The 225157-nt window shown below is 46.7% G+C and carries 266 protein-coding genes, 3 tRNA genes and 8 pseudogenes (2 of these 277 cut by a window edge); 123 read left to right on the top strand and 154 right to left on the bottom strand.

Features of this window, described 5'->3' with window-relative positions; genetic code table 11:
• Window positions 1-86: the 5' portion of a hypothetical protein gene (locus NGAR_RS17260; protein ID WP_187147686.1), read on the bottom strand. 61 nt of this gene lie to the left of the window's left edge; only the first 86 of its 147 coding nucleotides appear in the window; its start codon is at window positions 84-86; its stop codon lies beyond the left edge, outside the window.
• Window positions 87-264: 178 nt separating this feature from the next.
• Between NGAR_RS17260 and NGAR_RS05535 the strand changes: the two genes are divergently transcribed.
• Entirely contained in the window at window positions 265-669 is a 405-nt protein-coding gene (locus NGAR_RS05535) for a M23 family metallopeptidase (RefSeq protein WP_187147685.1), read from the top strand.
• Window positions 670-706: 37 nt separating this feature from the next.
• Entirely contained in the window at window positions 707-1090 is a 384-nt protein-coding gene (locus tag NGAR_RS05530) for a hypothetical protein (RefSeq protein ID WP_148681036.1), read from the top strand.
• Here the strand turns inward: NGAR_RS05530 and NGAR_RS05525 are convergent.
• Window positions 1087-1662 (bottom strand): hypothetical protein, encoded by a 576-nt coding sequence (locus NGAR_RS05525; RefSeq protein WP_015018688.1) that lies wholly within the window; start codon window positions 1660-1662, stop codon window positions 1087-1089. The genes NGAR_RS05530 and NGAR_RS05525 overlap by 4 nt on opposite strands.
• A gap of 102 nt (window positions 1663-1764) precedes the next feature.
• Between NGAR_RS05525 and NGAR_RS05520 the strand changes: the two genes are divergently transcribed.
• On the top strand, window positions 1765-2265 hold the full coding sequence (locus NGAR_RS05520; protein ID WP_015018687.1) for a hypothetical protein: 501 nt from the start codon (window positions 1765-1767) through the stop codon (window positions 2263-2265).
• A 26-nt stretch (window positions 2266-2291) separates the two neighbouring features.
• Window positions 2292-2660 (top strand): hypothetical protein, encoded by a 369-nt coding sequence (locus NGAR_RS05515; protein WP_015018686.1) that lies wholly within the window; start codon window positions 2292-2294, stop codon window positions 2658-2660.
• Between the two features lie 306 nt (window positions 2661-2966).
• On the opposite strand, the pseudogene NGAR_RS05505 reads toward NGAR_RS05515, so the two are convergent.
• Window positions 2967-3589 (bottom strand): annotated as a pseudogene (locus tag NGAR_RS05505) (LLM class flavin-dependent oxidoreductase).
• 156 nt (window positions 3590-3745) lie between these two features.
• On the opposite strand from NGAR_RS05505, the gene NGAR_RS05500 reads away from it, so the two are divergent.
• Both NGAR_RS05500 and NGAR_RS05495 read left to right on the top strand, forming a co-directional pair.
• The gene (locus tag NGAR_RS05500; RefSeq protein WP_148681034.1) at window positions 3746-4921 is read left to right on the top strand and encodes an NADH-quinone oxidoreductase subunit D; all 1176 of its coding nucleotides are present in this window, start codon (window positions 3746-3748) and stop codon (window positions 4919-4921) included.
• A 121-nt stretch (window positions 4922-5042) separates the two neighbouring features.
• Complete coding sequence (locus tag NGAR_RS05495; RefSeq protein WP_148681750.1) at window positions 5043-5540, top strand: NADH-quinone oxidoreductase subunit B; 498 nt, start codon at window positions 5043-5045, stop codon at window positions 5538-5540.
• Window positions 5541-5763: 223 nt separating this feature from the next.
• Here NGAR_RS05495 and NGAR_RS05490 read toward each other — a convergent pair.
• From NGAR_RS05490 to NGAR_RS17255, 3 genes and pseudogenes are all read right to left on the bottom strand, one after another.
• Window positions 5764-7040: pseudogene (locus NGAR_RS05490) on the bottom strand (erythromycin esterase family protein).
• A complete protein-coding gene (locus NGAR_RS05485; RefSeq protein WP_148681749.1) occupies window positions 7033-7695 on the bottom strand; it encodes a dienelactone hydrolase family protein in 663 nt (220 codons plus the stop codon). Before NGAR_RS05485 ends, NGAR_RS05490 begins: the two are co-directional and overlap by 8 nt.
• 532 nt (window positions 7696-8227) lie before the next feature.
• The gene (locus tag NGAR_RS17255) at window positions 8228-8365 is read right to left on the bottom strand and encodes a hypothetical protein (protein WP_187147683.1); all 138 of its coding nucleotides are present in this window, start codon (window positions 8363-8365) and stop codon (window positions 8228-8230) included.
• A gap of 231 nt (window positions 8366-8596) precedes the next feature.
• Between NGAR_RS17255 and NGAR_RS19300 the strand changes: the two genes are divergently transcribed.
• The 11 genes from NGAR_RS19300 to NGAR_RS17240 all read left to right on the top strand — a co-directional run bounded on the left by NGAR_RS19300 (window position 8597) and on the right by NGAR_RS17240 (window position 12765).
• Window positions 8597-8899 carry a multiubiquitin domain-containing protein gene (locus tag NGAR_RS19300; RefSeq protein WP_015018678.1) on the top strand — a complete coding sequence of 101 codons (303 nt, stop codon included), beginning with the start codon at window positions 8597-8599 and terminating at the stop codon, window positions 8897-8899.
• Between the two features lie 86 nt (window positions 8900-8985).
• Window positions 8986-9126 (top strand): hypothetical protein, encoded by a 141-nt coding sequence (locus NGAR_RS17250; RefSeq protein WP_187147682.1) that lies wholly within the window; start codon window positions 8986-8988, stop codon window positions 9124-9126.
• Between the two features lie 19 nt (window positions 9127-9145).
• Window positions 9146-9667 carry a nitroreductase family protein gene (locus NGAR_RS05475; protein ID WP_015018676.1) on the top strand — a complete coding sequence of 174 codons (522 nt, stop codon included), beginning with the start codon at window positions 9146-9148 and terminating at the stop codon, window positions 9665-9667.
• An 87-nt stretch (window positions 9668-9754) separates the two neighbouring features.
• A complete protein-coding gene (locus NGAR_RS17245; protein ID WP_187147681.1) occupies window positions 9755-9874 on the top strand; it encodes a C2H2-type zinc finger protein in 120 nt (39 codons plus the stop codon).
• A 33-nt stretch (window positions 9875-9907) separates the two neighbouring features.
• Entirely contained in the window at window positions 9908-10147 is a 240-nt protein-coding gene (locus NGAR_RS05470; RefSeq protein ID WP_148681033.1) for a hypothetical protein, read from the top strand.
• A 31-nt stretch (window positions 10148-10178) separates the two neighbouring features.
• Window positions 10179-10463 carry a hypothetical protein gene (locus NGAR_RS05465; protein ID WP_015018674.1) on the top strand — a complete coding sequence of 95 codons (285 nt, stop codon included), beginning with the start codon at window positions 10179-10181 and terminating at the stop codon, window positions 10461-10463.
• A gap of 39 nt (window positions 10464-10502) precedes the next feature.
• Window positions 10503-10631, top strand: a complete 129-nt coding sequence (locus NGAR_RS18735) for a hypothetical protein (RefSeq protein WP_266190393.1) — start codon at window positions 10503-10505, stop codon at window positions 10629-10631.
• Between the two features lie 38 nt (window positions 10632-10669).
• Window positions 10670-11008 (top strand): hypothetical protein, encoded by a 339-nt coding sequence (locus tag NGAR_RS05460; protein ID WP_015018673.1) that lies wholly within the window; start codon window positions 10670-10672, stop codon window positions 11006-11008.
• Window positions 11005-11805: a proteasome assembly chaperone family protein gene (locus tag NGAR_RS05455; protein ID WP_148681032.1), complete on the top strand. Its 801-nt coding sequence runs from the start codon at window positions 11005-11007 to the stop codon at window positions 11803-11805. The genes NGAR_RS05460 and NGAR_RS05455 overlap by 4 nt, the downstream gene beginning before the upstream one ends.
• Window positions 11806-11881: 76 nt before the next feature.
• A complete protein-coding gene (locus tag NGAR_RS05450) occupies window positions 11882-12232 on the top strand; it encodes a hypothetical protein (RefSeq protein ID WP_015018671.1) in 351 nt (116 codons plus the stop codon).
• Window positions 12233-12600: 368 nt separating this feature from the next.
• Entirely contained in the window at window positions 12601-12765 is a 165-nt protein-coding gene (locus NGAR_RS17240) for an FxLYD domain-containing protein (protein ID WP_015018670.1), read from the top strand.
• A 561-nt stretch (window positions 12766-13326) separates the two neighbouring features.
• Here the strand turns inward: NGAR_RS17240 and NGAR_RS05445 are convergent.
• The 3 genes from NGAR_RS05445 to NGAR_RS05435 form a co-directional block, all read right to left on the bottom strand.
• Entirely contained in the window at window positions 13327-13656 is a 330-nt protein-coding gene (locus NGAR_RS05445) for a DUF2024 family protein (protein ID WP_015018668.1), read from the bottom strand.
• Between the two features lie 162 nt (window positions 13657-13818).
• The gene (locus NGAR_RS05440) at window positions 13819-14106 is read right to left on the bottom strand and encodes an SWIM zinc finger family protein (RefSeq protein ID WP_148681031.1); all 288 of its coding nucleotides are present in this window, start codon (window positions 14104-14106) and stop codon (window positions 13819-13821) included.
• A gap of 75 nt (window positions 14107-14181) precedes the next feature.
• Window positions 14182-14889 carry an SHOCT domain-containing protein gene (locus NGAR_RS05435; RefSeq protein WP_015018666.1) on the bottom strand — a complete coding sequence of 236 codons (708 nt, stop codon included), beginning with the start codon at window positions 14887-14889 and terminating at the stop codon, window positions 14182-14184.
• Between the two features lie 56 nt (window positions 14890-14945).
• On the opposite strand from NGAR_RS05435, the gene NGAR_RS05430 reads away from it, so the two are divergent.
• A complete protein-coding gene (locus NGAR_RS05430) occupies window positions 14946-15689 on the top strand; it encodes an adenylate/guanylate cyclase domain-containing protein (RefSeq protein ID WP_015018665.1) in 744 nt (247 codons plus the stop codon).
• Between the two features lie 17 nt (window positions 15690-15706).
• On the opposite strand, the gene NGAR_RS05425 is transcribed toward NGAR_RS05430, so the two are convergent.
• Window positions 15707-15967, bottom strand: coding sequence for a hypothetical protein (locus NGAR_RS05425; RefSeq protein WP_015018664.1), 261 nt, complete (start codon window positions 15965-15967; stop codon window positions 15707-15709).
• A 97-nt stretch (window positions 15968-16064) separates the two neighbouring features.
• On the opposite strand from NGAR_RS05425, the gene NGAR_RS05420 reads away from it, so the two are divergent.
• A complete protein-coding gene (locus NGAR_RS05420) occupies window positions 16065-16343 on the top strand; it encodes a SemiSWEET family sugar transporter (RefSeq protein WP_015018663.1) in 279 nt (92 codons plus the stop codon).
• Window positions 16344-16363: 20 nt separating this feature from the next.
• Here the strand turns inward: NGAR_RS05420 and NGAR_RS05415 are convergent, their stop codons facing one another.
• On the bottom strand, window positions 16364-17938 hold the full coding sequence (locus tag NGAR_RS05415; RefSeq protein ID WP_015018662.1) for a glucosidase family protein: 1575 nt from the start codon (window positions 17936-17938) through the stop codon (window positions 16364-16366).
• Between the two features lie 376 nt (window positions 17939-18314).
• Window positions 18315-18626 (bottom strand): hypothetical protein, encoded by a 312-nt coding sequence (locus NGAR_RS05410; RefSeq protein ID WP_015018661.1) that lies wholly within the window; start codon window positions 18624-18626, stop codon window positions 18315-18317.
• A gap of 159 nt (window positions 18627-18785) precedes the next feature.
• Here NGAR_RS05410 and NGAR_RS05405 point away from each other — a divergent pair, with 159 nt between their 5' ends.
• Window positions 18786-20045: a glycosyltransferase gene (locus tag NGAR_RS05405; RefSeq protein ID WP_015018660.1), complete on the top strand. Its 1260-nt coding sequence runs from the start codon at window positions 18786-18788 to the stop codon at window positions 20043-20045.
• A 2-nt stretch (window positions 20046-20047) separates the two neighbouring features.
• On the opposite strand, the gene NGAR_RS05400 is transcribed toward NGAR_RS05405, so the two are convergent.
• A complete protein-coding gene (locus NGAR_RS05400; RefSeq protein WP_187147679.1) occupies window positions 20048-20842 on the bottom strand; it encodes a glycosyltransferase in 795 nt (264 codons plus the stop codon).
• Window positions 20843-20979: 137 nt separating this feature from the next.
• On the opposite strand from NGAR_RS05400, the gene NGAR_RS05395 reads away from it, so the two are divergent.
• The 5 genes from NGAR_RS05395 (at window position 20980) to NGAR_RS05380 (ending at window position 24932) form a co-directional block, all read left to right on the top strand.
• On the top strand, window positions 20980-21957 hold the full coding sequence (locus NGAR_RS05395; RefSeq protein WP_228369302.1) for an arsenic resistance protein: 978 nt from the start codon (window positions 20980-20982) through the stop codon (window positions 21955-21957).
• Between the two features lie 102 nt (window positions 21958-22059).
• Window positions 22060-22734, top strand: a complete 675-nt coding sequence (locus NGAR_RS05390) for a cysteine hydrolase family protein (protein ID WP_015018657.1) — start codon at window positions 22060-22062, stop codon at window positions 22732-22734.
• A 194-nt stretch (window positions 22735-22928) separates the two neighbouring features.
• On the top strand, window positions 22929-23336 hold the full coding sequence (locus NGAR_RS18360; RefSeq protein WP_015018656.1) for a class I SAM-dependent methyltransferase: 408 nt from the start codon (window positions 22929-22931) through the stop codon (window positions 23334-23336).
• Between the two features lie 46 nt (window positions 23337-23382).
• Complete coding sequence (locus NGAR_RS18355) at window positions 23383-23616, top strand: hypothetical protein (protein WP_228369301.1); 234 nt, start codon at window positions 23383-23385, stop codon at window positions 23614-23616.
• A gap of 53 nt (window positions 23617-23669) precedes the next feature.
• Window positions 23670-24932, top strand: a complete 1263-nt coding sequence (locus NGAR_RS05380; RefSeq protein ID WP_148681028.1) for an MFS transporter — start codon at window positions 23670-23672, stop codon at window positions 24930-24932.
• A 40-nt stretch (window positions 24933-24972) separates the two neighbouring features.
• Here the strand turns inward: NGAR_RS05380 and NGAR_RS18350 are convergent, their stop codons facing one another.
• Window positions 24973-26262: a cupredoxin domain-containing protein gene (locus tag NGAR_RS18350; protein WP_228369300.1), complete on the bottom strand. Its 1290-nt coding sequence runs from the start codon at window positions 26260-26262 to the stop codon at window positions 24973-24975.
• A gap of 998 nt (window positions 26263-27260) precedes the next feature.
• On the opposite strand from NGAR_RS18350, the gene NGAR_RS05370 reads away from it, so the two are divergent.
• Window positions 27261-28262 carry a hypothetical protein gene (locus NGAR_RS05370; RefSeq protein ID WP_148681027.1) on the top strand — a complete coding sequence of 334 codons (1002 nt, stop codon included), beginning with the start codon at window positions 27261-27263 and terminating at the stop codon, window positions 28260-28262.
• Between the two features lie 346 nt (window positions 28263-28608).
• On the opposite strand, the gene NGAR_RS05365 is transcribed toward NGAR_RS05370, so the two are convergent.
• A complete protein-coding gene (locus NGAR_RS05365) occupies window positions 28609-28764 on the bottom strand; it encodes a response regulator (RefSeq protein ID WP_187147677.1) in 156 nt (51 codons plus the stop codon).
• Window positions 28765-29104: 340 nt separating this feature from the next.
• Complete coding sequence (locus tag NGAR_RS19295) at window positions 29105-29203, bottom strand: MJ0042-type zinc finger domain-containing protein (RefSeq protein WP_187147676.1); 99 nt, start codon at window positions 29201-29203, stop codon at window positions 29105-29107.
• A 544-nt stretch (window positions 29204-29747) separates the two neighbouring features.
• On the opposite strand from NGAR_RS19295, the gene NGAR_RS05355 reads away from it, so the two are divergent.
• Window positions 29748-30290 carry a hypothetical protein gene (locus NGAR_RS05355; RefSeq protein ID WP_015018649.1) on the top strand — a complete coding sequence of 181 codons (543 nt, stop codon included), beginning with the start codon at window positions 29748-29750 and terminating at the stop codon, window positions 30288-30290.
• Window positions 30291-30318: 28 nt separating this feature from the next.
• Here the strand turns inward: NGAR_RS05355 and NGAR_RS05350 are convergent, their stop codons facing one another.
• The 10 genes from NGAR_RS05350 to NGAR_RS05315 form a co-directional block, all read right to left on the bottom strand.
• Entirely contained in the window at window positions 30319-31623 is a 1305-nt protein-coding gene (locus NGAR_RS05350) for a hypothetical protein (protein ID WP_015018648.1), read from the bottom strand.
• 39 nt (window positions 31624-31662) lie between these two features.
• Window positions 31663-34227 (bottom strand): sialidase family protein, encoded by a 2565-nt coding sequence (locus tag NGAR_RS05345; protein WP_148681026.1) that lies wholly within the window; start codon window positions 34225-34227, stop codon window positions 31663-31665.
• Between the two features lie 97 nt (window positions 34228-34324).
• Window positions 34325-34693 carry a helix-turn-helix domain-containing protein gene (locus tag NGAR_RS05340; RefSeq protein ID WP_015018645.1) on the bottom strand — a complete coding sequence of 123 codons (369 nt, stop codon included), beginning with the start codon at window positions 34691-34693 and terminating at the stop codon, window positions 34325-34327.
• A 330-nt stretch (window positions 34694-35023) separates the two neighbouring features.
• Window positions 35024-35914, bottom strand: coding sequence for a hypothetical protein (locus NGAR_RS05335; RefSeq protein ID WP_015018644.1), 891 nt, complete (start codon window positions 35912-35914; stop codon window positions 35024-35026).
• A gap of 21 nt (window positions 35915-35935) precedes the next feature.
• Window positions 35936-36568 (bottom strand): DNA polymerase domain-containing protein, encoded by a 633-nt coding sequence (locus NGAR_RS05330; protein WP_015018643.1) that lies wholly within the window; start codon window positions 36566-36568, stop codon window positions 35936-35938.
• Window positions 36565-36948, bottom strand: a complete 384-nt coding sequence (locus tag NGAR_RS05325; RefSeq protein ID WP_015018642.1) for a hypothetical protein — start codon at window positions 36946-36948, stop codon at window positions 36565-36567. The genes NGAR_RS05330 and NGAR_RS05325 overlap by 4 nt, the downstream gene beginning before the upstream one ends.
• Window positions 36949-36952: 4 nt before the next feature.
• Window positions 36953-37087 (bottom strand): hypothetical protein, encoded by a 135-nt coding sequence (locus tag NGAR_RS18730; protein ID WP_266190392.1) that lies wholly within the window; start codon window positions 37085-37087, stop codon window positions 36953-36955.
• Window positions 37088-37210, bottom strand: coding sequence for a hypothetical protein (locus NGAR_RS18725; protein WP_266190391.1), 123 nt, complete (start codon window positions 37208-37210; stop codon window positions 37088-37090). It lies immediately after the preceding gene.
• 8 nt (window positions 37211-37218) lie between these two features.
• Window positions 37219-37292, bottom strand: a tRNA-Ile gene (locus NGAR_RS05320).
• 45 nt (window positions 37293-37337) lie between these two features.
• Window positions 37338-37991 (bottom strand): TenA family transcriptional regulator, encoded by a 654-nt coding sequence (locus NGAR_RS05315; protein WP_148681025.1) that lies wholly within the window; start codon window positions 37989-37991, stop codon window positions 37338-37340.
• A 90-nt stretch (window positions 37992-38081) separates the two neighbouring features.
• On the opposite strand from NGAR_RS05315, the gene NGAR_RS05310 reads away from it, so the two are divergent.
• A tRNA-Glu gene (locus NGAR_RS05310) sits at window positions 38082-38180 on the top strand.
• 104 nt (window positions 38181-38284) lie between these two features.
• Window positions 38285-39115, top strand: a complete 831-nt coding sequence (locus NGAR_RS05305) for a polyprenyl synthetase family protein (RefSeq protein WP_015018640.1) — start codon at window positions 38285-38287, stop codon at window positions 39113-39115.
• Window positions 39116-39274: 159 nt separating this feature from the next.
• Here the strand turns inward: NGAR_RS05305 and NGAR_RS05300 are convergent, their stop codons facing one another.
• The 19 genes from NGAR_RS05300 to NGAR_RS05210 all read right to left on the bottom strand — a co-directional run bounded on the left by NGAR_RS05300 (window position 39275) and on the right by NGAR_RS05210 (window position 56372).
• Entirely contained in the window at window positions 39275-40792 is a 1518-nt protein-coding gene (locus NGAR_RS05300; protein WP_015018639.1) for an NADH-quinone oxidoreductase subunit N, read from the bottom strand.
• 14 nt (window positions 40793-40806) lie between these two features.
• A complete protein-coding gene (locus NGAR_RS05295; protein ID WP_015018638.1) occupies window positions 40807-42885 on the bottom strand; it encodes an NADH-quinone oxidoreductase subunit 5 family protein in 2079 nt (692 codons plus the stop codon).
• Between the two features lie 10 nt (window positions 42886-42895).
• Window positions 42896-44653: a complex I subunit 4 family protein gene (locus NGAR_RS05290; protein ID WP_015018637.1), complete on the bottom strand. Its 1758-nt coding sequence runs from the start codon at window positions 44651-44653 to the stop codon at window positions 42896-42898.
• Window positions 44654-44662: 9 nt separating this feature from the next.
• Entirely contained in the window at window positions 44663-44965 is a 303-nt protein-coding gene (gene nuoK / locus NGAR_RS05285; protein WP_148681024.1) for an NADH-quinone oxidoreductase subunit NuoK, read from the bottom strand.
• Entirely contained in the window at window positions 44949-45473 is a 525-nt protein-coding gene (locus NGAR_RS05280) for an NADH-quinone oxidoreductase subunit J family protein (protein ID WP_015018635.1), read from the bottom strand. Before NGAR_RS05280 ends, nuoK begins: the two co-directional genes overlap by 17 nt.
• Window positions 45466-45963, bottom strand: a complete 498-nt coding sequence (locus NGAR_RS05275; protein WP_015018634.1) for an NADH-quinone oxidoreductase subunit I — start codon at window positions 45961-45963, stop codon at window positions 45466-45468. The genes NGAR_RS05280 and NGAR_RS05275 overlap by 8 nt, the downstream gene beginning before the upstream one ends.
• Window positions 45960-47231 carry a complex I subunit 1/NuoH family protein gene (locus NGAR_RS05270; protein ID WP_148681023.1) on the bottom strand — a complete coding sequence of 424 codons (1272 nt, stop codon included), beginning with the start codon at window positions 47229-47231 and terminating at the stop codon, window positions 45960-45962. Before NGAR_RS05270 ends, NGAR_RS05275 begins: the two co-directional genes overlap by 4 nt.
• A gap of 4 nt (window positions 47232-47235) precedes the next feature.
• Window positions 47236-48315, bottom strand: coding sequence for an NADH-quinone oxidoreductase subunit D (locus NGAR_RS05265; RefSeq protein WP_407637200.1), 1080 nt, complete (start codon window positions 48313-48315; stop codon window positions 47236-47238).
• A gap of 85 nt (window positions 48316-48400) precedes the next feature.
• On the bottom strand, window positions 48401-49048 hold the full coding sequence (locus tag NGAR_RS05260) for an NADH-quinone oxidoreductase subunit C (RefSeq protein WP_015018631.1): 648 nt from the start codon (window positions 49046-49048) through the stop codon (window positions 48401-48403).
• Between the two features lies 1 nt (window position 49049).
• A complete protein-coding gene (locus NGAR_RS05255) occupies window positions 49050-49565 on the bottom strand; it encodes an NADH-quinone oxidoreductase subunit B (protein WP_148681022.1) in 516 nt (171 codons plus the stop codon).
• 67 nt (window positions 49566-49632) lie between these two features.
• Window positions 49633-49965 (bottom strand): NADH-quinone oxidoreductase subunit A, encoded by a 333-nt coding sequence (locus NGAR_RS05250; RefSeq protein ID WP_148681743.1) that lies wholly within the window; start codon window positions 49963-49965, stop codon window positions 49633-49635.
• Window positions 49966-50068: 103 nt separating this feature from the next.
• Window positions 50069-51274: an NAD(P)/FAD-dependent oxidoreductase gene (locus NGAR_RS05245; protein WP_015018628.1), complete on the bottom strand. Its 1206-nt coding sequence runs from the start codon at window positions 51272-51274 to the stop codon at window positions 50069-50071.
• Window positions 51275-51286: 12 nt separating this feature from the next.
• Complete coding sequence (locus NGAR_RS05240; protein WP_187147675.1) at window positions 51287-52618, bottom strand: TldD/PmbA family protein; 1332 nt, start codon at window positions 52616-52618, stop codon at window positions 51287-51289.
• Window positions 52619-52620: 2 nt separating this feature from the next.
• Window positions 52621-54027 (bottom strand): TldD/PmbA family protein, encoded by a 1407-nt coding sequence (locus NGAR_RS05235; protein ID WP_015018626.1) that lies wholly within the window; start codon window positions 54025-54027, stop codon window positions 52621-52623.
• Between the two features lie 56 nt (window positions 54028-54083).
• Entirely contained in the window at window positions 54084-54488 is a 405-nt protein-coding gene (locus NGAR_RS05230) for a cupin domain-containing protein (protein ID WP_015018625.1), read from the bottom strand.
• 172 nt (window positions 54489-54660) lie between these two features.
• Window positions 54661-55062, bottom strand: a complete 402-nt coding sequence (locus tag NGAR_RS05225) for a TolB family protein (protein WP_148681020.1) — start codon at window positions 55060-55062, stop codon at window positions 54661-54663.
• Window positions 55016-55342, bottom strand: coding sequence for a TolB family protein (locus NGAR_RS05220; protein ID WP_015018623.1), 327 nt, complete (start codon window positions 55340-55342; stop codon window positions 55016-55018). The genes NGAR_RS05225 and NGAR_RS05220 overlap by 47 nt, the downstream gene beginning before the upstream one ends.
• Window positions 55343-55352: 10 nt before the next feature.
• A complete protein-coding gene (locus NGAR_RS05215; protein WP_015018622.1) occupies window positions 55353-55625 on the bottom strand; it encodes a TolB family protein in 273 nt (90 codons plus the stop codon).
• A 57-nt stretch (window positions 55626-55682) separates the two neighbouring features.
• A complete protein-coding gene (locus NGAR_RS05210) occupies window positions 55683-56372 on the bottom strand; it encodes an SDR family NAD(P)-dependent oxidoreductase (protein WP_015018621.1) in 690 nt (229 codons plus the stop codon).
• 625 nt (window positions 56373-56997) lie between these two features.
• Here NGAR_RS05210 and NGAR_RS05205 point away from each other — a divergent pair.
• Window positions 56998-57999: a redoxin domain-containing protein gene (locus tag NGAR_RS05205; protein ID WP_015018620.1), complete on the top strand. Its 1002-nt coding sequence runs from the start codon at window positions 56998-57000 to the stop codon at window positions 57997-57999.
• A 129-nt stretch (window positions 58000-58128) separates the two neighbouring features.
• On the opposite strand, the gene NGAR_RS05200 is transcribed toward NGAR_RS05205, so the two are convergent.
• Entirely contained in the window at window positions 58129-58341 is a 213-nt protein-coding gene (locus tag NGAR_RS05200; protein WP_015018619.1) for a hypothetical protein, read from the bottom strand.
• A gap of 185 nt (window positions 58342-58526) precedes the next feature.
• Here NGAR_RS05200 and bcp point away from each other — a divergent pair, with 185 nt between their 5' ends.
• The gene (gene bcp / locus NGAR_RS05195) at window positions 58527-59018 is read left to right on the top strand and encodes a thioredoxin-dependent thiol peroxidase (protein WP_015018618.1); all 492 of its coding nucleotides are present in this window, start codon (window positions 58527-58529) and stop codon (window positions 59016-59018) included.
• Here the strand turns inward: bcp and NGAR_RS05190 are convergent, their stop codons facing one another.
• Window positions 59019-59360, bottom strand: a complete 342-nt coding sequence (locus tag NGAR_RS05190; protein WP_015018617.1) for a winged helix-turn-helix domain-containing protein — start codon at window positions 59358-59360, stop codon at window positions 59019-59021.
• A gap of 68 nt (window positions 59361-59428) precedes the next feature.
• Window positions 59429-59845, bottom strand: a complete 417-nt coding sequence (locus NGAR_RS05185) for a ferritin family protein (protein WP_015018616.1) — start codon at window positions 59843-59845, stop codon at window positions 59429-59431.
• Window positions 59846-59921: 76 nt separating this feature from the next.
• Between NGAR_RS05185 and NGAR_RS18720 the strand changes: the two genes are divergently transcribed.
• A complete protein-coding gene (locus tag NGAR_RS18720; RefSeq protein ID WP_266190390.1) occupies window positions 59922-60050 on the top strand; it encodes a hypothetical protein in 129 nt (42 codons plus the stop codon).
• Here NGAR_RS18720 and NGAR_RS17235 read toward each other — a convergent pair whose 3' ends face one another.
• On the bottom strand, window positions 60051-60200 hold the full coding sequence (locus tag NGAR_RS17235) for a hypothetical protein (RefSeq protein ID WP_187147673.1): 150 nt from the start codon (window positions 60198-60200) through the stop codon (window positions 60051-60053).
• Between the two features lie 129 nt (window positions 60201-60329).
• Complete coding sequence (locus tag NGAR_RS05180; RefSeq protein WP_015018615.1) at window positions 60330-60662, bottom strand: hypothetical protein; 333 nt, start codon at window positions 60660-60662, stop codon at window positions 60330-60332.
• A 151-nt stretch (window positions 60663-60813) separates the two neighbouring features.
• Here NGAR_RS05180 and NGAR_RS05175 point away from each other — a divergent pair, with 151 nt between their 5' ends.
• Window positions 60814-62019 carry a sialidase family protein gene (locus tag NGAR_RS05175; RefSeq protein ID WP_148681018.1) on the top strand — a complete coding sequence of 402 codons (1206 nt, stop codon included), beginning with the start codon at window positions 60814-60816 and terminating at the stop codon, window positions 62017-62019.
• Window positions 62020-62334: 315 nt separating this feature from the next.
• Here NGAR_RS05175 and NGAR_RS05170 read toward each other — a convergent pair.
• Window positions 62335-62422: transfer RNA gene (locus NGAR_RS05170), tRNA-Leu, on the bottom strand.
• Window positions 62423-62612: 190 nt separating this feature from the next.
• On the opposite strand from NGAR_RS05170, the gene NGAR_RS05165 reads away from it, so the two are divergent.
• On the top strand, window positions 62613-63155 hold the full coding sequence (locus NGAR_RS05165; RefSeq protein ID WP_148681017.1) for an NDR1/HIN1-like protein: 543 nt from the start codon (window positions 62613-62615) through the stop codon (window positions 63153-63155).
• Window positions 63156-63422: 267 nt separating this feature from the next.
• On the opposite strand, the gene NGAR_RS05160 is transcribed toward NGAR_RS05165, so the two are convergent.
• The 3 genes from NGAR_RS05160 to NGAR_RS17230 all read right to left on the bottom strand — a co-directional run bounded on the left by NGAR_RS05160 (window position 63423) and on the right by NGAR_RS17230 (window position 64880).
• A complete protein-coding gene (locus tag NGAR_RS05160) occupies window positions 63423-63953 on the bottom strand; it encodes a hypothetical protein (RefSeq protein ID WP_015018612.1) in 531 nt (176 codons plus the stop codon).
• A gap of 4 nt (window positions 63954-63957) precedes the next feature.
• On the bottom strand, window positions 63958-64617 hold the full coding sequence (locus NGAR_RS05155; RefSeq protein WP_015018611.1) for a hypothetical protein: 660 nt from the start codon (window positions 64615-64617) through the stop codon (window positions 63958-63960).
• Window positions 64618-64709: 92 nt separating this feature from the next.
• Window positions 64710-64880: a hypothetical protein gene (locus NGAR_RS17230; RefSeq protein WP_015018610.1), complete on the bottom strand. Its 171-nt coding sequence runs from the start codon at window positions 64878-64880 to the stop codon at window positions 64710-64712.
• A 101-nt stretch (window positions 64881-64981) separates the two neighbouring features.
• On the opposite strand from NGAR_RS17230, the gene NGAR_RS05150 reads away from it, so the two are divergent.
• From NGAR_RS05150 to NGAR_RS05130, 5 genes are all read left to right on the top strand, one after another.
• Entirely contained in the window at window positions 64982-65650 is a 669-nt protein-coding gene (locus NGAR_RS05150; RefSeq protein WP_015018609.1) for a hypothetical protein, read from the top strand.
• Window positions 65651-65675: 25 nt separating this feature from the next.
• The gene (locus NGAR_RS18345) at window positions 65676-66326 is read left to right on the top strand and encodes a hypothetical protein (protein ID WP_228369299.1); all 651 of its coding nucleotides are present in this window, start codon (window positions 65676-65678) and stop codon (window positions 66324-66326) included.
• Window positions 66327-66461: 135 nt separating this feature from the next.
• A complete protein-coding gene (locus NGAR_RS05140; protein ID WP_148681016.1) occupies window positions 66462-66941 on the top strand; it encodes a hypothetical protein in 480 nt (159 codons plus the stop codon).
• A 56-nt stretch (window positions 66942-66997) separates the two neighbouring features.
• Window positions 66998-67492, top strand: coding sequence for a hypothetical protein (locus NGAR_RS05135; RefSeq protein ID WP_015018606.1), 495 nt, complete (start codon window positions 66998-67000; stop codon window positions 67490-67492).
• A 92-nt stretch (window positions 67493-67584) separates the two neighbouring features.
• Entirely contained in the window at window positions 67585-68058 is a 474-nt protein-coding gene (locus tag NGAR_RS05130) for a cupredoxin domain-containing protein (RefSeq protein WP_015018605.1), read from the top strand.
• A gap of 147 nt (window positions 68059-68205) precedes the next feature.
• On the opposite strand, the gene NGAR_RS05125 is transcribed toward NGAR_RS05130, so the two are convergent.
• Both NGAR_RS05125 and NGAR_RS05120 read right to left on the bottom strand, forming a co-directional pair.
• A complete protein-coding gene (locus NGAR_RS05125; RefSeq protein WP_015017779.1) occupies window positions 68206-69423 on the bottom strand; it encodes a hypothetical protein in 1218 nt (405 codons plus the stop codon).
• An 82-nt stretch (window positions 69424-69505) separates the two neighbouring features.
• Entirely contained in the window at window positions 69506-69850 is a 345-nt protein-coding gene (locus NGAR_RS05120) for a hypothetical protein (RefSeq protein WP_015018603.1), read from the bottom strand.
• Between the two features lie 150 nt (window positions 69851-70000).
• Here NGAR_RS05120 and NGAR_RS05115 point away from each other — a divergent pair, with 150 nt between their 5' ends.
• From NGAR_RS05115 to eno, 4 genes are all read left to right on the top strand, one after another.
• Window positions 70001-70459: a cupredoxin domain-containing protein gene (locus tag NGAR_RS05115; protein WP_015018602.1), complete on the top strand. Its 459-nt coding sequence runs from the start codon at window positions 70001-70003 to the stop codon at window positions 70457-70459.
• A gap of 6 nt (window positions 70460-70465) precedes the next feature.
• Complete coding sequence (locus NGAR_RS05110) at window positions 70466-71065, top strand: hypothetical protein (protein WP_015018601.1); 600 nt, start codon at window positions 70466-70468, stop codon at window positions 71063-71065.
• 498 nt (window positions 71066-71563) lie between these two features.
• Window positions 71564-71800, top strand: a complete 237-nt coding sequence (locus NGAR_RS05105; protein WP_148681740.1) for a DNA-directed RNA polymerase subunit N — start codon at window positions 71564-71566, stop codon at window positions 71798-71800.
• Between the two features lie 46 nt (window positions 71801-71846).
• Window positions 71847-73085: a phosphopyruvate hydratase gene (gene eno / locus NGAR_RS05100; protein WP_015018598.1), complete on the top strand. Its 1239-nt coding sequence runs from the start codon at window positions 71847-71849 to the stop codon at window positions 73083-73085.
• 148 nt (window positions 73086-73233) lie between these two features.
• Here eno and NGAR_RS05095 read toward each other — a convergent pair whose 3' ends face one another.
• The 4 genes from NGAR_RS05095 to NGAR_RS05080 form a co-directional block, all read right to left on the bottom strand.
• On the bottom strand, window positions 73234-73482 hold the full coding sequence (locus tag NGAR_RS05095; protein WP_015018597.1) for a hypothetical protein: 249 nt from the start codon (window positions 73480-73482) through the stop codon (window positions 73234-73236).
• Between the two features lie 18 nt (window positions 73483-73500).
• On the bottom strand, window positions 73501-73869 hold the full coding sequence (locus NGAR_RS05090) for a hypothetical protein (RefSeq protein ID WP_148681015.1): 369 nt from the start codon (window positions 73867-73869) through the stop codon (window positions 73501-73503).
• A 493-nt stretch (window positions 73870-74362) separates the two neighbouring features.
• Window positions 74363-74602, bottom strand: a complete 240-nt coding sequence (locus NGAR_RS05085) for a hypothetical protein (protein ID WP_015018595.1) — start codon at window positions 74600-74602, stop codon at window positions 74363-74365.
• A 274-nt stretch (window positions 74603-74876) separates the two neighbouring features.
• Window positions 74877-76022 (bottom strand): TolB family protein, encoded by a 1146-nt coding sequence (locus NGAR_RS05080; RefSeq protein WP_015018594.1) that lies wholly within the window; start codon window positions 76020-76022, stop codon window positions 74877-74879.
• 367 nt (window positions 76023-76389) lie between these two features.
• Here NGAR_RS05080 and rpsB point away from each other — a divergent pair, with 367 nt between their 5' ends.
• Genes rpsB through mvk form a run of 3 tightly spaced genes read left to right on the top strand, consistent with a single transcriptional unit; the run spans window position 76390 to window position 78802 of the window.
• The gene (gene rpsB / locus NGAR_RS05075) at window positions 76390-76980 is read left to right on the top strand and encodes a 30S ribosomal protein S2 (RefSeq protein ID WP_407637199.1); all 591 of its coding nucleotides are present in this window, start codon (window positions 76390-76392) and stop codon (window positions 76978-76980) included.
• On the top strand, window positions 76977-77825 hold the full coding sequence (locus NGAR_RS05070; RefSeq protein ID WP_015018592.1) for an MEMO1 family protein: 849 nt from the start codon (window positions 76977-76979) through the stop codon (window positions 77823-77825). The genes rpsB and NGAR_RS05070 overlap by 4 nt, the downstream gene beginning before the upstream one ends.
• Window positions 77822-78802 carry a mevalonate kinase gene (gene mvk, locus NGAR_RS05065; protein ID WP_015018591.1) on the top strand — a complete coding sequence of 327 codons (981 nt, stop codon included), beginning with the start codon at window positions 77822-77824 and terminating at the stop codon, window positions 78800-78802. Before NGAR_RS05070 ends, mvk begins: the two co-directional genes overlap by 4 nt.
• Here the strand turns inward: mvk and NGAR_RS05060 are convergent.
• Window positions 78799-79830: a patatin-like phospholipase domain-containing protein gene (locus tag NGAR_RS05060; protein ID WP_148681014.1), complete on the bottom strand. Its 1032-nt coding sequence runs from the start codon at window positions 79828-79830 to the stop codon at window positions 78799-78801. The genes mvk and NGAR_RS05060 overlap by 4 nt on opposite strands.
• On the opposite strand from NGAR_RS05060, the gene NGAR_RS05055 reads away from it, so the two are divergent.
• Window positions 79778-80995 carry a hypothetical protein gene (locus NGAR_RS05055; protein ID WP_015017779.1) on the top strand — a complete coding sequence of 406 codons (1218 nt, stop codon included), beginning with the start codon at window positions 79778-79780 and terminating at the stop codon, window positions 80993-80995. The genes NGAR_RS05060 and NGAR_RS05055 overlap by 53 nt on opposite strands.
• Here the strand turns inward: NGAR_RS05055 and NGAR_RS05050 are convergent.
• Complete coding sequence (locus tag NGAR_RS05050) at window positions 80976-81293, bottom strand: patatin-like phospholipase family protein (protein WP_015018589.1); 318 nt, start codon at window positions 81291-81293, stop codon at window positions 80976-80978. The two genes, NGAR_RS05055 and NGAR_RS05050, sit on opposite strands and share 20 nt — an antisense overlap.
• Window positions 81294-81320: 27 nt before the next feature.
• Complete coding sequence (locus NGAR_RS05045) at window positions 81321-82325, bottom strand: phosphate signaling complex PhoU family protein (RefSeq protein ID WP_015018588.1); 1005 nt, start codon at window positions 82323-82325, stop codon at window positions 81321-81323.
• Between the two features lie 71 nt (window positions 82326-82396).
• On the opposite strand from NGAR_RS05045, the gene NGAR_RS05040 reads away from it, so the two are divergent.
• From NGAR_RS05040 to coaBC, 4 genes are read left to right on the top strand one after another with little or no spacing between them, the layout of a single operon-like run.
• The gene (locus tag NGAR_RS05040; protein ID WP_187147671.1) at window positions 82397-83320 is read left to right on the top strand and encodes a pantoate kinase; all 924 of its coding nucleotides are present in this window, start codon (window positions 82397-82399) and stop codon (window positions 83318-83320) included.
• Between the two features lie 3 nt (window positions 83321-83323).
• Window positions 83324-84073, top strand: coding sequence for a 4-phosphopantoate--beta-alanine ligase (locus NGAR_RS05035; protein ID WP_015018586.1), 750 nt, complete (start codon window positions 83324-83326; stop codon window positions 84071-84073).
• Between the two features lie 19 nt (window positions 84074-84092).
• A complete protein-coding gene (panB, locus tag NGAR_RS05030) occupies window positions 84093-84923 on the top strand; it encodes a 3-methyl-2-oxobutanoate hydroxymethyltransferase (RefSeq protein WP_015018585.1) in 831 nt (276 codons plus the stop codon).
• A gap of 2 nt (window positions 84924-84925) precedes the next feature.
• Window positions 84926-86191: a bifunctional phosphopantothenoylcysteine decarboxylase/phosphopantothenate--cysteine ligase CoaBC gene (gene coaBC, locus NGAR_RS05025; RefSeq protein ID WP_228369298.1), complete on the top strand. Its 1266-nt coding sequence runs from the start codon at window positions 84926-84928 to the stop codon at window positions 86189-86191.
• Here coaBC and NGAR_RS05020 read toward each other — a convergent pair.
• From NGAR_RS05020 to NGAR_RS05010, 3 genes are all read right to left on the bottom strand, one after another.
• Window positions 86144-87199: an FxLYD domain-containing protein gene (locus tag NGAR_RS05020; protein WP_015018583.1), complete on the bottom strand. Its 1056-nt coding sequence runs from the start codon at window positions 87197-87199 to the stop codon at window positions 86144-86146. The two genes, coaBC and NGAR_RS05020, sit on opposite strands and share 48 nt — an antisense overlap.
• A 44-nt stretch (window positions 87200-87243) precedes the next feature.
• Complete coding sequence (locus NGAR_RS05015) at window positions 87244-88323, bottom strand: M24 family metallopeptidase (RefSeq protein WP_015018582.1); 1080 nt, start codon at window positions 88321-88323, stop codon at window positions 87244-87246.
• A 241-nt stretch (window positions 88324-88564) separates the two neighbouring features.
• Window positions 88565-89422: a calcium-binding protein gene (locus tag NGAR_RS05010; RefSeq protein ID WP_015018581.1), complete on the bottom strand. Its 858-nt coding sequence runs from the start codon at window positions 89420-89422 to the stop codon at window positions 88565-88567.
• 300 nt (window positions 89423-89722) lie between these two features.
• On the opposite strand from NGAR_RS05010, the gene NGAR_RS05005 reads away from it, so the two are divergent.
• From NGAR_RS05005 to erpA, 3 genes are all read left to right on the top strand, one after another.
• The gene (locus NGAR_RS05005) at window positions 89723-90868 is read left to right on the top strand and encodes a pyridoxal-phosphate-dependent aminotransferase family protein (protein WP_148681012.1); all 1146 of its coding nucleotides are present in this window, start codon (window positions 89723-89725) and stop codon (window positions 90866-90868) included.
• 62 nt (window positions 90869-90930) lie between these two features.
• Complete coding sequence (locus NGAR_RS05000) at window positions 90931-91686, top strand: peptidylprolyl isomerase (protein WP_148681011.1); 756 nt, start codon at window positions 90931-90933, stop codon at window positions 91684-91686.
• 44 nt (window positions 91687-91730) lie between these two features.
• Window positions 91731-92078 carry an iron-sulfur cluster insertion protein ErpA gene (gene erpA, locus NGAR_RS04995; RefSeq protein ID WP_015018578.1) on the top strand — a complete coding sequence of 116 codons (348 nt, stop codon included), beginning with the start codon at window positions 91731-91733 and terminating at the stop codon, window positions 92076-92078.
• A 97-nt stretch (window positions 92079-92175) separates the two neighbouring features.
• Here erpA and NGAR_RS04990 read toward each other — a convergent pair whose 3' ends face one another.
• From NGAR_RS04990 to NGAR_RS04925, 14 genes are all read right to left on the bottom strand, one after another.
• Window positions 92176-93450: a Glu/Leu/Phe/Val family dehydrogenase gene (locus NGAR_RS04990; protein ID WP_015018577.1), complete on the bottom strand. Its 1275-nt coding sequence runs from the start codon at window positions 93448-93450 to the stop codon at window positions 92176-92178.
• Window positions 93451-93572: 122 nt separating this feature from the next.
• Complete coding sequence (locus NGAR_RS04985; RefSeq protein WP_015018576.1) at window positions 93573-93923, bottom strand: twin-arginine translocase TatA/TatE family subunit; 351 nt, start codon at window positions 93921-93923, stop codon at window positions 93573-93575.
• Window positions 93924-94445: 522 nt separating this feature from the next.
• The gene (locus NGAR_RS04980; RefSeq protein ID WP_015018574.1) at window positions 94446-94631 is read right to left on the bottom strand and encodes a hypothetical protein; all 186 of its coding nucleotides are present in this window, start codon (window positions 94629-94631) and stop codon (window positions 94446-94448) included.
• A gap of 499 nt (window positions 94632-95130) precedes the next feature.
• Entirely contained in the window at window positions 95131-95343 is a 213-nt protein-coding gene (locus tag NGAR_RS04975) for a hypothetical protein (RefSeq protein ID WP_015018572.1), read from the bottom strand.
• A 79-nt stretch (window positions 95344-95422) separates the two neighbouring features.
• Window positions 95423-96157, bottom strand: coding sequence for a phosphatase PAP2 family protein (locus tag NGAR_RS04970; RefSeq protein ID WP_015018571.1), 735 nt, complete (start codon window positions 96155-96157; stop codon window positions 95423-95425).
• Between the two features lie 147 nt (window positions 96158-96304).
• Entirely contained in the window at window positions 96305-96634 is a 330-nt protein-coding gene (locus NGAR_RS04965; protein ID WP_015018570.1) for a hypothetical protein, read from the bottom strand.
• Window positions 96635-97063 carry a Fe-S cluster assembly sulfur transfer protein SufU gene (sufU, locus tag NGAR_RS04960; RefSeq protein ID WP_015018569.1) on the bottom strand — a complete coding sequence of 143 codons (429 nt, stop codon included), beginning with the start codon at window positions 97061-97063 and terminating at the stop codon, window positions 96635-96637. It abuts the gene before it with no gap.
• The gene (locus tag NGAR_RS04955) at window positions 97060-98304 is read right to left on the bottom strand and encodes a cysteine desulfurase (RefSeq protein ID WP_015018568.1); all 1245 of its coding nucleotides are present in this window, start codon (window positions 98302-98304) and stop codon (window positions 97060-97062) included. Before NGAR_RS04955 ends, sufU begins: the two co-directional genes overlap by 4 nt.
• 9 nt (window positions 98305-98313) lie before the next feature.
• A complete protein-coding gene (locus NGAR_RS04950; RefSeq protein WP_015018567.1) occupies window positions 98314-98643 on the bottom strand; it encodes a Rieske (2Fe-2S) protein in 330 nt (109 codons plus the stop codon).
• A gap of 8 nt (window positions 98644-98651) precedes the next feature.
• Window positions 98652-100076, bottom strand: a complete 1425-nt coding sequence (gene sufD, locus NGAR_RS04945) for a Fe-S cluster assembly protein SufD (protein ID WP_015018566.1) — start codon at window positions 100074-100076, stop codon at window positions 98652-98654.
• A gap of 33 nt (window positions 100077-100109) precedes the next feature.
• Window positions 100110-101513, bottom strand: a complete 1404-nt coding sequence (gene sufB / locus NGAR_RS04940) for a Fe-S cluster assembly protein SufB (protein ID WP_015018565.1) — start codon at window positions 101511-101513, stop codon at window positions 100110-100112.
• Between the two features lie 96 nt (window positions 101514-101609).
• The gene (locus tag NGAR_RS04935) at window positions 101610-101993 is read right to left on the bottom strand and encodes a hypothetical protein (RefSeq protein WP_148681010.1); all 384 of its coding nucleotides are present in this window, start codon (window positions 101991-101993) and stop codon (window positions 101610-101612) included.
• 24 nt (window positions 101994-102017) lie between these two features.
• Window positions 102018-103154 carry an RNA-guided endonuclease InsQ/TnpB family protein gene (locus NGAR_RS04930; RefSeq protein WP_015018563.1) on the bottom strand — a complete coding sequence of 379 codons (1137 nt, stop codon included), beginning with the start codon at window positions 103152-103154 and terminating at the stop codon, window positions 102018-102020.
• A 147-nt stretch (window positions 103155-103301) separates the two neighbouring features.
• Window positions 103302-103748: an NUDIX domain-containing protein gene (locus NGAR_RS04925; protein WP_015018562.1), complete on the bottom strand. Its 447-nt coding sequence runs from the start codon at window positions 103746-103748 to the stop codon at window positions 103302-103304.
• A 175-nt stretch (window positions 103749-103923) separates the two neighbouring features.
• Between NGAR_RS04925 and NGAR_RS17220 the strand changes: the two genes are divergently transcribed.
• Window positions 103924-104061: a hypothetical protein gene (locus NGAR_RS17220; RefSeq protein WP_187147670.1), complete on the top strand. Its 138-nt coding sequence runs from the start codon at window positions 103924-103926 to the stop codon at window positions 104059-104061.
• A gap of 35 nt (window positions 104062-104096) precedes the next feature.
• On the opposite strand, the gene NGAR_RS04920 is transcribed toward NGAR_RS17220, so the two are convergent.
• The gene (locus NGAR_RS04920; RefSeq protein WP_015018560.1) at window positions 104097-105038 is read right to left on the bottom strand and encodes an SPL family radical SAM protein; all 942 of its coding nucleotides are present in this window, start codon (window positions 105036-105038) and stop codon (window positions 104097-104099) included.
• A 105-nt stretch (window positions 105039-105143) separates the two neighbouring features.
• Between NGAR_RS04920 and NGAR_RS04915 the strand changes: the two genes are divergently transcribed.
• From NGAR_RS04915 to NGAR_RS04905, 3 genes are read left to right on the top strand one after another with little or no spacing between them, the layout of a single operon-like run.
• Window positions 105144-106022, top strand: a complete 879-nt coding sequence (locus NGAR_RS04915) for an NAD(P)-dependent oxidoreductase (protein ID WP_015018559.1) — start codon at window positions 105144-105146, stop codon at window positions 106020-106022.
• Window positions 106019-106741: a PAC2 family protein gene (locus NGAR_RS04910; protein ID WP_015018558.1), complete on the top strand. Its 723-nt coding sequence runs from the start codon at window positions 106019-106021 to the stop codon at window positions 106739-106741. Before NGAR_RS04915 ends, NGAR_RS04910 begins: the two co-directional genes overlap by 4 nt.
• A gap of 54 nt (window positions 106742-106795) precedes the next feature.
• A complete protein-coding gene (locus NGAR_RS04905; RefSeq protein ID WP_015018557.1) occupies window positions 106796-107272 on the top strand; it encodes a hypothetical protein in 477 nt (158 codons plus the stop codon).
• A 16-nt stretch (window positions 107273-107288) separates the two neighbouring features.
• On the opposite strand, the gene NGAR_RS04900 is transcribed toward NGAR_RS04905, so the two are convergent.
• Both NGAR_RS04900 and NGAR_RS04895 read right to left on the bottom strand, forming a co-directional pair.
• On the bottom strand, window positions 107289-107666 hold the full coding sequence (locus NGAR_RS04900) for a hypothetical protein (RefSeq protein ID WP_015018556.1): 378 nt from the start codon (window positions 107664-107666) through the stop codon (window positions 107289-107291).
• A 47-nt stretch (window positions 107667-107713) separates the two neighbouring features.
• On the bottom strand, window positions 107714-107908 hold the full coding sequence (locus NGAR_RS04895) for a hypothetical protein (protein WP_015018555.1): 195 nt from the start codon (window positions 107906-107908) through the stop codon (window positions 107714-107716).
• 480 nt (window positions 107909-108388) lie between these two features.
• On the opposite strand from NGAR_RS04895, the pseudogene NGAR_RS19290 reads away from it, so the two are divergent.
• Window positions 108389-108832 (top strand): annotated as a pseudogene (locus NGAR_RS19290) (universal stress protein); the annotation flags it as partial.
• A 202-nt stretch (window positions 108833-109034) separates the two neighbouring features.
• Complete coding sequence (locus tag NGAR_RS04880; protein WP_148681007.1) at window positions 109035-109790, top strand: DUF1259 domain-containing protein; 756 nt, start codon at window positions 109035-109037, stop codon at window positions 109788-109790.
• Between the two features lie 199 nt (window positions 109791-109989).
• Here the strand turns inward: NGAR_RS04880 and NGAR_RS04875 are convergent, their stop codons facing one another.
• The 3 genes from NGAR_RS04875 to NGAR_RS04865 form a co-directional block, all read right to left on the bottom strand.
• On the bottom strand, window positions 109990-110499 hold the full coding sequence (locus NGAR_RS04875; protein ID WP_015018549.1) for a hypothetical protein: 510 nt from the start codon (window positions 110497-110499) through the stop codon (window positions 109990-109992).
• Between the two features lie 493 nt (window positions 110500-110992).
• A complete protein-coding gene (locus NGAR_RS04870; RefSeq protein WP_015018547.1) occupies window positions 110993-111340 on the bottom strand; it encodes a methionine--tRNA ligase in 348 nt (115 codons plus the stop codon).
• Between the two features lie 111 nt (window positions 111341-111451).
• Window positions 111452-112327 carry an NAD(P)H-hydrate dehydratase gene (locus tag NGAR_RS04865; RefSeq protein WP_015018546.1) on the bottom strand — a complete coding sequence of 292 codons (876 nt, stop codon included), beginning with the start codon at window positions 112325-112327 and terminating at the stop codon, window positions 111452-111454.
• Between the two features lie 216 nt (window positions 112328-112543).
• On the opposite strand from NGAR_RS04865, the gene NGAR_RS04860 reads away from it, so the two are divergent.
• Window positions 112544-112954, top strand: a complete 411-nt coding sequence (locus tag NGAR_RS04860) for a response regulator transcription factor (RefSeq protein WP_015018545.1) — start codon at window positions 112544-112546, stop codon at window positions 112952-112954.
• On the opposite strand, the gene NGAR_RS04855 is transcribed toward NGAR_RS04860, so the two are convergent.
• Window positions 112951-114384, bottom strand: coding sequence for a cation-efflux pump (locus NGAR_RS04855; RefSeq protein WP_015018544.1), 1434 nt, complete (start codon window positions 114382-114384; stop codon window positions 112951-112953). The genes NGAR_RS04860 and NGAR_RS04855 overlap by 4 nt on opposite strands.
• Window positions 114385-114712: 328 nt before the next feature.
• Between NGAR_RS04855 and NGAR_RS04850 the strand changes: the two genes are divergently transcribed.
• The 4 genes from NGAR_RS04850 (at window position 114713) to NGAR_RS04835 (ending at window position 117917) form a co-directional block, all read left to right on the top strand.
• Window positions 114713-115288, top strand: coding sequence for a hypothetical protein (locus tag NGAR_RS04850; RefSeq protein ID WP_187147666.1), 576 nt, complete (start codon window positions 114713-114715; stop codon window positions 115286-115288).
• A gap of 71 nt (window positions 115289-115359) precedes the next feature.
• Window positions 115360-116577, top strand: a complete 1218-nt coding sequence (locus NGAR_RS04845; RefSeq protein WP_015017779.1) for a hypothetical protein — start codon at window positions 115360-115362, stop codon at window positions 116575-116577.
• The gene (locus tag NGAR_RS04840; protein WP_148681005.1) at window positions 116578-117198 is read left to right on the top strand and encodes a hypothetical protein; all 621 of its coding nucleotides are present in this window, start codon (window positions 116578-116580) and stop codon (window positions 117196-117198) included.
• Between the two features lie 203 nt (window positions 117199-117401).
• Window positions 117402-117917: a sialidase family protein gene (locus NGAR_RS04835; protein ID WP_148681004.1), complete on the top strand. Its 516-nt coding sequence runs from the start codon at window positions 117402-117404 to the stop codon at window positions 117915-117917.
• 239 nt (window positions 117918-118156) lie between these two features.
• Here the strand turns inward: NGAR_RS04835 and NGAR_RS04830 are convergent, their stop codons facing one another.
• From NGAR_RS04830 to NGAR_RS04820, 3 genes are all read right to left on the bottom strand, one after another.
• Window positions 118157-119059, bottom strand: coding sequence for a transcription initiation factor IIB (locus NGAR_RS04830; protein ID WP_148681003.1), 903 nt, complete (start codon window positions 119057-119059; stop codon window positions 118157-118159).
• A gap of 200 nt (window positions 119060-119259) precedes the next feature.
• On the bottom strand, window positions 119260-119649 hold the full coding sequence (locus NGAR_RS04825) for a response regulator (RefSeq protein ID WP_015018539.1): 390 nt from the start codon (window positions 119647-119649) through the stop codon (window positions 119260-119262).
• Between the two features lie 117 nt (window positions 119650-119766).
• Window positions 119767-121020, bottom strand: a complete 1254-nt coding sequence (locus tag NGAR_RS04820) for a S8 family peptidase (protein ID WP_015018538.1) — start codon at window positions 121018-121020, stop codon at window positions 119767-119769.
• A 287-nt stretch (window positions 121021-121307) separates the two neighbouring features.
• On the opposite strand from NGAR_RS04820, the gene NGAR_RS04815 reads away from it, so the two are divergent.
• Complete coding sequence (locus NGAR_RS04815) at window positions 121308-122138, top strand: LbetaH domain-containing protein (RefSeq protein WP_187147664.1); 831 nt, start codon at window positions 121308-121310, stop codon at window positions 122136-122138.
• Here NGAR_RS04815 and NGAR_RS04810 read toward each other — a convergent pair.
• From NGAR_RS04810 to NGAR_RS04795, 4 genes are all read right to left on the bottom strand, one after another.
• Window positions 122130-122375, bottom strand: coding sequence for a DUF3006 domain-containing protein (locus NGAR_RS04810; RefSeq protein WP_015018536.1), 246 nt, complete (start codon window positions 122373-122375; stop codon window positions 122130-122132). The genes NGAR_RS04815 and NGAR_RS04810 overlap by 9 nt on opposite strands.
• Window positions 122351-123301 carry a ComEC/Rec2 family competence protein gene (locus NGAR_RS04805; protein WP_228369297.1) on the bottom strand — a complete coding sequence of 317 codons (951 nt, stop codon included), beginning with the start codon at window positions 123299-123301 and terminating at the stop codon, window positions 122351-122353. Before NGAR_RS04805 ends, NGAR_RS04810 begins: the two co-directional genes overlap by 25 nt.
• A gap of 63 nt (window positions 123302-123364) precedes the next feature.
• Window positions 123365-123784 (bottom strand): cyclophilin-like fold protein, encoded by a 420-nt coding sequence (locus NGAR_RS04800; protein WP_015018534.1) that lies wholly within the window; start codon window positions 123782-123784, stop codon window positions 123365-123367.
• 31 nt (window positions 123785-123815) lie between these two features.
• Entirely contained in the window at window positions 123816-124355 is a 540-nt protein-coding gene (locus NGAR_RS04795) for a hypothetical protein (RefSeq protein WP_015018533.1), read from the bottom strand.
• Window positions 124356-124519: 164 nt separating this feature from the next.
• Here NGAR_RS04795 and NGAR_RS04790 point away from each other — a divergent pair.
• The 3 genes and pseudogenes from NGAR_RS04790 to NGAR_RS04780 all read left to right on the top strand — a co-directional run bounded on the left by NGAR_RS04790 (window position 124520) and on the right by NGAR_RS04780 (window position 126735).
• Window positions 124520-125687, top strand: a pseudogene (locus tag NGAR_RS04790) (RNA-guided endonuclease InsQ/TnpB family protein).
• A gap of 33 nt (window positions 125688-125720) precedes the next feature.
• On the top strand, window positions 125721-126335 hold the full coding sequence (locus tag NGAR_RS04785; RefSeq protein ID WP_148681001.1) for an RNA-binding protein: 615 nt from the start codon (window positions 125721-125723) through the stop codon (window positions 126333-126335).
• Between the two features lie 37 nt (window positions 126336-126372).
• Window positions 126373-126735, top strand: a complete 363-nt coding sequence (locus tag NGAR_RS04780; protein WP_015018530.1) for a hypothetical protein — start codon at window positions 126373-126375, stop codon at window positions 126733-126735.
• On the opposite strand, the gene NGAR_RS04775 is transcribed toward NGAR_RS04780, so the two are convergent.
• Window positions 126732-127085 (bottom strand): hypothetical protein, encoded by a 354-nt coding sequence (locus NGAR_RS04775; protein ID WP_015018529.1) that lies wholly within the window; start codon window positions 127083-127085, stop codon window positions 126732-126734. The two genes, NGAR_RS04780 and NGAR_RS04775, sit on opposite strands and share 4 nt — an antisense overlap.
• An 80-nt stretch (window positions 127086-127165) precedes the next feature.
• Window positions 127166-128614, bottom strand: a complete 1449-nt coding sequence (locus NGAR_RS04770; RefSeq protein ID WP_015018528.1) for an NAD(P)/FAD-dependent oxidoreductase — start codon at window positions 128612-128614, stop codon at window positions 127166-127168.
• 117 nt (window positions 128615-128731) lie between these two features.
• Between NGAR_RS04770 and NGAR_RS19285 the strand changes: the two genes are divergently transcribed.
• Window positions 128732-129061, top strand: a complete 330-nt coding sequence (locus NGAR_RS19285) for a helix-turn-helix domain-containing protein (RefSeq protein WP_015018527.1) — start codon at window positions 128732-128734, stop codon at window positions 129059-129061.
• 113 nt (window positions 129062-129174) lie between these two features.
• On the top strand, window positions 129175-129564 hold the full coding sequence (locus NGAR_RS19280; RefSeq protein ID WP_148681000.1) for a transposase: 390 nt from the start codon (window positions 129175-129177) through the stop codon (window positions 129562-129564).
• 80 nt (window positions 129565-129644) lie between these two features.
• On the opposite strand, the gene NGAR_RS04755 is transcribed toward NGAR_RS19280, so the two are convergent.
• The 3 genes from NGAR_RS04755 to NGAR_RS04745 form a co-directional block, all read right to left on the bottom strand.
• Window positions 129645-130319: an ABC transporter permease gene (locus NGAR_RS04755; RefSeq protein WP_228369296.1), complete on the bottom strand. Its 675-nt coding sequence runs from the start codon at window positions 130317-130319 to the stop codon at window positions 129645-129647.
• Between the two features lie 121 nt (window positions 130320-130440).
• The gene (locus tag NGAR_RS04750; RefSeq protein ID WP_015018524.1) at window positions 130441-131265 is read right to left on the bottom strand and encodes an ABC transporter ATP-binding protein; all 825 of its coding nucleotides are present in this window, start codon (window positions 131263-131265) and stop codon (window positions 130441-130443) included.
• A 290-nt stretch (window positions 131266-131555) separates the two neighbouring features.
• Window positions 131556-132644 carry an ABC transporter substrate-binding protein gene (locus NGAR_RS04745; protein ID WP_015018523.1) on the bottom strand — a complete coding sequence of 363 codons (1089 nt, stop codon included), beginning with the start codon at window positions 132642-132644 and terminating at the stop codon, window positions 131556-131558.
• 157 nt (window positions 132645-132801) lie between these two features.
• Here NGAR_RS04745 and NGAR_RS04740 point away from each other — a divergent pair, with 157 nt between their 5' ends.
• Together NGAR_RS04740 and NGAR_RS04735 are read left to right on the top strand one after the other, a co-directional pair.
• Entirely contained in the window at window positions 132802-133788 is a 987-nt protein-coding gene (locus NGAR_RS04740; RefSeq protein ID WP_015018522.1) for a phosphosulfolactate synthase, read from the top strand.
• Window positions 133789-134769: 981 nt separating this feature from the next.
• Complete coding sequence (locus NGAR_RS04735; protein WP_148680999.1) at window positions 134770-135642, top strand: sulfurtransferase; 873 nt, start codon at window positions 134770-134772, stop codon at window positions 135640-135642.
• Between the two features lie 591 nt (window positions 135643-136233).
• Here NGAR_RS04735 and NGAR_RS18340 read toward each other — a convergent pair.
• Window positions 136234-136752, bottom strand: coding sequence for a hypothetical protein (locus NGAR_RS18340; RefSeq protein ID WP_228369295.1), 519 nt, complete (start codon window positions 136750-136752; stop codon window positions 136234-136236).
• Window positions 136753-137255: 503 nt separating this feature from the next.
• Between NGAR_RS18340 and NGAR_RS04720 the strand changes: the two genes are divergently transcribed.
• From NGAR_RS04720 to NGAR_RS04710, 3 genes and pseudogenes are all read left to right on the top strand, one after another.
• Window positions 137256-138473, top strand: coding sequence for a hypothetical protein (locus NGAR_RS04720; RefSeq protein WP_015017779.1), 1218 nt, complete (start codon window positions 137256-137258; stop codon window positions 138471-138473).
• 227 nt (window positions 138474-138700) lie between these two features.
• Window positions 138701-138973: pseudogene (locus tag NGAR_RS04715) on the top strand (zinc ribbon domain-containing protein); the annotation flags it as partial.
• Between the two features lie 44 nt (window positions 138974-139017).
• Window positions 139018-139722, top strand: a complete 705-nt coding sequence (locus NGAR_RS04710; protein ID WP_015018517.1) for an HAD family hydrolase — start codon at window positions 139018-139020, stop codon at window positions 139720-139722.
• A 98-nt stretch (window positions 139723-139820) separates the two neighbouring features.
• Here NGAR_RS04710 and NGAR_RS04705 read toward each other — a convergent pair whose 3' ends face one another.
• From NGAR_RS04705 to NGAR_RS04690, 4 genes are all read right to left on the bottom strand, one after another.
• Window positions 139821-140003 carry a hypothetical protein gene (locus NGAR_RS04705; protein ID WP_148680997.1) on the bottom strand — a complete coding sequence of 61 codons (183 nt, stop codon included), beginning with the start codon at window positions 140001-140003 and terminating at the stop codon, window positions 139821-139823.
• Entirely contained in the window at window positions 139987-140415 is a 429-nt protein-coding gene (locus NGAR_RS04700; protein WP_015018516.1) for an HIT family protein, read from the bottom strand. The genes NGAR_RS04705 and NGAR_RS04700 overlap by 17 nt, the downstream gene beginning before the upstream one ends.
• Before the next feature lie 28 nt (window positions 140416-140443).
• Window positions 140444-141847 (bottom strand): SelD-related putative sulfur metabolism protein, encoded by a 1404-nt coding sequence (locus NGAR_RS04695; RefSeq protein WP_148680996.1) that lies wholly within the window; start codon window positions 141845-141847, stop codon window positions 140444-140446.
• 74 nt (window positions 141848-141921) lie between these two features.
• Entirely contained in the window at window positions 141922-143052 is a 1131-nt protein-coding gene (locus NGAR_RS04690; protein ID WP_015018514.1) for an RNA-guided endonuclease InsQ/TnpB family protein, read from the bottom strand.
• Between the two features lie 221 nt (window positions 143053-143273).
• Here NGAR_RS04690 and NGAR_RS04685 point away from each other — a divergent pair, with 221 nt between their 5' ends.
• Both NGAR_RS04685 and sat read left to right on the top strand, forming a co-directional pair.
• The gene (locus NGAR_RS04685; RefSeq protein WP_015018513.1) at window positions 143274-144023 is read left to right on the top strand and encodes a phosphoadenylyl-sulfate reductase; all 750 of its coding nucleotides are present in this window, start codon (window positions 143274-143276) and stop codon (window positions 144021-144023) included.
• Between the two features lie 3 nt (window positions 144024-144026).
• The gene (sat, locus tag NGAR_RS04680; RefSeq protein WP_015018512.1) at window positions 144027-145172 is read left to right on the top strand and encodes a sulfate adenylyltransferase; all 1146 of its coding nucleotides are present in this window, start codon (window positions 144027-144029) and stop codon (window positions 145170-145172) included.
• Window positions 145173-145398: 226 nt separating this feature from the next.
• Here the strand turns inward: sat and NGAR_RS04675 are convergent, their stop codons facing one another.
• The 5 genes from NGAR_RS04675 to NGAR_RS04655 form a co-directional block, all read right to left on the bottom strand.
• Window positions 145399-145932 (bottom strand): hypothetical protein, encoded by a 534-nt coding sequence (locus tag NGAR_RS04675; RefSeq protein ID WP_015018511.1) that lies wholly within the window; start codon window positions 145930-145932, stop codon window positions 145399-145401.
• Window positions 145933-146142: 210 nt separating this feature from the next.
• Window positions 146143-147207, bottom strand: a complete 1065-nt coding sequence (locus tag NGAR_RS04670) for an RNA-guided endonuclease InsQ/TnpB family protein (RefSeq protein WP_228369343.1) — start codon at window positions 147205-147207, stop codon at window positions 146143-146145.
• Window positions 147167-147400 carry a hypothetical protein gene (locus tag NGAR_RS04665; protein ID WP_148680995.1) on the bottom strand — a complete coding sequence of 78 codons (234 nt, stop codon included), beginning with the start codon at window positions 147398-147400 and terminating at the stop codon, window positions 147167-147169. Before NGAR_RS04665 ends, NGAR_RS04670 begins: the two co-directional genes overlap by 41 nt.
• Window positions 147401-148043: 643 nt before the next feature.
• Entirely contained in the window at window positions 148044-148295 is a 252-nt protein-coding gene (locus NGAR_RS04660; protein WP_015018508.1) for a hypothetical protein, read from the bottom strand.
• 102 nt (window positions 148296-148397) lie between these two features.
• Window positions 148398-148808 carry a hypothetical protein gene (locus NGAR_RS04655; protein ID WP_015018507.1) on the bottom strand — a complete coding sequence of 137 codons (411 nt, stop codon included), beginning with the start codon at window positions 148806-148808 and terminating at the stop codon, window positions 148398-148400.
• 375 nt (window positions 148809-149183) lie between these two features.
• Between NGAR_RS04655 and NGAR_RS04650 the strand changes: the two genes are divergently transcribed.
• From NGAR_RS04650 to NGAR_RS04610, 9 genes are read left to right on the top strand one after another with little or no spacing between them, the layout of a single operon-like run.
• Window positions 149184-150290 carry a HAMP domain-containing protein gene (locus NGAR_RS04650; protein ID WP_148680994.1) on the top strand — a complete coding sequence of 369 codons (1107 nt, stop codon included), beginning with the start codon at window positions 149184-149186 and terminating at the stop codon, window positions 150288-150290.
• Between the two features lie 6 nt (window positions 150291-150296).
• Entirely contained in the window at window positions 150297-151484 is a 1188-nt protein-coding gene (locus NGAR_RS04645) for a methyl-accepting chemotaxis protein (RefSeq protein WP_015018505.1), read from the top strand.
• Between the two features lie 5 nt (window positions 151485-151489).
• Window positions 151490-152068, top strand: a complete 579-nt coding sequence (locus NGAR_RS04640; RefSeq protein WP_015018504.1) for a chemotaxis protein CheW — start codon at window positions 151490-151492, stop codon at window positions 152066-152068.
• A gap of 2 nt (window positions 152069-152070) precedes the next feature.
• The gene (locus tag NGAR_RS04635) at window positions 152071-152451 is read left to right on the top strand and encodes a response regulator (RefSeq protein WP_015018503.1); all 381 of its coding nucleotides are present in this window, start codon (window positions 152071-152073) and stop codon (window positions 152449-152451) included.
• A gap of 8 nt (window positions 152452-152459) precedes the next feature.
• A complete protein-coding gene (cheB, locus tag NGAR_RS04630; protein ID WP_148680992.1) occupies window positions 152460-153572 on the top strand; it encodes a chemotaxis-specific protein-glutamate methyltransferase CheB in 1113 nt (370 codons plus the stop codon).
• Window positions 153562-155241 carry a chemotaxis protein CheA gene (locus NGAR_RS04625; RefSeq protein ID WP_148680991.1) on the top strand — a complete coding sequence of 560 codons (1680 nt, stop codon included), beginning with the start codon at window positions 153562-153564 and terminating at the stop codon, window positions 155239-155241. Before cheB ends, NGAR_RS04625 begins: the two co-directional genes overlap by 11 nt.
• A complete protein-coding gene (locus tag NGAR_RS04620; RefSeq protein WP_015018500.1) occupies window positions 155238-155873 on the top strand; it encodes a chemotaxis protein cheC, inhibitor of mcp methylation in 636 nt (211 codons plus the stop codon). Before NGAR_RS04625 ends, NGAR_RS04620 begins: the two co-directional genes overlap by 4 nt.
• 2 nt (window positions 155874-155875) lie before the next feature.
• On the top strand, window positions 155876-156391 hold the full coding sequence (locus NGAR_RS04615) for a chemotaxis protein CheD (protein WP_015018499.1): 516 nt from the start codon (window positions 155876-155878) through the stop codon (window positions 156389-156391).
• Window positions 156391-157206, top strand: a complete 816-nt coding sequence (locus tag NGAR_RS04610; protein WP_015018498.1) for a CheR family methyltransferase — start codon at window positions 156391-156393, stop codon at window positions 157204-157206. The genes NGAR_RS04615 and NGAR_RS04610 overlap by 1 nt, the downstream gene beginning before the upstream one ends.
• Here the strand turns inward: NGAR_RS04610 and NGAR_RS04605 are convergent.
• The 7 genes from NGAR_RS04605 to NGAR_RS04575 all read right to left on the bottom strand — a co-directional run bounded on the left by NGAR_RS04605 (window position 157203) and on the right by NGAR_RS04575 (window position 164603).
• Window positions 157203-158897, bottom strand: coding sequence for a type II/IV secretion system ATPase subunit (locus NGAR_RS04605; protein ID WP_015018497.1), 1695 nt, complete (start codon window positions 158895-158897; stop codon window positions 157203-157205). The genes NGAR_RS04610 and NGAR_RS04605 overlap by 4 nt on opposite strands.
• Before the next feature lie 4 nt (window positions 158898-158901).
• Window positions 158902-160455 (bottom strand): hypothetical protein, encoded by a 1554-nt coding sequence (locus tag NGAR_RS04600; protein WP_148680990.1) that lies wholly within the window; start codon window positions 160453-160455, stop codon window positions 158902-158904.
• Window positions 160456-160573: 118 nt separating this feature from the next.
• On the bottom strand, window positions 160574-161281 hold the full coding sequence (locus NGAR_RS04595; protein ID WP_015018495.1) for an ATPase domain-containing protein: 708 nt from the start codon (window positions 161279-161281) through the stop codon (window positions 160574-160576).
• Window positions 161281-161820 carry a flagellar protein FlaF gene (locus NGAR_RS04590; RefSeq protein WP_015018494.1) on the bottom strand — a complete coding sequence of 180 codons (540 nt, stop codon included), beginning with the start codon at window positions 161818-161820 and terminating at the stop codon, window positions 161281-161283. The genes NGAR_RS04595 and NGAR_RS04590 overlap by 1 nt, the downstream gene beginning before the upstream one ends.
• 17 nt (window positions 161821-161837) lie before the next feature.
• Complete coding sequence (locus NGAR_RS04585) at window positions 161838-162317, bottom strand: hypothetical protein (protein WP_187147661.1); 480 nt, start codon at window positions 162315-162317, stop codon at window positions 161838-161840.
• Window positions 162318-162321: 4 nt separating this feature from the next.
• Complete coding sequence (locus NGAR_RS04580) at window positions 162322-163896, bottom strand: hypothetical protein (protein WP_148680989.1); 1575 nt, start codon at window positions 163894-163896, stop codon at window positions 162322-162324.
• Between the two features lie 20 nt (window positions 163897-163916).
• Window positions 163917-164603 carry an archaellin/type IV pilin N-terminal domain-containing protein gene (locus tag NGAR_RS04575; RefSeq protein ID WP_015018491.1) on the bottom strand — a complete coding sequence of 229 codons (687 nt, stop codon included), beginning with the start codon at window positions 164601-164603 and terminating at the stop codon, window positions 163917-163919.
• 196 nt (window positions 164604-164799) lie between these two features.
• Between NGAR_RS04575 and NGAR_RS04570 the strand changes: the two genes are divergently transcribed.
• Both NGAR_RS04570 and NGAR_RS04565 read left to right on the top strand, forming a co-directional pair.
• Window positions 164800-165645 (top strand): TrmB family transcriptional regulator, encoded by an 846-nt coding sequence (locus NGAR_RS04570; RefSeq protein WP_015018490.1) that lies wholly within the window; start codon window positions 164800-164802, stop codon window positions 165643-165645.
• Between the two features lie 205 nt (window positions 165646-165850).
• Window positions 165851-166702: a hypothetical protein gene (locus NGAR_RS04565; protein WP_015018489.1), complete on the top strand. Its 852-nt coding sequence runs from the start codon at window positions 165851-165853 to the stop codon at window positions 166700-166702.
• A gap of 833 nt (window positions 166703-167535) precedes the next feature.
• Here the strand turns inward: NGAR_RS04565 and NGAR_RS17210 are convergent.
• Complete coding sequence (locus tag NGAR_RS17210) at window positions 167536-167700, bottom strand: hypothetical protein (RefSeq protein WP_187147660.1); 165 nt, start codon at window positions 167698-167700, stop codon at window positions 167536-167538.
• 598 nt (window positions 167701-168298) lie between these two features.
• Here NGAR_RS17210 and NGAR_RS04560 point away from each other — a divergent pair.
• The 3 genes from NGAR_RS04560 (at window position 168299) to NGAR_RS04550 (ending at window position 170475) form a co-directional block, all read left to right on the top strand.
• The gene (locus NGAR_RS04560) at window positions 168299-168862 is read left to right on the top strand and encodes a response regulator (protein ID WP_148680987.1); all 564 of its coding nucleotides are present in this window, start codon (window positions 168299-168301) and stop codon (window positions 168860-168862) included.
• A 315-nt stretch (window positions 168863-169177) separates the two neighbouring features.
• Window positions 169178-169420: a thiamine-binding protein gene (locus NGAR_RS04555; protein ID WP_015018486.1), complete on the top strand. Its 243-nt coding sequence runs from the start codon at window positions 169178-169180 to the stop codon at window positions 169418-169420.
• A 506-nt stretch (window positions 169421-169926) separates the two neighbouring features.
• Window positions 169927-170475 carry a hypothetical protein gene (locus tag NGAR_RS04550; protein WP_015018485.1) on the top strand — a complete coding sequence of 183 codons (549 nt, stop codon included), beginning with the start codon at window positions 169927-169929 and terminating at the stop codon, window positions 170473-170475.
• Between the two features lie 67 nt (window positions 170476-170542).
• Here the strand turns inward: NGAR_RS04550 and NGAR_RS18715 are convergent, their stop codons facing one another.
• A complete protein-coding gene (locus tag NGAR_RS18715) occupies window positions 170543-170665 on the bottom strand; it encodes a hypothetical protein (RefSeq protein ID WP_015018484.1) in 123 nt (40 codons plus the stop codon).
• 1367 nt (window positions 170666-172032) lie between these two features.
• On the opposite strand from NGAR_RS18715, the gene NGAR_RS18335 reads away from it, so the two are divergent.
• Together NGAR_RS18335 and NGAR_RS04535 are read left to right on the top strand one after the other, a co-directional pair.
• Window positions 172033-172455 (top strand): hypothetical protein, encoded by a 423-nt coding sequence (locus NGAR_RS18335; protein WP_228369294.1) that lies wholly within the window; start codon window positions 172033-172035, stop codon window positions 172453-172455.
• A gap of 508 nt (window positions 172456-172963) precedes the next feature.
• Window positions 172964-175150 carry an ATP-binding protein gene (locus NGAR_RS04535; protein ID WP_148680985.1) on the top strand — a complete coding sequence of 729 codons (2187 nt, stop codon included), beginning with the start codon at window positions 172964-172966 and terminating at the stop codon, window positions 175148-175150.
• 514 nt (window positions 175151-175664) lie between these two features.
• Here the strand turns inward: NGAR_RS04535 and NGAR_RS04530 are convergent.
• The 4 genes from NGAR_RS04530 to NGAR_RS04515 form a co-directional block, all read right to left on the bottom strand.
• The gene (locus NGAR_RS04530) at window positions 175665-175946 is read right to left on the bottom strand and encodes a hypothetical protein (protein ID WP_015018478.1); all 282 of its coding nucleotides are present in this window, start codon (window positions 175944-175946) and stop codon (window positions 175665-175667) included.
• Window positions 175947-176026: 80 nt separating this feature from the next.
• A complete protein-coding gene (locus tag NGAR_RS04525; RefSeq protein ID WP_148680984.1) occupies window positions 176027-176758 on the bottom strand; it encodes a hypothetical protein in 732 nt (243 codons plus the stop codon).
• 321 nt (window positions 176759-177079) lie between these two features.
• Window positions 177080-177316, bottom strand: coding sequence for a hypothetical protein (locus NGAR_RS04520; RefSeq protein WP_148680983.1), 237 nt, complete (start codon window positions 177314-177316; stop codon window positions 177080-177082).
• Window positions 177317-177791: 475 nt separating this feature from the next.
• On the bottom strand, window positions 177792-178187 hold the full coding sequence (locus tag NGAR_RS04515) for a hypothetical protein (RefSeq protein ID WP_228369293.1): 396 nt from the start codon (window positions 178185-178187) through the stop codon (window positions 177792-177794).
• Window positions 178188-178219: 32 nt separating this feature from the next.
• Between NGAR_RS04515 and NGAR_RS04510 the strand changes: the two genes are divergently transcribed.
• Window positions 178220-179437: a hypothetical protein gene (locus NGAR_RS04510; protein WP_015017779.1), complete on the top strand. Its 1218-nt coding sequence runs from the start codon at window positions 178220-178222 to the stop codon at window positions 179435-179437.
• On the opposite strand, the gene NGAR_RS04505 is transcribed toward NGAR_RS04510, so the two are convergent.
• Entirely contained in the window at window positions 179414-179824 is a 411-nt protein-coding gene (locus NGAR_RS04505; RefSeq protein ID WP_148680982.1) for a hypothetical protein, read from the bottom strand. The two genes, NGAR_RS04510 and NGAR_RS04505, sit on opposite strands and share 24 nt — an antisense overlap.
• Window positions 179825-180294: 470 nt before the next feature.
• Between NGAR_RS04505 and NGAR_RS04500 the strand changes: the two genes are divergently transcribed.
• Window positions 180295-180504, top strand: a complete 210-nt coding sequence (locus NGAR_RS04500) for a hypothetical protein (protein WP_015018472.1) — start codon at window positions 180295-180297, stop codon at window positions 180502-180504.
• 330 nt (window positions 180505-180834) lie between these two features.
• On the opposite strand, the gene NGAR_RS04495 is transcribed toward NGAR_RS04500, so the two are convergent.
• The 6 genes from NGAR_RS04495 to pstS form a co-directional block, all read right to left on the bottom strand.
• Window positions 180835-181176 carry a hypothetical protein gene (locus NGAR_RS04495; RefSeq protein ID WP_015018470.1) on the bottom strand — a complete coding sequence of 114 codons (342 nt, stop codon included), beginning with the start codon at window positions 181174-181176 and terminating at the stop codon, window positions 180835-180837.
• 614 nt (window positions 181177-181790) lie between these two features.
• A complete protein-coding gene (locus NGAR_RS04490; RefSeq protein WP_015018468.1) occupies window positions 181791-182453 on the bottom strand; it encodes a phosphate signaling complex PhoU family protein in 663 nt (220 codons plus the stop codon).
• Between the two features lie 45 nt (window positions 182454-182498).
• Window positions 182499-183689: an RNA-guided endonuclease InsQ/TnpB family protein gene (locus NGAR_RS04485; RefSeq protein WP_015018467.1), complete on the bottom strand. Its 1191-nt coding sequence runs from the start codon at window positions 183687-183689 to the stop codon at window positions 182499-182501.
• 49 nt (window positions 183690-183738) lie between these two features.
• Complete coding sequence (gene pstB, locus NGAR_RS04480; protein ID WP_148681730.1) at window positions 183739-184497, bottom strand: phosphate ABC transporter ATP-binding protein PstB; 759 nt, start codon at window positions 184495-184497, stop codon at window positions 183739-183741.
• Window positions 184498-184620: 123 nt separating this feature from the next.
• Window positions 184621-185523: a phosphate ABC transporter permease PstA gene (pstA, locus tag NGAR_RS04475; protein ID WP_015018465.1), complete on the bottom strand. Its 903-nt coding sequence runs from the start codon at window positions 185521-185523 to the stop codon at window positions 184621-184623.
• Window positions 185524-185525: 2 nt separating this feature from the next.
• A complete protein-coding gene (gene pstS / locus NGAR_RS18330) occupies window positions 185526-187715 on the bottom strand; it encodes a phosphate ABC transporter substrate-binding protein PstS (protein WP_015018464.1) in 2190 nt (729 codons plus the stop codon).
• Window positions 187716-187927: 212 nt separating this feature from the next.
• Between pstS and NGAR_RS04460 the strand changes: the two genes are divergently transcribed.
• Entirely contained in the window at window positions 187928-188188 is a 261-nt protein-coding gene (locus NGAR_RS04460) for a hypothetical protein (protein ID WP_148680981.1), read from the top strand.
• Window positions 188189-188367: 179 nt separating this feature from the next.
• The gene (locus NGAR_RS04455) at window positions 188368-188730 is read left to right on the top strand and encodes a hypothetical protein (RefSeq protein ID WP_148680980.1); all 363 of its coding nucleotides are present in this window, start codon (window positions 188368-188370) and stop codon (window positions 188728-188730) included.
• A 274-nt stretch (window positions 188731-189004) separates the two neighbouring features.
• Here the strand turns inward: NGAR_RS04455 and dps are convergent, their stop codons facing one another.
• Window positions 189005-189613, bottom strand: a complete 609-nt coding sequence (dps, locus tag NGAR_RS04450) for a DNA protection during starvation protein (protein WP_015018461.1) — start codon at window positions 189611-189613, stop codon at window positions 189005-189007.
• Between the two features lie 1931 nt (window positions 189614-191544).
• On the opposite strand from dps, the gene NGAR_RS04445 reads away from it, so the two are divergent.
• The gene (locus tag NGAR_RS04445; RefSeq protein WP_015018459.1) at window positions 191545-192081 is read left to right on the top strand and encodes a hypothetical protein; all 537 of its coding nucleotides are present in this window, start codon (window positions 191545-191547) and stop codon (window positions 192079-192081) included.
• A 64-nt stretch (window positions 192082-192145) separates the two neighbouring features.
• Here NGAR_RS04445 and NGAR_RS17205 read toward each other — a convergent pair whose 3' ends face one another.
• The 4 genes and pseudogenes from NGAR_RS17205 to NGAR_RS04430 all read right to left on the bottom strand — a co-directional run bounded on the left by NGAR_RS17205 (window position 192146) and on the right by NGAR_RS04430 (window position 194019).
• Window positions 192146-192364 (bottom strand): hypothetical protein, encoded by a 219-nt coding sequence (locus NGAR_RS17205; RefSeq protein WP_187147749.1) that lies wholly within the window; start codon window positions 192362-192364, stop codon window positions 192146-192148.
• Window positions 192365-192506: 142 nt separating this feature from the next.
• Entirely contained in the window at window positions 192507-192830 is a 324-nt protein-coding gene (locus NGAR_RS04440) for a hypothetical protein (protein WP_015018456.1), read from the bottom strand.
• Window positions 192831-193115: 285 nt separating this feature from the next.
• Window positions 193116-193508 (bottom strand): annotated as a pseudogene (locus NGAR_RS04435) (RNA-guided endonuclease InsQ/TnpB family protein); the annotation flags it as partial.
• 193 nt (window positions 193509-193701) lie between these two features.
• Window positions 193702-194019, bottom strand: coding sequence for a hypothetical protein (locus tag NGAR_RS04430; protein ID WP_015018454.1), 318 nt, complete (start codon window positions 194017-194019; stop codon window positions 193702-193704).
• Between the two features lie 786 nt (window positions 194020-194805).
• Between NGAR_RS04430 and NGAR_RS04425 the strand changes: the two genes are divergently transcribed.
• Together NGAR_RS04425 and NGAR_RS04420 are read left to right on the top strand one after the other, a co-directional pair.
• The gene (locus NGAR_RS04425) at window positions 194806-196632 is read left to right on the top strand and encodes a sensor histidine kinase (RefSeq protein ID WP_148680979.1); all 1827 of its coding nucleotides are present in this window, start codon (window positions 194806-194808) and stop codon (window positions 196630-196632) included.
• Window positions 196633-197013: 381 nt separating this feature from the next.
• Complete coding sequence (locus NGAR_RS04420; protein ID WP_015018452.1) at window positions 197014-197736, top strand: hypothetical protein; 723 nt, start codon at window positions 197014-197016, stop codon at window positions 197734-197736.
• Between the two features lie 234 nt (window positions 197737-197970).
• Here NGAR_RS04420 and NGAR_RS04415 read toward each other — a convergent pair whose 3' ends face one another.
• Window positions 197971-198108 carry a PEFG-CTERM sorting domain-containing protein gene (locus NGAR_RS04415; protein ID WP_228369342.1) on the bottom strand — a complete coding sequence of 46 codons (138 nt, stop codon included), beginning with the start codon at window positions 198106-198108 and terminating at the stop codon, window positions 197971-197973.
• Window positions 198109-198303: 195 nt separating this feature from the next.
• Between NGAR_RS04415 and NGAR_RS04410 the strand changes: the two genes are divergently transcribed.
• Together NGAR_RS04410 and NGAR_RS04405 are read left to right on the top strand one after the other, a co-directional pair.
• Window positions 198304-198684, top strand: a complete 381-nt coding sequence (locus NGAR_RS04410) for a hypothetical protein (RefSeq protein ID WP_015018451.1) — start codon at window positions 198304-198306, stop codon at window positions 198682-198684.
• Window positions 198685-198732: 48 nt separating this feature from the next.
• Window positions 198733-199371 (top strand): transposase, encoded by a 639-nt coding sequence (locus NGAR_RS04405; RefSeq protein ID WP_148680978.1) that lies wholly within the window; start codon window positions 198733-198735, stop codon window positions 199369-199371.
• A 56-nt stretch (window positions 199372-199427) separates the two neighbouring features.
• Here NGAR_RS04405 and NGAR_RS04400 read toward each other — a convergent pair whose 3' ends face one another.
• On the bottom strand, window positions 199428-199790 hold the full coding sequence (locus NGAR_RS04400; RefSeq protein ID WP_015018449.1) for a type II toxin-antitoxin system PemK/MazF family toxin: 363 nt from the start codon (window positions 199788-199790) through the stop codon (window positions 199428-199430).
• Window positions 199790-200110, bottom strand: a complete 321-nt coding sequence (locus NGAR_RS04395; protein WP_148680977.1) for an AbrB/MazE/SpoVT family DNA-binding domain-containing protein — start codon at window positions 200108-200110, stop codon at window positions 199790-199792. Before NGAR_RS04395 ends, NGAR_RS04400 begins: the two co-directional genes overlap by 1 nt.
• Window positions 200111-200285: 175 nt before the next feature.
• On the opposite strand from NGAR_RS04395, the gene NGAR_RS04390 reads away from it, so the two are divergent.
• From NGAR_RS04390 to NGAR_RS17200, 4 genes are all read left to right on the top strand, one after another.
• The gene (locus NGAR_RS04390; protein WP_148680976.1) at window positions 200286-200843 is read left to right on the top strand and encodes a hypothetical protein; all 558 of its coding nucleotides are present in this window, start codon (window positions 200286-200288) and stop codon (window positions 200841-200843) included.
• Window positions 200812-201006, top strand: a complete 195-nt coding sequence (locus tag NGAR_RS04385; protein WP_015018446.1) for a transposase — start codon at window positions 200812-200814, stop codon at window positions 201004-201006. The genes NGAR_RS04390 and NGAR_RS04385 overlap by 32 nt, the downstream gene beginning before the upstream one ends.
• Window positions 201007-201087: 81 nt before the next feature.
• Window positions 201088-201342 carry a hypothetical protein gene (locus NGAR_RS04380; RefSeq protein WP_228369290.1) on the top strand — a complete coding sequence of 85 codons (255 nt, stop codon included), beginning with the start codon at window positions 201088-201090 and terminating at the stop codon, window positions 201340-201342.
• Window positions 201343-201357: 15 nt separating this feature from the next.
• A complete protein-coding gene (locus NGAR_RS17200; RefSeq protein WP_015018445.1) occupies window positions 201358-201501 on the top strand; it encodes a hypothetical protein in 144 nt (47 codons plus the stop codon).
• Window positions 201502-201612: 111 nt separating this feature from the next.
• Here the strand turns inward: NGAR_RS17200 and NGAR_RS04375 are convergent, their stop codons facing one another.
• The 5 genes from NGAR_RS04375 to NGAR_RS04355 all read right to left on the bottom strand — a co-directional run bounded on the left by NGAR_RS04375 (window position 201613) and on the right by NGAR_RS04355 (window position 207578).
• Window positions 201613-203349, bottom strand: coding sequence for a PEFG-CTERM sorting domain-containing protein (locus NGAR_RS04375; protein ID WP_015018444.1), 1737 nt, complete (start codon window positions 203347-203349; stop codon window positions 201613-201615).
• A 405-nt stretch (window positions 203350-203754) separates the two neighbouring features.
• Complete coding sequence (locus tag NGAR_RS04370) at window positions 203755-204042, bottom strand: hypothetical protein (protein WP_015018442.1); 288 nt, start codon at window positions 204040-204042, stop codon at window positions 203755-203757.
• 279 nt (window positions 204043-204321) lie between these two features.
• Entirely contained in the window at window positions 204322-206151 is a 1830-nt protein-coding gene (locus tag NGAR_RS04365; RefSeq protein WP_015018441.1) for a helix-turn-helix domain-containing protein, read from the bottom strand.
• A gap of 156 nt (window positions 206152-206307) precedes the next feature.
• A complete protein-coding gene (locus tag NGAR_RS04360) occupies window positions 206308-206493 on the bottom strand; it encodes a hypothetical protein (RefSeq protein WP_148680974.1) in 186 nt (61 codons plus the stop codon).
• A complete protein-coding gene (locus NGAR_RS04355) occupies window positions 206466-207578 on the bottom strand; it encodes an RNA-guided endonuclease TnpB family protein (RefSeq protein ID WP_015018440.1) in 1113 nt (370 codons plus the stop codon). The genes NGAR_RS04360 and NGAR_RS04355 overlap by 28 nt, the downstream gene beginning before the upstream one ends.
• A gap of 478 nt (window positions 207579-208056) precedes the next feature.
• Here NGAR_RS04355 and NGAR_RS04350 point away from each other — a divergent pair, with 478 nt between their 5' ends.
• From NGAR_RS04350 to NGAR_RS18325, 4 genes are all read left to right on the top strand, one after another.
• Window positions 208057-208239, top strand: a complete 183-nt coding sequence (locus tag NGAR_RS04350) for a hypothetical protein (RefSeq protein WP_148680973.1) — start codon at window positions 208057-208059, stop codon at window positions 208237-208239.
• Window positions 208240-208335: 96 nt separating this feature from the next.
• Entirely contained in the window at window positions 208336-208797 is a 462-nt protein-coding gene (locus NGAR_RS04345; RefSeq protein ID WP_187147654.1) for a helix-turn-helix domain-containing protein, read from the top strand.
• A complete protein-coding gene (locus tag NGAR_RS04340; RefSeq protein ID WP_148680965.1) occupies window positions 208701-209330 on the top strand; it encodes a transposase in 630 nt (209 codons plus the stop codon). Before NGAR_RS04345 ends, NGAR_RS04340 begins: the two co-directional genes overlap by 97 nt.
• A gap of 105 nt (window positions 209331-209435) precedes the next feature.
• Window positions 209436-209624 (top strand): hypothetical protein, encoded by a 189-nt coding sequence (locus tag NGAR_RS18325; protein WP_015018438.1) that lies wholly within the window; start codon window positions 209436-209438, stop codon window positions 209622-209624.
• Window positions 209625-209632: 8 nt separating this feature from the next.
• Here the strand turns inward: NGAR_RS18325 and NGAR_RS04330 are convergent, their stop codons facing one another.
• The gene (locus tag NGAR_RS04330) at window positions 209633-209926 is read right to left on the bottom strand and encodes a hypothetical protein (protein ID WP_015018437.1); all 294 of its coding nucleotides are present in this window, start codon (window positions 209924-209926) and stop codon (window positions 209633-209635) included.
• Window positions 209927-210201: 275 nt separating this feature from the next.
• Here NGAR_RS04330 and NGAR_RS04325 point away from each other — a divergent pair, with 275 nt between their 5' ends.
• Together NGAR_RS04325 and NGAR_RS04320 are read left to right on the top strand one after the other, a co-directional pair.
• A complete protein-coding gene (locus NGAR_RS04325; RefSeq protein ID WP_148680972.1) occupies window positions 210202-211098 on the top strand; it encodes a hypothetical protein in 897 nt (298 codons plus the stop codon).
• A complete protein-coding gene (locus NGAR_RS04320) occupies window positions 211088-211624 on the top strand; it encodes a DUF6036 family nucleotidyltransferase (RefSeq protein WP_015018435.1) in 537 nt (178 codons plus the stop codon). Before NGAR_RS04325 ends, NGAR_RS04320 begins: the two co-directional genes overlap by 11 nt.
• A 285-nt stretch (window positions 211625-211909) precedes the next feature.
• Here NGAR_RS04320 and NGAR_RS04315 read toward each other — a convergent pair whose 3' ends face one another.
• Together NGAR_RS04315 and NGAR_RS04310 are read right to left on the bottom strand one after the other, a co-directional pair.
• Window positions 211910-212575 (bottom strand): hypothetical protein, encoded by a 666-nt coding sequence (locus NGAR_RS04315; protein WP_015018433.1) that lies wholly within the window; start codon window positions 212573-212575, stop codon window positions 211910-211912.
• Between the two features lie 138 nt (window positions 212576-212713).
• The gene (locus tag NGAR_RS04310) at window positions 212714-213304 is read right to left on the bottom strand and encodes a hypothetical protein (RefSeq protein WP_187147657.1); all 591 of its coding nucleotides are present in this window, start codon (window positions 213302-213304) and stop codon (window positions 212714-212716) included.
• A gap of 127 nt (window positions 213305-213431) precedes the next feature.
• Between NGAR_RS04310 and NGAR_RS04305 the strand changes: the two genes are divergently transcribed.
• The 3 genes from NGAR_RS04305 to NGAR_RS04295 are packed head-to-tail and all read left to right on the top strand — an operon-like array spanning window position 213432 to window position 214765.
• Window positions 213432-214199, top strand: a complete 768-nt coding sequence (locus NGAR_RS04305; RefSeq protein WP_015018431.1) for a hypothetical protein — start codon at window positions 213432-213434, stop codon at window positions 214197-214199.
• Entirely contained in the window at window positions 214196-214450 is a 255-nt protein-coding gene (locus NGAR_RS04300; RefSeq protein WP_228369290.1) for a hypothetical protein, read from the top strand. The genes NGAR_RS04305 and NGAR_RS04300 overlap by 4 nt, the downstream gene beginning before the upstream one ends.
• A gap of 15 nt (window positions 214451-214465) precedes the next feature.
• Window positions 214466-214765, top strand: coding sequence for a hypothetical protein (locus NGAR_RS04295; RefSeq protein WP_148680971.1), 300 nt, complete (start codon window positions 214466-214468; stop codon window positions 214763-214765).
• Between the two features lie 99 nt (window positions 214766-214864).
• Here the strand turns inward: NGAR_RS04295 and NGAR_RS04290 are convergent.
• Window positions 214865-215726: pseudogene (locus tag NGAR_RS04290) on the bottom strand (IS5 family transposase).
• 129 nt (window positions 215727-215855) lie between these two features.
• Between NGAR_RS04290 and NGAR_RS04285 the strand changes: the two are divergent.
• Window positions 215856-216797, top strand: a complete 942-nt coding sequence (locus tag NGAR_RS04285) for an SDR family NAD(P)-dependent oxidoreductase (RefSeq protein WP_015018426.1) — start codon at window positions 215856-215858, stop codon at window positions 216795-216797.
• 396 nt (window positions 216798-217193) lie between these two features.
• A complete protein-coding gene (locus NGAR_RS04280; RefSeq protein WP_148680970.1) occupies window positions 217194-218885 on the top strand; it encodes a hypothetical protein in 1692 nt (563 codons plus the stop codon).
• 287 nt (window positions 218886-219172) lie between these two features.
• Here the strand turns inward: NGAR_RS04280 and NGAR_RS18710 are convergent, their stop codons facing one another.
• Window positions 219173-219298, bottom strand: a complete 126-nt coding sequence (locus NGAR_RS18710) for a hypothetical protein (protein ID WP_266190388.1) — start codon at window positions 219296-219298, stop codon at window positions 219173-219175.
• A 28-nt stretch (window positions 219299-219326) separates the two neighbouring features.
• Between NGAR_RS18710 and NGAR_RS04275 the strand changes: the two genes are divergently transcribed.
• Both NGAR_RS04275 and NGAR_RS04270 read left to right on the top strand, forming a co-directional pair.
• Complete coding sequence (locus tag NGAR_RS04275; RefSeq protein ID WP_148680969.1) at window positions 219327-219923, top strand: hypothetical protein; 597 nt, start codon at window positions 219327-219329, stop codon at window positions 219921-219923.
• Window positions 219883-220251 (top strand): transposase, encoded by a 369-nt coding sequence (locus tag NGAR_RS04270; protein ID WP_187147656.1) that lies wholly within the window; start codon window positions 219883-219885, stop codon window positions 220249-220251. Before NGAR_RS04275 ends, NGAR_RS04270 begins: the two co-directional genes overlap by 41 nt.
• 20 nt (window positions 220252-220271) lie before the next feature.
• Here NGAR_RS04270 and NGAR_RS04265 read toward each other — a convergent pair whose 3' ends face one another.
• From NGAR_RS04265 to NGAR_RS17195, 4 genes are all read right to left on the bottom strand, one after another.
• The gene (locus NGAR_RS04265; RefSeq protein WP_015018422.1) at window positions 220272-221321 is read right to left on the bottom strand and encodes an NAD-dependent epimerase/dehydratase family protein; all 1050 of its coding nucleotides are present in this window, start codon (window positions 221319-221321) and stop codon (window positions 220272-220274) included.
• Between the two features lie 379 nt (window positions 221322-221700).
• On the bottom strand, window positions 221701-222126 hold the full coding sequence (locus tag NGAR_RS04260; RefSeq protein ID WP_015018421.1) for an IS110 family transposase: 426 nt from the start codon (window positions 222124-222126) through the stop codon (window positions 221701-221703).
• 250 nt (window positions 222127-222376) lie between these two features.
• Window positions 222377-222589 carry a hypothetical protein gene (locus NGAR_RS04255; protein WP_015018420.1) on the bottom strand — a complete coding sequence of 71 codons (213 nt, stop codon included), beginning with the start codon at window positions 222587-222589 and terminating at the stop codon, window positions 222377-222379.
• A 287-nt stretch (window positions 222590-222876) separates the two neighbouring features.
• The gene (locus NGAR_RS17195; RefSeq protein WP_015017591.1) at window positions 222877-223053 is read right to left on the bottom strand and encodes a hypothetical protein; all 177 of its coding nucleotides are present in this window, start codon (window positions 223051-223053) and stop codon (window positions 222877-222879) included.
• On the opposite strand from NGAR_RS17195, the gene NGAR_RS04250 reads away from it, so the two are divergent.
• Window positions 223047-223244, top strand: a complete 198-nt coding sequence (locus tag NGAR_RS04250) for a hypothetical protein (RefSeq protein WP_148680966.1) — start codon at window positions 223047-223049, stop codon at window positions 223242-223244. The two genes, NGAR_RS17195 and NGAR_RS04250, sit on opposite strands and share 7 nt — an antisense overlap.
• A 68-nt stretch (window positions 223245-223312) precedes the next feature.
• On the opposite strand, the pseudogene NGAR_RS04245 reads toward NGAR_RS04250, so the two are convergent.
• The 3 genes and pseudogenes from NGAR_RS04245 to NGAR_RS04235 form a co-directional block, all read right to left on the bottom strand.
• Window positions 223313-223685, bottom strand: a pseudogene (locus NGAR_RS04245) (IS701 family transposase); the annotation flags it as partial.
• Window positions 223682-223918 carry a hypothetical protein gene (locus NGAR_RS04240; protein WP_015018416.1) on the bottom strand — a complete coding sequence of 79 codons (237 nt, stop codon included), beginning with the start codon at window positions 223916-223918 and terminating at the stop codon, window positions 223682-223684. The gene NGAR_RS04240 and the pseudogene NGAR_RS04245, both read right to left, overlap by 4 nt.
• A gap of 386 nt (window positions 223919-224304) precedes the next feature.
• Window positions 224305-224652 (bottom strand): helix-turn-helix domain-containing protein, encoded by a 348-nt coding sequence (locus tag NGAR_RS04235; protein ID WP_015018413.1) that lies wholly within the window; start codon window positions 224650-224652, stop codon window positions 224305-224307.
• Between the two features lie 153 nt (window positions 224653-224805).
• On the opposite strand from NGAR_RS04235, the gene NGAR_RS04230 reads away from it, so the two are divergent.
• Together NGAR_RS04230 and NGAR_RS04225 are read left to right on the top strand one after the other, a co-directional pair.
• Entirely contained in the window at window positions 224806-225087 is a 282-nt protein-coding gene (locus NGAR_RS04230; protein WP_187147655.1) for an AbrB/MazE/SpoVT family DNA-binding domain-containing protein, read from the top strand.
• Window positions 225088-225157 carry the start of a PIN domain-containing protein gene (locus tag NGAR_RS04225; protein ID WP_015018411.1) on the top strand. The gene runs 335 nt beyond the window's last position, so 70 of the gene's 405 nt are visible here — the first part of the coding sequence; its start codon is at window positions 225088-225090; its stop codon lies off the right edge, out of view. It begins immediately after the preceding gene.

Raw genomic sequence — 225157 nt, 5'->3', positions numbered from 1 at the left:
TCCCTAGCCTTGTTTTCTGCAGTCTTGGCGCCTGCTTTCATCTTGTCGCCTATCTTCTCCGCGCCTTTTTCAATGTCAGATGTCATTGCACGTAGACCACGCAATATAATATATAGCACATTGGGCAGTTTGACGGCTAATCAGATACTATTACAAGAAACTGAAAACTCGCTTTGGCAAGGGCGGCCTCTTTATCAGTACGCATGTGCAAAGTATGGCGTGCAAGCCATCAATCGTTACTTGCTGCCCGTACCAAAAGATGCGTTGCGAAAGATAGACAGAACGACATCGCCTGCCCACATCGGAAAGCTGAAAAATGCTATTGACTTTATAGTCGATACCGGCACGCCAGTGCTTGCCGCAGCTGACGGTATTGTCACGTTTGTCAGGGATGACTCGTATACTGGCGGCCCGAGCATCGAATATTGGCAGGACAGCAACTTTATAGTCATACAGCATGCAAACGGCGAATATTCCCGGTACGACCATCTCGCTCACAAGAGTGCAAAGGTATGGATCGGCCAGCTTGTAGGGGCAGGCGATATCATAGCACGCGTGGGGATGACAGGGTTTACGTATGTGCCCCATTTGCACTTTCAGGTCTTTGTCTTTACGGGCAGCAACATCTGGGTCAATTTTGAGACCTTGTCCGTGAATGATTTTTTGTAGTGCAACCGTTAATAGAAATAGTTTCCAGTCATTGAACATGACCAGCAGACCAACAACTGCCAATGCTTCGGCGCTGAAGCAAGATTATCAAGATTTTTTGCGCAAGGCGTCAACTCTTTTTCCAAAAGTTGATCAAAAGTTGCTCCTGAACATACTGCAACTTCAGACCACATATAGCGACTGGGAAGGGAGCGTTATGCTAAAGGTAGTATACCCTGCAGGCACCGACATGGACAAGAAAAAAGAATGGATATTTCAGAAATTCCAGCGCATGGCCTCTATCGAGGAGGACAAGACTCTCCGGTTCAAGGCAATCCACATTCATATCGAGGATCTGGACAGGCTCTTGAGCGAGGACCCCAACATAGAGTTCATTACCGGCTCGGCCACACTTGCCCCGACGGAAGCGTATTCTGCCTAGGACCGCCGCTTCTCTTCTGTCCTCATTGATTCCTGATAGCTTTTCGATGTGTCTTCAAAAGTCTTTACGGCATTGATGCTCATACGGGATAGTTCCCTCATGTTGTCCCTCGTGTATTGTATTGATGCCTTGGCCGCCTCCATATTCGCAAACACCATGTTGTTCGCCATCCTAGTCGCGGATATGGCATTATCAGAAAAGTTCCTTGCCATCCTTGCGTAAACTTCAGTCATCCTCCTTGGTGACATCCAGCCTGTCCAGTACATGCCGTACATGTTTTCAATGAAGGGAACCCACGACGACTGCATTGAATTAACGATCTCTTTCTGGGACTCTAGATAGTTGTCTGCAATGTCCCTTGCGGCATTGATGGTCTGCTCCTGATATTCGTTAAAGGACGCCGTGCGAGCAGATATGTCCCTCCTTGCCTCTTCAAGGGCCCTCTTGGTACTATCTCTTGCCTCATCAAGCGTCCTGCTCACAACTTCTTGGGCCTCGGCTTGGCGCGCCGCCGCTTCGTCCTTTCGCTCTTCTTTTCGTGATGCCATAAGAATGAGGAACGGGTATCCCACATAATGGTTAGCACTGCTGATTCTGGCAGCCGGCTCCATAAAGAAAAGATATTAATCTTTTTACAGTCCTATTAATGGACAATTAACAGGATAATAGGATAGTTGTTCGTGTCAGCCGCGCTGCAAAAGCTGCTAGGATTCTGGCGCAGGTATGAGAACCTCAACCTGAAGGTAGCGTTCGTGCTGATATTGCTCCAACTGATACACCTCTACTGGCTTACGGCCGACGTTGTTGTCAAGATGATAACGGGCAACAGCGCCCTTGGCTTGCAGATAAGTAGCCCGCTTTTACTGTTTTTCGTAGTCATAGACTACATCGAGATTCCAGCGCTGGCGGCTGGCGTGACCTACTATGCCCTCAGCATTTACAAGCACCAGAAGGGCTCGGACAAGAACGCGTTACTGTTGGCGATGCTGTCCGTGCAGGTCTTCCACATATTCTGGATAACTGATGAGGTAGTCTATGAAACATTCTTTGGGTCAGCCAGCGCCGTGGAGATCCCGTACTATGTCGCCTGGATAGCCATACTCATCGACTATCTAGAACTGCCTGTCATTGCAGACTTGTTTTACAGGACGATCGTAAAGGGCGAGCGCAGCTAGTCACTAGTCATCTCATAAATTTCTTGTTGAACAACAAAAGGTACATGCTCGTACTGCTGCTGACAATCCTGCTGATAATGGCCGGAGCCTTTGCTCAAACGCCAAGTGCAAACGACACAGGGCAACAGCCCACCGAAGAAAAGCAAGGAGGCGAGTACAGCGGTCTTGAAGAGACTGGAGAGCAGAACGAGGGGCTGCCTAGACAAGGGGCCGACCCGTCGCCTGATGCGCCAATAACTGGAGTTGAGCCGCAACAAGATCAGCCCACCGAAACTGCTGAAGTGGCCAAACCTGCCAGCCCGCTTGGAATACCGATGCTTGCCGGGATCGGCGCAGCTGTCGCCGCAGGCATAGTGGCTGCCGCATGGTATTTTAGAAAAAACAGGTCTAGCTGACGCTGGCAGTCCGTGCAGCCTGTTGTTGCTTTGAAGGCAGAAGCTATTTCCTTTGCCAGCAGTTTGATGAAACTCTCCTTGTCAGGGTTGGAACTTATGAGCACAATGTCTGTGAGCCCAAGCTGGACGTACTTGTCCAGCTTTTTATCGCTTCATCGGCGCTTGATGCTACAAGCGTCATTTTTTCCATCGTGTCTATACCACTACTTGCGCGCTCTCATCTATCTTGCGCGAGTCAGGAAAGTTTGCCTCAAATAACGCTTTTACCATTGCCCCGCGCCAGTAGCCGCTCGACTCAAGCGCCTTTTACTTGTCAGGATCGTACGACGCAGGCAAAAACATCGCCTTGACGAGCGCTTCCGGGTCCCTGCCAGCTTTTCTTGCCCCATCCCTGAACGCCAGCAAGAGCCTGTTCTTTATTAGCTCATGGTTAGCCTCGTTTGTTACAAAGCCATCTGCTTCCTGACCGTCCAGCCTTGCGGCCTGCGCGCCAAGGCCAGCGATGTATATCGGGACTGGCTGCGCCAGTTTTGTGTAGAGGTTTGATCCTTGACCTGATAGTACTTGCCCTGAAAAGTCACCCATTCCTCTACCCATAACAGCTTGATCGCCTCTTCGAGCCGCTCTAGCCGTTCATGATTTGAGAGCCAGGCGCTTCCAGCAGGCACCTCGTTTAGCGACTCTCCTGTCCCAAGCCCAAAGAACACCCTGCAGGGAAACATGTATCCAAGCGTCGCAAACACCTGAGCAACGATTGCAGGGTTGTAGCGTAGTATAGGTGCCGTAACGCCGGTGCCTATTGCAATCTTGTTTGTCTTGGCAAGTGCCGCGCCAAGCCACGGCCACGCAGCACCTCCTGCAGCGCCAGTGTGCCACCAAGGCATATAGTGATCGCTTGGCCAGCATCTTTTGATGCCGTGTCTGTCCATTGCAATAACATCATTCAAAAGGTCGGTTGGGTTGACCTGCTCATGTGCAGCCTGAATGCCAAACCTTACGATGAGCAGCCTGGGAAGAGATGTCTATTATGAGTTGTAGAAAATTTTCTTTGCAATTGATTTATTTGATACTGTGAATGCTTCTTTATGGCCGCCAGTGCAGGTAATTTTCAGGACGCAAACAGTAGTAGCAGCATCCCGCCAGGATTGCAGATAGAAAGACTGCAGGAGACCGACAGGTACATGACGCTTAGCATCGGGCCCCAGCACCCTGGCGCAGGCCACATGAGGATAATAGTGGTTGTTGACGGCGACATCATTGTACATGCAGATCCGGACGTAGGCTATGTCCATCGTGGCGAGGAAAAGATGTCAGAATACAGGACGTTTATCCAGAATGTCCCCCACATCGAAAGGCCGGTCATACACGACTCGAGCAACATCTTGTATTCTTACTGCTTGGCGGTGGAGCAATTGCTCGGGGTTCAGGTTCCAGAAAGGGGCCAATACCTGCGCGCCATAATGTCTGAAATCGACAGGATACATTACACGCTTTACTGGCTTGCAATTCTCGGCATTTTCCTCGGCCACTCGACTATGTTCATGTGGCCCGCTGCCGACAGAGAGTTGTTCGTGGAATTGGCAGACATGGCATCAGGCAACAGGATTACCCATGCATGGCTTGTGCCGGGCGGCGTCAGAAACGACCTTCCAGAAGGGTTCAGCGACAAAGCAGAGAAATTTCTAAGCTACTTTGAAAAGAGGCTTGTAGAATATGACAAGATATTCTATGATAACCCGCTTTTCAGGCAGAGAAGTGAGGGAGTAGGAGTCCTGACGAGGCAAAATGCCATAGTCTATGGGACGACCGGTTCAGTGGCAAGGGCATCGGGCGTGAGATTTGATGTCAGGAAGAACGAGCCGTATGAGGTCTATAACAAACTCGACTTTGAGGTTTCAGTATCAAATACAGGCGATTCGTTTGCAAGGAGCATCCTTCCGATATATGACGTCCGCCAGAGCATCAACATCATTCGCCAGTGCCTAAAAAATATGCCAAAGGAAGGTCCTGTCAGGGCAAAGCTACAGCCAAACCCAAGAGGCCCTCCGGGAGAGGCCTATGCAAGGGTGGAATCCGGGAGGGGCGCTTTGGGGCATTACATGGTAAGCGACGGGACGGCCAAGGCGTACAGGCATAAGATAAGCGTGCCGTCTGTAAGAAACCTGCTGGTCCTTCCCCACTTGCTTGAGGGAGCCAAGCTGGCAGACCTTCCGATGATATACTGGAGCCTCAACATATGGCCGATAGAAATTGAAAGGTAATAGAAGGAGAGTTTATGACCTTGATCTTCAACCCTTTTAATTCATAAAATGCAAGACTGCTGCGTATATGGATGGCAAACTTGGCAGGATAAAAAATAATGACAAGCTAAGACTTGATAACATGGAGGCCGAGTTCAACGCTTTTGCAGGCAAGCTAGGAGACATATTGGTCAGGGCTCTTGACAGGCCGCTAGGCTACGCCATAAACTGGAGCAGGGTCTGGTCACTCTGGCCCGTGCACCTTGAGACAGGATGCTGCAGCGTAGAGCTTGGAGCTGCCTCTGGTCCTAGATTCGACGCAGAGCGCTTTGGCATACTCGAAGCGTTCGGCTCGCTGAGGCAGTGCGACCTGCTGATAGTCCTAGGCACAGTGAACAGAAAGATGGCGCCAAGGCTAAGACTAGTCTACGACCAAATGCCAGAACCAAAATATGTCGTGGCAATGGGCGCATGCTCTATAACAGGCGGATTGTATTTTGATTCTTACAATGTGCTTCCAGGCGTTGACAGTGTTGTCCCAGTTGACATATACGTGCCTGGCTGCCCTCCAAGACCTGAGACGCTTATACAAGGGATCATGCTCCTACAAGAGAAGATAAAGAGGAGCAAAATCAAATAGAGGCAGCAAACAAAATTTACTAAAACATACTTATCTGATGAGTGTTAGTTTTGTAGCAGAATGTCTTCCGGTGCAAGAAGCAATAACGAACTCAAGTGCGAGGAATGTGGCATAACATTTACGACTGTTCAGGACAAAGAGGAACATATGAAATTGGAGCACGAAGAAAGCAAAGGCCCCTCCGGTGTCAGGTAATAGTAGTAGCAGTAAAGGCTAGGCCAAGTTACAACCCGCTTGGGAACGTTTCTGGCAACTCTTCATCAGGAGAAACTCGCATATGAAGTGGATGCAATGCGTGCGTTTCGCCAACATGTATAAAAGCATCATAACGCGACGGCAGAACAGTGTCCACATAATTTCCGTACTTTTCGTACTCCGGATCATAGACTACACCTATCGCCCTCTGTCCCATTGTCACCGCAGGTATGCCGGCGTCTGGAAAGATCAGCAAACTGTTTTTCCCCGCGAGACGCCAGATGAGATCGTCCCAGCTTCCTTCGGCAGCAGGTGGGACAAGCATCCTTTCCATTGGTTCTCCCCATTCCCTTGCAGCGATGACGCTTCCTCTATGCGTTCCAAATCCAACAAGAACTGTCTGCTTGGATCCGGCCCATTCGCGTACCAGTTGGCCGATATTTATCATGCCGGCCCGAGTCATGCTTGTGGCCCTTGCGTCCCCTATGTGCATGTTGTGCGCCCAGATTATTGATTTTGCGCCTTTGCCGTGAAACTTTACAAGCTTTTGCAAGGCTTCGGCCATATGGTAATCCCTGATGTTCCAGGAAATTGAACCTCCACGCATCAAGGCACGGTAATACATCTCGGCATTTTTTGCAACTATTGCATTTTGCTCTGCGTTAAAGTAAGATTCACTTTTATTATCATATCCGTACTTTTCCTTCCTGTTCTGTAGGTCTACCAGCATTTCCATAACCTCGTCCTCACATGATTCTGGTATGAATGCCGTCGCTCTTGCATATTCCTCTACGTCTTTTCCAAAAGGCTCAAAGCACCTGTAGGCTCTAAGCGCCGCTTGTACGGCATCGGGATAATTTTTTGGAGGTATTGTACGACTGCCTCCATTGATTCCCAAAGGCTGTAGACATCCAAGCCATAAAATCCAACCTTTTCTTCTTCTCCTTTTTGGCAGCTGTTATTGTTGTAGGATTTGAACCATTCAACAAGGCCAACCATCTCCATGTTGGCCCACATCCAAGTAGGCCAACGTTTGAATGACGAATACAAAACATCACTGGCATTTGAGCCGGAGTTCTGGAACCCCTTTATGTAGCGGTTAACCTTGTAGCAGTCCGGCCAGTCTCCTTCAACTGCTACAAAAGAAAATCCTTTTTCAGTTATCAGGCGCTTGGTTATCTCTGCCCGCCATGTGTAAAATTCAGAGGTCCCATGCGATGCTTCGCCTAAAAGGACATGTCTTTTATCGCCTATTCGTTCAAGCAAGGGATCAAGGTCGGCAGGATGGTCAAGTTTGTTACGCATGAGTCATCTCACTATGTAAGTAGCATTCGAACCAGCCGCGTGCAAGGCGCGCCACTTCTTCAAGTTTGCCGGGCTCCTCAAAAAGGTGGGTGGCTCCCGGAACTATCTCGAACTTTTTGTCTTTTATTTTCAGTTTATTGAATGCTTCCCAGTTCATGTCAAGCACAGGGTGGTCGTTTCCTCCCACTATCAAGAGCGTGGGCGCGCGAACTTTGCCCAAGTGTTGTCCTGCTAGATCGGGTCTGCCACCGCGTGAAACGACTGCGCTGACCATGTCTTGTTTTTTTGCAGCTGCAACCAATGCGGCAGCAGCGCCGGTGCTGGCTCCAAAATATCCGATTTTAGAATTACTGGCGCGCTTGGCCAGCCAGTCGGTCGCCGCAGCCAGTCTATCTGCAAGCAGCCCTATATCGAAGCGCAGGTGGGCAGTCCGCTCGTCAATCCTCTCCTCTTCTTTGGTAAGAAGGTCAAACAGCAGGGTGCCAAGACCGGCCTTTTGCAGCACGCTAGCAACCTGCTGGTTCCTTGGGCTGTGCCTGCTGCTCCCGCTTCCATGAGCAAACACTACGATTCCCGGCTTGGTGCCAAGGTACAGATCGCCTTCAAGTGTTACAGAACCTGCAGGAATGTCAACCTGCCTGCTGGGTGTCGACATGTCGTCCAGAACCATTGAATGGGTGTCTTTTGTGCAGCATGTGCAATCCAAACAATCCAGAGCAAAGTCGTGGTTGCATACTTGGCATGTACATACGCTGTCAAGCGATGTGGTGCTCTTGGCAGCCATGTTCTTATCATGTAAAGAAAAGAATTTAACAATTTGATCTATCACTGCAAATTCAGAAATGGCTGTGAACTACTCTGGGCAGGTGTTAGGCCGAAACCCAACCCTTGCCCATTTCGTTCACAGCCAATGTATCTTGCTCATCATGGTTTATTAAAAATAACAAGCAATTTTCAGTCATTAAAAACCGGAATGCTAATGCTGACTGTAATGCGTTTTGTACTACTGAAATAACGTCTGTTTGATATTTTCAACCAAGTTTCGAGGCTCCTGCTTGTCGAGATTGTCGATCTTATTTACCTCAACTCCAAGCGGTTGCAGCTCTTGTAAAAGATACCATCTCTCTTACTCATCTGCGGGTGCTCTTCCAGCTCATGCTGCAGACCAATATCTCTAGTTTAACATGCTATTTGCTTGCTTGTCTGATCTTTTCTTTCTGTTCGCTCGTCCCGTAACCTCGCTCCGGGTTGAAAGATGCGTTTGCTGCGGGGCCTGCTCCGCCCTTTGTCTCGGGGTTCTTTTTCATGTCTTTGGATGATGGCATGACATATAGCTTGCCATACATCATAATTATTAGTTAAACAGATTCTATTCCTTGGCCTTTTTTGTCGAGTGAACGGTTTCTAAGAGATATGAAACCGTATTATATTTTGCAGTGCATACCAGTGAATGGTCAAAGTAATGGAAATGCCTGAAAGACCAAAATACCACTGTAAAAGATGTGGTAAGAATTTTCCAAGTGTGTTTGATCTAGAAGAGCACATCAAGATAGACCATGCAACAGCTATTGTGTCTGTGGCTTAGCAACATAAAGTCGGACGAGTTGATTATTTTCATTGATGGAAAAAAGATCCGCGCACCAAAGAAAATTCTCACAGGCGAACAGTCGCTAGAAATTGCCAATCTGCCGCCAGATGACCATAATGTGTATGTCATTCTTGAGAAGAACAAAAGTCATCAGGTAGACATCAGAGAAAGCATAGAAGTGCAAAATGGTATGAATTTTGTTACGACGCGCAGGACCTGTTTTGTAATCCATATTTTGATTTTCTTTTCAGTGCGTATACTTCAGTGTTGACCAGCGGAAGCGTGTGGCAATAGAGGTGCGCTTGTTACTCCTTCCCATTTTGTAGATTTAATAACTATATTTTGTATGTCATATCAATGAACCAAGTTGAAAAATCAATAGTTGAGCAAAGCATAGCGCTATTGAACAACTCTTTTTCTGCAGAGGATCAGACAGCTAACAAGATGGTAAGGGATGCCATTGAAAGGCTTGAGGGCCTATTAGAGAGAAAGGACTGACTGATTTTCAGGTATTATTATGAAGTTTGACAGCGTTGTCCGCAAAAGGAAGATGATAAGAAAGTATCTGCCCAAGCAGGTTTCAGATCAGATAATCAACAAGCTGATTGAAAATGCCAGCAGGGCACCAAGCGCAGGCCACACGCAGGTCCAAGAGTTTATAGTCATTAGGGATCCGGCGGTAAAGAAAAAGTTGAGACAGGCGTCCCTGAATCAGGCGCACGTAGAAGACGCGCCTGTCTTGATAGTAGTATGCTCTAACACTTCACGTTCTGTTGGCCGCTACGGTCAGCGCGGAAGGGAATTCTACAGCGTAATAGATGGTGCGTTTGCATCAATGCTGATCCTGCTTACAGCGGTAAACGAAGGGATAGGAGCAGGGTTTGTGGCCGCATTTGAAGACGACAAAGTGTCGGAAATACTGGGCATTCCAGAGTACGTCAGGCCGGTAGGCATAATTGCACTCGGATACCCGGACGAAAAGCCTGCTAAGATGGAACGCATCCAGAAAGAAAGGCTCGTGCATCATGAGCGCTGGTGATCACGCAAACCTTTGGACTTGATATTATTATATGTAAAGAGACATGATGACGGTAATGGTTATCATTCATTATGTGCAGAGTAGTGCATGGCAGAATCACCAACTCCAGCAGGGTACAACTATACCTGTGATGAATGTGGAGCGTCATTTGAAGCGATGGAAGACCTGACGAAACATTACAGACAGGATCACCCAGAATCGCTGTAAAAAAGTTCATATCGGATCTGGCTTCAATATCAAATGTTGAGAGACCCTGCAAAAGTAAAGTACGAAGTGCTGAGCGCTGTGCTAGAATCCAGCTCGCGCCACCTTGAAGAGTCAACAAAGAACATCGAGGAGATAAGGTCTATTTTACACTGGGCAAAGAGTCCCCGTGAGAGGACTGCAATCAATATAATTCTGGACGACCAGAGAAAGGTTGCCAAGGCGCTTGGCAGGCTGGTAGACGACCTATCAGAGATTTCCAGCCAGCCCGTGTAACGTTTAACTTGCTTTTTGTGCATCATAAACCATGCGAAGCGGAATTGGGATCGGTCTACTGTCTGGTGCTAAGAACAAGAAGGTCATAACGATTGTTGGCGCCGTAATGATAGTGATAGGCATTGGCGGCATGATCGCCGTAGGTTCTCAAGCGGCAGATATCCTGTCAACGCGTGGAGTATTTGGAAACCCTGATTTGGCCAGATCATACTTTTACGGCGAGTACGTGTTTCTGTTTGTTATGGTTGCTGGCCTTGCGCTGACGATATTTGGAGTTGTAAGCATGCAGAGAAAGAAAAAACCGGCATCGCAGTAAAATAAAACAGTCTTATCCCATATTGAGCAGCAAAAAGCCATGTCCGATACTGGATTTACGTGCCCAAAATGCGATCATTCTTTCCCAACTGTAGAGCAGGTGGCGGAGCACCTACGAAATGAGCATGTTGACGGGGCGCAGACCGAGACTTCGAGGCGTGCGACCTGACCTGTAACCTATTTTAGTGATTTAGCACTGTATCTACCATGTCGCACAGGTTGGAGAAAAACACTGACACCAAGTATCACGATTACAAGGAGCCCAAGATGTCAAGGCACCTCTCGGCCGGTGATTACAAAAGGAGACAGGAAAACACCAGATCAGATATTCAATCCGAGGATGCCGAATCGACGTGGAACATTGCAAGGGAGAGCGAGAGCAACAAGAACAGAGGATCATTTGCCAATGAGCAGCAAAGTGTAGAGAATATTACAAAACAGAACAAGAAATCCCTTGGCTCTTCGGTGGCAAGTGAAATAAGGAAAGGGAAAAGGACTGAAGAAACCATGCTGGGTAGCGTGTCGAATCCAAAGGAAGAGACATGATGATGATGGCCGGCAGGGACAATGAGAGGACAGCCATCAGGCCGGTAGAAAGGAATCAGAAGATAAGGCTGAACGATGCAATCCTGATTGCGGGCTTTCCCGGCCCGGGCATCGTCGGGGCAATGAGCGCAAGCTACATGATAGAGCAGCAAAAGATGCACCAGATCGCTTATGTTGACTCGGACTTCATAACACCCGGTGTCATGTACATAGGCGGCAGGCTGCGGCACCCTTTCCGCATATATGCAAACAACGAGGGGACTGCATGCATACTTGTTTGTGATGCGCCCGTGATTTTGTCTGGCATCCGTCCCCTGTTAAACGCTGTCGTCAGGTGGGCAAAAGACAACGATGTCAGGGAGATCATGGTTCTAGAAGGGATAGCCACTCTCAACCTCCCAGAAGCGGCAAGGAAACCCTTAGTAATGACAAGCGACGGCCGATCAGACGATCACGGCTACCTGAGCCATATCAAAGGCAAGGCAGAGGCCGCACCACCAGCATTCATTGCAGGGATATCTGGTGGGCTTTTGGCGGCCTGCCTTTCAAATGGCATACCATGCACAGGTCTGTTGATATCATCGATAGCAGGGATTCCCGACCCAGAAGGCGCGGCCATCCTAATCGAGAAGGCAAACGAGCTTGCCAACAACCCATTCAAGATAGATGTGCGTGAGCTGAGGACTGAAGCGGCCGAGCTAAAGCGTCAGATGCAGGAACTGATAAATTCTGTTCAGAGGCAGCAAAGACAACAAGAGAACCAGCAGATAGGCGGAGGCCCGGGCATTTACAGCTGAGGCACACATACGTACACACCCTCCCTCCCCTCTTGGTGCTCCACCTGTTATTAGCAGATTTTGCGGATCTTTTCCAATGTCATCAACAGCAGTTCAAGCGGAAGCATCTAAACCGCAAAAGAAGATGCAAGAATGCAATCGCTGTAAGGCCGCTGGCTTTCCAAACCAGCCGATAGCCTTTGAAAAGGTAGGCGAAGATCCAGCCACCGGCAAGATCAAGTGGAAGCTGGTGGACGAAAATGGCAACGAGCACGTGCACAAGGGCACTTCGGCATTTGCTTCCCGGCGCAAGCGCATCGTGGATATTGCTACAGTGTCGGATGTCGGCGAGGCAAGAAAGTTGCTCGCGCTGGGCTGGGAATACAAAACTTCGTATCCCGCGACGATCGCAAATGTACCGCACTATGTACTCGTAAAGCGCGAGTAAGGGCAGCAAGGCAACCAAGCTATATAGCTGCCAAAACCTCTTTTCTTTTTGAAAGATAGAATTTTTCCAAAATATTATGAAACGACCGAACGAGCGTAATATAGCTACAATTCAAGCGCACAGTATGTTCTGAACCTTCAATAGTAAATCAAGACTCATAAATGACTATAAAATTGATATAAATAATTGATGCTATCGAAAATTTCGTTTCTGCTTATAGTAGCTTTACTGGTATTCTCTGAATTACAAGCTGCCTATGCATAGACAGAATATCTTGAGACGGAGTTTACACATACCAAGACGATGCGGGCAGGATAATTAATTATCGGTGGAGAGATCGAAAATATTTCTGATATTCCCAGAAGAGCTTGGAGATAACTATAATGCTCTACGATCAGGACAAAAAGGTCGTGGGGCTTGCAACAAGCAATACGCATGTTGATACCATACATCCAGATCAGACATCGTCATTTGAAACCGTTTTGCTCGACCAGATAGCAGATATTAGCAAAAAATCCGCAGCCGGAATATGACCATCTCCAGCGAAAAAGCAGACGTCAAAGTCCGCAATTTGAGACTAATTGTAGACGAGAGTAGAACTGATCCTCGCGGCGTTTATTTTGTTGAAGGCAGGGCGACAAACATGGGTAATACGACTGCAACCCTTATCAAGGTCTCAGCTTCCTTTTATGATCAAAATGACGAGTTATCGGCTCGGCTATTACATCAACAACACCAGAAAATCTGGAGCCAGGCCAGACGGCCCCGTTTCAGCTGGTCGTCATGGGAAATCCAAACTCCAAAAACATTTTCTCAGCGTCATTGAATATTGAAAGCACAGAGTACACCATTGTGCCAGAGTTTCCCGCGTTCATAATTGCGGTGCTAGGAGGCGTCATGGGATTGGCAATTATGATAATGTGCTCAAATGGCTTTCGCAGATTATTGTGAACCATGAACCCATCGGAGAGCTTCTGGTGCCAGTTTACAAAACAATCAAGTCAGTATCGGGGTGTGGCAGGATTTACAATTATTGCCACATAATATCGCGTCTGCCATATGATATACTTGTGAATTTTAAGCAATAAAGAAAATCAGGAGGGTTTTGGGCACCCTTCCATCGGCCAGATGAATACCTCCTTTCCCGGCAGTTTCCACAGCTCGCTCGCATAAAGGTCCGTGTTGTCGATGTGACAGCGCTCACACATATTGACTTCGATGTCATCGGATGGCTTGCCTATCAGATGCAGGAACTCTTTTGCGTATTCGACTGCCTTGGCGTCAACGTCTTTTGATACCTGCGACGCTTGGCTCTTGTCGGTTGGTATAAAGACATCAAAGTGGAGCCTTCCTTTGTCTGCGTATGTGTTGTAGACCACTACCTTTTTCCCCGACCCGTTGTAGGGTTCTAGCTTTGACTGCATGGCATTTGGAAAAGTAGGAAAGAGATTTATTTTTTACTTGTACTTGTCGCACCTGCACTTGCTGCAGACAAGAGCCCTCTTTTTGCTGTCATAGCGGTGCAGGCCCAGCCGATGGCTACACCCCTTGTTGGAGCATATCGATCCGTGTCCCATTCCCCGATCCTAGGTGGCGGCTCCGGATGCAAACTCGGCTGCAATAATGTGCTTGCACTTTAAGAAGCGGAAGTTGAAATCCGGGCATGTGCACGTCTTGATATCGGTGTCTACATTGTAGAACCTGTCCTTGTCTTTCATGCTTCGGACTTTGTACAATTTCTCTTTCTGATCAGTTTCAAGTATTACAGGCTCTTTTTCGTTCAGCTCCACTATCCCGTATGCGCGATCAATGCGCTTGAGCATCCCCAGCAAATCCTGGCTGGAGATCTTTCTCTTGTTTCTCAACCAGTTCATTGCAGATGGGCAATCGCAAAATGGGTATATAATGAGAGTGGCACCAAAGGGAGAGGGAGGGAGGGAGGAGAGAGATTACGCGGCCAGAGTCTGGCGCAATTTTTCATACTCTGTCTGGCTGATCTCGCCCTTGGCAAGCCTGATCTTTAATATGTTCAGCGGATCTTGCTCCTGCCCGTAGCCTGCGCTCCTTATCTGGTCGATAAAGTCCCACCGCTGCTTTACGTCTGCATTTTTCCCGGCCTGATACAGCGCCCTTGACAGCCGGTTCTTGTCCTTTGCAAAAGACGCCGGCACATGCAGCGCTATCATGAAACCCTTGGTGGCAAACATGTTCTTCCAGTCCTGCGGGTATGGGACATGGGTCGGCGTAAAGTCGAGCGGAAGAATTTCATGCGGCGGCCTGTTCTGTGGATCCTTGTTCTTCCACAGGTAGCCGACATAGCCGGGGCTCGTTTGCTCTGGCTTTTTCCTTGGCTTGATCACAAGATCCATTATCGAAGGGTCGTGCGTCCTGCCAACTACGACAAAGGTTGTACCGCCGTACCTCTTTGCCGTTGCCTGCCTCTTTTCTACAGCCCTTGCACCCACGCGGCGCTTGTTGAAAAAGCCGACGATGTGCACCTGAAGTATTGTCCGCTCGGGCTTGTAGCCGAACAGTTTTAGATACTCTAACATTTCTTCGCGCCTGTTTGGCGGAACTTGATCGGACACCATGCGCTCTGCCTCTGCAATTGTTGATGCAGTCTGGCCCTTTCTCTTTTTCCTGTCCTCAAGCGCCATTTACTTTTGCTTGATCTGTATTGTATATGTAGCTTGATGATAAATCAGCTATGCAAATGCAAGATATACATAGGGCACATTGGCTTGCTGCAAAATGCAGGTTGCTCTCGCCCATACGTGACTTTAACTCAATCCAGACAAGGGTGCGCCAGACGCTTGACAAGGGCGTACAGATAGACCTTTCCACAGAATCGTGCAAGAGGTTCCTCAGAAGGCGGGTCAACCAAAAGATAAGCGTCGTGATACTGTATGTCGACATCGACGGCTCGACCAAGATGAGCATGTCGCTTGCTCCCGACAAGTTTGCGACCATACTGCACATATTTTCGCAGGAGATGAGTCTCGTAATTGCCGAGTATGGTGGTTATGTCTTGAAGTACGTGGGCGATGCGGTAATCGCGCTCTTTCCTGCAGAATACGACAGCAGCCAGGCATCCAGGAACGCGATCGAGTGTGCAAAGAGCATGCAGGAAATTATCAAGCAATGCATCAACCCAGAACTGAGATCGCACGGCCTGCCGGAGATAAGGGCGAAAATGTCTGTTGACAATGGCGACGTACAGGTCGTGCTTTACGGCAAGAGCATCGAGCGATCGCACATAGACATCGTAGGCTTGAGCATTAGCATGGCGGCAAAAATGAACCCTCTTGCCCAAGCGTGGCATTTAGTAATAGGACAGTCATTGTATGAAAAGTTGGCTAACAAGGATGATTTTGTAGAGATCAACATAGACCCGGCAAGGTGGACGTATGTCGATGAGAAAAGCGGCTCTGGCTACAAGCTGTATGCATTGAAATAGATAGACATCATTCATTATTATTCTGGCACAGGCTCGGTGTCTGATGTTGCCGCCGGCGCTGCCTCGTTCAGACTCCGGTTCCTATCCATGTTTTCGTTTGCCCTTGTTGCCTTGGCCATCGCAATCCTTTGCTGGCGCGTGTCGAGGTTCCTGTTCGCAGTCTTGGCTTTTGTTTTAATCTTGTTCTTGTCCTTTCTTTTGTAGCTCTGGCCCTTGGCACCCTTGTGCTTTGCCGTTCCCCTTGGCTTGGCACCAAACCCTTTCCTAGTTTTGGCCATGGATAGTACAGATCAGTCACAATATATTATTAAAAACTCTCCCTCAAGTTATTTCGCATTACTGTATATCACCTATGTAAACCACAGCTGAAAACAAATGGAAATAGACACTATTGTAGGAATATCGGCAGCAATACTCACGATGTCTAGCTTTATCCCCCAGATAATCAAGGCGATTAAAACGCGCAGTATGGAAGATGTTTCCGTATACCTTATGCCCCTGTTCATTGTTGGCTTTTCTTTATGGGTAGCCTACGGGTTCATGCAAGATGATCCAGTGATTATAGGGTCAAATATTACCGGAATTGCTTTCAATACAACGCTGCTTTTTCTAAAAAGCAGGTACAAGATGACCGAGCGAAGAGCAGAACAATAACAGCAATAATAATATAATAGTCAGGTATGGGAAAGCAGGATATCGGTCAAGGCTACCCTTATTGTAGAAATGCCAGTCCTAAAGGGAAAGGCCCCGTTTCCTTGGCCAGTTATAGGGTTTACCCATTCATAGTAAGCAAGCGTCTGCGGGTGACTTGCCCTTGTAAGCGCGGAAAGAAGCTCGTTGCACTCGCCATGCCTGTGAAACCTGCTTCTTGCGAGTATCTCTATTCCTGTTATCCAAGGCCAGAAGGTATGGTTATGATACTGGTTTGGATCCAAAAGCCAAGGGCCAGTCCTATCCAGTTCCTTTTCTGTAACCAAGGGCCATGCACTGTCCATCCATATTCGGTCCTTGATGGCCTCAAGAGTGCTGGCAGCCCTATGCTCTATTATCTTGCGTGGGACTCGCGGTTGAATCCTGTCTTGTCGTTCTTTCCTCTCATCAAAACGACGTCCGATAGCCGGTGACCTATGACTTGCATCGCTCCCATTGTTTTCGCTTTTGAAGCGCACGCTCAGAATGTCGTTGAGAGTATTTTCGGTTATTGAAACAAGATAAAGCGAGATATCCTGCGTCAGCATCCTTTCTCTGTTGCTATCAATATCGGACTTGTCGTTTTTTGCCCCATTGTATTTCAGGTCGATATATGCACCGTCTTTTTCTGACCAGAGTTTCTCCTCTACGGCGCTCACAGTTCTCTCCGCCATTTCAGTCAGATTTTCTGCAGTGGTTTTTCTGCCAATTTCATAGAGCAGCGAAGATAGGTCGCTGAGCGCCAGTATCCAAGACGCCTGGCTGTAAACTATCTTGCCGGCACGAAGCGCAGTATCCATCCAGTCTTCATTGTACCCTTGCTCCAGCAGCCCATCGTTGTCTATGTCCCGGCTTGCAAGATACTCTACTGCAGCTAGCATGCGGGGGACAATAAACTCTATTAGCTCTACAGGCTTTGATATGACCTTTAACGGAGGTACTCCTGTCTTGTACAATGCATCGGAATGAGAATCCTGTTGTCGCCGCCTGTAATCTGCAGACGATAAGGGTCTTGCTGCCGACTTGGGCGGTGACGATGGATCAGGAGGTGACGATGCCGAGGACCACTCTGGCAGACTCTCATAGTAAGAGTAAAGCCCTGCCTTAAGATAAACATCCAAAATCCATGATGTGGTAGATATCATCAATGCGGTAGAATCAATATCAGGATTGCGCGCATAAACTTCAGAGAAACCCTGATTGTAATATATGGTCGAGGGCAGCGCGCCGCTGAACTTTTCTTTTGTCTTTTTATCTGCGTATTGAACCGAGAATCCAAGCTCAGGAGACCCTCTTCCATAGATTATCTTCTCATCATTCAGACCTATCTGGTGAGCCCAGATGAAATGCAGGGACCGGAGAACGTTGTAGGTATCCCCTGTAAGGAACTGGTCTTTAAGTATGAATGCTGCGTCCCTCGTCCATATTGCTTGGTAGTAGCCTCCGGGGTTTACGCCACGATGAACATACTCTGCTGTTTTTTCCAGAAACCTATCTGCCTCTATGAAAAATCTAGTCCAATCTTTTTGTTGTAATTCGCACGATGATGGGTCTATCATGGTTCATGCATATAGAGTAATTCAGTGGAATTTCCGTCTTGTCGTGACACTGTTTATACTCGGAATCTTATTGCTTTTTTATGTTACAATATAGTTTAGTTTAATCAGGCAACGATACAAGCAGGAATTGCCATGTGGACTCCAGTTTTATACATTAGAGACCAAGCTTGTGTGAAGCTATGGTGTCCTCATCTACTTTAATAAAAGTCGAGCGCTATCCAGAGTACAGGTGCAAGATATGCGGAAAGCGATATAGAATATTAGGAAATACCAGAAACACATGCTTTTGAGGCATATTCAGAACAGGTTCCCGCATAGCCAGTAACAGTAATAGTATTTTGCCACAAAAACCATCGGTTTCAAGACTAGCACCAAGTCATCCATCTTTTTCTTGTCGTTGTCGCTCTTTCTTCTTTGTCTGTGCGATCAATATTGCCCTAGGCTCATCATCTTTTACCGGCTTGTTTTCTAAGGACTCTTGTTTCTTTCTATCGACCCTTTTCACATCGACTTTGACGTTATCAATGTAAATCACATATTGATAATTGCAATGATAAGATACGTATCTAGGTCTGTTGATATCCTTCAGATCAAGCTGCCATTCAAGGTGGCTGCTGCAGGCAGTGCATTCAGATTCATTAAGAGCGTAACGCAGTTGCATGGTATCACCACTTTTGACTTTTGTCATTTCATCCAGTTTTGCGGCAATATGGCTAATAACGCTGATAGATTTTTTGCATAGGCAAAAGGAGACAGAGCTCGTGTTTTTTGAAAGCACTATAGTTCCATTACATAACTTAATTCAATTATTCATTATAGTAATGCTGGCGGAAAAAGAGTGTAAGCAATGCGAGTCAAAGTTGTTCATGATGACATAAACGCAGGCGGAGGAAGCGAGCGGCTGGCAATAATAACAATTGGCTTGCTTGCCGAAATGGGTTTCAAAGTAGATCTTGCGTCATTCAAAAAGCCAGACATTAAGCAGCTGAAGAGAGATTTTGGAGACATTGTCGATTCTGTCGACATTAACCCGGTACATCTTGACCTCTTCTCAATGATAGGTCTGACAAATGCTATCGACAATCCTTCAAGAGTCTCGACTGAAAGCAAAAAAGGATCGCAGGACACATATGGCAATGACAGCGATTATAACTTGATAATCAACACTCATGGCGATCTGCTACCATACTATAATCGATCGAAAGCTTCTGACGGGGACAAGAAAAGGATCATCACTTATTGCCACTTTCCAATCGTTCCCCAATTGATACAGGAAAACCATGATAAGAGCTACATGCGGTTTATCAGGAAATGGGTTGGTACAGAAGGCTTAGAAGAAGAGGATTTGCAACAAAGGATGCTTGAAAACATTTTGAAAACTTATGATTCGATGATGAGAAATACAACCGTCATTACAAACTCTAACTTTAGCAAAAAGGCCATTGAGGAACGCTACGGCTCGGCAGTAAAACCTATTGTAGTATATCCACCTGTCGACGTAGAAAAGTTTCGCAATATTGCCCTTCACTCCAGCAAAAGGGAGAATATGATCCTTGTTATCTCCAGATTCAGTCCGGACAAGCAGCTTGAAAATGTGATAGAGGTATGCAAGATCTTGATAAAGGATCTGAAGGTGAATGCAAGGATAGTCCTTGTTGGAAATATTGGAGCCGGCGACGAGAAATATCTTGAAAAATTAAAGCAATCAATACGTGACTATGATTTGGAGAGCAAGATTCGCGTAGAAGTTGATGCCAGCTTTGATCGATTGCTAGAACTGATGCAAAAGTCCAAAGTATACCTACATCCACTTGCAGGAGAGCCCTTTGGCATATCCATCGTTGAGGCAATGAGCGCAGGTCTGATCCCAGTTGTCCCTAATGAAGGCGGATACACAGAATTTGTGCCAGAATACTACCAGTTCCGTACGCACCGGCAGGCCGCCGACATTATCGGCAAAATATTGATAGCATCTGATAACGACATGCAAGCAGAAAGATCCCAGCTCAGCGAATCAGTCTTGAAATTTTCAAACGAGAGTTACAAGGCGGGCTTGCGGAAGGTAATCGAATCGCTCTTACCATCTAGAGCGTCGCTCACTACTTGATCTCACAGGCTTACCCTGTTGTAGTGCTGCTCAAACCTGTCATATTTCACTGCCTCATTCAATATTGTGAATAGCACCTGCTCTGACATCTTGTGTAGCTTGCCAATGTCTTCCTTGTACCCGTCAAAAGAGGTGTGCTCTTTTCTGCCCAGATATACCTCCCTTAATTTGTGGCCTGACATCGCCGCTTCTACGAAAAACCATACATCGATTCCCCACCCATCGGGAGGTTTCGCATCTCTATTGAGCAGATCCTCCCAGACTTGCATGCGGGCGCACACCTCGCCGCTTAATGGCTGCTCGAAATGCGAGAGCTCTGGAAAGAACACAGAGAGCATCGGCCTTGCAACCAGTTTTGTAACGGCTGCGTCCCTTGGCGCCCTCTCATAGAAACCCCTTGTCATGTCATATCCTTCTTCCAGTATCGGATCAACTAGCGCATCCACCCACTGGCCTGATAGGTTCTTTATATCAGAATCAAGAAATAACGCAACGTCCGCGCCTGCTTTTCTTGATTCCTCTATTCCTGCCTTCATGGCAATCCCTTTGCCTGGAAATTTTTTTTCTGGCTGGGTGATGACGTTTGTCGCTCCACCCTGCTTTGCCTTCTCCACGGTCTTGTCATTTGAGAAACCGTCAACAACAATTATCGAATCAAGGTCATAATTGCTGTTCTTTATCGCCTTTATCGCATTTTGAATGGTAGCTGCTGAGTTTTTTGTACAAAAAATAACCGCCACCTTGTCACCGACTGTGCGTTCAGTTCTTGCGTCTATCGAATATTCCGTGGTCCTCATTTTGAAATCGCTATTATTTGTGTGCGGCATTAGTGTTAAAGGTTAGATGATCTTCATGAAGAAGCAAGAACCAAAAATCTTGTCTCAAGTAGAAGACGTGTCAACGGTTTTCTATCATGCTGCTAACATTTTATGCCGTGGAATTATTACGCAATGGCAAGCTGTCTGCGGCCTTGACCAAGTTAAAAGGCGAAGACATCGTGCTTTTCATCGCCATTGCAGCTTCAATGGCCACGGGTGTCCTACTGCCTTCTTTTGGCATCATTTTTGAGCCATACCTGCTTATCTGGCTGGGGCTCCTTTTGTTCTTGAACCTCATCCGGCTGAACCTTCAAGATCTAGCCTCTACCTTCAAAAAGCCGGTACAGCTGGTGATTTTGTCAATGGTCAAGCTGGTTGCACTCCCGCTGACAATGTATTTTATAGCAAAGCTGGTCTATGAGCCGCTTGCCGTCCCAGTATTGCTCCTTTCAGGGATTTCCACGGGGCTAGGGGCACCGTTTGTAATCAACGCTGTTGAAAAGAGCAAGAAATTGCCTCTTGTCGTTGGAATGGTCATCGTAACTTCCCTTGGAGTTCCATTCGCACTTCCTTCCATCGTGTACCTCTTGCTTGGAGGCAATTCAGAGTTTGAAATACCGATTTTCAACATGGTTTTTCTGCTTTCTGTAGCTCTGTTTATCCCGATCATTGCCGGCTGGTTTGCAAAGAAAAAATGGTCGTCAATTGCGCAGCGAGTTGACAAAAAATCCTTTCCTGTTTCCATAGTCCTCATATCCCTGATGAACTTGGGAGTGTTTGCAAACTTTTCGAGTTTTTTCTTCAAAGATCTCAGCTTTGTGTTTGTCAATATTGCGGCAGCATTTGCCCTGTTTGCAGCATATGCCGCAATTGGTTATGTTGCGGGCAACATCAAATACCAAGGCAAGATCATCACTATGGAAAGAAGCAGGGATCTTGGAATATCTGGGCTGATAGTAATGACCTATGTGAACAACATTCTTGTAGTCGTCTTTGCTTCACAATTTTTTAGCATAGATGTTGCCGCACTTGCAGCATTTTACAACCTGCCATACTATGGACTGATATTGCTGCTCAAGATAATAGCTAAATGAAGCTTGTTACACGAATATTTAGGAAGAAAAGTTTTCGATATCTGATTGTCTAAAACCATTATTATGGATCATTAGCAGTGTTGAAGTACGGCTACAAAATCATTGCAAGAAAACAACGGAAGAACACACAGAGCAGGCAGACGAGCAGCGGCTGTTACAATAAAAGGATATGAGCTTAAACCAACACTGATAGTAATAGATACTCAGAATGGATTTGTTAGCGATGGAGGCTCGTACGACAAGCTAGGCATCAATAGGTCTCACTACAAAAAGGCGCTGCCAAACATCATCAGGCTTGTCAATATTTGCAGGAAAATTGGCACTCCAATTGTCTTTACAATAGCCGTAAGGGAACCTTCAGGGGTCGATCTGCTGACAAAGACCCACAAGATCCTTCCCCTGCCGCGTGAAGAAAGGATTGAAGAGATACCTATCTGCATCAAAGGGACATGGGACGCGGACATCGTGGCAGAGCTCAAGCCAGACAACAAAGAATACGTGATAACAAAGAGGCGCGATTCTGCATTCTACGGCACAAAGCTTGAAGACCTGCTGAGAAAGCTGCAGGTTGACTCAGTGATATTTTGCGGGTTTGACACATCTATGTGCGTAGAGACGTCATTGAGGGACGCCTTTAACCTTGGATTTGACGTCATGGTCGTGTCAGATGCCACTGCATCCATGAACCCAAAGCGCTACGAGTGCACACTGGACGACGTAAGGAGCTTTTATGGGCTTGTGGTGGATACCAACGAGCTGGCCACCGAGCTGTCCTAGGTCTTTTCGTTTATATCAGCAGCCATAGCAATAGCATTGATGCAGATAAACCCGCTGCAAGCCATATTGTGGACTTTGCGGCGCAACGAGCATGACCTCATAAACCTGTACAATTCTCTGTCTTCTGTCATGCAGCTTGCTATTGGCGGCGACATGCTCAACTTGGTTACTAGAATCACAAGGCATCAGACCCGATGGCAGCACAGACTGACCTGTGCTCCCTTGTAGGAGACATTGCCGAGCTTGGCTCTGCAAAAAGGCTGGTGGACGTTGGAAGTGGGTTCTCCGCGCCTGCAGCACAGTGGAGGTCTTCCCATGGTTCTCTGGACATCAGTTGTGTTAATATAAATTTCCAGCAGTTGTTGTCTGCAATGAAGGCAGAGGAGAAGATGTCGCTGCTAAACGCGACATCTACCGCGCTGCCGCTTTCTGACGAATCTGCAGACAGGATAGTCGCGCTTGAGTCTGCGCAGCACTTCAGGCTGCTAGAGAAATTCATCAGCAAATCCAGAAAGGTGCTCAAACCTAATGGCCTTCTTATTATCGTAATGCCTGTGGTGACACAGGCAAAGCCTTTCTTCAAGCTCGGGATACTTGCATAGACATGGTCGTCAGAGCACTATAAGCTGGAATATGTCAAATCGGCCATTGCAAGTAAGGGATTTGAGATCAAGGACATTAGGCACATCCGGCCACCACGTTTACGAGCCGCTGACCGACTATTACGTGCTCCGAAGAAGTACGCTCAGGGAAAGAATCCTGCAAAAGTACCCATCGTTTCTTGAAAAGGTGCTTTACAGTTCCCTTTTGAAGATGAAGGACGTCTCAAGAAAGAAGATAATCGACTATATCATCATAAAGGCGTGCCCTATACAAAGGTAAATTAGGCATTGCATACATGATTCTCACGTCTTTCAACCTTTATTGGTGACAGAATGTTCAAGTTAAATGAATACCTCAGTATCCAGCCAAGCATAGTGGCGCTTTCGCTAGTCTCACTTGTAGTCATGATGGGCGCCAGCATGGTCACTCCGTCGCTGACGCTTTATGCGCAGCAGGATCTTGGAGCCAATGAGTTCTTGGTAGGCGCGGTGATTGCAGGTTTTGCCATTGGCCGGCTCGTATTTGATATCCCATCGGGAGTCTTGGCAGACAGGCTTGGCTTGAACAGGACAATGATCCTTGGTCTCGGAGTACTTGTCAGCTCGTCGGTGCTGGCTGGCTTTGCACCAAACTATTGGGTGCTGCTGTCTGCAAGGGTGTTTGAAGGTATTGGGTCGTCGATCTATGTCGGGGCGGCCATCGCATTTGTCCTCCTGTCATCAGAAGCATCCAAGCGCGGAACAAACATTGGAAGCTATCAATCGATGTTGATGTTGGGTCCCATCATGGGCCCGATAGTCGGGGCCCCGATTGCCGCGTTTTTTGGATACAACGCGCCATATCTTGCGTTTGCGGCAGTAATAGCGGTGGCCCTTGCGATAGTCGCCGCGCTCGCTTACTCTGGCAGGCTCGACGTGGCAAGGCCTGTTTTGGGTCATGAGAGCGGCGGCAGCCGCAAAGCAGACATGACAGTCTATCTCAACACCGCTGCAATAGCCACCTTTGGCTTTGCGTTCCTGCGCTCAGGCATTTATACCACGGGCATGCCGCTTTTTGCTTATGGCAGCCTTTCGCTGTCAGTGTTCGACGTTGGCATAATGCTTACAATGGCGTCGATTGCGAATCTGGTCAGCTCGTTCTTCTCTGGCAAGCTTACGCAGATGTACGGGATGCAAAAGCCGTTGTTTGCTGCAATCCTGTCTGCTGCGATACTGGTTGCCATCATGCCGCTGTCCACGTCTATGCTCTTGCTGCTTGCCATCGTCACTCTGATAGGCGTTACGTCAGGCTTTTTCGGCCAATCCATAGTCTGGGCGGCAGAGCAGATAGAAGAGAAGGTGAAGAAGAAAAGCGTAGCAGATGCCGGCCGGGCGCTCGGTGTTCACTCGCATGTTACGCGTGGGATAGGATTCAATAGGATGATAGGCGACTTGGGGCTAGTACTTGGGCCGCTCTTTATAGGCTACTTTATCTCGGCTTTTACTGGGAACCCGCTGCTGTGGTTCGTCTCGTTTGGCCTCACTGGTGTGGTGCTTGGCATAGTTTCATTTCTGATTCTGGGCACAAAAGTCAAGTGCAATATTCCGCGGCGCTAAAATCAAAAAGAAAGAGGAAGGCAAAGTTTTCGCTGCCACATCAGCTTACGTTGACTGTTCCCACCATGTTTGGATGAAGTGCGCAGTAGTAAGGATATTCTCCTGCCTCTTCAAACGTGTGGCTGAATGTCTGCCCCGGATTCATTAGCGGGTTGAGGTTGGGCGATGAGTCGAACCTGCCGTCAGGCTGCCCGTTGGAACCTGATGTCACAGTGTGCGGTGTCGAGTCGTCATTGGTCCAAGTTACAGTGTCGCCGACACTGGCTTCAACCGGATTTGGATCGAATGAATCGGTCGTCTTGCTGGACGAACCCGGAGTTATCGACACTGCAATAGTTTGACCGCCACCACCGCCGGTAGTTTCATTGGTCGTCGGGCTTGGTGCTGGACCTTCTGTAGTTTGGTTTCCACTAGTCTCATTGCCAGTGGGTGCAGTTGCATTGCCAGTCGGGGTTGTGGCATTGGGTATTGTGGGAGCAGGAGTTGTAGGCGACGGTTCTACCCCCTCAAGCGGAGGCAGGACTGACCTGTTGTCCCCTCCAATTAACCCAGTGACAAACCCGTAGATCGGGAGACCCATGAAGTGATTGTCCGTCATTTCATGATCTACATTAATGGTCAGGACTCGACCGGTGTTTTTGATTGTGATTGGAACGTTTTCCCACTGCGGATCGTTGTTCGTGTATATGGTCGCTGTACCAGAGATTTCAAAAGTGCCATCCTCGGAGAGAGTGACTTGGGCAGTTGTAGTCTCGTTGCCCGGTGTCGTGGCGTTGCCAACCCGCGTAGTTGCATTGTCACCGGTAGTATTGTTGCCTCCAGTCATGACCTGTGGCAATGTTGTTGTGGTTTCATTGCCTTCTGTCATATTTCCAGCAGTCGCATTGTCCATCCCGCTGTCGCCTCCGCCACCAGTCATGTTGGCTCCAGTGGCATTGGCAGTTGTAGTTTCATTGGCTCCTCCCCCAGCAGTAAAGTTATCTATCAGATGCATGTGGAAATCGCTCCCGTCAGGTTTCGCCATCGATATATTGGCTTGAACCTGCCTTACTTCCCCACCTATGACATCTACCCTCCATCTGCCACCCAGAATGTATCCGTCTGAAGTGGCATTGGCAGCAGTAGCATTATCAGACATAGCACTTGATATGAAATCATTTATTGTCCCTCTGGCTCTGAACGTATCATCAGCGGCTGCGGTAGTTGTTCCTTCTCCGCCCCCTGTTTGATTGGTGCCGGTGGCATTCCCTGTCGAAGCCGTAGAGGTAGTGTTGTCTACAGTTGTAGCGTTAGAGGTGACATTTACCTGCGCCCCAGCAAATCCGGTCACGCCAAATGTCAGAGACCCGAGCAACAAAATTACAATCGCAATACGACGCGTCAGCTTATTGTTGGTTCTGTGGTTGATCCTGCATCACCGGCAAGATGGCGGTTTATCATAGAATTTAACAATTGTAGAGGTAAAGTACGCGACTAGATCATATCAGATAAAACTAACAAATGTTCTAGTTTACGATTCTGTCAAGAAATACTTCTAGTCGTCATCTTTTCTGTTGTTTTCAGGAGCCTTCAGCTCGTGCTAAAAGACCCATAGTTTATTTTATGTCGGAGGATTATACATCCAGCAATTCGATCAGTGCTTACCTTTGGAAGGCTTTTCATCCTCCTTTCCCATTGCAGAATAAACGTCATCGGTCTATTTCTCTTTGTTTACATAATCCGTTACTGTGGCTGGAATGTTTTCTTTATCCTTTTCATATTGCATTCTCTCGACATCCAAGTTATGGTCGCCAGTTTTAGACGGCGCATGCTTTTTCCCTTGGGTCATGATAGCTAGCTGTTGTGTATCATTGACCCCAATACCATAAAAAGAGTAATACATACAAGAACGCCTGTCTAGTGATACCAGACATGGTTCCCCGATTTAGGACTCGCAATCGATCAATGTCCAAAAACTAATGCCTGCTTAAATCATATTTTGCGCAGCTATAGGCATGGATATTGTGGAAATTGCAGCTGTATCGATTGGCTCTATCATATTTATCTATTTTATGGTCGCCATCTCATACAGGATGAGGAAAGAGGGTTATCCAAGAAAAGCAAAACAGGACGCCAGATTCGAAGCTCAAATGGCCTAATCAATCAAGTGCGTGGCGCAGTATTATACTAAATAGAAAATTCATGTAAAAATTATAAAACTAAAAAATAAGATTGCTAGCCGGAAATCAGATACGTGCGCAATAAATTCTATTACCTCAAACCTCTATGTCAGAAATGTTTTCAAAAATGATAATTACTTTTGTTGCCGTAGTCAGCGCTTTAGTATTGTTGCTATCTATCGCTCTTCCGACGATCGGGTCTAGCAACAGCGTTAGTACCCAAGGTCCTGTCAATTATTATAACGACACAAGCGGAGCTAATGCTTCTTCAAGTGCTACTAATGACACTACAGCAACAACCAGTAGCCTTAACAGCACCAATAATACTGCAATGCCCAGCGAGAGCGACTGGGAAAATCTGACTACGTTTGAGCTGTTTGAATTATACCCGGTTCTTGACAACTTGACTTCAGGTGCCAGCAATGACACAAGTGCTGCAGCGAACGAAACTGGAACAGGTCAGCAATTGCCATCGCAGGAACTGAACCAACAACAAAACGAAACTCAGGCTACAGCAACAGCGAATACCACTTTGAGCGACGCGACGCAGCAGAATAGTATTGCAGCAGCAACGATGCCTCCTGATCTTCTAAATCAACTGCAAACTACTATTAGCTCGATAAACCAATCGATCACTGAATTGAAGAGAAACATGACCAATACTACCACTATATCAGTTGATCAGGTAGTGGTGAACGAGCCTGTAGCATCGTCGAGCACCAGCAGCCAAGATAACGATTTGGGAGACAGCAATCAAGCCAGCCCCGTTTTCACATTTAGCAAGGAAATAACTGACGACCTCAAGAAAGATGACTACATCATCTTGGCTCATTTGGCACCATATAGCACGACAAAGGGACATGCAGAAGTTGAGCTAAAAGTCCCATGCAATAACGACGAAGAACCACAGGTCAAACTAGTTGCCGGGTCCATTCCAAGGCTTAGGGAAGTTGACCTTGGCAAGGCTATAGAAATAGCTAACGTAAGGGGGAGTGATGACGAAGTGAAACTATCCAAGGCCGGAGAATACTGCCTCTATCAGGCCAAATTGCCTGCAGGGATTACTGACGTGATCTTGGTCAACGATTCTGGGCACAAGCTAAAGTTTAGCGAAGACGGAAGATTCTATATGGCTATGACTGTTGGTTTAGATTCGACAAAGGGCGAATAGGCAAGTGGATTCACGATGTCGTCAGGCGATTCGAACCCGCAGACATAATTTGATGGCTGTGATGATGCGAAGACATGCAAGATGTTTTTTAGCTGCTAGCAGTTCCTTAACTGTCTGTGGAAAGCTTGAATCAGCATATGTGTAGTAATACAGGGGCATGCATTCATGCTTCTATTGTCTTGATCAAGTCAGTAATTCCGATCGGCTTGTGAATGAACATCTTGGGATCAACGTTTGAGAATGCAAATTTGGGATCGTGTTCGTAAATGTCAATGCCTGATAAGAAAAACACCTTAACCTTTTCATCTTGCTTGCGTATTCTGTCATATAATTCAGAGCCGCTTAGCTAAGGCATCTTTACATCTGTAATCACAATATCATAGCGGCCGGGCGCGAAGTCAATCAGCGCCTTTGTTGGATCGTTGAAAGCATCCACCTCGTAGCCTTTCGATCCTAGTGCTTTCTTGAAAACAGTCAATACATCTTGTTCATCATCTACCAACAGGGTTCTTTTCGACGTTAACGTAGACATAACATTACCGACAAATAAACTGCCCTGTCAGAACCTCGAATGGCGCAGGCTATAGATGTGTCGACGCTGATTTTGCAGATACGTTCACTCAATTCTTCAACCGTCCTATTATGCTGCTTTAGCAGGGCATTATGGCATTATTTTCTCTAAGTAAAAACGACCATTTCGTTCATCAGTATTAGAACTTTGTAATATCTCACTGCTTTATCGCCATCGCTTTTTGGCATAAGCTTGTGGAAGAAATAATAGTATATCTAGGCTTATTTTTCTGAATGATATTTTTTACAATAATAACACATGGCAGGCAAGATCAGTCTATCAATCCAAAGCACCGGGTACAGCGCACTTTTTTGCCATCCTGATTTTCAGTTATGAAAAAATAAAGGCTACAAGCCTTGCAGAATTTCACATTAATAGAATTATTATCTGACAAGAGTCTGAAAGGTTTGATTAGCCATATTTCAGTGTAATGTAGCTAGATACCTTATCACGCGGCACAGCCATCGCTTTATAGTCGAATATCGAATTTTCTGAAAAGAAGCATCATGTCGATATGAAGGAATTTTTGTCCACAAGATGGGATGAATGTCCAAGGTAAGAAAGTGGGCCCAAGGGGGTTTGAATTTTGCATATAGATGGGTTCGCATGCCTAGCTTTAAACCTTATGCAGTTTACATCCTTTTAGTCAAAACTATGAATGATATCATACAGGGAGAGGGATTCGAAAGCTCGTTCTCTTGTTTGGAGTTTGTGTATCCCATAAATCCTCGAATGGCTTGGTGAGCTTTAAAAGTCTTGCAGGCTGCGGGTGTTGTCAAGTTGTCGTCGGATGCCGTCACATCTCAATAGTTAACCATCCGACGTAGATTTGACAGAAGCCTGTCAACAGTTATTAGATTATCATCATGATCATAATGCTTAATGGTAACGGTAGCGCATTACATCATTAAGAATTGATTCCGCGTGAAAAGCCTTGGGAAACGTGGATAAAAGATGATACTTATCCTATAGGAGAATTTGGCTGGAGTACCCAGTCTACGGTATTTCTCAGTGGCGGCGAATCTATCATAGAAGTTCATGTTGGCGAATCTTTAGAAATACCAATAAAAGCTATCTATGTGCATAGAGATGACGGCAGGAACAATCCCAAGGCCGTGACGTTAAGAATGCGCGCGGCAGATAGTTGCGAGCTATTAAAACTTTCGAAGACATTATCGCAGGAAGAATTGCTGCAAAAAGCCTATCAATGCGAATCAGGCGAAGCATATGACAGAGCTCTATTCTTTAATACTGCCAATCTGGTATCCTTTACGAATATACATCGCTTTGTTCGACTAAACGATAGGGTGATAAGAACTATCAATATGAAAGTGACGATTCCTCTGGATCTGCCTGTTGAGCTGAGAAGGACAATTAAGGTGATGCCCTCAGGAAGCGTCAACCCCGCTACAGTTGGTGTGGCTTCAAGAGGGGTATTTCTAAAAATAATCGATTAATCCGATCCGTCAGCAACTTGTCTGATTATTATTTTGTCTTATCATATCCTTTATACAAAATCATGACATGCGTGTACAGCTTGCCGCTTATTCTGCATCCACAGCTCGATTCGTATACGAGAATTGTACTTACTGTGACTTGCATATCCCACCCAAGCAGCGACTCTCTGGGTACATCATAGAATTTGAAAATCTTGGAATTTCCTCCCGTCCAGAACTTGGACTGCTGATACACCAACGGATGCGCCGCTGTGACCACCACATATCCTGAAACGAAGTTGTAGGTTCTGCCACCTTCTGTGAAAGTCGACGGATATTGTACAAAAACGCTAGTGTTGACGCATTTGACCTTAAAGACCCATCCACAAGCCTTCTTCTTTACCCAATAGCTTCTTTGAGGATCGGGCGTTTCTACCTTAACTGTACCAGATCCTAATCGTTTGCTATCAGAGCAGTGTTGGCTATTGCTGATATATTGCCAACAGATTACGCCACCTATTCCGAAGAATCGTCCGTCATACTTCAGCGTATAAGGTGCACTTGAGCCTTCTCTCCAAAAGACCCCCTCTGATTCGAATCCGCTTATCTGAGAAGTAAGCTCGTTTATTGAATAGAATGTGTCACCATAAGGAGTTACGGGTGCCTGCCATCCGCTAGCATTCTTTCGTGTTTCATACAGCTTTCCACTTGATACCGTATAGATGTGTATTATGTCATCGAATGATATGGTAATGGAGGGCAACTGATGGCTTCCCGATGTCGTGGCGGTTTCGTTTCCTTCGAATGCGCCCGTAGTATTAGCAAATCTGGCCACATACAATGAGCCAGAGTTGCCACTTGAGAGATACGCAACGTACGCTGTCTTTGTGCTGTTTATGCTATCTGCCGAAATTTGTTTTATGGTATTAGTGCCCATGTTAGTAGAGCTAGCAGTCTGCACTGACCCCCACGATGTCCCATCAAAGACCCGATACTGCAAGTTAGGACTTTCGTATAAGGCATAGGCAAATAGCATTTTACCAGACGTTAGCGGGGCCAGTGCCATCACAATTCTGTTGTTACTTACATTGTCTACCTGGGAAAGTGAAACAGACCAATTGAGCCCACCATCTGTGGACTTCATAATCTGGTATGAGTAAGTGGATGATCCACCAGACCTGTATCTAAATGCAGCATAGATATTGGCATCTGTATCAGTCGCTGCCACTGCAGCAGCGCATGCCCCGCCGCTTCCACAAGCATCTGAATTGGCAAATGTGTAGCCTAGCAGAACAGGACTGTTCCATGTGATATCGGTATCTGTAACTGTACCCCGCAAGGCGTAGAAATTCATATTGCTGCCGGCAGGAGTCCAGTATAAAATAACCACATACTAGGTACCAGATACCATGGTAGTCGCTATAGTCCACCTAAAGCTGTCGCTTGCTAGCACGCCTGACCCGGTAGAAGTGGATGTTCCTTTCCATGTGTGTCCGCTATCATACGATTTCGTATAGACTATATTCGAACCATCATAGAAGAAGGCGTATTTTGTCCCACCCTTTGAACTAAAGACCCTCCTTTCACCTTCATAATAGTCCGATAACTGCGGCGACGTCTGTGCACTACTCTTACCTACTACGCCATGATGCATGTGCCCAAACACAATATTATATGGCGAAGAGGTACCCTCAATCCAGAGGGCTCCCGGTTCTCCCATGTGGAAATTAGTAGCTGTAAGTTGATTTGGTGAATCGAATGTTGTGCCATACGGGTCAAATGGTGGTTCCCAAACTCCATTAGCTTTCCGTGTATTGTATACTTTCCCATCTGCTAATGAGTTTATGATTATGTCATCGTTAGAACCTCGCAGAATATCAGGCAAGTAATGTCTAAGAGTATTATCTGCTGTCTCACTGGCGATAAAGCTCCCTTCTTCCGAAAATGCCGCTATTTTCAGGATACCGCCTGCAGTGCTAGTCACATTCGTATATGCTACATAAACGGCCGATGTAGTGTTGCTCATGGCGGAAAGCTGCTTGAATGTGTTTGTGGTCATACCCACGCTAGATTGGGTTTGTTCGGATCCCCATGCGCTGCCATCAAAGACCTTGTAAAAGAGGCTCGCACTCTCATACTTGGCATAAACAAACAACATCTTCGTTGAATTAAGAGTTGCTAGTGCCATTGCAGGTCTTGAGCTACTGACAGGATACATTTGGTTCATTGAAGTGGACCAATTCAATCCTCCATCGGTCGATTTCATTATCTGCATGGAATAATCGGTGGCACCGCCAGAAAGCCAAGTAAAGGCAGCATAAATAGTGCCATTAACATCTGCAGCTGTAGTCACACCACCACACGCGCTACCACTTCCACATACATCAGAGTTAGCCCAAGTATATCCTAGCAATATTGGGCTGCTCCAAGATATGCTGCCGTCGCTGTTTACGGTACCACGCTTTGCATAGAACTCCATGTTTGTTCCAGCAGGTTTCCAATATAGTAGGGAAACATACTGCGTGCTATCTATCGTAGTTGTTATTACCGACCACCTTGACGTGTCAGCTGCCAGAACGCCAGACCCTGTAGAGACAGCAGAAGCGCTCCATGTGTGACCCATGTCCGTAGAGGTCCGGTAGACAATGTTCGAACCATCATAGTAGAATGCATTTACAGTAGTGAGGTCAGTGTTCGTATTGTTGGTAGTTATTAACCTTCTTTCACCCTCAAAAGCCGAATTCGAGGGTGGGGACAATGTTTGTGCTGTGGTAGCTACAACTGTTGGATCTATTATAAACCACTTATCGACTGGTATTCTAAGCGTAGAATTTGATTGATCAAAGACCATATTATGGCCTGACGCGATTGCATCAGACCAGTCGAGTTCTAATCCGCCTTCTTTATCATTTCTTCCCTCATTTGTTGCAGAAGTCTGATCATTCCTGACACCTTTCGGAGTCCAATCCAATGCAGGGTCTAAAGTTGATGCATCAATATCAACAGAAGCTGGCTGTCCAACAAATAATCTATCATCATCTATTTTGTCATACTTTCCACCGTCAACTACAAATGAAATTATGCTTCCATTAATACTGGTTCCCGCAATCGTGTACTTGTATCTGTCAACGTATCCATTTCCACCTTCTACCGCAGTCCAATAAACGTCATACTGCAATTCTGGTCCTACTACTCTTTGGTCTACGTGGGTGCTGTTGTACCATAGCGAGAAAGCACCCTGTAATTCAGGAATGCTAATGGTATAGCTATATCCCCTGTTATCTTTAACTTTGGTAGTGCCATCAGTGTCCCATGTCAAAGTAACGGTAAGTTCTGCTGCAATCTCTCCATTGAATTCTAACAGTGGGTAGGAAAATGATCTAGTTATTTTGCTATCAGCCAGTACAAATTGCTCGCCGGAGATAGTTACTAATGAAGTAGTATTTTGCATTGGTATCAATGTAGATGTAATATTAGACACTATTTCTGTTGAAGTTACATTCTGAGTTGATGATTGCTGCTCACTTTCGATATTTGTACTGTTAGAAGATGTGGCTGTAGAAGTAGCATTGCTTGATGTAACATTAGCATTTCCAGATGATGACTGATGACCTGCAGCTTCTGATGATTGTTCATTCTGGGTTGACGTGTCAGTAGAATTATTGTTGACACTTTCAGATGATGCAGTGGCATTCTGTGATTCCTGTTCTTCACCATTCTGAGTCGAGGTATCGTTATTGTTCGTTGAATTACTAGAAGATGAACTGTTATCTGCTGATTGTTCTTCAGAACTGCTTGTAGAAGTATTATTTGCAGATTGATCAGAAGATGTAGAATTCTGACCAGAAGCATCCATCTTAATTAAGCTTGAAGGTAGAGAAAATGCTAACAAAGCCATGCATGCAAATGCAAGAACTAACTTTCGTGTAATTACACTCGACCTTTCTTCTTTTTCCATTGGCCAGTCAAATACGTAATTTTGTTAATAAGGCTGGCTCAGCGTACAGTAGGTCTCGTATGATATGCAAAAATTAACTAGAAGAATTACTTATGCATCATGCATTGTCTTCTGAATTAATCCGCTTGGATACTGCTAGGCCGGCTTGAGTCAATCTGAATTCATCACAGTCATTAACATCGATCCAGTCAACTTCTATAAGCCAAGTGACATACTTTGTGCAGGTAGTAGAATTTACTCCCGTTTTCATGGCCAAGCGCGTCTTTCTGATAGGCCCATGGAGGTAGATGATATTCAGGAATCTTTTTGCAACATTCCAGTCGATTTTGCGGTGATAGTTATCGTCACGCGAGATAAGACTTTCCTTTAGCGTTGTTTCGCCAATTGCCCTTTTGATCGATTGCAAATCTAGTTCTGCATGAGCCATTATTTCGTGAATATTTTCTTGAGAACCGTTGTCCTTCATTCATGGTGCAATTTTTCCTCATCTGGTCATAAATATATAAAGTAGCTAGTGAACGTTACTCTAACAATTCTTTACATATTTTATTTATAACATCTCTTCACCGACCTCAAATATTCGCACTGCCAGGGTTAGAGTTCTGGTGAATGGTACGTCTGAAGAAGTAGGAACTGCTTACATTTGCAGAACCTGCAAAAGCATGTTCTTCTCCACTTACGAAGTTATTCAGCACAAGGCCATGACAGGACACCGGGAATATACAGAAAGAAAATCATTGGTAGAATTGTAAAATAAGATGGAGCTTCATCACACCATCAAATGCTTGTAACACTCTCACCTTCTTGTCATTGGGGTATAGAGATGACGCTCAATTATCTTTAGCAACCTGACCTTTGTTTTTCGAGATAACCTCCATAAAGTCTTGTTCATTATAGACCTCTTGACATTTCTCAGCACTTCTTTCATTATTCCAAACGGTGCAGCGTCTTTAGGTCTTAGATTAAGTATTAGTTCTCTATGTTGCATTATCAGCTCGACATAACTTACATACGTGGTGTAGGTCTCCTTTCCTATTCCTAGAACCTCCGTATCGTCAAGCTCATTACTTTCCTTTCCGATATGAACTACCGATGATATTTTGACATGCTTTCTTGATAGAACTCCAGTATCCCCATCAAATTTGGCTTCAGGATGGTTTAGATATTCCCAGAAATAGTCGTTGAACTGCCGCCAATATTTTTGACCCTTTAAGGTTTTCTTGCTGTTATAATCAATGAATTCATCAAAAGCGCATTGGTACGCGTCTTTTCTATAGGGGGATACAGGTTTGATAACTTCGCCAGTTTCATTATCGGCTATGTTTCCTACGCCCACTATGCAGAAGTTGAATGGCTTTATCTTTTTACTGTAGCTCCTGCCTTTGTTAAGTCGATCAAACCGACGCATCACATTGGTTGTAGATATCACTAGCTCGGACATGGCATAGGCGTTACCGTATTTTTCATTAAGTTCCTCAAATGATACTTTGCCATGGTGATGATTTAGTATATCGATCCATAACTGTTCATGCCACGTGTTATCATCCCCTGTACATGGAAACGGGTTAAGAAGATGCTTCAAGCCGTGTGAGGATGCTTTGAGTATCTTGAGATTATCATTATGTTCATATTTTTGGTAAATGACGTACCTCTTGGATGATATTCCAGCGAACCATACGTTTTCCAATGGATATTTTTTCCTGATTTCTTATCCGTGCATTCCTCTACTTTGAACATGTCCATATCGATTCCATATGGGTTCAGTGGTTTGAAGAATTGCTGAATCTCTGTATTGTGGAGGAATTGCCATACTGTCAGTGTCACAAAAAGCGTGCGATGCTCCGTGCTTGGAGATAATCGCTTCTACCGCGCCAAGCACAAGTCTTGCCCCAGAGGTAATAAAGGTGGCTACCAGTGGATTAGAGAAATACCCGAACTCTTCTGTCTTTCCCGCATGGCAATGGATTGTAGATAAACCATAAGCTGCAACATCTGATTCCTCCGACTTGGTATTTATCTCAATGAATATGCCATAACATGTTGCGTTGGCGATAGTTTTGATACACTTCTGCTTCTTATCCAAGAGAACTTTTTGTCCTTCATCATTGCAATTGGTACACTGTTGTTGCAGCTCCTTTCTATACTCAATAAGGACTTTGAACAGATTATCTTTGTAAGGATCAATCTCTTTTCCGAGGATATTGATCTCTTGCATTGCTGACTGCTTTCCTACGGGCTTAAACCTGATGGCTTGGACTATTTTTGGAACTTTACCCCTATTGAGAAGTTTGCTGGCTATGACATCTGCTAAAGCATACCAGATTTTACTGTCACTTGTCACATAATTAATAGCAATATTCCATGCATTCCCATCACCATAATGGGCTCGTATTTGACTATCGTCAAGAGCTCGTCTTTGTCCCAAATCTCAGTCTCTGAATAAGGGCTTAGGCGCTTAGTCTTCTTGTCCTTGATTTTCACAAATTCAGGTGTCTCCCAGTCTGAGGGCGGGATGGTTTCTTCCCTGCCTCGCTGGCAGTAAAGCCAACGAAATAGGTGCTTGATTCTATGGCATGTGTCATTCCAGGTTGTTATCCATTTCTTTTCAGGATCTTCCTCTTCCCTCTTTACGAATCGGTCTAGGTATGCAATTATCTGGTCTCTTCTTTTTATTTCAAAGAACGTCGTGCTCCGGCCTAGGTGGTTCGCATAGGCGAGCACTGCTTTAAGGGCGTTGTTCTGGTGGCGCTCTGATGCGCCATTCTCGAAGATAGCGATGGTACTCCCTTATCAAGCCAGCATTGACCTTGTTCGGAACGAGTGCGATCTTTGCCACGGTGGTGGATAGTTTTGCAGGCAATTACTGAACCAGTCCTCCTAGTTCTTTTTCCATCGCATCGTTCTGGATTCGTATCACGCCGGTGGACAGCGTATTCACTTTTGCTACGTCAGCATCGTATGCTGACCGTGTATTTGAACCCAAGTAAAAGGTGGGCCCAAGGGGGTTTGAACCCCTGGCCGACCGGTTATGAGCCGGTCGCTCTGCCAGGCTGAGCTATGGGCCCGATCGAAAAAACGTAAAGAGGAAGTATGTATAAAGGTTTGGAGAATTAGCAGTTCATCCTGCTGCTGCCGACGTACCTTTCCTGCACCGAGTCCAGCAGCATGTTCTGTGCTTTCAGAGACTCGACTGCGGCGGCAAACGCTGCCTCCTGCTTTTCTGCCGGGATTTTGTCCAGTATTTCCCTCCATACCCGTGCGTGTCGGACATCTGCCTCTTCGTGTATCTCGAAGTATTTCGTCGCGTCCCCGCTGCTCATCCCGTAGAACTTCTTCAACCCGTCGATCTTGCTCCTGCTTATCTTTGGAAGCTCCATCTCGTAGGCGTACATTGCCGCCACCGCCTCTTCAAATGAAGCGTTTGCAAGCGTCATCATCTTGGCAACCGCCGCGTCAGTCTTGGCTGCGCCAGCATAATCGACAAGGTCGCTCCTTGGGACGCCCAGAGCGCCAGCGAACCTCACCCACGGCTCGATGTGCTCGGCCTCTTCCCTCGCGTTGCTGGCGATATCTTTATTGTCCATGGCCTTTGCTGCAATGCTTTCCACAAACTTGGGGACCGCCTTGACCAGCTGGAAATATTCCAGTGAATATCCCCGAAGATGATCGATCGTCAATTTGCCCTCTGACCACATCTGGTAGAAGGAATGTTTTAACAGGCTGCGCCTTTCAATTTCTGAATCGATCTTCTGGACAATGTTCATAGGTGATCTCAATTCCACCCGATAGAAAAACCTTGTGAAAAAGCAACCAAGAAAGGATTTTATGGGTAGGTTCTTACAGAGTTTGCGAGTGCTCCGGTGGTGTAGTAGCCACTTTTGTGGCTGCACAGTCCGGTCAAGCATTGTGGCCTTTCGAGTCGCAGATCCCGGGTTCAAATCCCGGCCGGAGCACTTTTACCATTCAGGCAACAGTAAATTAATATTGACACCTTTCCGAATACCCCTCAGGAAAAGAGCTGGTTTTGAGTAGCAGGAGAAAAATTGAGGCCAATCCTTTGATCGAACAGTTTGCCGACCACATCGCAAGAATTGAAGATGCATTAAAGCGCGAGCTTGACCTGTATTCTTGGTCCGAGTTCCATGCTCCCCTGCGCTACGCCTGCGACGGCGGCAAGCGCATCAGGCCGCTGATACTCGTGCTTTCTGCCGAGTGCATCAATTCCAAAAAGCCCGGCGCCGACGCGTACCTTGCAGCCTCTGCGATCGAGCTCCTGCACACCGAGTCGATTATCCACGATGACATAATCGACGAGGAGAACCAGCGACGCGGCAAGCCCTCGTTCCACGTCAAGTACGGCTACAACAGCAGCATCCTCACCGCCGACTTTGTGCTTGGCATCATACTCAACATTGGGTCAAAGCTGAAGGACGCCCGAATCGTCAACGAGCTGTCCAACGCGGCCACTAGGATGAGCGAGGGCGAAATGATGGAGATAAGGCTCAACAAGTCTCCGGACATCAACGAGGACGACTACATCAAGGTGCTTGAATACAAGACCGCTTCGCTCTTTGAGGCCTCTGCAAAGGTGGGAGCGATGATTGCCGGCGGAAGCGAAGACCAGATCCATGCCATGTCGTCGTTTGGCAACCTGCTTGGCATCGCCTACCAGATTCACGACGACCTCATAGACTGGAACAACGAAAACCGCCTGTTCAACATGCTTGTAAGAAAGAACGGCAAGTCTAAGGAGCTGGTCGACCAGATGGACAAGCTCTACCAGTCGTATGCAGCAAAGGCAAAGAACGAGCTCCGCAAGATTCCTGCAGAAAACGAGGCCAAGCGCCACCTGGAGCACCTGACGGACTTGGCGTCGGTGCAGTTCTAGCATAAAAGAACTATAGTTATTATTATTCTTGGACTGGAAAAGCGCGCTTGCAAACTGCACCATTTTTCCACTGGAACTAGATTGCAGCATTTTTTGTGTGTAAAATGCGGCAGCATGTAGCATTTTTCCCTCCACAGGCTCTGAAAGGGAAACGCGCGCCTAGTTGCTACCGGACATGAACGATGCCTGCGTGATGCTTGACGTCAGGTCAGGTATAGCTCTTGACGCAAAGTCGAGCAGCGGGGCGTGCCAGATGCCAAAGCCCACCATGAAGACCATTGCAAACACCAGAACGGCGACCATGGCCCTTGGTTCCTTTACCTTGCTCATGTCAGGCCCTTCTTCCATGTACATCTTTCTCATTATCCACGCATAGTAGCCAAGCGACAGCGCGCTGTTGAGAACGCCGGCTATTGCAAGCCACGGCCCCCATTCCACAAGCGGCCCAGAGTTAATCCCTGCCCCAAAGAGCACCAGCTTGCTCCAGAATCCGTTGAGCGGAGGCACACCTGCCAAGGCAAGCAGCGATATTGAAAGCGCGATCGCAGTTATCGGCATACGCCTACCAAGGCCGCGGTACTTTTCAAGGCTATAGCTGGCAAGCGCGGTAGCTACCGCTGCTGCTGCGATGAATCCTGCAGACTTCATGACCGCGTGGTTGATTATGTGAAATAGCGAGCCGGAGAGCGCCTGATCCGAATATGGGGCAAGCGCGATGCCTATCATGATGTAGCCTGCCTGCGCAATGCTGGAATAGGCAAGTATCCTTGGCACGCTCTTTTGAATCAGAGCGCCAAGGTTGCCAAGAGTCATGGTAAACACTGCAACTACAGCCAAGGTGAGAGTCCAGTCAAGGTTGAGTGCAAACATGCCAAGCACAATGACGCGGAGCGCGGCGGCAAAGCCGGCCTTCTTGGTGCCTGCAGCCAGCAGAGCTCCGATGGTAGTTGGAGAGCCTTCATAGGCGTCTGGCAGCCACATGTGGAACGGCACGAGGCCCATCTTGAAGCCAAAGCCGGCGATGAACAGCGCGACTGCAAGCAGGCCGACAGGCACGAGGTCTGCATCGAGGTTGGCCATCGCCCTTATCGAGTCGCCGATGTTGGTCGTGCCCGTGATGCCATAGACTAGGCCGATCGCAAGGACAATGAGTGCCGATGACAGCGCGCCGAACATAAAGTACTTTATCGCGGCTTCGTTGGAGATCGGGTCGCGCTTCGTAAAGCCTGCCAGCGCATATGTTGGAAGCGACATCAGCTCCCACGCGACAAGCAGCATGACAAGGTCTGTCGAATAGGCGATTATCACCATGCCGATGCTTGACAGCAGGATAAGCGAGTAGTAGGCAGCAGGGTTTGACTTACCCTTGTAATAGTTCCATGATGACGCGGTGACCATTATGGACACGAGCAAGAGCGCGATTGCAAAGAACGAGCCGAACATGTCGTCGACCAGCACCTCTTGAGAGAACGCCACCGCCGGCAGGACCTCGCCGGAGAATATGCGGAAGATGACGATGCCTATTGCAAGAGCGAGCGCGCCAAACGCGATTGCGCTGTAGACCTTGTTCCTGTCCTTGCCCTTTTCGCGCCTTGCGGCGTCGATGGCAGGGATGGCAAGGCCTACCACGCCCAATATTACCGTCACGAGTATTGGTGTCGAGAAGAGGTCAACCATTTTTCATGCATCTCCTACAACAAGAGGAGCATCACGATTATCAGGATGCCCACTGCAAAGACAAACAGATATGTCTGCGTGATTCCGGTCTGGCCGCCCTTTACTACTCGGGACATATATGCCATCGAGTGCTGAAGGGCAGGGTTCATGCCATCGATTATGGTGCTTTCAAAATATCTCCAGACAATGCGGTATATCGCCAAGGGTCCTACCACGCCGCCCCAGTAAAGCGCGGTGTTGAGGTACCACCTGTTATAGAGGAACTTCCAGATGGCCCTTGTGACGATGCTCCTTGATATGACCTGTGGGTCTGCCTTCCTGCCGATGTAGAACACATAGCCCAGCGCGCCACCTATCGCAAATGCGCCCACCGACGCGGCTGCTGCAAGTGGATGAAGCCCAAGGAAGGTCCTGTCGCCTTCTGGCGCGATAGGGATGGTTACCTCTTCGGTGTGCTCCTCTTCGCCGTGGATACCAAACGACTCTTCGAGGTACACGGCGAACAGGTGGTGGATCTGCGCTTCAAACGCAAAGCCGACGACGCCTATCGCTATCGACGCGACTGCAAGAATGGCAAACGGCACCCACATGCTGCGCCCTACTTCGTGCAGGTGCCCATGGTGCTCCATCTCCTCCACATGCTTGCTTCCCCTGCCAAAGAATGCCATCCCTATCATCCTGAAGGTGTAGAACGCAGTCATGATCGCGACCACCACTGCTATTGTAAAGAGTGGCCACGAATACGCATAGCCGGAATCGAGGACGGCAGCAAAGATCGCGTCCTTGCTCCAAAAGCCAGAGGTGAACAGAGGAGCACCTGCAAGCGAGAGGCTTGCAAGAAGCATAAAGATGTAGGTTTTCCTCATGTGCTTCTTCAGCCCGCCCATATCGGTCATGAAACGGGAACCTACTGTGTGCAGTATGGCGCCGGCTCCCATGAAGAGCGACGCCTTGAACATTGCATGGCTCATCAGGTGAAAGAACCCGGCAGTGTAGCCGTCCACAAAGTTGAGCGAAAGACCTGCAATGCCAAGACCCATCATCATGTATCCTATCTGCGAGCCTGTGGAATACGCAAGCACCTTCTTTATCTCCGGGTTGACAAGCGCCTGCGTTGCGAGCAGGAACGCGGTTATGGCTCCCACCCACGCCACCACTTCAAAGAACCGCTCGACGCTGAATGCGCCTATGGTTGCAAGCGCAAAGAACAGCGGCCCAATGCGCGCCACTAGAAACACACCGGCCTTGACCATCGTTGCGGCGTGTATGAGCGCCGAGACCGCTGTGGGGCCGGTCATGGCCTCAAGCAACCATTCGTTAAGCGGGAACTGTGCAGACTTGCCTATCGCGCCACCAAAGAGCAGGACAGCTGCCGGCACGAGCAGGTTCTGCTGTGACATTGCAAAGGCCCATGACGGGTCTTCCACCAGCTCTTTGAACCCAAAGGTGCCTGCATGCATGAATATGAGGAACATGCCGGCGAGCATCATGGTGTCCCCTGCGCGGGTCATGAGGAACGCCTTCATGCCTGCATGGGTAGGCGAGGCCCACATTGGGATGCCTCCGGCGACGTGTCCTTCTCTGCCGACAAAGTCCTTCTTCCTGTCGTGGTACCAGAACCCAATGAGCGCATAGGAGGCAAGGCCCACTCCCTCCCATCCAAAGAACACCATGAGCAGGTTGTCAGACAGGACGATCAGTTGCATCGAGCCTATGAAGAAGAGCATGAAGAACCAGTAGCGCGTGAGATCCTTGTCGCCGTGCATGTAGCCGGTCGAGTATACCATAATTAGGAACGAGATCCACGCCACGAGGTTGGTCATGACGATCGCAAGCGGGTCTGCAAGGATGCCAGCCTTGAGGCCAAGCGAAGAGATCCACGGGATCTGGCTGTGCACTTCAGAACCCTCTAGTGCAAGCGGGATCAAGGTTGCCGCTGAAATCGCGCTTGCAAGCGCAAATGCAACTGCAGTATAGTCTCTGATCCTGTGTCCTGCACGGGCTACCGCCGCGATTATAGCGGCTCCCACGAACGGGAGTATCCACACAAGCCATGCGTTTATTGCGATTCCTTCAAAGCCTACAACAGCCATCTAGATCACCCTAATGTCCTCCTTCCCCTCCAGCAGTGGCGGCTTCTGGAGGAGCAACGACAACGCTCTCGCCACTGTTCTCACTCTCCTCTATATGCACTGGAACAGGCAGCACTTCCGAATTGCCTTCAAACATGCCGTTGATATAGTCATCAATTGGAGCCAGGAACAGGTCAGGATATACGCCGATGATAAGCGTCATTGCTGCAAACACCGCCATGGTCACAGTGATGTAGCGGTTTGAGTCCTTGACGTGTGCAAGCTCTTCAGGGATCTTGCCAAAGAATATGCGCTTGAACATCCACAGGATGTAGGCAGACGACAGCACGGTCGCAAGTATGCCCAGCCCAAACATCGTAGTCCTGAGCGGGTCCATGTCAGTAGCCGCCGTCTGGAGCATGCCGTTGAACAGTATCCATTCGCCCATAAAGCCGCTCGTGGGCGGTATCCCGATTATTGTAAGCGCGCCGATCATTGCAAGCACCGCAGTGTAGGGCATCTTGCCTGCCAGCCCACCCAGCTTGGTCATGCTCCTTGTGCCGGTCTGCAGGATAATTGAGCCGGCCATCATGAAGAGGATAGCCTTGCCAAGGCCGTGCGTCACGTACATCAGCGTGCCGCCGGTTATGCCAAGCACGCTTTCAGCTCCCAGCCCAAACAGGATGTAGCCCATCTGGCTGATGCTAGAGTAAGCGAGAACCTTCTTAATATCGTCCTGCATCAGCGCCATTGCGCCGCCGTATATCATGGTGGCAAGGCCCCACATGTTGATGTAGAGGCTGTACTGCTCATAGGCGCCCGTGCCGCCTAGAAGCTCCATCCACAGTCGCAAAAGGCCGTACGCGCCGATGCCGATCATGGCGGGAGACAGGAGCGCCGAAATGGGTGTCGGGGCCTCTGCGTGGGCATATGGGAGCCAGATGTGGACCAGAAACGCAGCCAACTTTACTCCGAGGCCGATAACAAGCGCAAACACAATAAGCGGCAGCCACTGCGCCGGGATGTTGCCCGCGTTAGCCCTTATGGTGTCAAAGTCAAAGCCGCCTGCAAAGAATCCCATGGCCAAAAGACCGAGCAGAAGCACGACTGCGCCGACATGAGTCCAGAAGAAGAACATGAGAGCTATTCTGCGCCTTGCACCATAGCCATAGAACGCAACCAAGAAGAACGACGGGACGAGCATGAGTTCAAAGAACACGTAAAACTCGATCAGGTTTGTCGCCAGAACCGTGCCCAGCATGCCCATCGAGAACGCAAGGTAGAGCGAAAAGTAGAGCGCAATCTGGTTCTTGACACGCTGGTCGGTTTCAAGCACGGTTAGCTGTTGAGAGCTGGAGATGTTGGGGCTGCTGCCGTGCGAGCTGTGGTCGTTCCCAGCTGATGCAACAGGACCGTTGCTGTCGCCGTTGTGCCCGGCCTTGTGCTCTGGCAGGTCTTCTGACACCTTGTGGACCATGTAAGGCTTTGAGTAGAGCGCAAGTACGGTGCACAGTATATAGATAATAAGTGCAAAGGGCAGGCTCAGCCCGTCAAGGCGAAGGCCAAAGTTGCCAAACTGTCCCCACACGTAGCTCTCGACGTATGTTTGCTGCTGGCCGTTGTAGATCCCGATCGCCGGGATGAGCAAAAGGGCCGTCGATACTGCAAGTATGCCAAAAGAGAACCAGGTCGCGGCGTTTACACCTGCCTTCCTGCCAATGCCATAAGCCACCGGCGCAAGAAGGAGGGGTATGAAGGTCGCTGCCAACAGGAAATATGACTCTGCCATTTTGATTTTCTAACCCCGCATGCTCCTAAATTCTGCGACATCTATCTCCTTGTACAACCTGTACGCCACGATGATAAGCCCAAGCCCCACAGCCACCTCTGCCGCCGCGATGGCTATTGAAAAGAGCGCAAACGTCTGCCCCTGCGCGTTTGGCAGTCCCCTGGCAAATGCGACGAGCACCAGGTTTGCAGCATTGGCAATGATTTCTATCGAAAAGAGCATCCTAATCGCGTTGCGCTTGACAACGAGCCCGTAGATGCCAATGGCAACAAGCGCCAGCGCCACTATGAGGAAATCAATCAGCTCGCTCATGTTGTTGCTCCACGTCCTCTCTGCGCGCAAGTGCAAGCGCCGCAATCACAGACCCTGCAAGGGTCAACCCCAATATGATGAGTGCTGGCGCATAGTATGTCAGCATCAGCTCGCCTATCTGGGTAAAGTCTACATTCTGCGGGCCGCCAAAGTTCCCAAACTGGCCGTTGAGCCCGGATATAAGCAATAGCGCCCCGAGGCTTGCCATGATGATAAGCATCAGCGCAATGCCGGCGCCCTTCCTCTTTTTGTCTTCCTTTGTGGTGAAAAGGGCCTGAGTCCTCACCAACATGACTGTGAATATGATGAGCACAGCCACCGCTCCGACGTAGACTGCGATCTGGAACATCGCCACGAACGGCGCGTCCAGTAGTAGGAAAAAGCCGGCGATGCCAAGCATCGAGATCGCAAGGGCCACCGCGCCATAGATAAGCTCGCGCGCTTCAAGCGCGATTATGGCCGTGCCAACGGTGAGAACTGCTACTGCGATAAAGACAGGATCAGCCATGTGTGGCCCCCCTGTCGTCTATCACTATCTCAACATCGCCCTGGTACTTTGGCTTTATCGCAAGCTGGGCTGGTGTGTAGATCAAGTGCTCCTTTGTAAACGCAGACAGCTCGTAGTCATTTGTCATAAAGAGCGCATAGAACGGGCACGCGTCAACGCACAAGCCGCAAAAGACGCACTTGCCATAGTCAATCTGTGGCATGATGCCCTTCTTGTTCTGCTTCCACGACTCGTCTACTTTGACCATGCCTATCGCCTCTGCGATGCCTTCGCAGGCTATTGCGCACAGCTGGCAGCCTGTGCACTTATCGTGCATCAATATATGGCGGCCACGGTAGCCGGCGATGCCGACACCCCTCTTTGGATCGAACTGGTAGCCGTCGCCTACGAACTTTAATTTTTGTTCTGGGTAGCGGAACGTGAAGCGCTTGATGACCAAGTGCTTTGAGCCCGACTCGATAGCTTTGATGAAGCCGCCCGCCGATGTCATCTAACTAGCAGACCTCCCGGACCAAGTATGCCGCCATATATTAGTGCAAGGGCTACGAACATGTTGATGAACGCAAGCACGATCAGCTTGTACCAGCCAGTATGGAGCAGGATGTCTATCCTGATTCTTGGGCTGATGCCTCTGGGCAAGAGCATAAGCAGTATCATGCCAAACGTCTTGAGCGTGAACCATAGAGTAGCGTTGGCTGCCTGCTGGTCATAAAGCGGTGCAATGTTTATGATCGGAGTCTCGACCTCAGGTGGGAAGACCATCGGGCCGGCCCAGCCACCAAGGAACAGCACCACGAATAGTGCGGCCAGCGCATACGTCTTAACGTACGACCCAAGCTGGATTAGGCCATATATCATGCCTGATGTCTCTGTGAGCCAGCCGGCGACGATTTCAGACTCTGCCTCTGGCAGATCGAACGGGATCCTTTCAAGCTCTGCAAGCGAGGAAATGTAGAACACAAAGGCGCTTATCGGCAGGAAAAAGATGAACCAGTACGACTGGATCTGGGACTCGACGATGCCAGTCAGGTTGAGCGTGCCAGACAGTATGACAACCGATAATGCGGACAGGATGAATGGGATTTCAAAGGCGATCATCTGGTGCAGCGCACGCAGGCCACCAATGAAGGGGTACTTGCTGTTGCTTGCCCAGGAGAAGAGAAGCGCGATGAGCGGGAAGAACCCGAGTATTGCAAAGACTGCCAGCAGGCCGACATCAATGTCTGCAACAACATATCCTGGAGCTGCAGGTATGAGTGCGACCACCGCAGCGGCAGTCGAGACGAACGCTATTGGCGCTATCCAGAACATGGGTTTGTCTGCGCCGGAAGGTACGATTATCTCCTTGGCTATCAGCTTCAGGCCGTCTGCAATTAACTGGAATATGCCCTCTATCTTGCCGGCGTAAAGCGGGCCGACGCGCAGTTGCATCTTTGCCAAGAACTTGCGCTCTACGAATATCGTCACGGCCGCTATCAAGGCTGCATAGGTGAACCCGGGAAACAGGGCCACCCTGAACAGGTCGGTCGTCATCAGGTGCTCGATTATCGGTATCGTGCGCGACGGGTCCACTATCATCGTCAGGAACAGGTACGGCGTCAGGACCTCGTCTCCTAGTGGAGGGAGCGGCACATAGAACAGGACTATGAACAAGAGCGGGAGCCCTACAAGTGCGACTATGATGAGTATCCAGAATATGAGCCAGATCAGGCTGCCGACAAATTCTCCAAAGCGGAAGTTCTGTGGGTAGGTCGCCATATCTCTACCTGTCAGCCTCCACCGGCCAGTAGTTGAGAGACCAATACACAGCAGGCATGTCTGCAAGCCTTTGCCCGACCAACAGGTACGGTAGCGCAAGCATGTTGCGGAACGAGCCCACAGATATCTTGACCCGGTATGGCTTGGGCGTGCCATCGCTTACAACATAGTAGCCGAGCGCTCCCCTACCCGATTCGACCCGCCTGTAAGCCTCGCCTGGCGGCCCTTTCGGGTTTGGCTGGAGCTTGGCGCGGACCTCGCCGGACTGCGGCATCTTGTCCAACAACTGCTCGATTATATGGCACGATTCCTGCATGTCTAGGAACGGGACGTACGACCTTGCAAAGCAATCGCCAGTCTTCATGTACTGGACCTTAAAGTCGATCTCGTTGTAAATGTCATATGGCTCGGCCTTGCGTATGTCATACGGGACGCCTGATGCTCGCAGGACAGAGCCAGTGACACCGAGCTTTGCCGCGTCTTCCTTTGACAGCACGGCCACACCTTCAGTCCTCTGCCTAAAGAGCGGCATGTTGTAGAAAATGTCCTCGTATTCCTTGAGGCGCTTTTGGAAGTACCTTACCTGCCTCAGGCACCTGTCCTTAAAGCCGTCGGGCATGTCGTTTCTGACGCCGCCAGGGATGTTGAAGGCGTGCGTCACCCTTGCGCCCGTGAGTGCTTCAAGGAGGTCGATAAAGAGCTCTCTGTCACCTGTCGGCCACATGAACATAGTCGAGTGGCCTAGGAAAATGCCATAGATGGCAAGCCAGTAGAGCGTGTAGACCTGGCGGTTGAGCTCTGACGCAATCGCCCTTATGTACTGGCCTCGCCGTGGGACCTCTATCCCCACCAGCTCTTCAACTGCAAGGCTGTAAGCGTAGGTGATGTTTGTAGAGTCATGGATTACAGGCCTTTCCAGATGAGGAATATTCTGGATCACGTTTCGATATTCGCACATCTTTTCCTCCCCGCGGTGGACGTAGCCGGGGTCGGGATCGCAGTAGATGATGTAGTCGCCGTCGACCTTGACTGTAAATCGAAAGTGGCCGGAGCCGGGATGCTGGGGGCCAATGCTCAGGGTCATCAGCCTGTCCTCTTCTGACTCTTTTACTATCTGGAGCCCCAGTCTTTTCGATTCTTCAAACTTGTCTTCTAGGCTTGTCATGTTATTATCTCCCCTTTATCCTAAAGTCTTTGCGGAGCGGCGGGATGTCTGCCCAGTCTTCGGGCAGCAGGAACCGGTCGTTCCTTGGGTGGCCCTCAAAGTAGACGCCCAGCATCTCAAATGTCTCCCTCTCGTGATATTCCACACTTTTGTACACGTTAATTAATGTTGGGAGCCGGGCATCATCCCTGCTAGTTCTAGTGGTGAGCGAAAGTATGTGCGCGCCAAGATCTTCGCGGGTGTACGAACCTAAATGATAGATGACTTCGATCTGGTTGTCCTTTGGATAATCGGTCCCGGCTACAGACTCGGCGTGGTCAAATCCCATGTTGTCACGGAGGAACGTTGCAACTTCGACAATGTTGCTCGGCTCGACCTGTATCTTGATCCTGAACGGCTTTATGAAAACTACCTTGATGATCGATTCGCCAAACTTCTTCTTTATCTCCTCCACGAGCCCCTTTTCAAACGGAGGCGCTTCAGGCTCTTTCTTTGGAGGCGTCGCTCCGGCTGCTGTGGGCTTTGCCGCGGCCGGTGCTGGCTGCTTGGCAGCAGCAGCTGTTGCTGTCGCAGGTGGTTTTGCGGCAGGAGGTTTTGGTGGCGGTGAGCTTGCGGCGGCCGGCTTGTTTGGCTCATCCTTGTTGGCGCTCATGCTACTTTATCTTTGACCTTTTGATCTTTTCCTGCAGCAGCATTGTTCCTTGTATAAGCGTCTCAGGTCTTGGAGGGCAGCCAGGCACGTAAACGTCTACAGGCACAATGCCGTCGACGCCTGGAAGAACGTTGTATGAGTCGATGTAGAGCCCGCCTGTTATGGCGCAGGCACCCATTGCAATCACGTACTTTGGCTCCGGCATCTGGTCGTAGACCATCCTCAGCCTCGGGGCCATCTTTCTTGTCACCGTCCCCTGCACTACAATAAGGTCGCACTGCCTCAGCGAGCCGAACGCTTCGATGATTCCGAACCTTTCGACATCGTACCTCGGTCCCGAAGCCGCTCCAAACTCGACGCTGCAGCATGCAGTTTCAAGGTGCACGGGCCAGAGTGACCAGACCCTGCCCCAGTTTATGGCGTAGCCTAGCGGCGCATCCAGTGCTCTCACCAGAATGTCGCTGAGCTTGCTCACCATTATGTTAAAGTTGGTGGGGCTGACGAGCTCTTTTTTCAATGCCGGTCCTCCTCGATTTTTTCTCCGCAGCATAGATATTTAATGCTTGTTAGCAGAATCATCGCCATCACCAAATTCCTTTCCTCCCTGAAAGGTAGAGTGCATAGCCCATGGCGGCGAACATTATCCCTAGGAACCCGATTATCGGGAGCGTCGCGGCCCGGGGAATGTTGAACAGCGCGGTTCCCCACGCGTAAAGGAAGATTGACATCACGTCAAAGACTACAAACATCAGGATGTAAGCATAATACTGCATCATAAAGTGAGACCTTCCCTCCCCTGTTGGCATCTGACCGCACTCCATAGGAAGGAACTTGACCGGGTTGTACCGGCGTCTTGGCGAGATTAGCCTTGACAGAACCAGAGCGGGCACTGAAGCTAAGAGGCCGAAACCGAGCATGTATAGAATTGGAGTAAAGTCCGCGGCGGTTTCTCCAGCCAAGGCATGACTTGCTGTTTTTCGAAGATATAAAAACCTAACGAGCAGGTTCCATTTCTCGCAATTAGCTCTTCAAGATCATGTTAAACAATTGTCGCGCTGCCAGCTTTGGGTGGTGCAGCGCAAGCTTCATCATCTTGCCTGCCGTAAAGTCGGCCTTGATAAAGTCCAGAAACTCGTCGACTGTCATGTCCCGGAGAATTTCTATCTCTTTATCCCATTCTTCGTCAGTCAGGCCGAGCCAACGCGTCTGTACCCTCAGGGCCGACTGGATCTTGGATTCGACCTTTGCCTTCCATGCTTTTTCATAGTCCATCAAAGATTCCCTGCTGGCACCACGCGGAAGCGACTTTGCCCCCACCTCCCCGGCCAGCCTTCCAAATTCGATTGCATAGCGTATGCCCTCAAGCACTAGCGGGTTTGACTGGCCTGCCGAGTCGCCCACCATCACAAGGCCATCTGCGATGCTATTCTGCCTGACCCCCTCGTTTGGTATGAACCCATAGTGGAGCTCCACCGGCTGTATCTTTCCAAAAGTGTCAAGTGGCCTGTGCCTTTTTTCCAAAATGTCGTGCAGTTTTTCAAGCGGTTCTGCGCTCGATTCTGGCCTGCCAATCCCTACTCCTATCCTGACCCTGTTCCTCGACAGCGGGAATATCCAAGCATAGCCGGCGTCCGAATAGCGCCGGCCGACCATAAGGACCCACGTCGCGCTGTCAATGTCGTCGCAGTAGCATTCGTACTCGGCTCCGACCCCGTAGCGCTTCCATTCGCCTGAGGCGCCAGCTCTGCGCGCGACAGAGGCGGAGAAGCCGCTTGCGTCTATGACAAGCGTTGACCGCACAGTCAGATCGCCCTTGGGGGTGCTTGCCTTGACGCCGGCGATCTTGTTATTATCCTGTTTGAGCACGTTGATGATGTTGCTTTTCACCATGATCTTGGCGCCGGCCTCGGCCGCCATAAACGCCAAGTGCTGGTATGTCCCCCTTACATCAAGGACGCACGACTTAGGGGTGCTTCCGGAAATCATGACGTCGTTTAAAGGCGACACAAAGCGGTAGTTCTGTACAGGGTTGTAGTATCGAGCAGGTATGCCGAGCCTCTCCATTTCCGAAATCCAAGTGACGCCGCTTGTTCTGACGCTGTGAGCAATGGCTTCGTCCTTTTCAAACAAGACTACCTTTGCGCCGGCCCGTGCTGCGGAATATGCGGCAGAAAGACCTGCCGGCCCGCCCCCGACGACTGCAATGTCGTATCTTTCTTCTTCCATCTATCCTAATCATCATCCTGCTGTGAATGAGATGCCGTCAAACCGCATGTATGGAAGTATCGAGTCATAAAGGACTTTACGTTCCTTTGACACTCCGTTGAGCCGGCGCAACGCTTCAAAGACATTGCCGGCCACCATCACTTCCTTGACAGCATGCTGTATCGTGCCATTCTTAACTAGCCGGCCTCCCTTGACCACGCCAGAAAAGTCGCCGTTCACAGGGTTGACGTTGCCAGAAAACCTGCTGATTATCATGCCGTTTTTCATTTCAGACACGAGGGTGTCAAGGCTTGACCTGCCCGGTCTGACTACAAAGTTGGTAGTCGACACGGAAGGAGGAGAGCTTATCGAGCCGCCGGCGTTGCCTGTGCTCCTGACGCCGTCCTTTTTTGCAGTATAGGTGTTGTAGAGGAATTTGTAGAGCACCCCTTTTTCTATCACGACGTTTCTGCGATGAGGTACGCCTTCCCTGTCAAAGCTGGACGCTCCAAGGGCCTCTACATTGGTTGCGTCGTCCTCCACGGTCAGCAGGTCTGACGCGACCTTTTTCCCTATCTTGCCAGCAAAGTGGCTTGACTTTTTCTGGACGGCGTCTGAATTGATAGAGTGTGAGATCACTTCCTCCATCATTTCATTTATGGCAGCAGGCGTCAGCAGCATTTCTCCTTTAAAGCTCTCTATCCTGCGCGGCCCAAGCGAGTTGACCACGGTTTCTGCAAATTCTGTAGCGGTCGCGTGCACATCAATGTCTCTGACAAAGTGCGAGCCTCCAAGCTGAAAATCAAAGCTAGAGATGTCGCCGCCATCTATTGCCATGCCCATTATAGACCACGAAAAGATGCTTGTCTTTTCTGACAGCTCGATGCCATTAGAGTTTGCAAGCCACTGCGTCGATACGTCTGCAGTAAAGTTGCCGCTGTCGACGCTCACCCTCTTGTCGTACAACTTTGCAGCTGCGAGCATCTCTGCTGCCATCCTGGCTGCGTCTGACGCCTCAAATGACTGAGCATTTTTGTCGTAGATGCCTTGAAGCATCCTTGGCTTCTTTGATCTGCTTGGAAGGACGTTGTACCTGTCCTTTGGGCTCACCCGCGCAATCTTTACCGCCATCGACACGGCGTCCTTTATCTTGCTCTTTGAAAGGCTGTTGACAGAGCAAAAGCCGGCCGAGCCCCTGACAAAGACCCGTATCCCTACCGAGCTTGGCTTTTGCGATTTTGCCTGCTTGATATCGTTATTCTCGATAAAGACCTCGGATTCGCTGCTGGCCGCCGCGCACGCTTCGGCGTCGCTTGCGCCAAGAGCCTCCGCCTCTTTGATAGCATAGCGCAAAAGGTCCTCCAAAATCACTGCAACCCTCCAATTACAGCAGTGCACCGGATGTGCGGCCCGCCTCCATCAACCTTGGCCAGCTGGTACTTGCCGCAATAGCCCGTGCCAATGTCGTACTGGAACTCGTCGCCTACCATGTCAACCGACTTTAAAACGTGAAACGCGTTGCCAGAGATGCTTGCTCCCTTCATCAGCTCCTTTACCTCACCGTTCTCTATCAGATAGACCTCTTCTGCGCCGAACATAAACTCGCCATTGGCATCTGCCTGCCCGTTCCTTGCGCCCTTGACGATATAGCCGTGTTTTGTCTCTTTTATCATGTCTGCCAGCTTGTCTGTCCCCGGCTCGATGAACGTGTTTCTCATCCTGATCAGGGGCTCGTCGTTGTATTGGAATGCCCGGGCGTTGCCCGTTGATTCTGTGTCAAACGTCATTGCAGATTCGCGGTTATGCAAAAACGATTTCAATATCCCTTTCTCAATTATCGCGGTCCGCCCCGCGGCCACGCCCTCGTCGTCTATAATTATCGTGCCGCCGGCGTTGCCGACTATTTCTGACCTGCCGCTGTCTACCAGAGTGACAAGATTACTTGCCACCTGCTCGCCTATCTTATCTTTTACTACAGAGCCAGAAAGCACGAAGTCGGCTTCGACTGTGTGACCGATCGCTTCGTGCGACAAGAGCCCTACCATCGCAGGATCCAAGATTACTGTCGCCTTGCTGCCGTTCACATGCTTTGCGTCAAGCAGCTTGGCTGCCCTCTCAGATGCGGCGGCTGCATACTCTAGGTGGCTCTTCTTGAACAGGTCGTTCCAGCCGCCAGTTATGCCCACCCCTTCGTGTGCTGTCGCGCTTTGGCCTCCCCTTTTTGCTATTGCCACCACGCTGAACTCTGGTTTTGAGTCGTAAATCTCGACGTCGGCACCGTCGCTGTTGACGATCGCCTTATGATCGAGCATTTCCCGGTATGTGCATGATGCAGCCTTGACCACCTTATTGTTGCTCCGGGCCGCCTTTTCACCTTCCCTTGCAACTTTCACCTTCTGCTCAATGTCAACATCTGACAGGCTTACGTTGGCAGGTGCCCGGAAGGTGCCCGTGATCATTTTTGATTTCGCAAGTCCTTGCACCTTGTTCTTTTTAGTCTGTGCAAGGACGCGCGCTGCTGAAATTGCCTGATCCAATGATTCTTTTAGGAGCGATATGTTGTTCGTGCTGCTAAAGCCCCAGCAGCCGTCCACCAGAACCCTTATGCCGCAGCCTGCGTTTTCAACAACTCTTATCCTTTCAAGCTCGCCGTTGACGAAATTGACTTCGGTGGTGACCCTTGCCTGATAGCGCGCCTCGACATAGCTTGCGCCCTTAGAAGAAGAAATCAATGACCTCAGGCTATCGATTATGTTGTGGCCGTCACTGGGCATCAAGTTCACGCTTCAATTGTTATGATTATGTGTATATCTGTATCTTTTTTGTATTATTATTGTTCCAGCCAGACCGTCCTGCCCGGCTTTTTGATCTGGTAGTGCGCAAAGTTGCTCCCCTTGACTGCCCCGTGCCAGTGCCACTTGTATGCCGGAACGCATACAAAGTCCCCTTCATTTAGATAGTGTACGTCATCCATCTTGACCGTGGCGGCAGTGTCGTCCTCCATTTTGACCCCGGTCTGGACCACCACGATCCCCTTACCCTCGGCTGCAATAAGCACCTGATCCGTCTCATGGTAGTGCAGTTTTGTCCTTGCACCGTCGATGAAGGTCACCAGAAATGTCTCGACTTCTTTTGTAAGCGCGTCTGTTACCATTTTCTTTATCTCCACCCTGCCTTTAAAGTAGTGGAGCATCGATTGATCTAGAGCTATCTGCCTGATGTTTGATTTTTGCATCACTGTCCAGAACGCATGGATTCTTTTATTTATTTGGAAGCAGAGTTTAGTTTATCCAGTCCAGAGGCGGTGTTTACAATCGATGGTTTCATCTTGGCAATCTGCTTTTGTCCAGAGCCATCAGAATTCATGACATAGATGCCCACTTCTTCAGAAATTATCCTTGTAAGAGCTATCTTTTGTCTATCTGAAAACCAAACAAGTTGCCATCATGATCATTACCTGTAAGATCTCTAAAAGAGCCGTTGCTGATATCAATCACATATATCCCTCTAATCGTTCCAAAGGCTATTCTGGTGCTATCAGGCGACCACACCAGAGGCCCTCCTCCAAACAAAAATTCGCCTGTTGCAGCTAGCCGGGTTTGATTCTGACCATCAGCATTCATGATGTAAAGATTTGCGGGACTGAATTCGTCTTCTGCTTGAAGAAAGGCAGTCTTGTTCAAATCCGGTGACCAAACATGACTGCCGCTAACATTATAATTAAAATCGAATAGCTTCCTTATTTCTCCAGTGTTAAAATATCTATTCTTTGAAAGAAGACGCTCTAAATGATCTCTTGTCTTTATCAAAAACTACACTTTCAAAAATGATCTTGTCATTTGATGCCCATGTTGGTTTGAAATCATCTGTCGTACCGCCATCATTTGCCAGGTTCTTGATATTATTTGTTCCATCAACATTCACTACAAAAATATCCTCATTTGCCTCATAGGCTATTTTTGTGCCGTCTGGAGACCATACATAGCAACCAATAAGACCATCGGATGAATCAGTCAAATGCACTTTGTTTGTTCCATCTGCATTTATGAAATGTAGACCAACTTCAACTTTCCTGCCAACTGAAGGCAAATTAAAAAAGCTACTGAGTAACATACACTATCTTTGAGCCATCAGGCGACGATACCGGCTCGAAATACCACATGCCATCATCTTCAGTCAGCTTCATCAGACCTGTCCCATCATCATTTACAATGTATAGCTGGTAGGTATCAGTTCTGTTCATCAGGCTGGAGAATACCACTCTGTCATGCTGCTGGCTAGCCACTGTAGGCAGCAAAAACGAAAATAAAAGCACAAACGCGACACCGACAGCTAATCCGGCTATTACCGGGGCTGCCAACCAGCCTGCCATGCCTTATCTTGATAAAACTAGCTTTTGAGCTTTTGTCCAAACGACTAGTTGCAGAGCCTAGATATCGACAGATTGGCCGTTCCTGTATTTATCGCTAAATATCATGTCCACGATTTTTGCTGCAACCTGCTTCGGCTCGAGCATCCTGTCCCTGTTCTCTTTGTAGTATTCCGGGTCTGCTTCCTGCATTTTCGTTGCAACCTCGCCTGGGCATATTGCCATTACCTTGATTTTGTGGCCGGCAACCTCCCACGAGAGGCTCTCGGTGAGACCCATCATGCCAAACTTGCTTGCACAGTATGCCGACAGGCTATCAAAGCCGACCTTGCCGGCGCCCGAGCTGATATTGACTATGGCACCAGAATTTTTATCAAGCATGTAAGGCAGGACGGCTTTGCAGCACAGGAACGCGCCTTTCAGGTTCACGGCAAGTATTTGGTCCCACTCTTTTTCAGAGGTGTCTACCAGCTTTTTCACCGTAAAGATGCCGGCGTTGTTGACCAGAATATCGACTGGCCCAAATTTTTCGACAGCCTTTTTGACAAGGTTGTCGACCTGCCAAGAGACGCTGACATCGCATTTTACTCCAAGCACGCCTAAATGTATCTCTTTGATCGCCTCGACAGTGTTATTTATCTCGCTCTGGGTCCGGGAGCACACGACAACATTTACCCCCTTTTTTGCAAGCAGGATCGCAGTTTCACGCCCTATTCCCCTGCCACTTCCGGTGACTATGGCAGTCGCCATCAATGATCAAAAGTATATTGCCTATCTTATAATGCATTAATGGTGTTGTGCCAGCAGCAACACTATTCTCTAGTGCAGTTTGGGCAGTCGCGTGGTGACTTGCTGCTTCTACATTCCTGCGGCGTACAGTTGCAGTCTGCGCATTTCATACCGAGATCAAGCATACAAATGATAAAAATCTTGGATTACAAGATATGTTAAAAGGCTCATCGTGCAATAACATAGCAAATTATGGTCGCCACATATCTTGAAAAAGCCATTATAGAAGGAGAAATAATAGATCGTATATGAGCGCATATCGTACTGTAGCACTAGCACCGTTTGTAATAGGCGAATTATTGATGTATCCAGATCTAAGATAGGCCATTCAATATTATCAAGCACTTGATAATTGCCAATTCATGGCTTGTCCTCACGTGACTCAAACCTACGAAGGATTTTACGCTAGATTGATCGTTATTTTAATAGGAATTGTTATTCTTGTATTCGCTCAAGTTAAAGGGCCGCGGCACATCGAAGTCGATGATATGAATAGCTAAAAGTTCACGTTGCATTTTTGATTTCTTGTTTAGTTGATATCACAGTCTAACAGTTATATCCTGTCTGCCCCCTGCAAGATGCAGAGATGGACGTTATCCCGGCGACACCAGCGCCTGAATTCAGGGACATTACAGGCTGGGCAAACTCGGATCCGCTTTCGATAAAGGGCCTGAAGGGCAAGGTTGTGGTGCTCGATTGCTGGACGTATACCTGCATCTTCTGCCTGCGCACAATTCCAGTAATGAGGCGACTGCAGCAAAAATACGGAAAATACAGCTTGCAGGTGGTTCAAGCTCATTCTGCAGAATATCATTTTGCAACCGACCACGCAAACATAAGGCGCGCCCTCCAGCGCTACAATGTCATCGACATCCCAAACGCATTTGACACGAACAACAAGACTTGGGAAGCTTATGGCAATATGTACTGGCCAAAGCACGTCATTATCGACCAGAATGGCTTTATCCGCTATGAGCACGCCGGCTATGGTGGCATGGCAGACTTTGAGGATGCAATAATTGAGCTGCTTGAAGAAGCCGGGAAAAAGCCTGCTGAGGAAAGAGATCAGGACGACCCAAAGGACGAGATCCTCGACACGTACGGCATGCACTTTTATGGGATGGCACCAGAGACCTGCGTAGGGTACTCCCGGCTCAGGCGCTTTGGCAACAACCAGACGCTCAAGCCCGACGCAGCCAACATAGTGGTTGACCCCGGTTCCCACGACGTCAACGTCGTTTACCTGCGCGGCAAGTGGATATGGCAGCGGGAAGGTGTGCAGTTTTCGCCAGGCGGCAAGGAACAGAACCCTGCGGTGATAATGAACTACAACGCCGGCAAGCGTGTGCACGGCATAATGGGCACCTCTGACGGCAAGCCAGGCAGGATAGAGATCAGGCTGGACGGTAACCACCTTACAAAAGACCAGCTTGGCAGGGATGCAAGGCTTGAGGGCAGCGTCAGCATTGCAGACATCCAGTGGCCGTTCATACACAATTTGGTCAAGACGGACAAGCCGGAGATGCATGAGATAGAGATAATCCCGCGCTCAGATAATTTCGTGTTCTATACGTTTGTCTTTGGATGATGATTATTTTGCTCATCAATAATGCAGCAACTTGGTATGGGCGATCATCTTCCATTCGCCATCAACTTTTGTATAGATCTTGCAGGCGCGCCCCTTCCAATGAAAGTATTATCCATTATCCAGCCGCTGTCATAGCGTATCGACATCAACTACCACAAATGCTCCATCGCCTTCTTTTGAGACTACGATTTTTTGTATCTTGCGTGCATTGTGCACCAAGCGATGGGAATTGAAAAGATCCACCCAGCCTTTTTGCCACCTTTGGTAGTCAAACCGGCCGAGTTCAAGAACCCAGTCCACAGGATCATGCGAACTTGGAGTCTTGGGCCAAGGCCAGACCATGTCATGATGAAACATGCTCATCAGCTTGACTATGTCTTGATTGTCCCAAGTTTGTGTTTCCCTGTTTACTATCTCTCCCTAATCTCGTCTTCAGCTGATCCCATCAAGCGATCATCATATGTCAGATGCTTCTTTTTCTTGATACTAAAGTTTTTTATTCTTCTGCCGCGCCGGTTTTTTCCACTATGGAAAAAGAAGAAGCAGAAAAGCAGGCCGGGCTTGCAGAGGGCGACGTTGCGCCCGACTTTGCAATGAGGGACAAGGACGGCAAGACCATCAAACTATCAGAACTACGCGGCAAAAAGAGCGTCGTCGTCTACTTTTACCCAAAGGATTTCACACCAGGCTGTACGATGGAGGCCACAGAATTCTCCCGCGATTACAAAAAGTTCAAGGACGCAGGCATTGAGATTGTAGGGGTATCGCCTGACGACGAGGAGTCGCATCAAAAGTTCCGGGACAAGATGGGCATGCCCTACCCGCTTGTCGCAGACACAGAAAACGAAGTGTCGAAAAAGTACGGCGTCTACGGCCTGAAGAGCTTTATGGGCAGGGAGTATATGGGGGTCAACAGGTCGACCTTCCTTGTCGACAAGTCCGGCAAGATAGTCAAGATCTACAGGAAGGTTAAGCCCGCGGGCCACAGCCAAGAAGTGCTGCAGGCACTGCGGGGCTAGCTAGCGCCTGTCAAATGCGTAAAAGTCCGAGATCGGGTCTATCCTGCGGTTGTTCATCACAAGCCCGATCAGGGACCGCATTTGCTCGCAGCACTCTATGAACTGCATGCCCTTTCCAGTCGTGCGGTAGACGTTGTTTCCCTCAAAGTCTTGGGCCTTTTCAAGCAGGTTGTGCGCAAGGAGCGCCGAGAAATAGCTCTCCACCTGCGTGCTGCTGATATTAGCCTTGTATAAAATGTGCGTCTTTTTCGCACCACCCCCCATGGCAGAAGCAAGAATGTCGTATACAATGTCGACCTTGCTCCTGTGCCGCTCAGTCCTTGGCTCATAATATGAACTCATTATCTATCAAAATGACTCAGATTTTTTTCATTTAAGAGATCTACGCAACATGATTCTGTACTGTGCCTCTATTTTATAGAGCCGACAAGCTCAGACAGGTGCTCCAGAATCCTAATGTGGTGCTCCTCGTCGACGCTTATGCTCTTTAGCAGCGCGGCGGTTTCTGGGTCGTCTGCCATCTCGGCGCACTGGAGCAGCGTGTCCCGCGACTCTTTTTCATCCTTGATGGACTCGGAGATGCCTTTTTTCGTAAGGCTTGCACTGCCAGTCGCCCCCTCTATGTTAGCCATTATCTTAGAGATGTACTCGACATGGCGCAGGCCATCGCCAAGCAATGTGTGTAGGTAGCTGCGCACGAGGTTGTTCTCCACGGTCGTCAGTATGGACATGTAGTGCATCAGCTCCTTGACCTCAGCATCGTGCTGGGCCTTGAGCAAAGAGTAGAGCTTTTGCTTCCTTTCCATCTGCTTGAGCCGGGAATCCATCAGGCATATGTTGGGACGGCCGGCAATAAAAAATTGGTGGTATCTTTAAATAACTTCCCCGGCATTCCCCAGCTGCTTGGCGTCCATACAGAGCATTTGCGACTGCGCCTGCCACAAGAAATACGGCGACAAGTCGATATGCGGCAAGTGCGTCGATCGGCACAAGACATCGCCCTACTACCAGATCCTGAAAAAGTTTGATTGATTAGCGCACGATCTCTGCAGGTTTGTTCCTTTCTTTTATGGCCAGCATTGAAATCAGAATGACGGCAATTACGGCAACAAGCTGAATGAAACCATCATGGTTGAACTGCCCAAACCAGTTCCCAATGGAGGGATAATCGCTTGCCTGCAAGGCAAAGTTTCACCAGTTACATTACATTAACTGTTGCTCCGCGGCCAAGATGCGGCCCGAAATCTGCCAAGATATACGTACGGACATGATACGAGCCAGCCTTCAAAGGATAGAGCTTGATTTCATAGTTTATGTTTCGCGGGGTCCAAGTACCGTAGGATTTGGCAGGTTGTGCTCCACCCTAAAGTACCATATCGATTGATTCTTGAGTGGAGGGTAGATGGTCGCAAGCACGTTGGTGTACGGTGGCACTGCGTCATGATCGACATAAATGTGTGGGACCAGCTTCACCGGCCTGTCAACAACGCTTCTGATCTCGCCTGTTATGATAACAACATCGTCTGTGGTAACAGTATTGTCAGAGAATTGTTCATTATCGATTCTTATGGGCCTACCTACGGGACCTGACTGAATGCCGTGACCATAAGCAATACCAGCAGCAGAAGGAACCACGATCATCATCAATATGGGGAGAACAGCTAGGTAGGGCCTTCCTCCCACGCCACAAGTACACAGACCAAAGATAAATAGTCATCGTATGTTTGCGCAGCTGCTGCGTATCATTCAAATAAGATTAGCTCGTAATTGATACGTGAAAACCCTCCCTGTTCTAATGAGCGCATTGATTGTAGGAGGTGTGGCATTTGCTCTGGCCTTGTTTGTCTACCAGCCCCAGCCGCAGCATGACATTGTAAGCGGGATGATAGAGGACGACGACAACGGCTCCCTGCCAGTCGTCTTTGAAAATGCTACAAACCTCACAAACAATGAACAGGATTCTGTCTATGGCCAGGTCGCGGCATGGAACAATAGCGTCTACGTCATATGGCAGGACTCTGTTAGTGGCAGGAACTATGATATTTTCATAAAGAAAAGCAATGACAACGGAACCAGTTTTGGGACGCCTGTCAACATAAGCGACAATCTGGGCTTTTCTGAGCACCCCCAGCTCTCCGTTTATGAAAGCAACGTCTACGCGGTCTGGGCCGACAACACGCCGGGCAACAGGGAAGTGCTTTTTGCAAGGAGCACTGACGGTGGAGCCAGCTTTGAAGAAACCCGCAACATCAGCAACAACGCGTTGGACTCGTACAACCAAGAGATGGCGGCCTCTGGCGACAATGTGTACTTGGCATGGGTCGATCTGGACGAGCAGGAGAACGCCAGTATAATGTTCAGGGCAAGCGCCGACGGCGGAGCCACTTTTGGCGAGACGGTGAATATTGCCAGCAGCGGTCAGGCCAGCTTTTCATCCTTTCCCAAAGTTGCTGCGTATGGTAACGACGTATACGTAACATGGAACGTGATGGAGGGCGGAGACGAGGACGGCCTGTACTTTGCAAAGAGCTCTGACAGGGGAAGCACTTTTGGAGAAGCAGTCAGGTTTAGAAGCGATATTTCTGGCGAATCTCAGGTTGCTGCATACAATGGCACGGTCTACATCATATCAGGGGGCCTCGACCTTAAAGAGGTAAACGGCTTGTATTTCATCAAGAGTACTGACGGCAGTGAAACGTTTGCTGATCCCGTAATGATAGACGCGGATGGCAAATTCATAAACCCGCTAAACGTGGAACTGGTATCCGATGGCAACGACTCTGTATACGTCGCAGGTCAGGTCTTTTCAGGGGGCAATGAAGAAATCCTCCTGATGCAGATCTCTAGCAATAATGCGACAGGCGTCGTCAACCTGAGCAAGAATGAAAAGATCTCTGAATGCCCGTCGATAGCGATGGCCGGCGACAACATTTACGTCGTGTGGGAGGATCTGACCCCAGGTAACCACGAAGTGCTATACGCCAAAGGCAGCAAGTTATGAAAAGGTGTAGGATTGCATTTCAGTACTCCCTTTTCGCATCTGATGCTCTGCCGCTCCATCATATTATGAAAATTCCTGGAACGGCATCACTACTGAGACAGGGCGCCCGGCCATGTAAAATCACATCCTCTTGGCTTCCATCAGGCCGGCGCCCTGTATTTTGAAACCTCTTGTACTTGCATGCAAATATCAATGTAGGCTACTATATCCTTCCGTCATAATTGCAGCTAAAATCGCTTTTTTGGATCGACTTGTTCCATTTTAGTCGCCCACTGACAGATTAATACTACAACATCTTGCTCGTTTTGATAAAGATGGTGCGGGAGGTGGGATTTGAACCCACGAACCCCTAAGGGATAAGAGCCTCAGTCTTACGCCTTTGGCCAAGCTGGGCGACTCCCGCTCCTGTTAACACGCTTGCTCCGCGCTAATTTGAATATTTCTTATAATTAAGTTCATGCAAATATTGGACTTTGGCCGCGTCAAAAACTAGAGAATCGACTTTCCATGCGGTTCTTGATGCAAAGAAGAAGTTTAGAATTTTGTACTGCAGAATATCTATATAGTTACTTAAGCATAGCCGATTGATAAAATTGAGCAGCTCTAGCAGAAGGTTCGTTTGGGTGGGGATCGGGGCGAGTGCATTTATCGCGATCGTCGTGGCGAGCATCTTTGTGAATTACTATACTCTGAACAATCTGCAGTTCAGAGGGAACACAGCAGAGAGTATTGATTTTGCGACACTGAGCATGGATATGAAAATTGATGCCTGCAATCCTACTCCCATCCCTACAAGGTTTGACAAATTCACAATCGCAGTGAATTACAGGGGCGAGGAATTTGCCACCATGATGATAAATGGAAAGACCATACCACCATATCAAACCACCATTCTGGACGGACGCATGTCCGTGAATGGAGAGGCGTTTGCAGGATTATTCATGAAGACCCTTGCAGATGGTCTCGCAGGAAGACAGGGGCAATCCTTTGAGCAAGAAGAAGACATGACCGTGGTCACCACCATTGATTCTAGGGCACTTGGATTCATTCCAATTTCCGATAGAAAGAGCCTCGCGATGTCAGAGTTCCAGCAGCAGATGCAGCAGGATGATGAGGACCAATTCAGCTGTGCGTAGATGTACGTATGGCAAGATTCTGGACATCTGGCCTGAATTAATTCATTGTGGAAATGACTTTTTCACGCTCGTTATGCAACAAAAGCGTTGCATAAATTGTTGCAAAGTCATGAACGGTTCAAAAAATTATTGATACTAAGCTTTTTGACGCAAACAATCAAGCATGACTATAAAATTTTCCGACTTTATTATTTGTACTTTGGTATATCTATCCCCCTACCACGGCAGTGATACGCATAGCTAGACCAGATACGGATGATATATAAGCTAGAACTTTAGCTGCATTCTGTGCAACGCATCCATCTGATTCCTTATCCTCTGATACTCTATCTCACTATCAGTCAGCGACTTTAAAACATCCCAATCTATCGCATTGTACTTTCTCTGAACAAGGGTACGTATGTCTACGTCATCAGTACCCCTTCTTTTTGCCGCAGCCCTGAACTTGGAGACAACGAGCACTTCTACCCCTGCCGCCTTTACAGTCACTCCTTTCCTGACTTCAATGTCCTTTGCGGTTGCAACTACTCTGTCTATCGGTATGCCGCTGACATCTCGGGTATAGATGTCAATCTTGTAACCGCGTGGTGTATACCTTGCTTCCTTTCCTTTCACCTTGCGCACAAAGTATCGTTTCTCGTCTAACAGTTCAGCAGGCAGTTCTTTTGCTACCGCAAAATCCAGATCCTGCGATTCTCTGGTCGCCTTTGTCTGCAAGAATATTCCAACTGCCCCTATGAAGACAACATCCCCTAGGTCTTCCGTTATTCTCATCGCTTCCTGGATTAGCGGGTGCATGTTTTCACTTGCTGTTGGATAATGGTAGGTCTTCTTGCACCTTTTTAACTAGCTGTACTGGAAACAGGCCCCTTGTGCTCAGCCTGTCTTCGTACAGTAGCTCTATGGCTATCGCATCCATCGTGCTCCGTTCGCCGTTTGCTATGCAGTCAAGATAGACCCTTTCAATTTCATTAGAGAAATCGCCTATTTTCGGAAGCAGTATTACGTGACCGTTCTTGCCTTCCTTGAACCCTTTTTCCTTCAGAAAACCAGCAACCTTGTCAACATCCTTTACATAGATGTATAGATCCAAGGGAGTTTGGAATTTTGTAAGCTCGTACGCCTTGTAGTCCAGCGTAACGAATTTGTCTGAAATGTTGTTCATGGCAAATCTGATGTCCGAATCATTGTAGTTTCGTCCAAACCTTCTGGCTCTACTTAGGGCTATTAACGACGGTAGAAGCTTTTCTATGATATTTGCCGGCTGTGTTACTACATTAGTTTTGAGTATGAAGCTACCACGTTTGTATTTGGCAAGGCCAAGCACTTTCAGATCATTCAGACGTCTGTAAGCAGTCTTGGCAGAGCCGGCTACTGAAATCGCATCCTCTATAGTGTAGACTGGCTTGCTGTCCAGCCTCTGGGCGAACAAGAATGCATCGCCTTTCAGTAGCTCTTGCATACTGTATTATGTATTAGCTGACTATATATAGATTTGTCAGCTTTGCCATGCATATATATTTACAGCTAAAATACAATTTGACTAGCGCTGCTCTATTCCAGCTTCTTTACCCTGACAACCTTTCTGCCGCCTTGCATTGTAGTTTCCCAGTCCAATACATCTCCTACAGCTATTTCCATTTCCTGAACAATCTTTTCAGGAATTGTTGTCCTGACTGATGGTGATCTGTTGCTTGCCCTGACCACGATTGACTTTTCGCCCATCTATCTCGTACGCCTCATATACCCATAGACTTTTATCCCTTGTCTACCTATAGATGTATTAGGTCGATAAGGCGTCAATGCTGACTAATAGCGGAACCTTGATGAAAAAGAGTCGTCTTCGTATCAAAGGCATCAAAGTCAAGGATAAGGACAAGATCAAAGAAGCAATCATGATCAGCATCCAAAAGGGAAATTACACCACCCGCGAAATCGGTCTTGATATCGGTAAAGACTACACTACAGTTTCAAGGTATTTGTCAGAGATAGAGAATGATCCAAAGTGGGGACTAAAGCGCGATTTAAACGGCAACATCGTCATGTCGCTCCAAGAGCAGCTTGCACACGAATATGCAAGGCTGCAGAATGAAAAGTACAGCCAGCTTCCATCCATTCAGAAATGGATAACGTACCTGAAGTCGGGCAAGACTCCGGCTACCAGAATCAGGTACATGATTAACATCATTCATGGAATATCCGACCAGCTTATGGTCATGCCGGAAACTCTGGTGAGCCACGGAGTGCCGATAGATTCAGCAAAGCGAAAAGAGATAGCTATTGAATACTGGCAGAATTTCCTTGCTTGGTTCAATACTGCATGTCCTCAAATGCAGCGTACAAACACCATAGTAGCATATCGTAGCTTTTTGTCAGCTCACAGTATCAACTTTGCTCATGGAGAAGGTAAACGCTATGGATTGTCAACCACATCTGAGAGGCTTGGCGAATACAAAGACATCATATGCTTACGCCGGAACAAATTGAAACGGTAAACAGGCGACTTGAAAACGAAAATGATTGGGGGAATCATGGTCATTCATGAACATCGACCTGCATACTGGCGCTAGAGCTTTTGCAATGGCGTCGATGAGCCTGGATAGAATAGCAATGTCTCCGGCATTTAGAGTAGAACAATTTGAACCCAAGATAAAGAAAGGCTCATGGTTTCTGACAAGGGAAGGCAAGTGGTGGGTCAAGTATCCTACAGAAGAATGCCGCGCTATTGTTGAAACTGCTCAAGATAGGTTGCCAAAAGACAGAAGCTTTGTATTTTTTGACGATGCCAAAAGCGATAGAGCAAACTGTCTGAGAGCCGGCTATTTCGCTAAGAGAATGGCAGTCAGGTTCAGAAAGCTATTTTCAGAGCTTGACAAACGCAGCTGGCTCAATGAAAAGACGCGGATCTATGCACTAGGAGATGGTCTATATTTTGATGGAAAACCAATTCATTTGTTCAGGCACACAATGGCTCAGTATTATTTGGCAGTAACAAACTGGTCGCTAGCCTATGTAGCCAGCTTGGGTGGATGGGAGAATACCGAGATATTGAACAAATGCTATGGAGGGATACCTGAGCATATCAAGGCACAGATAGCAAGATCTTTACATGTAAAATTTGATACGATGAATCTAAACACTGCCGCAATGATCCAATCAATTAAATTCTAGCATCCCGATTTCCGTACACAAATGGTTGTAGCTGCAATCATCAATAACTAAATGTCTGTCTGTAAGATATTCCTGATTGTTTGTACTCTCAAAATTGAATACTAGAATTTTCCAATCATGGAAATGATTTCAGAAATGTCTCAGAAAAGCAAACAAAAGCTAACTATGGCAGCAATATTGGCAATTGTTGCAGTAGTAGCGATGGGAACAACGGCATCAGCAATACCAAATGCATATGCGGCGACAAGCAGTAGAGCACAGTGCTGCACATCCGGCGACTTTACAACTACATCTACAAGCTATGTAGATGTGACCGGATTTACCACCACCTTCAACACAGGTTCAGGACACTCCAAGAGCGCAGCAACTTTCACCTTCGGCAACTATTCTCCTTCATCAACAAACGGTCAGTACGCACGTCTGTTGTTTGATGGAACTGAACGGAACTTTGTATGGGCAGCAAATACACTGCATGAGGTCGGCGCATTAAATTCAGCAGACAGCGTAACTGCAGCATCGCATACATGGAAAGTTCAGCTCAGAGCTCTGAATGGAGGTACCGCAGCCATCTATGCGAGCACTGGCGTTCTGGGCGTGATGGCAGCAGATTCGTAAAGGAGTGAAAACAAAATGGAAAAAACACAAAAACAAAATCTTACATCGCAATAGGGATGGCAGTAGCAATACTGTCTTCGTTCATTGCGATACAGTCTATTGTGAATGCACCAGCCGCAGCTCAAGCACCAGCAGCCAATAATGTAGTAGTGTACATCTTCAAGAGGGACACATCAAAATTCCAATGGGCAGGCGATCTGGAATCTAAGGTAAGCGCTGCTATAGGAGTCAATACTGTCAAGGACAAGAACACCGGTGCAAGCAAAGCAGGGATTTACGATGCATCTGACAAGCTTGTGGATGGAGCAAGCGTGCAGTTTGTCATAGACCCTTCAGTAACCAAAGCAGATGGTACTCTGCTTACAGTTGCAGACATACCAAATGACATGGCCTTTGGAAATGGCGTGACAGTGGGTGGAATACAGCTGGCAAACGGCGAAATAGTTGACACGATACACTTCGTCTTTAGCTCTGCTGATGCTGCCACCGTAACTGCCAACTTGGAAAAGATCAGACAGATACTTGCAACAGAATCACCGGTGCCACAGTGATACGTAAGAGCAAAATGAATGAAACAATGATTGGTCTCATCAGACCATCTCTACTTTGATATTGCCTGAGCATGAACTAAAGGGTCATTTCTATGTCACAAATAACTAGTAATACTGCTGGAATTGCAATAACTACCTTTATAATTGCAGTAGCTGTAAGCATGACATACTACCAATTTATGTACATTCCAGAAGCTAACAAGCGACCTGTTCTGCCAAAAGAGATACTAAATCCTCCAGAAGTTACTAATGTCAGAATTCTAGAGAATTCGTTTTTACAATCTAATCCCAAGAATTTTGAGCCAAAATCTGTCCGCGGTATAATAGGAGTATCAAACAAAGTTGTGTGGACAAATGAAGATACATTTGCGCATACTGTCACTTCAGATGAGCCTACCTACATAGATCAAATAAATGGCAAATTCGATTCCCTTGCTCATGGAATTGTTATTGGACCGGGTGAAACTTTTGAATTCACATTTACAAAAGTAGGGGAGTATCACTATCACTGTGAACCTCATCCTTGGATGGAGGGCACAATTGAAATAATTGAGAACTTTTCTTAATCTAGCAGCTAGCTTAGCTGCTGCCAAACTTTGAATGCTTCATAAGCAAATAGAATTGTTCCCACTACTGCCAAGACAATTACAAAAGCGCTGTCTCTTCCTATTACTATTGGTGCGGTAGTGAAATACATTATCAGTACCTGGCAATTAGCCACCATCAATTATAACTGACCTGCTGTTTTTGATCTGTACCGAGTACACCGCGCCGTATTTCTGCTCCAGTCCCAGCCGCAGAAAAAGCAGCATATGAAAGTACGTAAATTCTGCATCGTATCTTCTCCCGTACCTTCCGCGCGTCGCCTTGCTGAGGTACTGCCACTTGATGTACACCCACTCATTCTGTATAACAAGCGATGCCAGAACATAGAGGAAGCGCAGTGCTGGACTCCTGGATGACGTCCTGGCCCTGCTCTTTCCCATCGCCCTGTATGACGATTCTATGCCAAATCTCCTCCGGTACTCGTCAAACATCCGCCCTACCGGGATATTGACAAGGCCTGCGGCATAGTACATGTACTGGACGCCGCGTTTCTTCCTGTACCTTTTCTTCCGGTATTTGGCAACGGCATACAGCCTGAATGTGCATTTCTCGCCGGTGGCAGAATCTGTCATTTCGCAGTCCGGTACGACGAAACTATCCCTTCTTTTCCGGGTCAGTCTGGATAACGTGCCGCCTTTCCTGCCTCTTGGAAAAGCGGCTATGATGTACGGGATACGCATGGAATTGAGGTAGCTCATTACAGCTGCTGTAAAGAACCCCTTGTCAAGGAACAGGCATTTTATCACGATGCTCGCCTTCTGTACCTCTGCAAGCAGGTACCTGACTACTCCAACCAGTGCTTCCCCCTCCCGGATGTACCTGGTGGCCAAGGTGAACCTCCTTCCATGGAGCATCACGTAGGCGCTGGCGTACGTGAAAAAGTGGGTCGTGCCGCTCCTGGCCCTGCCGCGTCTGACATCCCCCTCATTCTCAGGCTCGCCGTGGTAGGGAACGTCTGTCATGTCGATGGCTATGTCGACAGCTCGATTGTGCAGGGTCTCCGCCACCCTTTTCTGCAGCAGCCTGTTGGCGGCCGACTGAATCCACGAAATGTCAATCTTGGACACGTGGTACTGGACATCCCTCCTGGACGGGGTGCTGGCCAGAGTACAGCAGGCTTGTGTTATGGATGTCCCACCGGTACAGGCATAGACCACAGAATTTGCTATATCGACTACTGAATACCGCCTTTTTCTGAAATCGGCTGGCCTGAAGACTGGCAGCAGTACGTTTACTGCATTACCAAGTACTCTCTCATGTGTCAAAAAATGTTTGTCGGTAGGTTCTTGGGTAAATGTACCGCACTGGATTGGCAGGGTTCTCACAAACCATGCGTCTCTGGTGGCAGCTTTAGCTGTTGCCAGGGACGCCCTTCAACAATCGACTAAAAAGCTGCTCACAAACTCGTTATTGCCAAGTACTGATTATCGAAAATGCCGCAAAAAATGCAGCGTAAAATAATAGCCGCGGGAAGCGAATTCTTCCGAGATTCATGAAAAGATCCATTATTCCAATGTTCACTTTCTTGGTTGCAAAATATCGACCATGCTCGTCTTTTGCTGCCAGGCCGACTTTGCAAAGTTTATCCAAGTGGTGTACGGCCACATTAACGCTAGAGTAGTTCAACCTCCTTTGCATCTCTCTTGCACCTATTGGTTCAGAGGAGTCAAGTAGTGTGAGATAGACCTTCAAGGTCTTCCCTTGTAATGCTTCTTTAAGCTCGGCATCCGTCGATGCACCATCCTTGAACATACTGGTTCTCAAGCATTTATCCAATTGTCGGAATAATAAACAAACCTCCGATCCAATACTGATACAGCTTGTACAACAACTTAATTGGTATTTGTACAAGCCATACAAACGTCATGATAAAGTAGCTATTCCACGTAAATATACGTGCACATGAGCGACGATAATAACAGCAAAAGATCTAAAAAAGTGCCAATCATAGCAGCTATAGTAACAGGTATTGTATTAGCGGTAGCAACTGGCCTAATTATCAATACGACTCTTCCTAGGAATACATTTGGCTCTGATATACTGCATCCACCCCAATCAGTTACTATCATAATTCCTGCAAATGCAAGTATTCCCGACGCCAATCCCACTTTTAGTCCAAAAGAGATCACAGTAGTGCTAGGCGTTAACAATACCGTAGTATGGATAAATCAGAGTAACTCTCCAGAACGTGTCATAGGCGAAGACGTAAATGCACCGGGAGACTTTGGAAAAATACGTAGCCTAATTGAAGCGGGAGGAGGAACTTGGGCTTTCACATTTACGGAAGAAGGTACTTACAATTATCTCAGCGATATCCATCCGTGGCTTAAAGGCACAGTAATTGTAAAGAGAGGCGACTAAAGAAAGATGAAAGAAAATAGGTCAGTGCCTATAACATTTCGTATCTATGCTGATTCCCTGCAGATCCTCAAAGAACATGCTGATAGAGAAGATCTATCATCGAATACGCTACTTAACAAAATACTCAAACGTTGGATTAGCTTCGAATTATCAATACAACCGCTGAATCCAATTATACTTCCATCTAATCTTTTTGCCGGCCTACTTGATACAGTAAGCGATGAAGATTGGGAGATTCTAAAACAGCAATTGATCCCAGAAGTGGTAAAGTCGTTATTCTCATTGATCTACGACACTAGCAGACCTGAAGAGTTATTCAAGCATTTGGAATTCATGTCTAAGTATTCTGGTTGGTTTTCTTTACAAGTATTCAAGAATAATGGAATTACCAATATCGTGAAGCTTATCCTTAAACATAATCATGGAATAAAATGGTCTCTATTTCTTAAAGAATACCTACAAGACATAATCAAAACATACTATCGTAATTTGCCGATTAGTTTTGAATCAAACGAAGAATATGTATTATTTACAGTTAGAGCTACTGAACAATTGAGTTTGTCCAAGCTTAGCTATAGTTCAGACAATAGTCGTTCCATGAGTTAGAGTAATGAATCAGGATTCTTAGCAGAAACTTATCATGGTGACATTTTGGAACAAGACATATTTCGACTTCTAACGCTCAGAATATATGACAACAAAATTGAGATGTATGATAGAAGGAAACAGCAAATAGTTGAAGTAAGAATTATTGATGATTTGATGATGTGCTTAAGCTGCAGAACTGATGAGTGTATTCATGTTGGCTATGCTTTAGGAGTCGAGAGATTGAGAGAATGAAATGCCTGTTTTAGAAAAGAGCAGATCAGAAATTTATTCTTGGATGACTTGACCTTAGGATTCTCTTGATATGACGAAATCTTGTTGCATATATTATTACCCCTAGTCTGACTGCCTCTCGTTATGCAACAAAATTACAGTTTAATTCTTTTAAGCAAGTTCCGCTCGAGATGCCCCACTGGAAATGCGCACATACGCGCCTGATTTCAGTGGCAGTAATGGTTTTTATAATGCCTAGACACATTGACAAGAGCAGAAGAAAAGATGCTAATCCCGGTTCGCTGTTTTACCTGCGGCAACCTTATCGCAGACAAGTATGCCGAGTACTCTAACAGAGTCAAGGCCGGCGAGGACCCCGCAAAGGTGATGGATTCGCTCAACATCAAGCGTTACTGCTGCAGGAGAATGTACATCTCTAGCATCGAGACCATCTACCAGATTATCCCCTACTATGAGGCGCTGAGAAGGCGCATGTCCGAGATCCAGTCGGAAATAGAATAATCACAAATAAATAATAAATAACGTCGAATTCAGGTCAAACTTGTATATGCCTTCTATCACTGCAGTCCGCGGCAGAATAGTTTTCAATAGCAGGGGAAGCAAGACCATCGAAATCGATGTCGTGACCGACAACAAGTTCATAGGAAGGGCGTGCGCGCCTTCCGGCGCGTCAGTGGGCAGGCTTGAAGCCCAGAGCTTTCCGGAGAACAAGCCCGAAAAGGCACTTGCAGCGTTCAATACAAATGCAAAAAAGTTTATCGGGTTGCAGGCAGAGAACCCGCAGGCAGTCTTTGACACACTGAGATCGATCGACAAGACAGACAACTATTCCACGATCGGCGGATCAGTCGCGTACGCGCTTTCCATTGCAGCAGTCGACTCGGCCGCCAGGGCACTCAACGTCCCACTTTTCAAGCTGCTAAAGCCAGCCAAGCCTTACAAGTTCCCGTTCCCGCTTGGCAACATTTTGGGAGGCGGTGCGCATGCAGGGCCCGGTACCCCTGATATTCAGGAGATCCTTGCCTGCCCCGTGGGCGCAAAGGGCATTGTCGAGGCACTGGAGATGAACTTTAAGGTGCACGCCGAGACCCGCAAGGTGATCGAGTCGATAGACAGGCGCTTTACCTACGGCAGGGGCGACGAAGGCGCATGGGCTCCAAACGTGAACAACGATCAGGCGCTAGAGATAGTAGAAAAGGCTGTCAGGAACTGTGGCTACACCCTTGGCAAAGACATGGCGATAGGAATTGATTTTGCCAGCTCGTCGTTCTGGGACGAAAAGAACAACGTTTACAACTATGCCCGCCAAGGAATTAAGCGCGACACCGGCGAGCAAATCGAGTTTGCAAGCAGGCTGGTGCGCGACTACAAGCTTGTCTACGCCGAAGACCCTGTGCACGAAGGTGATTTTGAAAGCATGGCAGTCCTGACTAAAAAGAATCAAAAGACTCTGGTGACTGGCGACGACATGCTGGTCACAAACGCAGGCAAGGTAAGGGAGGCCGTGAGATATGGAGCGTGCAGCGGTGCCATACTGAAGGTCAACCAGGCAGGCAGCCTGTACGACGCGATAAAGTTTGCAGAGGAATGCAGCAAGAACAACATAAGGATAATAACGTCCCATAGGTCTGGTGAGTCTGTCGACTCGCACATCTCGCACATTGCAATCGCCACAGGCTCTAGGATGATAAAGACGGGCGTGCTTGGAGGTGAGCGCGTGGCAAAGCTGAACGAGCTGGTGCGCTTGACAGAGTATGATCTAATTGAGGGGATGAATAATACCTAGCATCTTACCTTTCAGATAGCCTATACATTACTGACAAAAAGTGCTTGGGCGATTCTTGCGAACTTTTGGCTACATTGCGCACTCAGCCGTCTATAATATTGCTTGCAGCAATGCCTGACCAAAAACCGTTAGAGCCACGTCATTGCGCCTAGCTCACCACTGCAGTCTTGATATCTTCAAGTATCGCTCTTACCTGTGTGTCATAAGCTTGGTCTACTACGAAGAAAACAGCTGCTACGTCTGTTCCATCCTTTAGTGTGAACCCGCAGCATGTAACGCCGTTTCCAAATAAGTAGTCGGGCCTAATATCGTCGATAGTTACTTGCGTACCATCAGGCTTTTTGACATCCTGGTCAATGTGTATCTTCACGGTATCTACTGGTTGAAACATAGCCATTTTGACTCTCTCGCCGGCCTAGAGACCGTCAGCCTTCAAGTTAGCAGCGATATTCTGCTCAGTCAATGTCACGCTTTCAAATGTGTGCGACCCTTGCGGCGAAGCACCTGATGTGGTGTAATAAGCTGCCGTTATCTTGGGTAGCAGACTATTGCCTATTCTGGAAACTATTTCACTTGATTGGTAGCGCACTCCATAGTCAAGTGGCAGTATGTATAGACTCAGTTTGCCTGTCAGTTGCTGCTGTTGCTGTTCCTCCTCTTTGTCGCTGTTTTCTTTTGTTTCTGCTATTGGCAGAAGAAGATGAGGATCTTTAGGTGGAGGTGGTGCAGCTGTTTGAGCGTCGTTAGAAATGCTATTATAATAAGCTGTCAAACCAAATACCATAACAGTTCCTCCTAGGATTAGGGCTGAAATTGCAACTGCAAATATTATGACTTTGGTTGGCATAAGCAAAGCCTATTTGGACACTAGGCAACGGTCAGCATGGCAGATATAGAACATTGTGTATTCTTCCTCTAGGGCATATTCTTTTGAGTCTTTGGCTATCCTTGGTAATGTTTTATTTCTGATTGCCTTCCAAGAGTCTTTGGTCTTGCTTGGTATGGATGCTTATTCTTGTCTGTTGTGTTTCTAAACGCTACTTGCCAATAAGATAAACGCCATTAATGGAATAAAGCCAGCAAGCACAATCGACAACTGAATCATCAACTGATAATCCTGAAAATATATCGACCACAATATGCCATAAGTCAAAAGGCCACCAAAAGCACTAATCAATAGCCTGTACAAGAGAGAACTCGGCCGGTGTTCTTTTTGTGGCCTAATTATTACTACCACACTACTCTGTCATACGTCAAATAAGGAAATAAAGATCCCACTACTTGTTATTCTTCCTGGCTAGCTCTAAATCCCTTCTGTCTTTTTTGGCAGCAGCTTGTGCAGAGCTACTATTCTGCTGCTTTTTCATCTTCACATAAAGTTCCTCCATCCTTCTGTGGTGCTCAGCCTTTGTAAAATCACCTGATTGTATTGCAATGTGCTCCATCTCTTGATGATAGGCAATCTTGGCATCTATGTCAGTTGCATCATTAGCAGAGTCATCAAGCATGTTTGCCAATCATATCATAGATAGGTATCATCGCTTTTGAGCCTTTGGCTGAAACAATTTGGTTCTTTCTTCCGCGGGCGGACTGTTAAAAACATAAAGGCAAGCGTGCTCTATCTAAACCTGCGCAGTTTCTAATCGTCACTGATCTTCTAATAGTGTGGCTGCCTACATCCAAGGAATGATTTACTGGAGGGCATGAATGATTTATAGCATCCGCCTTTTCAGGCCGTTTTTATTTTCTGTCAGGGAACAATTTAAGTAGACAATTTGTTTGAGCCTTTGGCTACCTGTTTTTCATGTATGTGTGCGCCAAAATAATGCTGGATATTGACAAAGCTGCAATAACAAGAGCAAGAGAATGAAATTCAGGAATAGGATGTGCCAAATCTAGCCGGTAAAGCTTTGAAGCAGACACACCAATCAAAATTGTAGTGCCATCTTTGCTCACAACATAGCTTGTTGGGGCATCTAGTCCACCATAAAGTATCTCACGATATGAACCATCAGTACTTATAGCTTCAAGAGTTGCAGTGGGATTATGACGGCCACCAACCTCTCGAAATAAAATCAATTTGCCATCTGGACTCCATTTTATCCAGTTTGGAGTTGTGTCTGTCATTTCTTCATAGACTTGGTGTGTTTTGTTGTTGCTGCTATTTTCAATATCCAATATGATTAATCGCACCGTGTGCAAGTAAACATGCCCCTCAATACTGTCATTAACTACAAAGGCAATTTTTCTTCCATCAGGACTGACGGCAAAATCTGATGCCATTTGAGCTTCATAGAGCTTTGATATCTTCTTACCAAGAGGGTCGGATAGCCACAGTGTACAGTATGAGTCGACAAGTACAAGGTTGAAATTGGTGTCGCTGCTGTTGTTACTGCTATCACCATTTGTCTGTCTGATAATGTCAAATGATGTAATAGAACCCGCTAGCTGGTACTGTCCGGCATTGACTAATGCATCATTAGTAATTTCATAAATTAGAAGGTTATTTTGTGCTAGAGCATAGATTGTTGTGTTGTTGATGAATAGAGCTTTTCTTACAGGGCTACATTCCCAGCAAAGCTCATCGTGCAACTCAGATGGCAAAATGATTTTTTGAATATCTGTTGCATTGGCGTTCATTATCCCGATAAATTGGCCGGAGGTAAAGAGCACCTTTCCTGATTGAGAATCCCAATCGTGCAATTCAAAGTATGTCCTGTTATGATCATCATCGTTGCCTGTTGGTGATACTATCTCAGATTGCATTTCTGATACGTCAATCTCAGTGACAACTCCTTCTGCCTTGAAATAATTCATAGGTGCTTCTTGTGTTTGTGTAAAAGCGTGAGAGTCAAAGGCAGCTGTCAAGAATAAAGAAAGGAACAGCATTAGAAAAGAAGTGATAGCAAGCCCTATCTTTGCAATTACTGGCATCATCAGCTGACTACTACCGCCATTCCCTTGACAATAACATTAGTAGGTTGCTTTTGAGCCTTTGGCTATTCTATTCTATCCTTCTCCAAAGACTTAAACACAAGTCGGTTCTATCTGCACTTGCGCACTCTGTAAATCATTGTTGAGGTGATTGATTTTCTAATAGTGTGGCTGCCTACCTCCAAGGAATGATTTAATAGAAGGTATGGCCGACTGACCTCTACGTGATATGAGTAATCCTAAAGATCGCCCTGACGATATTGATGATAAAACGAGTGCAGGGATAGACGAGGAAGCACCACTGTCAGACTCTGCGCCGGTTGAAACCCAAGAGGGTCAGGAGGCAATTGATACCGATAATTTAGAAAAGATGATACTTTCCACAGGAATCCGCGTGGGCACCCCGGTCAAGACAAAGTTCATGGCACCGTTCATTGTCAAGGCCAACCCCGAGGGCCTATACATCCTTGACATCAGCAAGACTCTGGCAAGGGTCGACGTTGCCGCCAAGTTCATCGGCAGGGCAAACATCTCCAAGGTTGCCGTGACTTCTGCCCGCGAATACGGCAAGACCCCGGTGGAAAAGTTCTGCGAGCTGACAGGCGCAACCCAGATTCTGGGCCGGTTTATGCCCGGCACGTTCACCAACCCGTCGCTTCCCAACTACATGGAGCCGGAAATAGTGGTAGTGACCGACCCGCAGGCTGACCAGCAGGCAGTCCTTGAAGCCACAAGGGCAGGAGTGCCAGTCATTGCGATTGCCAACAGCGACAACGTCACTTCAAAGGTCGACTTGGTGATACCCGCAAACAACAGAGGACGCAAGGCTCTGGCCACTGTGTACTGGCTCCTTGCAAGAGAAGTCCTCAAGAAGCAGGGAGCGATCAAGTCCGACAGCGAAATGCTGGAAAAGGCTTCAATCGACGACTTTGAGACAAAGTTAGTCGAGGAAGTATCTTGACAAAAAGGGCGCCAGCAGTCGCCGGCATGTTTTATCCCGACAACCCCCGAGAGCTGAGGGGGCTTGTCGACGAATCTTTTCGCAACCAGCGCTTTGGACCCGGCAGGGCCCCGCCTTCCGCCAACAAACGCAGGATCTACGGCATTGTGTCTCCCCACGCCGGCTATGTTTACTCTGGCGCAGTCGCCGCAAATGGCTTTTACGAAGTTTCATCAATCAACTTTCAAGATGTCATAATGGTGGGCCCAAACCACTATGGGATCGGGTCATGGGTCGCTGCCATGAAGGAGGGCGAATGGGAAACACCGCTGGGCGAGGTCAAGGTAAACTCAGAGCTGGCAGAAGGGATCGCGGCAAGGTCGTCCACGCTTGATTTTGACAACTTTGCCCACAGCCGCGACCACTGCCTTGAAGTCCAGCTGCCGTTCCTGCAGTACATCAAGCAGGATTTTCGGATCGTGCCAATAGTGCTTGTCTCTCAGCGGAGCGAGACTGCCTATGACTTGGGAAACGCGATATCTGAAACCATTGTCGAGAAAAGGGTCGCCGATTCCACGCTGCTCATCGCGTCGTCCGACTTTACGCACTATGAGCCAAACAATGAGGCACACAGGAAGGACGCCGAGCTGATAAAGGCCATCCTTGCCCTTGACGTTAACAAGTTTTATGCAGTCCTTGAGAGGCTGGATGTTTCTGCCTGCGGCTACGGGGCGATCGCAACAATGATGGTCGCGGCAAAGAACCTTGGAGCCACCAGAGGCGAGCTGTTAAAGTATGCTACAAGCGGAGACATCACCGGGGACACCAGCGCGGTAGTGGGGTATTCTTCGATAGTGTTCATATGACAAAGGGCGGGAGGGCGTCTGCACCGGCCAAGGTAATCCTGTTTGGAGAGCACTTTGTAGTCTATGGCAACCCGGCCATTCTGGCATCGATAAACAGGCGCATAACAGTTGACGCCCGCACAATAGACAAAGAAGATAAAATAGTCATCAGGTCTGACATAGGGCTGGCCGGCGAATACAGTAGCTCTGGCTTCAAGGCAATTGAAGGCGGCACGGAGGCAAGGTCGGCCTTGGACCCGCTTCATAGCGCAATCACGCAGGTCCTTGTGGCAAGGGGCAAAAGGACAGGAATAAAGGTAGCCATTTCTTCCGATGTGCCGCCAGGCATTGGGCTTGGGTCGTCTGCGGCGGCATGTGTTGCCACTGTGGCTGCAGTGAACTCGCTCTTTCAGAAAAAGCCAAGCAGGCACAAGATATGCGAAATGGCGATCGAGTCCGAACGCCTGATCCACAAAAACTCCTCCGGTGCGGACTGCTACATCAGCACGTTTGGCGGGCTGATACACTACAGCAGCAAGGCAAAAGGCTTCAAAGAGATAAGGTCAAAAGGCGGGCTTGCGCTCGTGGTTGCAAGCACAGGGGTCAGGCATTCCACCGGCGACCTTGTGGCGGGCGTCATGAGATTCAAGGAGAGAAACGAATCGCTCTTCCAGAACCTTGCAAAGCAAGCCGCCGACATTTGCACACAGGCGCAGAGCGCGATGGTGTCTGGCAGGCGCGACAAGCTGGGCACTCTTATGAATGAAAACCAGGCCATCCTGCGCCAGATCGGGGTTTCGCACTATAAGGTTGACGACCTGATAGACATATGCGGCAAGGCCGGCGCGCTTGGGGCAAAGATAACAGGCGCCGGCGGTGGCGGGGCAGTGATAGCGCTTGCAGCCACCAAGCAAGATAGCGCGAGAATAGCGGCCCGTGCGAGGGCAGCAGGCTATGAATCATTTGAAGTGGAAATAGATCGCAAAGGTTTGATCTAGATCCCTATTTTCTGCAGTACCTGTCTTGTCTTTGACTCGCCCTCTTTTATCAGGTTCTTTATTCCGGCGGGCGAAAAATCGGTGTTTTCGTAAAGGTAGGGGAACCGCTCTTCCCTTGTGATATAGGCTATTTTCTTGATTTCTGCCCCATGCTCTTTGATTATTTTCTGGTATTTGTGGCGTATGTTTTCCAGTATTTGCTTGTCTATTTTGCAGACTTCGAGGTTGCTTTCCACTATTTCATACAGCTCCTCGATGAATTGCAGGTACCGCGTTATAGCCTTTGACATCTTTATGTTGTGCGCAGTCTTGTCGCTGAACATAATGTCACGCGCCCGGTGGTACACTTCTGGCAGGTTCTGCGGCAGCCTTTCAATCTTCTTTGGATAGTTTTCGACGATAAAGACGCGTTTGTCGACAGTCGGCGCCGCATCTATGGCTTCTCTCAGAGGAGTGTTGCTAAGCAGGCTCCCGTCCCATGCATATAGCCCCTTTTCCACCTCAACCCAAGGAAAGCCGTACAGCGGGTAGCCAGATGTGCCAAGCAGGTGCTTGATCGTTATCGGTTGGCGCGTGCTGTCAAAGGTAAGCGGCTCCGCAGTCAGGACGTTTACTGCGGTTATTATCAGCCGCGCATTTGGGTTGCCTCCCGGCCTGAGCTTGGAGTAATCGATGTACTTTTCAAGCGTTGACACCAGCGGCGAATGATCGTAAATGTAGGTCCACCGGTCTGGCCGAAAATACTGCGGATCGGTAGCGGCATATCCGGGCAACCAGCGCGGCAGAAACATGATATTGTTGCCATACACTGCCGAGCTGTAGAATGATAGCGCATGCCTGAGCGATACGCTTGCCCGCTGGTAATATTGACTATAATCAGTACTTGGCAATAACGAGTTTGTGAGCAGCTTTTTAGTCGATTGTTGAAGGGCGTCCCTGGCAACAGCTAAAGCTGCCACCAGAGACGCATGGTTTGTGAGAACCCTGCCAATCCAGTGCGGTACATTTACCCAAGAACCTACCGACAAACATTTTTTGACACATGAGAGAGTACTTGGTAATGCAGTAAACGTACTGCTGCCAGTCTTCAGGCCAGCCGATTTCAGAAAAAGGCGGTATTCAGTAGTCGATATAGCAAATTCTGTGGTCTATGCCTGTACCGGTGGGACATCCATAACACAAGCCTGCTGTACTCTGGCCAGCACCCCGTCCAGGAGGGATGTCCAGTACCACGTGTCCAAGATTGACATTTCGTGGATTCAGTCGGCCGCCAACAGGCTGCTGCAGAAAAGGGTGGCGGAGACCCTGCACAATCGAGCTGTCGACATAGCCATCGACATGACAGACGTTCCCTACCACGGCGAGCCTGAGAATGAGGGGGATGTCAGACGCGGCAGGGCCAGGAGCGGCACGACCCACTTTTTCACGTACGCCAGCGCCTACGTGATGCTCCATGGAAGGAGGTTCACCTTGGCCACCAGGTACATCCGGGAGGGGGAAGCACTGGTTGGAGTAGTCAGGTACCTGCTTGCAGAGGTACAGAAGGCGAGCATCGTGATAAAATGCCTGTTCCTTGACAAGGGGTTCTTTACAGCAGCTGTAATGAGCTACCTCAATTCCATGCGTATCCCGTACATCATAGCCGCTTTTCCAAGAGGCAGGAAAGGCGGCACGTTATCCAGACTGACCCGGAAAAGAAGGGATAGTTTCGTCGTACCGGACTGCGAAATGACAGATTCTGCCACCGGCGAGAAATGCACATTCAGGCTGTATGCCGTTGCCAAATACCGGAAGAAAAGGTACAGGAAGAAACGCGGCGTCCAGTACATGTACTATGCCGCAGGCCTTGTCAATATCCCGGTAGGGCGGATGTTTGACGAGTACCGGAGGAGATTTGGCATAGAATCGTCATACAGGGCGATGGGAAAGAGCAGGGCCAGGACGTCATCCAGGAGTCCAGCACTGCGCTTCCTCTATGTTCTGGCATCGCTTGTTATACAGAATGAGTGGGTGTACATCAAGTGGCAGTACCTCAGCAAGGCGACGCGCGGAAGGTACGGGAGAAGATACGATGCAGAATTTACGTACTTTCATATGCTGCTTTTTCTGCGGCTGGGACTGGAGCAGAAATACGGCGCGGTGTACTCGGTACAGATCAAAAACAGCAGGTCAGTTATAATTGATGGTGGCTAATTGCCAGGTACTGATAATAGCTTCCCGATTCATTATCGATCGGCGGCTCCCAGCGCGGCGTCAGATCGACTGAAGTTTCAGCGAGCTCTAGCCAGAACTGCTCCAATGCAACTTCAGGGTGTCTGTCCTTGCTGCCAGCGATTATTGCAGCGTTTATCCCTCCAATTGATGTGCCGGCGAGGATTTCTATGTTGATGTTCCTTTCTGCAAATGCCTTGAATACCCCGCAGCTAAATGCTCCAAGCGAGCCACCTCCCTGCAGTACCAGGACGTTTTCTATACCGTGATCGCGGACCATATGGGGTGAGATGGTCGCTTTTTGTAATTATGCGTTTTTGAGTGGCGCTGTCAAGTGCACAGGCTTGACTAGGTCCGCGACATCGACCCAGCAGCGTGCGATCTTGTCCATCGAATAAGTCAGGTTGAGTACTGCGATTGCAGATTCCGGGTTTTTCGATTCTGTGCTGTTCTTGATCGAGTTTAAGATCTCGTTGAACTTATCATACGTCTTAACGACCACGTTTGACTCTGCCCTGTTCTTGCTCACAAACGCGGCGACTGACTTTTCCTGCATCCTTTCCACGAGCGCGCCGGCTTCGGCAATTTCATCCACGATCCTGATCTTGGAAAAGTCCTGTATCGTGTCTGCAAGGTCGACAATATAGTCGCCAGCGCTCTCCAGAAGGTTGGCGGCAATCCTGTAGTCCAAGATGTCAATGTTGCTAAGGTTGAGCTTGCCTGCCAGCTTTTGATCCATCATGGCACTGCGGATGAGCCTGACCAGCAAAAAGTACTGCCTGTCTACTTCGTCGTCCCTGCCGCTTATCACCCTGCGGATGCTGTTCTCCTTTGACCTTATGGCTTCAAGCAGGTCGCGGTACATGCCGGCGACTATGGCGCTCATACGCCGCAGTATCTTTTCTGCGTCTAACGTGTTTGCATCGAGCAGGAACTGGGCGGAAATGTGGAAGCCATCTTCATCCACTATTTCAAGCCCGACGAGCTTGCGCATGGCCTTTTTGACTCTGTCAGTGTCTTCAAACGAAATCTGCGAGTTTGCCTTGATGCGAATCATATCGTACCCGAGCAGGTACGCGCCGTATACCTGGCTGACGAGCGTATCCATCGACGCCGGCGAATACGGAATTGTCACCTCCTTTGCCTCGTCTGCCATGTCCTCTGAAGGAAATATCGAGATCGAGTTGTCGCGGTTGATATCGACCGGCACTATGCTGCCCTTCTTCAGGTTGTTGCTCTTGACCCACTGGCTTGGCAGCGATATGAGGATGCTGCTTCCGATCTTTTGCAGGCGCCTTGCGTACCTTGGCATATTGTATGTTTATACCCATTTAAACTAATTAAACATTATTTTTATATTTTATGCGACTTATAAACAATCGTATGGCATCAGCGCTGGTTGCAGCGCCCGTAGCTGTGGCCAAGGCATTCAGCCCCGGCCACATAACTGGCTTTTTCGAGATACCCTACGGCAGTTATTCTCACTTTCTCCACAAGGGATCAAAGGGCGCCGGCTTTTCCATAGACAGAGGCATCTCCACGACGGCGTACGTCTACGAAAGCGCCACAACCGATTACCAGATCTCAATCAATGGCGTTCGCTCCAGCAATGTCGATGTGTCAAAGTGGGTAGTCGAAGAATACCTCAAACTTGCTGACAGACCATATTTTGTGAATGTTGAGCATGACATTGGAATCCCTGTTGGCTTTGGTCTCGGCTCAAGCGGGGCAGCGGCTCTCAGCCTTTCATATGCGCTCAATGAAGCGCTTGACGCAAGTCTCAGTAGGACCCAAGCGGCACAGATAGCGCACCACGCAGAGATTGCCTGCAAGACCGGTCTTGGCACGGTGATTGCCGAGTTTGCCGGCGGCTTTGAAATGCGCACCGGCGCAGGGGCGCCGGGCGTCGGGTCAGTCGTTAAGATCGATCTAGAGAATTATTACAAGGCGGTCGTGCTTTGCCTCGCTCCTATTTCCACGAAGTCGTTTCTCACAAACATGATGGACGAGATAAACGGCCTTGGCGGCGTCATGCTGAGTAAATTATCAAAATCAAGAAGTGTGGACGAGTTTCTAAGGATGTCCCACGAGTTTGCAGAAACGCTTGGCCTGACGGAAGGCAAGTGTAAGGAACCTATTGCCGCCCTCAAAGCATTGGGCATAGAATCGAGCGTTGCGCTGTTTGGCCAGACGGTGTTTACACTTGTGCCGCAGACAAGGTCAAAGCAGGCAAGGGACGCTCTCAAGGGCTTTGGAGGCACGCTTCTTGTCTGCAATGTCGACAGCAACGGGGCCAGAGTGCTGTAGGAATTGCACGTAAACCGCATTTCGATACCGCCAAACCACCCTCGCGCCAAGTCTCTCCACACCCGCGAGGCACTGGTCGATGGCTACAGGCGCGGCCTGGTCGTGGCAGAGGGGCTCATCGCCCACGGAAGAGGCGAGGCATATGACTACCTCATCGGCGAGTGCACCACTAAAACTGCGCAGCGGGCGATCAAGGCGGCCGCAGCCATGCTCCTGCTCTCAAGGCACCCAGTCATCTCTGTGAACGGCAACGCTGCTGCGCTCTGCCCGGGAGCAATAGTTGAGCTTGCAAAGGCTACTGGCGCCGCAATCGAGATCAATCTCTTTTACAGGACAGAAGAGCGCGAGCGGGCGATCAAGGCCGAGCTTGAAACGCACGGTGCAGAGAATGTTCTTGGTGTCGGCTCAAGAGCGTCGGCAACGATCCCAGAGCTTCAGAGCGAGCGCCGGCGCGTCGACCCAGACGGCATCTACAGTGCAGACACGGTGTTTGTACCTCTTGAAGACGGCGACAGGACCGAGGCCCTTGTCAAGATGGGCAAAAAAGTGATTACAATTGACCTCAACCCTCTTTCTAGAACGGCTAAGGCCGCTCACATTACGATCGTCGACAATATTGTAAGGGCCATGCCGGCGTTGGCAGAAGCGGCGCACCAGCTCAATGGCAGCAAATCGCTCAAGAGAATCGTGGACGGCTTTGACAACAAAAAGAACCTGCGAGAATCTTTGAAGATCATCAGGGGAGTGATATGAGATACAGGCCAAGAAAAAGGTGAGCGTAAACGACATCGTTGCAATGAAAGGGATGGAAAAGATCTCAGTCCTGACAGCGTACGACTATTCCACTTCACTGATATGCGACAGGGCGGGCGTGGACGTGTTGCTCGTTGGCGACAGCGCCGGCATGGTAGTGCTTGGATATCCAAATACGGTGCCAGTCGGCATGCCCGAAATGACGATGTTTTGCGGCGCCGTGGCAAGGGGAGCCAAGCGCGCCATGATAGTGGGCGACATGCCATTTGGATCATACCAGCCAAGCGCGAGTGTAGCAGTTGAAAACGCGGTGCAGCTGATCAAGGCAGGCTGCGACGCAGTAAAGCTGGAAGGCGGCTCTGAGATCATTGGCACGATAAAGGCAATAGTGGACGCAGGCATACCGGTGATGGGCCACATCGGATTAAAGCCGCAGACGTCGTCGCTCTGGGAAGGTTACAGGCTCCAGGGCAGGACAAAGGTATCTGCGATGAAGTTGGTGCAAGACGCCAAGGCGCTTGAGAAGGCAGGCGTCTTTAGCATTGTGCTAGAGATGGTCGCAAGCGAAGTTGCAGATGAAATAACAAAGAGCGTGACAGTGCCAACCATAGGCATAGGCTCTGGCGTAGGATGCGACGGGCAGGTGCTGGTGCTCCATGATATGCTTGGCATCTATGAAGACATCAAGCCGAAGTTTGTGAAGAGGTACTCCGAATTGAGCAAGTCGATATTTGATGCTGTTGCAAGCTATACCCGCGAGGTCAAAGAAGGCAAGTTCCCAGAAGGGTCGAACACTTTCCACATGAGCCCTGAAGAGCTTGACAGATTTAGGAAGGCGAGAAAGAAGTGAAGATGATGAGGGTAAAACGAGGAAGCCATCCGTCAAAGGACATCGTTGGAAGCGACGGAAACGAGCTTGGCGGTAAGAAAATAGTACTCTGCATTACCGGCAGCGTGGCTGCCTACCGCGCGATCGACCTTGCGCGGCTCTTGATGCGCCATGGCGCAGACGTGCACGCAGTCATGACCGAGTCGACGGCGTCGACGCTCCTTCATCTAGAGATGATGAAATGGGCCACCGGCAACGACGTAGTCACAAAGCTGACAGGGAACTTGGAGCATGTCATGCTTGCAGACTATGGCATGTCAGACCTGATCATCGTCTACCCATGCACGGCAAACACACTTGGCAAGATGGTAGCCGGCATCGATGACACGCCTGTCACGTCTGTGCTCAGCGTCGCGCTTGGCAGCAAGATCCCGATAATCATCGCGCCTGCAATGCACGAGGCAATGTATGAGAACAAGTTCATACGGCAAAACATTGACAGGTTGAGAGGGCACATCACGTTTGTCGAGCCCACGATGGAGGAGGGTAAGGCAAAGGTGGCCGAGCCTCGGCAGGTTCTCGATGCCGCTGTTGCAATCTTGTCCGGCGGCAGGCCGCTGGCCGGCAAGCGTGTGCTCGTGACAGCCGGAAGCACGGTTGAGCACATCGACCCCATAAGAATCGTGACCAACACGAGTTCAGGCAAGATGGGAATTGCGATAGCGCATGAGGCAGAGCGCATGGGCGCAGACGTCACGCTTGTCTACGGGCACGGAAGCGAGCCGGCAGACGAAAAAGCAGTGCGCGTGAACACAAGCGAAGAGATGTACAGAGCTGTAATTTCAGAGCTGTCATCCAAGAAGTACGACATTGCGATAATGGCCGCCGCTGTTGCCGACTTTACGCCTGCCAGAAAGTCAGAGAAAAAGCTCGACACCAGGGCGGGCAGGATGGAACTGTCGCTTGTCGCCACAAGGAAAATAATCGATGAAGTGAAAAAAAGAAGCAAGGGCACGTTCCTTGTCGCGTTCAAGGCAGACTATGACGTTCCTGATTCTGTGCTGGTCGAAAAGGCGTACAAAAAGCTGCATGAATCGGACGCCGATATCGTGGTTGCAAACGATCTTGGCAGGAAGGGCTCTGAAGCTGGTTCAGACAAGAACCAAGTGTTTATTGTCGACAAGAAGAAGAGGGTCGTCCACCTGAGGCTTGAGAGCAAGCAAGCAATAGCAAGGAAGCTGCTAGAGCTTGTTGCGCAGTCTGTTAACGGCAAGGACGGCCGCAAGTGACGCTCCGGCAACAACAACTGCGTCAATGGCTGAAAACTCGGGCACGACTTGCACCTCTTCTATCGCCAGCTCGATGGACTCGGCGTTGCAGCTTGTCGTAAACCCTTGCGATATCTTGCTATGGGTTAGGATGCTAAACGGCGCAGTCTGCCTTGGCGGTATCGTGTCGGGATTGGTGTAGCCAAATATCGAATCGACCACATTTCCATCATCGTCGTAAATAGCGCACACGACCTTGACCTGCGTAGCATCGTGATCCGCCCTATTGAGCACGTGGCCCCCGACCACGCCATAGCCATCGCTGCCAAGAGCCGGCTCTACTACAAGCATCAACCCTCTTTCTACAGGCTTGTCTTCTACAGAGAAAGACGTTATGTTAACAGAGTATGCATTGTCCTGCAAATCGCTGCCAAGACCGAGGCTAAAGCCGGATGTCCTGTTTGGCATAATGAGTGCCATCATGGTGTAGATTTTTTTCTGTTCTTTTACCAATGCTCCGTCGTCTTCTTCAAAAAACAAGACGCCAATCTGCACAAGCTTGACTGGATGATCGGCAACATTTTGCACCTCACCTACGAGATTGATATCTCCCTGATCATCAGTGTATTTGCCGGTTGAAAGGATTGCAACATCATCGGCGCTCACATGGAGCGTTGCACTTGCTCTCGGCGTACCGTCAACATAAAGTTGTACAGCATATGTCCCTGCTTCAAGCCGGCCGATGTCCTGCTCTAGCACGTGCTGCGTTACCACCTGCGCGCACGAAGTATCAGGTGGTGGCGGGACTATTCGCACATTTATCGATAGGTTGTTGCCATCAAGTTCATGGCCCTGTGATTCCACCTTTTCACATGGCGTCCCGGTTGTTAGTGAAATGATCGCCGTGACTTCGTTTTTATCTGTTGGAAATGCAGGGTAAAAATCAAGCTCTTGTTCAGACAGCTGCGCAAAAGCAGTAGGAGTAAAACCAAGGATCGCCAAGACGGCAAGCATGGCAATGATCCTCATTTTACTGTCTGATAAGCTGGCCCGCTCTTTACTTTTATGCTATGTTATCCTACTACAACCAAGTCCTTTGTGAACCTGTTGAGCACCTGCGGCTTGCCATTATTGACAATAATGATGCTGTCCTCTATCCGCACTCCAAACTTGTTTTCCAGGTATATCCCCGGCTCGACCGTCACCGCCATGTTGGGCTGGAGCACTTCGCCGTTCTTCATGCGAAGCCATGGTGGCTCATGCACGTCAAGGCCGATTCCATGTCCGGTGGAATGTATGAACAGTTTTTCATAGCCGCGCTCTGCTATCAGGTCTCTGCATGCCGCGTCGACCTGGCCGCACGTTGCCCCGGCTTTTGCGGCATCAAGGCCGGCCTTTTGCGACTCTTGCACGACGGCATACACCTTCTTCATTTCTGTCGATGCAGAGCCAAGCGCAAATGTCCTAGTGGCGTCGGCGATGTAGCCGGCGTGCCTGAGCGTGAGGTCGACCACTATCATATCCCCTTTTCTGAACTTCCTGTCCGTAACTTCTGCGTGGGGCAGTGCTCCGTTCGGCCCGCCTGCGATGATTAGAGGGTTGAGAGTCGACTTGTACGATGGCGGGTTTGCGCCCATCTTCATCGCTTCGTAGATCAGTTTTGCCTGCAGGTCGCGCTCTGATAGCCCGACCTTGATTTCGTCCTCGCAGATCCCGTATAGCTTGTCCAGAATCCTTGACGCCTTTGCGATTATCCTAATTTCTGATTCGTCCTTTATCCTGCGCGTCTGGAAGAACGGCTCGGTGTTGACAACGATGATGTCGCCGCCCTGCTTGCGGACCGACTCGACTGTGGAGTAGTCACTGCAATCGGTGCACGCCCTGCTGTTCTTTATCTGCGATACAAAGGTGGAAATGAGCTCGCCTCCTCTTTCGGTCAGGATGACTTCGCAATCAATCGATGTCTTTTCCGCCCTCCAGTATTCTAGCCGGGGCGCGATCAGCTTTGTGCCGTTTTCTGTGCACACTGCGATGGCCTCGCCCCAAAAGCCCGTAAGGTAGAACACGTTCTCCGGCTCAAATGCTGCAACAACGCTGCAGCCGGCGGCCTGCCTTGCATGCTGCAGGATGGCGGAACGGCGTGCTTTCATCATTGGTAATAATAACACTGCATTTGCCAGTTTTATAAAACGTTATGCGGGCATTAGCCTTGTCTAAAGTGGCATCTACATCAGCCAAGGGGCATATATCTATCCCTCCATACCGCATCCCGTTTGCGTCATACATAGCCACATATGCACTTTACAAGGTTAGCCTTTCTTATCGGTAAATGTGGCACAGTTTTCGCTTCTGCGTCTTCTATGATAAAAATGAGTTTTGAAACAGTGCCGGATACTATGATGGTCTTACAAGCGGATTACCATCTATATCTACGCAGTATTTGCCTTCAAATGTATCTCCTTCGTCTGGATTGTAGTCAAATACTTCCGAGCCTTCAACATTGCATATGAAGTGGTCTGCTCCGGGGCCTCCTCGCATTGGCCCATATTCTAGGGTATCGTCACCTTCCTCGCCATAGAGACTATGTATGCCATTGCCATACAGGTAGTCGTTTCCATCTCCGCCTAATGCAGCCGTACTTGCAGTCTCTGTACCATCATTCAGATAGATCTTATCGTTGCCAAGGCCGCCTCTTGTGTAGCAATTACCAAGTTCACAAATTACGATATCGTCACCAATTCCGAGATGCACGTCCATATTACAATCTCCCCCTCCTAATGCAATTCTTACGTAGTCGTTACCACTTCCGCCGTATGCTGATTCACCTGAACAGCCGCCGAACTTGTCTACGTGAACGAACTCGATCCTGTCGTCACCGGGACCAGCATATGCCTTGTTGTCACCGTAGGAATCCTTAATGAAATCGTTACCCTTATCCCCGCTTAGAACATCGTTTCCTTTGTATCCATATATCCTATCGTTGCCATTACCGCCATAAACTCTGTCATTTCCTGCTCCTGCTGAAATCATGTCATTGCCATCGTACCCATAGATAATGTCATCACCCCCGAATCCTTTGATGGTGTCAGGTTCAGGTGTCCCGTTTATCGTTTCGCCTCTAGGCGTCCCGTTTATTACTACTGCAGCAAGAACCTCAATAGGCGATAAAGGTAAGAATAGCAGTAGAGGCAATAGCAATAAGGTAGTAGTTATCAGAAGGACAACATTCTTTTTTTCTATTTTCATTCCCATATTTTAGGCCACATCGAAGTGCAGCATTATCGATAATTGACTATTTACGCGATGCTTCAGATCTTTCACTGGCCGAGATCTATAAAGTAGAATTGCACCTATGAAGGGAATTTTGAAACAAGTCTTCTTCTTTTGATCTCCTAAAGTTGAAGGCGTTGGCTATTTGTTGTTTAGAAACATCATACCATATTACTTATTTAGAAACTCAAACAAAAGCTCTTTTTTAAAGAAGGCCTATGGGCATTTCTATTGTAAATTAATTTAAATATGGCGGGGTCGCCCGCTTCTCTCGAGATTATCATGGAATACCTCGTAATGCTCCCCGGTCCAACGAATGTGCCCAACAGGGTCATGAACGCAATGCTTGCGCCTGTGATAAACCACAGGAGCGATGATTTCAGGACGTTATACAAGTCAATAGTTGAAAAGACGCAAAAAGTCTTCCAAACTTCAAACGACATTGTGCTGCTTACCACTTCTGGCACCGGTGCTGTCGAGGCGTCCGTTGTTAACCTGATCAAGAAAGGCGACAAGGCCGTGATTCCGGTGAACGGCGAGTTCAGCACGAGGCTTGCTGACCTGATCGACAGCTGGGGCGGCCAGGCTATCAGGATAAACGCGCCGCCGGGCGAGAACCCGCCGTACGACAAGTTTGAGGAGGCGTTTGACAAGAACAAGGACATCAAGGCGCTTTATGCAGTATACAACGAAACATCCACCGGCACCACCATCAGGTATATGGACAAGCTGGGACAGCTTGCGTCAAGGAAGGGCGCATATTTCATTGCCGATGCCGTTTCGATACTTGGCGGCGACGAGCTGCCAGTCGACAAGTGGAATGTCGACATTTGCGTCACTGCGTCGCAAAAGGCCCTTGCGGCGCCGCCGGGCGTGTCACCAGTGTCTGTGAGCAAGCGGGCGAAAAAGTACATGCAGGAGAACCCGCCTCCAACGCAGTACCTCAATTTGAAGCGCTACTTCAAGTACTACGAGGAGCACTTTGAAACTCCTTTCACTCCTGCCCTGCCTCTGTACTATGCGTTCAGAGAGGCGCTTGATATGGTGCTTGAAGAAGGTATGGAGAACAGGATAAGGCGCCACAGGATATGCGCTGATGCGTTCTACGCTGGCTTGAGCGCGCTTGGGCTGACTCCGTTTGCAAAGCCTGACGCAAGGAGCAACATGATCATCGCGGTCAACTACCTGCCGGGAATGGACGATAAAAAGTTCCGCGGGCTACTGTCAAGCGAGTTCAAGGTGCTGATCGCCGGCGGCTTTGGCGACCTGAAGGGCAAGGTGTTCAGGGTGGGCTCAATGGGCGAGGTCGGTCGCTATCACGTCATGAGGACGATATCGTCGATAGCGTCTGCGATGAACATGCTTGGAGTCAAGACAAATCCAGAAGCTACGTCGGTGGCGATGGACAAGCTAAAGGCGCTTGGCTGAAAGCAAGCCTCTCCTCATCATTTTTTGAAGATTAATATAAGGTAAAACAGAAGCCGATTTCTATGCCTTTGGAAAAGGGTTCTCTCGTATTGGTAGATTATACTGCTAGAGTTAAAGATACTAACGAAGTTTTCGAGACTACGCGTGAAGAAGACGCGAAAAAGACAGCAGAGCTTTACGACCCGACGCGCAAGTACGAGCCGCGGCTGGTCTCTGTCGGAGAAAGCTGGGTCCTGAAGGGGCTTGATGAAGCGCTTGCAAAGGCAAACGTGGGCGATAAGCTCAGCGTCGAAGTCACGCCAGACAAGGGCTTTGGTGAGCGCGATCCTAACAAGGTGAGGATGATCCCGCAGCGCAAGCTGGGCGACAAGGCTGACGAAGTAGGCGTCGGAGACGTCATCGAGGTCGACGACAGGACAGGAATTGTTCGCTACGTCGGCTCCGGTAGGATACAGGTCGACTTTAACCACAGGTTCGCCGGCAAGACTCTGTTGTATGATGTCAACATCATGAAAAAGCTGGAAAGCGACAGTGAAAAGGTGAGTGCGCTCGTAAGAAGGAGAACGGGCCTTGAAGACAGCAAAGTCAAGATCAACCTGTCCGCGCCCAACTTGGACATCGAGCTTCCAGAGGAGGCATTTTTGGCAGAAGGCTTGCAGGTGATCAAGCGCGCGATTGCAAATGACATCTTCAAGTTCGTGCCCTCTGTCAAGAACATCAAGTTCATAGAGAGCTACTACTCTGCGCCTGCTCCTGCCGAGCAAAAGAAGGAGCAGCCGAAGGCAGAGGCTACTACTACCCCTGAAGCCAAGAAGTAAAAGGGGCAAAAGTTTATTATGTTAAAAGGAGCAAAAATATGCTAATGGAAAGCGTTCAGCAACAAACGATAACGATAACCCCCAAGGCTGCCGAGAAGGTCGCCGAGTTCATGAAGCAGGAGGGCAACTCTGGCCTCTACCTGAGAGTATATGTTTCAGGCGGAGGATGCGCAGGACTGTCCTACGGCATGGGGTTTGAGGAAAAGCCGGATGAGGACGACAAGGTCATCGAGCAGAATGGCGTCAAGCTGTTGCTTGACAGCTACAGCCAGAGGTACCTGAAGGGCGCAAACATCGACTACATCGAGAGCCTGATGGGTTCTGGCTTCAAGATCAACAATCCCAATGTGACCAAGAGCTGCTCGTGCGGACACTCGTTCAGCACAGAGTAAACAAAAACCTTTTTCCTCTTTTCTCTCAATTTTCATTATATAGGTAGCGGATGCTTTTTAGAAGAGAAGAAAAACAAGAAAAAAGAAGATGGCCTGCTTATGGCCATAGTCCTCTTAGCTGGATTGCTTCGACTACTCTGTTCACCGCAAGGACGGTGCTTGCCTTGCGCATGTTGACGCCATACTTTTCCGATGTCGTGTAGGTATCGAGGAACGACTTGGTGATGTTCCGGTCGAGCCTTTCGTTGACCTCGGCCTCCGACCAGTACTCTCTGCGCAGGTTTTGCAGCCACTCAAAATACGATACAGTTACGCCGCCTCCGTTTGCAAGGATATCAGGGATCGTCAGAACCTTGTTCTTGTAGAGTATGTCGTCTGCTTCTGGGGTCGTGGGGCCATTGGCCGCTTCTGCGACAAGTTTTGCCTTTATCTTGCCGGCGTTCTTTGCGGTTATCTGGTTTTCAAGTGCAGCAGGTATTAATATAGTGCAGTCAGTTTCGAGCAACTCTTCGTTGCTTATTGACTTGGCGCCGGGGAACCCTACCACCGAGCCGGTCTTTTCCTTGTGCTTGCGCAGCGCTTCAACCTTCATCCCAGCCTTGTTGTAGACGCCGCCTTTCGAGTCGGACGCCGCTATGACTGTGGCACCTTGCTCTTCCACCAGTTGCGACGCAAACTGGCCGGCGTTGCCAAAGCCCTGTACTGCAACAGTGGCAGACTTCATGTTTATCTTTAGTTTTTTTGCCGCTTCCCTTACTGTAAACGCAAGGCCGCGCCCTGTCGCTTCGTTTCTGCCAAGCGAGCCTCCTATTGCGATCGGCTTGCCAGTAATGACTTCGGGCTGCACATAGTTACCCTTGAGGGCAGAGTAGGTGTCCATTATCCAAGCCATCTCCTTGCCGCCTGTGTAGACGTCCGGCGCAGGGATGTCAGTATGCGGACCAATGATGTCGGCGATTGCATAAGCGTAGCGTCTTGTCAAGCGCTCCAGCTCGCTAGTCGACATCTCTTTGGGGTTGCAGATTATGCCACCTTTGCCTCCGCCGTAGGGGATGTCTGCCACCGCACACTTCCAAGTCATCCACATCGACAGAGCCTTGACCTCATCGACTGTGACCTGCGGGTGGTAGCGTATGCCTCCCTTGTATGGGCCGCGGGCATCATTATGCTGCGAGCGAAATCCAGTGAAGACGCGGATCTCGCCATTGTCCATCTTGACTGGCAACGAAACCGTAAGAACGCGCTTTGGGTTTGCTAAAACCTGATGCAAACCCTTGTCTAGTTTTATCAGCTTTGCAGCTTCATCAAGCTGCTTTAGAGCAACCTCAAACGGGTTTATAGAGCCCGCAGAGCTTTTAGCCGTATCTAGCATGCCATTGTTCTGGAAAAGTTAATGTTATAAGTTTTGTGTGCAAACTGCAGCAAGTATATATCCCTGCGTCATGAGCAGGTTTTGCCTTTTATAGAGGGAGAAGGGCAATGGCAACAAGTCAGCTAGCTTGCTATCCTTTTTGATATGAGCGTGCGGAGCTGCTCGTCGGTCATGCCGGCGTACCCCCCTATACCAAGAGAATTGGCTATTGTTTCAAGCTTTTCCCTTTCGGTTGCGACGGGGCCAGTTATCTTGGGTATCCTGCTGACGCTCCTAAGAGGGTCCGCTGCTTCTTCCATCTCTCGCTTGAACATGATCCTTGCCTTTTCAAATTCGCCCATGGCCTTGCCCATGCTGCGAGAGAACTGGGGAAGCTTTTTGGTGCCAAAGAGCAGGACCAGGCCCAGCAGTATTATTATGATCCATTCTGTTCCGGCGATGCTCATCAGCAAGGCGGCTGACGCTTCTTCCATCCAAATGGTATTACCTACCAACCAGAATTAAAGATTTCCACTGAAATGCTCCTCTATATCTATCTGTGTTTTTTCAACATTGCAAGCACTATGCCGGCCGCTATGGCAGTCCCTATTCCTACTACTACAAATTGGTCGGTTGTTGAATCCTGCGATACCACTTTTTTGGTTTGTTGTCTTCTTCCTCCTTAAGTATCGTCACGGCGTCATAGCATTGATCCTCTGAAATGCCAAGTTTCTTGCAGCTGCTCAGCGGTAGGTTCGGAATCTGTCTGAATGTTGTTGCTGCTGGCGTTGAATTCAGCATGTGCACTTATCCACGCTGTAGCCACGTCCTCCTCAGGCGCCTGATCAGGATCTTGTATATCCCAGGAAGATCAATCCTTACTGAGAATATACTCGTAATCCACGCGGGCCAGGGTTTTCGTCGGATCTTCTGTCCCATCGGCATATTTTGTGAAGCCACATTTACCGGGTAGAGCAAAATCTGCATTCCACCAGACAGGTATTCAAGCCATGCGTTTACATCCTTTTCAAAAGTATATGCACTGTAAAGTAGATCTTGACAGTCGGGTTAACGGGCTTGAAGTAGGGGATCGGCTCGTTTGGCTTGAGGTTGCTGCCGAATAATCTCAGCTGCACAAGTCGCGTTGCTCCAGCATCATATTCAAGTATCTTGCCGCTGTAAAATTCTGACCATTTCTTCAAACATTACTGCCGTTATGTCCCCAAGTATAATGGGTTCTTTGGCAGATCGAGAGTTGCATCATCTTTAGGATCTTTTCGAGATACAGTTGCTGCATCCTATCAGACAGGTATGCAACCCTTACAGACGCGGCCGGCAACAAAAATTGTATTGCAGAATGTTAAAGTCGATCCAAGGCTGGTAGTTTTCATCATTCAATTCAGGGAATTGTTTTAGGATCGGAATCTTGAAAGATATTTCATCCAATGATGTTAGTGTGTATCTATCTGGCATGACAGTGGCATTCATTGTTTTGTATAGGGGCAAGCTGTACCAGATTGAGAAGAATATCTCATTATTATGGGGCCGGTATATAACAAACAGTGTATCGACATATTTGTCTGCCATCTCTGATTTGTGCCGCTCGAAAAAGTCATGGATTGTCGGTATTGCCACCAGATCGTATGCCACACCGATCTTTCCTAGATCTCTTGCTATATCTGCAAATGTTTTCTCTGTGATTTAGTCCCATTCCGTGTCAACACTTCCATCTTCTTCAAGCTCTATCTCCTCAGGAACCATTCTGGCAGAGACCTCGATATCAGGGTGATTCGAAGGAAGTATCTTTGCGTACGCGGGATTGCTGCCAAGCAATGTCAGGAGCAAAATGGCATTGATAATAATGATGAGAATGATGACTGGCAGTAGAGGTCTTGCCTTTCCAGTCTTCTTCAATTAAAGATGCAAAACATGGAAGCTGAATCGCATGAATATTGTGTATTAAAAACGTCTACGCGCGCATATGGCAATTACATTATTGCGGTTCGCCCTGTGGAGGCTGGTCTTCTTTGCCCTTTATCCTAGACATGAAGAACGGCTGCTCAAGCTTCATCGCGCTTGCAAGCACCACCGACACCATACCTCCAAACAGGAACCCTCCAATGATGTCAGTAGGGTAGTGCTGCATGACGTAAAGGCGGGTGATGCCAATAATGATTGGAAATGCCCATATGGCATAGCCTGCTTTTCTTGACTTGTTATAGATCGCATAGCCCACGATAAAGGCAAGTGCGGTTGCGCGCGCAGCATGCCCTGATGGGTACGAAAAGCCAGCTGCAAACGGTGCGAGGCTGTCATTTTCCAGGCTGAAGTTAGAAGGCAACTCTAGCGCCGGCTCGAATGTGTATGGCGGGATCTCCCTTCCTACCAGCGGTTTGATATACATCACAAGGACGACAATGACAATGAGCGCTATCAGGAAGACCATGCCGGCCTTCCTAGTGCGCCTGATTATCGTGATTATGATCCCAAAGATAAAGAGCGTGGTGACGTCACCCATCGACGTGATCACTATCATTACCGCGTCGAGGCCGGCGTTGCCATGAATCGACTTAAAGTAGCGGCTTGCCGCATCGTCGGCTCCAAGAGTCACGCCAGAGGCAACCAGCGTGCTGAACGCTACAAACGCGGCTATGAGCGCGACAAAGTGCATCGAGCGCGCCCTTATCATCCAAGGAGGCCTTGTAGCAGCAGTGGCGGCAGCAGACAAGTAATGAAAAGAGCGTGCCTGATGGTGTTTAATTGTTTTCCCTAGTACGGCTTTGTTTAAAAAATCAACAATCCATGCTTGGATAGCTGTTTGATTGCATGACTTTGTTTTTATGAGTTATTACTTTTTACACAAAGCCCGCTAGTACTACATGTTGGCGCCGCACTGGGGGCAGGCCTTTCCTTCCTCGTTTGGCGCAAAATACGTAGAGGAGCTGCACGCCTTGCAGGTGGCCAGCTCAAGCGTGTTCCACAGCCGGTAGTATCGCGTATTAAAGTTCTGGGCTATCGGCCTTAGCATGCCGGACTTTTCCATTTCCAAGAGCACGTCCTCAAAGTCAAGCACATCATCCAGTTGCTTGTACTTGTCAATCTGGTTCAGATACCCAAGTATTTCGTCGTTTGAGAATCTGGTATCGGCGTCATTGAAATTGTCAAATATTATCTTGCGGATATCGTGGCTGCTTACCTTGGGCATTTACAGACCCTTTGAGTCTTCCTGCAGCTTTTTGGCAGAAGCAGGGTCCCTGTCCGCGTAGTACTTTACCATGCCAAGCTTTAGCACCTTGAGCGATAAGAGAGCGCACTTGATTCTGGCCGGCCCCAAGTTCATGAGGCCAATATTTTCCAGAATGTCGTCCTTGCTCAGGTCCTTGACGGACGTCAATGGCTTGCCTTGCACCATCTCTGTAAGCATTGAGGCGCTTGCCTGGCTGATGGCGCAGCCCCTGCCCTCGAACCTGATATCTTTGATCCTGTCCCCGTCCACCTTGAGGTGTATGTCGATCTCGTCGCCGCATAGCGGGTTGCTGTCATGTATGCTCACATCGGCGTCTGGCAGCTTGCCCTTGTTCCTCGGGTTGCGGTAGTGGTCAAGGATTATTTCACGGTAAATGTCGTCACTCAAATCTTGAATAGCCTCCTTGCTTCATCGAGCGCGCCAATGAAAGTGTCGATCTCTTCTTTTGTATTGTAGATATAAAAACTTGCCCTAGAAGTCGCTGATACGTCCAGCCTCTCCATGAGCACCTGCGCGCAGTGGTGACCGGACCTGATTGCGACTCCATGGTCGTTCATTATCGTCGCAAGGTCGTGCGGGTGAATGTCGCCAATGTTGAACGATACCACGCCGCCTCTATCGTTTGTGTTGCGGGGCCCATAGAGCGTCACGCCTTTTACCCCAGAGATCCTGTCAATCGCGTATTTGGTAAGCTCGATTTCGTGCTCCCTGACCCTGTCCATTCCTAGGTTGTTCAGGTAGTCGATCGCGGCCGCAAAGCCAATTACGTCAGCGATGTTTGGTGTTCCGCCCTCGAACTTGTACGGGAGGTCGTTGTACCTCGTCTCGTACTTGTGGACTTCCTTTATCATGTCGCCTCCGCCCATGAATGGAGGCATCTTCTCAAGGATCTCCTTCTTGACATAAAGTACACCTACCCCTGTCGGGCCCAGCATCTTGTGAGCAGAAAATGCCATAAAGTCGCAGTCCATCTTTTGGACATCCACTGTCATATGCGGGACTGACTGCGCCCCGTCGATAAGGACAGGTATCCCTTTTTCATGAGACATCTTGATAATATCTTTTACCGGTACGATCGTGCCAAGCACGTTTGACATGTGCGTCACCGACACCAGCTTGACCTTGTTGCTGTCAAGGTGGCTCTTGTATTCGTGCATCTTTAGGTAGCCGTTGTCGTCGACCCCAATGTACTCTAACTTGGCTCCTTTTTCTGAAGTCAGGATCTGCCAAGGCACGATGTTGCTGTGGTGCTCTATTTCCGTGATGACGATCTTGTCGTCCTTTTTCACGTTTGCCCGGCCCCATGAGTAGGCGACAAGGTTGAGCGCCTCGGTAGCGTTGCGGGTGAAAATGATCTCCTCCGTCGACTTGGCGTTGATGAATTTCGCTACCTTTTCCCTCGTCTTTTCAAAAGCAAGCGTGGCCTCTTCTGCAAGCTGGTGCACTGCGCGGTGGATGTTAGAGTTGTAGTTCATGTAGTAGTCGTGGATAGCGTCAATGACTGTAAGGGGCTTTTGAGTGGTCGCGGCATTGTCAAGGTAGACAAGGGGCTTGCCTCCGCTCACCTTGCGGTTGAGGATCGGGAAATCCGCTCTTATTTTCTCGATGTTAAGAGCACTCTTTTGCATAATCTATGGCTATCCTAACTGAATGTAAATTGCGTTATCCTGTATTTTAACCTTGTAAGTTTTAAGCGGCTCTTCTGCAGGCAGGTTCTGTGGGACGCCGCTGTCCAGTTTGAACGCAGACAGGTGTAACGGGCAGGTAACAGTTTTTTCTTCCTCGTTCATGACGCCCATCGACAGGTCTGCATAGGCGTGCGTGCATATCCTGTCGGTGGCAAACACCTTGCCACCGGCCCTTGCCAGTAGGATCTTTTTGTCGCCGTGATCAAAGTCAAGCATGTCGCCGTTCTTGAGCGCCTTGTCATCACATACCTTGATCCATTTTTCTCCTTCTTCTGGCATGGCCTATGCTACCTGTACTTGTAGTGCTTTTCGAAAATATCCTGCGTTTCGCGGTAGCGCGACTTTTCAACTTCCAGAATCTGCTCCATAGCCTCGTCGGTCCTGAGCATCAGCTGCCTGCCCTGCCACTTGTTCTCGATAAGGTAGTTGACCCACGCCCTAATGGTCGGACCCATCTTGCGCGACAGCGGCTCGAGAAAGCCCGACACGATCTCGCGCTTGGCGCCTTCCCTGCTCAGGCCCCTCGTCATTAGGTAGTAAATCTGGTTCTCGTCTATCTGGGCGACTGATGCTGAGTGCGTCGCCTTGACCTCGTTAGTTTCAATTTCAAGGCCTGGTATCGAGTCGGATTTTGCGCCCCTATCAAGCAGAATTGCATGACCTGCCAAGTACGACTCGGTGCCCTTGCCTTCCTTGCCTATCTTGATCATACCCTTGAAGAGCGACTTTGAAGTGTCCTTGAGCACCGACTTGACAAGCACCCTTCCTCGCGAGTGCTGCCCATGGTGTATGAGGTTTGACATCACGTCAAACGACTGGTTGCCCACCCCGAAAATGATCTCGACATCTTCTGCGGATGCGCCAGGGCCCTTCATCACGCTATCTGTCTTGTAGCGTGACAGGAGCGATCCGAACATGCCAATGTACCAGGACATCTTGCCGTCCCTTTCAACAAACGCCTTTCTGTTTGACACGTTGACGGTATCGGCACCCATCGCCTGCAGGGTAACCATTTCAAGATGCGCGTTTGGGCTCACATGCGTTTCTACCAACTCGAAATATCCCTGCTGGACGTCCTGCCTGCCCGACGAGCCGGGTGCATAGAGTTCCTGCACCACGGTTGCCTTAGAGCCAGTGTCTGCGACTACAATGTTCCTTGATACAAGAGAAGTGCCGTCGTCTGCAAGCGAAGTGATAACTCTTATCGGATCTTCAAGAACCACGTTTCTTGGGATGTAAATGAATATGCCTGACTGGAAGGCTGACGCTTCAAGTGCCAAGAACTTGTCCTCCAGATAGTTGAGCGGGTTTGCTTCCATGCGCGATTTGATCAGGTCGCCATGCTTTGACAGGGCTTCTTTTATGCCTGACACTATAACGTCCTGCTTGGCGACGCTGTCGCGGACAAACACTCTGTGTATCTTCTGTCCCACCTGGAGCACGCCCGTCTCCTGCTCTAGCTCCTTCAGCCTGTCTGTGAGGTCCTTACCAAGCGCAGATTGCTGCCTCGTTTGTGCAGCAAAGTGCACGCTTGCAGGCTTGATCTTATTGACGTCCGAATACTTTGAATAGAGCGGCGACACCTCGGCCGGCAGCGACTCGTACTGCGAGAACGCCTGCCTTCGCATGGCTGCCAGCCAGCCGGGATCTTTGTCCGCTAGCGAATCGATGTACCCGTTGCTGATTGAGGATAGGGCAGTAGTGGTCATCATTATTGGATCACTGGAAAAGTTGCGAGGGCTGGCTTAACCGACCGAGCCTTCCATTTCGAGCTTGACCAGCCTGTTGAGCTCGACTGCATACTCCATCGGAAGCTCTTTTGTGAACGGCTCCATGAACCCGCCCACTATCATTGACAGCGCATCAGACTCTGAGTATCCTCTGGTCATCAGGTAGAATATCTGGTCTTCTCCTATCTTGCCCACCGTCGCTTCATGGGTGATTGTCGCGTCGTCCTCATTGACCTCGATGTATGGGTACGTGTCTGTCCTAGAGTGCTCGTCCAGCAGCAGAGCATCGCACCTGACGTTTGACTTGACAGCCGTCGCGCCTTTTGCCACATGCAGTAGGCCCCTATACGTCGTCCTGCCAGAGTCCTTGCTCACGGACTTGCTCGTGATCCTTGAAGTGGTGTTTGGCGCAAGGTGCACTGCCTTTGCTCCTGCGTCTTGGTGCTGGTCCTTGCCCGCAAATGCGACTGACACGACTTCGGCGTGCGCGCCCTTGCCAAGCATGTAGACGCCCGGATACTTCATTGTCAGCTTGCTTCCGAGGTTACCGTCGATCCACTCGACTCGAGCGTTTTCATAAGCATAAGCCCTCTTTGTGACAAGGTTGTAGACGTCCTTGCTCCAGTTCTGGATTGTCGTGTACCTGATCTTGGCGCCCTTCTTGGCGATCAGTTCAACGACTGCAGAGTGGAGTGACTCTGTTGTATAGACTGGCGCGGTGCAGCCTTCGATATAGTGTACTTCGGCGCCTTCGTCTGCGATGATAAGCGTCCTTTCAAACTGGCCAATGTTCTCCGCATTTATTCTAAAGTAAGCCTGCAGCGGCAGCTCGACCTTGACGTTTGGTGGGACGTAAATGAACGAGCCACCAGACCACACTGCGCTGTTGAGCGCTGCAAACTTGTTGTCCTCCGGCGGGATCACCTTGCCAAAGTGCTTTTTGACGATCTCGGGATACTCCTTGACCGCCGTGTCGGTGTCGACGAAAATTACGCCCTGCTTTTGCAGGTCTTCTCTCAAATTGTGATAGACGACTTCTGACTCGTATTGAGCGCCAACGCCTGCAAGGAACTTACGCTCTGCTTCTGGTATGCCGAGCTTTTCAAAGGTGTTCCTCACCGACTCTGGGACGTCCTCCCAGCTCTTGCTGCTCTTCTCTGAAGCCTTGGCATAGTAGTAGATGTTTTGAAAGTCGATCTTGCTCAGGTCGCCTCCCCAGTTTGGCATAGGCTTGCTCATGAAGACCTCGTACGATCTCAGCCTGAAATCCCTCATCCAGTCCGGCTCGCCTTTCAGCCTGCTGATCTCTTCGACCGTGCCCCTAGAGAGCCCCTTCTTGCTGAGGTATATGTATAGCTCTGTAGAATCCTTAAAGTCATACTTGCTATAATCCATGTTCAGGTCTTCTTTTGCAGTCATACGCTTGGTATAACGCTGTTATGTTTTATATATATTTTGCATTTTGCGAGCACGCCTCAGAGAATTTGTACAAGCTAACCCCGGAAATCTGCAAAGTCAATCCTTGTGGGCGTTGTTATTTTTCATCTCTAGCGCTCCTTTCCGGACCATAGCCTGTGCGTCTGGCGACAGATCATCCATCTTTAGCTCGCCAGCCTTGAGTTTTTCAATGACCTCCTTGACAGACAGGCTGCTGTTATTACTAGCAGCGGCAACCTGAAGGTCGAGCACGCTCTGGCCGGCCTTTTCTCCCAAGACCCACAGTAGCTCTTCGACCCTGCTGCGGTTGGCTGCAAGGCGCTCGGAGTATTCCTTGAATGCGGCTTCGTTGTGGTCGCGGATGGCCTTGGCCAGCATCTTGGCGATAGAGCTTGACTGGCCTTCCAGCAGGTCTATCCTGAGCCTAATGTCCTTCTCGGCGCGCAAATTACTACCTTCCATTGCAACAGCTAGGGTTATGAACTACTATCGGACTTGTCCGATAGCCTCTTCTTCTTCCTGCTTCACAGACTCATGTTGAATCTCTACAGGCGTAACTTCCCGGCGTTCCACCGGTAGTAGTAACAGCAACATGATCAGCGATTCTAACCCTCGTTGGAGGATGTTGATTGTAGCGTTGTATTCTCTGTCAAGCACAGCTCTGCATTTTGTACAAACATGCGTACGTACTACAAGTGACTTTGGTACTGGATGGCCGCACCTTGAGCAGTCAACCGAGGAATATGCTGGCTCTACTTCAACAACGCGGTTGGCCTTGTACTGCAGCATATTTTTAAAAGCAGACCAGCTTGCGTCCAGGATTTTGCGTGCAAGCCGGTGGTTCCTTGTGAGGTTGGCTACTTTCAGGCCTTCCAGGAATATCAGGTCGTAGCGGCTGGCATAGTACGCTGATAGCTTGTGTAGAAAGTCACGGCGCTTGTTATGGATGCGTTCGTACAATCTGGCAAGCATGTGTCTTGCTTTCTCCCGGTTGCTGCTGCCTGTCTGCCTTCTAGATACCCTCCTGTGAGCTTTTCTCAATGGCCTGAGCATCTTTGTGAGAAGCTGCGGATTGTCTTCAACGTGGTTGTCGGAGTCATGGCAGAACTTGGTAATTCCAACATCTATACCCACAGGCTTTCTATACTTGATTAAGGTTGAGTACATCCTGCGCAGTAGCTGGCATGCCGCAACTGCGTACCATTTTGAATTCTTCCTGCATATTGTAACCTGCTTGACGTTTACCGGCTTTCTATGGAGTACAATCCTTATGCTGCCTATCTTTGACAGGTAGAGCTTTCCATCTTCTTCAATTTTAAAGCCAGACTGGTTGTATGTAAATGCGTTGAAGTCTTCATTCTTTCTGTACGAAAGAAGCTTGTCTTTGGAAGCCTTTCTAGCTGCTGCAACCTGATGTGTTACCATCTGAAGCATCTTGGAATGGTAGTATTTGCGAAGCCAAGGGTGCTGCTCTTTCAACTCAACTAGAGTAAACTGCATATCCTCTTTTGACATATTCTTGTCGAAGAAGTAGTTGTACACCCACCTGCAGCCATCGAGAGTCTGCTCCAGTACAAGCTCCTGTTCTTTCGTTGGATATAGGCGGAACTTGTAGTTGAGCATGTATGTATGTATGCTTCTATTTCACCGGTACCACCTAAAATATGTTACAGCGATTCATCCACGGACTATCTATGACCGGTGGACTTCTCGCCACGTTTCTTTAAAGATATAACGGCGATTCATCCACCGGACTTGTCCGATAGTAGTTCACTCATTTCTTCTCTTGGTCGACCAGAAGGTCCCGCCAGACGCCTTCCACTTTTTGTAGTCGCGCAGTATCGTGATGTGGTCAAACGCGAACTGCTGCCTTTCAATGTCTGCAAGCTCGACCCATTCGATGCCCTCGGCGTCGTCGCCTGCCTTGCCAGAGCCACCTATGATTATCCCGACAAAGACCACGCTCATTATGTGCTTGCGGGGATCGCGTCTTGGGTCTGAATAGACTCCAAGGATGTCGATCGGCTCAACTTCAAGCGACGTCTCCTCCATAGCCTCCCGCTTCATGGCGTCCTCGGCAGTCTCGCCTTCGTTGACAAAGCCGCCGGGCAGGGCTAGCTGTCCCTTGAATGGGTCCTTCTTGCGTCTTATCATCAAAACCTTGGAACCCTGTTGAAGTATGATATCTACAGTCGGGGTCGGGTTGCTATATCTCACAGCCTGATATCAGTAGTGGTATGGTATTAATGGTTCTAATGCTTGCAAAAATTACAATATCAATGTCGATATTCATAACAAGCTCTTTGAAAAATGAAAATGTAACTAAAATTACCATAGTATTTCTGAAATGTGCTAAATTCTTATTAATATGTACCGCCATTAATTATGACATATGTCTGCTGCCATCTTTTTGGAGGCGGAAGAATCTCCTGCACCGCTTACAATTTGCCCAAGGTGCGGGAGGCAGGTAAGGATAGACGGGCACTGCGACTGCGAAGCGATATTTTTCGCAGCCTACAGGCGCAGATGAACAGATGCAGATATACGTACGGGCATTTTTCTAGTTTACACTAGGTAGCTGTGCAGCGTGGTCTGGCCAAGGTGCGACCTGTCTATCCTGCGCGGGCCCATATAATCTGGAAATCCACACTCCATCCCGTAGCTCTTGATTCTATCCTCTAGGCTGCCAATGATCTTTTCCGCATACCGCCTGTTGGCCGCGACATAGTTGGCATCAAGCGGCTCTTCAAAATTGTATATCTGCTTGTACTTTTCGATACCATCAGGGATTTCAAGCAGCCGCAGGACGAGCTTCATGCGCTCCCAGATATCCGTCCTAAGGCGCATCAGCGCACCAAAGACGTAGCGCAGGCCGGCCTCTTTGCAGCTCCTGACCACTGCCTCAAGATCCTCGTCGCTGTCCGTGACAAGCGGGATTATGGGGTCAACGTAGACCCCGCAGCATACCCCGGCATCGGTGAACTTTTTCATGACCTGAAACATCTTGCTTGCAGGTGGAGTCCCGGGCTCGACCACCCGCCTTATCTTTTCATTGCAGGTGGTGATCGACCAAATGATAAAGCAGTTGTCCCTGTACTGCCGGTGGAGCTCCAAGTCGCGCTCGATTATCACAGACTTTGTAAATACAATGTAGGGCACGTTGTATTTCTGGAGTACCTTCACGCACCTTCTTGTAAGCCCGTAGCGGAGCTCTGCCGGCTGGTATGCGTCGGTTGCAGAGGCCACCATTACCGGCTCTATTGTGTCTGACTTCCACTCTGCAAGCTGCCTATCAAGCACCTCTGAGGCGTTGCTCTTGGCGTAGATCTTGTCGTAAAACTCGGGCGACCATTCATACGTGGCGTAGCAGTAGGCGCAGCGGTGGCCGCAGCCCTGGTACGGGTTTATTGCAAGGCCGTTGTAGCTCTTCACCGTAAATGGGTGGATAATAGACTTGCTCTTTTTTTCTTCAAGCGTAGCCGCTCCGCTGTACCAAAGATCTGACATGTTGACGCATGTCAGTGGCATGCCTAATAAAGCAGGGAGCACCGGCAGGGGAGGGGGTGCCTTCCAAAGTATAGTTTTTTATTGTCGCCTGCATTGGGAGCACCTATGATGAAAGTAGGAGTGGTGGGTCTCGGGCTGATGGGTTCTGGTATTGCGACCCGTCTGGCCAGCACAGGTCACTTGATGTCGGTGTACAACCGCTCAAGCGAAAAGGCAAGGCGCTTTTCAAAAAGCGCCAGTATAGCGTCCAGCCCAAAAGAGCTTGCGGACAATTGCGATCTTGTCATAACCGTCGTTACCGACTTTGATGCTGTCAAAGACGTTCTCCTTGGCAAGGGCGGCGTGATTGAATCGACCAACCGCGATCTGATAGTAGCAGACGCAAGCACGATCTCGCCCATGCAGTCTGAGCACTGTGCCAGAGAGCTGCGCAGGGCAGGGATAGAGATGCTTGGCATGCCTGTTATGGGAGGGCCGGCGGCCGCGGAGGCAGGCGATCTCGTGCCGATGGTAGCAGGCCGCAGACAGGCGTTTGAAAAAGCCAAGACGGTTATTGAAAAGTTGGGCAAGACCTTTTACATTGGCGAAAGGGACGGGTCTGCTAACGCTATCAAGCTGGCGCTCAACCTGAACATCGCGCTGATTGCAAGCGCTGTGTCAGAGGGGATAACACTTGCCAAGGGTTCCGGCATTGACCCGGCGATATTTGTCCAGATACTGAACTCGACCTACTTCAAGACTGGCCTTTCTGAAAAGAAGGGACCCAAGATGGTAAAGAACGACTTTACCCCTTCATTCCACCTCAAGAATATGCTAAAGGACTTGGAGCTTGCCACCGGCACCGCGCAGGCCGCCGGCATCACGCTCCCCCAGACTGCGCTTGCGCAGCAGATCTTTAGGGCGGCAAACAACAGCGGCTTTTCCGAGCAGGACTACACTTCTATCTGCGCGTTTCTGGCAAAGATAAACGGGATGGAGAAATGAAGCTTGATAAGCTAAAGGACATCAAGGCAGACGAGTTCATGGTGTTTGCCTCGCTCCCGGACATGGGCAGGGTCGGCGGGCTGGTCTCGTCGTTCCTGTCACAGCACCTAAAGGCAGAGCAGGTAGCAGAGATAACATCAAGCGACAAGCCGTGGGTTTCATATACTGACGGCGTGGTGAAAAGCGCAAGCGACGCTTACAAGATATTCTATGACAAGCGTCACAAGCTGCTGATATTCACCGGCGAGTCGCAGCCGCAGGACCCTGCCGAGCTCCACAGGCTCTGCAACATGCTCCTTGACTATGTCCAGTCGATAGGAGGCAAGGTAACAAGGCTCTACGGCGCCGGCGGCTACCTGCGCGAGCAGGTAACAGGCGCGCCCCGGGTCTGTGGGGTGGTGAACAGGCCGGAGCTAAAGAGGGTTCTTGCAAAGGCAGGCATCGATTTTGTCGGAAACGAGATAACGAGCATAACTTGGTTCAATGGCCTGATCCTCGGGCTTGCAGCAGAAAGGGGCATCGACGCGATCGGGCTGTTTGGTGAGATAGCGGAGACGACCGTTCCCCAGCCGCTTGCCGCAAAGACCATAATCTCGGCTTTTTCGAAGCTGGAGGACATACCGATAGACACCAAGCCGCTTGACAGGCAGTACGAGTCGATTCTTGAAGAGATCCAGAAAACGAAAGGGTCGTCGAAATTCGGGCCTGGCATAGGCTAGATACCATCCACCGCCATCAAGCAGACTATAATAGTCAAGCCAGCCACATACTTGATGATGCTTGCCAAGAAACAACCGACAACAAGATTTGCATTTATACTTGCAATCCTTGCAGCCATCTTTTTTGTAATCGGACTGCCATACCTGTCACATGGTGAAGATTATAGAAACGCGTTGATTGGCGGCATATTATCACTGGTTCTCATTTTCACCGCTTTTGCTTTGACAATAAGAAGGGGTTCGGGCATTGTTGGTTTTATAATGATCATTATAGGCGCTTTCTATGTATATTACAGCCATCAATCCTTCAGGCTTTTGCTCAACAGCATAGCAAATACTGCCACCAATGATGGCACTAGTTCTTTAGCAACACTGCTGTCCAATGTTTCTGGAATGGTAGACTATCTATTTGCTACCGTAATAGTAGGAACCATGATGGTTGCCCTTGGTACAATGACTATTGTAAGGTACTTTAGAAGAACATATCTGAGCGAACCGGTGGCCTACGCGAATACCGGCCGCGCGCAATAATATTAGCACTGAGCTTTTATTCAATCCCTGCGCATTTCCGTAATATCTCAAACTTTGCATCCTTGAGTATTTTTATAACTGCATCAGGATGCATTTCTTTTTCCTTAATCGGCAGCTCTAACACCTGCTTCTGCTTTCTTTGCAATCTCCTTTGATATTTCATTATACTTTGTAAAACTTCTGATAATCTATCGTGATCTGTTTTTTGCTTATCTCCCGCCTTTCGTGATAGCTTGTTTTGAAATTCGTCAGATTCCATGATGTCATCGCAGTAAAGCGAGAATTTGGAACCTAGGACAATAGTATCCCCACTCTCCTTTTGCAGGAATTCACTTGTCTGCAAATAGATTTGTGCTTCCTTCTCTATGAGACTGAATTCAGTTTGGGCTGTCACTATTGCTGCCGTATTGTCATCAGAGTATCTCTCAGTCTTTGATTGTATTATGGAACTAGAACATTATCGCCTTCTGTGATAGGTATTCCTTCTAAAGCATCAGCTATATACCGCTCATCAATCGGCGATATTGCTTCTACAGGTCTAATTATAGCACTTTCTGCCAGTCTGCCTGTAGCTTTGCTTACCAGAATTGTATCTCCTATGATAACACCCAGATTGTTTCTGATCATGCTATCCATTCGGATCACAGTTTTGACTTGAGATGTTCATCACCCGCGCGAGAGAGGAAGGCATCTTGCGTATATCACCCGCTTTGCTCTTAATCGAATTAATATCACCTTCAACGACACCAAGCCTTTTCATAACTTCTTTATCTATTCTAGCTCTGCCAAACCCAATATTCTCTTCCATTACTTTCAGGGAAATTGTCTGAAGAAATTCATCGGTGCTCGTCAGTTGTCAAGCTTGCAAACGCATGCTTTGCTAATATGCATATAATTTGATTATGAAGCTAGAAAGGCAAAGATGCTTTCAGATAGCTATCCATGAATAATCTAAAGTATTTTGACAGATTGTTATTCTGAAATAACTCGCAGCCAGCATTAAATTCTATATCGGTTAAGCTGAGACACAGAGAGAACGCAGACGCAAGAAGTGTCAAAGTCGGTAGTGGGATACCGCGAGATATTGGTGCCCCATGATGGCTCGAGACTTCAGATAGGGCATTGGGACATGCCGTATATATTGCAAAAGCATTAGGGGCTCAATTGACGCTCATGAACGTTATTGAAACAGAGCTAGTACTTCCAAGTTTTGCATTGGCATTCTTAGGCAAGGGCGGTAGTGATGACACCACGGCGACAACGCGGGAGGAGGCAAAAAACAGGATAAGGGATACGATAGAAGAAGGCGTGAAACAAATGCTTGAATAGAGGGTTCAGGCTTGCAGGGACATACTGGAAAAAGGAGAAGACTATAAGATGATGGTGGTATCTTATGAAATCAGGGCAGGCAAGCCCGCTGAGGAAATAATCAAGGCGTCTGAAGAGAACAGATATGATTTGATAGTGATGGGCAGCAGCAAGATAGTTTCACCGGTGCGCATTCTGGGAAGCACTTCAAGACGTGTGCTAGACAACACGAGAAAAAGCCCGTTCTGCTAATACATGAATAAAGTCACTGCCACCAGTCTAGATGCAGCTTTTCATTATTTTTCAAACTGGTAATAATAATGTATCATAAGCATGGTTATTCAAAAAATGTGCAAGAGTACCTTTGAGATAATTTATCATATTTTCGATCAATACGTTACAGCTCTAATATGGTCTCATAATGATTAAGAACATTGCATAATCGTAGTGCTCGATGAACATTCTAAAGAAATCAGTATGGTTATTGGTACCCGCAGCAATAGCCTTAGCAGTACTGGCGACCTTTGGAACATTTAGTCCAATTGCGGCACAGACAACAACATCAGAAAGGGCCAACAACACACCTACAGCGTCAACTGGAAACGCTAGCGGAGGAATGATTGACTGTGAAAACATAGCATCCCAGCTGGGTGGAGTGGTACTTCCAAACCCCACTGACGTATGTGACGTTGCAGTCCCAATGAGAGGATTGGAAGTAACCGACAATGCAACAGGAGCAAACATTAGCAATCTGCTCGTAATTAACCCGATATTCGAGTTCACACCAGTTTCGGGTACAAACACCAGCGGCACTGGCAATAGCACCGAAGATGGTGCCACAAGCAACCAGACTACGACAACAACAACTGGAACAAGTCAGCGGCAGGAGGGCAATGCAACAACTAGTGCAGCAGGCCAAGGTATAGTTTACGGATTTGCAGAAATCGGCGGGCCGGAAGATCAGATTCCATCGTTAATGAGAATTCTATCAAACTCTACTTGGAATGTAGTCGCGGTGCACAACCATGTCACAATGGAGTCGCCAAAAATGATGTTCGTACATGCTGTAGGAGTATCTGACATCGATACCCTTACCAGCGAGGCAAAGTCAATCCTTGACGGCATGGCCGCTCGGCAACGGACTACTACTGCCGGAGAAACGACCAGATCGGAAATGAGAGGAGAATCAAACCAGACCTTATCGTCTTGACTTCCGTCCAGCCAAGACCCCAGATTCGGCAATCTGACAACAACGGGAGGAAAAAATACACAGAGAAGCATGGTTTTCCCTCCCAAATCTTTTTTGCCAAAAGCCAGTGCCAGTACGTTATTCATTCCAGCACATACCACAAATGCAATAAAATACTATTCCATTGAGCCTTTGGCTAAGCAATATTATCATTCTCTAATTAGCGGTGTGCAATGCGGCGGAAGGTTATTCCAAATGACAGACAAATAATCCCAAACGTGGACAGCGGGGATACCAAAAGTAATAACAAAAAGCTGAAGATGGCGCTAGGATCGGGCCAGCCGCAACAGCTGGATAACAGATTCAGGGAAAGAGGGAACAGACCTGTAAGTGTAACCATAAACGTTCCTACGGAAATGAGTATGAACCCAATAGCCTTGTTTCCGCTGGAATTTTTCTGATTCTGTACGTTGCTTTCAGCCAAGGCGGCATGATAGGCTAGAGGATGTTTCTCGACAAGTTCAGGCATAGCAAACCCTAGTTTTTCTGCTACCTTATCTCGTCCCTTGAGTCCCACGTATGCTATTATCAGCCCTGTTGCCGAGAAAAAACATCCCATGGTTGTTAACGGGTTTAATGATTGAGCAGTGGCATCATAAAGAATAATGTAAGTACCATGCAGCATGAGCACGACTCCAAGATAGATCAACAGCTTTTCGCCCGAGATCATCTTGGATCTCTCCTGCTGCGCAACACAAATACTATTTCTTCCCTATCTGCAAGTCCTGCGAGCCTTATTGCACACAATTGATGATTGCTTTTAAGCCTTTGGCTACTGGTCAATGCCTTCGCTATTGAGGTGCCCGTTATCGCAATACCATGTCCCTTTTACATTGCTAAAACCATCAAAGGTCAGCTCATCTTTTTGGACATCGAATTTTTCCTTCTTTATCCCACAGATGCGGCACCGCAATTCTGGAGCAGATGGAATGGGCGACCATATTACCATTTCAATATTCAATCATTCTTGGAACATAGATACTTTTGTGCTTTAGGTTACACAAATTCAACCTAGAACTAAATCTTTGATAATACAAATGACCACTGTCATCTAATGTTAACTAGCCATAGCTTTGCGATAAGCTAAGGATGGAATAATTTTTTCTGGACTAAAACGCGTGCACATATGTATCTCGATATGCTCCACTGGAAACACACACCAGTCAGTGTATTGTCGCGCCCAGCGGTGCATCCTCTGTTATTGTCAAAAAGACTGGCTTGCCTTCCGGCCCATCAGCCGCCAGGAGCATGCCCCTTGAGATGATGCTGCCTATCTTTTTTGGCTCAAGGTTTGTGCATACCACGACCATCCTGCCGACAAACTCCTCCGGCTTGTAGTGCAGTGCGCCCCCGACCGCAAGCTCCCTCTGCTCGCTTCCAAGGTCGATCGTCGCCTTGAAGACCTTCTTCATCCCCTGCATGCTCTCCGCATGGATCACCTTGCCTATCTTCAGGTGCACCTTTGAAAACTCTTCAAACGTGATAAACTGTTCTGACGCTGACTCACTCATACATATACACACAGTCCAAGGGAGGGCGTGCCATTAAAATTGGTTACGTCAATCCGTTTGAAGCGCCGGTGATGATTTTACTGACTGTGTACAAGAATACGGAAAAAATCCCTACGGTCTTTCTTGCTTGATCCTATCGAACGGCTTCATTGCTGCCGGTAGGCTGTCAAGAAGGTCGGTAGCGACGATGTGCAGACCCGACCGCTTGAAGGCAATGCTGCCTGCGACGCCGTTGAGATACACTGCTGCAATCGCCGCGTCAAACGGTTTCATGCCCTTGGCAAGTAGCCCCGCCGCCAAGCCAGACAGCACGTCGCCCGTCCCGCCCACAGTCATTGCCGGCGTCGACCTCCTTATTGTCGCAACTTTGTCGCCGTCTGAAATGACGTTGAGCCAACCCTTCAATGCTACTGTGACGCCGTACTCTTTTGCCTGCCTGCGCACATTTGAAGTCATTTCATCCTTGGTCGTTCCAGAGTCGCAGCCAAAAAGCCGCCTGTACTCGCCTGCATGCGGCGTAACAATGCTGCCTGTGTTTGAAATCTCGCCCAGCACCATAGGGATTAGTGCCGAAGCGTCAAGCAGGATCTTTGTCCCAGCTTCTTTCAGTTTTTTGATAAGCGCGACTATTGCTTCTGGCTCTATGCTCATCCCCATGCCTATGGCGGCTGCATCTGTGCGTTTTGGCAGCATGGCAACAAGCCTGTTTGCCGAGCCCACGGTGAGCTTGTCATCTGGGAGTGGAAGTGCGATTATTGCAGGGGAAAACGATCTGACAGCGGTGATTATCGAGCGCGGGACTGCCGTATAGACCAGATCGGCTCCAGAACGCAGAGCAGCCATCGACGCAAGCACTGGCGCGCCGTGATAGAACCTGCTTCCGCCGGCTACAAGCACTATCCCGTTGTCGCCTTTTCTCGATAGAATCGACCGGGGAGGCATCAACTGCCGGACGAGTTTCGGTGTAACTGCAATTGCCGCTGGCAAATATACTTGCTTTAGTACTTGTACATGGGCGAATAAACTTTCCCAATGCCTTGTGAGGCAGGACCTGATATGCTATGTGCAAAATATCCGATGTAGGTAGAAAGATGTTAGCACAAAAACAACAAGCTGATCGTGCTCACACATACATGTCGCAGGATGCAGGGTGGAACGATCTTACGATCCTGTTAAATAGTTCATGACATATTTTATCATAGAATGACAAGTGGTGGGCGGCACCAGAATTCGCCGCCGCGTATTATGATTGTTGATGATGAAAAAGACATTCTTGCGATTCTAAAATCAGGTCTTGAGACAAAGGGGAATTTCGCGGCAGAGACATTCAATAGCGGCGAGGCAGCTCTGCAGGCTTTTGCAAGTCATGCTCCAGATTATTACGATCTCATACTGACTGACATTAGGATGCCCGGGATGAACGGCTTTGAGCTGTACCGGAGAATAAGAGAAAAGCACCCATCGATACCAATCGCGTTTATCACCGCCTTTGAAATAAACGAGGATGAATTTTCCAAGGTCATGCCCTCAATAAAGGTGAAGGACTTTATCAAAAAGCCGATAAGGATTCCTGAACTGATAGAAAAATTGAATGCAATTCTGGCCGCCGTCTAGTTGGGCTCGGCGTGTATCGTCACTATCGACCCGGGATACTTTGCTCGTATCTGCTTCTCGATATCTGAAACACGCTCATGGATCTGCTCTATTGTCATATCGCTATTGAAAGCGCAGGCCACGTCTATTTTCAGGACGTTTCCGGCGGCCCTGTAGGTTGCGACCCTATCGACCTTTTTGACGTCGCTCGCGCCAAGGATTATTTCCCTTATCGAGTCCTGCATTTTGACATCTGCTACGGGCTCGATGCCGCCTATCTCTGGCATCAGAGGCTCCAAGTGCACGGTAATAGTCTCTGCCCCCTTCAGCCGGCCCCTTATCGAGTCTTCGACCGCGTTGGCTATCGAGTGGGCCTCGGTGAGCGTCGCAGAACGATTGACCTGTATGTGGAGCGAGACATCCATAGAATCGGTTTTGCCGATCTTTGACACGAGGATGTTGTGCACGCCCTTTACCCCGCTTACCCCGCTCGCCGCCTTTTCGATCATAGATTCAGGCGGCAGGTCGGCGTTGTTGCCTGTCGTCGGCTCGAAATGCACGGTGATGTTCCTTGGCCTGACATTAAGACCCGAGCCTGCCAGGCTCTTGGCGATATTGCTTTCCACATGTGCGCTGATATCGTGTGCGTTTTCAAAACTTATTTCAGCCGGTAGCGTGATGGTGGCTTCGACAAAAATCTCCTTTCCTACGCGGCGCATCTTGATGTCGTCACTCCCCAGCACGCCTTCGGTGTCGTTTGCAGCCTGCCTTACCTTTGCAACCAGCTTGGGCGATATTACGTCTGTGAGCTCCATCGCATTCTGATACGCAAACCTGCTGCTAAGATATGCAAGAAAGCTTCCAAGTATCATTGCTGCGACAGAATCGCCATGCCCAAAGCCGGCAGTGACGAGCCACAGTCCTGCAAATGCGACGCTGGTTGAAGCAAGGTCGGCAAATGCATGGTAAAAATCGGCATTCAAGGCAGTCGTGCCGGCGGCAGTCTTTTTCATTGCCCTCCCAAGCACTATTATCCTAAAGCCGTCTACTGCCAGAGTGTAAATTACTGCAGCAAAGCCTATCATGCCTGGGTTGACCAATGGGACTGGTCCCGCAAGAGATATCCTGACGGTGGCCTCATAGATGAAAAATATCGCGACCACAAATAGTGCGGTGCCGCCTATAAACCCGCCTATGGTTTCGATCTTGCCATGGCCATAAGTATGGTCGATGTCTCTTGGCTTGAGTGCAAGTGTGGTGGCGATTATCAGGATTGCAGTCACCACCGCGTCAAGCAAGGCGTGGGTGCTGTCTGTTATTAGAGCAAGGCTGTTAGTGAAAATGCCAGCGGTAAACTCGAACACAAAGACAGACGTGATGGCGACAAGCGACAGTCGTAAGGCATTTCTCTTGATGGCTCCAGCATCGGCTGTCTTTAACCGCTCTGCCACTGTTAACAAGATACAAAGTAAAAATTGTTATTTAGGCATTTGTGTTTCCACTAGCTACCAAAATTATAACAAGCTAATTTCAAAAATAAGTGGCGGATCTAATTCAAAGTCGGTAGTTGTACCACTGCTGACAAAATCCTCCGTCTGGCCAGAATGAAAAAGGCATCATCCTGACTATCATAGAAGCCCGCTTTTCGGACATTCGAACTTGTAGAGTTTTGATGGAACTATGTATCTCCAATAAAATGTTATTACCTATTGCGTGTGAGAATACTAGAAAATGTACTGGTTTAAGCAACTGGGCAGATACGCCTTGTTGTCGCTGTCAGTGACACTAATAACAATATCATATTGGCACGAGCACCCAATTCGGTACGAAGTACTTGGATTTTCACCACCTTTCCCTCGACAGGAAATTGGCGATGATATCCGTGATGGTGTTAATGTAAACGGAGTTAAACTTGTGCAGACAAGAGATGAATATGGTGATGCTTTAGACAATTCTACTGATATACAGAGGATCACTTACTTGAGTAACGGAATGAACTTAAATGCAACGCTTTGGTTAGGTGCCAACGTCGGAAATAGTTCCTCTCTAAATGGAATCGATGCCGCAGTCTATGGAATGCTAATTGATGTCGATTCAAATTTGCAAACTGGGAAGGAAGGGGTAGATTACCAAATGGAAATCCAGTGGCATAATGAAACTGAAAATTGGAATAAGGTATTTGTAGAATACTCTTCGCTTGGTCATCTTAGAGTCTTAGATATAGGAAGGAACCACACATCATCTCTTGTCACTGATGTACCGTATGCGATGCTATCACTTGATTTGGATGATATAGGTTTTCCCGATGGATTCAAGATAATGTATTATCAGTACTTGGCAATAACGAGTTTGTGAGCAGCTTTTTAGTCGATTGTTGAAGGGCGTCCCTGGCAACAGCTAAAGCTGCCACCAGAGACGCATGGTTTGTGAGAACCCTGCCAATCCAGTGCGGTACATTTACCCAAGAACCTACCGACAAACATTTTTTGACACATGAGAGAGTACTTGGTAATGCAGTAAACGTACTGCTGCCAGTCTTCAGGCCAGCCGATTTCAGAAAAAGGCGGTATTCAGTAGTCGATATAGCAAATTCTGTGGTCTATGCCTGTACCGGTGGGACATCCATAACACAAGCCTGCTGTACTCTGGCCAGCACCCCGTCCAGGAGGGATGTCCAGTACCACGTGTCCAAGATTGACATTTCGTGGATTCAGTCGGCCGCCAACAGGCTGCTGCAGAAAAGGGTGGCGGAGACCCTGCACAATCGAGCTGTCGACATAGCCATCGACATGACAGACGTTCCCTACCACGGCGAGCCTGAGAATGAGGGGGATGTCAGACGCGGCAGGGCCAGGAGCGGCACGACCCACTTTTTCACGTACGCCAGCGCCTACGTGATGCTCCATGGAAGGAGGTTCACCTTGGCCACCAGGTACATCCGGGAGGGGGAAGCACTGGTTGGAGTAGTCAGGTACCTGCTTGCAGAGGTACAGAAGGCGAGCATCGTGATAAAATGCCTGTTCCTTGACAAGGGGTTCTTTACAGCAGCTGTAATGAGCTACCTCAATTCCATGCGTATCCCGTACATCATAGCCGCTTTTCCAAGAGGCAGGAAAGGCGGCACGTTATCCAGACTGACCCGGAAAAGAAGGGATAGTTTCGTCGTACCGGACTGCGAAATGACAGATTCTGCCACCGGCGAGAAATGCACATTCAGGCTGTATGCCGTTGCCAAATACCGGAAGAAAAGGTACAGGAAGAAACGCGGCGTCCAGTACATGTACTATGCCGCAGGCCTTGTCAATATCCCGGTAGGGCGGATGTTTGACGAGTACCGGAGGAGATTTGGCATAGAATCGTCATACAGGGCGATGGGAAAGAGCAGGGCCAGGACGTCATCCAGGAGTCCAGCACTGCGCTTCCTCTATGTTCTGGCATCGCTTGTTATACAGAATGAGTGGGTGTACATCAAGTGGCAGTACCTCAGCAAGGCGACGCGCGGAAGGTACGGGAGAAGATACGATGCAGAATTTACGTACTTTCATATGCTGCTTTTTCTGCGGCTGGGACTGGAGCAGAAATACGGCGCGGTGTACTCGGTACAGATCAAAAACAGCAGGTCAGTTATAATTGATGGTGGCTAATTGCCAGGTACTGATTATGCCATAGTGGTTTACAACTATTCAAACATGATCATAGACCTTACGAGCTGGATTGATATCCCCCCGGAAAAATTTAGTTTATCTACCCTACCAAATCCGGTGGTATTGCGACAAGGAGAACAGAAGAACATTGGCGTTCAATTGGAGTCTGCTTCAGGATTTATTCCGAAGGTCGTCGATTATCTGCCCATCAACAACTATCCTAACATAGAAATACACTATGATGAAGATTCATCAAATAATAGCAGTAGAATTAATGGCCCGGCACCATTTAAGATTAAAGTTTCTGAAAATGCGCAGATTGGTCAGTATGTTGTGCCTGTAATAACAAACATATCGACAGGCTCGATCTTTCCGTCTAAATTCCTCGAACTTGCTAATTTCAATTTTTCAATACCCGCAGAGGGAAATATTGTACAAGAAGTGAATCTAACAATATCTGTGGTTGAACCATTAACTTTTCAGGAGCAGATCAAGGAGTTCTGGAGTGCGTATGGCGCTATCATAAGTCTAGTAGGAGCAGGATTCGGCGGAGCTCTGGCAACATACGTACTTGACTATTTTAAGAATCGTAAGCTGTCAAAAAAGAGAACAGCAATATGATAAAGTCCAGCGAAAACTATGAACAGGCGACGCCTGAAAGGCATTGTATAATACTAGTATAGATACATCGTGCTATCACTGATTAGAGCCATATACTTATCGTATGACTACGCGACAGTAAGAGTAAGAACAAAAGCACAAATGCATATAACATTTGGTTACTTAATACACGAACAGTGCGACCTAATAACATAATAAGGATTTTGGAAACTGTACTTTCATTTCTTGCGTTGATGCCTATGGTTGCAGGTTTTGTCCCTGCTGATGGCACTACTAATAGTTCTTCTTTGCTTCCACAGGGCAATTCGACCTTTCTCAACGATGGCAAGATAACGAATTCAAGTGCTATCACAATAGAAGATGATGCTAATATGACAATAACATGCTGTCTTCCGTTACTTTTGGCTCCAATCGCTGCATCTGGGAACAATGTCTATGTCGTATGGTGGGATAACAAGACAGAAAATTGGGAGATATTCTTTGCAAGAAGCACTGATAATGGGAGGACATTTGAGCAGCCATTAAATCTAAGCAACAATACAGGGCGTTCAGAGAATGCACAGGTAGTTGCATTGGATGAAAATGTCTATGTAACATGGTGGGATAATACGACTGGCACAAGGGAGGTCTTTTTTAGAGCTAGTGAGGATAACGGAAAGACTTTTGGTCATGCAATTATTTTAGAAAGCACCCGCAGTATGGACTTTACTTCTAACTGAAAGCAAAATTGCCAGAAGAATTGTTACAGACTAGGCTTTGATGTCATTCACAGTTGTCGAAGCCTTAGTCAAATTGGGTTGTTATTAAACAAAGCCGATAATAGTAGTAGTTCAACAATAGTAAAAAGGTGCTTTTTCAAAACTTTAAATCTCAAATCGAATTAAAATGGGTAAAGGCACACCGATCTAGCGCCTCAATTCGTGCTTCCTTGATAGTTAACATTCGCTGTTAACTGTCCCTAATTCAAATCAAGCTGACTTTTTAGATTCTTGTATCTGTTTCTGACGGTCACTTCGGTGACGCCGGCTGCTTCCGCAATGTCTGTCTGAGTCCTGCTTTCGCCGGTGTTAAGGCATGCAAGATACAGCACCGATGCCGCAAGCCCCATCGGGTCCTTGCCAGCAGATATACCGCTCTTGGTGACACCCTTCATTATGTTCATGGCAACGCGCTTTGTTCGCTCGCTCAGGTTAGCTCTGTTTGCCACCCTGACAATGCATTTCATCGGGTCGATCATTGGGATCTTGAGATCGAGCTCCATCACAACGAGCCTGTATATTCTCGCAAGATCCTTGCGCTTGATGTTGCCAATTTCTGCAATATCTTTCAACGTCCTAGACGCGCCGGTTTCCCTGCACGCTATGTAAAGTGCTGCGCCAACCATGGCCGATATTGTTCTTCCCCGGACAAGGCCGCGCTCTTGAGCCTTTCTGTAAATGTATGCAGTTTTTTCGATCACCGCGTCTGAAACGCCAAGCTTGTCCTTGAGCCTGTCAAGCTCAGAGAATGCCTGACGGAGGTTCCTGTCGGTAGGCGAATGAGCCTGTGTACGAAAGTCCCAGGCCCTAAGCCTGCCCATCGTCGAGCGCATCGCAACATCAATTGCGCGTCCGCTGGCGTCCTTGTCTGTTCTACCGATTACCGTAGACAGACCCATGTCGTGGCGGGCCAAAGAGCTTGGTATCCCTGTTCTGCTCCTGTCGTTTGCTTCTTCGCCTGTAAAAGCTCGCCATTCAGGGCGGCTTTCTTGTGCTTTGTCTGACAGCACTAGTCCGCAATTCCTGCAAATGATTTCGCCGGACTCGGGATCTGTGACCGTCTGATCGGATTTACATATACTACACAATATTGCCGTTTGCATTTTTTCTAGAATGAGGTAACATTACTATCGTAATTCAACCTAATAAATAATGCTGATCTGGAAATATTTTTGATATAACGCCATGACGGCTTGGAATTGTATCTATTAGCAAAACTACTATAAATTTATCAATATATTCCTGACCATTCTGGCATTTGTGTACTGCATGAATTTGGCAATTTATCCAAGCAAGGTTTCAGCTATAGCCTTGCTATTAACCGGGCAAGTTGCCCCAGTTGGACTGGTTTTATCAAGATTGAGATCTTTTTGCCATTAAAAAACTTGTTTTCTGCAAGCTCTTTTTTTGCGTCTTCATAGGCCGTGACTATCAGTATTCTTGCCATTGGGTCTTTTTGCAGAATTTTTTCAGCAGCTTGAAGCCCATTCATGTACCCAGGCAGCCTATAGTCCAGAAGGACGAGGTCTGGCTGATATGCTTCATAGTCACGCAGTATCTCGTTAGCAGTGGGCGCGCTAACCTCGATTCTATATCCCCTCCTTTCAAGAAAGTCCCGATAAACCAGCAGGATGTCTTCCTCGTCTTCTATCAGCATTATAGTCTGGACCTTGTCCTGCTGCCTTAACCCCACGATACAAAGTGTCTGTCATCCTATATAACGATCTTTTGTAATTGTAGGCACTCTGTCTGACCCTAATGCTAACTTGGTTTTATAGCAGTAAAAGATGCTCTGGGAGATTCTTGTTGCCTAAGTTGCGGGTTGCAAACTTACCTTGAATGTGAACCATGCAAGTTTCAGCACAATGGGCTTGTCTTCGGTCTCTGGTACTGAAGGAGTGATGATGCTTGGCTGACCACGTAGGAAATCAAGGTTGAGCAGGCCATACCCAAACAAGTCGTCCTTGCCCTTGTCACCCAGATCTTTTGCAGTATACCTCAGTACGTTTCTTATCTCGTCGTTTGTCCATGCGCCATCGCCATCCACCATACCTGTATTGCCCCATGCCTTTTCATCGCTTCCAAATAGCAGAGCTATGGCACCGGTGACAAACGGCGTGGCCATAGATGTGCCGCTCGATAGCCGATACCCTCCACCAATGGCGGCAGACTTGATTCTGGAGCCGGGGGCGACAAGCTCCACTTCGCTTCCAGTCATCGAGAACGATGACAGCTCGTTGTCCTCTGTTACCGAACCGACACCAATCACCTGCTCATAGGCTGCAGGGTATAATACGTTTCCATTTCCATTGCCAACAGCCGCGACAAGCACTAGCCCATACTCGTTGTAAGCAGATTCTACTGCTTTTGCCAGAGCCTTGCTGCCACTATTGCCAGTGATGCTCATTGTAACAATGTCTATGCCGTTTTCTATTGACCAGCCGATCCCTTTGACAAGGCCGCTGAATGAGCCCTTGCCTCTTTCATCTGACACCTTTATTGCATAGATCTCGGCGTCTGGCGCGACTCCAACAATCCCCCTGCCGTCCCTTGCAGCAGCAAGTATGCCTGCAACATGCGTGCCATGCCCATTGTCATCCATTGGGTCATTGTCGTTGTTGATAAAATCATATCCCCCCTTGTAGTTTGGAGCAAGCTCTGGGTGGTTGTAGTCTATGCCAGTGTCAAGGACTGCTATCTTGACACCCCTGCCAGTATAGTTTGACAAATGCGCCGGCTCTGCGCTGATGTCCTTCAGAGCCCACGATTCAGCATATTCAGATGTGCTTGCTTCTTCGGCAATCTCAAACCGCCCATCACTCTCTACAAACTCTATCGCAGGGTTCTGTTCTAGACTGGTTAAAGCACGCTGTGAAACAATTGCATAAAGCATTCCCATGTTTTTGAATTCTTCAAATATTCTACCTCCAGCCGTAACAACTATGGCGGGGTTATACTTGCCATCTGCAAAAGAAACGATTACAGCAGCATTCTGCGAAACATACGTAGTAAAGGAAGGAGCAAGCAGTATTAATGTAATTAGGAAAAATGCAATATAGTACATTCTTCTTAAAGATCATATAGTGTAATCTATCTTAATAATTATCTAGAACAATATTCTAAATAGTTCTGGACAAAACAATGACAATTTCTTAACATTCAGCATATGAATTGCCTATTATCTCATGATTATGCATATAAAATGACGAATTGTCACTGCTTGAAATCAGTGCAAGCTGCAACTGCCTTGTTTTCTAGTAGAATCGTTATGCATTTTATTTAACGTGGCAAATGTGTGGTTCTTTTGACTTGATCATTGTATTCAAGGAAGCGCCGCATCATCTGAGTAAGATGACAACGCAAGATGCCTGCTCATTCAGTGTCATGGGCAAACCGCTTGTGCTTTATAACATTGCCAAGCTTGCATCACGCAAAAGCATCGACGGCGTTTTGTTCCCGGAGGGCTATACTCATGTAGCCAACGTCATATCCGCTAGCTACCCTTCAATGCGGGTTGACGAATACAAAGATAAGGCGTTTATCTCTGCCACAGGCGATCTTCTCGAATTGCCGCTCAACTCCATAATTGTAGAGTCCAGCATGGGCGATTTGGTTGCCGACCAGATGATGTACCCATGGGACCTTTTGAGGATAATGAATAAGGTACTCGAGTCAGAGGTCAAGACGACATTGATATCACCAAACGCTACCATCTGCAGGTCTTCCATAATCAGCGGCCCATGCATAATAGAAGATGGCACTTTTATCGACGACTTTTGCAAGATAAAGGGGCCGATCTACATAGGAAAGAACAGCAAGGTGGGAACCGGAAGCCTCCTTAGAAACTGCATGGTTGGCAGCGAATCAAGCATAGGCTTTAACTGCGAAATAGGAAGGTCATATCTGGCAGGCAAAAATAAGATAGCACATCACAATGTCATTCTTGACAGCATAATAGGAGAAGGCACTTGGATGGGAGGATATGTAGGGACTACTAACGTTCTATTGAACAGCAAGAACGTGAAATACAAGGTTGGCGATCAGCTGATAGACACTGGTCTGCACCACTTTGGCGCGGTAATTGGTACAAATTGCATGATTGGAGCAGGCGTGATAGTACTGCCTGGTCGTTACATCCCTTCAAACTCTGCGATACAAGCCGGTACAATCGTCTCAAAGTAGGTGATCCCCTCTTTTCAAGCGCCCATATTTCTTGCGGACTTTGTCAAGTGCCTCATCAGTTGCCTTGCTATCAACCTCGACTCTGAAGATTTTGCTGCCTTCTATGTACAGCCGAATCCTCGATCCTGCTTTTGCGCCTATCATATCTTTTGGCACATCAAATTTTTTGCCATCATCGGAATAAACGACGGCATAGTTGCCTTCGAACCTGTCTAGACTGGCCTTGACGACTTCCATATCCTTCCACTATTTATCAACACAATCAATGAAATTAAGGAGATGCTTGTAATCAAAAGCGCATATTCAAACTCCGGCACGACAACTATCTTGCCGCTTTCCACAGTTTCCAGAGTATAGTCGCTGCTGCCGTTGGTCGTGAGAACTATTGTTCCATCAATGTCAGTCCGGAATATGTGTTGCACGCCTGCCGCATTTATTCTGTCAAGCGACTCGTCGTGCGGGTGCCCGTAATCGTTGTCAGCACCCGCGTAAATGACGATAACTTCAGGAGACGCGGCTTCGAGGTATTGCGCTGTGTTTGATCCCCTGCTTCCATGGTGGGAAGCCACCAATATGTCGACATCAATATCTTTACTTGATAATCTTGATTCTGTCTCTAGCTCAATGTCACCGGGGAATATCGCTGTAAATTCGCCGTATGTAAGCTTGATTACCACGGAATTGTTGTTAAACTCTTCTTCATTATAAGCTCTGTCTGGCAGCGTTGCTGGTGGATTGAGGACTCGAATATCGATGTTAGGATCAAGCTCTATCGAATCTCCTTCATGGACAGAAACCAACGGTATCTGGTTTGACTCGATCGTCTCTACAAAGTCTAGAAAGGTCTGTGTGGTGTGAACCTGACCTGAATCTATTATTTGGCCAACATCCATTGCGTCAATGACGCCAATCAGACCACCGATGTGATCTGCGTGCGGGTGCGTGGCCACCATGACATCTATCTTGCTGACATTGTGTTCTTGCAGTGCAGACAGCACTGTTTTGTCTTGATCACGTTCACCTCCGTCAATCAGCAGAGTTTTTCCATTTGGAAGTATGATTAGAGTAGAATCACCCTGTCCCACGTCGATAAACACGATTTTCAATGCGCCATCTTCTTCAGTAGCAAAGGCATGTATCGGAAGTAATGCTGTTGCGAGCAATATAGCCACCAATAGCTGCAATTGCCCTGCAATCCAGCAAACAAGTAATAATGTCTTGTGGAGCTAGAGCTGGCTTAGTGTCACCGGTACTTTATTGCTAACATGCGTTTTTTCAACGGATTTTAAAAATTCCTGTATGTTTGCTGTTGGCTTGGACATTATCCTGCCAATTATGTTGACAGGCGAGTAGGGTAGTATCTTGCCCTGCTTGCTTATAGGTGTTAGACCATAGAAAAAGCATAGTGCACTTCCTTCAGGCCAGTACGCGACATCCAGCAAGCTCACCACTGATTTGGCATTCTCCTCTCCTGCTTTAACAGGTGTCTCGTCTGTATAAAGCTCGTCGCCCCACCTATTTACCGTCACCTTTATGGGCAGATTGTTAATTATGGCCCTGACAGTTTTTGGCGACTGCGAATCGTCAAGCTCTATTATGACCTTTTCATGCAGTTCCGAGAACTCTAGCGATACCGCCTTTCTCATCCTTACAGATAAAATGTGAGTGGAGGTTTTTCTATGTTGTTCCTTCTGCCGTGGCTGCTGCCACTTTGGCGACCTGTTGCACACTTTTTTGAAACGGCATAGAATAGTCAGGCAAGCCCAGAGCCACGGTCTTGTCCTTGTGTATCGCATACATCCTGCCGTCGTATGTGCACTTTATTATCGGGAGAACCTTCATGTCCGCGACAATGTCTGCAACCTTATAGTACTCTAGCAGCTTGCGGCTTTCATAAACAGTTTTATTTTTTCGCCGGAACCTCTTTTTGCTCATGAACTTGAATGCAAGTATGATGTGCCTCTTTGGGTAGATGCTAAACATGTTGCGGACGATCAGGCAGCGCTCTATCTGATCCTGCGGCACATAAAGTATGTCGCTTGTCCCTGACTTGGCTTCAATGATCAATAGTATGCCGCTGGTATTGTTGACTGCGACAATGTCGGGCAGACCAGTGCTTGAGCCTCCAAGGCGCCGGGCGTGCCAAACCCCATTGTTCAGCCTCTGTACAAGCGTATGTTCATAGCTGTAACCTCTGCTGCGACGAAGGTTTCCCAATCAGCTAGCGTTAAACATTTCATATCTTTAAAGCTTGTCAGGAGCAAGTATTTTTATTTATAGTAACATGGTGAGAAGACCACCGGACACAAGTCCAGTGGATGAATCGCCATCATATTTTTTAAGTAGCACTTACGAAACAGATATGTACCATCATCAATCATATGCTCAACTACAAGTTCCGCCTATATCCAACGAAAGAGCAAGAGCTCGTGTTAGATCAAACCCTTGACGGCTGCAGGTGGATATACAACTACTTTCTTTCAATCCCGCCAATGTCAGAATATGATATGAACTATGCCTTGACCGAATTAAAAGAGCAGCATCCATGGCTTCGCAAATACTACCATTCCAAGATGCTTCAGATGGTAGCAAAGCAGGTTGCAGCAGCTAGAAAGGCTGCCAAAGGCAGGCGGTCATACCGGAAACATGATGATTTCAACTCATTTACCTACAGCCAGTCCGGCTTTAGACTTGAGAACAACAACAGGCTGTCGCTCTCCAAGATAGGCAGCATAAGAATTGTACTCCATAGAAAGCCGGTAAACGTCAAGCAGGTTACAATATGCAGGAAGAATTCAAAATGGTACGCAGTTGCGGCATGCCAGCTACTGCGCAGGATGTACTCAACCTTAATCAAGTATAGAAAGCCTGTGGGTATAGATGTTGGAATTACCAAGTTCTGCCATGACTCCGACAACCACGTTGAAGACAATCCGCAGCTTCTCACAAAGATGCTCAGGCCATTGAGAAAAGCTCACAGGAGGGTATCTAGAAGGCAGACAGGCAGCAGCAACCGGGAGAAAGCAAGACACATGCTTGCCAGATTGTACGAACGCATCCATAATAAGCGCCACGATTTCCTGCACAAGACATCAACAATGTACTACAGCAGCCGCTATGATCTCATATTCTTGGAGAAATTGCGGGTAATGAACATGACCAAGAACCACCGGCTTGCACGCAAAATCTTGGACGCAAGCTGGTCTACTTTTAAAAATATGCTGCAGTACAAGGCCAACCGCGTTGTTGAAGTAGAGCCTGCATATTCCTCGGTTGACTGCTCAAGGTGTGGGCATACCGTACCAAAGTCATTGGCTGTAAGAACGCATTCATGTCCAAAATGCAGAGCAGTACTTGACAGGGACTACAACGCTGCAATCAACATCCTTAAGCGAGGGCGGGAATCGCTGATGATGTTGTCGTTGTTGTTGCTATTACTACTGCTCCGCTACTACCGGTGGAACGCCGGGAAGTTACACGCCTGTAGAGATCGTACAACAGCGGTCGCTGAAGCAGGAACAAGAAGAGGCTATCGGACAAGTCCGATAGTAGTTCACTGAAAACTGCCAACTCCATAACCATATGTCAGACATACAAAGATCGCTTGAAGTAATAGACAAAAGCCTCAAGGACGTGCAGGAGAGGCGTGAAAAACTGATCAAGGGTACACGTGATGTGGTGATGTCATGCAGCAAGTCAATAGTGGCATTGCACCACGGCCAAATAGATGACGCAAAGAGCAAGATGGAAGAAGCAAAGACGATGCTTGAAGAGTTTCGTAAATATGCAAAGGAAGACCTCTACCGCTATATTTCGGTGGCAGAACAAGAGCTTGTCGAAGCATACGCGCTCAGGGCAGTGATGGAGAACACACCTATCCCTAGTATGCAGGACCTAGACGTCACAGGGCCATCCTACCTTACCGGCCTTCTTGACTGTGTCGGTGAGATAAAGCGCCTTGTGTATGACAGGATGCGATCTGGCAACGAAAAGGACGCCGAGAAATTGTTTGCAACAATGGAAGAGATCTATAACGCGATCTATCCCTTTGCAGTCTATGACAACATCGTGTCAGGCTTGCGCAAAAAGCTGGACGTGGCAAGGATCCTCATTGAAGACATCAGAGCAGTCGTCACTGAGGAGAATAGGCGAAAGGCACTCATTGATGCAATCGACGGTCTGGATAGGCGCAGCTGAAACTCATTTATCTTTAGATGTCTGATCCGGCAATAGTGTGACCGAATTTTCAAAAGCGGTAGCTGGCTGCATTGCAGAATGGGGCAAAAGAGCGGCGGCCTGCAACGACAGCGCAGAGTGCTTGGAGCATTCAGCAAGGCAGTTGAGGGAATGCCTTGATGCTGCTTTTCCAGATTCGAAGAAAGTTGAGCTTGAAAGCGACAAGGTGAATTACATGCTCTCATCGATATTCTTTCTTGCAAACCGGCTATCAAAGGCAAGTCAGGGGTTGGCAGAATTTGACAAGGTGATGAGCGACATCGAAAAGGTGGGCAAGGCCAGTCTTGAAGACGGTGAGAATAGGCAGTTGTACATCAAGTTCCATAAAGAGCTGGATGAGATACTGGCCAGATACTTTTAGCTTGTTGTTCTCCTTTCAAACCGCTCGTATACTTCAGGGTTTGCCAGCAGCCAACCATAATGGCTTTCGTCATGAACGTAGCGCACCTCACGCACCCTTGGCACGATGTTGCGCTTCCGCAATCCAAGCACGAACTCGCCCTGAAAAGCAAGCCCTATCCGCTTTGCCTTCGCAGTTGATTTCGGATCTCTTGGCAAGAGGATACGGTAGCTGAATTTGCCTTCTGGCACCTGTGTGATATAGGATTCGATCAGCCTGTCTACCGCATGTCTGATGTCTGACGCCTCCCTTATGTCGATCGTCTCCAGCACTGGGAATCTTGCGTAAGGTGAGCTGGGACTGTCAGTCATAATTATTACTACTAAAAAGTGTGTACGTATCAGACAGGATTTATTCTGTTCTATTGTTCTGTGGCAACCAGACTGCAGGGTTACTTGTATTTTGCAAATGCTTCTTCAAGATGTTTTGTCAGAGTCTTGTGCCATTCTGGGAAGCCTTCTGGCGCTTCAGGATAGTTGTAATAGTGATCTACCAGCACTTTGTTCATGTTAGCGCAGTACCTCAGGTCCTCTGCAAGTTTCTTATTCATTGCGCCTCTTATCATCATGCCGAGCTTGTCAACGGTGCTGAACTCTGGATGCTCGCCCTTTGTTATCTTGTCAATGTCCATCTTGCTCAAAAAGTGCTTCATGCCATAGTTGATCTGCTCATTTGTCAACCCCTGCAACATTCTGCGGAACACTTCAAGCCCGGCAGTCTTGTAGCCATAGTCATTGATGAAGTGCTTGTTATACTTCCACAGACCCTTTTCGGAAGTGTCGCCAGCCTGCAGCGCTTCGACAGCATCCTTGCCAGCTATTGTGGCGGCGATTATCGCCGGCCCAATGCCGCCTGCATCGAGAGGCTTGGGCATCCATGCAGAGTCGCCCACCAGCATATAGCCGTTCGCAACAAGGCAGTCATTTTGCCGCCTTACTGACACCTGCCATGTTCCCCAAGCGTTGCCATCGTCGCTAGCGCCGTCTGCTAGGCGTGGGTTTTTGATCACTGGATTCGCTTCAACATATTCGTCTATGAGCGTCTTGAGATCAGGGTGGACTCCCATGGCCTTATTGCGCATATCAAACGCCTTTTGCTGCACTCCAAGTCCGATGTTAACCTTGCTCTTGCCCTTTGGAAAGACCCAGCCATAGCCACCTGGCGCGAGCTTTTGATCCAGATGGATTATGCAATAGTCAGGGTCGAAAAAGGTCTTGTCGTCATATGCAAGGTCGAAGTTATAGATGTAGCGACCGGTGGCTTCAAGGTCGTCGCGGTTGATCCTGCGCTGGATGAATGACTTGATCGGGAGGTTTGTTCGCAATACAGAGGTTACGCCAGTGCAATCAATTACCAATTTTGCGGTCTTTTTGAATACCGTCTTGTTATCAAGGTCGTCGCCCTCCACTCCAATTACAGTGTTGCCTTCTACTATCAGCGAGCGAAGCGCTACCCGCTCCTTTATCTCGACGCCGGCCTTTGTGGCATCCTTTAGCTGCCTCTGAGGCAAAAGCCGCCGGTTTAGGATATAGCCCTCGCCATCAAACGAAATGCCTGTCTCATGATCAGGCGAATACGCGATCACGCCCTTGACTGGGTGCTCGATCTCCGGGTAGCCCCAGCTTATCTTGATCCTCTCTGTCATATAGTCAACAGTGTTTTTGCCCACCGCATCGCCGCATACCCAGCCAGAAACCGTCTTTTTGCCTTGTTGAGGAATCGCGTTTCTATCGATGACCAGAATCTTTAACGACTGGTGAGAATAGTATGCCGCCGACGTTGCCACAATAAGGCCGGCAAGACCGCCGCCTGCTACAATAATGTCATAGTCTCTTTTCATTCAGTTAGACAAGGCGTGAAGGCAAAAAACACTATTTAAAGTGTTGGTGGCAAAAAGTCTACTATCTTTGCACGATCGAGGAGTCGTCGCATATATTAGTTTCTAATGCATGTTTGATTGCTGTTACGTAACTACAAGTTTCGCCTTTATCCTACCGTATTTCAGGAGAAACAGCTTGTAGAAGCGCTTGATGGTTGCAGGTGGGTTTACAATTACTTTCTTGACAAGAATCTCTCATTAGAAGACATGCAGTTTGCATTGACAGAGCTGAAGGGAGAGGAACGATTTCTACGTAATTACCATAGTAAGATGTTACAAATGGTTGTACACAAGACATACTCGGCAAACAAGGTTCTAAAAGCCTTGAAACAGAATGGGCATAGGGTTGGGAGATTGCATTATCTGACTGATGAAGGATACAATTCGTTTACATACAACCAGTCGTGATTCAAGATAGAAAATAACAGACTGTGGTTGTGAAAGATAGGACATATCAAAATAAGATTGCATAGGCAACCATTCAATATCAAACAGGTGACAGTCAAGAGACATAATAGTAAGTGGTATGCAATTGTCACTTGCCAATCAGCAAAACCAATATTTCAATTTGTAAACCTTCAAGAATCACAGTCGGTATTGATGTTGGCATTACTAAGTTCTGTCATGACTCTGACAATAACTCAATCGATAATCCATTATTTCTGAACAATGACTTAAGGCCATTGAGGCGAGCTGGACGAGTGCTATCTCGAAGACTGAAAGGCTCTAACAACTGGAAGAAGGCGAAGATTAGATTGCAGATACTACATGAGCATATTATGAATAAGCACAATAACTTTCTGTACAAGCTATCCACAGAGTATTCAAAACGATATGACGTAATATTCTTGGAACGATTACATGCTCTCAACAATGGTGAAAAACTACCATCTTGCAAGGTATATTCTTGATAGTGGTTGGAGTAATTATCTTTCGGTTTTGTTGCATAATAAGATGCAGCCAGACCGGGTGTAATATTATATACAACATTCTACTCGTTGTGCTGATTTAGCCCCCACCTAGCCCTTACTTTTTCTTCAAGCCTCATGAACACTAGTCGATCAACAAGCAAGCCTATGGCAAAGATGGCTATCATAACCGCGATTATCTGGCTCATATCGTTGAATTCCCTGCCTACGTGAAGGACGTGACCGAGCCCGTAAAGGGTCGTTATCAGTATCTCCGCTCCTATCAAAGCATGCCATGCAAACGACCAAGCCTGCCTTATGCCCATAATTAGCGAAGGAGTTGCGGCAGGAATCATGACGTACCTGAACAACGTGAATCCCTTTGCTCCCATGTTTTTGGCAGCCCGTATGTAAATAGGAGGCACGTTGCGAATGGAGCTGTAGGTTGATGTCATTACAGAGAAAACTGACGCCATGATTACTACAAAGAGTATCCCGAAGTCGTTGAATCCTATCAGGAGTATTGAAAACGGCACCCACGCGATACTTGGAAATGTGAGTAGTCCAACTGCAAAGGAGCTCATGGTTTTTCCAAAGCCCAGAAACTTTACCATTGCTAGTCCAACTATGCCACCTATTCCAACAGCCATCGCAAAGCCTGCAATAAGCCTCCACATAGTCACCCCGATACCGACTACTAGAGAAGAGTCGGTTACCAGGCGAGCGATCGTCCCTACTACCTTTGCAGGGGTAGGCATGAGTACAGATGGGAAGATTCCGATGTTTGAGACAAGCTGCCAGATTCCTACAAACGCGGCCAGGAAAAGGAAAGTGTTGGCAATATAAGTCGTATCTATCCGATGTTTCTGTTTCCTCGCTTCAAGAATGAGTTTTTGCAAATCTGAAATCCTCCTGTAGCTCATTCAAAAGTTCTCTACGGATTGCGCTTATCTCTGGACTTTCAATGTCGCGGGGTTTTGGATAGTCTATCACAATTTCCCTCTTTATGCTTCTGGTATGCGGCGAAAGGAGTATGATACGATCTCCTAGTTGGACGGCTTCGTTGATGTTGTGCGTGACAAACAGGATCGTTTTGCCAGTCGATTTGTGTATCTGAAGCAGCTGCTCGTGTAAAATCTCCCGCGTCTGCACGTCAAGCGCTGCAAAAGGCTCATCCATCAGCAGAATCTGTGCGTCAAGCGCCAATGCCCGTGCAATGGCGACCCTCTGCTTCATGCCGCCGGAAAGCTGGTATACGTATGAATCTGCAAATCTTGTCAGATGAACCATATCTATGAAATTACTTGCGATCTCTTTTCTGAGCTCTTTTGGGATTCTGGCGATCTTTAGTCCAAACTCGACGTTGTCCGTGACCGTCAGCCAGGGAAAAAGGGCGCCTTCCTGAAATATGACAACCCTCTCTGCTTTTCCTATGTTTTTGTTATTATTGCTTTTGACGGAAATTAGGCCAGAATCAGGCGCGTCCAGGCCTGCTATTATGTTCAAAAGGGTGCTCTTGCCGCATCCAGAAGTGCCCACTATTGTGACAAATTCGCCTTCTCTTATGCGCAAATTTAGCCTATCCAGCACGACATGGCGTCGTGTAGGGCCGCTATCATTTTTCTCTGACTGCAGAAAGGTCTTGGAGACCTCTTTCAGTTCCAGAATTACGTTTTTGCCATACATCTGTTCGATTTGAGCCATCGCACAGTGTCATGCACATGCAGTGAATATAATTGAGTTCAAAGACGCAATACTTGCGCGTTCGATGCCGATCTGGCATAGTTAACGAAAGAACCCAAAATTATCTGTCAAAACTGATTGGTGTTGTCATCATCAGCGCAAAATAAGATTTACGGACTTTAGGGTTTTGTAAGGAGTCAGAAATTGAATACAAAACCTCGAACTTGCGATCCTAATTGAATGTAAATAAGCCGCTTTTTGCACGAAGCCGGGTTGGAAAGTTAGAAACTAAATAAAAAGATGAACGGAAGCTACGTAATCTGAGGTAGCCCTCTTTCTCGCAGGATCTTGTTGAGAATGTTCAGATCGTAGATTCCTGAGAGGTCCGGTTTTTCTTCGAAGAAGCCTATTTCGTAAGCGGCATTGGCAGATTCAAATAGTGAAGTCTTTACAGGGTCATAAATGAGTTTTAATCGAGACATGGCATCCATGAATTCGTCATCTGGGATCGTCTTACCTGTTAAAATCTGAAGCTGCTCATTAAAGATTTTACGTGCCTCATCAGGGTGGGAGTTTATCCAGTTTGTTTCGTCAATGTGCGCCTTGATCAGCTTTTCTATGACATCAGGGTTCTTTTCCAGATAGTCTGTTCTGGCTATAATATGTGCTGTCACAAATTCTCCATTAGGCCACAGGGTTCGTTCATCCAAGAATATTCTTCCATTCGCCTCTTTGACCAGTTTAGCTCCCCAAGGCTCAGGAACCCACGCACCATCAATTTCTTTCTTTATCATCAATGTAACAATATCGGCGTTCTTGGCAGGCAGCACTTCCACGTTGCCCCCTTTGTCTTTTGTATTGTAGCCATTGTCGAGCAAGTACTTGCGCAAAGCAACATCTTGCGTGTTGCCAAGCTGCGGAGATGCAAATTTCTTGTTGGCAAAATCTTTCACCGAATTAATCCCAGCATCGTTTCTGACAACAAATACGGCGCCACCACTGGCTGCACCTGAAATGATTCTTAATGCTTTTCCCTCAGACTGGACGTAACCATTGATTGCTGGGTTGGGACCGATGTAGCTCACGTCTATCTGGTTTGCAAACAGCGCTTCGATGGCAGAAGGGCCAGCGTTAAAGATTTGTGTTTTTATCTTAATGTTACTTCCAAGAGCCTTCTGAAAGTCGCCGTTGCCAAGGCCAATAACTGCCTGCGCGTGATTGATATTTGGAAAATATCCTATCCTTATCGTCTTTTGCTGTGTAGATTCAAGAGTAGTTCCTGGGTTGTTATTGCTTGCAATATTCTTACTACCGCCAGATATCGCAAGTAGCGGCACCGATGTAGCAATGACCGCTACTATTATAGCTGCAGCGATGCTCAACTTTAGCTTGTTGTTCATGCGTTATTTCGCCGGCTGTTAGGGCTAATACTGCTCCTGAAGATGCAAGAAATGCAAGATACATGCAAATTTCTAGTAGAAATCGACGCCAAAGTGCAGAATCCGCATAGTTAGCAAGTCCAAAATAGGCGCATAAACTGCGTATGCATGTACGGAATTGCTTGAAGATTACGCCAAGAACCGGGTAGATGGCAAAAAGCCGAGAAAGGAAGGGAGGACCTATGTCATTGACAAATTACAGGGCCTTGACAAGGAGAACTTTGAAGCTTTAGCCCCTTTTGTCGATGCGGTCAAGATCTACGGTGTTCTCCCTCTTATACTGCCGGAACCGGTATTGCAGAGAAAGATAAAATTTTACCAAGACCTTGGCGTCAAAGTCTCTACAGGCAGTACCATTTCTGAATACATGGTAGCAGAAAACGCGTTTGACAAGTTTGTAGCTGCCGCAGCCACCATCGGGTTTGATATAATAGAAATTGGAGAGAACAGTCTTGACCTGACTTTTGAGCAAAAGAAAAAGATCACTGATGCTATTCTAGCCAAGAACCTTGAATTTCAATGGAAGGTGGGCAAGAAAGACCCGCGCCACCAGTTATCCATCGATACCGTGACTGCCAAGGTGGAGGAGGCAGTCAAGCTAGGTTCAGACAAGGTTGTGCTTGAAGCCAACGAGGGTGTCAACGTTGGCATATATGATGAAAAGGGAGCAATCAAGTGGAACTTTGTGGGGGCGCTTACTGCAAAATTCCCTCCAAACACTTTCATCTTTGAAGCGCCGCTTGAGCATCAACAGTCCGCCCTGATTGCAGAGTTTGGCCAGAGGGTGAACCTTGCAGAGATCCATGTCGACGCTGTATCGTCAATAGAATCACAGAGGAGGGGATTCCCTACGAAGGCATCCTTCAGTGTGTCTTACCTGCGCAAAGAGCCCGAAGGAGGACCAGGGGCAAAATTCGTCTATTTCATTATAAAGACAAGACATCCTATAGACCAGGTTCAGATCATGGAGATGTCGAGGCTTCCCCGAAGGACTGTACAAAGCGCGATAGATGAGCTCAAGAATCAAGGGCTGATAATAGAAAGAAGCAGCCTTGACGATGCCAGAAAGAAGGTTTACAGTCCTGTGCAATCGATATGGCTGTAGGCTCTGTGCAGGAACTGCACATTTCGCGCTTTACAGGCGCATTTGACGATGAATAAATCCTGTGCAATTCAAAATATGCTATGCTTAACGCGCCTACAATAGCATCAAGGATAACGGTCGAACGTGCGAATTTTGTCATCTGCAATGAATGCTTTTGGTGCGCTTCATCTCTTGGTGCTGAATCGACGATCGAAAGATGCCCGTCTTGCTACAAAAATGCAATAGAAGTGATGCCCGTCTTTCATAATGAGAGATACGCATTCGATTACAACACCAGTACCGGAATAATACTAGACTTCTCACTGGAAAGCAAGGGAAAGACTCGTAGCTCCCCCGCCAGCATAGGAAATGGGCAGCGAGATGAGTAATCCAACAACATGCTATAACAAAACAAGCTGCAGAGAGTGTGGCCAGAAGCTCTCTGTGACGAAAATCTGTAGCTATTGCTACGAGCCAGTTAATTGGGAATGCGATAACTGCCCATATGTCGACGATTCCGTTCACAGCCACGGTGGAAGAATAGCAATCCAAGTACAACCTAAAGAGGGAGGAAGCTGCATCATGTTATGCTAGACAGATAAGGTGTAGTCATGCGAGCAATTCCATTCTCCCACGTTTTGATGGCATAGGTTTAGATCAGATTGCCCCCACCAATTTTTTAATTCGTGGGCGCCTCTGTAGGGTAAGTCACTATACCTATCAGACAATCACCAATGCCAAACGATGTGCTTTTACAGGCGCATTTGCATGCCAATCTTGCATTTTTCTTTCCAGAGTTGCATCTTTGGAATCGTCTAAATCAGATATCGTCTATTATCTTCGATATGGACTTTAGGTCACAAGAAGATCAAGTATCGCAAGTAGACGCACGAGGCATTTACAGAAGGTACGGTACAAGGCCATCAGAAGGATACGTTCGCTTGCGTCAACTCACTGTCAAGGATAGAGAGCTGCGCCAGAGATTCCTGGAGGAGTATCCGCATGTCCAGTAATAACGGCAACGGGTATGCTCATCCAGAAGTCTTGGCGGATACCGGCTGGCTTGCTGATAACCTCAATAATCCTAACATCAGGATCCTTGAAGTGGATTATGACCCTGAGAATGCCTATCGACAGGGGCATATTCCGGGCGCCTATCTGGTCTGGTGGAAAAGAGACATCAATGACGCGGTACGCCGTGACATAATCAGCAAGCAGCAGTTCGAAAGCCTCATGTCAAGGATAGGCGCAACCCGCGATACAGAGCTGATCTTGTACGGCGACTTTAATGGCTGGTTTGCGGCATTCGCATTTTGGGTGTTCCAGTACTATGGTCACAAGAAAGTGAGGATACTTGATGGAGGCAGGATCAAATGGGAAAAAGAGAAGAAGCGTTATACAAAGGACGTGCCTCCGATACAAAACTCAAGGTACATAGCAGCGCCGGCAGACGAAGGAATACGGGCATACGTCCCAGATGTACGGCGCGCGATTGAAAGGGATGGAGAGACCGTCCTGGTCGATGTGCGCTCTCCAAAAGAGTTCAGTGGTGAGATTACCGCGCCGCCAGAGTATCCTACGGAGCATGCCCAAAGAGGAGGTCACATTCCGACTGCTGTAAACATTCCTTGGGCTCAGGCGATCAAGGAAGACGGAACGTTTAAGGATCCAAATGACCTTAGGGCACTTTACGAGGCCAAGGGCGTCACACCGGACAAACACGTCATATCGTACTGCAGAATTGGAGAGCGCTCTTCGCATACCTGGTTCGTTCTCAAATACTTGCTCGGCTACCCGTCTGTCAGCAACTACGATGGTTCCTGGACCGAATGGGGCAACATGATAGGCAATCCTATAGAGAAGGGCACAAACTAGCAGGTCACCTTATAGGTATGATCCACTTCTTTTTCTTTCAGAATCTCCAACTACTAAAATCAATCCAGAGGCATTGTAAGTGCTGTTAAATCAGGATTGCTGTAAGGCGGGACGTCCTCTCCTATTAACAGCGATTCCTCCTCTTCCCAAAGTAGCAAGTAAAATTTGACTTGGCATGTAATGACTGAGTGGGTCAAACAGAGTTTGTGCATATGTTCTAGAAAAATGTAATGGGCCCAACAGACTCGCACCCTGTGCAGAACCGAGACTTTTCGGATTCTCCTACTTAAAAGAAATTATCGCTGAATAGTTTGTGGTACTGGCTACTCTAAGATCTAGTGTATCAAATTTCACGTGTACAGATTTTGCTATCTGCGCCTTGATGTGCTCTGGAATTCCACCATAACATTTGTTCAATACCTCTGTGTTCTCCCATCCACCCAAGCTTGCTACATAAGCAAGCGACCAATTCGTAGCTGCCAAATAATATAGGCCATAGTATGCCTGAACAAGTGTAGTGGATGTTCTGTAAAGTATAATCCATCTCCCAGTGCGTATATTCTTGTCTTCTCGTTTAGCCAGCTGCTTCTGTCAAGCGCTGAAAATATCCTTTTGAACTTTATAGCCAGCTTGCAAACAATTCGCCTTATCACTTTTAGCATCTTTAAAGAACAAGAATTTTCTGTCTTTTGGCAACCTATCATAAGCAGTTTCAACGACAGCCTTGCATTCTTCTGTTGGGTATTTCACCCACCACTTGCCTTCTCTTGTCAGGTACCATTCACCGCGCTTTATCTTCGATTCAAACTGTTCTACTCTAAACAATGGAGAAAAAGCTATTCTGTCCCGGCTCATGGATGCCATTGCAAAAGCCCTGGCTCCAGTGTGCAAATCGATGTTCATAAAAGACCATGACTCCCAATCATTTCCATTCTCAAGCCGTTTGTTTATCTTGTCTATCTGATCAGGCGTCAGCATAATGTCCTTGTATTCGCCCAATCTTTCCAGTGTAGTTGATAAACCATAGCGTTTACCTTCACCATGAGCGAAATTGATATTGTGAGCTGCCAAAAAGCTTCGGTATGCGTTAATGGTGTTTGTCCTTTGCATCTGCGGGTATGCTGTGTTAAACCATGCCAGAAAGTTCTGCCAATATTCTACGGCTATCTCCTTTCTCTTGCTCATTTCTATCGGAACGCCATAGCTTACAATAGTTTCAGGCATCACTTTCAGCTGGCTAGACATTCCGTGTATGACACTTAAGAGATAGCGAATCCTGCTTGCCGGAACCCGGCCTGATTTGAGGAATATTATCCACTTTTGTATCGACGGCAGCTGGTTGAAATGTTCCTTGTCTAATCTCTGGTACTGTTACCTTTAACGCGTAAGCGGCTCTTTCTTGTCTGTATTTTGTTGATAATTGTCTGAGCCAATTAGGTATTCCTCTTCTTGGTTGCAACAGCGCCTAGAACTGACAGAAGCACTGGCCTAGTATGGGGATAGATATATCATATTCAGTACTTGGCAATAACGAGTTTGTGAGCAGCTTTTTAGTCGATTGTTGAAGGGCGTCCCTGGCAACAGCTAAAGCTGCCACCAGAGACGCATGGTTTGTGAGAACCCTGCCAATCCAGTGCGGTACATTTACCCAAGAACCTACCGACAAACATTTTTTGACACATGAGAGAGTACTTGGTAATGCAGTAAACGTACTGCTGCCAGTCTTCAGGCCAGCCGATTTCAGAAAAAGGCGGTATTCAGTAGTCGATATAGCAAATTCTGTGGTCTATGCCTGTACCGGTGGGACATCCATAACACAAGCCTGCTGTACTCTGGCCAGCACCCCGTCCAGGAGGGATGTCCAGTACCACGTGTCCAAGATTGACATTTCGTGGATTCAGTCGGCCGCCAACAGGCTGCTGCAGAAAAGGGTGGCGGAGACCCTGCACAATCGAGCTGTCGACATAGCCATCGACATGACAGACGTTCCCTACCACGGCGAGCCTGAGAATGAGGGGGATGTCAGACGCGGCAGGGCCAGGAGCGGCACGACCCACTTTTTCACGTACGCCAGCGCCTACGTGATGCTCCATGGAAGGAGGTTCACCTTGGCCACCAGGTACATCCGGGAGGGGGAAGCACTGGTTGGAGTAGTCAGGTACCTGCTTGCAGAGGTACAGAAGGCGAGCATCGTGATAAAATGCCTGTTCCTTGACAAGGGGTTCTTTACAGCAGCTGTAATGAGCTACCTCAATTCCATGCGTATCCCGTACATCATAGCCGCTTTTCCAAGAGGCAGGAAAGGCGGCACGTTATCCAGACTGACCCGGAAAAGAAGGGATAGTTTCGTCGTACCGGACTGCGAAATGACAGATTCTGCCACCGGCGAGAAATGCACATTCAGGCTGTATGCCGTTGCCAAATACCGGAAGAAAAGGTACAGGAAGAAACGCGGCGTCCAGTACATGTACTATGCCGCAGGCCTTGTCAATATCCCGGTAGGGCGGATGTTTGACGAGTACCGGAGGAGATTTGGCATAGAATCGTCATACAGGGCGATGGGAAAGAGCAGGGCCAGGACGTCATCCAGGAGTCCAGCACTGCGCTTCCTCTATGTTCTGGCATCGCTTGTTATACAGAATGAGTGGGTGTACATCAAGTGGCAGTACCTCAGCAAGGCGACGCGCGGAAGGTACGGGAGAAGATACGATGCAGAATTTACGTACTTTCATATGCTGCTTTTTCTGCGGCTGGGACTGGAGCAGAAATACGGCGCGGTGTACTCGGTACAGATCAAAAACAGCAGGTCAGTTATAATTGATGGTGGCTAATTGCCAGGTACTGATATTACAAATAATAAAGTCGGAAAAATTATTAGTAATACTCCATGAAACCTGAAGAAAAAGTTTAGTGTTTGTGTAATTTTAGAGCTAATCTGAAGATGGGCGACTATGCAACAAGTTACGCAACGGTTTTGGTGCATTAGACGCTCGTAGAAAGTGATTTTCCCAAATAATTATTCAAACAGATGTTATAATACAAGGCTAAGCTCGTAGTTGAAGTGCCATCATATAGTACCTCTGTTAATTGCAGCAAATCTAAAAATAAAGTGCCAAAGATGCTGGCAATGCGTACCCATAGATGTGCCAAATGTGGGCGGCTAATCGATAGGGATTACAATGCAAGTCAAAATATCAAACAGAAAGGCTTGCAATTGTTGCTACCAGTGGGATGCCGGGAAGTTACGTCTGCAGAGATTCTAGGTGAATCGCAGAAGCAGGAATTAGACTCCCAAACTTATTCGGAGGTAGTTCGCAGTGTTCCTGTCTAGGCAGAAAGGCAGAATAACGGCGGCATATGCTCTGATCTGTGGGGATGCATAGGCCGTTTGTGTTCTTTGATCTGGGCCAGACCTTAGTTGACGAGTGGGACTTTATCGCCCACTTTGACCAAAAGTTTCTTGAACTGCTGAACGGCTTTGGAGCACGGATAGACCAGCGCAATTACCGTGCCGTTCGTGACAGCATTATCCGCGATCGCAAGATAGGCCATGGCAGCGTCAGAGAGTTGGTAATAGAGGTCTGCAGAATGCTGTCGCCTCAGGGCTATGATAAGGTTATCGCATCCAGGCTTGAGTCCCAGATAAAGCAGGGCAGGCGCGACCTGTTTCGCCTTTTCGATGATGCCGAGCCCACTCTGCAGGCGCTCTCAAAACACTGCGAAATGGGATTAATAGCCAACCAGTCAGAAGACATTCAAGAATTGCTAGAGAAATCTGGGCTTGGCCGGTTCTTCAAAGTGCAGACGATATCCTCTATTGTGAAATTGAAAAAACCTGATCCTCGAATTTTCGAGCTTGCACTAAAGCAGGCGGGGCGTCCTGCACATGAATGCATAATGGTGGGCGACAGGCTCGATACAGACATCTGCCCGGCCAATACACTAGGCATGACTACGATAAGGGTCACCAACTCACTTTTTGCACTGCAGATGCCTGCGCAAAAGTGCGAGTATGCCACATACACTGTGGCGCATTTGTCAGAGATCCCCAAGATAGTGGAAAGCATTATTATCAGTTGATGCTGCAAAATGCATTCCATGTATTCGGTTGTTAAAATGGTAAAAAACACCCACAGGCACCCTGCCAATCAGGCGCTCCATTGTATAGGCGCGCCTTTCTATATTATCGGCCTTGCAATGATATTTGGGCATTTTGCAGGGATGCAAACTAACCCTGTTATGGGAGCTGCAATGTGGCTCTCAGCTATTGCCATGTTTGTGGCCGGCCACAAGATAGAGAGCAATCTTGGATCAACTACCCCTGTTCTTCTCTTCAGGCTGCTGTCAAAGGTTGTTTGCAATCTTGTCGCGCAGCGCGTCCATCTCCTGCGGGCTTGGCTTGGGCCGGTTCTTGAACATTGAGTGGATGGCACCTGCGCCGTCGCCTTTTTTCCTCGGGACAATGTGAACATGCATATGGGGTATCTCTTGCCCTGCTTCACTTCCATTATGAATCGCGATTATAGAAGCGGTCACCTGTGATCCTGCCTCTACCGCGCCGGCAACCTTCCAAGTGATTTCAAACACCGCCAGCGCATCCTCCTTGCTCATGTCCTGAACTTTGGCGTAGTGCGATTTTGGGATTACAAGCGTGTGGCCTGCGGCAAGTGGGAAGGCATCGAGCAGCGCAATTGCCTTGTCATTTTGCATCACTACCCGTGCAGGTATCTTGTCGCCGGCAATCTTGCAAAATACGCAATTTTCGTCTTGCATAGGTGCCCTGCTTTATTTTGATATATTATCATTGCAGTGTAGCAGGACTTGTTGTGAGGCGCGCAAGCTTTGCCTTTGAAGCAACAAACTGGCTGATATCTTTGGCAAATGCTACCGAGGCTGCACCTTTTTTCGCGACAACACCTATTCTCTCGGGTGCAAAGTTATGCTTTTTCAAGTCTTCGATTACTAAGCTGGCGACATCTCTCGCGGCGACTATCAGGTGGCACCCATTCACTGATGCCGTCGCATTTTCAACCAGAAATTCCTTGGTGGCGAATCTCGCGATCTCTTCATTTCTAACAGGAAGCTCGTTTACCAGCAGGTGCGAATTTGCAAGTTCTGCAAGCGACCCTAGAGCAAACACGCCTTGCGACCCGACCGGATGTACAGCCATGATATGGGCGTTCTTGTCAAATGGAGCGCCAAAGTCCGGGCAGTATTTTGTTATTATCTTGCCCAATGCGAAGTGGGGCTCGCTTAGATTCTTTATTGCCTCGTCTCTTGCCTCGCTGATGCTGGCAAATGATACCTCGTTCTGCTCGTACTTGATGATGTTTTCCGAGTCCATGCGACCGAGCGTATAGAGGTTCAAGGCCAGCAGGCCGCCGAACTTGTTTGTTACTATTATCTCCATTCCCTGCTCGATCTGGTCGTATCGCGTAGGCATCTCCTTTGTGGTGCTTGCCATTGCAGTCGTTCCATAGAACAGCTTGCCTATCTTGAGCGAGCTGTAATCCTCCATCGCAAGGTTGTAGCGTGAAGTGAACACGTCAAGATTTGACCTTATCCTGTCGAGGATCTCCTCTGACGGCGCATCATAGACAGGGAACAGTCTGAACGATGACGGCATACCGCACCCAAGGAGGTTAAGCAGTTCAATTGCAGACGTCATTGCGATGTTGCTGTGCACGTCTGCGTCTGGTGCCCTTGTCACGTCTGTAACCTGTGTAGCTGAAGTGACACAGGGCATATACCCCACTTTGTCTCCCCTATGGAGTTCTATATAGTCAAGCATCCCAAACTGCGCCTCAGGGTGCTCTGTCAGCACTGCAGATACGCAGGACACCGACACTTTGGTGCTGAATACTTTGAGGAAATTCTGTAGCGATTCTGACAGCAGCGGCGCATATTCGCCGGCACCAGTATGCACGCGAAAGATCGCCAACGCACGCTTGACTTCGACTTCCTTGTCAACGACAGGATTTGTCAAGCTGTAGACGCGCCTTGTCAGCTCTGGCATCTTGCCGTCTATATGGTAGAACGAATCAAACCATGAAGGGGAGATCTTTATGCTGCTCCGCTTGGTGTCTGCAAGCGCACTTTTCATGATATGGTTGTCGACTTCGTTCGAGCAGGTCGGGATCCACCGGAGCGGGTCAAATCCGAGTTTCCTGTATTGATTAACATGTTCCCAAAAATTATCAGACAACCACAATCTCTCCTAGCAATCACTATAGTTAATAGATGAATTTATACAATATATAGAAAATACTGCTTAGTGAACTACCTACGAATAAATTCGTAGGCTTCTTCCTGCTTCCTCGACTGCATTGCAATCTCTACAGGCGTGACTTCCCGGCGTTCCACCGGTAGCAGCAGCAACATCAGCGATTCCAACCCTCGCTGGAGGATGTTAATAGAAGCGTTGTAGTCCCTGTCAAGTACTGCTCCACATTTTTGACATGCATGGGTACGTACTGCAAGTGACTTTGGAACAGGGTGTCCACATCTTGAGCAGTCAATCGATGTGTATGCTGGCTCTACTTCAACAACACGGTTGGCCTTGTACTGCAGCATATTTTTAAAAGTAGACCAGCTTGCATCTAGGATTTTGCGTGCAAGCCTGTGGTTCTTTGCCATGTTCATCACACGCAACCTCTCAAGAAATATCAGGTCGTACCGGTTGCTGTAGTACGTTGATGTCTTGTGTAAAAAGTCCCTTCTCTTGTTGTTTATGCGTTCGTACAATCTGGCAAGCATGTGCTTTGCCTTTTTGTAGTTGCTGCTGCCTGTCTGCCTTCTAGATACCCTCCTGTGAGCCCTCCTTAGTGGCCTGAGCATCTTGGTCAGAAACTGTGGGTTGTCTTCAGTGTGGTCGTCAGAGTCGTGGCAGAACTTGGCAATGCCAACGTCTATCCCTACCGGCTTTCTGTAAATTATCGTTGAATACAGCCTGCGCAGTACATCACAGGCTACAACAGCATACCACTTTCCCGTCTTGCTGCGGCATACAGTCACCTGCTTGACGTTGACTGGCAGCTTTCTATGCAGTACAATCCTTATGCTGCCTATCTTGGAAAGTGATAGCTTGTTATTCTCGAGCCGAAAGCCAGACTGGTTGTATGTAAATGCGTTGAAATCATTATGTTTCCTGTACGACAATATGCCTTTGGCAGCGGTCTTTCTTGCAGCTGCAACCTGCTTTGCTATCATCTGAAGCATCTTGGAATGGTAGTTCCGTAGCCACGGGTGCTGCTCCTTTAATTCTGTTAATGCGTAGTTCATGTCGTACTCTGATGACATGTTTTTGTCAAGGAAGTAGTTGTACACCCACCTGCAACCATCCAGCGTCTGCTCTAACACAAGCTCCTGTTCTTTCGTTGGGTAGAGGCGGAACTTGTAGTTGAGCGTCATGGTGATGATAGTATAGTACTACTTAAAAAATATGATGGCGATTCATCAAATCAACGGGAACCAAATTCATCCCACCACCCTTGAAAAGGTGTGGGTTTTCTTTGGTTCCCATACCCTCCATTATGATAAACAACTTCTTTTATCTGCCTCATGTCTAACTCAAGTCCTAGCAGATCGAGAGAACAAGTATTATAAGGAGTCTAGCTCTCAATTTTCCATATATGGGGCCGAAATTCACTCCAACCCAAATCGAAAAACTTGCTGATGAATTTGAAGCAAAATCCGCCGAAGAGGTATTGAAATGGGCTCTTGATAATTTTGGCACCAAGATCGGCCTTGCGTCTAGCTTTGGTGCAGAGGATGTTGCTATCATTGACATGATGACCAAGATCAACAAAGAAAAGACAAAGGTCTTTACACTTGAAACAGGGCGGCTCAACCAAGAAACTTATGATGTAATGGATGCTATCCGTGCAAGGTATGGCATCCAGATCGAAGCATACTTTCCCGACCAGAAAGAAGTAGAGGAAATGATCAGATCAAAGGGCATGAACCTGATGTACGAAAGTGTGGAAAACCGCAAGCTGTGCTGCGAAATAAGAAAGGTGCATCCGCTCAACCGCGCACTTGCCACCCTTGATGGTTGGATAACCGGCCTGCGCAGGGACCAAGTTGCCACAAGAGCTACTACAAAAAAGATCGAGCTTGATGCAGTGCATGGCGGCATCATAAAGTTAAACCCGATAGCTGACTGGAGTTCAGACAGGGTCTGGGATTATATCCGCAAGAACAACATTCCATATAACGCGCTGCACGACAAGGGTTTTCCAAGCATCGGTTGCGAGCCATGCACACGTGCAGTGCAGCCAGGCGAGGACCCGAGAGCTGGAAGATGGTGGTGGGAGAACGCAGCTGCCAAAGAGTGCGGCCTCCACTTTGACCCGACGAAAAAGAAACAACAACACCAGTGATGTATGTTGGCTGGATCAATCCCGCTGCCTCATGGAGGCAGGCTTGTAAACAGATTTGTCGCTTCTGACAAAAAGACTGACGGCATGTTCACCGTTTCCGTGAGCGACGACTTGCGGAACGACATTGAAAATATTGCAGACGGCATCTTTAGCCCACTTGAAGGGTTCGTTGGCGAACAGGACTTTCAGAGCATTGTAAAGGCCGGCAGGCTGAAAAATGGCCTCGCATGGACGGTGCCAATTGTCCTTGATGTTGACGAGCAGACGGCTGTGAAGATGAAGGATGCGGGACAGGTCGCGCTGGCAACTGGCAGCGACAGGTTCGCTATTTTACATGTTGAAGAGACATACGCATTTGACAAGCTGGCATGCGCAAAGGCGATCTACCAGACTGACGATACCAAGCATCCCGGCGTGGACAAGATGATCAGGATGAAAGACAGGCTTGTCGGAGGCAAGATTGACGTTGTCAAAAGGATAGAACAGTCTCCGCTGCGCAAGTACAGGATGACGCCAGCTGAAACCCGTGCGGAAATCTCGCGAAAAGGGTGGAAATCAGTAGTAGGGTTCCAGACAAGGAACGTCCCCCATGTCGCTCATGAGATGCTGCAAAAGGCCGCGCTCAACCTCTACGATGGGTTGTTTGTCAACCCTTTGATAGGCAAGAAGAAGCAGGGAGACTTTAAGGACGAAGTGATCCTTGCTGCCTATGTGGCCCTGATCGATGAGTACTATCCAAAAGACAGGACGATGTTTGTGACACTGCACACAGAGATGCGCTATGCCGGCCCCAAGGAGGCCATCCACCATGCCATAATGAGAAAGAACTTTGGTTGCTCGAACTTTATAGTCGGACGCGATCATGCTGGAGTGAGCAACTATTACCACCCATTTGCCGCACATGAGATATTCAAGAATTACATGGATCTTGGGATAGAGCCGGTGTTCTTTCCAGCGTTCTATTACTGCAAGAAATGTCTGAGCTATGCTAACGAAAGGAACTGCCCCCACGGCCAAGAGTTCAGGGAAGAGCTGAGCGGCACAAAGATGAGGAACATGGTAAGCTCGGGCGAGATCCCGGCAGAACATCTGATGAGGCCAGAAGTAGCGAAAACAATCATCTCGTTCAACGAGCCATTTGTACAGTAAGGCGAAAGAGTTCTCTCTGTCTATACTTTTTCTCTCATCGCAGCTCCGCATCTGGGACAGACAATCATATGTTCAGTTTGAATGGCTGCTACAGATCTCTTGTGTCCACATCTTGGACAAACCAATACTACCTTTGTCTGTCGGCCAGAGTGTCGCCTTTTCATTTTATATGATCTTTGTAAATGGTCTGGCTCTTCTTTAACTTTATCCAGTTGGATAAAAAGAACTAGCATTCAAAGTGTTGTATTATCATGATGTTGTCATAATACCTAGCGAGGGTGTATGCATGCTCATGGACTGCATCCACATAACAGCTCTTTGGATACCCTCTTTCTTCCAACATAAGGTGCAGCGTTTCATGTGACACGACTTTGGCGGAGTATTCATAATTGAATTCGACTGCACCAAAATTAACGGTAGGTTGCGCCACTCCCTGTGCCCTGTCGTTGATACCATGTATAATCTGGTTATTATCCTGCATAACAATTACGTTGAGGCCAACACGATGGAGGGCTGTCTGCAAATCAGCTTTTTCTTGCTCGTTCAACTGATCAAGGCAGATCGTCTGGGAGGAGATGCCCCACTCTTGGGCCATCGCAGAATCGTACTTTGCCCAGAAATCCTGATCAAAATCAGTCTTGCAATCAGTTGGAGGATAGAGAAGAATCACCACTCCTGGTTCATCGTCTGAATAGGCCGGCTGGATGAAAACGATTGCGATTACTAGGGCGGCTATGGCAACACTGTGATAATATCTCATGCATTAATGAGATTGCATGACCAGTCGTTAAGGAGATGGATGTAGGTGAAGTCCACTGAACGAAGGTATCAATTACATGCAAGATAATAATATCAAGTGCCTTAGGTGCTCTGGTATATAGACGGGCTGTCCGTATGAAAAATGACAACAAGCTAAGATGTATAGCTAGTGCTGACATCCTCTCCGCCCTGAAAGACTGGAGGTTCCTTGTTACTTCCAGTGGGCATAATCCCACCTCAGTACAAGAGGGTTTGCCATAACCCTGCTACTGCTAGGGAGTCTTGTTGTTGAGGGCAGCAATTCTCCCTTTACAGCTACGTTCCAGATGTTTGCAGCGCCGCATACGTCTGCATTCATCATCACCCTGTTTTCCTCGCAGACGTGCAAGCCTCTATGTACCCTGCCATTATGTCCTTGACCGCACACACAACAGGTCTTGGAAGTTCCTCTCTCTGACACCTGAGCGAAGTCCATTCCATAGTCCTCGCAGAGATGTTGTATCCATTGTATTGTCTGTGCATGAGACCAGAAGTTGTGCAGTTTTTGGTTGGTGTGTGCTCCAAGGTTGTTGCCATCCCTTATTCCGCTAAGGTCTCCTACCGCCACCTTTGTGATTCCTATTTGCTTCATCCTTTCAAACAGGTCTTTGAGCATCGCTCTTGTAGCATGTTTGAAGCGTCGAGTTCTTGTTCGGTAGAACAGACCCATCTTCCTCGATGTATGCTGTTTTTCTGATAGCCTTGACTGCATCTCTGCTATCTTTTTCGTCCTGTACACATAGTCGCTCAGGACCGCTCGCCCAGAGTACACCACTGGCCGTTCTCCTTCTGCATAGAAGGCCACTAGGTTGCATATCCTTAGGTCGACAGAACCCACCTTTTCGGGTTTGCCAGATACAACAGCCTGTTTTGCAGGCGCAACAACAACATCGACTGGTATGAATGCGTACCAAGCGTCCTTCAGCCTGTCGTAGATAACGTCCAGCCGTCCAGTCTTGCCTTCTCTCACCCTGTCTGTGGCGTATCTCAGTTTCATGTTCTTGCCTATTATTGTTATCGTCGAGTGTTTCCTGTCGAGCCTGTAGCAGTCGTTTCGGACATAAAACCCTCTGACAACGGTTTGTTTTGTATCTCTGTCTTTCAAGTAGCCCGGCATCCTAACCTTCTTGATGTTAGAAGGCAGCCTGCCCTGCGATTGCAGTCGCTTGAGCGCCCAGAAAGAGCTCCACGCTTCATCAAGCTTTTTCAGTACAGCTTGACCTTTGCCTGTGCCTATCGCCTTGAAGTTTTCCGAGTGTTTGAGGTGGCTGCACTGGCGTGAATAGTTGGGGGATCTTTTTCTTGTTCAGAAAAGCCTGCCTGCGCTGGTAGTTGGCTTCGTTCCAGAGTAGAGAAGTGTGGAGGGCAATGCGCTCTAGCTCTTGCTCCTGCTCTTTCGTAGGCTTGAGTAGAACGGTGTCTGCCCTCAACGAGTCTGTATGACCGCTGGAAGTACTTAAGGCTTAACGGCCTCGCTAACCCCCTCCTGAAGGATGGGGGCTTGCGCTCGGCAATGTCTGTCAACTACTATCGAACTTGTCCGATAGCCTGAAACTCATGCGGCCAATATAGAGCTCTGCTCGTTTGTCATGCACTGCAATCATCTTTCAAGTCATGCCGGTTGACTGATGATGCGGCATCCCTGACAGAAATCTGATATATATACTATCATCGCTCTGTCAGCGTATTTTGCTGTCAATTCAGCAGCTTCATCACAATTGCCTTGGAGTTTTACGCTCTGATCAGGCAACCCCATACTCCCATATCAGACGGCTCTGCCGTCCTCATCAAGCTGGCAAATTGTACAACAATTACTTAAGGTTTATTATGGTATGGGCTTTGTTTAAAAAGTCAACAATCCATGCTTGGATAGCTGTTGTTTGATTGCATGACTTTGTTTTTATGAGTTATTACTTTTTACACAAAGCCTATGGTAGGGCGATTCCTCCACTGGACAAGTCCAGTGGTCTTCTCGCTAGCATTTCTATGATCCTCTTTGAGGAGCAAGATAATAATAGCTTTCTAAAGCATTTTCAGAAGTAAAGACCGCAGCTTCCGGCTCTCGCTACTCATTCAATTTTTCTCAACATGGAGATACTTTTCAAGCTGGGACATTAAAAGGGGTGTTGCCTCTCCAAAAACAGGCGTAAGTACACTATTTATTTCATCAAAGGTGTACATACAAGAATTATTATCATCATCAAACAGAATTCTATGTGCTTGAAGATGCTCCAAGAGCAATTTTATGAAGGAATTTCCAAACAGGTTATCCATACCACGAATTGCTTCTCTTAGATCTGATGCGAGAACTTTGTTTGCGATCAAATTGCAATCTCTCTCCAATGCATATGCAATACGATTAACATATTCAAATTCTAATAAGCTATTGTATGTAGATGTTCACACCGGTTCTATCAAGTGTATGTACTAATTCTTCAGATTGGTCGTTCTATAGTTTGCAAGTCTTGGATCATCACAAGCTGCTACGTACATAGAGCTATCGGTACAGCTGTCAACTAGCAACGCCATGGTGTCTTTGCACATCTCTTTGTTCTGACTATCGCCAAGGCAGCGATTAACTTCCACCTGGGCAGAGCGTTCATAGGCAATGCGGAGCCTTTCCTCGGGGTTGCTGTTCTTAAAGTTGATGTCATTCAGATAGTCTAGATCGCCATCTTGGATTTGCACACCTAACCCCTCTATCTGCGATTCGAGTCTACCAGAAATTTGGCTCGCAGTTGCAGTAGAGGGCAAACCTGCCAATACAAAGTAAACCAGCACAGGCGAAGCCATTGTCGCGATGGCTAGAGCTATTCCGGCATTGAACTCATCAACCATCTTAGTTGAGTGTAGTAACAGCATACATACATATACTTTTAAACATGAATTGTCCTAAACGTTCGTCTCAATAGTACGCTTTTATATATTGAGGGAGACTTTTTAGGCTTGGGGCAACCTCTCACCAAAATGGATACCCTTCTTTTGGGAACTGTACTATTCTTTCTCTATTTTGCGATATTATACAACCTGTATGGCTAGTACCCTCTAAGGACATAGTGAGATACGGGCGACGATAGATTATCAGGGAGACAAAGAGTGCCATAATGCCTATCTGCACAGTCTGCCTTAGTGGTTCCAGTAGCAAGGCAGACTATAATGGTAGGACAATGTACAGACTTCACCTTATTAGCTTGCAAAGAAGGTTCAAAAGCGATGACGCTGCAACAGAATACAAACGAACAAGAAGAGATCAAGTCCTCATTTTCGCTAGAAAAAGTCGCAGAACTGACCGAAATATTGGCTCAAAAGACAGAAGCAGCAATCAATCAGATTGATCGTATAAATGGCGAGACCCAAGTTCTTTCTATAAATGCTCTGATAGAAGCAAGTAGGGCTGGCGAAGTCGGCAAAACCTTCAGCGTAGTGGCAGAAGAAATGAGCAAGCTCTCAAAGAAAATTGAAGACACAACTGAGCACCTTCGCCGCGAAAGCATGAGTACAATGGCAGAGATGGGCGAGATAATCAAGAAGCAGATTACCAGCATCAGAGGCATCAGGCTTTCAGATCTGGCTCTTGTCAATATCGACCTCATAGACAGAAGCCTGTATGAGCGCTCATGTGATGTTAGGTGGTGGGCAAAGGATAGCAGCCTTACAAGCGCGCTTGCTGACAAGAACAACAAGGATGCGATAGCCTTTGCATCAAAAAGGCTCGGCGTGATACTTGATTCATATACGGTCTACTTTGATCTCGTATTATGCGACTCAGCAGGCAACGTGATAGCAAACGGCAGACCAAATCAGTATGCTTCCCTTGGCAAGAACCAGAGCGAAACCGCATGGTTCAAGTCGGCGCTTGAAGCGACAAAGGACGGCTTTGGCTTTCAGACGGTACATCGGTGTCCACTAGTCAACAATCAGCTCACTGTAATATTCTCATGCTCAGTGCATGACCAGACCGAAGAGGACAGAGTAATAGGAGTTCTTGGTGTGATCTTTAACTGGGAAGCACTGGCACAAAAGATAATCGAAGACACACCGCTCAATGAGGAGGAAAGAGCCAACTCACGAATCTGCATTATTGACAGCGACGGGCTTATCCTCGCAGACTCACGTAGGAAAATGCTCGAAAGCCGCATCCAGTTCTCCGGTATGGAGACGCTCCTTGCAGAAAAGAAAGGCTTTGTCATCACTACATATGAGAATGGTGAGTGCTGCATAGCACATGCGTTTTCTCCAGGCTACGAGACCTATGCATCAGGCTGGCACTCTCTGATAATACAAAAACTGCCAAAGAAAAGCGATAGCAAACAAAGGTGAGCGACTTTGGCAAAAAGAGAAAAAGAGGGACACCAGAAAATGATAGCCACAGTACAATCATCAAGCGACGAGGAAAGAATAGCGGATCTCAATGAATTTCTAAAAGAAATTGCAGGAGGCAACCTCATGAAAGATGTTGCTAGGGATGGTGATGGAATTATCGGGGAACTGCAAAAAAATATCGGCAACGCGGTAGCCGGCTTCCGAAACGTAGTGTCACAGGCAACGGCTGCTTCAAACAACATCATTTCTACTTCAACTGAACTGGCCAATGCCACAGACCAAGTGAACACTTCGGTACAGCAGATATCTACTACGATCCAGCAGATCGCAAAAGGCTCGCAGCAGCAGGCAGAGGAAATCGATGCTATTAACAAACTTACCGAGGACTTGGACGGTGGCATGAAAAAGCTTGCCGTCAAGATGGCAAAGGCTGCAGATATGTCGGCATCCGTAGGCAAGGCTTCATCGATAGGCTCCCGATCTGCAACGGCCGCCGAAGAAAAAATTGCCAGAATAATCAATATCTCCCATGATTCTGCGGAGAATATACGCAATCTGGCTGATCGCTGTGACAAGATTTCATCGGTTCTTGATGTTATCAGGAAAATTGCTGGCAAAACGAATTTGCTTGCACTGAATGCAGCGATAGAGGCCGCCAGGGCAGGCGAAGCCGGCAAGGGCTTTGCAGTAGTGGCAAACGAAGTAAAGGATCTTGCTGAAGGGACGGCCAAGTCGTCCGAAGAAATAGAGGCAATCATAAGCAAGGTGCAGCAGGACGCCCGTCATACGGTTGAGACCATAGAAGTAGGGATGAAAGAGATCGCCGAAGGCAGGATCGTAATCAACAAGGCGCTGCAAGCTCTTGAAGATATTGCCAAAAGAGCCCAGATGGTTGACGGCACCATAAAAGAGCTGTCAATTCTCCTGCAGAGCCAAGTCAGCGCTGTCAGCGAGGTTAGCAAGAGAGCCGCTGACATTGCATCGGTGGCTGAAGAAAATGCTGCAGCGACTGAAGAGTGCGCGGCCGCAACAGAAGAAGAAGCCGCCGGCATGCAGGAAATAAGCAATGCCATACATGACCTTAACAGCCTCGGCAGATCCCTGCAAGAAATGCTTTCACGGTTCAAAGTGCCAAACCATATCGTAGAAAAAATACAGCAGTCCGCAGAGGCGGAAAATAGGGGGGAATAGGGCTCTTGTCGGCAAAAGATCAGGCAGGCATAAATCCGCATTCAAAGATAGTCGTGTTTAGCCTTAGCGACGCCAATACAAAGAAAAAGACTGACTATGGAGTCAGCGTTGAGCAGGTCCAAGAGATAGGTACCTTAGAAGATGTCACCCGAGTTCCAGGTGCACCAACTCATGTGAAAGGTGTGATGAACCTGAGGGGTAAGATAATAACAATTATCGACATGAGGAAGATGCTTGGAATTAGCTCCGATGCCGCTTCTGGCACCTCTGGAACAAGCGACCGCATAATAGTTGCTCAAATAGGGCAGAGCATAATTGGCCTTTTGGTCGATGAAGTCGACCAGGTGATAGAGATCTCGGCAGGCGATATCGAGCCTGTGCCGTCTGTGTTGTCTGAAACTGCACCGTATATCAAAGGAATAGCGAAGCTAAAGGGAGACCTGTACGTTCTTTTGGATCTGCGGCTTCTGTTCGCAAATGAAGGCCCCCTGGAAGATCATGTCCCGACTAGCGGCAATGGCAAATCTTTGGACGACATACCTACGCTTTCTGGTCAAAAGAAGATAGTGGAGGCGAACCAGTAGAGATGTCGTATAGAGGATCTGCAAAGGTACTGGTCGTAGACGACGCCTCCTTTATGCGCGTTGTGCTCAAGGACATCCTAACGGCAAGTGGCTTTCAGAATATCGTGGAGGCTGGCGACGGCGCTACGGCTGTAAGCGCGTACCAGCAGCATAGGCCAGACCTTGTTACAATGGATATCAATATGCCTGGCACAGACGGAATTCAGGCGCTTCGTATGATTTTGCAGATAAACCCTGCTGCCAAAGTCGTGATGGTCACCTCGGTGGATCAAAAGCATGTTGTTCAAGAGGCGATCAAGCTGGGTGCAAAGGACTATGTAGTCAAACCCTTCGACCGTGGTATAGTGGCCACGGTCGTGAACAGAGTATTAAGGAGTAGGTAGAACTGCATTTGATCCAAAACAGCCGCAAAACTAGGGTCATGGTTGTCAATGATTCCCGCATGATCAGAGAATATCTCTGCAATGTCATCCGGTCGCACAATGGATTCGACCTGTGTGAAACCGCGCGTGACGGCGAGGACGCGTTAAGAAAGCTGGACCAAGCAGATCCTGATCTGATTCTTCTTGATCTTGAAATGCCAAACCTTGACGGAGTCACGTTTATCGACAAGGTGATGACTAGAGACAGGCCAATCCCAATTATCGTGGTAAGCAGCTATGGTGATAGCGGCGACGATAAGAACAACAACATCATCTTTGAATGCCTTGACAGCGGCGCAGTGGATTTCATTTCACTTCCCTCAGATAGCGGAATTACCGATCGAAAAAAAACAAGTCAGGATCTGATCGCAAGGATCCAGGCTGTATCAAGTGCCTACCCGGATGCGCTCGTACCTCTAAAAGAGAGGAAGAAGGAAAGTCCCGTGACTTGTGCGCCATTATACCATTCAGGCAATAGAAAAATGATAGTAATCGGATCTTCGACAGGCGGGCCTCGAGTAGTTACAGATATTTTCTCGAAACTTCCTGCAAATCTGCCTGCAAGCATACTGATTGTCCAGCACATGCCTCCTTCCTTCACCAGCGCCTTTGCGCGACACATCGGCAGTGCTTCTAGAATCGATGTTAGAGAAGCGAAGGAAGGAGATCTGCTTGAGCAAGGGTCTGCATATGTTGCACCAGGAGATTACCACACGACAGTAACACAATCAGGAACCATACATCTCGACAAGTCTCCCAAGAGACAAGGAGTCAGACCTTCTGTCAACATTTCCATGGTGAGTGCGTCAGATGTATTCGGACCAAACACCCTTGGTGTGCTCTTGTCTGGCATGGGTCAGGACGGCGCGTTTGGCATGAAAATGATCAAAAGAAGAGGCGGCAGGACAATCGCACAAGACAGCACGACTTCGGTTGTCTTTGGAATGCCCAAGGCCGCCTATGACCTAGGAGCAGTAGACGAAATGGTGCCTGCCAACAGGATGGCAGAAGCGATAGTCAGGATCCTTGGCGAGATGGAAAGTGAAAGAAAGAGGGAAGGAATGCAGCAGTATGTCCGATGACTTTTCCAAGTATCGCGAAATGTTTGTACAGGAGGCCATAGAGCATATCCAGAGTCTAAACAATGCTATGCTCCAGCTTGAGCAAGACCCGCATAGCAAAGAACATCTAGATTCGGCCTTCCGAGCGGCTCACACATTAAAGGGCATGGCCGCCACCATGGGCTATGAGCAAATCAGGCAAGTATGCAAGACCATAGAAGAGCTCTTTGACAGATTAAGAAAGAGAGAAGTTCGCCTGACAACAGGTGTTGCAGACTTTCTCTTCAAGTCGTTCGATGTGCTAGACAAGATGGTAAACGATGAGAACAAGATCATCAATATGGAAGAATTCATGCAAGAATTCCAAAAGGTAACTTCAGGATCAGAGAATGCCAGCGGGCAACAAGGATATGATCTGTCTTCGCCTAATGCTTCGGCTGCGGCAGCAAATGGAATGATTATACCGGCCGCAGAGCAGTCAGGGATTTCTGAGGAAACAGGCAACAACCAATCCCATACTAAGACGCAGACCATAAGGGTGAAGATGGACGATCTGGATTCTCTTGTTGACCTTGTAGGCGAGATCATGATAGCCAAAATGAGGCTTGAACAGGTACTCTCTGATTCTCAGCAGGCAGGCAAGCCGCGGCAGGTCCTCAGAAACCTTGATCGCCTGATCAACAATCTCCAGAACCATACGATGAAGATTAGGCTAGTCCCAATTGAGCAGATCTTTGACCGTTTTCCAAGAATGGTCCGCGACCTTTCGAATAGCCAAGGAAAGGAAGTTAGGCTGGAAATGGAAGGGACTGGCATAGAACTCGACCGCACTGTGCTCGACGCTATCAGGGATCCGCTTTTGCACATGTTGAGAAATTCTGTGGACCATGGGATAGAACTGCCAGAGGAGAGAGAAAAGATGGGCAAGCCGCGGCATGGAACAATCAAGCTAAAGGCATCAAGGCTTGGAGACAAAGTATTGATAGAGGTGTCTGACGACGGAAGGGGCATAGATCTTGAAAAAGTGAAGGAAAAGGCCATTGAGAAACACATCATAAACCGGCAGGAGGCCGAGGCTATGACAACAGAGGACATTGTTGATCTCCTAGGTTCACCCGGTCTTTCAACTGCGCAGAAAGTCACAGACGTTTCCGGAAGAGGAGTAGGCCTCAATGTTGTAATTAACAAGATCGAGTCTGTTGGGGGGACGGTAAGGATCAAAACTGAAAAGAACCATGGAACGACCTTTACTATGACAATACCTCTGAGCTTGGCAATCATCGGAGGCCTGCTGGTAAAGATAGGAAATGAAAAATATGTCATTCAGATTTCAAACGTGTTGTCAACCATTCAAATTGACCAAGATGAGCTAAGGAGGATCCATGGCAAGCCAGTCGTTATGTTCAGAGAACAGGTAGTTCCGCTGGTATATGGCGCAGAAGTGCTCAACGTGCCGCAAACGCCGGCACAGGACTCGCATTGCAAGATGACGGTCATAATAGTCGAAAAAGGTGGCAAACCCTTAGGTTTGGTGGTGGACTCGTTTGAGAGTAAACAAGATATCGTGCTAAAGCATATTGACAGAATCGGTTACAATTCTTCAAATGTCCCAACAGACGCAACCATCCTTTCAGATGGAAGAGTGGCACTGATACTTGATCTAACGCAGCTGGAGGAAAAGAAGACATGATAGTCAAGAATAACCACGTATCAATATCTGAAGCAGAAATAACAGATTTGGGCACAACAATATCCATGCTTGCGTCTGGAACATCCAAATCATTGGCTATGATGACAGGAGAAGAATATACGTATTCATTTGGCAGGATTAATGAAGTAAAACCGCAGTACGTTGACCAGTTGGTGCAGCTCTTCAACGAAGAGTTGTGCGCAGTATATCTGAGAGCGGACGGAGATGTCACAGTTGGCATGATGCTGTTTCTAACACATGAGCAGGCACGACAGCTTGCCCGACGTCTACTTGGCAACAATGACCTAAAGGAGCTGGACATTCTAGGCAGATCTTCAATTTCTGAAGTGGGCAACATCCTGTTCGCCGGTTCATTCCTAAATGACATGGCCAAATATACGGGATTCAAGATGAAGTGCTCGGTCCCCGGCTTTGCCACAGACACAATTCATGGCATCATTGAATTTCCAATAAGCGACATTGCTGCCACAGACAATATTCTGGTGATAGCCGAGTCAGAGCTAGTCGGCAAGATCACGGGAACGCGGATAAAGGTCTTGATCATAATGGGCATTACAGACGCAAGGAAGCTGGCAGCGTCGACTGGCACTCCGAAAAGGAAGAGCGAATAGCATTGGAAGAAGCGAGCAGTTGGCGTAGAGTAGCCGAAATTGATGTTAAAATGGGATCATATTCGATCAGCAATCATCAAAATTCTGCGCTTACCACATTTGTCGGCTCTTGCATCGCGCTATGCATGTATGAGCCGGCCGCAAAGGTAGGTGGCCTTGCTCACATAATGCTACCAAGCAGCGAAGGCAGATATATGCCAGCAGATGGCCATGAAGCAAAGTATGCCGACCACGCTCTTAAGGTAGTAGTGGAAGGAATGAAACAAAAAGGTGCCAGAGTCGATCTATTGATCTCTAAGCTTATTGGAGGGGCCAAGACGTTCACAAATGAAAACAGCGCGGCAGACTTGTTCAACATCGGTGAACGTAACTATTTGAGTATCAAATCTCTTCTCACACAATACAACATACCCGTGTTAGCAGAGGATATAGGATCGACACAGGGCAGATGGGTTAAGCTTGACGTAAGCACAGGTCAAGTTACAGTAAGGAACAAGACATCTGAAGTGATCCTCTGATGTCAAGTATAGAAAAATCTGCCGATCCAAATCTAGATCTCATCCTCAACAGGCTGGCAGACAGCGGAGACGCGCAAAAGTACAGGAAATCGTTTTTGATAAGAAGAATAGATCATCGAATGAGAGCAAAAGGGATAAGGACCTACCAAGAGTATGCAAAGCTGCTATCAAACGATCCTGTCGAGCACGCGACTCTAACTTCACTTTTTTCCGTTACGGTGACAGAGTTCTTCAGGGATATCCAGCTATTCCATCTGTTGAGAACAACGTTGCTACCCTCAATGGTTCATTCAAATAGAATAACAAAGATATGGTGTGCAGGCTGTGCAACCGGGGAAGAACCGTACAGTGTTGCTCTTGTAGCCAGCGAGTTGCTGCAAACTATGCCCGGATCGCACAGGCTTTCCGTCTTTGCGACAGACATCAACCCCAATTCCATCAGATTTGCACGGTCAGGGATATACGAGGAAAGGAATCTAAAGAACATATCGGATGAAATAAAGTCAAAGTATTTTCAGCAAGTCACAGGGAAAAAGTCTTGGCAAATCAGCCCTCAGATCAGAGAAGCGATCATCTTTAATGTTGGCGATCTTGCTAAGGTCGCTCCTCCTGCGTCGGATCTAGATATGATCCTATGTAGGAACGTAATGATATACTTTGACAAGGAAAGCAGGGAGAGACTACTCAAGAAATTCTACGATGCGCTAAAGCCAAAGGGATATTTAATAATGGGCCAGTCAGAGATAATGATTGGAAGGACATCTTCCCTTTTCAAGACCATTTATACCAGAGAGAGGGTCTACCAGAAGAGTTAGAGCATATCAAGCTCTTTCTTGAACTTTTCAAGTCCAATTTCCTTTGCCTGCACAATACGGTCATAGACGTCATAATAGTTGAATATCTTTTTCTTTATCATGGTCTCTAGGATCTTTGTGCGTAGCTCAAGTTCATCGTAAAGACTGCCTTCATCTTTCCTTGAGAGACCCCTCTTGAGAAGTATCTTTGTGATGAACAGGTTGCTGCTTCCCTTTCCTCTGTACGTCACCGTATCAGAAGCAGGGTCCCATGTAAAGACTGGAACGAACATGACCGAGTCTGCGCCGCCGTTATACCCTACTATTTCGTTTATGGATAAGACTCGCCTAACCGGCTTGCCATCCTTGCCCTGCACTGCAGCTTGAAACAGAGCAATGTTTAAGTTTTCTACATTCGGCTTGGGTATCTTCATAGGCTCGCCTGTCAACCTCTGGATAAGTGATGACATCTGTGCTGCGTGGAAGGTGCTCATGACAGGATGCCCTGTCTGCATGGCCTGAAATGCTATATTGGCCTCTGCGCCCCTGATTTCACCTACAAGTATGTAGTTTGGCCTCTGTCTGAGAGCTGCCTTGAGCAGGTCGAACATTACCACGCTGGACGATGGGCTTCCAGTATCTCTTGTAACTTCGCTGATCCAGTTCTTGTGTGGCAGCGTTATTTCTGGCGTGTCCTCTATGCTGACTATTTTCCATGTCGGAGGAATGAATTGAGTAATCCCCATCATGGTAGTTGTCTTGCCAGACGCGGTTTCCCCGTTGATGAAACAACTCATACCCTCGCCGACCATCATCCACATATAGGCCGCTTCACGCGCGTCAATGCTCTTTGAGTTAATGATCTGGGTTATCGATAGTGGCACGCTTGCAAACCTTCTGATGGTCGCGTTCGTTCCCCTCCTGCTTACGTCCTTGCCAAAGACAATATTGATTCTGGAACCTTCAGGCAGCGTCGCATCAACCAGCGGCCTGGCATGCGATATAGTCTTGCCAAACTGTTCAGACATGCCTATGACCATGTCATCAATGTCATCCATTGTGAGCCATACGGTACACCTGAGAGGCCCAAAGATCTTGTGGACTACGTATACGTTACCAGCACCGACGATAGAGATATCCTCAAGGTGAGGGTCAGTGAGGAAGGGGTCAAGGATTCCAAGACCTACTCTCTTGGTCAGGAAATGATACTTCAGATACTCGTATTCTTTTTCATACACTGGGATCGTCTTGGTTTTCTTTGCGTCTATCTTGTCGTACTGCACAGGTGTGGGCGACTTGACACATATCTTGTCCAGAAAGTTGCCCACCGCCATGAAACGCTCCTGCAATTGGTCTGGAGGTTTCCAAGACCCTGCATATGTTGCGAACATCCTGTCGACTGCACCCAGCAGGCGGGCATCCGGCTCTGGAGGACCTATCACCACATACTCAAAATAACCGTCCCCGCCAGATGCGTAGGCGTTGATATGTATCAAATTGTTCTCGCTGATCGGGTAGATCAGATTGGGCATCTTGAGGCTCTTGAAACTTCCGTCGATCTTTTCATAGAACGCGGGAGAAGGATTACCCTTTTGTATAAAGGCCGACACGTACTCCATAAGGTATGGAACCTTCTGCATCTGCTCCATAAGCTTGGGATCCATCTGAGATTGTGGCTGGTTCTGATCGGCTGCCTGCTTGGTGCTCTGCATATCTCTAAGCATCTCCCAAGCCTGCGCTGGCTTCAAGCGATTCTGTGATGTCCAGTATGTCCCCTATCATGCTGTCTAGGAAAATGTCCACACCGTAAACTACGACGCCACCTATTCCAAGGAGTACCCCCATGTTGAACCAAATCGTGTGGAATAGACCGCCCTGTGATACCTTGAGAGCCATTGCGTTCACCCCAGACAGTGCGACTATGAGCAAAGATAAGATCATGCTCATGAGTGTTGTGTCGCCTGCCGCTATTGACAGAATGGCAGCGCCTTCGCTGCCTACTGACTGCTGCAGTGCAAAATACTGTGCAAGGAAATTCAGTAGGCGGTTTATGAGGCTAAAGACTGCCAGTGTCAGCACATGCATTATTATGATGGTGGATTCAAACGCCTTGGCAGACTGCAGCCTTTTCTTCCTTATCTCGAGGAACTTGGTAGTGATCTCCGAAAGCCTTGAGCCTACTTGAAGCATGTTTGCTCCCTTTACCAAGGCATTGGACATTACGTCGTTACCTGCAGAGATTAGCACACTACCGGTATCCTTTGAAAACAAGTCAAATGCATCCTCTATCTTTATCCTGCTCATGACTCTGTTGGTCATGGACTCGATATGTGTGTTCAGGATGCCAAAGTCGCTCCTGAGAACGGACTTGAGTGACTGGCCAAGTGAACCTACGGTCGAGTAAACGTCCCCCAAGTGTCTGGCAAACGACGGATAGGAATCGTCCAGCTTTCTGATCTTTGCATCAAGCTTGCGGGCAAGAAGACCTGGAAGGATGAGCGGTACACCGGCAATTGCTATGACCAGTGGAATTGGCAGAATGTTCAAAAATGATAGGCTGATTCCAATTGAGGCTGCAGTGCCAAGAGCCATCATAAGCATCTTTTTTATCTTGACCATATCCGAGTGCCCTTCCTTTATCATGATGCGATCCTTTGGGAAGAGGTAATAGGCCATGAATACAAATGATGCAAGGCCCATAAGGATGGTTAGAGTAACTATCACTACCAGCTGTGAAGAGTCTCCTCCGCCGGAGATCATTGTCAAGAGCGCCATTGATGCCACCAGAAAAGACGAAGTAGACATCATTGTCGAGTACATTTCCAGCAGCATATCAAGCGACCTCATGGCCCTCTCGTACGTCGTAATGTATCCATGCATGACAGCCTGCAATTCCTGACTGAGGAATGTACTCAGGTCTTCGCCTAGTCTAAGTACCTGCGCAAGCTTCATCAGAAGTAGCTTGAACTCTTCTGCCTTTATCTCTGCAGCTACTAGTTCGCACGCCTTGGCAAGCCCATACTGCCACTTGACACCAAGCAGATGGATCTTGGCAAAGATTTGCGAATAGTACCCATACTGCTTGGTGTTGCCTGATGTCTTTATCAAGTCTGAAGGCTGGATCTGACCTGTAGATATGCCAAATAGGAGAAGCGAAAAGTATACTATAGTCTCGTCTACGCGCTTTGGGACAAAAGATCCTTTTGTCTTGACCCCCGGCTGACTGGGATCCTCAGTTACAGCGGTGGTAGTTTTCCTAAGTCCTAGCAATTGCAAAGCCTCCATATACTTTATCATTGCATAAATAGCAGGAAGATGGTGTTACTATCCGCCTTCCAGATTTTGGTATTTGTGGTGTTTTTTTGCCCATCTCTTTGTCTCTCTCCTCTTATGCGTTTGCCATCGATAACGGCACTATCTTTATCCCAAAGGATGTGTCAACGTCAAAGCTGAATTGCGAGCTCACTTGCGAAGACGAGCCGATCAGTTTGACAATTTCCATAACCTTGACGCTTTTTCCCGCGATCGTAGCGGGAGTTATCTTCATGTATCCGTCACAGGTTGATCTTACTCTCATTGCCACCTCCTCGGGCACTGCCTTTGGATGAATAGTGATGATGACAGTCATGCCTTTTGATACAAAGTTCTTGCATTTTGTAAAGAAATCAAGCGTTGTGCTAGTATCCGCATGCATGGTAAGGGCGGATAGAGAATCAATTACGACCGCATCAAACTTTTTTGAATTGATGCTGATGTACTTGCCTACTACCGGCAAAAGCTGCTTTGACCTGGCTGCTGACCAGGAAACTCCATCGATATTCACAGGAAGTATTGACAGCATGTTCTTCAGAAAATCCCTTCTGAAATCATAGGTTATCATTTTCATCTTTTCAATGTAGTCTTTGGTGGCGCTCTCCGTGGTGATGAACAACACTTTTCTTTGTGATTTTAGCAGACCGTTCATGAACTGGGCAGCCATAGAGCTCTTCCCTGTCCCATGATCTCCTTCGATCAGCATGAGCGACGGAAGCGGCAGACCTCCTCCTATCTGTCTGTCAACCTCTTCATTGCCAGTTGACACTGTTATAATGGCCATCAGAGTATCACCGCTTTGCTGACTATTACGCCATTGTCTGTCGATATAGTTACTGCAACAAGTTCAGCGGATATAGCAATATCATGATTCAGTCTACCTCTTATTGTAAGAGATTCTTCAGGGTTCAGAATCTGCGGATCAATATTATCATCGATAAATCCTGTTATGGACCATGATCCAGCAGCAGATACGATCTGCGTAATTCCAGCATAATCCAAGTTTTCAGTTATTCGTTGAGGAGATGCTAAGGGATCTGGTATGTAATCATATGTTACAAGTACATTGAACTTTTGGTAATTCCATAATTTACTTGATCCATCATTGCTGAGTGTTACATTTACAATATCAGTGTCTGGCAAAGCTTGGAGATCTGTGATCTGAATTGAGGTCTTTATGTACTCGCTATCAAGCTGTGCGCGTTCAGAATACGCCCGACTAGTAGTAATGTTCGCATTTATGACAGCAGGTATTGCCATAATTAATACAACTATGATCATTGTCATCATTATTCCACCACTGATTGCAGCGCTAAAACCCATTCTCCATTTTCACACTCCTATGTTGTAGTCAAGGAAAAGATGTAATCGTCACTCACTCCATTTGGAGTGGCGATCCTTACTAAGTAATTGACATTGGTTTCCAGAGAATAATCGAGTGTTACAGTTATTTTGATGCTATCCTTTTGCTGCCAAACATTACCATTTGAATTGGTATATGTCCACTTTGGAGGTGACGCCGCATTGTACGGAATTCCTTGAACATTATTTAGTTTGCCAAGATAGACATCCATCTTGTCCAATGATACGATCTGATTTGTTCCAATGTTCTTTACCCACACATCTATTTGGGTGCTTGATGAGTTAGTGGCATAAAGGATCTTTATTCTGGTTAATGCGATCTCTTTTTCAGCTGCTCCAGCTGTTGCAAGCGTCGACTTGAATACTCCCATCTGGTTTAGGACTGTGACTGAAAATCCAGCTGCAATTATGATCGATGCTATCAAGATTATCCCCTCGCTTATTATGAGGCTTCCCATCTGACTATTCTTCATCCTCCCTAGGCATCATGCCACGGGCTATGCGCTTCTTCTTGTTGCGCTTGTTAGCTACAATCTTCATGTACTGGAGCTCGGCATCCTGATCGTTAATGCCAAGAACCTGTCCAAACCGATACAGCATTGCGATTATGTCATCTGTCAATAATTTTGATTCGTTGAGCATTTTGACTACGCCATAGATCAATCGTTCTTCCTCAGGCCTTAGTCCAATCGCCCGGTACTGTTCCAAAACAAGCTCTATACCATCTGGCCCCATGCTAGCCAGTATTTCGTCTACAATGGAGACAATCGACATTATCCTGCCAGGTGTCAGACTGGATTCAAGCGAACTTCCTAGGAACTCTTCATTTTCTGATCCAATCATAGATCTTTTACTCATTAAATTTCTGTTCTTGATCTTGGATCGCGCTAGTGAAGAGAAATGGGATCGATGAGCCTGAGTTCTTCGATATTTCCTATTGCTATATTGCTCATCGTCATTGTCCTCTTCTGCTCCATCATCATCTTCTTCAAATCCCTCAGCTCGGTGTTGTCTTAGTATGTTGTATATCTCTTCGATCGAAAATGCCTCATCTGTCTGCGCCCTTGTTTTACTACTGGTAGTTTTATCACTTCCTGTGTTTTGGCTTTCAATAATCTTTACATCGCCATCTTGTTGTTGATTTTTGATATTGTTTCCTTTTGTTCTAACGCCCGGCTCTGTTGTTGTGGCAGCAGTAGCTGCATTACCGCCATGCTTGGTATCGGAAGCACCACCAATATTGTTTACCAGCTGCTCAATTGGCATCATTACATTTACAGGATCAGAGACATTCTTTATGTCGAGCAACTCAAAGTATTTCCTCATAAAGTTGACCGGGTTTACCATTTCTGACTGAAATGCCTTCAATTCTACTAGCGATGATTCAAATGTTGAGGTGAGCTCTTTTATGTCGGTCTTTAGAGATTGCACATCCTGTACTATCGAGCCCATTTCCTTCTTGATAGTTTCAACTTCTTCAACCATCTTGCTCGTCTTGCTTTCTACAATGGCCGACAACTTTGATTCGTCAACTTGGACGGGAGTAGTTGTGCCGGTCTGGTTTGCAGCAACTGCCGGTTGTTGTGATGGTGGGGATGCATCTTTTGATTGTCCTGGAGAGCCAGTAGCAGTAGTGGCTGCCGACGATGATGATGTTGAACTAGCGCTGACCATCTGGAAAGGGATGCTGTTTGTATTAGGCCCCTTGATATCCTGATTCTTGCCGAACTCAAGCAATGTAGCCCCGCTTTCGACATACTGGTTATTGCTTACTCCATTCTGCTTGAATTTTGGCAAACCGATTCTTCCAGGCATTTTTATGAACTTTGGAAGGAGGACTCCAGCTGCGGCCAGCGGAGGAATGATTATCATAGGATTAAGAGGGTCTGCCATGATGCTGTTTGTATCAAGCAGGCCCAGTAAAGCATCAGGCGAGGTATACTGAAGCCATCCGTAGAATGAGGCTGCACCTGCACCTGCAAATATCGCGCGGGTTTTCATGGAATCGAGATTAAAAAAAGGAAGGTGGAGGTTCATTTTTGATGAACTCGCTCCAATTAAGTCAGGTCTTGGTACGTATCTGTCAGTGTTGGAACGTCTCTTGCGACAGTCATTGGCGCACCTATGCTCGGTATGACTTCTGCGTTGATTCTGTCGAGTTGTTTTGGCATGTCTGCGTTGCGGAAGACGATGGCCAGCGTAGCTGATTCAGACTTGTCTAGCACATCGTTGTTGTTTTCGTTGACAGTCCAGTAGATGATGGCTACTGTCTTAGTTGGATTGGCTGCACCGGAAGATGCAAGTGGGTTCTTATCCAAGATGCCTGCCGTTTTTGCTGCTGCCAGTGCGTCTGAAACGCTACCATATGTTGTCGAGCTCAGTGTTCCATTGTAGATGTTGTCGTAGTTGAGGGTCCTTGTAAAGTACCTCACCGCTGTGAGACTTTCTTGCAGATCCACGCTCTTGCTGCCAGAGGCAACCTTCAGCGGGATGGTGACAATGTCAAGTGCCCCTGCAGTAGAGTTGAGGTGGCCCGAAACTGAACCGCCTACTTCTAGCACGCTGCTAGACGTATCAAGGCCCTGCCCGATTGTTTGCTTTGCTTTCTGTGTTGTTGAGAATCCCATGTTGAGGACGACAAACGATAAGGCCGCTGCCACGATCACAAAAGCGATCAGGACTATGGCCGATTCGATGCCGATGACTCCCCTACGGGACCTTCTGAACTTGCCTTTATGGTTCATTATTGGTTGCTATAAGGGGCGACGATAAAGGGAGGAGCGTGTAGAAGGTCCTACCAGTGTCCGGAGGACTTGACATAATATGATAACCTTAGCAATTGTCTCGATCTCCATTATAGGAGAATTTCAGAACATTGTTAGAGTACCAGATTACATGCAATATCTTATCTTATGCCAAGCTAAATCCGCTTTACACCATATGACTGCAAAGCATGAAAACATCTTGGATACATTTACCTCGCAAGAAGTTGAAGCGCTGACAACCTCGCAGGACTATATAGAATCTCAAATAAAACAGGAATTGATCAACGAGCTGAAAAAGCTGGACATAGGTGCAAACGAGGCCAAGATCCTGATCTTTCTCATGTCAAACGGCAGTACGACTGCAAGTGATATTTCCAGGCATACAGGTATTCAAAGGACAGATACGTACCACTATCTCTCGTCGCTACTGGCAAAAGGAGTTGTTCTTTCAAGCTTTAGCAAACCCCAAAAGTACTATGCATTGTCTTTTGACGAAGTCATCGATTGCTTGGTTCAGAGCAAGTACGACACGCTCAAGACAGTTCTCAATGCAAAGAAACGTTGTCAGGAAAAGCTCGACAAGATAATCAAAGTTACCAAACCCACTAGACAGGAAAACAGCTATCAGGTGCTTAATGAGGAAAGTCTATACTCAAGGATCAAGAGCATGCTTGGAGAAGTTAGCACCAAGGTGACTGTATATCTCTCGCAAAAGATGTTGGTGAAATTTTATCACGCAGAGATAGCAGACATGCTGATTGCACTGTCAAAACGTGGTGTGAACGTGAGGATCAGAACAGAGTCGAAAAAAACTGTCGAAGGGTATGAAGGTCTTGATAATGAGGCATTCTCATTTAACGTCTTCAGCCCTCTGCCAGTAAACTTTATCATATTCGATGACAACAGGATGATAATAATAAGCGAAGAAGATAAGGAAGGGATCCATGACCTTACAGGATTCTATACAAACAAAAGTGCCCTCATATCAACGTTTGATTACCTCTTTGGCAGAATGACATAAGTGAGTTGCTTGGAGAAAGTGGCAACATAATAGCAGATACTTTGACAACATCACATAGCTAAAGAGCAACTAAGTCGCACAGGCCAACAGATAATGACATGGTGAGACTCTTTCTCCTACTTGACAACATTGGATAAATCTAGGATGTTCAATAAATTTCTACACACAATTTCTTATTAGGATAACTATTTTTAGAATTTCTAAATTGGCTAGATGGAACAAGGCACAGGATGTTTCGAAACGGCTTTGTATCGATCGTGCTACTAAACAGGAAAGGAAATATCGTCTGGCTATGACGAGGTTAAAGAAACTTACTACTGAATCACGTAGGCAAAGAAATGAATTTGAGAAGAAGGCGAACCTGCTTAAGACGGCTCATCAGAGAAAAATATTAGCTATGAATTCTAAACATCATATAGAGAAACAGATGTGGCAAAAGAAGTTTGTAGTCCAAATCAAGGCGGACAGGAAGCGGTTTGAACAAGAGTTTGCAAGACTCAAAAAGAGCTACCAGTGGCAGTTAGAACATATCCGGCACATTTACGATAACCAAACATCCCTGCTGCGTCAAGAGCTGGTCAATACATATGACAGACAAGCTAGAGTTAATCAGGATAGTTTTGAAAGTATGGTTGCAGCTAACCAAGGTCAACTCGAAAAGTTGCAAAAGTGGCTGCAAGATGAGCTTATCGCTCAATTGATTGAGAAGAAACAAAACATCGAGAATTCTAACCTAGAGCAAGTAAAGATGGCTGCAGATTTGAAGATAAAGAAGCTAAGGGAGGCCTTGGATGACCGCGAGGCCGAAATTCAGCAGCTTCAAGAACGGCTGCACAAGGCTGAAGCCAAAAAAGTTGCGGGCTATGCCCAATTGTTATCGAGAAAGATGAGGGGCGCTCTGATACCACATACAGAATTCTTCGCTAACGAAGAAATCAGTAATGACCGAGGATCTGAGAATAATACTACTACTCAAGATGAGCTCATGAATATGATCAGGGAAATTGCTCAAGAGAAGTCAAAAATGGATGAAACTGTGAAGGTTCAGGATGGATAGATATGAAATGGTCCCTAATTCTTCAGATTGATCGCTCTGCAGGGCATTGGATCATCACAAGCCGTCACATATGCGGAGCTGTCGGCACACATATCGATTAATTAACAGTGCCAAGGCGTCTTCACATGTCTCATTAATGGAACTTTTGCCAAGGCAGCGATCAATTTCCTGTTGTGCAGAATATTCGCGATTTTGCCAATTTACTTATACAGCAGAATAAAAAATGTTTCATCATTCAACCTTAAATCAATAGGGTATTTTAAATGCCAGCACAATATGGGACACCGAATAGGAACGGAGATGGTATATAGCATTCTTACCATCGCGAAACAATACAACAGATTACAGTAAACGTACCTTACATATCTCTCATTTACTCAAGTGAAGGAATACCTCGCTATCCTAATAGGAGATGGTTTGCTCACATATGATGGTCGTACTGGCTCACTGCCAAAGGCCACACGCTACTTGAGAGATGCCAAACTTTGACAGTCCATGGTAACATTGATCAACTGTGAGACTATTGTATATACTATGGGTGTGTCACTTTTTCATACATGTGCTAGTTTACCTCATAGCAAAATCAGTAAGTAAATACTATATACAATGTCACTTACTGTTACTGTCTGCAGCTTCTGCAGTACAAAGAGACCCAAGCAGAGGATGTCTGAATTCAATGGTAGTCCGTGCTGTCCTTCCTGCCTTGGTCGAATAATTCGTAGATTAGTAAAGGACGTGTAATGATTATTGTCAGATATCTAGAGATTCTTGTTTTTCAATTATTAAGCCAATGTCTATATCCACATTTGTTATTTAGGATTGATTGAAGCACTTCAGTCATGTTTTTCAAACTGGCGCGTCTTCTCAAGAGTATTTCTCAGTACATCTGCAAGCAATTCCGCCACATCCTCGCCAAAAATCAAATGCAGATAATCTCGAATTTGTGCAAGAGAATAATAGGCGGTCTTGTCGTCCAACCTTAATCCTGCTTTTGTCATGTCCTCAATTATTTGCTGCTTGATTTTAGGCATAAGTAGATTCAAAGTTGATTCCAAAACTCTGCTCCACACGTCAGTCGGCACTAGAACATGATCTAAGTTTGTAATTCTGTTTTTCTCTATTTTTGGCGTCAGGTGAGCTTTCTACTCCTTCTTTTGATATTTAGTTTCAGCAGAATTTACTTAAAAGTATAACAGAAACTATTTTCTAGAATATACTATCATCAAAACTATAAAACATCCTCATAGTTATGAAAAAGAAAATTCACGATAAAAGACTGCAAAGGATATTTCATTCGCAGGATGATATTCTTGAATTATTCTGCTGTGATTCATCGCAAAGGAATTACACCGATTGTAGAACAAATCATCACTTTTCTTATCCTTCTCCAATACCCTCCGACATTATTATTATCAGCACAATTACAAATATGGTTCTTTCTTTCCAGTTGTTCTGGATTCGCCATTAGTAGAATTATTATCCAATTATTACGCGCTTATAACAAAGTATTATTATTAGACAATTTCAATCTGTTGGCCCCATGTGCTTTGCCTAGAAAACTACTTTAGAAACAAGCCGCCAAGACATTATTAACATATGCTTGTTCTCCTTGCGGAAGATGAGCACGATATATCACGGATATATTCCATTCAGTTGCAGAGCCAAGGCCACCAGATTCTTACCGTAGCTGACGGAGAACGGTGCATTGAATTATACCGCATGGCCTATTGGCAGAAATGCTTACGCCAAAAGGAAGAGACAAGAGCGAGCGAGGAAATATGTTGTAGAGGCACCGACATCAACCGACCACCATTCGATGCAGTGATCTTGGATTATAGGATGCCAAAGAAAGATGGTTTGATGGTTGCAGCTGATATATTGAAATTGGCACCAGAGCAGAGAATTATTTTTGTTTCTGCTTATGTCAAAGAGTTTGTAGAAAAACCTGTGCGGCAGCTCAAAGCAGATATTGAAGTATTCCAAAAGCCTGTATCTCCACGTACACTAGTAGAGGTAGTAGAAGACAAGGCACTTTATGAAGAGATTGAAAGATTAGGCGGCAATGCAAAGAAGATCAGGGAAGAAATGAATCCAACTCACAGGCAGCTAAAGCAGCTGGTCGAGTCAATGCGGAAATTGCGAGCAAAGTATGAATCATAAAATAACATCTTCTTAACCTGTTGCAGGCCGCTCACCTGCACTACTATTTGGTTAAGATAAACTCTTAAAATTATAGTTTTCAAGATGCACGAGCAATCATGCATAAGTCGAAGTGCATCGTTGAATCTCTCGAAGCCTAATATGATATTTACAGCCCAAAAATACAGGAGCGTAACAATGCAGCAAAAACATGAACCAAAAACTCGCTTCATATTTGTTAGGCATATATTCAGAGGAAGTGCTTTTTCTCACTACTACTCAGGATATTCTTAATTATCAAATTCGCCATACTGACAGGTAGGTAGAAGCTCGCATATGAACAACAACCTGCCTGTAGTTGACGCTGAAATCAGCATAGAGCCTATTGGCACTTCCGATACTAGCATAGGTAAAGAAACAGCTGCAGCCTATGATGCAATCCGCAATATTCAGAACTTGAAGAAAGTAACACTTACCCCAATGAGCACTCAGATTGAATCAGATAATATTGATGACATCGTGCAGGCAACCACCTTGCCCATAATTCGACCAGATCTGCTGCGGGAGCAAAGCGCATAACATCAACAATATGTATTGACTAGAGGCTTGACAAGCCAAATACAATGGAAGAGAAAGTTCAGTCAGTAAAAGCAAAGGTTAGTTAACAAGGCATGCACCCATGCATGCATATGTAATCTGGGAGTGCGCTGACAGGAGAAACAACATCAGAATATGGAGTTTGTGGAAGGTATAACTCCTTGGAAATGCCGATCCCTTTTGTTGTGAAGCACTCTCGCCTTCCTATATTGTATAATATGTGCTATAGCAGACCTGACCCCATATCGTCAGGTATCGGATAGGCGCTATTGACACCTTCCTTGGTCTGGTTAGCAGTAGTCTTCTATTCAGTGACACTTTATGAACTCAGTTTTTATTGTTCAAAATTGTCAGTATGTATGGGTTCGCCCAAATAGCGATCTCTGTCTTCCTGTAGCTTGGCATTGGTGTGCAATAACCAGTAAGCAAAAATGTTTTTAGCCACCTTTCGGACATGTTCTGATGTACCGGAGGAAGAGATATAGCGTTTGACTCAAACAGCAGATAACGAAATAAGTGAAAGTGAAGATAAGAGTATAGAAAGTGCTACTACAGCTGATGAAATGAATAAGGGAGAAGAGACTAAAACAGAAGTAGAACAAGGATCTATGCAAGCAGGAGTTCTAGGCGTAAGAGAAGAACAGCAGCAAGAAGCAACAACAGAAGCGGCCGCAGCAGCAACTACTACTACTACAACGATGTCGCCTGAGCACACTTTACTCCTTCAGGTACTTAGGCGGGCAAAGCGTCAGCAGGATCTGATCACCCAAATTCAAAAGAGCTTAAAAACACTGGCAAGCATTGAAAAGAGCATAGGTAAAGCAACAGAGCAGGTAAGACTGTTGCAATCCGCCATCAGAGACTCTCAAAGACAAATTACACAAATTCAGCATCAAGTTGCGGCGCTTGAAAAAGCACAGGCAAAAGGCTTCCAAAAGATTGCCAAGCAAAAAAGAGTAGCAGGAGGAGGAGGCATGAAAAGAGCATCTTCTGCCACTACCAAGAGAAAGAAAAGAGGCATGTCCAAGAGGAAGTGACAGTTATAGCTAGCAGCTAACTTGAAGAGTGAAATATTTTTACTCTTCGTCTTGGATATTATTATTATCAGTCGTCGTCGTTGTTGTCTTCCTTCTTCTTTCTTCCCCTCCTCCTCCTTATCCTCATTCTCTTAAGAACAATAATCTTTTCAGAAAGAAGAGGAATAGCTGTCTTGCTGTTTATTCTCAATTGGGCGCTTCTTCTATCGCTGCCATATATACAATGATGGCTCTGAATCGCCGGTAGGTATGATGTCATTGTAACCCTTTCTCTTTGTGCAATCGAAATGATGATGATTTTTGCTACGGCATTTCACCATCCCAGCCTCAGGGGTTCATGATGGGACCTTCATTTTAGGTTCATGAGAATGAATTATAATGTTTTGTTCAGGTTTTGCACCAATAATAGGCATGCAGGTACTGGCGTGAATAAGACGACTGCCTTCTTAGCGATGGCTCTATGCAAAATCCTATTGCTTCATTTTATGAACGAAGTTGGCGTGTTCAAACAGGTCCTTTTGGTTGTCGTATTCTGCATTGCAAAAGTCGCACGTGTATTTGATTATTTCCCCTTTGGCTTTATGATAAACTTTTTCCACAGGCATATGATAATTCGTACATGCACAATATCCCTTATTACAAAGCCGCTATTTGCGAGCTTTTTGCTTTATCGCCACAATATTCGAAGGTGGAACTTGAAAGGAAAATTTTATAAAAGTTAATATAATAATTAGTAAAACCGGCTTAGCTAATGCATAGTTCCTCTAAGGAGGCGATCTAGAATTGACATGCAAAGGCATCTGTGTTCGTCATAGAGCACCAAAACCAACTAATGCGGGCAGATATTCGACAGGACAGAAACGCTGTCAGGTATGCGAGATATTCATCAAATGGGACGGTCTTTGGTGCCCGTGTTGTGGATATAGGCTGAGAACAAAACCCCGCAATTTGAAATACAAAGCCAAACTGCGGGAAAAAATGATACATGGCAAGTCTCTGCTGGCGAAAATACCATTGGCTATAGAAAAAGAATAAGTCAAACCCGCCGAGCCGCTTGTCGCTAATTAAGACATTTTTTATTCCCATCTAGAACACCAGCACCAATAAAAGCCTATAGGGAAATTCCTCCAAAAGTTGTTGAGTATACAGTATCTCATAGATAATGCAATGGAGCCCGGATCGATTCTAAATAATTTAGACAGAAGATGGCATATAAGCGACGGAACCAAACGGGTACCAATAGCAAAAAATGATCTAAGATTATAAGTGATTTTTGCAAGGGTTGATCTGAAGTTGAAACGTAAGAGGACGGCAGGACGGCAGCAGTATGTAAAGCAACTATGCGATCAAGAACAAGTGTATGGTAGCTTGGCTAGGTTTTTTGACAATGCAAGGTTTCAAGTGCTTGCATGCCTGAATTCATATGTGCTTACGTTAACAACAGATGAGGAGCAACTGCAGGCTCCAAAGCGAGCTGCTAGAGCAAGAGGGGTGAAATTACGATACATTACAGACATTACAAAAGATAACCTTGCATATTGCAAAAGGCAGATGAATATGGTAGACGAGCTGCGTCATTTGGATGGTATCAGGGGAAACTTTATCCTCAGTGATAAGGAATTCATGGCCGCTCCTGATATTTCACAAGCAAAGCCACTAACAGAGGGTATCCACAGTAGCGATGAGAAGATGCTAAATCAGCTGCGGTGCATGTTTGAAACACTCTGGCATCATTCAGTACCTGCAGAAGCGAGAATTAGGGAATTAGAGTTAGAATCAGAGGATATTGATTACGGCATCAGACATGAACCTGAACTTGATCCTGATCAGATTTCGGAGCACGGCAGAAAAAGAAGGAGTAAAGTAATTGATAGATTCTATGTTTGCGCCCGCTGCGGATCGGTATTTGTCTATATGGAAGATTCAGAAGAGCACAAAGTAAGTACAGGTCACAAGGAGATGAAAGAGTTCCCGATTTAGCAATTGGGAATGTAATCTAATGTATTTGTATTTATGCGTGTATATCATAAATTACACAGTTCCTTTTGAGGCTCGGGTCTGCACTATGACACAACATCAAGCCCCCTATATTAGGCCCACCACCATTTGAGCAGAAGAAATCTTCTTGACCTCCTTATTGTTTTGCTTTGGTTCACTTTTGGAAGCGCTTTAAGCACGGAAACCTCGGCACGGAGCTACTAACGTAGCCAAATGCTAAAAAATAATTCTGCAACCAGTATTGTATTATATTATACATCTGAATAACAGATCAGATAAAATTGTTGTTGGGCTAGACGGACTTGGGATGCACAGTCCCGACGAGTGTTCTGGTCTGTTGACAGGTTATGAACAAGAAGAAAAGAGTTTTCATGCGGCGTTGTTTATAATGCAGTGCTTCCGGCCGGCCGACAATTGAAATGATGTGTTCTAGAACATTCTTTCGCATGATTTTAAATGTGAGTATAGCCGCTATTTTTTGAAAATTTTCTTGGGTTATGCAGATAATGGCTTCAGAAGGGAGGAACAGAACACCTACAATAATAATCCGCGACAGACCGAAAAGGTAGAAGTGCAATACGGCATCGAGAACTCTGTCCGCATCATACAGAATTTCTTTTCTAACGTCAGAAAAACTGCATGTCTCTGTCTTGAATCTAATGCTCCATCCTTGACGCTTGAAATAAAGGAATACCGAGACATCCTCAATAACACAGTAGTAAAAAGGGGCATCAAACTACGCTATCTTACAGAGATAACGAAGGAGAACCTGCCATACTGCAAGCAGCTGATGAACGTGGTTGAGCTTCGCCATCTGGATGGCATCAAGGGCAACTTTGCAGTGAGCGAAACAAGCTATATGGCTACTACCATCATGCAAAAAGAAAAGCCAATTCCAAAAGTCATTTACAGCAACGTGCCTGAGATTGTAGAGCAAAATCAATACTTCTTTGAAACACTTTGGAAGAAAGCAATGCCGGCTGAGCAGAAGGTAAAGGAGATTGAAGAAGGCATATTGCCAATAGAAACTAAAGTACTAGACCAGCCAGACGAGATACACAATAGAATAATCAAGAGCATGGAAATATCAAATGAACTATTGATTTGCACAGTGCCCAATGGTATGAGGCTATTTCACTCTGAATTCTTCGCAGATATCCTTCAGGTGTTGAAGAGACACGCAGATGGAAAGCACAGGGGGATAAGATTGGTGACAACTATACAAAAAGAAGATCTTGAAATTGTGAAAATATTTGCAGACGCAGGCATCCAGATAAGACACGTCCAGAACCTGATTCCTGTAAATTTTGCAGTTAGTGACAAAATGCTCAACGCAACGATAGAGCAAATGCCCGCCGGCTTACCTGCGCAGAGCCTTCTGACCAGCACGGAGCCGCTCTATGTCAACCATTTTAGGCTCATTTTTGAGGAGCTTTGGAGAAACGGTGTTGATGCTGCAAACAGGATAAGGCAGATGGAACAGGGTCATATAGAGGCACATATTGATATAATCAATAATTCTGAGCAGGCGCTCGACAAGGCTTGGAGTCTTGTAGCATCTGCAAAGGAAGAAGTGTTGCTGCTCTTTTCAACCACAAATGCATTCAGAAGGCAAGCGGCGACAGGAGCGCTGCAGGTTGTAATGAGGGCACTAAAGGGCGGTGCAAAAGTGAAAGTTCTACTTCCAGAAGACGAACAGGTTGAAGAAACGATAAAGCAAGTAAAGAGGGCTGTGCCGCAGGCCGAATTTAGAAGTACTGACAAGAGTCTAGAAACCAAGATTACCATCCTTGTAGTTGACAGGAAGCACTGCATGCTATTTGAACTCAAAGATGATACTGCCGACAACTCTTTTGATGCAGTAGGTGTTACAGCATATTCTAGCAGCAAATCAATTGTGCTTTCCTATGCGGCAATTATTCAAAACCTATGGAGGCAGGCAGAGCTGTATGAGATGATGAGGATGCAGGAGAGGGCGCAAAGTGAGTTTATCAATATCGCAGCACATGAACTTAGGACACCAATTCAACCTATTTTAGGGATAGCAGATTTACTTGAATCCCAGTTCTCTGACGAGACAAAGGAAAGAGGCGAAATTACAAAGGATGAGCTTGCCTTGCTTATACGCAACGCCAGAAGGCTTGAGAGGCTATCTTCAGACATACTTGAAATTGCAAGGATCGAAACTGGCCAGCTGCGCCTGAACATACGTGAGTTTAACTTGAATGATGCGATACTGCCTCTCGTACAGGATGCTAAAAGGCAGACGGAAGGCAAAGAGGTAAAGATAGAGTACAGACCATCCAATAATAATATCATGCTTAGGGCAGATAAAGACAGGATTGCAGAAGTAATCTGGAATCTGCTAGACAATGCTATCAAATTTACAGAGAAGGGCACTATTTCAATAACTGCAGATAGGAATGATGATAGTAGCCAGCTGCTGACTGTATCTGTCAAAGATAGTGGCAGTGGCATCGACCCGGAGATTCTGCCAAAGTTGTTCACCAAATTTACTTCCAAATCTGAAAAAGGCACAGGTTTGGGTTTGTATATATGCAAAAACATTGTTGAAGCCCATGGCGGTAGGATAAGTGCAAAGAATAATGAAGGAGGAAAAGGGGCGACATTTAGCTTTGTTTTGCCTATAAAAATGATGAATGAAAAGTTGTTCTAGAAGCACCCAGATTGTGTAGACGAGATAAAGATTCTCTACTGCTTGTTATTCTTCCTGGCTAGCTCTAAATCCCTTCTGTCTTTTTTGGCAGCAGCTTGTGCAGAGCTACTACTATTCCGCTGCTTCTCTTCTTTCATCTTCACATAAAGTTCCTCCATCTCCTGTGGTGTTCAATCTTCCTTTGTAAAATCGCCTGTGCTTGTATTGTAACGTGTTCCATCTCTTTTGGTGATATGCAATCTTAGTGTCTATGTCAGTAATTGCATCATTGATGGCAATCAATCACTGCTACTACTCACTCATCATAGTATAGTTAGGTATCATCACTTTTGAGCATTTGCTCATAGAAGAGTCGATAAATCAAGATTGTAATTGTACGCAGTTTCATCAACTATCTTTAGAACATCTTCTAGATGTTGTACAAGACCCGGCATCATCCTGTTCGATGGAAATTGCCTTTGCATAACAAGGCTCCATTGCAGATATTTCTTGTATGCGACAAGGCTGACGGTAATCAAGCTCTTTTCTGCCTGCACAATGATTGCCGTTCGCTCTTGAGCATCGACTGAATATCTAAGGTCTTGAATTTCTTTGGTGACTTTGCTCTCTCCGGTGTGTAAATGGCCTTGTACTTTTCAGCAAACTCGACCATTTCTGCCATTTCCTTTCCGCCTGGCATCATTATTCCAGACAGCCCCTGCCGCATCTGCGGTGTGGAGGATATCATTCCACTATAGGTTTTCAATGCAGTTTCGATGTTTGCCCTATCTTTTGCCCCTGGCGGCTCCCTTAGCAACAGCCCTCCTGTGGTGTTTTCATATTTGAGTTCTTTGCCATGCGCGTCTGAAGGCCGTCTGCACGCACTGCAGCCAGAATCTACTCGTCTTCGATGTGCAGCCTGAAATAAGAGCCACCATCAATTTTATCCACTAGAGTTATCGTAAACTCAATAATTCCCCTTGGGTCTTCTATTTTGTCGCTTGTAAATCGTATTACTCTGGCACCCTCGTTTGCTTCAACTATCTTCAGAAAACCGGTTCTCTTGATGTTGTACACTACAAGGTTGTACATCTTGTCGATAGGGACGTTGTATCCACCTCTCAAAGTATAGTGATAGTCCTCTTCTTTGTGTTTCTTTTCTGTTTGGAAAATATTCCCTTTGAGTGATGGCAGTGTCAATTCCAAATTCATGGCAAGCTCGTCAATTCTTGCTATTTCTTTGTCTAGTATGTCTACGGGCATCTGCTCGCTGTTATTTTGATTTATATGCTGCCAGAGCAGTTTTTGATTTTCCCATCTTGCCGTAGATAAAGCTAGTACAATGGCGATAGTTTTTCCATGTTTATTCATGACTTCATTTAGAAGCTTGACATCTGAAGTCTTGAATGCTAGGTTTATTTTCTGTGCTATACTATCCAAGTCTTCGGAGATTATAGATTTAGCTTTCAGTACAATTTCGATATCAGAAAGGGCAATTTTCTTGTAGTAATCCGGAGTGCTTGAAAGTACATCAATTGCTCTTGACGTATTCTCATCTGTTGCTCCCCTAATCATCCTGCCTACATTGGAGAATATGGTTTTCAAATGTAGGGCATCGAGGAGAACCATGAGTTATACATTCTCATTATTTCATTAAAGCTTTCCCAGATGTGCCCTCTTCTTCTGAGCCTTTTTGACCGCTGCCTATATTATATATCATTCAGTATTATATCACACGCTGCCACTTATTTCAGAAAGCAAAAACTTCGCCAGTCTCTGCGTTGATCCAGCTCTCTCGCTCATAGCCTTCGTTTCTCTGTTGACCTCTTCAGAAATGCGAGCTTTTTACTTTCCAAAGATATAGTAGTAATCATAATATGTTGTGCATGGCTGTGCATCTTTGCTATTTGCAATATATCCTGTGTAGTGTTGTTTTTTCTTCATCAACAACTAAGAGAAAGCAAAACCATTTTCTTTGACATGTAAAAGAGCGCTTTCAATTCTGTAATAATCGTCTATCATAACTTCATGCCATTTTGTCTCTGCTAGTGTGCCATATCTGTGTACTGTTGCAGGCGCTGCTGCTATTCTGGATTCTTTTGTGGCGGTTGTAATTGCTGATACTGTGCCTACAGAAAATAATGCTACTACCGTAAGTATTCTGACAAAACTTTCTTCTACCATCATTCATCATTTGCAGACACAGCTTTGACCCGTTGGCAGAGCTCAACTTATAGTTATTATGATTATTGCCCGCAAAGTTGCATTTATCGCTTTATCCAAACGCTGCTTTTGAGGATTTATTGGCCATAATCGATCAGCCACAGCCATTGCCTTACATTTGGCCAAGAATTCGACAGTAGGTCGCACAAGGTTGCGCCGCAGCAATTCAAGTGCGGACTTGGTGGGAGTTAAACAGGTTCTCAATCGGCAAGTTTAGACAGACCAAAATTCGTCATAAAGCGAACTTGATCGTCGTCTGAGCGATATAGAGAAGAGGTGATGTGACGTGAGCCAAGCCCACAGGGTCAAGACCATTGGTAAATGCGGCATCTGCGGCAAGTGTGTCGAACTTGAAATGATAAGAGGCTATGATTTTGGTATGTGTGCCCTCATTGTGCCTATACAAAAAGACGAGAACACTAGAGACATAGTTCTCTCTTTAGCACCCCTCATAGATTTCATTTCTAAGTCGATTACCAACAGATTGCAAGACTGCATTGCCTGATTTGCCAAATAGCTTTTGCAGTTTTTCTTCTAGCAATTCTGGTTGCTGGATAATTTTGTCCTCATCAATTCCATAAACCAGTCTGAGTGTGTGGAAGAAAAGTCTGCCAGAGTTTTTTCCAACAATATCATCTATCCCTTTCTCCATGATAGACAATATTCGATAATCATCAATTCTTCTCTCTATCCAATCTCTACCAAGCAGGTTGTGGCTATGGCTCTTGAGCAGAGGAACAAGATGACGTATTGGCATTTCATCTATTATCAGTACTTGGCAATAACGAGTTTGTGAGCAGCTTTTTAGTCGATTGTTGAAGGGCGTCCCTGGCAACAGCTAAAGCTGCCACCAGAGACGCATGGTTTGTGAGAACCCTGCCAATCCAGTGCGGTACATTTACCCAAGAACCTACCGACAAACATTTTTTGACACATGAGAGAGTACTTGGTAATGCAGTAAACGTACTGCTGCCAGTCTTCAGGCCAGCCGATTTCAGAAAAAGGCGGTATTCAGTAGTCGATATAGCAAATTCTGTGGTCTATGCCTGTACCGGTGGGACATCCATAACACAAGCCTGCTGTACTCTGGCCAGCACCCCGTCCAGGAGGGATGTCCAGTACCACGTGTCCAAGATTGACATTTCGTGGATTCAGTCGGCCGCCAACAGGCTGCTGCAGAAAAGGGTGGCGGAGACCCTGCACAATCGAGCTGTCGACATAGCCATCGACATGACAGACGTTCCCTACCACGGCGAGCCTGAGAATGAGGGGGATGTCAGACGCGGCAGGGCCAGGAGCGGCACGACCCACTTTTTCACGTACGCCAGCGCCTACGTGATGCTCCATGGAAGGAGGTTCACCTTGGCCACCAGGTACATCCGGGAGGGGGAAGCACTGGTTGGAGTAGTCAGGTACCTGCTTGCAGAGGTACAGAAGGCGAGCATCGTGATAAAATGCCTGTTCCTTGACAAGGGGTTCTTTACAGCAGCTGTAATGAGCTACCTCAATTCCATGCGTATCCCGTACATCATAGCCGCTTTTCCAAGAGGCAGGAAAGGCGGCACGTTATCCAGACTGACCCGGAAAAGAAGGGATAGTTTCGTCGTACCGGACTGCGAAATGACAGATTCTGCCACCGGCGAGAAATGCACATTCAGGCTGTATGCCGTTGCCAAATACCGGAAGAAAAGGTACAGGAAGAAACGCGGCGTCCAGTACATGTACTATGCCGCAGGCCTTGTCAATATCCCGGTAGGGCGGATGTTTGACGAGTACCGGAGGAGATTTGGCATAGAATCGTCATACAGGGCGATGGGAAAGAGCAGGGCCAGGACGTCATCCAGGAGTCCAGCACTGCGCTTCCTCTATGTTCTGGCATCGCTTGTTATACAGAATGAGTGGGTGTACATCAAGTGGCAGTACCTCAGCAAGGCGACGCGCGGAAGGTACGGGAGAAGATACGATGCAGAATTTACGTACTTTCATATGCTGCTTTTTCTGCGGCTGGGACTGGAGCAGAAATACGGCGCGGTGTACTCGGTACAGATCAAAAACAGCAGGTCAGTTATAATTGATGGTGGCTAATTGCCAGGTACTGATTATCTTTTTGTTATAGCAGCAGATTACCTCTAGCCAGTTTTTCTCTCTTGCATTTTGTCTTATTTTCTGTTCAAACAACAACAATATTCCAAAATTCTTTGTAGTGGCAAAAATAGAGATGTCGTCGGCGACTATCAAGATACCCTTGTACTTTTTTCTTCTTCTATTATCACCTTGTTGTTTTGTCTTATAGATTACATTCTTCCATTTTTGCAGCAGGTGAGCGGCAGCAACTTCGGCATCTGTTGCTTCTCCACTCATTGTCTCTGTGGCTTCTGGAAAAATGGTAGCAATGTTCATAAGATTAAGCGCTCCAATTTGGATATTGTCTTCCACCCCTTCTATTATCCCATGTCGTTTCATCCTCGCCAATATCTTTAGAGGCTCACCTTTAGCAATGTAGATTACTGCGTGGCCAGCCGATATAGAGTCATTGATTTTGCGACAAATGGCACCGAAATGATTTTTTGCTCTATTATCGAAGATACAGATGGAATGGTCTCCCAACGACTCAAAGCTGTGCACAATATGTCATATTTATTAATTCTATTGGCTCTACACTAATTTTCTAGAAGAATTTAGCGCTGCTATTAAAATATACATAAAGTTTTTTCTACTAGCTTGCAAACAGATTTTCAACGTTACAAATTGAACGTACGCAACTTTGCTTGCGAATACTAGAGCTGGATGAGAGTATTATATTTGCAGGCATATTGGTAACTGCTGATGGCAGTTTGTTGGCAGCAGAATACCGCAAGGGATTGACAAATCCGCTCCTAACGCAAGAAGAGTCCTAGTTAGCTGCAATGCAATCTTTAATCTGCATGAACATGAGGAGAACTATGGAGAACAAGCTGGGCATGACAATCTTTTCTATCGCAGAATATGAACAAGTATTCAGGACAACAATAATGATTGATGAAAATAAAAGTAAAGGAATAGAAGAAGGGTCGGTGCTGATAGTCTCTATATACAAGGATTGTCCCGACCCTTGGTCTCGGATAACAAAAAAGATTCTGCCTCTCACAAGACAATACCAGAATAAAAGATGATGTGGTCTCTCACTCACATTTTGGCAGTCACATACATATGGTAGATGCAAGAAAAATGTATATGCATAGCGCTGACAATGGCACAAGATAAGATACAAATGGCAAAAAGAACAAAGACAGAGTAAGAGAGCGAGATACTGACTGGCTATGGCGGCTTGGAAATGTAAAATATGCGGCAGGGAACACCGGGACGAGCTGTCTCTGATGGAGCATGTGAGTGGCCATCTGCGGCAATACCTTTTTGCAGGTAGTAGTAAGAGAGTAAAGAAACCAAAAGAGGAGCGGATGGCTGAAGCATAACAGGACTTTATTTTACTACCTAATATTGAATCAGTCAGTGGACTTGCTGTTGCTATTATTATTACGGCGACTGGCAGTTTTTGATGATTCTAGCAGCTCCTCTATAAACATCTGACAGTACCGGATAAACACATCGTTGTCCTCCTGCCCTTTGAGCGTGCTGCAAGCATCAATGATTTCTCTGATGACTGGAATGGCTCTTTGTTTGTAGCGCTTTGCTAGCTCGTCTACCGCCTTTCTTCTTGAATTGAATGTATCAGAAAATATTGCATCGTCTTTGAGAAAGGCCATATCCTGCTCGTCAGTAAAGAAGATTGTTGTTCGCTCAAATGATGATGGTGGCGAGTCGCCGGCTGTGGATTTTTTCCGCATTTTATATCTCTCTACTGCTCTCTCTGCTATAATAGTAGGAGAATTTTGTTTTAAGGGTTGCTTGGAGAATTCTTGGACTGCCTTAAAACTATGCTGTTAACTTTTCGTCTGCTCAATAATACACTGGAGGGAGAGATAGAAGCATAGCTGACAATAAGTCAACAGAGCCTCTGACTCTTTTGCGTATATGCCCAAAAATTATCAACAATAATACAATGAAACGAGCGCAGATGCTATCGCGAAATATTATTCTCTGTCGGTTGTGTCCTCTGTGCATGCAGGTAACACAGACAGGATTGGAATTGGCAAATGTAAGGGCTGCTGCTCGTAAACGATCTACAACGTAAATAATATGGCAGATGATGAGCTCAAGAGAAAAATGAGAGATTTTGTGGGTAATAATACACGTCTGTGTGTGTACCAACTACAAACAATCATTGATGGCAATAATATCAAGGGAGTAGTAGTGGCAGGAGTTCCTGATTTTCCATGGATATGCGGTGATGAGCTATATCAAAATTTAAGTAGAGAATTTTTACATTAAAAAATTGAGCCTGATTTTACCCAACCATTTCAGGTTGTAGGATGATGGTTTTTAATCTTGACCATATGTGCTAACGCCTTGGGCTTGATTCACCAGTAACTATGTAATGAACCGAGTCAGCAATATAGCACGCATGATCCGCAATGCGCTCAAGGTATCTTAGAATAAGCAATGCTGAGATGTAGCAGCGGGGATCTACAAATCTCTTATCCTTATTAGCGGTAGAGTGTGGTGGGGTAAGCGCCTCTCGTAGATACTTCCGATAAAGCGCATCAACCGTGTCATCCATTTTGTAAAGCTGCTGGGCAGCATCTTTATCTTTAGAGCGAAGCGCCAGCACACTCATCCTTATCATTTCCCTTGCTGTTGATGACATTTCCAGAACGGCACTCTTGTCACATTCACCCACGGATCCCATAGTCTCAAGAACATCTACAATATCATAGGCATACCTACCAAATCTAGAGAAGCCATATGCAATCTCCATGCATGACCGTATGAATCGAAGGTCGGTTGCGACAGGCTGGTATCTTGCTATAAGCTCTATAGCTAGGTCAGAAACTTCATCTTGCAGGACTCGCAATTGCTCGGACCAGTTAAATATCGTCTTCTTTACACTGCTCCCCTTCTCATACGACTCTATAGCAGTGATAACTGACCGCTCAGAGATTTCTGACATGTCCATTATCAGATTCCTTATTCGGTCAATTCCTAGGTCAAGTAGCCTTGTCAAATACTAGTTTCCATCCTACATGCTTGAATATTTCTCTTTGTTTGACTACTCCCACCGCTGAAGCATGTGGGATTCCCCTGTGATCACCTTGCTCCTGTCTGCAATCACCAGAGGTTCAATGGGGATAGTCAAGATGCCCCCTGCTCTTGAAAGTATTCCAAGAGCTCGTTGCATGATGTTCATGCTGCCGTTATAGTCGGCGTTTGTCTCCAGCCCGCAGTGCTTGCATCTGAAGAATCCCTGAGTCTTTCTTTCCCCTTTTTCATGGCAGTGATGGCATGTCTGTGATGTCCAAGCCTCGCTTATCTCCATCACTCTTATGCCAAGCCACGCCGCCTTGTACTTGATGTACTGCACCAGCCTGTAGTACGGAAAGTTGTTTACAAGGCGTCTGATTCGCCTACTGCTGCCGCCTTCTTTGATTCTCTTTCTTATTCCTTTCAACTTACCTACAACGATGATAGCATTTGTCCTCCTAGCTTCTTCTACTATCTCCTTGCTTATCTTGTGCAGTTCATGGTTGACCTGCAAAAACTCTCTATTCTTCAGTGCTTTTATCTTGTAGAACGCCTTTTTCTTCTGACCTAGTTTTCTTCTAAGATTAAAGTACTTGCCTCTGATTGCTCTCAACTTTTGTCCATAAAAGTTAGGTCTTGTGTTTGCCGTGTTTACAGTGACAGCAATGTTGTGTACTCCGAGGTCGATTGCAAGAACATTGGTCGGCGGTGGTCTTGATGGTTGTTCAGCTTCCTTTTCTATGCACAGGAATATGTACCAGCTACCCGCTTGCTGTATGACCTTTGCTTCTCTCAGATTGTATTCAATCAGGTCGTACCTACAATCAGTCTGTATTCTAAGATGGATGCTCTTTGGATAGACAGGTACCTTCATCCAGTATACACATGGGAATTTGGTGTCTTTCTGAACATCAATCAAATCTCTTCTCAGAATGAGCGGATACTGCTTCTTTGGGTTTATCTTGCCCTTCTGTTTTCGTAGTATCCTGTTTCTCAGCCTGTCTGCCTGCTGCTTTGTTGCAGAATAGAGTTGAACTGTTGTGTTCCCCTGCACGTATGCCTGAAATGCACCGTATTCCCTGTTAAGTAGCTCTAGCTTTGTCTTGCTGTCGTCTGTCACCTTTGCTTTTATGGTCAGTCTTGGCAATTGGTGAGTCCTCGACTCCTTTGTGTTATCTTTTTCAGAGGTTCCTAATAAATACAGCAGATGGCGATTCATCCCACGTCTAAAGAACGTGGGCTTTCTCGCCTACCTCTTTGTGTAAACTTTAGCCGAACTTGCCAGAAATGTAGCGTTCAGTAAGTTCCTTTTGCGGGTTCTCAAATATCTGCTTAGTTCTTCCATACTCTATCAACTCTCCCAAATACATAAATGCAGTAAAGTCTGCCACCCTCGCTGCCTGCTGCATGTTGTGAGTCACCATGACGATTGTCAAATCCTTCTTCAGACCATGTATCAATTCCTCGATCTTTGAAGATGCGATTGGGTCTAGCGCAGAGGTAGGCTCATCCATAAGAAGAACTTCTGGCTGCATCGCAAGAGCCCGTGCAATGCACAAACGCTGTTGCTGCCCGCCGGATAGACTAGAGCCGGGCTTTGACAAGTCATTCTTTACCTCTTCCCACAAGGCTGCATGCTCCAAGCTTTCCTGTACAATGTTGTCGAGCAATCTCCTGTCTCTGATGCCATTTAGGCGAAGCCCTGCAGCGACATTATCATAAATGCTCATTGTTGGGAATGGATTGGGCCGCTGAAATACCATTCCAATTCGGCGTTTTATCACTACAGGATCGACCGACTTGTCATAAACGTCAGTATCGTCTAGAATAACATGCCCCTTGGCGGCTGCTCCAGGAGTCATCTCGTGCATTCTATTCAGGCAACGGATGAGAGTGGTCTTGCCACAGCCAGACGGTCCGATTATCGCAGTGGCAGTATTTTCCCGAATATCCATATTGATATTTTTGAGAGCCTGTTTTGTGCCAAACCAAGCATTTAGGTTCTTGATAGAAACTTTGGGCGTGATCAAATTCTCAGTTTGAAGAGGTTCTCTTTCCGCTAGTGTTTCTTCCTCAGACACTAACCTTATTTTCAATATAGGGGCTAGTTATGTATTGCCTATATTGACTATATAGTTCACTGTGTGCTGCTATGTCACTGTTGTTGAATGAGCCCGGAAGCCTCTCTTTTGAGCAAGCAGCCTTAGGCTTATACTCAAACCAAGTACAATCAATATCAGAATCAGCGCAGCGCCCCATCCAAATGAGTGGGCTGATTCATATGGTTGAGACGCAAGCCTCCATATGCGTAGAGGCAGAGCGTCTACAGGAGAAGTAAATCCTGTAAAAAACAAGCTTGTTCCCAAGATTGTCATTATCAGCGGCGCGGTCTCTCCTGCTATCCTAGAAATGGCAAGCACAACACCAGTCAATACTCCACTTTTAGCCGAGCTCAATACTATGAACATTGTAACTTTCCACTTGGGTATTCCAAGGGAGTGACCAGCTTCCCTGATAGAGTTTGGCACTATCTTCAAAGTCTCTTCAGTTACACGAACGACTATCGGTATCATTATAATTGATAATGCAAAAGCGCCTGCCCAAACCGAGAACGATCCTATTGTCAAGACTATGGCCACATAGCCCACAATTCCAATTACTATCGATGGCAATCCTGTAAGCACATCATTCAAGAACCTTACAGAGTAAGCAAACCTGCTGGTGCCGGCGTATTCAGAAAGATATATCCCTGCAAGAACACCTATCGGGCCGCCAATAAGCGAGGCGAGACCGACGACGATTAGTGTACCTTGTATCGCCGGTCCGATTCCTCCTTCTCCAGAGCCAAGGGAGCCCGGAGTTTGTGTGAGAAATTCCACATTGAGAGAGGAAACTCCGTTTTTCACGACTTCTATCAAGATGCTTCCGAGCGGAATGATGGCGGCAACGACGCAAGCAATTGCAAGAGCAGATACGACCTTGTCTGTAATCTTTCGCTTGAGCGACTGGCGAACCATCAATTCCCGAAGTTCCTTTTTGTTTGTCTTCTCCATTATTATTCATGCACCCTTTCAATCTTCTGAATGCGACTGACCATTAGCCGTGCTCCTATGTTTATCACAATCGTAAGCAGGAATAGTACTGCTCCAAGACCTATTAGAGCTGAAGTATGGAAAGATGTAACAGCTTCATTAAACTCATTTGCAATAAGGCTAGCCAGCGTCTGACTTGGAGAGAATAGCGTATTAGGAATGGCGGCCAATCCAATTGCGTTTCCAATAACCATTGTTACTAGCATGGTCTCGCCCACAGCTCTCCCAAGCCCAAGTATCGAAGCGCCAAAGAGTCCAGATCTGGCGTATGGAAATACTGCCATCCTTAGAGTCTCCCACCTTGTTGCGCCAAGGCTATATGCGGCCTCCCGCTGGCTATTTGGCACCGCTCTCATTACTTCTCTGGATATTGAAGAGACTGTAGGGATGATCATTACCGCAAGAACAATTCCTGCTGTAAAAATATCAAGACCAAATGGCGTCCTTGCGAATAAGGGGATTGATCCACCGAATGCGTTGTATAATGGCAACTCAATCAAATCTCTGACCCAGAACCTAAAAACGAATAACGCCCATAACCCGTAGATGATGCTTGGCACAGCAGCCAGCAGTTCTATTACAAAAGAAAGTGGCGCGGTTAATTTGCGAGGGGCCATATCAGAGATAAACATTGCTATCCCAAGGCTTATCGGAACACCAATTGCCATGGCGATTGCAGAGCTAGCAAGCGTGCCTATGATATAGGGTAATGCGCCATATGATTCTCTTCCCTCGACAGCATTCCAATCAGTGCCTACTATGAAGTTAAAACCTTCTCTGACGAATGCTTCGGATGACCCTGCAAACGTGGCGATCGCAACAAGCACAATCAAGAAGAGCGTATATCCTGCTGTAGCTACGGCAATAAAGCGAAAGACCCGATCGCCGCGCGGTGATCCCTTTACAAGAAAAGATGAAATATCTTTTCTACTTGTTATCGATCCAAAGCGACTTTTTCTTCTTCGATATGTGATATATACAGCAGAAGTTACTACAGCAGTAGTAACACCGGCAAGAGCAGCAAGTTCCAGACGCTGATCAATCTGACCTGCTCCTGCTTGTCCACCGGCTGCTACTACTATTGGCTGCCCATTAAAAGTGAGGGAAGAAATAGTTTCTTGGTTGAGCTTTACTACAGACTCTGGTAGGGGTACATATCCCAGATCATCTGCATACTGTTGACCGTCTGTTATAGCCCACAACAGAAAATTAACCAATGTCTCGGCTTTTCTATGATCTATACTAGGGTTATCTGTCAATTCCTTATATAGCAGAATGTAGGAAAAGCTTGCAATAGGATATGAATTGGCGCCGGGGGCATCTGTAGTAGAAACCTCCTCCCATGATTCGTCTCCCTTTGGTAAGCTGGTAGCAGAGGATTCTATTGCGGCCTGTATTGTTTCAAAGGACGGTTCTACAAAGACACCTTCTCTATTCTGCAAAAAGGCGTATGGCATACCAGTTGATAGTGCATAAGAAAGCTCGATGTAACCAATTGTGAACAGATTACCTTTGATCGCATTGGCCACGCCTTCATTTCCGGGAGCACCTATCCCCCTCGGCCATTGAATAGATTTGCCTGTGCCGATTTTGTCGTGCCACTCCCGACTTACTTTTGAGAGATAATCTGTCCATACAAATGTGGTGCCGGAGCCGTCTGACCTATGCACCACAATTATTTCCCTGTCAGGCAACGAAATATCTGAATTTAGAGATTGAATCTGCGGGTCGTTCCATTTGCGTATATTGCCCAGAAAAATATCTGCAATTACAGGCCCTGTAAGCTTCAAACCCTTCTCCGGAACACTAGGTAAATTATAAGACACAACAATGGATCCTATTGTTTCAGGTATGTGGACTGCATTTTGAGCTCTTTCCAGCTCAGATGAAGAGAGTGGAGCATCCGACGCCCCAAAATCGACCGTCTTTTCCAAAAATTGTTTTACTCCTCCGCCGCTACCAATTGATTGGTAATTGATATTTACACTGGGCTCAACTGATTGGTACTGTGTACGCCACGTATCTATTAGCGGATATGGAAATGTAGCGCCAGCACCATTTATTGTTACAGGATTTTGTGCAAAAACGGTCAAAACAGGAGGGACAAGCAGGACGATCGCGGTTATTGCTAATAATGCCGCTCTCTTGCGCATCTAACGCACGTTAAAACGAATGTTATTCTCTTAACGGTTGCCCTCATAATTACCATAGTCTATATAGTTTATCTATTTCTTGTCGCTAGACATTTCAGTGAACTACTATCGGACTTGTCCGATAGTAGTTCACTTAACCCAGATCTAAGAGACAGACTCACACCAGAAGAGGAAAAATAATCATAAGGAGGAAGGTGGGGTGTATAGCAAGATTGGCAAAGCGCAAACCTGTGCTATTCGTTGACGACAGTTCTGAGTCGCAGGAGGCAATATTGCTGTTTGATAAATCAGGGATCGAATATGTCAAATACCACATCAAAAAATTTGAGGAGAGCTGCTGCGGCGAGCTTCCTACGACAAAGGCGCCATCTGTCTTTGCACCAGACGGAGTTTTCAAAGGAATGGAAGGTGTAAGGCAATATCTCTCTGAAAAGCACGATTATGAAAAGCCAAGTGAAAGCGCCTACTGGTAGTAGGAAGAAGGGATGGATGGGAGAGAGGGTCAAAAACCACATAAATACGAGATCGACGCTACAACAAGATGTGTACTACTACCATGCTTGAGCAGAATAATATTAGTAGCAATAGTATGATCTCTTTTGAGCAGATAGCCCCACGATGGTCGAAGAGACTTCAGCACTTTCCTCCCCCGTTGTTTTCTGCAAACAACATATCATGGGGACTACAGATAGCATTTGCAGACACGTGCGTCGTTGGAGAGGCACACGGTTTTTCAGGAGAATACGTACAGGAATGCAGTGAGTGCAGGCAGATAGGCTTCGAGCTTGTCAGCAGCTATTTCACGCGTTCAGCCGAGAGGATGCATAGAAATATCGAGCTCTTCACCCTGCATTGGAACAAATGCCATTATCATCATCTTCTTGACAATACCAAGAAGAATAGGAGGAGGCGACAGCAGCAGAAGCAGAAGAGAAAGGAGCTCGTCATTCAACCAGAAGAAGAAGGAAAAGACACACTGCCAATCATTCCGATAACAACAGTAATGACGTCATAAGAAGAACATGTGTGCGCACGTACACATACATAGGAAGATTCCTTTGTGAAGACAGTATTATCGTCGCGGCATCTAGCTCGCCCCAAAAAGATCTTCAATAGAGAAAAAGAAAGGAGATCTCACCTCCCTCCACGAGGGCCTCACTCTTTTTCTTTCTTTCACAATAACAACCACACCCGTTTTTTCTATGACTGGAAAAAGATGTTGCTTTTGTTTTTTTTTTTGTTTTGCCAGAAGGAAAAAAAGAGTGGGTCGTAAAAAAAGAAATGGCGCACTAAAGGTGAATTAGGCTCCCCTGTGCGCCTGTGTGCGGCGACTGGCCAGCAAACTTTCTCCTAAAGTGCCCAGATGGCCTCTTTGACAAAAGTTCTATAAACCATGCTTCATGCTCGACCTCTTCTTGCATTATCCTCTGGGCAATATCGTATGTCCTTGGGTCCTTGCCTGCTGTCATGTCACATACTTCGCCCCACGAGCGGATGGCACACTGCTCTGCTGCCAAGAGCACTTTTAATATTGAATTGATGTCCTCCCAGTTTTCTGGCAGGTATGCATCTGGGCACCCTGCCTGGTCAGCAAACTTCCTTATATCGCGTGGAAGTGCGCCTCCAAGCTCGTACAGGCGTGGGACCATAGCTTCAAAGTGGTTCCTGTCCTCTATCCTGGCATCTTCCACTATTTCTTTTATGCCCTCACCTTCAAGCCCAGTGCAGTGCATCCTCAAGATAGTATAGTAGTAATAGGTCGTGAACTCTGCACCAACTCCGGCGGTGATAAGTTTTATCAGCTTGTCAACGTCAACACCGTTCTTTTTCAAAACTTCGATTGCAACGATGTTTGGATGTGGTTTTGATGTTTTTGCATAATCTATGTCATCAGTCATGCAAGCAATAATTCCCGGTAAATATTAAAGGCTTTTGCTGACTAGCTGTTTGTGAATATGTATGTATGTGTGTATGTGCGCACATGTGTGTGCATGCGAGCGGCTAAGTATTATTACTGCTGCGGCTGTCGCGTCTCGTCTTTTCAAACGAATTTCGCCATTTTGCTTCTTCCACGGAGTCTCCCTGAAGATCTCATAGTTCTGATAACTTGGCTGGAGATCGGCTTGATTTTACTAAGAGATAGAAATGGTTGTCATCATCTCTCTTAAAATCACTAGCACAAAAAGAACTCTTTTTGTATATATATGCGTATTTTATGTCCTTCCGCCCCAAATTAAGGGCTGTAAAAGGTATAGCTCAATCGATATCGCGCAAGTCTCTTCCTTAGTTAGACTCACTCTGGGGCCACTTTGAATCTGCGCTATCTGTTTCTTCAGCTTCTGACTCCACGCCATGATTGATAAATAATACCACATTATATGCCCATCAAGAACACGATCTCACTGCAATTTCAAGAAGAGCAAAAAACCACAATGTATTCCATCAATTAATTCTTTTACGTTATGATATATTTAGCAGATTGTTTTTGTTGCGTAATTCAAGCTCCAAAGGCTCTCTCTCTTGCTGTATTATTTTATAGTAATAACATCATATACACATAGAGTCAGACGGTAAAAATCGATTCTAAAAGCTCCTTGGTCTTGTAAAAAGCTCGGCAAACTGTACATCGCCATCCTTCAACCTCTGCAAATGTTACCTTCCTACGATGTTTCTCCAGGAGGCTTTGGCATTGAGGGCAGCTAAGCATGGTGATTGATGTGAATGCATTGCTGCATATCATAATTAAAAACCGGAATGGTACGAAATTCTAGCTCGTCAATTCTTTTTTCACCTAATAGCACGCCAAAAATCAATAATCACTGTATGCAAAGAGCGGAAGAAAAAAGATCAAGGGCAACCAGGCAATCATCATTAAAAGCTAGAAGGTGACGACTGGACATTGCTGCTCTTGGCAACTTATCTTTCAGAAGTGAGAATGTATAAAACGAGAATGGTTGTAAGGAATCAAAAGATCGGCTAGCATACATGGTAAAATCCGCAATGGTGACATTTTCCATAACAAAAAATGGAAAACAACCACCTTTTGTTGTTGTTAGAGCTGAAATTGCGACTATAAATGAATGCACAGTGAGTGCATTATGATGCCCATGGCAGCCGTGCTGCGCTTTGGTTAGGATAGCAATTCTTTTTGTACATACAAATAGCAATGGCAGATGATTATTATTATTTATTCTAGTGAGAGAAATCTGTTACGACGATAGACTGAACATACATTTTTTTCTTATTGATCTATCCCACCATCTGTTTTCTTGATTTTAAGAAGGACGCAGACAGAAGAAGATAGCAAAGGTTCAAGAATAGGAGTTGTGCCCTTACCAAAAGCAGCCACATATGGTTGAATTACCTTCTAATAACAACAATATATGCGCATCATGCAGAAAGTGTATTGGACTGACACATATATCACTAAAAGAATGTCGCTTCTGTAAAACACCCTTTCCAATAGAGAAATAACCAAGATCCCACCACTGAGTAGTCCCTCTTCACTTTAGGAGAGCGATAGAGTCTATATTTGAAGTTTTGAACATATCATCCGTATCTGGCCTAGCTATGTGTGCCACTCGCATGGTATGGAGGATAGATACATGCCATATTAAAGTTCGATATTTGGCTTATTCCAATGATATCCAAAACTCGCGGTGCAGCTTTCTCAACGTAGTAGAGGTTGTCGTGCATATAGCTTCTTTATGCAACCCCGGACATACAACAATAATAATGATCATGAGAGAATGAGGGCTGTTCGATCGTAACTTGATAGTGCAAAAGCAGCAAAAAATGTTTTTTAGATGCCTTTTGGATAGTTCTGATCGTGTCTGAAGAGGATGAACGGCGTTTAACCCAAGCAGATAGCGACATAAATGAAAAAGAAGAAGAAGAACATCTAGAAAAAGATGGTGCAGTTGCTGAAGCGAATGAAGAAGGGCAAGAATCTATACAAGCAGGTGTTACAGAGGAAGGAGAACAGCAGCAAGAAGCGGCCGCAGCAGCAACTACTACTACAACGATGTCGCCTGAGCACACTTTACTCCTTCAGGTGCTTAGGCGGGCAAAGCGTCAGCAGGATCTGATCACCCAAATTCAAAAGAGCTTAAAAACACTGGCAAGCATTGAAAAGAGCATAGGTAAAGCAACAGAGCAGGTAAGACTGTTGCAATCCGCCATCAGAGACTCTCAAAGACAAATTACACAAATTCAGCATCAAGTTGCGGCGCTTGAAAAAGCACAGGCAAAAGGCTTCCAAAAGATTGCCAAGCAAAAAAGAGTAGCAGTAGGAGGAGGAGGCATGAAAAGAGCATCTTCTGCCACTACCAAGAGAAAGAAAAGAGGCATGTCCAAGAGGAAGTGACAGTTATAGCTAGCAGCTAACTTGAAGAGTGAAATATTTTTACTCTTCGTCTTGGATATTATTATCAGTCGTTGTTGTTGTCTTCCTTCTTCTTTCTTCCCCTCCTCCTTATCCTCATTCTCTTAAGAACAATAATCTTTTCAGGAAGAAGAGGAATAGCTGTCTTGCTGTTTATTCTCAATTGGCCGCTTCTTCTATCGCTGCCATATATACAATGATGGCTCTGAATCGCCAGTAGGCTTGAATTCAATTTTTCTAGAAGTATAGAATTTTCCTTCTTCAATCTGCCAAAGCTCTGTATCCCAATTTTCTTTAATGCTTTGACCAGTTGCAGTTCCTGACATCCTCTCCGCCCTGAAGGGCTTGAGGTTCCTTGTTACTTCCAGCGGTCACGTCTCCAATATCAGTTTTTGCTGCAACAATACTCAAAAGTCTGCCCTTCTCATCTTGGAGCCGCACCTAGGACATGATCCACCTTTGAACCTCTGTCCACAGGCCATGCAGACATAATTAACGCCGCCTCCACCACTACCAGCGCCAAATATACCACCAAAACCTCCTGCCATACCCATACCCATTCGCCGCATCTGGCGCCTGCGCATATAATAGTTCATTGCAATGAAAACTCCAATTATAGCTACCAGTGATATGGGAAATGGTAGAAGGAAAGATAATGTGAGACTTATGGCAATAGAAATGCCTATCCACATCATCTGCACAGAAAGGAATCTTTTTGTGTCAGGGTTCATTATTATTGCTGTCTTCCTCCTTAGAAGGATCCCACTTACAAATGTAAAAGTGTTATGTTAGGAAATTTTTAGTCAATTGATTTAGCGGCAATAAAAGCTAAGCAAAGCATGCAAGGTCACAACCTATCCATCTATGCAGATATGGGGTAGGAATTTATCGAAGTAGCCAAAGTCTCAAAAAAAATACAATTGCCAAAACTACAAGGCTGTGGGAAATGAACGACCCACCAGCGTGTACAACCACGCCCAATCCAGAGAGCATCCAATCGTGAACTACCCACGTCTTTAGACGTGGGCTTCTTCCTGCTTCAACGACTCCTTTGGAATCTCCACAGGCGTGTAACTTCCCGGCGTTCCACCGGTATTAGTAGCAACAACAGTGATTTCAATCCTCGCTTGAGGATGTTATAAGAGAAGCATTGTAGTCCCTGTCAAGTATTGCACCACACTTTGTACAAACATGAATACGTACTGCAAGTGACTTTGGTACTGGGTGTCCGCACCTTGAGCAGTTAATCGATGTGTATGATGGCTCTACCTCTACTACTACCCTGTTAGCTTTGTACTGCAGCATCTGCTTGAATGTAGAGACCAGCTAGCATCCAGTATCTTCCTTGCAAGCCTGTGGTTTTTAGTCAAGTTCAATACTTTCAATCGTTCTAGAAATATAAAAGAAAAAAATCTTTCCGAGCTTGTTGTTTGAGCAGTCAGTCTCCACTCTTGGATCCACTTTTAGAACCATTATCGGCACAAAAACCACGGTGCTCCGCCTCTGCTGTTACTATGTCACTATTTTTAGAATCTGCGCCATTTTATAGCGATGTATAATATTATATTTATCTCGCCCTCCGTGCCGCGCATGTCTTCTTCTTCAGTTTATTACTCTGCACTTTTTTATTGATGGTTGCGACATAACCACTACCGCCACCATATACACGCACACGTAGATTGAAAGCCCCGGTTCTCTATTTCTTCTTGTAATAGTCATCAAAATAATTTCTTTTTGCTCAGCGCTTTTTACGATCAAATCCTTTAGCCTGTTCTGCAGATTCAGCGCAACAGATCTTAATCTTTTTGTAGCTTCTGCAGGTGTTTGCTGCTCTGATAGAAGACATGTATGAGGCCTGACATAGTTGTTGTATATGTGATAGCCATCAATGAAAAATCGAAGCTGATTTATCGTTGCCAAGACCGCGCTTTAACTCTTAATTACCAACCTTATCTTATTGCGGTACCTTTCAATCGATCTGTTTTGAAAGCTATCGTTAAACAAAAACCATCATCAATAGAGGTTTTTCTGCATATAACATAGGTAGTAGATCGTTGAAGAAAAGCTGGATCAAGGCACATGCTTCTTTTATGGCGAACCCGCTAAAACAGATATTGGCTAGAGCTCAGTCTCATGGCTGCCAGTACAGAATATGGTTGGCGGATGGTGTATGTGTGTGTATACATGCATGCCATAAATGCAGCATTGAAAAAAAATATTTTGTTTGTAAATCACGGTAATCTTGCGCAAATGGTCGTGTGTCTTTTTTAGCATCACCCTAATTCAATACTCTATCTCTCTATCTCTTTTAACAGCAAAATTTTGTTTCATCGATTTCTCATAGGTGTCCGATTTAAAGTCCTAGTAATTAGATGGAGGAGATCTACATCAATTTCCTTGGTGAAATTATGGCCCATCTCCTGCCAAGTTACCTGCACCTCAGCTGGAGTAACTGCAAAGGTGAAGTGCAAGCATTCGTCCGAAATCAATACTCATTCCTTAAGAATTTATTAGAAGATTCTTGCTACCTGATTTATAGGATAGTCTTGTGAAATCTAGAACGTTTTGAATTCTCAATTACGGTCCTATAGTGGACTATTATCTAGGAATAACATTGCACTGCTTGGCATTGTAGTGGCAGTGGCAGTGATATTATCGGCTTCATCATTCCAATACTATTCATCCAATGCAGATCGAATTGCGAAAATGGCTGCAGATGACATTAGGCTAAATGCCAAAATTGAAGCTCACGACCTTTCTGGAATAGTTGAAAACAAATTAGCCAAGGTTGTTGCTGTTTTGAACACGCTGACCGCCTCAAAGAATATACAAAGCCTCGATGTTGAAGGTGGAAAAGACCTCATCAACCAAAGCCAGCAATCCACCGCCGATATAACAGAGGGCTATTTCTGGCTCGATAAAGATGGCACAACCGTGTGGAACAGCATATTTGCGACAAATCAAACTCTTCAGGAAGAGTACGGAAAGCTAAATCTTAATTTCAGAGCGTATTTTATTGAGCCAAAGGAGACGGGCCAGCCATACTATAGTAGCGTGGTAGAATCTCTAGACGGCATACCAAGGATCTATTTCTCCATGCCAGTATTAAGCGACGAAGACAAGTCATTCAAAGGTGTGTTAGTTGCGGCCATCAAATCTACAACTCTTGCAGAGCAGGTGAAGCAGGAATTATTTCCTGGGATCGAAAGTAGGGTCAGTCTAATCGACAGGAATGGAGTCTTTATGTACAACGCAAATACCTCTTGGATCGGCAGGACTATCTACGGTGAGGAAGTACGGACAGAAATTGAGAGAAGTCTTTCTCTCGACTCTACCCAGATATCCAAAATTTATAATGAAATACTGCAGGGCAAATCTGGTTCTGTTGACGCAGTGGCAACCTCCACTCAGATCATGACTACTATTGCATACCAGCCCGTCTTTCTCTATAACCAGCAGGATCGTGATGATCATCATCATCTTTTCACAGTAATCATTTCTATTCCGCACATATTGGCAGAAGATGTGGTGTTGTTGATAGACCAGCAGAGGATATACAGCACAGTTATAGTCACAGGAATTGGGATAATAGCAATTGGAATCGCAATTGTGGTTTTGATGTGGAACAAGAAACTAAGAGAAGTCGTCAGTAAAAGAACCGCTGAACTGAGAGAGGCAAACGAACAACTCAAGATCCGAGAGGATTTGCAAAAGGAATTTATCAATATAGCAGCTCATGAGTTGCGAACTCCAATACAACCAATACTTGGCTTGGCAGATATCAAGGAGTTGCAACTGCAAGATGACAGAAAAGGAGGAGGAGAAGAAATCAAGATAACGAAAGACGAAATGAACATAATCATTCGTAATGCAAAGCGTTTGGAAAAACTTTCATCGGATATTCTTGAAATAGCAAGAATAGAAAGTGGCAACTTGCGTCTGAACCTCCAAGAATTTGATCTGAATAATGATGTAATAATGCCACTAGTAAAAGATCTTCAGAATTCTATGAACGGCAAGGATTTGAAGATTAACCTTTCTATTCAAGGCGGCAAGAAGATGCCAGTGAAAGGAGATGTGAACAGGATTACGCAAGCTCTGTGGAACCTGCTAGATAATGCTCTAAAGTTTACCGATAAAGGATCTATCTCAATTATCGCAAAGAAAGAAAATGACTACATTGTGATAACTGTTAAGGATACTGGCAGCGGCATTAATTCTAAAATCCTTCCCAGATTATTTACAAGATTCGCCACCATGTCTGAAAAGGGCACAGGAATTGGTCTGTATATTTCTAAAAAGATCGTAGAGGCGCATGGCGGAAAAATCTCTGGACAGAATAACGAAGACGGACCTGGAGCATCCTTTTCAATTTCTCTTCCTATGTATTATAATAATAATGGTGATGGTGATGATGATGGCGGCGGCAAGAAAGAAGGAGAAGAAGAATACCTACGTTTTAGAGAGAAGGAAGAGGAGCAGGTTCGAGCAAAAACTTGGCCGGACATAAGCAGCATGAGGATTTTTTCATGATATGCAATTTCAACAACAATAACGCCACGCCATGTGCATTTAAGTTATAATATATATATGTATATGTATACCAGAGTGTTATTCGCCCCTTTCCACGTCGTACGTTTTTTCGATGCTGGTAACTTGGCAGGAGACGAGCTTATTTTTACTGTGGGATTTTTGGTTCTGATCTCCCTTTAAGTTACCAGAACTGTAAAGTAAAACCTTCTTTATTTCAGCGAGAGAGAGAACGAGTCTTTTGTTTGGTCAGAAGAGTATTTAAAAATGTAGATTGCCCTGAGCCAGTCATTTAGTACTCTATGACGCTAAATTCATCGAAAGCATAATTTTAGAACTTGAATGATGATCTCGTTAGATATTATGTGATATTTTGTCATTTATGTGGTTTTAGAAGTTCTTGTATTCATGCTTTCTTTGAATTGTACTGAAGATTTTGAGTCAAACTACTGGGAGGGCTTTGATAGTGCAATGATAGATGAATGGAACATCATCATGACAACTACAAGCTGCTATCAGTTGGATGAGTTCCCATCTGATTTCTCGGATTATAGAGATCTTAAGGAAGAGGCAATAATAGCGGCAGCAGTTGCGGCTGCTCAAGAAAATAATAATAATAATGATGATGTGGATGACACCGATAATAATATGATGTCTTCAGATATTATTACTATTGTTCATCACCCAGTTGATTTTACGACTTACTTTGACAAGTTGTTGTTGTTTCTCTCGAACCATAGCACAAATGACAATGACGACTCTGAGGAACAGCAAAAGGAACGGCAAAAACAACAACAGGTGGTGTTCATTACCCAATATTCAAAAGCAGTATTTCAAATAGAGAATGCAGCTGGTGTGTCCTATCCTAGTGAGAACATCGCCTTTGTGAGAAGCGACCTTTTTTATACTACCAAAAGCCTGAGCCATGAGATTTTGCATCTTGTTCTTGAAGAAGAAGGATATCCAAAGGGTTGCTATATCGATAAGGTGCATGAGAACCATTTTAAACCTAGTCTCAAGAAGGTGGCAAAAGATGATGAGGATAATGATAATAATTACATGAGATCAGCCTACTATTACCAAATAATCGCAAGGTTCGACTGCTAAAAGCAGTGGGGGGAGAGAGAGAGGAACAACAAATATTGCGTATGTATATACTGTCATCATATGGATTCTGAAATTATTATCGCGACACTGAACTAAAGACTGGCGGAATTAGTAGAACACATATGGCAACATACCTTTTGGTGATAATATAATAATAGACTGTAGATAATAATAACCAAAAGAAGAAGAATAAGAATAAGAAAAAGAGGACACGAGTTTTTTCCCGTTCTTTCCTTACAGTCGTCCTCTAAAGCTGCTGAATCTATTGTTTCTAGTGGCGTACCTCGCAGTGGCTATGATGATTCCAACGATCGACAGAGCCAGTATGATTGCAGCTATTCCGCCAAACTCTGGTACTGCAAAAGTACCCAGAATTTGAATCTCCTCGGTTCCTGCTGGGAAGTTAATGGAGATTTGTCTTATGGTTGCTGTTGGTGTTCCTTCTTCTGAGGTAGCTGCAGTTCCATCGCCTAGGAGTGATAGCGACCCTCTAGAACCCCGGACCCTTTACAGTAGTTGCGAATGAAATCCTTATAGCTTGTTTGTGCTAGTATCACTTTTCTGCCCTTGACAAGAACAGACAAGAAATTCTACCAGTTTACCAGACGCCAAGTCAAAGATATTCTAACATACGATGTAAATGGCAGGGTAAGATACTCAAAGGAAGACCACCTGAAGCTCCTTCTGTCAGCCTGTCTGGTAAACGGATTTGCAGAAGGTGTATCAAGATCCCTGAACAGGTCGCCTACCGGTGAGACCCTGCTTTCCTACATCAAGACTCAGGACAGAGAGAAGCTGCTGCAAGAATTTGACAGGACGGTGCACAAGAATGTAAGAATGCTAAGGCGACGCAGGAAACTGACTACGCCTGTTCCCGTAGCCGTAGACTGGCATGACATAATGTACTATGGTGATCCCAAAGAGACTCCGATGGTCATTGGAACGTAGCACAAGAATGGGAGCAACTATGCCTTCGAGTACCTCACAGCATCTGTTCTGGTCGACGGTCAAAGGCTGATCGTAGCGGTAATCCCACTAGAATCTAGGAGTGACGCATACAGGTTTGTCAAAAAGATGGTCGAAAAAGTCAGAACGTTGGGCATAAGGATCAGGTACCTGACGCTTGATGGCGGGTTCTTTAGCATAGACACAATGAGGTTCCTGAAAGAATCAGGATTAAAGAAGTACATACTGCACATGCCTTCGACGCGCAAGGTAAAGAAGATGAGACTGAGTGACGGCATGAGGTTCAAGTACAGAACAAACCACCACCACCACCAGAGAAGAGAGTTAGAACAGGTATCGTTTGATGTGGTAGTGGCATACGACAGAACCAAGGATTACTATTACCTTATGGCAACAAACATGCCATCTTTGTACAAATCCAGTACACTTTTGAAACTGTACAACAGGCGCTGGGGAATAGAGACAAGCTACAGGATGTGCAACCAGTTTCTGATAAGGACCACGTCAAAAAAGTACATCGTCAGGTTGTTCTACTACCTTTTTGCGTGTCTGATTTACAACGCATGGGTCACTTACAATGAGCAGAATATCCCTGTGATAGTGGTGCAGATGAAACTATCTCTGCTCTGGTTTGTCCTAAATGACAATTACATGCTTGAGTATGCTTGATTCGCAACTACTGTTTAGGTTTGGGAGTACGTCAGTAGAGAGAGATAGATATATAGTTAGTTAATCAGCTTGATTAACTCTGCTCTTATTTTATCAAATACATCTTCACGTAGCTGACCATATCTTTTCACCACTAATCTTTGCTCCAAGCTGAAAACCTTGTCTACCTTTGCAACACTGGCCACTGTAAGACTTCCTGATGTCATCTCTTTGCTTGTTACAGGAATGGTATGGTCTCTTGTATTAGGATTTGATGTCAACGGTATGGCGATAAAATCCTTGAATTTCCTGTTGTAGGTATTATTAGAAATGACAATTGCAGGCCGGTATTTGGCTTGACTCAGGTCGGAAAATGGATAGGGAACTAGAACAATGTCTCTTTGCGAGGCTGAATATGATGATGATGACGAGCTAGACATTATTGGTTCTTCCTTTTGTTTCCTCTTGGCGTAGCAACAGGCGCATCCTTATTCCAAACCTCATCATATGGGTTATCCCAGACACTCTTTAGCGAATGCTCTGCAAATGCTTCAATGTCTTTGAATTCTCCATCTAGTAATAGCGCGATCTTTTCAGATTTTTCCAAGACGATTTTGTCATCCTTCACCATCATAACTAGACTGTCACCTTTCTTGATTCTCATATTCTTACGAATATCCTTAGGAATAGATACTTGGCCTTTATCTGATACCTTTATGGTTCTAATTTCAACAGCAGGAGGAGGAGAAGAAGATGTCATACTGGTAATAGTAAGAATATTCTTACTAATAAAAGTAGCTAATTACAGCATGCCGGCTAGAGCAGGCTGCAAAGAACAAAAAATTCTGTTAGTGCGATGGATGCTGAAAGGTGGTTCAGGTTTTTACGTATAAGTTAACCTTTTTGAAGCGCGTACACCTGCAAGACAAGGCCTTTTGACCGAAAAATATTCAGCTTGGTTCTCATTCATCCCCCAGACTGTGATGCTGGAGCAGCGTGATTATTCCCAGCTATTCAGGGAGCTGGAGTATTACCGCAATCGCTGCTCAGAGCTTGAAGCCGAGAACAAACAGTTGAAAGAAGAGCTGCACGCCCTGAAATCAACCGTGTCAGCTGTGGTTGCCAGAAGCGTGGATGCCAGACAGGCCGCCAGGAAGAAGAAGCGTCACAAAAAGCCTGGTCAAAAGAAAGGCCACGCCGGCAAGAGCCGGAAGAGGCCTGAACACATAGACGCCAGGGTCACCATCGACCAGACATCATGCCGCAAATGCGGCAGCGCTCTCTCGGAAAGACCCACCGACTCGTACAGCCGCGTCGTTACAGATATCGTACCTGCAAGGCCCGTGGTTAGAGTACACAGTCAAAAGGAGGTACTGCTCCTCCTGCAAAAGGCAGGTGTCTCCACCTGTACCGGGAGTACTCCCAAACGAGGTGTTCGGGCTCAGGCTGATGCTCCTGATAGTGTCGCTAAAGCTGCTGGGACTGTCCTATGAAAAGATATCCGGCCATTTCCAGCTGCTGTTCAACCTGCAGGTCACAGATGCTGCAATAAACCATGCCGTGATGAAGGTGGCAGAGGCGTTTGATCCGAGGTACAACGAGCTTGTCGATGACCTGCTCAAGGAAAAGAACGTCCGCGGGGACGAGACCGTCTGACCTGTAAACGGCAAGAACCACTGGCTGTGGGCGTTTGTGGGAAGGCATGGACTGTGTCGTATACGAGGTAGACCGGTCAAGATGAAAGGGCGTACCGGCAAGAGTCCTATCTGGATATGCAGGTACTGTAACAAGCGACTCGTGGCCTGCGTGGAACCACGCAAGCGGCAGCCACCAGAAGTGCCTAGTACACTACCTGAGGGAGATAATACAAGATACCGTCAGGTACAAGAACCCCGGAAAGGAGTTTCATCCGTTCGGCAAAAGGCTCAGGAGGATATACTGGGAGACGCCATAAGGTCGGACAAAAAGTACGCAAGGCAAAAGACTGGCTGAGGGTAAAGTCAAGGCTTGCTTGAAAAGAGGATCAAAGTCCTGATAGAGGGACATTACCGCGAAAGGAACTGCCTCCGGCTTGTAAAGCGGCTGAAGAGGGAGAAGGGCATGCTCTTCTTTACATTCCTTAAAGAAAAGAAAAGGAGTCGACATTTGTAGAAATCATGGAGATATTCACAGCCTTCTAATAATAGACTGTAGATAATAATAACCAAAAGAAGAAGAATAAGAATAAGAAAAAGAGGACACGAGTTTTTTCCCGTTCTTTCCTTACAGTCGTCCTCTAAAGCTGCTGAATCTATTGTTTCTAGTGGCGTACCTCGCAGTGGCTATGATGATTCCAACGATCGACAGAGCCAGTATGATTGCAGCTATTCCGCCAAACTCTGGTACTGCAAAAGTACCCAGAATTTGAATCTCCTCGGTTCCTGCTGGGAAGTTAATGGAGATTTGTCTTATGGTTGCTGTTGGTGTTCCTTCTTCTGAGGTAGCTGCAGTTCCATCGCCCAAGAACACAGTGAATGGCTGATCTGTACCGGATTTGCCGTCAGCTCCTGACTTTGAATCAATCACTTCTCTTGGAAGCCTTAGCTTCAGGTTTCCATCTTCATTTGTCGAGGTGACTGATACTACAAGCCTGCGGTTATCTATGTCAAGCATCATATCTTCCACGGAGCCGTTGGTTATGTTGTACTGTATGTTGTACGATGTGCCTTCCACATCAAGTGAGAAGGTCTGCCACTGCACAGCACCGGTGCCTCCACCACCACTACCATCACCTTCTTGCGGTATCGGCTCTGTTGTCGGGGTTGTTCCGTCTGGACTTATTATCACAGGGCCGCGTCCTCCGCCACCTCCACCACTTGATGATCCGCCGCCACTCGATGCAGGAGTGAGCGCGCCTGCTACAACTGGCGATAGACTTGTGAACGTGCCTGTTACGTGCGTCGAGTTAGAGCTTACATTTGTTCCTTGTTCCCATGCACTGCCAGTCCATTTAAATATCGATGGTGATTGTCCGGACGACAAGAGTGCCGAGTTGTAGGGTACTGTAACTCTTACAGAGCCTGAATAGCTTGTGGCAGACAGGTCGAATTCAAACACCTCTCCAATGGTGTTTGCTGTTGAGCTGCCGACATTAAATGATGCTGTTGAGGAGCCAACAGAGGTAAATGCACCAGGGAACTGGCTGTTTATTGCAGACAGTGTTTTCTTTTCAACTACCACAGCGCCGCTTGCGCTGCCCCCAAAGCTAATGCTTACTTTGTCACCTGTACTTGGGACGGTGACACCGACAGGAGTGTTTGCTGACACGTTTACGCTAACGGATACTAGATTGTTATTGGCGTTGACATTAAATCCAAGCTGAGGAGCGACAAGCTGGTCATTATTATTTCCACCGGCACCAGTATCAATAAGAACATCCAAAGTATGAGGAGTTGCAGTATCAAGATCAGCGGTCCTTAGCTTGCCAGTTATTGTAATCTGCCCGGGACCAATAAGGCCGTTCACAAAGTTGGTTACTCCTGCATTGGCATAGCCTCCAGTGTTGCCGCCAATGTAGCCATAACCATAGTTGTTGAAAGCATAAGTATATGGAGAAGTGAATGAATATCCACTGCTAACTAAACCATAGCCATAACCATAGCCGCCGTTAGCAGTAAAAGAGGATATTGTAAGCTGGTTACCAATGACAAGTGTGTCAGATCCGCCTGTCCGAGTACCAGCAGAATTAAAGGTTGCTGTTTTTACAGAAGCAAGCCCATTGTCAAGAATAAGGGTTATTGATTGGATTGAAATGAGCTCGCCAGCTTCAACATTTATGGTGATTTGAAAATTCTCCCCGGAGACAGAGTTGTTTATTGCGCCACCTACTGCGTTGGGCAAAGTAGTAGTAACTGTGAAAGCGTTGGCCTTCTGGAATGGAACAAATATTACAGTAAGCAGTACTGCTGCGATTATAACGCCTAGCAACTGCTTATGCTTGGCTAGCTTTGGATACTGCATTTGCTCACCATTTGAACAGAGATGTTATATATAAAAATATTTGTAATGATTTATCTGCACTTGATTGCAGTTCGTTTGCTGCCGATTGTATCTCAGCGTCTGAGCGGGGTTGTTGCCTCCCATGTTGGTTTCCACAGCATCCCATTTATCCTTGCTGCTGGATGAGCATTCTCCTATTCGCGCCTGATGCGCACTGTGGCTTTGCGCAAGCCTCTGGCCCAACCTGTCAATGGCATCATCTTCCTTTGTCAGGAAATGCAAGTACCGGACAGGCCCTGTTCGTTGCTCTCCCTCTAACCATCCAGCCTAAAGGACCTTTCTTCCTTTAGCATCACGTATATGGCGCACACATCATCTTTCGAGCAGCCGCCATTATGGCTACCCTGCTGCTTCCCTTCCTAGCCTTTATCCTGTTGTAGTGCTCATTACAAACAGCAGCCTGACTCTGTCACCCCTGTCCCTTCCTTTGACTGCTACTAGCCGGAATGCAGCCTGCTCCTTTTTTCCTTCTCCTCTTGCCCCTTGTTCTGTAGATGAAATCATCACCCGGTTTGATGCTCTTGAGGAGGGGGCAGCTATTCTGATTATGTATTTCATGCCAGTCCAGTTCAGGTAGTTTATCACATCTGCCGAGTTGTTGTATGCACCATCCAAAAGGACGATTTTTGGCATCGCTATTTCTGGCGCGTACATCCATTGCCTGAGCAACTGTTTGCTTAACGCTTATGTAATAATTCGACCTATCGATTGCCCGTGGTACGTTCCAGCGGCTTGATTTCAGTGTATACATAAGTCAAGCTGTTGGGGTGTTCCCCTTAGCTTTTTTGATCTACTGTAAAGAGTGTGGGGTTTCTTCCTTTGTTTCCCATACCCTTCGTCAGGCTAGAACTTGCTTTGTCTTGGCTCGCTACTGCTCCAGTCTATCTTTTGCTATTGTAGATTCTCTTGACTACACCGAGGAGGCTGGCTTTGTTACATTTGTTTGGCGCCAATATGACTTGTAGCTACGAAGGTTGCCAAAAGTGCCCGCACACGTGAAAACGGTTCGGTTATTACTTTTGCTTCTGGACCATACTTTTCGTAGGCTGAAATCAACATGCTTAGGACGCCTATAGTGTGCAGATCTAATTTAGGAAGTAGTTCACGACTGCTGGCCCCTAATTTTTCATTGGTATCAATGGCGGATGCAATGCTAATGACTTCTGCAAGATCCTTGAACCCTTCAAGCCGTGAAATGGATTCGAACTGCTTGCTAACCTCTAGATTTAGCTTGCTTACAGTCGCAATGGTTTCATAGCTTATCTTCTTGCATTCATCAAGCAACTCCTTGGCTGTTTGCATTCCCTGTCGTGCTTCTTGTACAACACTAGAAATTCCCTGCTTGGCTTCTGCCTCAGCTTGTGCAAGTAGTGCTTGGATAAATAATGCACCATCCTTTAAGCTTTCACTTATAGCTATCCTCTTGGCCTCTAGATCCTCTACATCAGATTTTAGCTGTTTTATTCTTGCTTGCAATGATATTTCTTGTTTTTGCAGCTCCCCTAATTGGAAGGATGAATCGGCAATGGCATCCTCTATGCTTCCATATTTGTCCAGATCAGCTGCGAACTTTTTCTTGTTGGCTCTCCCTATGTTATGTTTCATGATGATGCTTTGAAGATATATTATATCGTCGCGATTGAAGCCCTTGCGGTTTGTAAGTATCTCTACTGTATCAATAAGGTCTTTTCGATCTGCATACCTCTTTTTGGCATTCTCTGCAAGATAATTGTAGTTTTCTGCATCAACCTTGAGCTGTCTGATCCTCTCTTGGTAGTCAAGAAGCTGCGGATACATCTCCTCTAGGTCTCTGAAGAACTTTGTAACAGCGGCCTTGCCGGGGGTCTCAACTGCAAATATGCTGTCTATTATAATGCTGTCGTTTACAAGCTCCTCAAGGATGCTATGCAAGAGCCTCAGCTGCCTGAGGCCAAAGCCCATAGCCTTCAACTCCTTGTAGAACCTTACTGTCTGTGACAACGAATTTACCTTATTCTCTAGCCTTTGGCTTTCTCTTGCAAAGTACCTGTACCGCCTCTCTTTGTTCTCGATAGCTACTCGCAATGCTGATTCTTGCTCTTGAAGCGATTTTATTTTTGAAATTTTAGATATTATCTTGCTAGGGTTGTATTGCATTTCTTTTGCATTCCTGAGCATGTTTGCAAGCTTTGGAAGGTGTTCAACGATAGAAAAGTTGCCGTTGTCGTCACCTAAATGCTCTCTTAACATCTCCCTTGCAGTGACAAACTGCTGTAGATCCAGAAGTGTTGTTTCTTTATTGCTCAGCTCTTGTTCAAGCTCTATTTTGGACTTCTTCAAGCCCTCCACCTCATTTTTTAGCTTGGCAAGCTGGATTGGAAGTTCTTCTGCCGGAATATTGAGGCTTGATGATAGAGCAAAAAATTGGTTTAAAAGATCTACAAGCCTCTCTGTTGGAAGTCCAGTGTTCGAGCAGGTCTTGTATGCATCACTGATAAAGAAATCTAAATCATCTAGTTTGACATTATTTTTTGTAAGCATGTTGAACACCCTTGCTGCGTCTGCAGCTTCTTTGGGCGTTATGCCAGCATTTTTCATTGCTATGCCGAGTTCTCTTAAGGCATCGATGTTGTAGTTAGCATACGATGTGCGCCATTCAGAAATAACATTGCTGACTGTGCCCGTACCTACACCTGTCTTGCGTGCAATGTTGTCTCTGCTCTCTCCCGCCAGCCATAGTCGAAGTATCTTGAGCTTGGTAACATCAGGCACCCTTTCAGGCATTTTCTCGTATCCTCCAGATACACCATAGCAGATCTTTTAACATTGTAGTAAGAAAGAATGAGAAAAAATTATTGGTAAAAACAATGAGCTCAATTTTTACTGTTATCCGGCTTTTCTCTGACATCCTCTCCGCCCTGAAGGGTGTGGGGTTCCTTGTTACTTCCTCCAGTGGGCATAATCCCACCTCAGTACAAGAGGGTTTGCCATAACCCTGCTACTGCTAGGGAGTCTTGTTGTTGAGGGCAGCAGCAATTCTCCCTTTACAACAGCTACGTTCCAGATGTTTGCAGCGCCGCATACGTCTGCATTCATCATCACCCTGTTTTCTTTGCAGACGTGCAAGCCTCTATGTACCCTGCCATTATGTCCTTGACCGCACACACACAACAGGTCTTGGACGTCCCTTTCTCCGACACTTGTACAAACTCCATGCTGTAGTCCTCGCACATATGTCGTATCCATTCTATTGTCTGCAAATGCGACCAAAAGTTGTGCAGCTTTTGGTTGGTGTGTGCTCCAAGGTTGTTGCCATCCCTTATTCCGTTAAGGTCTCCTACCGCCACCTTTGTGATTCCTATTTGCTTCATCCTCTCGAATAGGTCTTTGAGCATAGCTCTTGTAGCATGTTTGAAGCGCCGCGTCCTTTTGCGGTAGGACAGACCTATTTTTCTCGATGTATGTTGTTGCTTCTGTGGAAGCCTTGACTGCAGCTCTGCTATCTTTTTCGTCCTGTACACATAGTCGCTCAGAACTGCACGTCCGGAGTATATGACCGGTTGTTCGTTTTCGGCGTAGAAGGCTACTAGGTTGCATATTCCCAGATCGATAGAACCCACCTTTTCGGGTTGACCAGATACAACAGCCTGTTTTGCAGGCGCAGTATCGACGGGTATGAATGCATACCAAGCGTCTTTCAACCTGTCGTACATAACGTCCAGTCTTCCTTTCTTTCCTTCCCTGACCCTGTCCGCTGCGTATCGTAGCCTCAGGTTCTTGCCTATTATTGTTATCGTCGAGCGTTTCCTGTCCAGCCTGTAGCAGTCGTTTCGGACATAAAACCCCCTAACAACTGTTTGTTTTGAATCTCTGTCTTTGAGGTAGCTAGGCATTCTCACTCTCCTGATGTTAGGCGGCAGTCTACCTTCTTCTGATTGCAGACGTTTTAGCGTCCAGAAAGAGCTCCATGCTTCATCAAGCTTCTTCAGTACAGCCTGACCCTTGCCTGTGCCAATTGCTTTGAAGTTGTCGGAGTGCTTGAAGTGTCTACATTGCTGCGAGTAGTTCGGTAGTTTCTTCTGCTTCTTGAGAAATGCTTGCCTACGTTGGTAATTGGCCTCGTTTCCAGAGTAGGGAAGTATGGAGGGCAATACGTTCCAGCTCTCGTACCTGCTCTTTCGTAGGCTTGAGTAGACGGTATCTGCCCTCAACGAGTTTTTGTATAGCTGGTGGAAGTACTTAAGGCTTTGACGGCCTCGCTAACCCCCCTCCTGAAGGATGGGGGCTTGCGCTCGGCAATGTCCTGTCAAATGCGTCAGCCAGGTCAAATCGGTCGTCAAACACGTCAAGTACAAACCATAAAATCCAATCCAAGCTTCTCAAGGTATTTTGTACAATGCAGAGTTTATTCTAAAGGATAATTTGATATTTCGAGCTATTTGACGAAGGAGCTGATAAGTTTCAGTTGGGGTGTCCACAGTTGATGACTCTTGGCAATCACATACGAACAACAGATAATTTGCAGTACGATTGACAGGTGATATGTTCGCCAAGGATAAGGCCAAGAAAAGCCACTACCATCACACTCTAGCGCAGACGGCGTAATGAAAAAAATGGTAAAATAGCAAAAGCTACTAAATATTATATTGTACGAAGGCAACAAAAAGCAAGCCTTCATCCAGCTAGAAGATGGTCGAGCAACGAACAGGGCCTGGTAGGTTCTTGCATTTCCTGACAAAGGAAGATGATGCCATTGACAGGTTAGGCCAAGGCTCGCGTAAAGCCACAGTGCGCATCAGGCGCGAATGGGAGTATGCTCATCCAGCTGAGATGGATAAGGAATCGACATGGGTGAGAACCTATACCCCGTAGCACATGTATGGTGACATACGTTTGAGGTGATTGCCGTCTTTTATTGACAGGAACAGCTATCAGCTTCTTCCTGCCACCTGAGACATGGCTTCCGACATGTCAGAACTGGAACGCCTTTACAAGGCGGAATCCGACCCGGAGGTAAAGGAAAGGCTACTGCTGGTACTGAAGGTAGAAGAAGATGGCATGGTTCCATCACGGGTCGCAGAGGAGCTCCTCCACAGAAGCAGGACTTGGGCGTCTGAATGGATGGCAAGGTACAGACAGGAAGGAGTAGATGGTCTGAAAACCCGGCCAAAAAGCGGCAGGCCACCTGACATCCCTCCAGAGGTGGCACTCAGGATACAGAAGAAGCTGAAGGAGAGCAAGCAGGGCTGGACCACAAGGCAGGCGTACGAGTTGATAGTAAAGGAGAGCGGCGTCAAGTACCATCACAAGCACATCTACAAGGTACTTCACAGGTGGGGATTCAAGCAGAAGGTACCAAGGAAGGTACACATCAACACTGCGTCAGACGAAGAGAAAGAGTCCTTCAAAAAAGGGCGAGGGAAATCCTAGACCACCTGCCGGACGGGTTCACGGCAGTATCTGAAGACGAGTCGTTCTTCACTTTTGACGTGCGCATAAAGAGGGTATGGATTTACAAAAACACAAGGCCCGTTGTCAGGGTGACAGGCTCACACCAGCGCTCATGCCTGTTTGGAGCCATCAGCCTGGACGGAAGAAGACAGCTGTTCAGGCAGTATGACTGGTTTGACGAAGACACTTTTCTGGACTACCTCAAGCAGATACACAGGAAGTTTCCAAGATGCTACCTGTTCTTGGACAAGGCGCGTCAGCATCACAAATCAGAGAAGGTGAAGAGATATTTCCATGATCACAAGGACACCCTGATACCGGTCTGGATGCCAACTGCGTCACCGGAGTTCATGGTACTGGAAACATGCTGGCAGTTGTCAAAGGACGCCCTGCTTGTCATGACGTACTATCCATCATTTGGTGATTTGAAGAGGAGGATACAACATTACTTTCGGACAAAGCGCTTTCATCTTGATATGAGGAAATATCTGACTGAAGGAGTGTCAGCTTAATTATGCTACTTGGTATAGGACAGTCCTAGCTTTACGAATTACCCTAAGTTAACAGAGCCTAGGAAACAGATTCATCCCACCCGTAAACGGTGTGGGGTTTCTCTGTTGGCAGCTACAAACTGGTCACTTGCCTATGTGGCAAGCTTAGGCGGATGGGAGAACACAGAGATACTAAACAAGTGTTATGGCGGCATTCCTGAGCACATCAAGGCACAGATGGCAAAGTCCGTACATGTCAGATTTGATACATTGAGTCTCAATATTTCAATAGCTGCAACAGGCTATTCAACATAGAGCATTTACTACGAAACTACTGCCAAGACTGTATCAAAGCTGCTATGCTCGCCTGAGGGATATGGTCTGCGCCCGGGGAAATGGTCATCGAGCATTTGCATATTGGAAATTTTGCTCACATCCATGCGGCGCCAGTTTGGCAGATTTCCAGAAGAGCTCTGGCCGCCTATCTGATAAACAAGGAGCTGGCGTTTTCCATTCAGTATGCCGTAGACATGCGGCTCTGCAATCCTATGTTTCTGTTCGTATGAAAACTCTATAAGCTTCTTGCTGGCTATTGCAGTTCGTATTATATTATCCAATTTGTATTCTTCACCTGGACGCTGTTGAGATTATACAGGCACAAGTATTTATAGTTATCATGCTATAGTATTATAGTAATAAAACTATATAGGTGAGTTGTTTGGACGAGACAACATTCAGAATACTTGATACGCTTGCAAGAGGATTAGGGATAGAGCTGTCCATCAAAGCCCTTACTGAAAAGATTGGTGAGCTCTATGGCTCTGCTTATTATGTTAACATATACAAGAAATTGCAACAGCTTGCAGAAGAAGGCATAGTACGCCTGACAAGAATGGGCAATTCGCTGATCGTTGGTTTGAATTTCAAAGAGTACATGATAACAGACCTGCTCACAGAAATGGAATTCAGAAATAAGCAAACATTGTTAAGGGAACATAGAGAGCTGCAGATGCTCTTTCTTGAATTAGAAACCTACTGTAGAGACCTGCTATTTGTAAGGTCAATTTCAATAATAAAGCCATACAAAAATGCCAAGCTGAACAGAGCCGAGCTTCTCTTTCTTATCCGCGCACATGGCATGAGCTTCTATCCCGATGAAAAAGAAGCAGAGACATTGCGTAATATGGTACTACAACTTCAGGCCATCCATAACATGAAGATCGACTTTCTGATACTGACTGATGCAAAGTTCCTTGACATGCTATCCTCAGATGAGATCAATCCCCTAAAGGAGATGATTTCTGACAAGATCACATTCTTTAATCCACAAAACTTTTGGATGGCGATAAAAGTGGCTGCGGAAAGAAACATACCAGTAAAAGCGGAGGAGAAAGAAATCTCTCCAGCAAAGATTCCTGAACAGGATCTGGTTTACAATCTCGCAAGATTCGGATACAAGGAAATGGGCACTCAAATGCCTGCTCATGGAAGAAATATCTGCATAGAATACATTGCAACAGCGTTGATAGCACAGGGAGATGCCAGAAGGATAGAAGCTGTTCCCGTAATACTGGCAAAAAATTCTGTCAACTTTGACATTCTACTCTTCCTCTCACAGAAGTACAGACTCTCAGAAAGAATGTTAGGATTGTTAAAGATACTGCAAGAAGCAGTGCCTCGGAATGATTCTGAAGCAGTGATAAAGGCAATGGAAGCCATGAAGATAAAGGAAATTCCGGCAGACAAGAAGAGCATTCTGGAAAAAATGGGGCTATACAATGCCACTTGACAAGTCTGGCCTGCTAGGGTTACTGGAAGCTGTTGATGATGAACTGACAAAGAAAATAACACTTGTTGCGGCGGGAGGCACTGCCATGACTCTATTAGACCTGAAGCCTTCAACCATTGATATCGACTTTACCGGGCCTCACGAAGATATAGCAGAATTCAACAGGGTACAGAAAAGCATTCCACATGGCTTTGAGGTTCAGACTTGGACTAATGGAATGGTCTTTAGTCAACAGCTGCCTGATGATTATCTGAAAAACAGCATTCCGATCAAGACAAAGTTAAAGAAGACTGATTTGAGGGCACTGCACCCTGTAGATATAGTTGCTACAAAGATTGGAAGACTGAATGAAAGGGATATACAAGACATAGAATCATGCATCAAGAAATTCAAGCTCAAGAAAAGTCAGATATCAAAGCGGGCAAAAATGGTTCAGTATGCTGGTAATGAAATGGTATATGAGAACAACCTTCAGTACGTCTTGAAGGGCTTCTTTACTGGCAAGTTAAAGAAACATCGTCGATAACAAGAAAAAGCAGTTAACGAAGTCGTTGTGACGTTAGATGCAATTGCAGTAGTTATTACCACATTCTTCATTTACATGGGAATTAAGAAACGGAAGTTATTCCACAAGACTAAACGTAAGAGTCCTTAATACCAGTCTAGACTACCTTATCGTGCAGTATCTGTCTAATCATATTTGACAAGTCTCGCTCCAGCTTCTTTCTGCCATCCGAACTGTCTTCATATATTATGCATCTGATGTGTTGTAGGTCAAACGGAACATCCTGCATACTTCTTGCAAGCAAAATTACGGATTAAGAGCGTGCGACAATCCTACTTCATAGAATACATTCGGATTTCGACCACTAAGATCAGCAATAATGACATTGGCTTTGTTAATATGCTCCCAAATTCCTTGAATGATGGGAGCAGGTTCGAATATATCATCTGCTCTCTTGGCCTCTAATCCAAGAGCGTTTACAACTGGTTTGATAATATCATTATAAACAAACTTGTATTCTTCATTGAATGGCATTAGAACGAAACAAAGTTTCTCATCTATAGAAAATTGAGTATCATGAAAGAGCTCTGAATATCTTTTTGATTCGCTTTTAGATACACTCTCATCTGTCCGCTCCTGTAATGCAGAAGAATCGAGGTAGTTTGTGGTAACATCTTCTCCACTCCGAACAACATAATATTCGAATGGTCTGGCATCAACATTGCCGATCCATCTATCCATACCAGTATTAAATTTGGCCCATTTTAGTTTTGAGGAATGTTCCAAGGTTCGAGTGATTCTAACATTCTCTATTTCGGATCGATTCAGTAACGAGTGGCCACACATGAAATCACTTTTGTTTTTTATGGGGTTAACAATTCTTTCCAATAATTGAGATTCGGCCAAATCTATCTCATAGGCCCTTTGTCCGCTCTTTTTAGTAATCTGGACATGATAATATCCTTCGTTCATTGACCTCAAGTTTATGGCGTAAAGGCATCATATCTCTTTTTGCGTGGACATTCTATAGCCCTTGGATCTGGCCTTCCATTCAGAGCTGATTAGAAAGCATTCGCGACAACAAGGCAACTCCTCACCTTTTAAGAAATCCTACTTGCTGGTGTATGCTAAATAACCGCCGATTAATGCACCAGCGAGGGTGACACTGCCGAGAAAAGCTGAACTCTTATCTACCTCAATGAAAATTGCCAAGAAATATACTCCTATGCCAACCAAGACTGAAAGACCCATAATTATCACATGTTTTTGTGGCAGTGCTAATTTCTGTCCCCCATGAATGTTTTGATCAATCATACGTAATCCCGTCGACGTTGAAATGGATTCTATTGAAGATGTCCCGCTTGGCAAAAGCTCTTTAAGCAATTCTTCAGATGGTGCCAAGAAGTAGGTTGTTAGCTTTAGAAGATATGGTCGAATATCTGCAAGCTGATTTTCACTGCCAGAAGTTATTAATGGCAAGATATTCTGTTCGAGATGCAAGACTAATCTTTCCATTGGATTTACAAAAGTAATTACCCATTTTACCTTGTCATCAACCTCTGTTAATTTACCACTTATATCATCTATCAAGCTTGAGAATTCCTTATTCGCTTGTGTTTTATAATGTTCCAATTTTGTTTGGGAATATTCTGAAAGGTTTTCATAAGTATTATAGGTTCGGATGGCCCACTGCTGGGCCATACTGATCTTGTATTTGTTAGCAATCCTAGAAAAAACGTAATAGTTTACCATTCTGAAGTGCGTACACATGCAGGACAAACATTTCTGACCGCTATCTTTTCAGCTTGGTTATCCACCACCTCAATGTATGATGCAGCTGGAGCAGCGTGATTATTCCCAGCTATTCGGGGAGCTGGAGTATTACCGCAATCGCTGCTCAGAGCTCGAAGTCGAGAACAAACGCCTGAGGGAAGAACTGCAGTCACTGAAAGCCACGCTATCAGCTGTGGTTGCCAAGAGTATCGATGTCAAACCGACAGTCAAAAGAAAGCGCAGCAAAAAGCCGGGGCGAAAGAAAGGTCACGTCGGTAAGAGCAGGAAAAGGCCTGAACACATAGACGCCAGGGTCACCATCGACCAGACATCCTGCAGCATATATGTGGCAAGAGTACCCTGTCTGCAAAGCCTACAGGCTCGTACAGCCGCGTCGTTACAGATATCGTACCTGCAAGGCCCGTGGTTAGAGTACACAGTCAAAAGGAGGTACTGCTCCTCCTGCAAAAGGCAGGTGTCTCCACCTGTACCGGGAGTACTCCCAAACGAGGTGTTCGGGCTCAGACTGATGCTCCTGATAGTGTCGCTGAAGCTGCTGGGACTGTCCTATGAAAAGATATCAGGCCATTTCCAGCTGCTGTTCAACCTGAACATCACAGATGCTGCAATAAACCATGCCGTAATGAAGGTGGCAGAGGCGTTTGATCCGAGGTACAACCAGCTGGTAGAGACGACCTGCAGAAAGAGAAGAACATCCCCAGAGGCGACGAAACAAGTGGCCTATAAACGGCAAGAACCACTGGCTGTGGGCGTTTGTGGGAAGGCATGGACTGTCGTATACGAGGTAGACCGGTCAAGATGAAAGGGCGTACCGGCAAGAGTCCTATCTGGATATGCAGGTACTGTAACAAGCGACTCGTGGCCTGCGTGGAACCACGCAAGCGGCAGCCACCAGAAGTGCCTAGTACACTACCTGAGGGAGATAATACAAGATACCGTCAGGTACAAGAACCCCGGAAAGGAGTTTCATCCGTTCGGCAAAAGGCTCAGGAGGATATACTGGGAGACGCCATAAGGTCGGACAAAAAGTACGCAAGGCAAAAGACTGGCTGAGGGTAAAGTCAAGGCTTGCTTGAAAAGAGGATCAAAGTCCTGATAGAGGGACACTACCGCGAAAGGAACTGCCTCAGGCTTGTAAAGCGGCTGAAGAGGGAGAAGGGCATGCTCTTCTTTACATTCCTTAAAGAAAAGAAAAGGAATGCGACTGGAACAACAACATGCTCTGCTGAAAGGGCCATACGCCCAAGCGTTGTTGTAAGGAAGGTCACCTATGGGGAACCGGTCAATGACAGGGGCCAGGGCGCATGCAGTGCTGATGAGTATAAGGGAGACGTGCAGGCTGCGAAGGGAGGAGGACTTCTTCTATGACTATGCACTTGATTACCTCGGAAATCCCACTTCAAAAAGGTAAACAGTTACCTGCTCTGTTGCATGATTGACTATCCACTGTCTGCACAATGTTTATAGCTACAGTTTCATGCCAGCAAACATATTGTACAGCGACACCTTGAGGAACATCTCCTTGACCATATTCTGATAATTTCTGGCCATCACATATTCACCAAACATTCTCTTGATGGCAGAAAACACAGATTCGGCCATCCACCTCTGTCCATAGCTTACGCTGCTCTTCCATTTATCAAAATCAGACAGCTGCTGCAATACCACTAATTTCCTTGGGTAGCAACCCATAGCCTTGCCTGATGAATTCTTTCTTACTTTAATGGCAGCTTCGATGCCCTTTCTGGCCAGATACCTGAAATTCTTCTTTGAATCGTATGCTCCATCTGCAAGTACACGTTTGATACCATTATTTTCGGATGCCCCTTTAACCAGCTTTTTCATAACCTTTCCATCATGTACTTCTTCGCTTGTCACTTCAAGAGAGACTACCTTCTTCTTTCTAATGTCAACTGCAACGTGTATCTTCAGGTAGCCTCTTTTCACTCGCCATTTATGGTGCATCCATTCACCACGGTTGGATACCTTGATTCCTGTGCTGTCCATGCTATGACTATATCATTGCCAACATGTTCGTCAACATCAATGTCCAGCTTGTTGACACGCCTGCTAATGGTACTGTAGTCAGGAATGGACGGCACCTTCTTTTTTGCATGGGCCTTGACTACACCCTCAGCCTGTCTATAAGCTAGGTGGAAGTATGCTCTCATGTACCCTAGCAGCTGTACAAATGAGTCGGGATAGTGGACGGCTCTCCAACCTTGCCTTCATTCATAAGCTCTTCCTGCCATCCGTCGATAACATCAAAATCCAGCATCACCTCGCCACGCCTGACCAGGGATTCGTTGTAGGAAGGCCAGTGTACCATGCTGCAAATAGTGAGACAAGAGGCTAGCTTTATGCAGCCTGGTCAAATACCACAAACAGAATGGTTAATCGTGCAACAATCCACAGTTACCCAAACATTTTTCTATAGACGGATGTCATATGGCTTTGCATGCAGTCTATACTGGTGACGGGCGGGGCAGGATTCATAGGCCATCATCTAGTACGCAGGCTGCTGCAGCAGGATTATAGAGTTGTCATTATCGATAACCTGTCATCGGCCAAGACTGAAAACATTCCAAGACACCAGAATGCTGTTTTTTACAAAGAGGATGTTCGGAACATGGAAACGATATCTGATATTGTCAAGAGGGAAAGGATAGACGCATGCATACATTTGGCTGCTATTACTAGCGTTACTGAATCGCTTGTTTTCTCAAATGAAGTCACGGATGTAAACGTTAATGGTACTGCAAGCGTTCTTGAGGCATGTACGAATGCCGGTGTGGGTAGCTTTGTTTTTGCGTCTTCCGCAGCAGTTTATGGAGAAGCCAAGATATTGCCGGTGCCTGAAGACAAGGAATTGCGGCCCATTTCGCCTTATGGTGAAAGCAAGGTGGCTGGGGAAAAGCTTGTTGAATCCTATCAAAAATCCGGCAAGATTCCACATGCAATTTCACTTAGATTCTTTAACGTCTACGGCGAAGGCCAGAATCCTCGATATGCTGGTGTGATAACAAAGTTTACAGAAAGGTTGTCAAAAGGTTTGCCTCCAGTAATCTATGGTGATGGCATGCAGACAAGGGACTTCATCTCTATAAATGATGTTGTCGACGCAATAATGCTAGCCATAGGATCTGGCACTTTTGGAGTGTTTAATATTGGTACAGGCAAGGCTATCACAATAAATGAACTAGCTAAAGAAATGATGAGGATGTTTGGATTGGATCTAAGACCTGAGCATCAAAAGGCAAATCATGGGGAAATCCTTCATAGCTGTGCAGACATCAAGCGGTCGTCGACTGCTTTGGGGTTTGTTGCCCGACGGACATTAGAAGTGGAGTTGAGGAATATCATTGAGACAAACTTGTATCAACAAATTTACAAAATATAGTAGTATGAGGGCTGTAAATATCTCACTGATTTCTACAAATGTCGATATGTGCGGTCTGGAATGGTGCTCAGGAATAGGACACCACCTTTGAAAAAGCCTTCTAAAGCCGATTATTCACAGCCCTCTAGTATAACAAGCTTTAAACGCTCTGGAGCCTTTGTCTAGGGGAAGCTTAGCTTGCAACAAGAGACCACTTTTTCCAATCGCATTTTGGAGATACTGGGCAGTAAATCATCTTTGTTAACCATAGTGGCATCTGCAAGTTTAGCAGTTCTTTGTTTATTTTATATCTTCAGTATTGGCACTCAATTTCAAGTAAGAATCTATACTCTAATTGATCGAGTAACCCACTTTACCAATTTCGAGTTCTATATTGTCAGCGAATTTGTGGATCATGTGATAATCGGATCCTTTTCAGTGCTCTGGCTAGTATTTTCATTAAAATCAAAAATCCACCGGATGATGATCGGTACTTTTGCTGCACTCTTTGTCGCCGCTGCAATCACAAACTATGATCCAGTACTTGATGGTATTGCATTAGCCGCTCTTCCAGCAATTGTCTTACTAATAATTTATAACCAATACTCAAGAAAGATTCTCGATAATATAAAATTAAAGCTTGCAATAAATTATATCGCAATAACTGGAATAATTATTGGTCTGATCAGTTTTACCTCTGCAATTCTATCTATATCTTCACTATCTAATGATGAAACATTGCATAGAAATTACGCGCATGAAATATTCCTTTTATTCTCAAGTGTTTCGCCTATTCTAATTCTTTTATTACTGACATCTTACCCTGCAAAACTGCTAATCAATTTTGTATCAAGCGTGACTGGACGATTAAATGTACCTGCCGCTCCAGGATATGACAATAGCGATACAATTAACTCTAAAATGAAGGTAATCTATCTTTCTATCTTTGTATTCATCTCAATGATGATGGTGATTATACCGCATCTTCCTGCAATAAACAATGATAATCAGCATATAGGCGTTGATACGCCTGTGTATAACCTATGGTTGAATGAACTTAGTGGTGCAAAAGATGTCCAAGAATACTTTGGAAAAGCATTCGTAGAGATAAACGGTGGAGACAGACCATTATCTTTGATTTTGATGTTGGCCTTTCAGGAGCTAATCCCCGCGGGTAATGAAAACAATTCAGATCTAAGACTAGAATATCTTCCACTCTTGCTAGGTCCATTACTTGTCTTGACAACCTATCTGTTAACACGCGAGCTAACGATGAATGATAAAACATCATTACTTGCCGCTTTCCTAACAAGTGTATCGTACCACGTACTGATAGGGGTGTATGCGGGATTTTATTCTAATTGGATATCCCTTATCTGCGGTTATCTGGCATTTTTCTTCCTTCTACGCTTCCTTAGACAAAGCGGCGCAGTGAATCTGTCTTTGTATGGTATCCTCATGATACTAACTCTATTCAGTCATGTGTATACATGGAGCATCTTGGCAATAGTGATGGGCGTCTTCTTGGCAATTTGTATAACAAGATGGAATATCCATATTGAAACTGTTCATAATCAAAACCAAGGTAGCAAGAGCTCTATAATAAAGAAAAATGCTATGGCTATTCTAATTGTACTCTTGTGTACTGTTGCTATTGACATTGGAAGAGTGGCCTTGACTGGTTCATCTGGTGGAATTGAAAGAGATCTGGAGCTTGGAAGTAAATTGGCTGGAATTGAACAGTTTGCACTGCGCTGGAATAATCTAACGTATGGTACAACAGTATACGTGGGAGGCCTATTTGCAAACTTTCTAATCTTGGGATTGGGAATATATTGGCTCTTTACTTCTAAATTGAAAGAAAGAGAAAATATTGCCTTGGTAATATTCCTGTCAATAGGAATCCTTCCATTTCTATTTGGAGACTGGGTGATCCAGACCCGAGTATTCTATAACATCCCATTTCAGATTCCTGCCTCAATAGCTTTATTGACTATAATAAAACAAACTGATAGTGGATTATTGAGGTCAATCCCAATTTTTATCTGGCTGGTTGCAATATCGCTTATCCTTGTATCTAACTTTCATCTCGTTTTGCCGTCACCATAATATCGATAATCAGTACTTGGCAACAACGGGTTTGTGAGTAGTTTTTAGTCGATTGTTGAAGGGCGTCCCTGGCAACAGCTAAAGCTGCCACCAGAGACGCTGGATTTGTGATAACCCCATCAGCGTGTCCCTGTACATGTATCAATGAACCTGTCGGTGTACGTTTCTTGACACACGAGAGAGAATACACGCCAACACCCTCAACACGCTCCTGCCGCTGTTCAGTCCACTGGACTTCAGAAAGAAAAGAGGCTGTATTCAAAGACGGACGTCGTAGATTCTATCATCTACGCCTGTACCGGTGCGACATCAATCACAGAGACGTGCGGCTCCTTGGCACGCATGCCGTCCCGGGAGGACGTGTAGTACCACCTGGCCAAGATTGACATTTCGCGGGTCAACGCGGCTGTCAACAGGGTGCTGCAGCAGCAGGAACGGGTCATGGAGGTGCGGGGTTCAAAAGCAGCCGACATGGCCTTCGACATAACCAAGGTGCCTACCATGGCTAGCCAGCCTGAAAAAGAAGGCGACGTCAGGCGCGGTGCTGCGGAGAGCGGCACGACCCATTTTTTCATGTATGCCAGCACGTACGTGATGCTGTTGTATGGCAGGAGGTTTACCCTGGCCCTGAAACATGTCGTCAGGGCTGACGAGTCCATGGCCGATGTGATAAGGTACCTGCTGCATGAGGTACAGAAGAGAGCAGGTGTCAGGATAAAGTGTCTCTTCCTTGACAAGGGGTTCTTTACAGCAGCAGCCGTCATCAGCTACCTCAATTCGGTACACATCCCGTACATCATGGCTGCCTTTCCGAGGGGGGAGGAAGGGCGGCACGTTATCAAGACTGACCCGGAAAAGAAGGGACAGTTTCGTTGTACCGGACTGCGAAATGACAGACTCTGCCACCGGGGAGAAATGCACGTTCAGGCTGTATGCCGTGTCAAAGTACTGGAAGAAAAGGTACAGGAGGAGGAAGAAGAAGCATGGCGTCCAGTACATGTACTACGCCACTGGCAACGGCGTCAATATCCCAGTTGAGAGGATGTTCGACCTGTACCGCCAGCGCTTTGGAATAGAATCGTCGTACAGGACCATGAAAAAGAGCAGGGGTCGTACCTCTTCTAAAAGTGCAGTGCTGCGCTTGCTCCACATACTGGTGTCGTTTGTGATACAGAACGAGTGGGTGTACATAAAGTGGCAGTACCTGAGCAAGACGACGCGTGGAAGGTACGGGAAGAAATACGACACCCGGTTTACGTACTTTCGCATGCGGCAATTCCTGCGGCTGGCTCTGGAGATGGTGTACAGCGCAGTGAACTCTGTCCAGATGAAAAATGGCAGGTCAGTGACCATACTTGGTGGCTAATTGCCAGGTACTGATAATGGTTAGGTCTTGTGCTCAAGTAGCAACTTGCTGCTTACGTTACCTTCTTTTTTATGCGTCTTTACGTACCAATCAATAGTCTTTTGTAATCCTTCTTCGAGCGTAAATCTCGGCTTCCACTCTATCATTTCATATGCTCGCGAATTGTCCAACGCTCTTGAGAGCGCGCCGACAGGCTTTGATGTATCAAATTTGAACCTAGATGGTCGCCAATTGAGTATCTTGCATATCATTTCGACAACTTCAATTATCTTGTACCTTCTACCTGTGCCAAGATTTATCGGTGTACAATCGGATATTCTTTCAGAAGCAAGTATAGTGCCTTCTACAATGTCCTCTACATATGTAAAGTCTCTTTCCTGTTGTCCGTCGCCCCATATTTCGTATGGATCCATTTTTTCAACTGCCTTATAGATAAGAGCAATAATTGCATGTGTTTCGTTTTCTCTAGGACCATAAGCAGTTACGAATCTGACAGGACATCCCTTCAAGCCATATTGTTTTTTGAAGGATATCATTTGTATTTCACTCATTAATTTTCCCCAGCCATACTCTATGTCGGCGCTCATGAATCCATCAAGATCAAATGGATTGGAATCAACTTCCTTGAGCTTGTAGTCAGAGCCTATCTTTTTCTGCAGTTTCGTTGGATAAACACACGCAGTGCTCGCAAATACTACTTTCTCAACACCTGCATCTGTGCATGCCTCGAATACATGGTGATCAATGGACAGGTTAGAGCTTACATCTGCAGGATGAGTCGCAATAAAGCCCCTGCCCCCATGTACGGCGGCGAGATGAAAAACTCTCTCATGCCCCTTGAACATATCTATAATTTCTTGTTTGGTAATATATTCTAGGTCAGCTTTGATAAACTTGATTTTTGATATTGAGTGAGCAAGATTTTCCAACTTGCCACTTGAAAGATTATCAATTACTGTTACTTTCGCACCAAGCTGAACTAACTTATCGACAAGGTGGCTGCCAATAAAGCTAGCACCTCCAGTTACAAGAACTGATATGTCTGCCCATTTTGACGGTTCAGGAAGCAATAAGCAAAAGTTAAGTCTGCCTGTAAATATGCTTTGTGATAGTCTCGGGGTTGTTGCCTCCCATGTTGGTTTCCACAGCATCCCATTTATCCTTGCTGCTGGATGAGCATACTCCCATTCGCACCATCAGTGCACTGTGGCTTTGCGCGAGCCTTGGCCTAACCTAATTCGGGCATCCTATCTCGGATAGAAGAGAGATAGATGCAAGACAACAAGAGGCCCAGTTATCACCACTGCTCAACCATCCAGCCTAAAGGATCTTTCTTCCTTTAGCATGACGTATATGGCACGCACACACACGTCATCTTTCGAGCAGCTGCCATTATAGCAATCTTGGTGTTGCTTCCTTTCCGAACCTTGATTTTGTTGTAATGCCGTGTTATAGATGACGAATCGAATGACAGTACTGTACATGCACATGAGTGCACTGTATCATTATCCAGTTTAACATGTCATTTCCTTTCATGTCAGGTCTCTGGTACTGCTTGTCACCGGACTGGTAGGTCCCAGGTATCAGCTTGGCATATGAGCACAGGTGTTCATAGTCAGAGAACCTGTTTATGTCTGCTATTTCAGCAGATATCAGCAGCGCGGCATAGTAAGATATCCCCGGTATTGTCATCATCAGGTGTCTTGCGTACCTGTCGTCTGTGGTGGCCATCTTTTTGATTTCCCTATCGAGTTGGAGTATCTTTCTGTCCAGAAATTCGATGGTATCATCGAGGCAATCATCCACGGCGGATATCTTCAGTGAACGCAGGTATTCCTTTCCCTTTTCTGTAAACAGGTCAGAAATGATAGTCAATCCACCTCTTGCTCAGCTCAACATGTACCTACCTTGTTCTTGAACATGGTCCTCGTTTTTACAAAATAATAGTGTCTCCTTCGAACCAGGTCTCGCAGCTCCCTTGTCTTTCTTTATGTCTGGAATATATAGCATTCAGGTACCATATATCCATCCTCAACAGAGGTCTGCCTGCCAGTGTCCTAGCATCTACCTTATCCGTCTTTCTTTACCTTTGCGTATGCAATTGCTTTTACCATGAGTGGATGTGCTACCTTGACATCATAGTCCTTCTCTCTTTCAGAAGGTCGTACAGAAATTGGTAGTTGTATCCAGATTCCATGACCACGGCAGCATCTGTTCCTTTCAGAAATTGAAGTATCTGGTCAGCCTGCTTCTTCAACTTTGCTTCCCTGACAATTCTGCCATCATCTCTTTTCAGAACCGCTTGGATGTTCTTTTTCACCCAGATCCAATGCAGCATACATATCGGTAGTGGTAGTAGTGGCTTTTCTACGTCTTATCCTTGGCGAACATGTCACCTAATTACGCAATAGGTCTGTTATCTACCCTTTATTTTAAATTAGTGAGTAACAGGCTGTTTATGATTGAAAATTAGTGAGTAGAGAGGGCTCTAAAGGCCTGAAAATTAGTGAGTAGAACAGCAAACTAGTTTGTACAAACTAGTTTGCTGGAAGTTTATGCGTGCTATGCGGCAGTCGGCCTTCCAGCTTGCAGGGTTTAAAAGGTGTGACGACATGAAGTAATCTACTATGCCGACGCTATATACTGCATGTTGGCCAGATCCATATGTAGTTCATCTCTATCGTTCCTGCGCACTTCTGCGGCGGACTTCATAGAGGCTCCTGCAGGGCTCTGCTCCCTGTGTATGTTCCCTTCGAGAGCCTTTGGGAGGACAGACAGAATGTTGAGAGCGTCGCGTGGCACAGATCCAGCGAGACACGACACTGTTGAATTTGCGGGTGATCGCTAGCGATATCATGAAGGAAAATCTGCAAATCTCCCGAATTTTCAACAGTGTCAGAAAGCCTGTGGGAATGATACACTCCATGTCTTACGAGCTGCGGCAGCTGCATGCTGTCAAGTTCAAGCTGAAGGAGGAGGAAGCAGTGGCGTGACGACTGGGATGGAATATATGACAGCGGTCATGCATTACAGTCATACACAATTTTTAGGGGTAGTCTCCATACAGCCGGAAATCGGTCGGTACCAGCGCCTTGCCGTCAGACCAGAGCAGGGTGATGAGGTTTATCCCCTTTACCACGTCGTGGTGCTTGCCACTCCAGTGATACGTAACAAGGTCCATCTTCTCTCTGCATACGGCTTGTCCAGAGTGGTGTCATCGAGTATCAGCAACCCGCCCTCTTTTTCCACAGCGCTTCAGGGTCTGGAGGCTGTCTGCGCAGCAGCCGGGTAAAAGCGTCGTGGGATGGTGACGATGATGGCTCGTCACCCGGATGGCACCGGGCAGCTTCTGTGCAGGTGAACACCTTCTGCGCAGCTACGAGGAAGTGTATGTATGTAGTTGTTGTACTTACACAGATGGGTAACACTTTCAGTTACAGACATAGGTAACACTTTTCTTCAGCTGATTCTTGTTCCTTGTAGGCGTGTTTAACAACTGCAGCCACCTTTCCTGCGGAGTCAGTCCTCCTATTATGCCGCCATGCTCCCTGTCCATGTTGTTGTACGCATTGACAAACATGGCGTACCTTGCCTTTCCATCTTCCCTGTCAGGGATGTTTTCAACTGCCAAGAATTCATTTTTCACTATCTTGTTGTAGGCCTCCACCTTTCCCTGAAGCTGAGGATGCGCAGCAGCAGCTGGTATGGGTTTGTCCTTGATGTCATTCTCTCTCTTTCAGGTACTTCCTGAACGATTTTGATACAAACTGCTTCCCGTTGTGTCATGCATCACTTTCTTTGGCTTCCCATTGGCACGTATATCCAGTCCTGCAGCAGCACGTCAAGGACATCTGTACCCCCTCTTTCTTTCCGTCCATTTACTTACCACCTTTCGAGTACAGTCGTCAATGCAGCTTACGATGATGTAGTTCTTTGTGCTTGAGTTACGAAGGTAGAACGGTCCTAGGATGTCCATCTGGACCACCATCTGGTTAGGTCGTCTCTTGCTAAAGCGCCTGTACCTTCTTATCTTCAGCTTGCAGCTCAGCCTGTTCAGGCCCCATGCCTTTTCAGTACCCTGTACACTGTCCTGCTGCTCAATGATACTCCAAGCCTCTTCTTTAGTCTGAACTTGATTCTGGCAGTACCAAACCTGTTTTCAAGACGCAGGCTGAGGATGACCTGTTCTATCTCAGGTGTTACCTTTTCGTTCCTTATGGTGTGCGGTCTGCGAGACCTGTCCTTCAGTCCATTGATGTCCTGTACAAGGTACCTGTTCTTCCACTTGTAGTAGGTATTTCTCGATATGCCGTGTTTGCTGCAGATCTCGGTTATGCTTTCTCTAGTGCGTTCGTGTTCATGAATAATATTGAATCTTGTCTCTTCTATCTCTGATGACACTTCCTAGCCGAAAGTGTCACCTATGTCTGTAATCGATTTTGTCACCTATCTGTGTAAGTACAACAATTAGACAAGCAGGGGTTAGTCAGTTGTGCAACAGCGCATGAATAAAGCATTACTTATAAAGCGCGGTAGGATAGGTATTACATGACCTTGGACGTAGGAAATGTAACAGAAAAGGGGCAGGTCACAATCCCAAAACACCTGCGGAAAAAATACAAGATCGACGACAAAGTATTATTTGTTGACGCCGGCGAAGGAGTACTTGTAAGGCGTGTGCCAAAACTCTCTGAGCTGAAGGGGATCCTGAAGGATTCCAAAATAGATTTTGACAGAATACGCCAGGAAGAACGCAGGATTGAAGCAGCACGAGAGCAAAGACTGATGTCGATAGTCGAGCGATCCAGAAAGCACCGACAACAGGAAAAGAAGTAGATGCCAAAGAAGATCGTGTTTGATAGCCAGCCTCTGCTCTCTTTTTTCCTGCAAGAAGAGGGCGCAGCCA

It is taken from the genome of Candidatus Nitrososphaera gargensis Ga9.2 (genome assembly GCF_000303155.1).
Taxonomy (GTDB): Archaea; Thermoproteota; Nitrososphaeria; order Nitrososphaerales; family Nitrososphaeraceae; genus Nitrososphaera; species Nitrososphaera gargensis.
This window is presented reverse-complemented; position numbering and strand designations above follow the sequence as displayed.

What these genes read in the sequence shown, in the direction of transcription:
- NGAR_RS18735 (WP_266190393.1), top strand. Translation starts at nt 10,503, where the DNA reads ATGTCCGATACTGGATTTACGTGCCCAAAATGCGATCATTCTTTCCCA.
- NGAR_RS05485 (WP_148681749.1), bottom strand. Translation starts at nt 7,695, where the DNA reads ATGTCGACACCCAGCAGGCAGGTTGACATTCCTGCAGGTTCTGTAACA.
- NGAR_RS05200 (WP_015018619.1), bottom strand. Translation starts at nt 58,341, where the DNA reads ATGGTCTGGCCTTGGCCCAAGACTCCAAGTTCGCATGATCCTGTGGAC.
- NGAR_RS05230 (WP_015018625.1), bottom strand. Translation starts at nt 54,488, where the DNA reads ATGCAAAAATCAAACATCAGGCAGATAGCTCTAGATCAATCGATGCTC.
- NGAR_RS04270 (WP_187147656.1), top strand. Translation starts at nt 219,883, where the DNA reads ATGTACTACGCCACTGGCAACGGCGTCAATATCCCAGTTGAGAGGATG.
- NGAR_RS04570 (WP_015018490.1), top strand. Translation starts at nt 164,800, where the DNA reads ATGACTGCAAAGCATGAAAACATCTTGGATACATTTACCTCGCAAGAA.
- NGAR_RS04905 (WP_015018557.1), top strand. Translation starts at nt 106,796, where the DNA reads ATGATGCTTGCCAAGAAACAACCGACAACAAGATTTGCATTTATACTT.
- NGAR_RS04425 (WP_148680979.1), top strand. Translation starts at nt 194,806, where the DNA reads ATGGCTGCAGATGACATTAGGCTAAATGCCAAAATTGAAGCTCACGAC.
- NGAR_RS05420 (WP_015018663.1), top strand. Translation starts at nt 16,065, where the DNA reads ATGGAAATAGACACTATTGTAGGAATATCGGCAGCAATACTCACGATG.
- NGAR_RS05500 (WP_148681034.1), top strand. Translation starts at nt 3,746, where the DNA reads ATGGCCGCCAGTGCAGGTAATTTTCAGGACGCAAACAGTAGTAGCAGC.
- NGAR_RS05095 (WP_015018597.1), bottom strand. Translation starts at nt 73,482, where the DNA reads ATGGCTATGTTTCAACCAGTAGATACCGTGAAGATACACATTGACCAG.
- NGAR_RS04655 (WP_015018507.1), bottom strand. Translation starts at nt 148,808, where the DNA reads ATGGTTGATGAGTTCAATGCCGGAATAGCTCTAGCCATCGCGACAATG.
- NGAR_RS05350 (WP_015018648.1), bottom strand. Translation starts at nt 31,623, where the DNA reads ATGAATTTCTACGCCTTGCGGGGTACAGTTACAGATACCGATATCACA.
- NGAR_RS05210 (WP_015018621.1), bottom strand. Translation starts at nt 56,372, where the DNA reads ATGGCGACTGCCATAGTCACCGGAAGTGGCAGGGGAATAGGGCGTGAA.
- NGAR_RS05475 (WP_015018676.1), top strand. Translation starts at nt 9,146, where the DNA reads ATGAAGTTTGACAGCGTTGTCCGCAAAAGGAAGATGATAAGAAAGTAT.
- NGAR_RS04625 (WP_148680991.1), top strand. Translation starts at nt 153,562, where the DNA reads ATGTCCGATGACTTTTCCAAGTATCGCGAAATGTTTGTACAGGAGGCC.
- sufB (WP_015018565.1), bottom strand. Translation starts at nt 101,513, where the DNA reads ATGACTGCAAAAGAAGACCTGAACATGGATTATAGCAAGTATGACTTT.
- NGAR_RS05130 (WP_015018605.1), top strand. Translation starts at nt 67,585, where the DNA reads ATGTCACAAATAACTAGTAATACTGCTGGAATTGCAATAACTACCTTT.
- NGAR_RS04785 (WP_148681001.1), top strand. Translation starts at nt 125,721, where the DNA reads ATGTCAGACATACAAAGATCGCTTGAAGTAATAGACAAAAGCCTCAAG.
- NGAR_RS04675 (WP_015018511.1), bottom strand. Translation starts at nt 145,932, where the DNA reads ATGAGATATTATCACAGTGTTGCCATAGCCGCCCTAGTAATCGCAATC.
- NGAR_RS05155 (WP_015018611.1), bottom strand. Translation starts at nt 64,617, where the DNA reads ATGCAAGAGCTACTGAAAGGCGATGCATTCTTGTTCGCCCAGAGGCTG.
- NGAR_RS05180 (WP_015018615.1), bottom strand. Translation starts at nt 60,662, where the DNA reads ATGATGATCGTGGTTCCTTCTGCTGCTGGTATTGCTTATGGTCACGGC.
- NGAR_RS05185 (WP_015018616.1), bottom strand. Translation starts at nt 59,845, where the DNA reads ATGGATTCCCGGCTCAAGCAGATGGAAAGGAAGCAAAAGCTCTACTCT.
- dps (WP_015018461.1), bottom strand. Translation starts at nt 189,613, where the DNA reads ATGACTGATGACATAGATTATGCAAAAACATCAAAACCACATCCAAAC.
- NGAR_RS04520 (WP_148680983.1), bottom strand. Translation starts at nt 177,316, where the DNA reads ATGATGGTAGAAGAAAGTTTTGTCAGAATACTTACGGTAGTAGCATTA.
- NGAR_RS05425 (WP_015018664.1), bottom strand. Translation starts at nt 15,967, where the DNA reads ATGGCCAAAACTAGGAAAGGGTTTGGTGCCAAGCCAAGGGGAACGGCA.
- rpsB (WP_407637199.1), top strand. Translation starts at nt 76,390, where the DNA reads ATGATACTTTCCACAGGAATCCGCGTGGGCACCCCGGTCAAGACAAAG.
- NGAR_RS05415 (WP_015018662.1), bottom strand. Translation starts at nt 17,938, where the DNA reads ATGATAGACCCATCATCGTGCGAATTACAACAAAAAGATTGGACTAGA.
- NGAR_RS04965 (WP_015018570.1), bottom strand. Translation starts at nt 96,634, where the DNA reads ATGCCCAAGGTAAGCAGCCACGATATCCGCAAGATAATATTTGACAAT.
- NGAR_RS04870 (WP_015018547.1), bottom strand. Translation starts at nt 111,340, where the DNA reads ATGAGTGAGTCAGCGTCAGAACAGTTTATCACGTTTGAAGAGTTTTCA.
- NGAR_RS04555 (WP_015018486.1), top strand. Translation starts at nt 169,178, where the DNA reads ATGAACAACAACCTGCCTGTAGTTGACGCTGAAATCAGCATAGAGCCT.
- NGAR_RS04285 (WP_015018426.1), top strand. Translation starts at nt 215,856, where the DNA reads ATGCAGTCTATACTGGTGACGGGCGGGGCAGGATTCATAGGCCATCAT.
- NGAR_RS05340 (WP_015018645.1), bottom strand. Translation starts at nt 34,693, where the DNA reads ATGAAGGACAACGGTTCTCAAGAAAATATTCACGAAATAATGGCTCAT.
- NGAR_RS18335 (WP_228369294.1), top strand. Translation starts at nt 172,033, where the DNA reads ATGGTAGACGAGCTGCGTCATTTGGATGGTATCAGGGGAAACTTTATC.
- NGAR_RS05140 (WP_148681016.1), top strand. Translation starts at nt 66,462, where the DNA reads ATGTCTCAGAAAAGCAAACAAAAGCTAACTATGGCAGCAATATTGGCA.
- NGAR_RS04635 (WP_015018503.1), top strand. Translation starts at nt 152,071, where the DNA reads ATGTCGTATAGAGGATCTGCAAAGGTACTGGTCGTAGACGACGCCTCC.
- NGAR_RS04820 (WP_015018538.1), bottom strand. Translation starts at nt 121,020, where the DNA reads ATGTACTATATTGCATTTTTCCTAATTACATTAATACTGCTTGCTCCT.
- NGAR_RS05265 (WP_407637200.1), bottom strand. Translation starts at nt 48,315, where the DNA reads ATGACCCTGAGCATTGGCCCCCAGCATCCCGGCTCCGGCCACTTTCGA.
- NGAR_RS04700 (WP_015018516.1), bottom strand. Translation starts at nt 140,415, where the DNA reads ATGCAAGACGAAAATTGCGTATTTTGCAAGATTGCCGGCGACAAGATA.
- NGAR_RS04750 (WP_015018524.1), bottom strand. Translation starts at nt 131,265, where the DNA reads ATGGCTCAAATCGAACAGATGTATGGCAAAAACGTAATTCTGGAACTG.
- NGAR_RS04370 (WP_015018442.1), bottom strand. Translation starts at nt 204,042, where the DNA reads ATGTACGCGCCAGAAATAGCGATGCCAAAAATCGTCCTTTTGGATGGT.
- NGAR_RS04690 (WP_015018514.1), bottom strand. Translation starts at nt 143,052, where the DNA reads ATGACGCTCAACTACAAGTTCCGCCTCTACCCAACGAAAGAACAGGAG.
- NGAR_RS04880 (WP_148681007.1), top strand. Translation starts at nt 109,035, where the DNA reads ATGAACATTCTAAAGAAATCAGTATGGTTATTGGTACCCGCAGCAATA.
- NGAR_RS05275 (WP_015018634.1), bottom strand. Translation starts at nt 45,963, where the DNA reads ATGACATCGGCGGGCGGCTTCATCAAAGCTATCGAGTCGGGCTCAAAG.
- erpA (WP_015018578.1), top strand. Translation starts at nt 91,731, where the DNA reads ATGGAAAGCGTTCAGCAACAAACGATAACGATAACCCCCAAGGCTGCC.
- NGAR_RS05410 (WP_015018661.1), bottom strand. Translation starts at nt 18,626, where the DNA reads ATGACAAAAGTCAAAAGTGGTGATACCATGCAACTGCGTTACGCTCTT.
- NGAR_RS19300 (WP_015018678.1), top strand. Translation starts at nt 8,597, where the DNA reads ATGCAACAGCTATTGTGTCTGTGGCTTAGCAACATAAAGTCGGACGAG.
- NGAR_RS04985 (WP_015018576.1), bottom strand. Translation starts at nt 93,923, where the DNA reads ATGGAAGAAGCGTCAGCCGCCTTGCTGATGAGCATCGCCGGAACAGAA.
- NGAR_RS04325 (WP_148680972.1), top strand. Translation starts at nt 210,202, where the DNA reads ATGGGCAATTCGCTGATCGTTGGTTTGAATTTCAAAGAGTACATGATA.
- NGAR_RS05045 (WP_015018588.1), bottom strand. Translation starts at nt 82,325, where the DNA reads ATGCCAAGGTACGCAAGGCGCCTGCAAAAGATCGGAAGCAGCATCCTC.
- NGAR_RS04300 (WP_228369290.1), top strand. Translation starts at nt 214,196, where the DNA reads ATGAAAGGGCGTACCGGCAAGAGTCCTATCTGGATATGCAGGTACTGT.
- NGAR_RS04810 (WP_015018536.1), bottom strand. Translation starts at nt 122,375, where the DNA reads ATGGAAGTCGTCAAGGCCAGTCTAGACAGGTTCGAAGGCAACTATGCC.
- NGAR_RS04610 (WP_015018498.1), top strand. Translation starts at nt 156,391, where the DNA reads ATGTCAAGTATAGAAAAATCTGCCGATCCAAATCTAGATCTCATCCTC.
- NGAR_RS04650 (WP_148680994.1), top strand. Translation starts at nt 149,184, where the DNA reads ATGACGCTGCAACAGAATACAAACGAACAAGAAGAGATCAAGTCCTCA.
- NGAR_RS04485 (WP_015018467.1), bottom strand. Translation starts at nt 183,689, where the DNA reads ATGAATCGCCATCTGCTGTATTTATTAGGAACCTCTGAAAAAGATAAC.
- NGAR_RS05455 (WP_148681032.1), top strand. Translation starts at nt 11,005, where the DNA reads ATGATGATGATGGCCGGCAGGGACAATGAGAGGACAGCCATCAGGCCG.
- NGAR_RS04620 (WP_015018500.1), top strand. Translation starts at nt 155,238, where the DNA reads ATGATAGTCAAGAATAACCACGTATCAATATCTGAAGCAGAAATAACA.
- nuoK (WP_148681024.1), bottom strand. Translation starts at nt 44,965, where the DNA reads ATGAGCGAGCTGATTGATTTCCTCATAGTGGCGCTGGCGCTTGTTGCC.
- NGAR_RS05175 (WP_148681018.1), top strand. Translation starts at nt 60,814, where the DNA reads ATGAGCGCATTGATTGTAGGAGGTGTGGCATTTGCTCTGGCCTTGTTT.
- NGAR_RS05380 (WP_148681028.1), top strand. Translation starts at nt 23,670, where the DNA reads ATGTTCAAGTTAAATGAATACCTCAGTATCCAGCCAAGCATAGTGGCG.
- NGAR_RS04595 (WP_015018495.1), bottom strand. Translation starts at nt 161,281, where the DNA reads ATGGCCATTATAACAGTGTCAACTGGCAATGAAGAGGTTGACAGACAG.
- NGAR_RS04315 (WP_015018433.1), bottom strand. Translation starts at nt 212,575, where the DNA reads ATGAACGAAGGATATTATCATGTCCAGATTACTAAAAAGAGCGGACAA.
- NGAR_RS05460 (WP_015018673.1), top strand. Translation starts at nt 10,670, where the DNA reads ATGTCGCACAGGTTGGAGAAAAACACTGACACCAAGTATCACGATTAC.
- NGAR_RS05020 (WP_015018583.1), bottom strand. Translation starts at nt 87,199, where the DNA reads ATGAGGATCATTGCCATGCTTGCCGTCTTGGCGATCCTTGGTTTTACT.
- NGAR_RS04255 (WP_015018420.1), bottom strand. Translation starts at nt 222,589, where the DNA reads ATGCTGCATTGGATCTGGGTGAAAAAGAACATCCAAGCGGTTCTGAAA.
- NGAR_RS04685 (WP_015018513.1), top strand. Translation starts at nt 143,274, where the DNA reads ATGGGGCCGAAATTCACTCCAACCCAAATCGAAAAACTTGCTGATGAA.
- NGAR_RS04590 (WP_015018494.1), bottom strand. Translation starts at nt 161,820, where the DNA reads ATGGGTTTTAGCGCTGCAATCAGTGGTGGAATAATGATGACAATGATC.
- NGAR_RS04350 (WP_148680973.1), top strand. Translation starts at nt 208,057, where the DNA reads ATGGTCGAGCAACGAACAGGGCCTGGTAGGTTCTTGCATTTCCTGACA.
- NGAR_RS04365 (WP_015018441.1), bottom strand. Translation starts at nt 206,151, where the DNA reads ATGCCTGAAAGGGTGCCTGATGTTACCAAGCTCAAGATACTTCGACTA.
- NGAR_RS04990 (WP_015018577.1), bottom strand. Translation starts at nt 93,450, where the DNA reads ATGCTAGATACGGCTAAAAGCTCTGCGGGCTCTATAAACCCGTTTGAG.
- NGAR_RS05215 (WP_015018622.1), bottom strand. Translation starts at nt 55,625, where the DNA reads ATGGCAGGCTGGTTGGCAGCCCCGGTAATAGCCGGATTAGCTGTCGGT.
- NGAR_RS04950 (WP_015018567.1), bottom strand. Translation starts at nt 98,643, where the DNA reads ATGCCAGAAGAAGGAGAAAAATGGATCAAGGTATGTGATGACAAGGCG.
- NGAR_RS04305 (WP_015018431.1), top strand. Translation starts at nt 213,432, where the DNA reads ATGATGCAGCTGGAGCAGCGTGATTATTCCCAGCTATTCGGGGAGCTG.
- NGAR_RS05345 (WP_148681026.1), bottom strand. Translation starts at nt 34,227, where the DNA reads ATGGAAAAAGAAGAAAGGTCGAGTGTAATTACACGAAAGTTAGTTCTT.
- NGAR_RS05300 (WP_015018639.1), bottom strand. Translation starts at nt 40,792, where the DNA reads ATGGTTGACCTCTTCTCGACACCAATACTCGTGACGGTAATATTGGGC.
- NGAR_RS05005 (WP_148681012.1), top strand. Translation starts at nt 89,723, where the DNA reads ATGGAATACCTCGTAATGCTCCCCGGTCCAACGAATGTGCCCAACAGG.
- NGAR_RS04525 (WP_148680984.1), bottom strand. Translation starts at nt 176,758, where the DNA reads ATGGTTCTCCTCGATGCCCTACATTTGAAAACCATATTCTCCAATGTA.
- coaBC (WP_228369298.1), top strand. Translation starts at nt 84,926, where the DNA reads ATGATGAGGGTAAAACGAGGAAGCCATCCGTCAAAGGACATCGTTGGA.
- NGAR_RS04930 (WP_015018563.1), bottom strand. Translation starts at nt 103,154, where the DNA reads ATGCTCAACTACAAGTTCCGCCTATATCCAACGAAAGAACAGGAGCTT.
- NGAR_RS04605 (WP_015018497.1), bottom strand. Translation starts at nt 158,897, where the DNA reads ATGCAGAGCACCAAGCAGGCAGCCGATCAGAACCAGCCACAATCTCAG.
- NGAR_RS05280 (WP_015018635.1), bottom strand. Translation starts at nt 45,473, where the DNA reads ATGGCTGATCCTGTCTTTATCGCAGTAGCAGTTCTCACCGTTGGCACG.
- NGAR_RS05270 (WP_148681023.1), bottom strand. Translation starts at nt 47,231, where the DNA reads ATGGCGACCTACCCACAGAACTTCCGCTTTGGAGAATTTGTCGGCAGC.
- NGAR_RS05135 (WP_015018606.1), top strand. Translation starts at nt 66,998, where the DNA reads ATGGCAGTAGCAATACTGTCTTCGTTCATTGCGATACAGTCTATTGTG.
- NGAR_RS05465 (WP_015018674.1), top strand. Translation starts at nt 10,179, where the DNA reads ATGCGAAGCGGAATTGGGATCGGTCTACTGTCTGGTGCTAAGAACAAG.
- NGAR_RS04275 (WP_148680969.1), top strand. Translation starts at nt 219,327, where the DNA reads ATGGAGGTGCGGGGTTCAAAAGCAGCCGACATGGCCTTCGACATAACC.
- NGAR_RS04830 (WP_148681003.1), bottom strand. Translation starts at nt 119,059, where the DNA reads ATGCAAACGGCAATATTGTGTAGTATATGTAAATCCGATCAGACGGTC.
- NGAR_RS04710 (WP_015018517.1), top strand. Translation starts at nt 139,018, where the DNA reads ATGCATAGGCCGTTTGTGTTCTTTGATCTGGGCCAGACCTTAGTTGAC.
- NGAR_RS17245 (WP_187147681.1), top strand. Translation starts at nt 9,755, where the DNA reads ATGGCAGAATCACCAACTCCAGCAGGGTACAACTATACCTGTGATGAA.
- NGAR_RS05295 (WP_015018638.1), bottom strand. Translation starts at nt 42,885, where the DNA reads ATGGCTGTTGTAGGCTTTGAAGGAATCGCAATAAACGCATGGCTTGTG.
- NGAR_RS05040 (WP_187147671.1), top strand. Translation starts at nt 82,397, where the DNA reads ATGGCATCAGCGCTGGTTGCAGCGCCCGTAGCTGTGGCCAAGGCATTC.
- NGAR_RS04910 (WP_015018558.1), top strand. Translation starts at nt 106,019, where the DNA reads ATGAAGCTTGATAAGCTAAAGGACATCAAGGCAGACGAGTTCATGGTG.
- NGAR_RS04915 (WP_015018559.1), top strand. Translation starts at nt 105,144, where the DNA reads ATGATGAAAGTAGGAGTGGTGGGTCTCGGGCTGATGGGTTCTGGTATT.
- NGAR_RS17255 (WP_187147683.1), bottom strand. Translation starts at nt 8,365, where the DNA reads ATGCCATCATCCAAAGACATGAAAAAGAACCCCGAGACAAAGGGCGGA.
- sufD (WP_015018566.1), bottom strand. Translation starts at nt 100,076, where the DNA reads ATGATGACCACTACTGCCCTATCCTCAATCAGCAACGGGTACATCGAT.
- NGAR_RS05245 (WP_015018628.1), bottom strand. Translation starts at nt 51,274, where the DNA reads ATGGAAGAAGAAAGATACGACATTGCAGTCGTCGGGGGCGGGCCGGCA.
- NGAR_RS05120 (WP_015018603.1), bottom strand. Translation starts at nt 69,850, where the DNA reads ATGTTCAAGGATGGTGCATCGACGGATGCCGAGCTTAAAGAAGCATTA.
- NGAR_RS04440 (WP_015018456.1), bottom strand. Translation starts at nt 192,830, where the DNA reads ATGAACCCTGACACAAAAAGATTCCTTTCTGTGCAGATGATGTGGATA.
- NGAR_RS05010 (WP_015018581.1), bottom strand. Translation starts at nt 89,422, where the DNA reads ATGGGAATGAAAATAGAAAAAAAGAATGTTGTCCTTCTGATAACTACT.
- NGAR_RS04400 (WP_015018449.1), bottom strand. Translation starts at nt 199,790, where the DNA reads ATGTCTAGCTCGTCATCATCATCATATTCAGCCTCGCAAAGAGACATT.
- NGAR_RS04745 (WP_015018523.1), bottom strand. Translation starts at nt 132,644, where the DNA reads ATGAACAACAAGCTAAAGTTGAGCATCGCTGCAGCTATAATAGTAGCG.
- NGAR_RS05150 (WP_015018609.1), top strand. Translation starts at nt 64,982, where the DNA reads ATGAAAAAGAGTCGTCTTCGTATCAAAGGCATCAAAGTCAAGGATAAG.
- NGAR_RS05435 (WP_015018666.1), bottom strand. Translation starts at nt 14,889, where the DNA reads ATGGCGCTTGAGGACAGGAAAAAGAGAAAGGGCCAGACTGCATCAACA.
- NGAR_RS04875 (WP_015018549.1), bottom strand. Translation starts at nt 110,499, where the DNA reads ATGATCTCGGGCGAAAAGCTGTTGATCTATCTTGGAGTCGTGCTCATG.
- NGAR_RS05440 (WP_148681031.1), bottom strand. Translation starts at nt 14,106, where the DNA reads ATGAACTGGTTGAGAAACAAGAGAAAGATCTCCAGCCAGGATTTGCTG.
- NGAR_RS04345 (WP_187147654.1), top strand. Translation starts at nt 208,336, where the DNA reads ATGTCAGAACTGGAACGCCTTTACAAGGCGGAATCCGACCCGGAGGTA.
- NGAR_RS04935 (WP_148681010.1), bottom strand. Translation starts at nt 101,993, where the DNA reads ATGGAAGGTAGTAATTTGCGCGCCGAGAAGGACATTAGGCTCAGGATA.
- NGAR_RS04575 (WP_015018491.1), bottom strand. Translation starts at nt 164,603, where the DNA reads ATGAACCATAAAGGCAAGTTCAGAAGGTCCCGTAGGGGAGTCATCGGC.
- NGAR_RS05445 (WP_015018668.1), bottom strand. Translation starts at nt 13,656, where the DNA reads ATGCAGTCAAAGCTAGAACCCTACAACGGGTCGGGGAAAAAGGTAGTG.
- sat (WP_015018512.1), top strand. Translation starts at nt 144,027, where the DNA reads ATGTTGGCTGGATCAATCCCGCTGCCTCATGGAGGCAGGCTTGTAAAC.
- NGAR_RS05050 (WP_015018589.1), bottom strand. Translation starts at nt 81,293, where the DNA reads ATGGTCCGCGATCACGGTATAGAAAACGTCCTGGTACTGCAGGGAGGT.
- NGAR_RS05105 (WP_148681740.1), top strand. Translation starts at nt 71,564, where the DNA reads ATGCTAATCCCGGTTCGCTGTTTTACCTGCGGCAACCTTATCGCAGAC.
- NGAR_RS05090 (WP_148681015.1), bottom strand. Translation starts at nt 73,869, where the DNA reads ATGGTATTTGGTTTGACAGCTTATTATAATAGCATTTCTAACGACGCT.
- NGAR_RS05290 (WP_015018637.1), bottom strand. Translation starts at nt 44,653, where the DNA reads ATGGCAGAGTCATATTTCCTGTTGGCAGCGACCTTCATACCCCTCCTT.
- NGAR_RS04920 (WP_015018560.1), bottom strand. Translation starts at nt 105,038, where the DNA reads ATGTCAGATCTTTGGTACAGCGGAGCGGCTACGCTTGAAGAAAAAAAG.
- NGAR_RS17220 (WP_187147670.1), top strand. Translation starts at nt 103,924, where the DNA reads ATGTCTGCTGCCATCTTTTTGGAGGCGGAAGAATCTCCTGCACCGCTT.
- bcp (WP_015018618.1), top strand. Translation starts at nt 58,527, where the DNA reads ATGGAAAAAGAAGAAGCAGAAAAGCAGGCCGGGCTTGCAGAGGGCGAC.
- NGAR_RS04815 (WP_187147664.1), top strand. Translation starts at nt 121,308, where the DNA reads ATGACAACGCAAGATGCCTGCTCATTCAGTGTCATGGGCAAACCGCTT.
- NGAR_RS05470 (WP_148681033.1), top strand. Translation starts at nt 9,908, where the DNA reads ATGTTGAGAGACCCTGCAAAAGTAAAGTACGAAGTGCTGAGCGCTGTG.
- NGAR_RS05115 (WP_015018602.1), top strand. Translation starts at nt 70,001, where the DNA reads ATGAGCGACGATAATAACAGCAAAAGATCTAAAAAAGTGCCAATCATA.
- NGAR_RS04580 (WP_148680989.1), bottom strand. Translation starts at nt 163,896, where the DNA reads ATGAACCTCCACCTTCCTTTTTTTAATCTCGATTCCATGAAAACCCGC.
- NGAR_RS05315 (WP_148681025.1), bottom strand. Translation starts at nt 37,991, where the DNA reads ATGAACATTGTCCAGAAGATCGATTCAGAAATTGAAAGGCGCAGCCTG.
- NGAR_RS04770 (WP_015018528.1), bottom strand. Translation starts at nt 128,614, where the DNA reads ATGAAAAGAGACTATGACATTATTGTAGCAGGCGGCGGTCTTGCCGGC.
- NGAR_RS05260 (WP_015018631.1), bottom strand. Translation starts at nt 49,048, where the DNA reads ATGAGCGCCAACAAGGATGAGCCAAACAAGCCGGCCGCCGCAAGCTCA.
- NGAR_RS17210 (WP_187147660.1), bottom strand. Translation starts at nt 167,700, where the DNA reads ATGACAAAAGCAGGATTAAGGTTGGACGACAAGACCGCCTATTATTCT.
- NGAR_RS05110 (WP_015018601.1), top strand. Translation starts at nt 70,466, where the DNA reads ATGAAAGAAAATAGGTCAGTGCCTATAACATTTCGTATCTATGCTGAT.
- NGAR_RS04735 (WP_148680999.1), top strand. Translation starts at nt 134,770, where the DNA reads ATGTCCAGTAATAACGGCAACGGGTATGCTCATCCAGAAGTCTTGGCG.
- NGAR_RS05530 (WP_148681036.1), top strand. Translation starts at nt 707, where the DNA reads ATGACCAGCAGACCAACAACTGCCAATGCTTCGGCGCTGAAGCAAGAT.
- NGAR_RS04500 (WP_015018472.1), top strand. Translation starts at nt 180,295, where the DNA reads ATGGAGAACAAGCTGGGCATGACAATCTTTTCTATCGCAGAATATGAA.
- NGAR_RS04560 (WP_148680987.1), top strand. Translation starts at nt 168,299, where the DNA reads ATGCTTGTTCTCCTTGCGGAAGATGAGCACGATATATCACGGATATAT.
- mvk (WP_015018591.1), top strand. Translation starts at nt 77,822, where the DNA reads ATGACAAAGGGCGGGAGGGCGTCTGCACCGGCCAAGGTAATCCTGTTT.
- NGAR_RS04800 (WP_015018534.1), bottom strand. Translation starts at nt 123,784, where the DNA reads ATGAGAAAGGCGGTATCGCTAGAGTTCTCGGAACTGCATGAAAAGGTC.
- NGAR_RS17230 (WP_015018610.1), bottom strand. Translation starts at nt 64,880, where the DNA reads ATGGGCGAAAAGTCAATCGTGGTCAGGGCAAGCAACAGATCACCATCA.
- NGAR_RS04895 (WP_015018555.1), bottom strand. Translation starts at nt 107,908, where the DNA reads ATGGATAGCATGATCAGAAACAATCTGGGTGTTATCATAGGAGATACA.
- NGAR_RS05235 (WP_015018626.1), bottom strand. Translation starts at nt 54,027, where the DNA reads ATGCCCAGTGACGGCCACAACATAATCGATAGCCTGAGGTCATTGATT.
- NGAR_RS05190 (WP_015018617.1), bottom strand. Translation starts at nt 59,360, where the DNA reads ATGAGTTCATATTATGAGCCAAGGACTGAGCGGCACAGGAGCAAGGTC.
- NGAR_RS18340 (WP_228369295.1), bottom strand. Translation starts at nt 136,752, where the DNA reads ATGCAAAGGACAAACACCATTAACGCATACCGAAGCTTTTTGGCAGCT.
- NGAR_RS17250 (WP_187147682.1), top strand. Translation starts at nt 8,986, where the DNA reads ATGAACCAAGTTGAAAAATCAATAGTTGAGCAAAGCATAGCGCTATTG.
- NGAR_RS05080 (WP_015018594.1), bottom strand. Translation starts at nt 76,022, where the DNA reads ATGATGCCAGTAATTGCAAAGATAGGGCTTGCTATCACTTCTTTTCTA.
- pstA (WP_015018465.1), bottom strand. Translation starts at nt 185,523, where the DNA reads ATGGAGAAGACAAACAAAAAGGAACTTCGGGAATTGATGGTTCGCCAG.
- eno (WP_015018598.1), top strand. Translation starts at nt 71,847, where the DNA reads ATGCCTTCTATCACTGCAGTCCGCGGCAGAATAGTTTTCAATAGCAGG.
- NGAR_RS04585 (WP_187147661.1), bottom strand. Translation starts at nt 162,317, where the DNA reads ATGGGAAGCCTCATAATAAGCGAGGGGATAATCTTGATAGCATCGATC.
- NGAR_RS05250 (WP_148681743.1), bottom strand. Translation starts at nt 49,965, where the DNA reads ATGCTCGGTTTCGGCCTCTTAGCTTCAGTGCCCGCTCTGGTTCTGTCA.
- NGAR_RS05430 (WP_015018665.1), top strand. Translation starts at nt 14,946, where the DNA reads ATGCAAGATATACATAGGGCACATTGGCTTGCTGCAAAATGCAGGTTG.
- NGAR_RS04755 (WP_228369296.1), bottom strand. Translation starts at nt 130,319, where the DNA reads ATGCCTACCCCTGCAAAGGTAGTAGGGACGATCGCTCGCCTGGTAACC.
- NGAR_RS05015 (WP_015018582.1), bottom strand. Translation starts at nt 88,323, where the DNA reads ATGATGAAAGCACGCCGTTCCGCCATCCTGCAGCATGCAAGGCAGGCC.
- NGAR_RS04955 (WP_015018568.1), bottom strand. Translation starts at nt 98,304, where the DNA reads ATGCAAAAGAGTGCTCTTAACATCGAGAAAATAAGAGCGGATTTCCCG.
- NGAR_RS04395 (WP_148680977.1), bottom strand. Translation starts at nt 200,110, where the DNA reads ATGACATCTTCTTCTCCTCCTCCTGCTGTTGAAATTAGAACCATAAAG.
- NGAR_RS05495 (WP_148681750.1), top strand. Translation starts at nt 5,043, where the DNA reads ATGGAGGCCGAGTTCAACGCTTTTGCAGGCAAGCTAGGAGACATATTG.
- NGAR_RS18360 (WP_015018656.1), top strand. Translation starts at nt 22,929, where the DNA reads ATGGCAGCACAGACTGACCTGTGCTCCCTTGTAGGAGACATTGCCGAG.
- NGAR_RS05000 (WP_148681011.1), top strand. Translation starts at nt 90,931, where the DNA reads ATGCCTTTGGAAAAGGGTTCTCTCGTATTGGTAGATTATACTGCTAGA.
- NGAR_RS04320 (WP_015018435.1), top strand. Translation starts at nt 211,088, where the DNA reads ATGCCACTTGACAAGTCTGGCCTGCTAGGGTTACTGGAAGCTGTTGAT.
- NGAR_RS05205 (WP_015018620.1), top strand. Translation starts at nt 56,998, where the DNA reads ATGGACGTTATCCCGGCGACACCAGCGCCTGAATTCAGGGACATTACA.
- NGAR_RS04860 (WP_015018545.1), top strand. Translation starts at nt 112,544, where the DNA reads ATGACAAGTGGTGGGCGGCACCAGAATTCGCCGCCGCGTATTATGATT.
- NGAR_RS04375 (WP_015018444.1), bottom strand. Translation starts at nt 203,349, where the DNA reads ATGCAGTATCCAAAGCTAGCCAAGCATAAGCAGTTGCTAGGCGTTATA.
- NGAR_RS04775 (WP_015018529.1), bottom strand. Translation starts at nt 127,085, where the DNA reads ATGACTGACAGTCCCAGCTCACCTTACGCAAGATTCCCAGTGCTGGAG.
- NGAR_RS04495 (WP_015018470.1), bottom strand. Translation starts at nt 181,176, where the DNA reads ATGCGGAAAAAATCCACAGCCGGCGACTCGCCACCATCATCATTTGAG.
- NGAR_RS05400 (WP_187147679.1), bottom strand. Translation starts at nt 20,842, where the DNA reads ATGAGGACCACGGAATATTCGATAGACGCAAGAACTGAACGCACAGTC.
- NGAR_RS04310 (WP_187147657.1), bottom strand. Translation starts at nt 213,304, where the DNA reads ATGGCCCAGCAGTGGGCCATCCGAACCTATAATACTTATGAAAACCTT.
- NGAR_RS05160 (WP_015018612.1), bottom strand. Translation starts at nt 63,953, where the DNA reads ATGCACCCGCTAATCCAGGAAGCGATGAGAATAACGGAAGACCTAGGG.
- NGAR_RS04380 (WP_228369290.1), top strand. Translation starts at nt 201,088, where the DNA reads ATGAAAGGGCGTACCGGCAAGAGTCCTATCTGGATATGCAGGTACTGT.
- pstS (WP_015018464.1), bottom strand. Translation starts at nt 187,715, where the DNA reads ATGCGCAAGAGAGCGGCATTATTAGCAATAACCGCGATCGTCCTGCTT.
- NGAR_RS05450 (WP_015018671.1), top strand. Translation starts at nt 11,882, where the DNA reads ATGTCATCAACAGCAGTTCAAGCGGAAGCATCTAAACCGCAAAAGAAG.
- NGAR_RS05405 (WP_015018660.1), top strand. Translation starts at nt 18,786, where the DNA reads ATGCGAGTCAAAGTTGTTCATGATGACATAAACGCAGGCGGAGGAAGC.